Below are 165,093 nucleotides of genomic sequence, written 5' to 3' on the forward strand. Positions count from 1 at the left end.
GCGATCCTCCGGATCCGGTTGTTGACGTGGTCGGCGATGTAGAGGGTGTCCACGCAGTCCACGGCGAGCGCGGCCGGGTTGTTCAACTGGGCCTTCACGGGCGGGCCGTTGTCGCCCCCGAAGCCCGCGGTGCCGGTACCGGCGACGGTGCCGATCCGGCCGTCCGTGCCGATCCTACGGACCCGGTGGTTGTTGTAGTCGGCGACGTAGACGGCCCCGGTGCTGTCCACCGCCATCCCCATGGGGAGGTTCAGTTGGGCCTTGTCCGCCGGGCCGCCGTCCCCGCTGAAGCCGGCCACGCCGGTGCCCGCGACGGTGCTGATCCGGCCGTCCGCCGTGACCTTCCGGATCCGGTGGTTGCCGCCGTCGGCGAAGTAGAGGGTGCCCGTGGCGTCCACCGCGAGTCCGCGCGGGTAGTTCAGCTGGGCCTTGTCCGCCGGGCCGCCGTCGCCCCCGGAGCCGACCGCACCGGTGCCCGCGACGGTGCTGATCCGGCCGTCCGCGGCGATCTTCCGGATCCGGTTGTTGTTGTAGTCGGAGACGTAGACGGCCCCGGTGCTGTCCACCGCCACCGCCAACGGGTAGTTCAGCTGCGCCGACGCCGCCGCGGCGCCGTTGCCGCTGAAACCCGCGGCGCCCGTGCCGGCGAAGGTGGTGATCCGGCCGTCCTTGGTGATCCTGCGGATCCGGTGGTTGGCGGCGTCGGCGATGTAGAGGGTGCCCGCACTGTCCACCGCCAGCCCGCGCGCCTGGTTCACCTGGGCCAGCGCGGCAGGGCCGTTGTCACCGCTGTATCCCGCGGTGGCGGTGCCGGCGAGGGTGCCGATCCTGCCGTCCGTGGTGATCCTCCGGATCCGCTGGTTGTTGTAGTCGGCGATGTGGAGCATCCCGGCGCTGTCCGCCGCCAGCCCGAGCGGGCGGTTGAGCTGTGCCGCGACGGCCGGTCCGTTGTCCCCGGCGAACGCCGCCGGCCCGGTCCCCGCGACCGTGGTGATCGGAGGGGCGGTCTGCTGGCCCGGAGTCGTCGTCCTGTCGGGAGTGGTCATCGTCGTTCCTTCACTCGTGGTGCCCGGATGTCGAGGGTGGGTGGCTGCTGCTCGTACGTCACACGGGGAGCAGCTGCCACTGCCGGTTGCGGTGGTCGCCGTCCGCCCCTTGCTGCGTGACGGCCACGGGCGTGGTCGCGTCGACGCGCAGGAGCAGGCCGCTGTGCCGGTTGGCGATCTCGTACACCCGGGGGCTGTCGGTCGCCGGGCCCATGGGGATCAGCCGCCACTGCTGGTGGTGCGCGTCGGCACCCGCGTAGGCGCGCTGTGCGACCACCGTCCCGTGCACCTTGAGTGCTTCGGGGACCTCCAGCACCTTGCCGCTGCGCACGTTCTCGAACGTGTAGAGCACCTCGCCGCCGTCCTGTCCCGCCACCACCAGGCGCCAGCGCTGGTGCTCCCTGGGCGCGGCGAGGACCTGATGGATCTCGGCGCCGTCCTTGGTGGACTCGCGCAGGGCCCCCATCCGCAGCCTGCTGCGGACGTTGACCCAGGAGACCACCGTGCCCGACTCGGGCAGCCCGGCCACGGCCGGCGAGGCGATCCTGCGGATCCGCTGTCCGCTGTACTCGCTGATGTGGAGGGTGTCGACGCAGTCCACGGCGAGCCCCAGGGGGTTGTTCAGCTGGGCCTCGGCGGCCGGGCCGCCGTCGCCGCTGGATCCCGCGGTGCCGGTGCCGGCGACGGTGCCGATCGTCCCGTCCGCGGCGACCCTGCGGACCCGGTGGCTGCTGTACTCGGCGATGTGGAGGACGCCGGCGCCGTCCACCACGACCCCGGTCGGGACGTTCAGTTGGGCCTGGGCCGCCGGGCCGCCGTCGCCGGTGGATCCCGCGGTGCCGATCCCCGCGACGGTGCTGATCGTCCCGTCCGCCGCGACCCTCCGGACCCGGTGGTTGAGGCTGTCGGCGATGTAGAGGGTGCCCGCGCCGTCCAGTGCCAGCCCGTGCGGGCGGTTCAGTTGGGCCTTGCCGGCGGGGCCGTCGTCACCCCCGAAGCCCGCGGTGCCGGTGCCGGCGACGGTGCTGATCGTCCCGTCCGCCGCGACCCTGCGGACCCGGTGGTTGTTGTAGTCGGCGATGTGCAGGACGCCCGCGCCGTCCGCCACCACCCAGAACGGACCGTCCAGTTGGGCCTTCGCCGCCGGGCCGCCGTCACCGCTGAAGCCCGCGGTGCCGGTGCCGGCGACGGTGCTGATCGTCCCGTCCGCCGCGACCCTCCGGATCCGGTGGTTGTCGCCGTCGGCGATGTAGAGGGTGCCCGTGCCGTCCACGAACACCCCGCGCGGGTAGTTCAGTTGGGCCTTGACCGCCGGACCGCCGTCACCGGCGAAGCCGCCCGTGCCGGTGCCCGCGACCGTGCTGATCCTCCCGTCGGTCGTGACCTTCCGGACCCGGTGGTTGTCACGGTCGGCGAAGTAGAGGGTGCCGGTACGGTCCACCGCGATCCCGAACGGACGGTTCAACTCGGCTGCGACGGCAGGGCCGTTGTCCCCCTTGGGGCCCGCGACCCCGGTCCCCGCGATCGTGCTGATCGGAGGGGCGGGGTTCTCGCTGCCTGTCGTTGCTTGCGGGGCGGTGCTCATCGTGATCCCTTCGCCGTTCACTGGCCGCCTGTTGCTCATTTCAGGTGACTGTCGGTTGATTCCAGCAACTCGGAAGGGCAGGAACACGGCAAATTCTCGAACGAGTGCATTCCGCTGCAACAGCTTGACGTGACGGGTCGTTGCCGCCCTGCGCACGTCGCCGACCGGCCGACAACGCCCGGGCGGGGCCGCCGGAGATCCCGACGGCCCCGCCGGGGCACCCGACACCGGGGACGAACCGGGCGACAGCGGGCGCTGTCGCCCGGGCGTCACATGTTCCAGAGGGCGGCCGCTGGCCGGGGGACGGGCTGGAAGGCCGTGGGCGGGACCCATTCGCCGGTTTCGAAGAACGTCTCGATGGTGGGGACCCAGGGCTTGTAGTCGATCTTCTTCTCCTTGAGCCACGCGTCGTCGTAGTACTCATTGGTGTAGCGGGAGGCCGGGTCGCACATCACGGTGGCCACGCTGCCGCTCTCCCCGGCCTTGAGCATGCCGAGCAGCACCCGGATCGCACCGAAGACCCCCGTCCCGGTGGAGGGGCCCGCCTGGATGTTCCAGTCCCCCTTCGCGAGGACGCGCATCGTCGCCACCGACGCCGCGTCGTGCGCCCGGATCATCCGGTTGACCGTGGCCGGCACGAACGAGGCCTCGACCCGGGGGCGGCCGATGCCCTCGATGAGCGAGCCCTGGTCGGTCACCGTGGGGTCCCGCCAGTACCAGCCGTCGAAGAACGCCGAGTGGTCCGGGTCCGGCACGCACACCCTCACCGCGCTGCCGCTGTAGCGGGCGTGGCGGGCGACCGAGGTGGCCGTGCCGCCCGTCCCCGCGCCCATCACGAACCATTTCAAGTCCTTGAGCTCGTCCAGGAGTTCCTGGGCGAGGCCCTCGGTGCCGCGCCAGTCGTAGGCGCGTTCGGCGTAGGTGAACTGGTCCATGAAGTGTCCGTCGTACCGGGCGGCCACCCGGCGCGCGTGCTGGACGATGTCCCCCGTCGTGGGGATCACGGCACCGTCGAGGTCCCTGATCGCCTGCAGCTTCTCCTTGGCCGTGCCGGCCGGCACCACCGCGTAGAAGGGGATCTTGAGCTTCTGGCAGTACCAGGCCTCGGAGATGGCCGTCGATCCGCTGGACGCCTCCACCACCGGCTGGTTCCGGCTCAGCCAACCGCTGGAGACGGCATGGGTGAGCAGCGCCGCGGCGAGGCGGTGCTTGTGGCTGCCGGAGGGCTGCTCCGCCTCCCGTTTGACGTGCAGCGTCAGCCCGTTCCGCTCGAAGGCGTCCGGCAGCGGGATCCTGGTCAGCTTCGTCCGCTCGGGCCTCAGCTTGTCCCGGATGGCCGCGATGGTGCCGATCGCCCACGTCCGGTCGTCCCGGTAGACGTCCGACTCGTCCTCCGTCTCGGCCGGGGGTGGGCTTCCCGGGATGTCGTCCAGCGTGGTCATCAGTGCTCTCCGTCCTGCTCGATCGCGGTGCCGACGGCCTGTCGGCGCCCGTTCATGATGGACATCCGGGCACCCGCCGGCCCGGTTGCCGACCGGTGCCCGGCCGTGTTCACCGGAGCAGCGCAACCCGCCGCGCCCCGCGCCGGCCCTCACCGCACGGGAGGCCATGGGCGTCCCGGCCCCCGGCGCAGCCCGACCGTGTCGCCGCACGACGGGCCGTCGAGTCGACTCGCACCGGCACCGGCCGGTCACGCATGCGGGCGGTGGCCCCGGGGCGACCAGCCCGGCGCGTCGCGGTCATCCAGTTGTTCGCGCAGTCCCGCCAGCACGGCGCTGAGCAGCCGGGAGACGTGCATCTGGGACACGCCGATCCGGGCGGCGATCTCGGACTGGGTCAGGCCGTCCCAGAAGCGCAGCTTGAGCACCGTCTGCTCCCGCTCGGGAAGGTGGGCCAGCAGCGGACGCACCGCGGTGCGGAAGTCGGCGAGTTCGATACCCGGGTCGCAGGAACCGAGGCGGTCCACCAGCGCACTGCCGGCCTCGTCGGCGTCCTGCTCACGCAGCGCGTCCAGGGAGTTGGGGCGGTGGACCCGGCCCGCGACCAGGCCTTCGGTGGCCTCCGCCACGGTGAGGTCCAGGTCCTTCGCGATCTCCTCGGGGCTCGGGACGCGGCCGAGTTCCTGCTCCAGCCGGTCGGAACCGCGGGCAACCGTCAGGTACAGCTCCTGCATGCTGCGCGGCACCCGCACCGGCCAGGAGGTGTCACGGAAGAACCGCTTGATCTCGCCGGCGATGGTGGGGATGGCGTAGGTGACGAACTCGACGCCGCGGTGCGGGTCGTAGCCGTCGACGGCCTTGATCAGTCCGACCGTGCCGACCTGGAGGATGTCCTCCAGGTCCTCCGCGCGGTGGCGGTAGCGCGCCGCGACGAAGCGCACCAGCGGCATGTTCAGCTCGATGACCGTGCCGCGGACGTAGCTGTACTCCCTGCTCTCGCGGGCCAGTTCGGCCAGCCGCTCGAACAGCTCGTCGCTCAGCTCGCGCGCCTCGCACTTGCCCATGGCCCGCAGCTCGGCTTCGGTGAACCGGGGCGGACGGTCCGGTCGGGGCAGCGCGGACGGGGGACCGGCGGCCTCGGGTCCGGCAGGGTGAAGGGCTTCCGTAAGGGTGGACACTTGCTTCTCCTGGGCATCGGGGTGAACGCCCTGCTCCGCGAGCGGAATCCCGCTCGCGTGCGGTGGACTTCTTTCCCCCAGGACCTGTGCCCGGCTTCTTCAAGCGAAGGTCCCGGCGACACCCGACGGGTGTCGGCGCGGCCACCGGATCGGCTACGGCCGCTGCTACAGGTGTTCTACCCGGATACACGACACCGAATTCATGTTTCGGATGGCTTATTACTGTTTGCGAGGAATGCGCGATGGCCCCGGTCACCCGAACGCCGGGCGCGAACGGTTCCTCCGCGCTTCCGACGCAACGTTCACCCTGGTGACCCACGGGTAGACAAGCGAGCACGAAGAGTTACCGCGGGGGGTGGTGCGAGGAGCGGCGATGCCGGAGCACGAGCAGCTCGGTGCGGGCGCCGAGCCAGACCGCGGGCCCGGCCCGCAGGTGCCGGCACAGGGCGGCCCTGCCGGAGACCGGGCGGCCGCCACCGCACCCGCCCACCCGGGTGCCGCACCGGCACCCGCCGTCGGCGACGCGGCCGACGCGCAGGACGGCGGCAGCGAGGTCGACGGCGCGGTGGCGTGGCCGGACCGGATACTGCCGCTGCTGCGCCTCCCGACCGCCGCCCGCCCGCTCGACGACGGCGTGCGCGAGAACCACCCGAAGCCCGAGGAGCTGGCCGCCGCCGTCAGCCTCGCCCTGCGGGTGGGAGAGCTGATGCTGGCCTGCGGCGAGAGTGCCGAGGACGTCGAGGCGGCCGTGTTCGCCGTCACCTCGACCTACCGTGCCCCGTTCTGCGACCCGCAGGTCACGTTCACGCGGGTCGCGATCTCCTACCAGCCGGGCCCCGGCGAGCCGCCGGTGACAGCCGAACGCTCGGTGCGCCGCCCCGCCGGGGACTACGCACGGCTGGCGGCGCTCTTCCGACTGGTCACCGAGATCACCGCCGGCGGTCTGCCGGCGGAAGCCGCCCACCGCCGGCTGACGGCCGTGCACCGGGAACACCACCGCTACCCCTGCTGGCTCACCGTTCCGTCCACCGGCCTGCTGGCAGGTTCTGCGACGCTGCTGGTCAGCGGGCGCGCCGACGCCCGCGCCTGGCTGGTGTTCGTGTGCGCCGTCGTGGCGGCCCTCGCGGGAGACCGGCTGTCGACCCTGGTCGGACGGCGCGCCCTGCCGGAGTTCTACCGGATCTCCGCGGCCGCGGCACCGGCCGCGGCCGTCGGCATCCTGATGTCCTTCAACCAGCTGCACCTGCGCGGGTCCGTGGTGATCGCCGGAGGACTGTTCGCGTTCATGCCGGGCTGGCCCATGGTCGCCGCCGTCCAGGACGGCCTCACGGGTTTCTACCTCACCGCCGCCGCCCGGCTGCTGGAAGCGCTGTACCTGATGGCCGGCGTCGTCGTCGGGGTGACGACCGTCCTCTACGTCGGCGTCAACAACGGCGCGGACCTGATGGCCCAGTCCGTCCCCGCCCCGTCGAACCCCGCGCTCCAACTGGCGGCGGCAGTCCTGCTCACCCTGTTCTTCGCCGTGCTGCTCAACACCGAGCCCGCCGCGCTTCCGGCCGTCCTCGTCAACAGCGCGGCGGGCTGGTCGACGTACGGCGCACTGGTGCAGGCGGGCACCGAACCCATCATGGCCACCGGCTTCGCCGCCATGCTGGTCGGCCTGTCCGGACAGCTCACGGCCCGGTTCGGCGGCAGCCCCGCCCTGCCGTTCGTGACCGCGGCCCTCGGACCGCTGCTCCCCGGGTCGGAGCTCTACTTCGGACTGATCGCCTTCGTCCAGGGCGAACCCGAGGCCGGGCTCAGCGGCGTCGGGCGCGCAACGGCCACCGCGATGGCCCTCGCGATCGGCGTCAGCCTGGGCCACGAGGTGGCCCGCCTCTTCCTCCCCGCGCCCGGAGTGGTCCTCGCCGGCCGGCGACCCGGTGGACGCCACCGCCGTTGAGCGGCTCGACCGACTGCGCGGACGCCTCGTGAAGGTTTACCGGACACGCAGTGCGGTAGGCGCGACCCATGGGCACGGCCGGAGGTACGGCGGCTCCGCTGCCCAGGGCCGTTCGGGCGCGACAGACGCGGAGCGGGCCTTCCGACAACCGTCCTGTCATCGACCAAGGAGGAACCATGGTCATCCTCGGCGTCATCCTGCTCATCGTCGGATTCGTGATCGGGTTTCCGATCCTGTGGACCCTCGGCATGATCCTCGTCGTCATCGGGCTCGTACTCTGGGTCGCCGGAGCCGTCGGGCACACCGTCGGCGGGCGTCGTCACTACTTCTGACCCGACTGCTTCCGCCCTGCCCGAGCCACCGCGTCGACCCCCACGGGCCGGCGCGGGCGGCCGACGGGCCCGCCAGGCGTCAGCGGATGAGGACTGCGAGGAGTTCGGCGACGGTGGGGCCGGCGTCCGCGGGGTGGCGCAGCTGTTTGGCGGCGATGACGCTGTAGTGGTTGGTGCGGCCGCGGCGTTCGTGGGTGAGGTATCCGGCCTGTTCGAGGTCGCTGATCATGCGCTGGACGGCGCGTTCGGTGAGCAGGCAGCGGGTGGCGATGTCGCGGACGCGAATACCGGGGTCGCGGGCGATCTGGACCAGGACGCGGGCGTGGTTGGTCAGGAACGTCCACTGCCGTTCGGTGGTCGCGTCGTCGTCCATGTCTCCACGATAGGACACCCGTTTCACGCCTGGCGAAACGCGATAGACGTTTCAGGTATTGGTTGACAGGTCTCGGAGGAGGGCGAACAGTGGAAGTACCGCACACCGCACCGCCGTCGCAGCGGATTCCGTGCGGCGCTCCCCCGGTAGGAGATGGTGGTACGTGTGGACCCGATGAACAGGGAAGGCCTGGAACGGCCGGCCGCTGTGCCGGCGGAGCGGGTCGGCGCCCCCTGTGAGTGCGGCGAGGACGCGGGGCGTGTGGAGCCCGCACCCCGGCTGTGAGGAGGCGGCTGTGCTGCCCGGCCTGAAGTCGGAGACCGTACGGGTCGGCCCGGCACTGGTGTGCTCCTTCACCGGGGACCTGATCCTCGACAGCGAACCACAGGCCGAGCAGGCGCTGAACGCCGCCCTGGACCAGCACCCCGGTCTGCTCGTCGTCGACCTGGCCGGGGTGGAGCTGTTCACCTCCACCGGCCTCAACCTGCTCCTGACCACCCGCCGCCGCGCCGCCGCCGAGGGCGTCCCGCTGGTGCTGCTCGCGCCCCCGCAGCAGACACTGCGGGTCCTGGAGATCACCGACACCGCCAAGCTGTTCACGCTGTACGCCGACGTCGGGGATGCGCTTCGGCACCACCCGCCGACCACGCCGCGCGGCTGAGCCCATGACCTCGCCGGCGTCGGGATGCCGTACCGGCACGTGCCGACGCCGCGCACCGAGGCCGGACCGGTGCTGTCGGCGACCGTCCACCTCGCCTTGACGATCACGTCAGTAGCGACCGGTCAACGGTGAAGGCACTTCCAGCCACACCTGTTTCCCACCGTCCTCGGGCGTGCTCCCCCACGCCCCGGCCAGCGTGTGCACCACCCGCAGTCCGTGCCCACCCGGCCGCCCCGGCCCCACCGGACGAAGGGTCGGCATCTCGGGACTCCCGTCCGAGACCTCCACCCGCAAGCGGAGCCCGTCCCAGCGCAACCGCAGCTCACGCGGACCTCCCGGTGCGTGCAGACAGGCATTGGTCACCAGCTCCGACACCATCAGCAGAACGTCCTCGGCGACCGCCCGCTCCTCGTCGCCGGCAGCGGGCAACCAGCCCCACGACCGCAAGACGTCCTCGCTGAAGTCCCGGCCACGGCGCACCGCGCCACCGCACCCGACGAACAGCATCCGACGGACCCGCTCGCCACCTGGCCAGGACTCCTGCCGGGAACGCCGTTCCACAGCTGCTCACCCCTGATCCGATCGAGGAGCCGCGCGGTGCCGCTCCGGGGGCCGCAACGCCTTCAACGCCGCTTCGACGGCATCCTCGGCTGGCCCTGTCATGGTGCGCTCCCTGGCCGATGGGACGGCGGTGTGCCTTTCCCGTCATCATGCCGCGCATGGTGGGCACCCGCGTGAGCTGCGGTTGCGCCGGGACCTGCTCCTGTTCCTAGCTCGGCGCCTGCCCAGGCTTCGTTCGGCTACACGGGGCGGCGAGTCGGGACATGGCGCCGAATCCTGATCGGACGCGAACGGCCACGCGTGAACCCTGCCCCTCAGGGCAGACGCGAGCCGACGGAACCGCTGCCGACAAGGTGCGGAGCCACGCGGAATCAAGTCTTGCTGAGGCCCACCTTCAGGTCCGCGCCCAAGTCCTCGGCCTGCGCTGGTTCCACGACAGCGGAAACCAGGTCGGCCTTCGCGGTCTGGGGATCCACAGCCGTGGCAGCCGCCGTGCACATATCCGCGGAGTTCTCCAGTTGCCGAAGATAACCGCTCCAGTCCGCGGCGGCCTTGGCCCATGGTGGTGCCGGGAACGCGCGGGCTCGACCGACGGCGGCGACCAGGTTCCGGCAGGCCTCCTGCACGTGCGGGTCCCGGGTGCTCGCAAGCCAGTCGACCGGCTGCTTCTCGATCCACGGCCGCAGCCGTTGGAAGTAGTCGTGGAGAGCAGTGAAGGAATCCGACATCTGTGTCATCCCGCCGCCCGCTATCCAGAACCGGTAACTCTCCTCCTCGACCTCCTCCGTGTCAGCGGGCGGCGGCGGTACATAGTCCGGGGCGCCCACGCTCTCGATCCGCGTGTGCCGAGGTGCCGGCCAGAGGTGCAGTATCGGCCAGAGGGCCAACGCGACGAATGCCCCGGCGACTGCCACCAGTCCCAGCCGCGTCGCCGGTCGTGGCAGCACAGCCGCCGCAGGCTGCGGCTGCGGCTGCGGCCGACGGCGCAGCCTACGGCCGAGCAGGACGCCCGCGACGCTCAGCAGGGTGCCGAGGATGCCGATGTCCCGCAGGGCCTCGAAGGCGACGAAAACGTCACCGGTGCCGGTGCAGTCGCCTGACGTGAGGCCCAGTGTCGGCAGGCAGGAGTCGGCCCGATGGACACCCCAGAGGAGGAGACAGCACAGGAGGCCGGTCAGCGTCGTGGCGAACAGGGCCGGCATCAGTCGCATTCGCCGGATTCCGAGCAGGGCGGCGGCGCCTGTCTGGACGGCGAGGACGGCGGCGATCTCCCAGCAGAGGAACACTACGGCGTACCCGTCACCCGCCCGGATCGCCGCGGAATCCGTCAGATGCGCCGCTGCCCGCAGGCCGATGTCGATCACCAGCCACATCAACGCCCCGATGACCCCGATGCGGACCGCTGAACGCACGGCCTCTCGGCGAGCCGCCCCCAGGAGAAGGGGGACGAGCCACAGCAGCGGGACGGTGAAGGTGGTCACCGGCCCGAGGACCCACAACAGGACGAACAGAGCGAGCACGGCCTCCACCACCGCCAGGTCCAGCCCGGTCCCGTGCGCCTGCGACACGAAGTGCCGCCACACTGACGCGTCCGCGGACAGGGTCGGCCCGAGCGGCGCCAAGGCGTAGTTGTAGGTGTTCCACCAGCGCAGGCACGCCCAACCCGCGAACAGCATTGCGGCGACGACGAGCAGGCGGCGCCGTCGACTCGCGGTGGCGAGCAACTGCCAGCAGTGCCCCGCCCAATGGCACAGCACCAGGACGGCCACCAGCATGAGGGCAGCCATTCCCGCATCCCGTCCGAGACCGGCCGCGTCGAACACCGGCGACGCCATCGCAGGCGTGTGCCGGAACAGTTCGGCGCTGTGCAGGATGGCCAAGCCGTAGGCCGAGGCCAGGCCGAGCCCCAGTCCGAGTCCCGCACGGGTGTACACGCCGCGGCCACCCGCACCGGAGCGGATGAACGCCGCGCCGCGCCAACCCGCCACGACCACCACCACGGCCGTCAGTAGCGTGGCGGCGTCGTGGGTTCCCTGGTAGGCGAACGAGGCGTCCAAGGTCTGCGCCGCCTGGTACGCGTAGTCGCCGGTGACATAGACGGCGAACGCGGCCGTGAAGGTCTCCCAGAAGCCGGGCCTCAGTAGGCGCTCCGGTCGGTCCAGCAGCCGCACCCTGGTCAGCAGCCGTGGGTGGGTGTGCCACCAGCGGGTCTCGTCCCGTTCGGCCGACGCCACGAAGACCTCGCGCAGCACCGCCGGGTCGGTCCACTGGGCGGCCCGGGCGTCGGCGTAGCCCTCCCGTGCCCGGAGAACCGAGATGCGTGTGGCGTAGACCAGCGCAATCAGGACGACGAAGAACCAGCCAAGAGAGATCAGCTGGTTGAGCAGCTGTCCCATCCCGCCACCCAGCGGATTGCGCAGCGGCTGCGTCGTCTGCAGCAGTGGATCCACCAGGGTCGCCAGGACCGGCAGGACGGTCACCACGACGAACGCGCGCCAGACCGCGAGCGTCAGATACGTGATGGTCACATCCCCGTTGCGGATGTGGGCCAGCTCGTGTGCCAGCACGGCCCGGAACTTCTCGGGGTCGTGCCGCCGCTGTACCACCAGCCCGGCGCTCAGGGAGACCTGGCGCCGGCCGAGTCCACCGAACGCCTGCCCGGCGGGGCGCGCGTTGGCCGGATCGAGGAGGAACCCCGGCGGTCGAGCCAGACCCGCCAGGTCCACCAACTCCTGTAGTTCCTCCCGCAGCGCGGCGGTGTCGGGCGAGGGCAGTTCCTCGATCGGCACCAGCCGCGAGCGGCGCCGGCGCCACCAGGGATGCCCCGCGAACAGCAGCAGCGCCAACAGCCCCAGCACCGCCAGCGCAACGGCGACCCACAGCATCTGGGTGAGCGCCAGGTTCCCCACGCAGTGGTTGAACCGCTGTCGTTTGAGCTCGTCCTGCGGCGAGAGCCAGTCTCCCATCGGCTGGTAGTAGCCGCTGTCCACCGAGCACCGGGCCTCGGGGAGGCCGCTCGTCGGCCGCCAATCGGAGATGAGCGTCCCCCACCACGTCGCAGTGACGCCGACCACCAACAGGATGAGCGAGCCGAAACGCAGGGTCGTGCTGGCTGGGGCGCTGAACGGTCCTTCGGTCGGGCGTGTCACCTCAGGCCGTTCCGCTCCCCTTGCTCGCCGGTCCGCCCGGCGCCGGCAGATCCTCGGCCGCCGCGAGCAGCGCGTCCACCAGCGGCGTTGCCTTCTCTTCCGGAACGCCCAGTTCCCTTGCCGTGCTGATGAGTTGGTCCCGCAGTGCGACGGCCCCCGCCGAAACGTCCGGCACCTCGGCCGGACCGGCCGGACGGTCCGCGCGACGAAGCATGCGCCAGGCGCGCCGCAGTCCGTGTCCGCCGCGCTTGAGGACCTCGTCACTGACGTTGTCCAACAGCCGGTTGCAGAGCGAGTTCGCCAGCGCCAGCGCCACCGGGCTGATCAAGACCACCGCAGTGTCCCACCCCGACGCGATGATCCCATCCGCGTATCGCCGCTCGCGCGGCAACTCGCCGCGTTTGACGAACTGCGCGGCCAGCGGCTCGAAGAACACCGACTCCTCCGAGGCGACGGCACCCACGGCCCGCCGGGCCACCTCCGAGACGAACTCCCGTCGCCGAGCCTCTACCTCGTGCACAAAGCTCCCCTCCCCACAAGAAAGCGCCCCCCGGCACTGAGCTTCAACCACCAAGTTCCCTTAATCGAAAGAGACTTGGGATTATCAAGGCACAGACCGTACCACCGACGGCGGTCGACCGCAGACCGCTGTGGCCTGCCGATCCGGAGCAACAGCAGGTGCCCTGCAGCCGGAGTCCCGATGGCGTCCTTGAAGACCGCCCCCTAGTCGGCGGTGGGTTCGCCAATCGGCCAGGCGATCTCCAGGCGGTTGCCGGGGTCGTCCGGCGTCCCGGTCCACCGGCGGTAGATCATCCGGACCGGGCCCGCGAAGGCGAAGCCGTGCTCGGTGATCCAGGCGGCGACGGCGTCGTACGCGCCGAGGATGTGCGGGAACCCGGCGTCCGCTCCCTCGACCTGGGTGCAGGCCAGCGCCGTCTCGGGCAGCTCACACACGCTCATGCCCTCGGGCAGGTCCGCGGGCTGGGCGCCCTGGTCCCAGAACGGCAGGCAGGCCTCCACGAGGGCCTCGTTCTCGTCGTCGCACACCCCGTGGAAGCGGACGAAGGCCGGCCCGGTGAAGGTGAGCGGACCGCGGCCGGCCACCTCGTACACCTCGCGGTAGGCGCCGGCGAGGAAAGCGCCGAGGCCGGTGTTGTCCACGCTCGCGGCGCGGACGAGGATACGTTCGGCGCTGCCCTGGCGGACGGTGACGTGGTGGGTCATGCCTACTCCTTCGGTCAGTCGGCTCAACAGGCCGTGGACAGCGCAGCGCTGCGCGTGCAGGTGCCGCTCGGCCGCCCGCAGGTGCTCGCGCAGGGCGGCGGCCAGTTCCTCTCGGCCGCCGCCGAGCAGGCGGCGCACCTCCTCGACGGGGATGTCCAGCTGCCGCAGCGCCCTGATCACCTGCGCCGTGCGCACCTGGTCGCGCCGGAAGTAGCGGTAGCCGCTCACCGGGTCGACGTACGTCGGCACCAGCACGCCGCAGGCGTCGTAGTGCCGCAGGGCGGTGACCGAGAGGCCGCTGGCCTGGGAGAACTGCCCGATCGGCAGCAGGTTTCTGTCCACGGCCCCGACTGTGCCCCCTCAGGCCACCCGAGAGTCAAGACCTTTGCCCGATCGACGACTCCGTCGGCCGCGACGACGGCTCGGCGCACCGCCCCCACCGTTGCCGATGCCGCCGCCGATGGGCGGGCCGGTGCCCGGGAGCACGGTCCCGGTCCGGGGTGGGTGCGGGAGTGCGGTCCCCGTTCCGATGGGTGACGCCTGGTGACGGTGCGCTCCGTAGTGTCGTGGGTGTGACCTGGTGGTTCGTCCGCCGTCACCTTCGACGCCCGTTTCCCGTGCCGCCCCCGGTGGCGCCGCTGTCCAAGGAGCCTGCCCATGGCCGATCGTCATTTCCGCCACCGCCTCGATCTCTCCGCTTCCACCGGCGACGCCGGGCCGGGGTTCGGGCCCGCCCGGTGGAGCGGGCCGGAGGCCGCGCTGGCGGACCTCGCACCCGCGGGCCTGTCCCGGCGGCGGTTGCTGACGGCGGGCGCGATGGCCGGGGCGACGCTGCTGGGCACCGGCCTGATGGGGGGCAAGGCCTCGGCCGCCTCCAAGCCGGCGATCTTCTACTCGCCGCACCAGGACGACGAGGCGCTGGGCCTGGCCGGGTCGATCCTGGAGCACAAGGCGGCCGGACGGCCCGTGTATCTGGTGCTGGTGACTCGGGGTGAGAACAACCAGCTGGCGGAGATCATGAACGAGTGGAAGTGGAAGGACGATACCAAGACGACCAAGATCGATTGGTCGTGCAGGCTGCGCCCCTCGGGCCGGTGCGCGGCGCACGGCCGCCACGGGGTGGACTGGCCGACCGACGGTGACGCCATGGTCGTGCCCGGCCGGACCACCGAGTTCATGGCCTCGGCGAAGGCCCTCGGCGTCGACAAGGTGATCAACTGGAAGATCCCCGACACCGTGTACAACCCCGGCAACGCCTTCGACAAGTTCACCAAGACGGTCAAGTCGAAGATCGCGTCCCTCGCGGACCAGTACCCGGGAGCCTCACACAAGTTCACCGCGGGCTGGCTGGAGGTCACCCGGACCCACAAGGCGATCACCGACGCGGCCGTGGAGCTGGCGTGGGACGGCGTGCTCACCGACGTGCGCTTCAACTTCGTCTACGCCTACGACTTCGCGGAGAGCGACCGCCGCAGGGGCGCCGCCTACGTGCTGGACATCCCCGACGAGCACCTGCAGAAGAAGCAGAACGCCATCCACTGCTACAACAAGTGGAGCCCGTCCGAGAACTTCTACGCGCTCGGCTACCACAGCGTCCCGGAGAAGATGGAGGCCGCGGCGGCCGACCGGCACGAGTACGTCTTCGCCCTCCCCAAGAAGGGCAAGTACCAGACCGGCAACATCGACGCGGAGAGCGAGGACTACGACGGCAAGCCGCAGTGGGACTGGTCCTGACGGACCGCCGGGCGGGTCATTGAACGCTGCACCATGTTCTCGACGCAAAGCCCCCCGGCGCCCGTTCGCCCCCGGTACGCCGCCACCACCAGCGTGGCGCCGGCCGGGGGCACTCGGACCAACGCGGCATGGGGTGTTCGCATTCCTTGCAGAACGTCCCCCATGCCGCGAATGAAGTTGACGGTGGTTCCGCAGGTCAGGCCCCGGCTACGGGACGACGTCGATGAAGCCCATCATGCCGTGGTCCTCGTGGGCGGCGATGTGGCAGTGGAACATCCACTTGCCCGGGTAGTCGGCGAAGGCGACCCGGATGACGACGTTGCCGGGGCCGCCGTCGGTCGCGTGCGGCACCACGACGGTGTCCTGGCGGTGGGTGTAGGGCTGGGCGGTGCCGTTGACGGAGAGCACCTCGAAGGCATTGGTGTGGAGGTGGAAGGGGTGGTCCTCGCCGGAGTGGTTGACGATGGTCCACTCCTCGACGGTGCCGACCTTGGCCGGGGTGGTGAAGGCCGGGGTGCCCGCCGCGAATTGGCTGCCGTTGAGGTAGAAGGTGTTGCCGTCGGCGCTCTCGCCGAGGTCGACGGTGCGCCGGTGGGCGATCGGTTCGGCGGCGAGGTCCGCCGGGGCGGTCGGGATGGCGCCGGTGACGTCCGGGAGTCGGTGCACCGCGCTGCCGGCGATCTTGATCGCGGCCAGTTCGGTGTCCGGGTAGGCGTCGCCCTGGGGACCGTTGCTGTAGGCGGTGGTGCGCAGGACCGTCCGGGCGGGGTGGGCGCCGGCGGTGACCAGGACGTCGTAGCGCTTGCCCGGGGGCAGCAGCAGGCGGTCCGCGGTGGTGACCCGGGCTACCGGTTCGCCGTCCTCGCCGACGACGGTGAACCGGTAGCCGTCGAGCTGGAGTTGGTAGAAGATGTCGGCCCCGGCGTTGGCCAGGCGCCACAGCTGGGTCTCGTTCGGCCGCATCGACAGCACCGGCCGCAGCTGGCCGTTGACCAGGCGCACGGTCGGGTCGTCGGAGTTGATCGAGGTGGTGTCGGTGTTCTGCAGGATGTGCCCGGCGGGGTCGAGTTGGACGTCCTTGAGCACCAGGGTGTGGGCGGTGACGTGCCGTAGCGCCGCCGGGAGCAGGGTGCGGTCGTCGCCGACGACCAGGGCGCCGGAGAGGCCGGCGAAGATCTGGTTCTCCACGTCGCCGGTCATGGCGCCCATGTCGGGCATGGCCGCGGCGCCGGGGGCCGGGCAGCTGGTGCCCATGGCGTGGCTGTGGTACCAGAAGGTGCCCTGGGCGTGGTCGGCGGGGATGGCCAGCCGGTAGGTGGTCTCGGCTCCCGGCTCGACGCACAGGAAGGGGTCGTCGGACTGCCCCTCGGGCGACACGTGCAGGCCGTGGAAGTGCAGGTTGGTGGCCACCGGCAGGTGGTTGACGAGGTGGACGGTGACGGTCGCGCCCGGCTCCGCGTGCAGGGTGGGGGCGACGTACGAGCCGGTGTAGGAGGCTCCGTAGACCTCCCGCCCGGAGATCTGGTAGCGGCTGCGGCCGGCGTCCAGGGTGATGGTCAGGTTCGGGTCGCGGGTGCCGCCCGTCTCGGCGACCGGCGGATCCTGGAACGGCGTGCCTGCCCGCATGCCGTGTTCCTGATCGGCGGTCGAGAGGGGTTTCGGGGCGTCCGCGGGCGAGGCCGCCATCGCCTCGGCGCCGACGGCGGCCGAGAGGAGGACGGCGACGGCGGTCATCGCGTGGAGGATCCGCCGGACGCGGCGTATCCGCTGCCGGTCGGGGTCGGTCGAGGCTTCGATGTCGCGGGACATCAGGTCTCCGTTATTCAAGTTGTCAGTGAGGGTGGGTGGAACTGGACGCTCAGCCTGATCGTTTGTCCAGTCCTTGACAAGGCCTCACCAACCCCTCACCCGCGCCTCACCTTCCCCACAGGGCGCTGTACTGGAGTCCGGCGGAGGACCGCCCCCGGTCGCGTGATCGAACTCACCCCCGGACGGCCCAGGGTGGCCCAGGACAGTCCGGACAGCCCCGGGGCGCCGCGCCCCCGCCCACCCCCGTGGGACGGGAACGCGGCCGCCCGGAGCGCCGCTCCCCCACGGGCCGTCAGCAGCCGGTCGTCACGACCGCTCCCCCGCGCCGACGGCCCGTCGGACCACTTCGCACGCTCCGCGCGCTCCGCCGGCTCCAGCCCGTGTCACGGACCGTCCGGCGGCGCCACCGGGAGTCCCCTCCGACGTCCCCCGGTGAAACACCGTTGCTGTCCGTGCCGCGCATCCCCCGACCCCCCGATCGGCCTCGGCGAGCTCCCCCACTGCGGTGACGATCATAATCGCCAAACAGCGAAAACCGCACCTCCCGGGCGGGACTGACTGGCGAAAACAGTCGCGGACGGCCGGCCACCCGTCAGCGGGCGGTCTCCTCCTCGCCCACCTGCCGGTACGCGGCCGCGACGGCGAGCATCCAGGCGATCTCCTCGCGCGGGGTCCGGCCGCCGGTGGTGGTGACCAGGGCCGCGGGCAGCGCCGGGGCGGGGAGGTCCCGGGCCCGGTGCCGGACGGCCGCGCGCAGCCAGCGGGCCTCGACCCGGGCGAGGTCCTCGTCCCCGCCGCCCGGCGTCGGTGCGACACCGGCGCCCCCGTCCGCGCCTCCGTCCACGCCCCCGTCCGGGTCGGCGACCGGGGTGTCCTCGCGCAGCACCAGGACGGCGTCCCGGATGGCAAAGGCCCGGTGGGCGAGCTCGACCGAGCGGTCACGGCCGATCAGCAGGTCGCGCAGCCGACTGCTCGCGGTGCCCAGCACCACGTGCGGCACGACGGCCGTCACGTCCGCCCAGAGCGGGTGCAGCCGCCACAGCGCGTACTGGTCCCGCAGGTGGCCGACCAGCCTCCCGGCCGGCGGGATCACCACGCCGAGGACGAACAGCACCAGCATCACCGCGGGCAGCAGCTCACACAGCAGGTCCTGGATCGGTACCGGCCGGCCCTGGGCGTCGAACTCGGTGGCGTCGCCGTGGACCAGGATGAACTGGTACCGGTAGAGCGTGTAGACCAGGCCGGTCGCGCTGCCGGCCGTCAGACAGCTCACCCCGGTCCGCAGCGCCCCGCGCGGGACGGCGGCCCGCTTCGACCAGAACAGGACCATCGCCCGGGCGCTGGCCAGCGCGAAGACGGTGTTGAAGACGTACAGGTAGACCTTGACCCCGAGGTGGCCGTAGTGGGCGTCGATACCGAAGGCGCCGTCGGCGTCGTGCGGGAGGGCGTAGACGAACAGCAGGGTCAGGGCGACGCCCGCGGCCAGCATGACGACCAGCCGGGCCCGGGCCGCACCCGGCCGCTCGACGCGGTGGCGGACCGCCTGGACGTACTCCAGCAGGAAGTACGCCGCGGCCAACCCGGCGAGGTGCTTCAGCAGCTGGGTGACGTCCCGGATGCCGGTGAGCTCGCCCAGCGCGTGCTCGACGAAGGCGGGGCGGAAGCTCAGTCCGAGCGCCATCGCGGCGAAACCGGCCCAGAGCGCGCGGTTCGCCCGGGTGGTGAGGGCCGTGGGGACCCGCCAGAGCACGACGCCCCAGATCAGCGTGGGCATCAGCCAGGTGAACAGCGGGCGCATCAGGGGTTCCTCCACCGGGGCCGGCGTATCGGGTGCAACAGGCTCTCGGCCAGGTGGCCGGAGTCCGGGTCCGGGTCGGTGGGAGCGCCCGCCAGGTCGGCGAGCAGCAGGGCGATCATCTCGGCCTCCTGCTCCTCGGCGCTGTGGTAGCCGGTCCGGCCCGCGCCGAGCAGCTGGGCGATCAGTTCGGGGGTCAGATCGGGCAGCAGCGCGGTCAGCCGGGAGAGTTCGAGGGTGCCGGTGTGGCCGCACAGGACGTGACCGAGCTCGTGCAGCTTGATCAGGTCCTGGTGGGCGGGGCTGGTGCGCTCCTCGTAGTAGACGACGTCGATGCTGGGCAGCGCGATCCACAGCCCGCAGGGCAGGTCCGGACCGAGCGCGGGCAGCGGCTCCATGACGATGCGGCGGCCCCGCTCCTGTTCCAGCGCGGCGCGGAAGCCCTCGACGGTGAACGGGGTGGGCAGGCTCAGGCCGGAGAGCCGCTGTTCGCAGCGTCGGCGCAGGCCACGGGGGAAGGCCAAGGCGGGGGTGTTCCTTCGGGACGGGGGCGGGCTGGAGCAAATTCGGGGGGTGGTGCGGCGCTCCCGCTCATCGTCCGGCGGTCGGGCCCGGCCGCTGCCCGGCGGCACCCTGGCCGACGGGGCCCGGGCCGGCGGCGCCCGTCCCGGCGGCACCCGTCCCAGCGACGTCCGTCCCAGCGGCGTCCTGTTCGAGCTTGCGGAGGTTGTCGGCGAGGGAGAGCAGCACCCGCAGGCTGCCGTCCGAGAGCGCGGAGGCCCGTGTGACCAGGTTGACCACCCCGTCGTTGCCGAGCGCCTGCCGCAACTCGGCGGCCCGCTCCAGCTGGTCGAGCTGCTCGTCGACCACGGCGGCCTTGGCGTCGTCCAGGAAGTAGCTCGCGCCCGCGCCGATCCCGAAGCCCCGACCCAGCCAGTCGAGCGTGTCCACGGTCGGGTTGCAGGCCTTGCCCTGCTGGTTCAGGCCGAGGTGGAGGTTGCGGACGGTGTCACGGGAGATCACGTCCCGGCCCGCCAAGCGGTTGATCCGGTCCGCGAGTTCGCGGTACGCCGGGGGCCGTCCGCCGGAGCGGGCCGCCTCACGGGCCATCAACCGGTCCAGTCGACGGGCGATGGCCGAGGCGCGCTCCCCCTGCTCCCGCTGCTGCTCCGGCCCACCCGTTCCGTCGCCCGCTGCTGCCTTCACCATCGGTTTCCCCCCTTCGCGGCCTGCCACGATACCGTCGGTGTCCGACCGGACGGTAGCCGACGCGGGGCTGGCGGAGGTGCCGGCGGAGGGACCGGCAGAGGCGCCGGCGAAGGGCCCGGGCCCTCAGCGCCCGGCGTGGTGGACGAAACGGTAGGTGTCGCGGTCGAGTTCGGTGACCTGGACGCCGATCGCGGCCGGCCCGGCGAGGTGCGCGCGCAGCACCTCCAGCACCCGGGCGGTCAGTTCGGCGCGCATCGCGGTGGTCCGTCCGGCCAGGATCTTCAACTCCACCAGCACCAGGGCCTCTCCGCTCGCACCGTCCCCCACGGTGTGCCGCGCGGCCGGGCGGAAGAGCGTCTTGCACTCCGGCAGGGTGGTGTCGATCACCTCGGTCACCGCCTTGTGCAGTTCGGCGGCCAGCGCGGCGTGGTCGAGGGCGAGTTCGGCCGAGTGGTCGACCAGGATCTGCGGCACGGGGTTCCTCCCGGAGGGTGCGAACGGCGCCGCCGACCCTACTGCGTGACCGGCACCGCACCACCGCCACCCCCAGGCCCCGGCCCCCGATGAACGGGGTGTGAACAGTGACGCCGACGCCGCACGGAGGCGCGCGCGGGCGCAGTGGACCGCGAGCACCCGCGCCCCGGAGCCCGGCAATTCTTGACCAAAGTTGACAAGGGCATGCCCTACCAGGCCTTCTCTCCCCGGGTCTGGAATCGGTTTGAAACGAACAATGCGCCGGAGCCGGTCCGGGGCAATCGGCGGAGCCGCCCTCCGGGGGCCGTTCGCGTTAAATGAGAATCCGCTGAGTGGACCGATCGGCCTTGCGGTGTCCGTGAGTAGCGACATAAGGTCCAATGAGTTAGCAGACCGATCTGGGAATGATCGGAACTTTCGCTGCGCACGGGCGGACCGGCCGGTCACCGCCCGCCGGGGCGAGGCTACTGACAACCGCGACACCGCCGCGGCTGCACGGGGGAATGCACGGCTCGACGTTCCGGCGAACGGGAAGCATCCGACACCGGAACGGCTCGGCTCAGACCATGGTTGACCTGCAGTTCCATGGACGCCATGAAGCACCCCGCACGCTTGTCATGCCTAGGGCAAATCGTTTGCAAATATTCCCCAAATATTTGCCCAACGAAATCTCTTGTCAAATTCAATGGCTACCGCCATCGCTCTCGTTCTCTTGTGGATGTGAGGGATTATGCCAGAAGTGGAATCGGCATCAACAGTCAGTACACCAAGCAATCGGTCGGACGATCCGGAGGTTCTGGATCAGTGGAAACTTCCCCGGGTCCGGGGGCTGGCCCAGTACTTTGAGCGGACCTGCGACCGGGTGCCGGGAAATATTGCGGTCAGCTGCGGTCCCGACTCGCTCAGCTATGCCGAGCTGGACCGCCGGGCCAACCGGCTCGCGCGTCTGTTGCAACAGCGCGGTGCGGGCCCCGGGCAGAGCGTGGGGATCCTGCTGGAGAGATCCCAGGAGAGCTACGTCGCCCTGCTCGCGGTCCTGAAGTCCGGGGCCGCCTACGTGCCGCTGGACCCCTCCTACCCCGCCGACCGGGTCGAGTTCATCGCCGGCGACGCCGGGCTGTGCGTGCTGCTGACCACCTCGGCCATGCGGCACCGGACCCCCGATCTGCCCTGCCAGGTCCTGGAGTTGGACAAGTCGGCGGCCGAGGTGGCCGCGCAGTCCGGGGAACGCCCGGACACCGCGATCGACTCCGAGTCGGTCTGCTACGTCATCTACACCTCGGGCACCACCGGCCGCCCCAAGGGCGTCGCCGTCTCGCACGCCAGCATCGTCAACTTCCTGCAGTCCGTGGCCCCGATCTACCAGGTGCGCGAGGAGGACCGGGTCTACCAGGGGCTGTCGCTCGCCTTCGACTTCTCGGTCGAGGAGATCTGGCCGACCTGGGTGGTCGGCGCCACGCTGGTGGCGGGGCCGACCAACGAACAGCGCGTCGGCGAGGGGCTGGGCACCTTCCTGATCGAGCAGGCCATCACCGTGCTGTGCTGCGTGCCGACCCTGCTGACCACCATCGAGGCGGAGATCGACACCCTGCGCAGCCTGCTGGTCAGCGGCGAGGCCTGCCCGCCCGACCTGGTCAAACGGTGGTCCCGCCCGGGTCGCCGCTTCCTGAACGTGTACGGTCCGACCGAGTCCACGGTCAGCGCCACCTGGGGCGAGCTCTCACCCCGTAGACCGGTCACGATCGGCAAGGCGCTGCCCAGCTACCGGGTCTACATCCTCGACGAGGAACTGCGCCCGGTGCCGGAGGGCGAGAGCGGGGAGATCTGCATCGGCGGGCCCGGCGTCGCGATCGGCTACCTCAACCGGCCCGACCTGACGGCGGAGAAGTTCGTCGTCAACCCGGTCGCACGCGACCGGCAGGAGTTCCCCCGGATCTACCGCACCGGCGACCTGGGGCGGTTGACCCAGACCGGCGAGATCGAGTTCATGGGCCGGATCGACACCCAGGTGAAGATCCGCGGCTACCGGATCGAGCTGGCGGAGATCGAGGAGGTGATCCGCGAGGACCCGGCGGTGGAGAACGCCGTGGTCATCCCGCGCGAGCACGACGGCGTCGTCCAGGACCTGGTCGGCTACGTCACGCTGACGGACCGCGGGGCGACGGACGAGGAGGCGCTGCGCGAGCGCCTGCACACCACCCTGCGCGGCCGACTGCCCGCGTACATGATCCCCGCCTTCGTCGAGGTGCTGCCGCAGTTCCCGCTGCTGGCCGCGGACAAGGTCGACCGGAAGGCGCTGCCCGCCCCCACCTCTCCCCCGCTGGCCAAGCGCGCACAACCGCACGCCGCCCCCGTCACCGCGACCGAGCGTCAGCTCGCCACCGTGTGGCAGGAGGTCCTGGGCACCAAGCAGCTCTCCGTCGAGGACGACTTCTTCCTCGACCTGGGCGGCCACTCGATGGTGGCGGCCAGGCTGATGTCCACCCTGCGCCGTCGACCGGAGCTGACCCACCTGGCCATGGCGGACCTCTACGCGCACCCGACGGTGCGCGCCCTGGCCAAGTTCATCGACAGCTCCGCCGCCGAGGCCGCGGAAGCGAAGCCGGACCAGGTCCGGGGGCCGGCGCCGCGCAAGCACTCCACGCTTCGGGTCGCCGCCTGCGGGGTGGCCCAAGTCACCATCCTGTACAGCTGGTTGCTGGTCTTCGGGCTGCCGGCCCTGGTCCTGCTCTACCGGCTGCTGGTCACCTGGAACGAACCGACGCCCGGCGTGGGCACCGGCGGCCCGCTCGGCTACCTCGCGCACCTGTCGTACGGCGAGTTCGTACCGCTGGAGATCGGCTGGCTGCTGCTGGACGTGCTGCTGGTCCCGGTGGTCGGCTGCCGGCTGCTGCTGGCCCGGGTACGCCCCGGCCGGTACCCCCTGTGGGGCGTCACCTACCTGCGGTTCTGGCTCTACGGCAAGGTGATGGCCACCTCGCCCGTCGGGCTCCTGGCGGGCTCGCCGCTGCTGCCGCCCTTCCTGCGGCTGCTCGGCGCGAAGATCGGCCGCGGCTGCCACGTGTCGGCCCCCTTCGCCCTGCCGCGGTTCGTCGAGCTCGGCGACCACGTGAGCGTGGGCTACGGGGCGCGGGTGCAGTCCTACGCGGTCGAGAACGGCTGGCTCCGGCTGGGACCGGTCCGGCTCGGGACCGGCAGCTGCGTGGGGACCAACAGCGTCGTCCTGCCCGGTGCCGTGCTCGGCGAGAACGCCACGGTGGGCGAGCAGTCCCTGATCGCCGCCGACCAGGTCGTGCCGGCCGGCGAGCACTGGGCCGGTTCCCCCTCCCGCGCCCAGGAGGCCACCCCGCCCGTGCTCCAGACCATGGCGGAGCAGCCGGACGAACGGCCCTGGCCGCTGGGGGTGCTGCTCGGCTACGCCGTCGGCGCCCTCGCGCTCATCCTGGTGCCGCTGGTGATCGCCGCCACCGGCTCGGCCCTGATCGGCTGGGTCTGGTACGAGGAGGGCCCGCGCTGGGCACTGCTGTCGACCCTGGCGGCCGGGCCGCTGTTCGTGCTGACCACCTGCACCCTGGTGGTCCTGGTCAAGCGGGCGGTACTGCCCCGGGCCCGGGCCGGCATCTACGCCCAGCGCAGCGGCTTCGGGGTGCGCAAGTGGATCGCCGACGGTCTCCTGACCACCAGCCTGACCCTGACCCACTCGCTCTACTCCACGCTCTACCTGGTGCCGTTCCTGCGCCTGCTCGGTGCCCGCACCGGGCGCTGGTCCGAGGTCGCCACGGTCAGCTTCGTCGACCCGGACATGCTCATCATCGGCGAGCGCAGCTTCGTCGCCGACGTCAGCGTGGTCGCCCCGGCGGTCTTCCACCGCGGCCGGATCTCGCTGGCCCCGGCCGAGGTCGGCAAGCGCAGCTTCATCGGCAACGGCGGGATGCTGCCCGGCGGTTGCCGGATGGGCGACAACAGCCTCCTCGGCGTGCACTCCATCGCGCCCAGCAAGCCGATCGACCCCGAGACGACCTGGCTCGGCTCGCCGGCGATCTTCCTGCCCCGGCGTGAGGAGAGCCAGAACTTCCCGCCGAAGTACACCTACGACCCCAGCCCGGGCCTGATCGCCGCCCGACTGGCCATCGAGTACCTCCGGGTGACCCTCCCGTCGACCATCGCCGCGCTGTCCGTGGCCGGCGCCCTGTACGCGAGCGTCGAGCTGGGCCGCACCACCTCGCCCCTGCTGCTCCTGCTGCTGGGCCCCGCCCTGCTGCTGGGCGTCGGGATCGCCGCCACCCTGCTGGTCGTGCTCCTCAAGTGGCTGGTCATCGGCCGCTACCGCGCCCGGGTGGAGCCGCTGTGGGGCGTCTGGGTGCGGCGCACCGAGCTGATCACCGGGCTGTTCGAGAACCTCGTGGTGCCCGCGCTGCTCAACTACCTCACCGGCACCCCCCTGGCGTCCTGGGTCATGCGCCTGTTCGGGGCCCGGATCGGGCGGCGGGTCTGGCTCAACACGACCTACCTCACCGAGTTCGACCTGGTCGAGGTCGGCGACGACGCGGCCGTCGGGGAGTTCACCTCGCTGCAGACCCACCTCTTCGAGGACCGGGTCATGAAGATGTCCAAGGTCGTGGTCGGACCGGCCAGTTCGGTCGGCGTGCGGTGCGTCGTCCTCTACGACGCGGAGGTCGGCGCCGAGACCACCCTGGACGCGATGTCCCTGGTGATGAAGGGCGAGCACCTGCCGCCCCGGACCAAGTGGCGCGGGATCCCCGGCCGCCGCTGCTGACCCGCACGTCCGCGCGGTGTACCAGGGCCGAGCCCTCGCCGGCCCGGCCCTGGCCGCGGCGGCATCCCGCCACAGCCGCGCACGCGGCGAGAACACCACCTCGCCCTGCCCGTTCCCCGCACTCCACCCACCCACGGAGGCTCTCGTGACCACGTTCCAGCAACCCGACGCACTGACCGGCCCGCAGGTGACCGGCGATCTGCCGGGGCCCCGCTCCGCCGAGTTCCTCGCCCGACAGGAGGACTACGAGTCCAACGCCCGCAGCTACCCCCGGCGGCTGCCGATCGCCATCGAGCAGGCGTCCGGCAGCCTGGTCCGGGACGTGGACGGCAACGTCTTCATCGACTTCCTGGCGGGCGCGGGCGTCCTCTCGCTCGGCCACAACCACCCCGAGCTGGTGGCCGCCATCACCGCGCAGCTCGACGTGCTCACCCACGGGCTGGACTTCCCCACCCCGGTGCGGGAGGAGTTCGTCGAGGCGCAGCTCTCCATGCTGCCGGAGTCGATGCGGTCCCGGATGAAGATCCACTTCTGCGGGCCCACCGGCGCCAACGCCGTCGACGCGGCCCTCAAGCTGTGCAAGACCGCCACCGGGCGCGGCGACGTCATCTCCTTCCAGGGCGGCTTCCACGGCAGCACCCACGCCGCGATGGCGATCACCGGCCTGGTCTCCCAGAAGCGCCCGGTGCCCAACGGCGTCCCCGGCGTGCACTTCTTCCCGTACTCCTACTGCGCCCGGTGCCCCGTCGGTCTGACCCCCGACAGCTGCTCCACCAACTGCGTCAGCTACCTGGAGCGGGCGCTGAACGACACCAACGGCGGGGTGCCGCTGCCCGCCGCCGTGGTGATGGAGATGATCCAGGGCGAGGGCGGCATCGTCCCCGCGACCGCCGACTTCGCCCGCCGGGTGCGCGCGCTGACCCGGGAGCTGGGCATCCCGCTGGTGGTCGACGAGGTGCAGACCGGCTGCGGGCGCACCGGGACCTGGTTCGCCTTCGAGGAGTACGGCATCGAGCCCGACGTCATCATCGCCTCCAAGGCGCTCAGCGGCATCGGCGCCCCGGTCGCGCTCATCATCTACGACGCCGAGCTCGACACCTGGGCGCCCGGCGCCCACACCGGAACCTTCCGCGGCAACCAACTGGCCTTCGCCGCCGGGGTGGAGGCGGTGCGCATCGTCCAGCGCGACGACGTCCTCGGCAACGTGGTCCGGCGCGGCGAGCAGATCGCGGACCGCCTCAAGCCGCTGCTGGACGACCCGTGGGTCGCCGAGGTGCGCGGGCGCGGCCTGATCTGGGGCATCGAGTTCGCCGACCCCGCGGACCACCGCCCCGCGGGCCGCCTCGCCGCCGAGGTCCAGCGCGCCGCGCTGCGGGGTGGGCTGATCGTCGAGGTCGGCGGCCGCGACGACGACGTGGTCCGGCTGATGCCCCCGCTCAACGTCACCGAGGCGACCGTGGACACGGCCTGCTCGATCCTGCTGGACGCGATCCGCACCGCGCAAGCCACTCAACCGGAGGTCTGAGCAGATGAGCCTGATCGTGCAGAAGTACGGTGGATCCTCCGTGCACAGCACGGAGCGGATCAAGCAGATAGCCGAGCACATCGTGGCCACCCGCCGGGCCGGTCACGACGTGGTCGTGGTGGTCTCGGCGATGGGTGACACCACCGACGAACTCCTCGACCTGGCAGGTGAGTTGACGGAGAACGCGGCGCCGCGCGAGCTGGACATGCTGCTGACCGCGGGTGAGCGGATCTCCAACGCCCTGATGGCCATCGCCATCGAGTCCCTCGGCGCCGAGGCGCGCTCGTTCTCGGGTGCGCAGGCCGGCATCGTCACCACGCCGACGGCCGGGCGGGCGCGGATCATCGACGTGCAGCCCGACCGGGTCCGCCGGAGCCTCGACCGGGGCGCGATCGCCCTGGTCGCGGGCTTCCAGGGGGTCAGCGGCGAGACCGGGGACATCACCACCCTCGGCCGGGGCGGCTCCGACACGACCGCCGTCGCGCTGGCCGCCGCCCTCAAAGCGGACCTCTGCGAGATCTACACGGACGTCGACGGCGTCTACTCCGCGGACCCGCGCATCGTCCCCGACGCCCGGCTGCTCTCCAGCGTCAACTACGACATCATGCGGGAACTCGCCGTCAACGGGGCCAAGGTGCTGGCGCCGCGCAGCGTGGAGTACGCCAGCCGGCACGGGGTCCCGATCCGGGTCCGCTCCTCCTACACCGACAGCCCCGGCACCATGGTGACCGGCGCGGCGACCGCGCCGTCCGCCGAGTACTCCAACGTCGTCGGCGTGGCCCACGACGCCTCCAAGGCGAGGATCACGCTCAGCGACGTGCCCGACACCCCCGAACTCACCAACCGGGTCCTCCAGGTGGTGACCGACATCGAGGCCGAACTCCACTTCACCGTCCAGGAGACCACCCGGACCTCGGCGGGCACCACCGACATCTCGCTCCTGCTGCCCGGGCAGGACGGACCGGCCGTGCTGCGCTCGCTGCGGCCGCACTGCCGGGAACTCGGCATCGAGGACCCGCACTACACGGAACGGGTCGGCAAGCTCTCGCTCGTCGGCACCGGCCTGCTCTCCCAGTCGGGCATCCTGGCGACCTGCTCCGAGACCCTGGCCTCCGCCGGGGTGCAGCTGGACACCATCTCCACCTCGGACCTGCACGTCACCGCGTTCTGCCCGGCGGCTCAACTGCCGGAGGCCGTACGGGCGTGGCACGGCGCCTTCGAGCTCGGCGCCGCCGAACTCGCCGTCGTCCACGCGGGGACGGGGCGCTGACGGGTCCCGAGTACCCGGGCCCCGACCGGGTGAACCGGTCGGGGCCCGGAGCATTGGAGACGGTGTCAGCAGGCGTCAGCAGCCGAAGTCGATCAGGCGGAAGGTCGCGTAGTGGTCGCCGGTGTAGTAGTCCTCGTGGGAGCGCTGGCCGGTGACGATCCGGCGGGTGCCGCGGGTCGGCGCGCCGGGGGTGACCACGGTGTACTCGTGGTAGTAGCCGGACCGCTGGGAGGGCAGCACGCCCTCCTTGTTGGTGAACACCACGCCGTCCTGGCTGTACGGGAACGGGCCGCCCTTGGCGATCAGTCCGAGGGTGGTCCGGGCCTGGGACGGCAGGGCGGAGACGCACACCTTTCCGCTCACCGCGGCCTGCGCCTCGGAGGCGACCGCGAGGGGTGCGAGGGTGGCCAGGGAGAGCACGGCGACGGCGGCGGCACGGGTCTTCCACGCGCGTAGAGTTCTGGTCATGCCAACCAGGATGACGAGCCCCGGAGCTCCCCGGAAGGCCCGTACGGAGTCTTCATCTCCGGTCAACTCGCCGTACCCGTCGATGACTTGAACCGGCCGGTCAGCGGCGGACCGGAGACCGGACCGGCGAAGGGGCCGGCGAAGGGGCCGCCGCCCCGACCGAAGTGCCGGCTTCGGCGCCCGTCGGCCGGGTCGCCGGGCAGAATCACCCCCATGCGCATCCTCATCGTCACCACCGGCTCCCGCGGCGACGTCGCGCCCTTCACCGGCCTCGGCCGACGCCTGGTGGCCGCCGGGCACCAGGTCGCCGTGCTCGCCCATCCGACCTTCGCCCCGCTGATCGAGTCCTGCGGCCTGGAGTACCGGCCGCTGCCGGGGGATCCCAAGGAGCTCATCCTCCGCAGGGCCCGCGCGACCTCCCCGGAGGAGACCCGCGCCCTGATGCGCGCCTTCGTCGACGGGCTCGCCGACGGCGTGGCGGACGCCGTGACGGGCGGGGTCGACCTGCTGCTCACCGCGTTCGCCCCCGCGCCGCTCTGCGTGACGGCCGGGGAGGCGCTCGGCGTGCCGGTGCTCGGTACGTACCTCACGCCCGCGTTCGCCACCGCCGCGTTCCCGCTGCCCGGCCCGGCCGGCACCGGGGACCTGGGGCCGGCCGGCAACCTCGCCGCCGGTCAGGAGCGGCTGCGGAGCGCGGAGCGGCTGTTCTCCGGGGCCGTGTCCCGGCTCCGCGAGCGTCTCGGCCTTCCCGGCACCGGCTCGTCCGGCACCACGTCGCCCGGCGCCGCCTCGCCCGGGCCGGAGCCGCTCGGGCGCTCCCGGCCGGTCGTCCACGGCTACAGTCCCCTGCTGCTTCCGCGTCCGGCGGACTGGCCGGCCCCGGTCGAGGTCGCGGGCTTCTGGTGGCCCGCCCGCCCGCTGGACTGGCAGCCGCCGGCCGAACTGGTCGACTTCCTCCAGGCCGGTCCGGCCCCGGTGTTCGTCGGGTTCGGCAGCATGGCCCCGGACGAGGGCGAACGGCTCGGCGAGCTGGTGACGGCGGCGGTGCGGCGGGCCGGGGTGCGCGCGGTGGTCCAGGCGGGCTGGGCCGGACTGGCGGCGGCGGGCGACGGCGTCCTCGCCGTCGGCGACCTCCCGCACGACTGGCTGTTCCCCCGCACCGCCGCCGTCGTCCACCACGCCGGGGCCGGCACCACCGGCGCCGCGCTGCGCGCCGGGGTCCCCGCCGTACCGGTGCCCGTCATGGTCGACCAGCCGTTCTGGGCCGCCCGGCTGCACCGACTGGGCGTCGCCCCGGAGCCGGTGCCGTTCGCGGAGCTCACCGCCGAGCGGCTCGCCGCCGCGATCACGGCCGCGCTGGACGAGCCGGTCCGCCGGCGCGCGGCCGCCGTCGCCGGGCTGATGGCGGCGGAGGACGGCGCCGGGGCCGTCCTCGCCCACATCGACCGGATCGTCACGGCCCCCGCCCGCTGAACCCCCGCCCGCTGAACCCCGGGCCTCCGGGAGCCCGGGGCGTCAGCCCCGGGCGAGCACCAGCGACTGCACCGCGGGGAGCCGGCGCCAGTCGCTGGACACGATGCTGGCGTGCGCCCGGGCCAGCTGTCCGGTCCGGTCGCTCGCCTCCTCGACGGTCGGGTCGGTGGCGCTGATCTGCGGCGCGACCTTCTGGGCGTCCGTCATCACCAGCAGGTAGTGCGAGCGGTCGTACCAGCCGGTGTCGATCCCGTTGAGGTAGCCGGCCGCGTCGCCGTCGAAGACCACGAACCAGGGGCGGATGCCGACGTCCCCGCCGGTGTACCTGCCCCGCGGGTCGCCGCCCGCCGCGCCGTGCACGGCCGGGAACAGCTGGGCCCGGCCGATCCGGCCGGCCGCCGCCAGGTCGCGCAGGTGGCGGCCGTACTCGACGTCGGTGTGCAGGGTGTCGAAGGGGTTGTGCTCCTCGACCGTCCCCGGGATCGCGTACAGCAGCACCCGCCCGGCGAGCGCCGAGCGGCTCGGCCAGTTGCCCGCCCGCACCGCCTCGTCGACGGTGGCGTAGGAGCCGCCGTCGGGCCTGGCCAGCAGGTCGGCCGGGCGCAGCACGGCGTTGCCGAGGTGGGCGGCGATCAGTTCGTCCAGCTGGTCGGGGCCCATCCCGAGGTTCGCGGCGAAGCCGCCCTTGACCTCCAGCTTGACCACCAGCGGGCCGGCGCCGGGGTGGGCGCCGAGCCAGACCCGGACGTCGTCGAGGCAGTTCTCCAGGTTCTTGTCGGCGCCACCGCTGTAGAGCTGGGCCGGGGTGGAGGCGGCGGTGCAGTTGTTGGAGTTGCCGAGCGGGTTGGAGTGGCTGACCTTCCACTCGTGGGTGACCGTGTCGGTCCACAGGTCCAGCTCGATCATGCCCGTGCCGGTGTCCAGGCCCTGGGCGAGGTACCGGTAGGCGGCCGGGTCGTAGGTGTTGTGCAGGCCGACGGTGGTGGCCGAGCCGAACGGCAGGGCGCCGGTGCCGTCACCGTCGACCGCGATGGCCGCCGACAGCGGCGCCAGGGCCGCCGCGGTCGCGAGCAGGCCGGCGGCCAGCAGGCCTGCCAGGGTGCGGCGTACGGTCATCGGAATCGTCCCCCCGGGTCGGTCGCGGCGGCCGCCGGTGCGGGTCGCCGGAGGCAGCATCGCCGGACGGGGCGTGCACCTCGTGAAGAGATCATGACCATAGCGTGACGACTTCCGGCGCTCCGCCCCGGCCCCGGTCCGCCACGCCCCGGCACTGACGGAGCGTCAGCTTTGTCGGTGCCGGGCGCTAGCGTGGCCCGCGCACGGACAACCGCGGGCGGCGCGGAACCGTGACGGCACGGCGCAGCGACAGCACAGGTCAGCAAGTGGAGGCAGCACCATGTCCTTGGTCCGGGTCCACAACTTCTCGATCTCCCTCGACGGGTACGGCACCGGGGAGGGCCAGACCCTGGAGAACCCCTTCGGGCACGCCGAGCACCGGCTGCACGACTGGTTCTTCAGGACCCGCACCTTCCAGCGGATGCACGGCGCGGGTGACGGCGACACCGGGGTGGACGACGCGATGGCCCGCACCTGGGGCGACGGCATCGGCGCGGAGATCATGGGCCGCAACAAGTTCGGCCCGCAGCGCGGCCCCTGGGAGGACGAGGCCTGGCGGGGCTGGTGGGGGGAGAACCCGCCGTTCCACACCCCGGTCTTCGTGCTCACCCACCACCCGCGCCCCAGCCTGGAGATGGAAGGGGGCACGGTCTTCCACTTCATCGACGCCTCCCCCGAGGAGGCGCTGCGGCAGGCCCGGGAGGCGGCCGACGGCAAGGACGTCCGGATCGGCGGCGGTCCGCGGACCGTCCGGGCCTTCCTGGAGGCCGATCTCATCGACCACCTGCACGTGGTCGTGGTGCCGATCGTGCTCGGGCGGGGCGAGTCGCTCTGGGAGGGGCTCGAAGGGCTGGAGCGGCGCTTCGACACCGAGGCGGTGACCAGCCCGAGCGGCGTCACCCATCTCACCTTCACCCGGCCCCGGACCGGCTGACGGCTGACGGCTGACGGCTGACGGCTGACGAACGCTCGACGGCCGACGGGCGGCCTCCCCGCATTCACTGCGGGGAGGCCGCCCGTCGTACCGGCGCCGGATCAGACCCGGTCGGCCGCGATCAGCACGTACTGGAACGAGCCGTCCTTGTAGGACTCGATGAACGCCTCCTCGATGCCGGTGACCAGCGAGGTGGTGTTGCGCAGCTCCCAGTAGGGCAGGGTGTCCGGGGTGAGGTCGATCACGGCCTGGGGCACCAGGCGGTTGTCGGCCATCGCCCGCAGGTACTCGCGGCGGGAGTGGATGTTGCACTCGAAGTGCGCGTTGATCTGCGAGACCCACTTCGACGGCTGGCCGTACTTCGGGTTCCAGCAGCCGGTGATGGTCACGTACCGGCCGCCGACCGAGAGCACCCGGGCGTGCTCGGCGAACAGGTCGTGCAGGTCGACGTACATGCTGGACTCGTTGTTCCAGGAGCCGGCGACGGAGCCGTTCTCCAGCGGCATGTCCAGCATGTTGGCGACCCGGGAGCGGACGAAGTCGCCGATGCCCAGCTCGCCGGCGCGCTTGTTGCCGAACTCGGCCTGCTGGGTGGAGAGGGTCAGGCCCTCGACCTTGCAGCCGAAGCGCTGGTGGGCCATGACCATCGAGCCGCCGCGGCCGCAGCCGGCGTCCAGCAGGGTGTGCTCGGGCTTGATGTCGCCGAGGTGGTCGAGCAGTACGTCGGCCTGGGCGGACTCCAGGCGGTGCAGCTCGGTGATGACCTTCTTCTCGCGCTCGCTGTCGGCCGGGTCGCCGATCGCGGCCTGGTCGATCTCGCCGATGCCGTAGTGGTGGTGGTACAGGCCGTCGACGTCGCCCAGGCGCAGGTTCACCGGGCGGGCCTCGTTGTTCCAGTAGCGGGCGATGTCGCTCTGGTACGGGGTTGCCGGGCCGGGGATGGCGCCGCTGGGGGTGGTGAGGTCGTCGGTCAGGGACATGGGGGTCAACTCCAGTGTTCTCACGGATGGTTAGCGGAAAATCAGGCGACTGCCCGGCCGGCCGGCGGCCGGCGCCGGGAACCGGAGGCGGTCACCAGAAGTCGGGCAGGCTGTAGCGGTGGATGTTGGTCTGGTGCCAGTGGTGGTTGCCGTCGAGCCACACGGCCACGCCGCGCAGGAACCGCACCAGGCTCGGCACCGGGCAGGCGACGGCCAGCGCGGCCGACTCGGCCTCGAAGGCGTGCATCAGCTCGTTGTGCACCTCGACGGCCTTCAGGTAGCCCTCCTGGCGGGAGACGCCCTCGCGCTCGGAGATCACCACCGGCAGGTTCAGGTGGAGCCCCGGGCTGGCGAGCTCCTTGGTGTACGAGTAGAGGTCGTTGACGATCGTGGTGGCGTTGCCGGCCAGGGCGATCACCCGCTGCATGGCGGGCAGCGCGTGGAGTTCGACCGGCAGCTCGTAGCCGCCGACGGTGTCGGTGATCGTCGGGCAGGGGCGGAAGTTGTTGAACTGGCGCATCGCCAGGTACTCCCACACCTCCGGGACGTGCTCGGCCTCGGCCCAGGAGGCCTCGGCCAGGTACCCCAGGTGCAACCGCGCCATGTCGTGCCGGAAGCGGTCCGCCTGGGAGGGCGTGGAGGCGCGGACGAAGTAGTCCATCGCCGAGCGGTACGAGCGCCGGGGCGCGTCCTCGGCGAGCGAGGCCTCCCAGGCCGGGTGGTACTCCCCGGTGGTGTGCAGCGGGTCCAGCGCGGTGTGGGCGAGCAGCAGGCGGCTGCCCAGGCCGATCGGCGAGCCGCCGAGGTCCTCGCAGTAGCAGTCGTCCACCGCGTTCTCGGCGACCATCAGCCGGGCCGCCAGCATCAGGTGGTCGATGCTCGGTGCGTCGGGGTGGCAGGCCACCATGTAGCGCCCGGTGGAGAACCCGTCGAAGTCCTTCTCCCACTCCGGCGGGTAGAGCTCGATCTCGTCGATCGCCCAGGCCTTGATGCGCTGGCTGAGCGCCTCCACCCGGACCGGGTCGGGCTCGGCGATCGGGTGGTGGTAGAGGCCGGGGATGGGGTCGCCGGTCCTCGGCTTCCCACCGCGCGGCGCGGCGGCGGCCGAGGCCGGCAGCAGCTGGGCGAGCGAGGGGACGGAGGGCAGTCGGAACCCGTCCAGGAGGGCGTCCAGCGCCCCGGACCCGGTGCCGATCCCGGGCGCGGCCCCGGCGCCGACCCCGATCTTGGCCGCGATCGCCTCCACGGCCACGACCTCGACCAGCGCGGCCTCGGCCACGGCGGTCTCGGCGGCCGACGCGGTCGGGACCTCGGATGCGGGAGCCTCGACCGCCGGAGCGGCGGGTGCCACGGCCTCGGGGGCCGGGACGGCGGGGGCGGCCTCCGGTACGACGACCTCGGGCACGGTCACCGCCGGCGCGGCGACCTCGGGCACGGCGGCCTGGGGTGCCGGGGCCTGCGGTGCCGGGGCCTGGGGCCTCAACTGCAGCCCGGAGGTGCCCAGTCCGGTGGGACCGCCGAGGATCCGCTCGATCGCCGGGGAGCTCATGAGTGCACCGCCGGGGCGGTGGCGGGCCCGGGTGGTGTGCCCGTTCCGGTGCGCAGGGGCATGGAGCCTCCTCTGAAGGGGATCGCAGGATTGACGGGTCGTCATCTCGCCCGCCGCGATGGGGAACTCCACGCCGCGGGCCCCGTCTCGCTCGCTTCACAACCGTAGGCGGGATGACCCGTTCCGAAACGCATCGGACGATCATCTACACCCGATTAGGTGAACGTTCATGCGTACGGCGTTTGAAACGCGCCCTCGTAGTGCAGCACTCCGCCCCACCACCCGGGGCCCGGTCGTGCGCCCGTCGACGCGCCCCGCCCCGGCCCCGCGTCAACCTGTCGCCCGCCCCCGTGTCCCGCCCCGCCCGGCGGCGTCGCGCCCGCCGCGACGGGGACCGTTCGAGCGCGGACGGCCCGGCCCGGCGCCGCCCACCCACGGCCCGGCGTCCGGCCGGTCGCATAAAGGGGAGAAGAATGGCCGGGGCGCCGTGCGAGGAACGGGGCCGGGAAGGAAGAGCAGCGCATGGAGAGCCAGCCCCGCAATCGCACCGCCCTCGTCGAGGACCTCATGGAACGGTTCCCCGACGTGCCCCGGGAGGCGGTGATCAAGGAGGACCTGCTGCGCGGCGGGATGGCCTTCGACGAGTCCGCACTCAGCGGCAGCACCGGCACCGACGGGAGCGGCGAGGTCAAGCCGAAGTCGTACTTCATCTTCTCCTTCGACCACCGCACCCTGCCCGAGCTCGGCGCGGCCGCGCTGAACCGGCCGCCGGAGGAGGTGGTGCTGACCGGCGGGCCGTACGGGCTGCGCCGCACCGTGGTGTCGGTGCGGGTCAACCCGGACTCGCCGTACCGGGTGCGGGCCGGCGAGGACGGCACCCTGGGCCTCTACCTGGACGGCGCGCGGATCGCCGACGTCGGTCTGCCGCCGATGCCCGACTACTACCGGCACACCCTGGCCAACGGGAAGTCGGTGATGGAGGTCGCCCCGACCATCCAGTGGGGCTATCTGATCTACCTCACGGTGTTCCGGGTCTGCCAGTACTTCGGCGCCAAGGAGGAGTGCCAGTACTGCGACATCAACCACAACTGGCGCCAGCACAAGGCCGCCGGCCGCCCGTACACCGGGGTCAAGCCGGTCGAGGAGGTGCTGGAGGCGCTGGAGATCATCGACCGCCACGACACCGCCCGGGCCTCCCGGGCGTACACCCTCACCGGCGGCGCGATCACCTCGCAGGTCGGCGGCCGGGACGAGGCGGACTTCTACGGGCAGTACGCCAAGGCCATCGAGGAGCGCTTCCCCGACCGCTGGATCGGCAAGGTGGTCGCCCAGGCGCTGCCGCGCGACGACGTCCAGCGCTTCCACGACTACGGCGTGAAGATCTACCACCCCAACTTCGAGGTGTGGGACAAGCGGCTGTTCGAGCTCTACTGCCCCGGCAAGGAGCGCTACGTCGGCCGGGACGAGTGGCACCGCCGGATCCTGGACTCCACCGAGGTGTTCGGCGCGGAGAACGTGATCCCCAACTTCGTGGCGGGCGTGGAGATGGCCGAGCCCTTCGGGTTCACCACCGTCGACGAGGCGATCGCCTCCACCCGGGAGGGGCTGCGCTTCTTCATGTCCCACGGCGTGGTGCCGCGCTTCACCACCTGGTGCCCCGAGCCCACCACCCCGCTCGGCAAGGCCAACCCCCAGGGCGCCCCGCTGGAGTACCACATCCGGCTGCTGCAGACCTACCGGGCCACCCTGGAGGAGTTCGGCCTCTCCTCCCCGCCCGGCTACGGACCGGCCGGGCCGGGCAGGGCGGTGTTCTCGGTCAGCTCCTTCATGGACTCGCTGCCGGGCTGACCGGCTGGTGGTGGCCCGCCTCACCCGGGGCGGGCCACCACCGCGGGGCTCAACTCCCGGGCATCGGGCGGACGGTGAGGATCTGCTCGGCCCGGCCCACCGGCCCGTCGACGTCGTGCAGCACGGTGCTGGTGACGCCGTGGCCGGCGGGGCCGAAGCTGACCCGGGTGTCCAGCCCGGTCCAGCGGCCGCCGGGGCGGCGGTGGAAGTGGACGGTCAGGTCGGTGTTGGGGAACATCCACGCGTCGGGCTGCTCCCGGACGGCGATCCCGTTGGCGGTGTCGACCAGCGCGATGAAGGCGGCGTGCGGGCTGCTGGGCTCCCCCGCGACGAGTTGCAGCGGGGTGGACAGCCAGGCGGCAGCGCGGCCGGGCGCGGTGGAGCGGCGGCGGACCTCGACGGAGGCGATGTAGCCGCCGGGCCACTGCTCGCTCATCGGCCAGGGCTCGAACTCCTCGGGCGCGGGCAGCGGTTCGTCGTGGGTGCCGGCGACGGCACTGGTGTCCTGCTCGGCCAGGAACCAGGCCCTGGCCCGGACCACGGCGCGGCCGGCGATCGAGGCGACCGCCTCCACCAGTTCGATGGTGCGGCCCGGGCGGAGGGTCTCCACCGTGATCTCCAGCTCGTCCAGGGCGATCAGGCCCAGTATGTCGAAGCTGATCCGGGCCAGCGCAAGGCCCTCGGCCGGGCGGCCGGCCACCTGCTGCCCGGCCCGGTGGTGATCGATCGCGTGGACGATCAGGCCGCCCACCGGGCTGAAGTGCTGCTCGTCGGGGTGCCAGGCGCCCTGGGCATGGGCGGTGGGCTTGTAGCGGTGCTCGCCGGTGCGCTGGTAGTAGCTCTCGGGGGCGGCGGTGGGGCTGGTCAAGGTGCGCTTCTCCTCGGGCGGATCGCGGGTGGTGCCGGGCGGGCGCCGCACCGGGCCCAGGCGTCGGCGGCGTCCGCGATCACGATCGTAGGAGCCCGAACCGCTCCGGGAGCTGTGATGCGCCCCACAGGCCGTCCGGCACGGCCCGGGGGCGCCGGGCTCAGCGCGCGATCAGCGGGTAGTGGTCGGAGAGGTCGGTGTAGGTGTAGCTCTTGCCCCAGCTGCTCACCGTCCACGGCGCGCTGTGCACCCGCCGCACCTCGTTGGTGTACTGCTGCGGGCGGGCGTGGTCGGCGCGGTAGAGCACGTGGTCGAGGTCCTCCTTGGGCTCGCCCGGGTAGCGGTACGCGGCGATGGAGTTGTCGGCGGTGTCGAAGGAGTACGGCCAGCCGGTGCGGGCGGAGGCCGGGGCGAGGTTGCCGCCGGTCAGCAGGGCCTGGTACTCGGTGCCGTGGAAGTCGATGTTGAGGTCCCCGGCGACCACGATCGGTTCGGCGGCCGGGATCCGCTTGGCGTCCAGGAAGGCCCGCATGGCGCCGAGTTGCCGGGCCCGGATGTCGGCGGCCTGGCCGCTGGCGCAGCCGGAGTCGGTGGACTGGAGGTGGGTGCCGACCACGTGGGTGCGGCGGCCGCCGACGTCCAGGACGGCGTAGGCGAAGCCCTTGTTGGACCACCAGTCCGAGCCGCAGGCGTCCTTGTAGACGTACTGCTCCTTGTGCAGGATCGGCCACTTGCTGAGCAGGACGACCCCGCCGTCCTCCGGCGTGGTGGCGCTGTAGCTGCCGGAGGTGGCGTCCCAGCCGCTGGTGGAGCGGCCGACCACGGGCGTGTGGTACGGGTAGGCGGCCGAGGCCTTGGCGACCAGGGCGTCGGAGGCGGCGTTGTCGAAGGCCTCCTCCAGCACGACCACGTCGTGGCCCTGGAAGAAGTCGGCCGCGGCGATGGCCTGGGCGCGGTGCTGCTGGCCCCAGTTGGGGTAGAGCGAGGTGCTCATCAGGAAGGTGTTGTAGCTCAGGACGTCCAGCGGCGGCGCGGTGGCCGGGGCGCTCTCGGCGCCGGCCGGGGTGCCGCCGAGGGCGGCCAGCACGGTGGCGGCGGCGCCGACGGCGAGGGTGCGACGGAGGGACGGCAGGGGCATCTGGGCTCCGTGGGGGAGTTGGCGACCCGGCGGGTCGCGGGATGTTGTGCATCCAACTTCGGTGCGTGCACGGCCCGCAAGACTTCCGGCGAGCATTCGGTGAATTCGTTCGGAACAGAACGGCCCTTCGGCGGCCTGCCCTCTCCCCCGGTCCTGACCTGCGGTCAGCGGGCCGCCGACGCGGATATCCCTCTCGACCCCCGCCAAAGGACCGATAAGATGACCGACGGTGTGCCGGGAAGTCTGGTCGGCTCGGGGGACGACTGCGGCGATCGGGCTTCGGCGACCCCGGTGTTCGCGATGGGTCGTTTCTGCAGATGCACGCCGTGGGGATCGTTCTCGTCCTGGTCGTCCTGGCCACCAGCGTGGCCACCTTCGCCCGCCGATGGCGGGTGCCCGCGCCCTCCCTGCTGGTGCTGGTCGGGCTCGGCGTCGCCCTCGTCCCCGGCGTGCCCGCCCTGCACGTGCCCCCGCAGATCATCGGCGCGGTGGTGCTGCCGCCACTGCTCTACTCCTCCGCCGAGGAACTGTCGCTGCGCGACCTGCGGACGGTCTGGCGGCCGGTCACCATCCTCTCCTTCGGCCTGGTCTTCGCCTCCGCCGCGGCCGTCGGCTTCGCGGCCGTCGCCGTCGCCGGACTGCCGCCCGCGATGGCCTTCGTGCTCGGCGCCGTGCTCTCCAGCACCGACCCGGTCGCGGTCACCGCGCTCGGCCGACGGCTCGCCCTGCCCGGGCGGGTCCAGGTGCTGGTCCAGGCCGAGAGCCTGTTCAACGACGCCACCTCGCTGGTGCTGTTCAAGGTGGCCGTGGGCGTCGCGGTGGCGGCCGGCGGGACGGTCGACCTGCCCGCCGCGGGCGGCGAGCTGGTACTGCTCGGCGGGGGCGGCAGCCTGGTCGGCGCGGCCGTCGCCGGGCTGGTCTGGCTGCTCCGCCGCCGCACCACCGACCCGGTGCTGGAGACCGTGATAGCCCTGGTCACCCCGTACGCGGCCTATGTGCTGGCGGAGTCCGCGCACACCTCGGGCGTCACCTCGGTGGTGGTCGCCGGGGTGCTGCTCGGCCGCTCCGGCCACCGGCTGACCGACGCCCGGATCCGGCTGCAGCTGCACGCCGTCTACGCGGTGGTGGTGTTCCTGCTGGAGAGCGTCGTGTTCTCGATCGTCGGCCTGGAACTGCCCACCCTGGTCCGGGAACTGCCGGCCGGCACCGGCTGGTGGCCGCTCCAGTCGATGGCGATAGCCGCGCTGCTGATCGCCGTCCGGGTGCTCTGGACCCTGCCGCTGACCCGCGCGGTCAAACCCAGCCAGGGGCGGCTGTCCTGGCGGGTCGCCGGGGTGGTCACCTGGGCCGGCACCCGGGGCGTCATGCCGCTGGCCGCCGCGCTGTCCATCCCGCTGCTCACCGACAGCGGCTCGCACCTGGACGGGCGGCCGCTGGTGCTGGTGCTCACCGTCTCCAACGTGGTGCTCACCCTGGTCGTCCAGGGCCTGACCCTGGCCGCCGTGGTCAACCGCTCCGGGCTCGCCCTGGAACCCGAGCACACCGCGCGCGAGGAGGAGGACGCCCGGGACGAACTCAACCGCGCCGCCCTGGACCACGTCGAGGGCCTGGCCGAGCTGGAGGCCGTGCCGGAGACCGCCGTCGACCGGGTCCGCCGCGCCCTGACCGCCCGGCTCGACCGCACCCCCGAGGCCCCGGACGGCACCACCGCCGACGACGCCTACCGCCAACTGCGGCGCGAGGTCATCGGGGTGCAGAACGCCCGGCTGCACGGCCTCTACGAGGAGCACCGGATCAGCGACACCACGCTGAGACTGCTCCAGCGCGACCTCGACCTGGAACAGGCGGCGCTGGGAAGGCCCTGACCGCGCCCGCCGGATTCAGAACATCAGCCGGACCAGGCCGACCGCGCCGAGCGCGCAGAGCACCGACAGCGCGGCGAGGCCGGTCGGTCCCGGTGGCGGCGGGAGTCGGCGCGCGGGGTCGACCGCCAGGCCGCGCCCCGGGCGGGCGGGGTGGTAGAGCACCACCGCCTCGTCGCCCTCCTGGAACCGGCCGCCCTCCGGCCGCTGGTCGGAGCGGACCAGCTCGACGGTCCGCCCGTCCGGCAGGCCGTACTCGATGGTCACCCGTCGACGGTCGTAGCCCTCGGCGGTGGTGTGCCACCGGACCTTCCGCACCCGGCCGACCACGCACACGCCCTCCCGGCGCAGCGCGCGGTCCGTCCCGCTCGCCGAGGCGAACAGTGCGGCAAGGCCGGCCAGGACCACCGCCCCGACCAGAAGGAACAGATCCACCACCCACACGACGGTCAATGTACCTACCACGCAAAGGAGTTGGGAAGACGGCCTGGGCCGGCCGCAGGTCGGGCGGCACCCCGGCCTTCCAGCACCGCGGGGCTGCCGTCACACTGTCGCGAGCACGAACGGAACCACCGGAAGACGGGGGCAGCATGGCCAGGCGTCCGAACAAGAAGCAGAAGAGGCCGCTCGCGGCGGGAGCGGCCCGGCCGGCCAAGGCGGTCCGGCGGCGCCCCCGCAAGGACGTCCCGCTCGCCCCGCGCACGGTGCGCCGGACCGCCCTGCTGGTCGGGCTGCTCGCCCCGGTGCTGATCCTGGGCCTGCTCGCGCTCGCCACCAACCCTGACTACCAGGCCCCCTGCACGATCCTGGCGGTCCTGGTGCTGATGGCGGCGGTCGTCGGACTGATGCTGATCCGCAGCACCGGCTGGGTGGTCTGGCCCGCCGTACTGCTGGGCGTGCTGCTGCTGGTGATCCCCACCGCCGCCTTCCGGGCCCAGCTGCTGTCCCACCGCGGGGTGGACACCCGGGTGGTGATCACCTCGGCCCACAGCGGCAAGGACAAGACGGGCAAGGTCAGCTGGACCTGCGGCGTCCGGAACGAGGACGGCAGCCCGCTGCCGCACGGCACCATCGGGGGCATCGGCTGCTCCGGCACGGCCGTCGGCCGGACGATGACGGTGCTGGCCGACCCGGACGGCTGGGCACCGCCGGCCACCCACGACGAGGACCTCTCCTTCCGCGGCGCCGGGGCGTACGTCGCGGGCGCCATCGCCGTCCTCTGGGCCGCCCTCACCTTCGGCGCGGCGCGGCGCACCCTGGGCCGCCGGTGACACCTCCTCGGATTCGCCGCCCTCCCCCCACGCGGTGACCAGGCGATCCCCCGTACCGGCAAAACCGGTTGGCCCGGTGCCCCTACTGGGCCGCTGACGGCGGATCTGCCGACCTTCTACCTGCCGTGAGGGAGGGCGCGCCCGTTCGTCACTCCTGCCGCAGGCCGTCCAGCAGCGCGAGGGCCTCCTCGACCGAGCCCGCCGGGTCGGTGACGGGGTAGAGCACGCCGCGGACCGTCCGGCCGGCGTCGAGGACCAGGGTGAGCCGCTTGAGCCGTTCGACGCCGGCGGCGCGGAAGGTGGGCAGCCGCAGCGCGGCGGCGAGTTCCAGTCCGGCGTCGGAGAGCAGGGGGAACGGGAGCCGGGTGTGTTCGGCGAACGCCGCCTGCTGGTCCGGGCGCTGGGTGCTGACGCCGTGGACGGCGGTGTCCCGGGCGGCGAACTCGCCCATCCGGTCGCGGTAGGTGCAGGACTCCAGGGTGCAGCCGGGCGCGCCCGGGATGTCGCCCCAGCCGGGCGGGTGGTCGACCCCTCCCGGGGCGTACGCGCCCGGGTAGCAGTACAGCACCGTCCAGGCGCGGTCGGCGGCGATCGGGTCGACCGTCGCACCGGAGGCGGTGGCGAGTTCCAGCGCGGGCAGCCGGTGGCCGACGAGCGAGTGCACCCGGCGGGTCTCGGCGGAGTCGGGGGTGCTGGTGCCGGTGAGCGAGCCGTCGCCGAGGACGTACCGCCCGCCCCAGTCCTGGAGGGCGACCAGCACCGGCAGCAGGCCCCGGCCCCGGTCCGTCAGGTGGTACTCGTAGCGCGGCGGGTGCGGGTGGTAGAGCCGTTTCTCCAGCACGCCGTCGGCGACCAGTCCCTTCAGGCGCTCGGCGAGCACCTTGCGGCTGATGCCGAGCCCGTGCTGCAGGGCGTCGAACTGGTGGGTGCCGCCGGCGACGTCCCTGATCAGGAGCAGGGTCCAGGTGTCCCCGACGACGGTCAGGGCCTGGGAGATCGCGCAGTCGGGGTCCGCCGCTTCGGTGTGCCGCATGAACACCCATTATAGTGAGTTCCCAAACGGAACTCACTCGGTCGTGGACCGGTGACGGCGAAGGGGTGGACGTGGCGACGAAGACGGTGGACACGGCGAGAACGGCGGACCCGGTCGGGGCGGGCGGGAGCCGGAGCGGGGCGGGGGCGTTCTGGCGCTTCTGGACCGCCTCGACCGTCAGCCGGCTCGGCGACCAGGTGACCACGGTGGCGCTGCCGCTGATCGCCGTGGTCACCCTGCACGCCTCGGCCTTCCAGGTCGGCCTGATCACCGGCGCCGCCTACGTCGCCTGGCTGGTCATCGGGCTGCCGGCCGGCGTCCTGGTCCAGCGGCTGCCCCTGCGCGGCACCCAGGTCGCGATGGACCTGCTCCGCGCGGCAGCGGTCACCTCGGTGCCGCTGGCCGCCTTCCTCGGGGTACTGGGGCTGCCGCAGCTGGTGCTGGTCGCCCTGCTGGTCGGCTTCGCCGGCGTGCTCTTCGACGTCGGAAACTCCACCTTCCTGCCCGCCGTCGTCCCCAAGGAGCAGCTGACCAGCCGCAACAGCCTGCTCTCCGGCAGCGTCGCGGCCACCGACCTGGCCGGGCCCTCGCTCGGCGGCGTGCTGGTCCAACTCGTCGGCGGCGCCGCCTCGATGCTGCTGGACGCGGTCAGCTACCTGGCCTCGGCCGCTCTGCTCGGCAGCCTGCCGCGGATCGCCCGGTCCGCCGCCCCGCGCACCGGCGGCGCCGGGATGCGCGAGCAGATCCGCGAGGGCTGGCGCTTCGTCACCCGGCACCCGGTGATCCGGCCGTGCGTCGCGGACGCCACCGCCCTGAACTTCGTCTGCGGCGGCCTTATGACCCTCACCCCGGTGTTCCTGGTCCGCACCCTCGACGCCCCGGCCGCCGCCGTCGGCGCCCTGATGGCCACCGGCGGACTCGGCAGCCTGCTCGGCGCGGCCGCCACGCCCCGACTGGTCGCCCGGCTCGGCGGCGCCCGCGCGCTGCGCTGGGCGGCCGCGGTGTCCACCGTGTTCGCCCTGCTGCTCCCGGCGGCCGGCTCCGGCTGGGGCACCCTGGTCTTCGCCCTCGGCAACGCCGGGTTCTCGGCCGGGGTGGTGGTCGCCAGCATCGTCACCCGCACCCACCGGCAGACCCACACCCCGCCGGAGCTGCTGTCCCGGGTGATGGCCACCGTCCGCTTCGTCTCCTGGGGCGCGATCCCGGTCGGCGCCCTCGCGGCGGGCGGCGCGGCCGCGCTCTGGGGGCCGCGCACGGCGCTGCTGCTGGTCGCCGTGGTCAGCGTGGCGAGCCCGCTGATCCTGCTGGCCAGCCCGATCCGCCGGATGCGCGAGCTGGCCTGAGCCGGGGGCCGGGCCTGGCTCCCGGCGCGCCGCCGTCCTCAGAAGTCGCCGACGGCCAGCCCGAGGTGCTCCTGCCAGGCCTCCCGGCCCGCCGGGGTCACCGCCAGGGCGCGGCCGGTGCCGACCCGGGTGAGCCAGCCGGCCGCGAGGGCGTGGGCGCACAGGCCCGCCCCGGCCGCGCCGCCCAGGTGGGAGCGGCGCTCGGTCCAGTCCAGGCAGGCCCGCACCGCGGGGCGGCGCGGGCCGCCGGGCAGGGCGACGCCGAGTCCGGCCAGCCAGTCCCGCCCCTCGGCGGTCAGGGCCGGCTCGGGCCCGAGGTCCAGCAGGCCGCGCCCGACCATCGCCTCGGCGACCGCCAGGCCGAGGGCGCCCGCCAGGTGGTCGTAGCAGAGCCGCGCCCGGGCCAGGGCGTGCCGGCGGCCGGAGGCCGCGAGGGTGCGGGGCGGAGCGCTCCGGCGCGGGGCCAGTTCGGCCAGGCTCTCGATCAGCGCCACCACCCGGGGGTCGGTCAGCCGGAGGTAGCGGTGGCGGCCGTGCCGCTCCTCGGCCAGCAGTCCGCCACCGACCAGCAGGTTCAGGTGGGAGGTCGCGGTCGACGGCGCGACCCCGGCGTGCCGGGCGAGCTCGTTCGCGGTCCAGGCCCGGCCGTCCAGCAGCGCCAGGCAGAAGCCGGCCCGGGTGCCGTCGGCCAGCAGCCTGGCCACGGCGGCCAGGTCCACGCCCACGTCCCGGTCGGCGGATCGGTCGGCGGATCCACCGGCGGATCGGTCATCGGATCGGTCGTGCATGCCCTCCATTCTCGCCCGGCACGCTTCGACGCCCGTCGAAGCGTCCGCGCCGTAGCGTTCCCGGGTCCGCCGGGCCACCAGGGCCCGTGAACAGGAGGAACCGTGTCCACCACCCGTCCACCGGAAACCCCGGAACTGACCGTCACCGACTCCCCCGCCGCCACGGACCTCGCGCTGGTCTCCGACGGCCTGGACGGCTTCAACGTCGAGCGGTCCGGGATCGACGACCGCAGGCCGCTCGCCGTCCTGGTCCGCGAACCGGGGACGGGCCGGGTGCTCGGCGGGCTGACCGGGCGCACCTCGCTCGGGCTGTTCTTCGTCGACCTCTTCTTCCTCCCGCCCGAGCTGCGCGGCAGCGGGCTGGGCGGCGAGGTCCTGCGCCGGGCCGAGCAGGAGGCCCGGGACCGCGGCTGCCGCTCCGCCGTGCTCTACACGATCAGCTTCCAGGCCCCCGGCTTCTACCTCAAGCACGGGTGGACGGTGCTCGGCGAGGTCCGGTGCGATCCGCCGGGCACCAGCCGGGTGTTCCTCACCAAGAACCTTGAGGGGCCCAACCCACCTACCACGGAGGGGAGTTCCGAGGAGCGCCGGCACAGCCCGCTCGGCCGTTCGTCACCGCTCGGCACACTGAGGCCGGCGTTCTCGGCGGCCGTGCCGTAGACCTGACAGAGTCCACCGCCGCCCGGGCCCGACCGCGCCCCGCGAGCACCACGCCGGCCCCGGCCCCCCGCGCGGGGAGCCGGGGCCGGTGGCCGCGATCAGTGCTGGCCGGGGTAGCCCGGCTGGCCCGGGTAGGGCACGTTCGGGACCTGCGGCGGGTACGGCTGGGCCTGCGGCGGCACCTGGGCGCCGGGCTGCGCCGGGTACGGCTGGGCCGGCGGGTACGCCTGCGGGGCCGGGTAGGGCTGGGCGGCCTGCGACGCCGGGTACGGCTGCTGCTGCGGGTACGGCTGGGCGGCCTGCGGGGCCGGGTACGGCTGGGCCTGCGGCGCCGGGTACGGCTGGCCCTGCGGGGCGCCGAAGCCCTGCTGCTGCGGGATCATCTGCTGGGCGGGCGCGGGCTGACCGGCCATCGGGTGGCCCATCATCGGCTGGCCCGGGACGGGCTGACCCGGCATCGGGTAGCCCTGGTTCTGCGGGGTGTCGAAGGGCTGCGAGCTCGGGTCGATCGACCCGGGCGGGAAGGCCGCGCTCAGCTGGTCCATCTCGGCCCGCCAGATGCGGTGGATGTTCAGGCGCACCGGGTTGGTGTTGCCCGGCATCTGGACGTACATCGAGCTCCAGATGCTGGCCCGCTTCACCCGGCTGACCGGGAAGGCGTGCCGCGGGAAGGCCGCGACCACCTCGCCGGGGCGGTTGTTCCAGCGGTTCGCCGAGTTGATCACCACGTGGCTGTTGGTGAGCGTCAGGAAGTAGTACCTGCGGGTCAGCACGATGATCAGGCCGACGAGCGGAATCTCACCGAGCGCGGCGGCGAGCCACGGGCTGGGGCCGCTCTCCGCGTGCACGCAGGCGATGAAGGTCTCGCCGGGAGGCGCCACCTGCGAGAGCTTCTCGATGACCTGGGCCTTCTGCTTGGCCCGGAGGAATGCCATGGTCTTCTGTACCTCTTACCCCGTCGTGTCCGCCGACTCGGTGCGGCGGGAAATCGGCTGAGGTTAGCAGGTGGTGATGACACGTCGAACGCCAGCGCCCACGCGGTCGACGGCGCCCCGCCGGGCCTGGTCCCGGCGGGGTCGAGTCGGTATGCGGAGCATCCTTCCGCCGCCCGGGCGGCGGCCGTTCCGGCTCAGCGCACGGTGGTGACGGTGAACCCCTCCGGGGCGTCCAGCCGTACCGTCCCGGTGTGGTCGGTCGTCACCTCGATCGGCAGCCCGGCCACCCTCAGCCCGCGGATCCGCAGCGACTCGTACCCGGCCGGGACCCGCTCGCGCACCCACAGCCGGCGGCCCGGCACGTCCGCGTCCAGTCCGAGCAGCGCCTGCAGCACCAGCACGGCGGCCGCGGCGGCCCAGGCCTGCGGACGGCAGGAGGCCGGGTACGGGACGGGCGTGGCGTACCGGTCGCGCGAGTAGCCGGCGAACAGTTCGGGCAGCCGGTGGTCGAAGGCGGCGGCGGCGCGCACCAGTCCGTCGGCGAGCGGTGTGGCGGCCCCGTGCAGTCCGGCCCGGGCGAGGCCGTGCACGGCGATGGCGCCGTCGTGCGGCCAGACCGAACCGGTGTGGTAGCCCAGCGGGTTGAAGCCGGTGCTGGCGGCGTCCAGGGTGCGCAGCCCGAAGCCGCTGTCCAGGCCGGGGGCGGTGAGCCGGCCCGCCACCAGCGCGCTCTCCTCGGCGTCCAGCAGTCCGGTGCCGAGCAGGTGGCCCAGGTTGGAGGTGACCGAGTCCACCGGCCGCTTGGCGCCGTCGAGGGCGACCACCGGGTAGCGGCCCTGCTCGTCCGCGGTCCAGAAGCGGTCGCGGAAGCGCTCGCGCATCCGCTCGGCCCACTGCCGCCAGTGCGCGGCGCCGGGGCGGCCGAAGGCCTCCAGCAGGTCGGCGGTCCCGACGGCCGCCTCGTGGGCGTAGGCCTGGACCTCGCTGAGCGCGATCGGGGCGGCGGCGATCCTTCCGTCACGGAAGCGGATGCCGTCCGAGGAGTCCTTCCAGCCCTGGTTGGAGAGGCCGCGGCCGGTGCTGTCGACGTACTCCAGGAAGCCGTCGCCGTCCGCGTCGGCGTACCGCTCCAGCCAGCCGAGTGCGGCCTCGGCGTGCGGCAGCAGTTCCTCGACCTGGTCGGCGGGCAGGCCCCAGCGCCAGGCGTCGTGCAGCAGGGTGAGCCAGAGCGGGGTGGCGTCGGCGGTGCCGTAGTAGCTGGGCGGCAGGTGGGCGCCGGTGTCCAGGTGCTGTTCGGCGCGGCGGACCTCGTGCAGGATCTTGCCGGGCTGCTCCTCGGTGACCGGGTCGACGGTGCGGCCCTGACGGCGGGCCAGGGTGCGCAGGGTGCCGGCCGCGAGTTCGGTGCCGAGCGGGAGCATCATCCGGGCCGCCCAGAGGGAGTCGCGGCCGAACAGGGTGAGGAACCAGGGCGCTCCGGCGCCGAGGAAGGCGTCGGCGGGGCGCAGCGGGTCGGTGAGCAGCAGGCCGCGCAGGTCGTGGTGGGAGCGGGTGAGCCAGCGGGCGAGGTGGTGGTCGCGGCCGGTGACCTCGGGGGTGCTCCACGGGGTGCTGGTGGCGGCGGGGAAGAGGTCGCCGTCGCGGTGCTCGGCGGTGCACTCCAGGACGGCCTGCCAGCGTTGGCCGGGGGCGAGTTCGAGCTCGTAGCCGAGGGTGCCGGTGGCCGGGTCGAGGTGGTCCGGTGCGGGGGTGAGGGTGAGCGCGGCGGTGAGCGGGCCGGCGCTCCAGCGCAGGCCGTCGCCGTGGGCCTCGGGCCGGACGGGGGTGCCGGTGCGGCCGGCCTTGACGTGGTCCATGGTGGCGAAGTCGCTTGCGGCGCGCACCTCCAGCCGCAGTCGGGCGGGGCGGCCGCCGGCGTTGTGGAGGGTGTAGCGCTCGACCAGTCGGCCGGGGTGGAGTTCGCGGCGGCGTTCCAGGGTGGTGGCCGGGTCGGCGGTCTGTTCGGCGAGTCCGCGCAGCACGGTGACGAAGGCGGTGTGGCCGTCGGCGCCGTCGGCGGCTGCGACCGGGACGTTGGGGATGCCGGGGGCGCCGACCTCCAGGCGGGAGAGGATCCGGCGGTCGCCGTGGTAGAAGCCGTCCGCGCCTTCGGCGATCCGGCCGTCGGGGCGGGCGGCGCAGAAGCTCGGGGCGGCCACGGAGAGCCGGGCGTCGTGCAGGAACGGCTGCAGCTCGATCGCTGACATGGTCTCCTCGTTCTGGGTTCGGGTCTTGACAGTTGCTTCCACCCGGGCGCAACCTTTCTGCCATTGGAGCGTTCCAAGACATTAACTCGCCTGGTGGGCAGGAGGGAACCCCGTATTGGAACGCTCCAAACGTGGCGACAAACCCTTGTCGAGGGCGACAGAACCTAGGATCACCGTCATGCATGCACACTCATCCCCCAGGCCCAGGACAGGGTCCGCGGTGACCCTCGAAATGGTCGCCGCCCGGGCCGGCGTGGGCCGTCAGACGGTGTCCAACGCGATCAACTCACCCGACCTGCTGCGCCCCCAGACACTGGAGCGGGTCCGCCGCGCCATCGACGAACTCGGCTACCGGCCGCACCGGGCCGCCCAGGCCCTCAAGACCAGGGCCAGCCGGCTGATCGGCTACGGCATCCGCTCCAGCAGCACCGGCGTGCCGACCCCCGTCCTGGACCAGTTCCTGCACTCCCTCTCCGAGGCCGCCGACCGGGCCGGCTACCGGGTGGTGCTGTTCGCCGTCGCCCCCGAGGACGACGGACTCACCGGCTACCAGCAACTCCTGGACGAGCACGGCGCCGACGGCTTCGTGCTCAGCGGCACCGACCGCGGCGACCGCCGCCAGGGCTGGCTGCACGAACGCGGCGTCCCCTACGTCGCCTTCGGCCGCACCTGGACCGGTCGGGACGTCGGCGACTGGGTCGACGTCGACGGCGCCGCCGGCACCTCCGCCGCCGTCCGCCACCTGGCCGGGCTCGGCCACCGCCGGATCGGCTTCCTCGGCTGGCCCAAGGGCTCCGGCGTCGGCGACGACCGCGCCCGCGGCTGGCAGGGCGCGATGCGCGAACTCGGCCTGTCCACCCGGGGCCGCCGGATGGAGAGCGCGGACGACCCGGGACACGCCACCGAGGCCGCCGAACGACTGCTCGCCACCGGCGCCACCGCCGTGGTGGCCGCCAGCGACACCCTGGCCCTCGGCTGGTACCAGGCGCTGCGCCGGGCCGGCCGCACCCCCGGCCCGGAGGCCGCCGTCATCGGCTTCGACGACTCCCCGATCGCCCCGCTGCTGTTCCCCTCGCTGTCCAGCCTCGCCCAGCCGCTCGACGCGGTCGGCCGCGCCTGCATGCAGCTGCTCCTGGAACGCCTCGGCGACCACCGACGACCCATCGAACACGTCCTGCTGGAACCGGAGTTGGTCCTCCGCGAAAGCGCGTGACGCCCTTCCCCCGAAGGTTCTCCACCACCCCTCCCACCGCAAGGAGACCCCGCATGGTCACCTCCCGCACCCTCGCCGCGGCCGCCGTCTGCGCGGCCGTCGCCCTCGGCGCCGTCACCGGCTGCTCCTCCTCCGGCGGCTTCGGCGCCTCCCCCGCCCAGCAGTCCTCCGGCGCCCACCAGAGCCTCACCGTGCTGATCGCCACCTCCGGCGAGGCCGAGACGGCGGCGGTCAAGGCCGCCACCGCCGACTGGGCGCAGCGGACCGGCAACACCGTGACCGTGCAGATCGCCAGCAACATCAACCAGCAGCTCGGCCAGGCCTTCGCCGGCGGCAACCCGCCGGACCTCTTCTACGTCAACTCCGACCAGTTCGCCAACTACGCCAAGGGCGGCTCGCTGTACGCCTACGGCGACCGGATCCCGGACGCCGCCGACTTCTCCGAGCAGCTGCGCAAGGCCTTCAGCTACAACGGCAAGCTCACCTGCCTGCCCAAGGACAGCTCCACCCTGGCGCTGGCCGTCAACACCGACCTGTGGCAGCGGGCCGGCCTGACCGAGGCCGACTACCCCACCACCTGGCAGCAACTCGCCGACGACGCCGGCAAGCTGACCAAGGACGGCGTCACCGGCCTGGTCACCGCCCCCGACTACCAGCGGGTCGGCGCCCTGCTGAAGCAGGCCGGCGGCTGGATCACCAACCCCGAACAGACCGCGATGACCGCCGACAGCCCCGCCGACCAGCAGGCACTGGAGTACCTCCAGGGAATGATGAAGGCCGGCTCCGCCAAGTACGTGGCCGAGGTGGACGCCGGCTGGGGCGGCGAGGCACTCGGCAAGGGCCGGGCCGCGATGACCATCGAGGGCAACTGGCTCAAGGGCGCGATGGCCAAGGACTACCCGAACGTCCCGTACAAGGTGCTCCCGCTGCCCGCCGGACCGGGCGGCCCCGGCACCCTCGCCTTCAGCAACTGCTGGGGCATAGCCGCGAAGAGCAGCCACCAGGCGGCCGGCGTGGACCTGGTCAAGCACCTCACCGGCGCCGACCAGCAGCTGGAGTTCGCCAAGGCCTTCGGCGTGATGCCCTCGCGCACCAGCGCGCTGGCCGCGTACGCCCAGAAGTACCCCGAGTCCAAGGCCTGGGTCGACGGCGTCGCCCACTCCCAGCCGCCGGTCACCATACCCGGGTTCAACCAGGTGCTCACCCAGTTCAACACCGACCTCCAGTCGCTGCGCACCGGTGACCCGGCGACCATCCTCGGCGCCCTCCAGCGCAACGGCGAGCAGGCCCTCAAGAATGCGAAGTGACCGCACCCCCGGACGTCTCCGCGAGGGGGCCTGGGGCTGGCTGTTCACCGGCCCGATGGTCCTGGTGCTCGGCCTGTTCATGGTCCTGCCGATCGGGATGGCGCTCTGGGTCAGCCTGCTGCACTGGGACGGCCAGTCCAACCCGTTCGGCGGCGACGCGGACTTCGTCGGCCTGGACAACTACCGCCGGCTGTTCGCCGTGGACGGCCTGGACCGCACGCTGTTCGCCACCTCGCTGCGCAACACCCTCTACTACGTGCTGCTCACCGTGCCGCTGCAGACCCTGTTGGCGCTGTCCCTCGCGATCGCCGTCAACCAGCGGATGCTGCGCGGGCGGAGCGCGCTGCGCACGGTGTTCTTCTTCCCGTCCGTGACCAGCTCGATCGCCGTGTCGACGGTCTTCCTGTTCCTCTTCCAGGGCAGCGGCGCGGTCAACCGGATGCTGTCCTGGTTCGGGGTGAAGGGCCCCAACTGGTTCGCCGACCCGCGCGGCCTGGTCTGGCTGGTGCTCGGGTGGTTCGGCGTGGACCAGCCCGCGCCGACCGCCGGCGGGCCGCTCGGACTCTCCTGGTCGGAGTGGTTCGCCGGGCCCTCGGTCGCGATGTGCGTCCTGATCCTGATGGCGGTGTGGACCACCTCCGGCAGCTTCATGCTGATCTTCCTCGCCGCCCTCCAGGACATCCCGCGCGAACTGGAGGAGGCCGCCGCGCTGGACGGCGCCAACCGCCGTCAACTGCTGCGCAACGTCACGCTGCCAGCGCTGCGGCCGGTGCTCTTCCTGGTGCTGACGCTGGGCCTGATCTCCACCTGGCAGGTCTTCGACCAGGTCTACGTGACGGGCAAGGGAGCGCCCGGCAACACCACCCTCAGCCCCGCCTACCTGTCCTACTCGGCCGGCTTCGACAACGCCGACTACGGGCAGGGCGCCGCCATCGCCTTCGTCCTGCTCGGCCTGGTCCTGCTGTTCACCGCCGTACAGCGGTGGGTGCTGCGGGAGCGGGGCGGGAAGCCGGAAGCGAAGCCGGAGCCACGTCCGAAGGGAGTCCCCCGTGCCACCCGTTGACCGCAGGGCCGCCGCGGACCGGCCGGTGCTCGGCCGCTTCCCCCGGCCGGCCCGCCTGCTCGGCTACGCCGCGCTGCTCGGCTTCGCGCTGCTCTACCTGCTGCCGTTCCTGCTGCAGTTGGCGAACAGCTTCAAGACCGACCCGGACGCGGCCGCCCACCCGATGACGCTGCTGCCGGACGGCGGCACCCTCGCCTCCTACCGGCGGCTGTTCGGGCTGGCCGAGGGCGTGGAGAACGTCCCGTTCCTCGGCTGGCTGGGCAACAGCGTGCTGGTGACCGTCCTGATCACGGCCGGCCGGGTGCTGTTCGACTCGATGGCGGGCTACGCCCTGGCCCGGCTCAGGTTCCCCGGCCGCCGGGCGCTGTTCGCCTTCGTGCTGGCGGTGATGGCGGTGCCCGGCGTGGTGCTGCTGATCCCGAAGTTCCTGGTGCTGAAGAGCTTCGGGATGTTCGACAGCTACGCCGGGATGGTCCTGCCGCTGCTGGTCGACGCCGCCGGGGTCTTCATCATGAAGCAGTTCTTCGAGTCGGTGCCGCGCGAGGTCGAGGAGGCGGCGCGGATCGACGGCGCCGGGACGTTCCGGATCTTCTGGTCGGTGGTGCTGCCGATGGCCCGGCCCGCGCTGATCACCCTCACCGTGCTCTCCTTCCAGAGCTCCTGGAACGAGTTCACCCACTTCCTGGTCTCCACCCAGTCCAGCGAGCACGACACCCTGACGACCGGTCTCGCCCACTTCGTGGCAGGCGGGCTGGGCTCCGGGTCGCAGTACCCGCTCAAGCTGGCGGCGGCGCTGGTCTCCACCCTGCCGGTGGCGCTGCTGTTCTTCCTGTTCCAGCGGCACTTCGTCCGGGGCGCCAACTCCGGCTCCTCGAAGGGCTAGCCGAGTCCAGCCGAGCCGTCCCGTAACGGACGGGGCCGGTGGCCGGGTTCACCCGCCGGTCCGGGCGGGGGCGGAACCCGGCCACGGGGTCGTCATCCAGGCCGGATCCGTTAAAGCCGGGGTCAAATAATCGTGTGCGTCCTTGCTGATACTGTGCTGACATTGTATTGCGCTGCGGTGCACTTCACCGCAGGGGAGGGATCGGCCTGTTCCCGTTCGATCAGGCCCTGTCACACAGGAGTTCCACCATCAACACCGCCATCCGCAAGGCCGCGCGCGGCGCGCTGCCCGTCGCCGTCACCGCCTCCGTCCTCGCCGTCGGCCTCACCGCCTGCGGCACCGCCGAGCAGCTCTCGGCCGGTCAGAAGGTGTCGAAGGCCTTCGGCAAGGTCGGTGACGGCAAGTCGGCCGGCTTCACGCTCTCCGTGGACGCCACGCCGGAGCAGATCGTCGCCTTCTCCAAGGCCACCGGCGACGACCCCGTCGACGAGCAGAGCGCGAAGGGGCTGTCCGGCCTCTCCATATCCGTCGCGATCTCCGCCGACAAGCCGCTCAAGGACGTCGACGCCTTCAAGAACGCGACCGCCAAGGACGCCAAGGCGCAGCAGGACGTCTCGCTCGACAAGTCGGTGCGGGTCGCCTACGTGATCGCGGACAAGAAGGGCACCCCGCTCCTGGAGTACCGCCAGGTCGAGGCCAAGGGGTACCTGCACGTCGACATGAAGAGCGTGCTCAAGCTCACCGGCCAGGACCCGTCCGAGATCGACACGGTCGCCAAGGACCTGCCCGCCGACATGGCCCCCGCCAAGGACGTGCTGACCGGCAAGTGGGTCTCGCTCGACCTCCAGCAGCTGGCCGACGAGGCCAAGAAGTCCGAGGACGGCAAGGGCGGCAAGCCCGAGGCGGTCCCCTCGGTCGACCCGCAGGCCGGCCAGGAGCTCTTCAACTCGCTGAAGGACGTCTTCAACCGGACGGTCACCTTCGAGGACAAGGGCAAGCAGGACGGCGCCGAGCACATCTGGATGAGCGCCCCGGCCAAGCAGGCCGTGGACGAGCTGTACAAGGCCCTCAAGCCGCTCTCCGGCAAGTTCCCGCAGCAGTTCAAGAAGTTCCCGACCGAGGCCCCGAAGGACGTCCCGGACCGCAAGGTCGGCGCCGACCTCTACCTGAAGAACGGCGCGCTCTCCTCGGCCACCTTCGACCTCGCCCAGCTGGAGAAGAAGGTCGAGCCGGGCGTCAACTTCCCGGTCAAGCTGACCTTCAACCAGGAGGCGCCGAAGGTCGACGCCCCCGCCGACGCCACCAAGATGACCACCGAGGATCTGATGAAGACCTTCCTCGCGCTGGCCTCGGGCGGCGCGGACGCTGGTTCCGCGGAGGACGGCGGCGTTCCGCCGGTGCCCGCCGACGCCGCGCCGCTGACGGACGCCCAGCTCAAGCAGCTGACCGCGCTCGGTGTGCCGGAGGCCCAGGCCAAGGCGTTCAACAAGATGGGTCTGGGCTTCGAGGACATCAAGGCCCTCGCCACGGAGAAGTGACCGTCCCCGCCTGAGGAACGGCTGCGCTCCTGACGCAGCGACCGGCCGACCGCCTCCGCGGTCGGCCGGTCGCGTTGTCGGGGCCGCCTAGGTCCTGTCCGGGGCTCAACCCCGCTTGCGCAGGCTGACCTTGGCCCGCACCGGCATCGGCGCCTCCGGGTCGCTCGCCGTCCGTACGGCCTCCACCGCCACCAGCTCGTTGGGCACCCGGGTGCGCGCGCCCAGGCCGAGGAAGCCGCCCTCCTCGTTGGCGTCGGCGACCACGGTGGCGATCTCCAGCAGGAAGGCGCGGTACTCGGCGAGTTCGTCCGGCGCCTGCTCCGCGACGATCCGTGCCGCCGCGCGGACGGTCTCCAGCGCGGGCCCGCGGTACTCGGCGTAGCGGGTCTCCGGGCGCAGCCCGGTGTCGAAGGTGGAGGCGGCCGCGAGCTCGCGGACGAAGCGCCGGGGGTGGCCGGTGCTCGCCTCGCGCAGCAGCTTGACGATCGCGATGATCTCCTCCGGGTCCGCGACGCCCTCGGCGAGCGCGACCAGCACGCCGGAGGCCATCAGCGCCCGGCCGAGCGTCGCCCAGTCCTCGGGGGTGAAGTCCAACTCCCCCACCCCGTCGGCGACCCGGCCGATCCGCACCACCTGGAAGCCGACCTCGGCGAGCACGGCGGGGATCAGCCGCACCGACTCCACCGTCCGCGCCCGGGCCCGGTCGGACAGCTCCTCCCAGGGCAGGAAGGCCGCCCGGCCGTCCCGCTGACCGGGGACCGGTGCGTCCTGGCCGGGCGTCCCGGACTCGGCGCCGGTGCCGTAGCGGTGCTCGTGCTCGTGCTCCAGCCGGGCCAGCACCTCGGCCTCCTCCTCGGTGAAGTCCTCGAAGCCGCCGACGGCTTCGGGCGCGGTCTGCTCGGAGGCGGGCACCATCAGGCAGCCGACCGCCGCGAGGCGGTCGCCGAGCTGCCGGGCCTGGCGCCGGTTGGCCGTCCGCAGCTCCTCGGGCAGTTCCTCCCAGGGCAGCAGGGCCGGCCGGCTGCCCGCCTCCTCGCCGTCCTCGACCGCCGCCGCCACCCGGCTCCGGTGGATGGCCCGGGCCAGTTGCCGGGTGACCTGGGCGTTGGTGTAGTCGGCCAGGCTCTCGATGATCATCCCCTGTGCCTCCAGCCGGTCCTTCATCCGGCCGCACTCGTACAGCACGGCCTCGGCGTCCAGCAGGGTCTGCTCGGCGCGGCGGTCGCCGGCCTTGCCCAGCACGTCCTGGCCGACCATGATCACGATCATGAAGATCAGCTGGGCCAGGGTGGACAGGAAGCTCATGAAGGCGAACGGGTACGGGTCGAAGGTCTGCAGTCCCAGCCGGGACATCCCGATCCACACCACCTGCGTCACGGCCGCGAGGTAGAAGGCCCACATGCTGCCCAGCCGTCCGGTCAGCCAGGCGGCGATCCGTCCGTTGACCCCGGTGACCTGGTCCAGCGCCTGCGGCGGCTGCTGCACCCGGTGCCGGTGGATCCACGGGTGCCCGCTGGTCTCCAGCAGGCTGACGCCCCGGCCGAGCGCCCGGTCGTGCCGGTCCAGGTGCTCCTGGAGGTCGGCGACCTTGGCGAAGATCGCCTCGGCGTTCTCGTAGGTCTGCACCGCCCGGCGGTCGGCGGCCTGGCCGAGCACCCGTTGGCCGACCAGGATCGCCAGGCAGAGCACCAGTTGGACCACGTTGTCGAGGAACAGCAGGAACCCGAAGGGGTAGGGGTCGATCGCGTGCAGCGGCCCCCAGGTCGCCAGCGCCATCCACCCGCCGACCAGCACCAGGGTGACGTACAGGGCGGGCATCGACCCCACCGCCCGGGTCAGCGCGGCCGCGATCGCCCCGTTCAGCCCGACCTGTTCGTCCGCCATCGCCACCGGCTGCTGCCTCGGCTGGTCGATCCCCGTACCGGCGTCCGTCACGCCCGCTCCTCCCGCTCGACTCCGGCAACGGCGCGGGAGTCGTGGTCATGGCCGGTTCATGATGCCAGCAGTCGGCCGACCCGGCAGGCGGACGAACGACGTTCTTAACGCGCCGTCAACACCCGTGCCGGGCGCGGGGTGCAGCTCGACCCGGCCGTGCCGGAGGTGGTTGCGGTGGCCGTCGGCGAACTCCAGGCGGAGGCTGCGGTCGGCCAGGGCGGCCACCACGACGGCGCTCTCGACCGTTCCGTAGGAGCAGTCGCGGTAGACCCACACCTGGTCCCCGACGTGGAACTCCGGGGTCTCCGAGACGATCACCGTGCTCACTTCCTCTCCCAACGGTCTGTACGGGTGGGAGCGGCGCGGGACTCAGTCGGCGGCGCGGAACTCGGTGCACCGCGCGGAAGTCGGTGAACCGTGCGGGACTCAGCGGGCGGCGCGCAGCCCGGTCGGGGCGGTGGCGGTCGGCAGCCCCGTCGGCATCCCCAGCGCGTCCACCGGGGTGGAGCCGGGGTAGCTCGCGCACTCGGTCGCCGCCATCACCACAAGGGTGTGGCCGACCGGGTCGAAGCCGACGGAGGCGGTCTCGGCGAGGGCCCCCGGGCCGGTGGCCGGTGGCGTCAGCGCCAGCCGGGGACCATGACCGAAGTCGTCGACGGCACCGACCGTCCAGCCCTGCGCGGCCAGGGTCCGCCGGGCCCGGTCCAGCGCCTCCGTCCACTGGGCCCCGGTGACCCCGGCGAGGGTGAACCGGGCGCCCAGGACGGCGGTACGGGGCTGGTCGGCGCCGCCGTCGTTGAGGTTCTCCAGGGCGTGGGCGAGGCCGCGCGGCCGGCAGACGCCGTAGATCCGGGCCGTGATCCCGTCGTCGATGTCGGGCTCCGACGACAGGGTCAGCCCGGGCGGCAGGGCGAGGGCGTCGTAGACGGACTGGGTGCGGGCATCCAGGTGCGCGGCGACCGCGACCGGGTCGGCCACCGGGTACGGCTTCCCGTCCCAGACGCCCGCCCAGTCCTCGGCCACCGCCTCGCCGCCGACGACGCCGAGCACCCCTGCGGCCACGGCCGCCGTGAGCATCGCGCCCCGCAGGGCCGTCCGGCGGCCCCGCCCGTCCTTCCGCACACGCTTCGTCATGATCGGCATCGTCCACCACCACGGCACGGCGTCGCGTGAGTACGGATACTCAACCGGCGCCGTGCCGGTGCTCAGGCGTGCGCGGCGGCGCACTCCGGGTGGCCCCAGCTGCTGCCCACCTTGGTGATCTTGTCGCCCTTGGCGTAGGGGCGGCTGCACGGGCAGGTGCCGGGGAAACGGGCGTTCAGGGTGCGCGAGGTGCCACCGCTGCGCTTGGCGGCGGCCCCGGTGCCGCCGGCGCCACCGGAGGCGGTGCGCGCCTTCGGGGCCTTGGCCGCCGCGGCCGGGTCGGGCACCGGCAGGTCGGCGGCCGTCCCGGCGGCGGCCTGCTGGGTGCGGGCGGCGTCGCTGGCGGCCTTGTCGGCGATGGCGTTCAGCGGGTCGCCGTCCACCTGGTGGGCGGGGACGTACACGAAGGTGACGTCCCGGCCCTCCAGGAGTTCGTCGATCCGCTGGATCAGCTCGCGGTTGGCCACCGGCTTGCCCGCGGCCGTCTTCCAGCCGTTGCGCTTCCAGCCCTTGAGCCACTTGGTGACCGAGTCGCGGGTGTAGGTGCTGTCCAGCCGGACCTCCAGCGGAACGGCCGGGTCGGTGGCGGACAGCAGCTGCTGAAGGGCCGTCAGCTCGCCGATGTTGTTGGTGCTGTGCCCGAGCGGCCCGGCCTCCCAGCGCTGGGGCGCCCCGGCGCCGTCCGCCACCACGTAGGCCCAGGCCGCCGGGCCCGGGTTGCCCTTGGCCGCTCCGTCACACGCTGCAATGACTCGTTCCACCATGCCCCCGATCATGCCTGGTCAGGCGGCCCGGAGCCAAAGCGGGCCGGTGGCGGGGTCACTGCCGCAGCAGGGGCAGCAGCAGTGCGGCGGACCAGCTGAAGTTGGTGGAGTTGCGGCCGGCGCCGGTCAACGGGTCGTAGTTCTCCCGCACCGGACCGTCACCGCCCAGGCCCTCGGCGGCGGCGAGCAGGCGCTGCACGGCCGCCCGGGCGTCCTGGTGCCAGCCGTGGCGGCGCAGCCCCTCGATCGCGAAGTAGGTCTGGTCGAGCCAGGCCAGCCCGCGCCAGTAGCCGGCCGGGTCGAAGGCGGGCGAGCTGCGGGCGACGGTCGGGAAGGGCATCGGGGTGCCGAACTCGGCCGGGTCGAGCAGCAGGGCGCGCACGGTGCGGGCCTGGGCGGGGTCGGCGGTGCCGGACCAGAGCGGGATCGCCCCCTCGATGCCGCGGCCGCGGGCGGTGAGCCGGGCGCCGGTGGTCAGGTCGGTGTCGTGGAACCAGCCGTCGGCCGGGTCGTACATGGTGTCCCGGATCGCGGCGTCGATCCGCCCGGCCCGGGCGCGCAGCCGGTCCGCGGTGGGGCGGTCGCCCAGTTCGGCGGCGATCGCGGCCAGGTGGCGGTGGTCGGCGGCCAGGTAGGCGTTGAGGTCGACGGAGCGCTGGGTGAGCGACCAGCCGAGCAGGGTGCCCCGGGCGTCCCGGTTGGGGACGACACCGGCGGCGTCGAAGCGCGGGGCGTTGTCCATGCCGGACTCCCAGGCCGCCGCCTGCCGGCAGTCCTCGGGAGCCGCGTTGGCCGGGTCGACGGTGGCTCCGTACTCGCACAGCCCCTCGCCGAGGTGGTCCCGGGTGCGGTACCACCAGTCCTGGTAGGCGGTGAGCTTGGGCAGCAGTTCGCGCAGGAAGGCCCGGTCGCCGCCGTGCCGGTAGACCTCCCAGACCGCCCAGGCGGCCAGCGGGGGCTTGGAGTTGCGTTCGTTCCAGTTGCCGCCGCCGGTGCTCGGGTCGTTGTAGAAGACGCAGTCGGGGAGCATCCCGGCGTCCTGCGGGCGGTCCGTGGAGCCGGCCGGGATCTGGTGGTCGAAGACGGCGCGGATCTGGTCGGCGGCGAGGTCGGGGGCGAACAGGGCGGTGCCGACGGCCTGTTTCCAGGTGTCCCAGGCCCAGACCCCGCTGAACCACTTGTTGGAGAGCGAGGGGGTGACGGCGTCGTGCCGGATCCGCCCGGCCGGGCTGCGCCAGTTGGTGACCAGGGTCTGGACGCACTTGACGGCGGTGCGGCGGCGGTCGGCCGGGACGCCCTCGGTGGCCCGGGCGACGTATCCCGCCCAGCGGGCGGCTCCGGTGGCGGCGATCCGTTCGGGGGTGCGCAGCGCCGTCCCGGCCTCCCGGGCGGCGCGGTCGTACTCGGCGGCGGTGAAGGTGTAGCTCTCGGTCCAGTCCAGGGTGCGGGTGGTGCCGGGCGACAGCCGTACGGCTTCGGTGAGTTCGGTGCGGTGGGTGTCGCCGTCCACGGTGACCCGGACGGGCTGGGCGTGCCGGACGGCGAAGCGCTCGGTGCCGTCGGTGAGGTAGTCCCAGGTCTTCCGGACCCGGGCGAAGTCCACCTCGACACCGTGCTCGGCGGCCCGCAGCCGCGGTGCGTCGTGCTGGGGGCCGTCGGCGGGGCGCAGCAGGGTGCCGGTCCAGCTGACGCCCAGGGTGCGGGCGGTGCGGCCGGTGTTGGCCAGGCGGGCGCGCAGCAGGGCGGTGCGGTTGCCGGCGAAGCGCAGTTCGAGGGTGAGGGCGAGGCCGCCGCCGAGGGCGTAGGACTGGCGGAGCAGTCCGGGCAGGGCGGTGAGGACGGGGGTTCCGGCGGCGGCGAGCTCCAGCGGTCTTCCCTGCTCGGTGAGCCGGAGGCGGGTGAGGCCGTCGCTGAGCCACCAGGGGTACTCCTGGGCGAGGTGCAGCGGGCCGGTGAAGCCGCCGAGCGGGTCGGTGGGGCGGGGCAGGGCGTAGGCGTGCCAGGCGCCGAGGTCGGCGAAGACGGTGATCGGGTTGTTGTCGCCGGGGTAGGCCCGGGTGGGGGTGCCGTGCAGGTCGAGGACGTCGGCGTAGCGGTCGGCGTCGAGGTCTGCGGGCTCGGAGGGGTCTTCCGGTGCGGCGTGGGCGGCGGCCGGGGCCGCCAGCGGGCCGGCGGCGGCCGCGAGGGCCGAGGCGGTGAGGAAGTGGCGGCGGGTCAGCGGGTTCATGCGCGCTCCTCGGGGGCGGGCAGGCGGAGGACGGCGGCGCCGAGCGGGGCGAGGGTGAGGGTGTCGCCGGTGGCGGTGCCGGTGAGCAGGTCGGTGCCCGGTCGTGTCAGCGGTACGGTCCGGTCGGCGGGGCCGTGGTTGAGCAGGAAGAGGTACTCGGTGCCGTCGGCGGCCCGGCGGCGGGTGGCCTCGACGCCGTCGGGCAGGCCGGGCAGTTCGGGGCCGGTCCCGGCCTCGGCGAGCGGGAGGTCGAGGACCCGGCCGGTGTCCGGGCCGAGGTGGCAGCCGAGGTACCAGGCGCTGCCGGTGCCGTGGCGGTGCCGGGTGACGGCGGGCCGGCCGGTGAGTTCGCCGGAGCCGTAGCGGGCGAGGGTCTCGGCGCCCTCGGTCTCGATCCACTCGCTCCAGCGCTCGGCGCGCAGTTCCCGGCCGTCGAGGTGGACGGACGTGGTCTCCCCGTCCGGGATCGGCCAGTGCTCGTCCACGACCAGGCCGAGCAGTTCGCGCAGCGGGCCGGGGTGGCCGCCGGGGTGGATGTGGTCGTGGCGGTCGGTGATGCCGCTGAACGGGCCGCAGACCAGGTGGCCGCCGTCCCGGACGTAGTGGGTGAGGCGTTCGGCGGTGGCGGTGTCGAGCAGGTAGAGGTTGGGGGCGAGCAGCAGCCGGTAGCCGTCGTACGGTCCGGTCGGGGGGAGGAAGTCGACGCTGGTGCCGCGGTCGTACAGGGCGGCGTACCAGGGGCGGAGCAGGTCGAGCCAGCGCATCCGGGCGGAGGGGTGGTCGTCCAGTTCGAGCGCCCACCAGCTGTCCCAGTCGAGCAGCACGCCGACCCGGGCGCGGCTGCGGCTGCCGGCGATCTCGCCGAGGCGGCGCAGTTCGGCGCCGAGGGCGAGGGTCTGCTGCCAGCCCCGGCCGGCGGTGCCCCGGTGCGGGAGCATCGCGCTGTGGAACTTCTCGGCGCCGGCGACGGAGGCGCGCCACTGGAAGTGCAGCACGCCGTCGGCGCCGCGGGCCAGCGCCTGGAGCGACCAGAGGCGGTACAGGCCCGGGCGTTTGGGGACGTTCACCGGGCGCCAGCTGACCGCGGAGGGGGCCTGTTCCATCAGCAGCCAGGGCCGGCCCTGCTTGAGGGAGCGCATCAGGTCGTAGTTCAGGGCGGCGTTGACGTGGGCGCGCGGGTCGGCCGGGTCGGGGTAGGCGTCGTCGGAGACGACGTCCTCGTGCCGGCTCCACTCCCAGTAGTCGAGGGCCTTGAGCATCGACATGAAGTTGGTGGTGACCGGCAGTCCGGGCGAGAGTTCGTCGAGGACGGCCTTCTCGGCGCGGTGCAGGGCGAGCAGGGCGTCCGAGCAGAACCGCCGCCAGTCCAGCAGTTGGGTCGGGTTGACCGGGCCGGGCGCGGTGCGCGGCGGCTCGACCTGGTCGAAGGAGTTGTAGCGCTGGGACCAGAAGGCCGTCCCCCAGGAGCGGTTCAACTCCTCGACGGTGCCGTGCCGTTGGCGCAGCCAGCAGCGGAAGTCGGCGGCCGACTCGGCGCAGAAGCACTCCTGGACGTGGTCGCCGTACTCGTTGTGGATGTGCCACAGGGCGAGCGCGGGGTGGTCGTGGTAGCGCTCGGCGAGCATCCGGGTGAGCCGGACGGCGGCGGCCCGGTAGACCGGGGAGGAGGGGCAGTAGTGCTGGCGGGAGCCGAACTCCAGCCGGACGCCGTCGGCGGTGACGGGCAGCAGCTCGGGGTGGGCGCGGACCAGCCAGGCGGGCGGGGAGGCGGTGGCGGTGGCCAGGTCGACGGCGACGCCGTGCCGGTGGACGAGGTCGAGCAGCCGGTCCAGCCAGCCGAAGTCCCAGCTGTGGGCGTCGGGTTGGAGCCGCGCCCAGGAGAACACGCCGACGGTGACCAGGTTCACCCCGGCCTCGGCCATCAGCTTCACGTCCTCGGCCCACACCTCCTCGGGCCACTGTTCGGGGTTCCAGTCCCCGCCGTACAACAGGCCGGGCACGCGGGTCAGTCGGTCCATTGGTGCGTCATCCCTTCAGCGCCCCGCCGAGCAGGCCGGCCACGAACTGCCGCTGGAAGACCAGGAAGAGCACCATCAGCGGGAGGGTGGCCAGGAAGGAGCCCAGCATCAGGCCGGAGTAGTCGACGTGGGTCAGCCCGGTCAGCGTGTTGAGCGCGACCGGCACGGTGTACTTGTCCTGGGTGTTGAGCATCAGCAGCGGCCAGATGAAGCTGTTCCACTGGCCCATGAAGGTGAAGATGACGAGCGCCCCCAACTGCGGTCGCACGCACGGCAGGACGACCTGGTAGAAGGTGCGCAGCTCGCCGGAGCCGTCGATCCGGGCGGACTCCAGCAGTTCGTCGGGGAAGTCCAGGAAGCTCTGGCGCATCAGCAGGATGCCGAAGGAGTTGGCGAGGAAGGGCAGGATCACCGCCTGGTAGCTGTCGATCCAGCCGAGGCTGGCCATCATCTGGAACAGCGGGACCAGCAGCACCTGGAGCGGGATCATCATGGTGGCGAGCACCAGGCCGAGCAGCAGGCCCCGGCCGCGGAAGCGGTACTTGGCCAGCCCGTAGCCGCACATCGCGGACAGCAGCGAGCTGAGCAGGGTGTGCACGACGGCGATGCCGAGGCTGTTGAGCAGCACCCGGCCGAAGCCGATGGTCTGCTGGAGGTGGACCAGGTTGCGCAGCAGTTCGCCGCCGGGCAGGAACGGCGGTGGGGAGTGGAAGAGTTCGGAGCTGCTGTGGGTGGCGGCGATCAGCATCCAGGCGAAGGGCAGCAGGCTGAGGACGGCGCCGAGGGCGAGCAGGGCGAGGACGGCGGTGCGGGCCAGGAGCCTTCCCCGGGGCGGAGTTCGGCCCGTCGTCGCGGTGGGCGTGCGGCCGGTCGTTCCGGTGGGTTTCCGGCCGGTGGTCGCGACGGGTGTCCGGCCGGTCGTCTCGGTGCCCGTCATCGGCGGCGTTCCCTTCCGTAGAGTCGGAACTGGAGCAGTGAGACCGCCGCGATGATCAGCACCACCACCCAGGCGATGGCGGCCGCGTAGCCGAAGTCCAGCTGCTGGAAGCCGACCTTGTACAGGTAGACCACCGGGGTGAGGGTGGCGTCGCCGGGCCCGCCCCTGGTCAACACGTAGTTCTCGTCGAAGAGTTGGAGGGTGCCGATGGTGGAGGTGATGACGCAGAACAGCACCACCGGGCGCAGTTGCGGCAGCACCACCCCGGTGTAGGTGCGCACGGTGCCGGCGCCGTCCAGGGCGGCGGCCTCGTACTGGTCGCGGCCGATCGCCTGGAGGCCGGCCAGCAGGATCACGGCGTTGTAGCCGGTCCACCGCCAGGTGACCGAGCCGATCAGCGAGATGCGTGCCCAGGTGGGCGAGTTGAGCCAGTCCACCGGGCCGAGGCCGAGCGCCTGGAGGAACTGGTTGGCCAGGCCGCCGTCGGTGCGCAGCAGTACCTGGAAGACCACCGCGTAGGCGACCAGGGTGGTGATCGCGGGCAGGAAGAAGACCGCCCGCCAGCCGGCCCGGAAGCGCAGCCAGGACTGGTTGAGCAGGACGGCGAGCACCAGGGCGAGGCCGATCATCACCGGCACCTGGACGGCGAGGATCAGCCCGGTGTTGACCAGGGAGTGCAGGAAGGCCGGGTCGTCGAGCATCCGGCGGTACTGGTCCAGGCCGACGAAGACGTCCACGCCGTCCCGGCGGGCGGTGAGGCTCTGGTAGAGGCTGGCGCCGAGGGGGTAGGCGAAGAAGAGGGTGAACAGGGCGGCGACGGGGCCGGCGAACAGCCAGGCGGCGGTGTGCGGGGAGCGGCGTCTGCGGGCCCGGGCGGTTCGGGGGGCGGGCTTGCGCAGGGCGGCCGGGACGCTGCTGGTCATGGCGCCCGCTCCTAGGAGACCGGCTGGCGGCCGGTCGCGGTGGCGATCTGGCGGGCGGCGGAGCGCAGGACGGTGCCCGGGTCGGCACCGTTGTGCAGCACCTGGTTGACGGCGGTGGTGACGATGTCTCCCGCCTTGGAGTCGTCGGCGGTGTGCTCGACGGTGGGGATGCCGCGGGCGAGGTCGGCGAACAGCTTCATGGCGGGCTGGCCGCCGTAGTAGGGGGAGGGCTGCTGGAAGTACGGGTCGTCCAGGGCGGGCAGGTAGGCCGGGAAGAGGCCTTCGTGCTGCATCATCGAGACCTGGTTGGCCTTGTCGGCGAGCAGGAAGTCCAGGAACGCCCAGGCGGTTTCGGGGTTCCGGCTCTGGGCGGTGACGCACAGGACGGAGCCGCCGCTGTTGGAGGTGCGGGCGCCGCCGGGGCTGAAGGCGGGCAGCGGGACGACGCCGAACTTGCCGGAGAGGTCGGCCAGGTCGGAGCCGAGGGTGCCGTCCCACCAGGCGGCGGTGGGGGTGGTGGCGGCCTTGCCGTCGTGGGTGCCGGAGACCAGGCCGTCCCAGCCGTCCTCGAAGTCCACCAGGCCGCGGTCGACCAGTTGCTTCATCAGGGTGAGCGCGCGCTCGGCGGCGGGGGTGGCGACGGCCACCTTGCCGTCGGTGAACCAGCCCTGGCCCTGTTGTTGGAGCAGTTGGGCGAAGAGGGTGTCCTTCTTGGAGTCCATGATGAGCAGCTTCTTGCCGGTGGCGTTCCTGAGGGTGGTGCCGGCGGTGAGGTAGTCGTCCCAGGTGGTGAGGGTCGCGGGGTCGATGCCGGCCTGCTGGAAGTGGTCCCGGCGGTAGAACAGGGCGCACGGGCCGCTGTCCCAGGGCAGCGCGAGGACCCGGCCCTTGGCGTCCGTCACGGTGTGCCAAGTGGCTTCGGCGAACTGCGATTTGAGTCCCTGGGCGCGGCTGGTGAGGTCGACCAGGCCGGTCGGGAAGTTGCCGATGTAGCTGGGGATCCGGCCGCCCTCGACGGTGAGGACGTCGGGCAGTCCGCTGCCGGCGCCGAGTCCGACGGTGATCTTGTCGTAGGCGTTGTCGTAGCCGATGTCGACCACCTCGACGGTGGTTCCGGGGTGCGCCTGCTCGAAGGTCCTGCCGAGCCGCTGCATGGCCTTGGCGGCCACGTCCCAGGACCAGATGGTGACCTTCCCGGTGAGGGTGGCGCTGGGGCCGCTGCTGCCGAGTTGCCTGGCCGCCGGCCCGCCGGCCCCGCCGGTGGCGCAGCCGGTGACTCCGGTCAACAGCAGTGCGCCGCCCGCGAGTCCGGCGCCGAGGAGGCGTCGGCGGTCCAGCGGTGGGGCGGATCCGCGCCGCTCGCGGGCTGGCGGGGGGAGTTCTTCGGGCCGGGTTCGTGCGGACATCTTGCCTCCCGACGGGTGAATGCCGAATGCTGTATACAGAACTCAGCATGCACAGTGCCGTCAAGGCTTCCGACCGAAATCGCGGAAGGTGACAGGATGCCCGCACGCGTTCCCCGAACCCACCCGTACATCCCCAACTCCGCCCCCGACGCCCGCAGTTCGATGCTGGCGGCGATCGGCGCGCAGGACGTCGGGGAGTTCTACGCCGACATCCCCGCCGAACTCCGGCTCGACCGCCCGCTGCGACTGCCCGCGCCGTTCACCTCCGAGGCCCGGCTGACGGCCCACCTGGAGGAGCTGCTGTCCCGCAACACCGCGGTGCCGCCCGGGCGTTCGTTCCTCGGCGCGGGCTGCTACCGGCACCACGTACCCGCCGTGGTCGACGAGATCGTCAACCGCAGCGAGTTCCTCACCGCCTACGCCGGCGAGCCGTACGAGGACCACGGACGGTTCCAGGCGCTCTGGGAGTACCAGTCGCTGATGGCCGAACTGCTGGCCGTCGACGTGGTCAACGTGCCGACGTACGACGGCTTCCAGGCGGCGGCCACCGCCCTGCGGATGGCCGGCCGGGCGACCGGACGGCCACGGCTGCTGCTGGTCGGCGACATCGACCCGGACCGGCTCTCCCGGATCCACGACTACGTGCGGGGCGTGCACCGGGTCGAGCCGGTCGCCGCCGAACCGGCCGCCGTCCGGGCCGCGCTCGCCGGCGGGGACGTCGCCGCCGTGTACGCCCAGCTGACCGACTTCACCGGCCGGGTCGACCCCGCCCTGCCCGAGTACGTCGAACTCGCCCGTGCGGCAGGCGCGTTGTCCGTCGTCCAGGTCAACCCGCTGAGCCTCGGCGTGCTCGCCCCGCCCGCCTCCTTCGGCGCCGACCTCACCTGCGGCGAGCTCCAGCCGCTCGGCATCCACCCCAGCTTCGGCGGCGGCAACGCGGGCTTCATCGGCTCCGCGGACGAACCGCACCTGGTCGCCGAGTACCCGAGCCGACTGTTCGGCCTCGCCCCGACCGAGGTGCCCGGCGAGTACGGCTTCGGCGACGTGGCGTACGAGCGCACCTCCTTCGCGCTGCGCGAGGAGGGCAAGGAGTGGGTCGGCACCGCCGCCGCCCTGCACGGCATCGCCGCCGGGGTCTACCTCGCCCTGATGGGCCCGCACGGCATGCGCGAGATCGGCGAGACCGTCCTCGCCACCACCGCCTACGCCCGGCAGCGCCTCGCCCGGGTGCCCGGGATCGAACTCGCCGAGCCCGAGGCGGTGCACTTCGCCGACTTCACCCTGCGCTACCGCGACGGGCACACCGCCGCCGAGGTCTCCGCCGCCCTGCTCGCCCGCGGCCTGCACGGCGGCACCCCGGCCGGTCCGCACGAGGGCCGGTACTGCGTCACCGAGCTGCACACCCAGGCCGACCTCGACCACCTCGCCGACGCGCTTGAGGAGATCATGAAGTGACGGACCATCAGGCCACCACCACGGAAACCGATCCGCGGATCGCCCCCAAGCCCGCACTGCGCCGCTTCCAGCAGGCCCGCTGGGACGAGAAGCTCGTCTTCGAGCTGGGCTCCCCCGGCGAACGCGGCGTCCTGCCGCCGCTGCCCGAGCCCGGCGTCACCGCCGCCGTCGGCGCCCCGGCCGACCGGCTGCCCGCCGCGCTGCGCCGCGCCACCCCGCCCGCGCTGCCCGAACTCGGCCAGCAGCAGGTGCTCCGGCACTACCTGCGGCTGTCCCAGGAGAACCTGGGCGCCGACCTCAACGTGGACGTCGGCCAGGGCACCTGCACCATGAAGTACAGCCCCAAGGTCAACGACACCTTCGTCCGCGACCCCCGGATCGCCGCCCTGCACCCCGCCCAGGACCCCTCCACCGTCCAAGGGGTCCTCGAACTCGCCCACCGCCTGGAGCAGTTGCTCAAGGAGATCTCCGGCATGGACCGGGTCAGCCTGCAGCCGGGCGCCGGCAGTGCCGCGATCTGGACCAACGTCTCGGTGATCCGCGCCCACCACGCCGCCCGCGGCGAAGGGGAGCAGCGCGACGAGATCATCACCACCGCCTTCTCCCACCCCTCCAACGCGGCCTGCGCCAAGACCGCCGGCTTCAAGGTGATCACCCTCCACCCGGACGCCGAGGGCTACCCCGACATCGAGGCGCTGCGGGCCGCCGTCGGCCCGCGCACCGCCGCGCTGCTCATCACCAACCCCGAGGACACCGGCATCTACAACCCGCGGATCGCCGAGTTCGTCCGGATCGTGCACGAGGCCGGCGGCCTGTGCGCCTACGACCAGGCCAACGCCAACGGCATCCTGGGCATCACCCGGGCCCGCGAGGCCGGCTTCGACCTGTGCCACTTCAACCTGCACAAGACCTTCTCCACCCCGCACGCCTGCGGCGGCCCGGCGGCCGGCGCCTGCGCCGTCACCGCCGAACTGGCGCCCCATCTGCCCGTCCCCACCATCGAGTTCGACGGCGAGCGGTACCGGCTGGAGTACGACCGGCCGGAGTCGATCGGCAAGATCCGACCGTACCTGGGCGTCGTCCCCAACCTGGTGCGCGCCTACGCCTGGATCATGTCGCTGGGCGCCGAGGGCCTGCGCGAGGTCGCCGAGACCGCGGTGCTCAACAACAACTACCTGCTGCACCGGGTGCGGCAGATCCGCGGCGTCTCCGTCCCGTACGCCAAGGGCCGGCCGCGGGTCGAACAGGTCCGCTACAGCTGGCAGCAGCTCAACGAGGACACCGGCCTGCACAGCGAGGACCTCGGCTACCGAGCCGCCGACTTCGGCACCCACTACTGGACCAGCCACCACCCGTACGTCGTCCCCGAGCCGATGACCCTGGAGCCCACCGAGTCCTACTCCCGCGCCGACCTCGACGAGTACGCGGCGATCCTCGCCGAGGTCTCCCGCGAGGCGTACGAGGACCCGGAGACGGTGCGCACCGCCCCGCACCGCTCCACCGTGCACCGGATCCGGCCCGAGCCGCTGGACGACCCGGCGGTCTGGTCGGTCAGTTGGCGCGCCTACCGCCGCAAGGTGCTCGGCCTCGGCGACCGGCCGTGACCGGATCGCCGATCGGGCTGGTGATCAACCCGGTCGCCGGGCTCGGCGGCCGGGTCGGCCTCAAGGGCAGCGACGGCGACGACGTCCAGCGCCGGGCGCTGGCCCTCGGGGCCGTCCCCGAAGCCCTGCGCCGGGCGACTCTGACACTCCGTCAGCTCGACGGCGCCGAACTGCTCACCGTGGCGGGCCCGATGGGGGAGGACGCGGTACGGGCGGCCGGTCTGCCCGCACGCGTGGTCCACCGGCCACCCGCCGGTGCGGCCACCGGCGCGGCCGACACCCGGGCCGCGGTGCGCGCCCTGGTCGCGGCCGGCGCCGGACTGCTGCTGTTCTGCGGCGGGGACGGCACCGCCCGGGACGTCCTGGACGCGCTCGGACCGAGCCCCGGGGTACCGGTCCTCGGCATCCCCGCCGGGGTCAAGATGCACTCCGCCGTCTTCGCCCTCCACCCCCGCGCCGCCGCCGAGGTGGCCACCGCCTGGGCGCGCGGCGCCGTCCGGCTGGACAGCGCGGAGGTGGTGGACCGGGACGAGACCGCGCTGCGGGCCGGCCTGCTCTCGGCCCGGCTGTACGGCCGGCTCACCGTCCCGGTGCTGCCCGCCCGCGTCCAACAGCGCAAGACCGGCAGCGGCGGCCCCGGCCCGTCCACCGTCGCCGGGATCGCCGCCGGACTCGCCGCCCGGGTCGACGGTGACGGACTGCTGCTGCTCGGCCCCGGCAGCACCACCCACGCCGTCGCCACCGCGCTCGGCGCCACCGGGACCAGCCTGACCGGCGTCGACCTGCTCCGCCTGCGGCCCGGCCGGCCCCCGCTGGTCCAGCTCCGGGACGCCCGCGCCGACCAGCTGGGCGACCTGCCCAGCACCCCCTGGATCGTCCTCTCCCCCATCGGCGGCCAGGGCTTCCTGCTCGGCCGCGGCAACCAGCAGCTCACCCCCGCCCTGCTGCGTGCGGTCGGCCGGGACCGGCTGCTGGTGCTCGCCACCGAGGCCAAACTCGCCGCCCTGGCCGGCCGCCCGCTGCTGCTGGACACCGGCGACCCGGAGCTGGACGATGCCCTCTCGGGCCACGTCCGGGTGATCACCGGCCACCGCTCCAGCGCCGTCTACCGCCTGACGTCCTGACCGTCCGACGTCCTGACCGTCCGACGTCCTGACCGCCTGTCCGCCCGCCCCCTGAGCGTCCGTACCCTTCGCAGATTCGCAGATTCGCATTCGCAGAGGAGCTCCCCCATGATCGACCTCCACGGCAAGCGCGCGATCGTCACCGGCGCCGCCTCCGGCATCGGCCGGGCCACCGCCGCCCTGCTCGGCGAACTCGGCGCCACCGTCGTGCTCGCCGACGTCGACGCCGAACGCGGCGAGCAGGCGGCGAAGGAGATCGGCGGCACCTTCATCCGCTGCGACGTCTCCCGGCGCGCCGACTGCGAGCAGCTGGTCCGCACCACCGAAGGCCAACACGGCGGCGTGGACGTGCTGTTCAACAACGCGGGCATCATCCGCCGGTCCACCGTCTGCGACATCACCGACGAGGACTGGGACCTGGTGATGGCCGTCAACGTGCGCTCGATCATGCTGCTCAGCGGACTCGTCGTCCCGCTGATGGCCGCGAACGGCGGCGGCAGCATCATCAACACCGGCTCCGGCTGGGGCATCAAGGGCGGCGGCCGGGCCATCTCCTACTGCGCCTCCAAGGGCGCCGTGGTCAACATGACCCGGGCGATGGCCATCGACCACGGCCCGGACAACATCCGGGTCAACTGCGTCTGCCCCGGCGACACCGACACCGGCATGCTCGCCGAGGAGGCCCGCCAACTCGGCGAGAGCGCCGACGCGTTCTACGCCGACGCCGCCGACCGACCGCTCGGCCGGATCGGCCAACCCGCGGACATCGCCCGCACCGTCGCCTTCCTCGCCAGCGACGCCGCCTCCTTCGTCAGCGGCGCCGTCATCGCGGTGGACGGCGCCGGAACCGCCTGACCGGCCGAACCGTCCGGCCTCACGAGAGGCCGGACGGCGGCCGGTACCCTACGGGACGAACGAGGAAGGGAAAGCCCGATGGCGATCGAGCGGCGGCCGCTGCGCGAGCAGGTGAAGGACGAACTGCTGGAGCAGCTCGGCCGCGGCCGGTTCACCCCCGGCGAGTCCATCAACGAGGTCCACCTCGCCGAGGAACTCGGCGTCAGTCGCACCCCGCTGCGCGAGGCCCTGATCAGCCTGGAACGCGAGGGCATCATCACCAGCGAACGCGGCAAGGGCTTCCGCTTCGCGCCCACCGGCAAACAGGAGTTCCTCGACCTCACGGCCATCGTGATCGCCCTGGAGTCGCTCGCCCTGCGCACCTCCGACCCCGCCCACCTCTCCGCGATCGCCCCCCGCCTGCTCGCCGAGGCCCGCGCCTTCTCCGCCCCGCAGGCCCCGCACGGCACCATCGAGCGCCACGACGACGCCTGGCACGCCCTGCTGCTCTCCGGCTGCGCCAACACCCGGCTGCGCGAGATGATCGAGTCGTTGAAGCTCACCCTGCACCGCTACGAGCGCGTGGTGGTCGGCGACCACGAGATCCTCGAACGCGCCGCCGAGGAGCACGAACGGATCGCCCAGTGCCTGCTCGACGGCGACGTCGACCGGGCCGTCATCGCCCTGGAGGCCAACTGGACCAGCGGCATGGAACGCATCCTGGAACGCCTCCCCCCGGTCGGCGTCCGCTGAGCCCTTCCTCAGGCCAGGACTTCGGCCTCCCCCGGAGTGAGCCAGTGCAGCCGGTCGGCCAGGCCGGCGGCCTGGAAGCGGGCGGTGGTCTCCGCCCGGCCCTCGGTGAAGTGCTCCCAGGAGGTGTAGTGGACCGGGACCACCCGGCGGGCGTCGAGTGAGGCGGTCAGGGCCGCCGCCTGGGCCGCGTCCATGGTGATCAGCCCGCCGCCGCCGAAGGCCTCGATCCGGGCGGCGCCGAGGTGGAGCAGGGCCGTGCCGATGGTGAACCGCCGTCCGATCCCGTCGAGTTCGGGGATGTGCACGGTGTCACCGGAGACGTACAGGGCCTCCTGCTCACCGGGCACCTCGACCACGAAGCCGGTGACGTCGCCGACCGGGCCGTGCTCGCCCGGCGTACCGGTGATCCGCAGGCTGCGGCCGTCCACCGTCAGGGTGCGGGTCTGCCAGGGCGCCAGGCCGAGCGCGCCGCCGCCGAGCCGGGCCGCGCCGCTGACCGTGGTCAGCACCGGGCGGTCGGCGAGCAGGGTGCGGCCGGTCGCGTCGAGGTTGTCGGGGTGCTCGTCGTGGCTGAGCAACACCGCGTCCACGGGCGGGAGTTCGTCGGCCGCCAGGGCGGGGCCGGTGGTGCTGCGCAGCACCACCGGGTCGTGCCGGTACTCGGCGGGGGCCGGGTCGAAGACCGGGTCGGTGAGCAGCCGCAGGCCGCCGATCTCCAGCAGGACGGTCGCGGTGCCGATGTGGGTGGCCGTGATCTTCATGGCTCTCCTCGGTTCTCCGTGCTTCTTCTTGCAGGGGTTCAAGGGGTGGTGACGCGGAACCGGCGCCGGTACTCGCCCGGGGTGGCGCCGAGGTGCTCGCGGAACACCCGGTGCAGGGTCTCCACCGAGCCGAAGCCGCAGGCCCGGGCGACGCCGGGCAGCGGATGGTCGGTGCGTTCCAGCAGCCGGCGGGCCGCCTCCAGCCGCAGTTCCGCCACGAACGCGCCGGGCGTGGTGCCGGTCTCGGACCGGAACACCCGGGCGAAGTGCCGCTCGCTCATGGCGAGTCGGGACGCGAGCACGGGCACCGACAGGTCGGCGTCCAGGTGTTCGCCCATCCAGCGGCGCAGGCTGCGCAGGTCGGCCCGGCCGCCGGCCTGGTGGGCCAGGGGAACGCTGAACTGGCTCTGACCGCCCGGGCGTTGGAGGTACATGACCATGATCCGGGCGATCTCCAGGGCGAGGTCGTCGCCGTGGTCCTCGGCCACCAGGGCCAGGGTGAGGTCCAGTGCGGTGGACAGGCCCGCACTGGTCCACATCCGCCCGGAGCGGATGAACACCGGGTCGGGATCCACCTCGACGGCCGGGTGGTCGGCGGCCAGCCGGTCGGCGGTCGCCCAGTGGGTGGTCGCCCGGTGCCCGTCCAGCAGTCCGGCGGCCGCGGTCACGTGCGCACCCGCGCACACCGAGGCGACCCGGCCCGCCCGGGGCCCCACCTCCCGCAGCCAGGCCACCACCGCCGGATCCACCTGCGGCACCGGCCCGTGCGGGCCCAGCTCCACCCGGCCGGGCACCAGCACCGTGTCCGGCCGCACCCGCGCCTCGGCCAGCGTTTGCTCGACCAGCAGCGGCACCCCGGAGAAGGTCTCCACCGGCCCGCCTCGCTCGGCGCACAGCCGCACCTCGTACCCGGGCCGCTCCGGCCCCAGCAGCCGGTCCGCGAGCGCCAGGATCTCGGCGGGCCCGGCCACGTCCAGCGCGTTGACCCCGGGGAAGACCGGGATCACGACCAGATGCGGGAGGCGGGGTGCGTCGTCCATCGCTCCGCCGTCGTTCAGGGCTCCACCGTCGTTCATGGCTCCACCCTCGCCCGGGGGCGACCATGGCGGCAATGACCGGAATCTGCAGGATTCCGCCATCGACCCACCAGGCCATCGGGCCACCTGCCCCCCTCCGCCCTACGCCGATGGTCCGAGCGCCCCCACGACCTGCGCCCGATTGCCCCTCCCCCGGCCCGGCGCAGCAGGATGGGCCGCATGTGGGCCAAGTGGATCGACTGCCGAGTACGACCGGACGCACGCGCGGCGTTCGCCGCCGGACAGCGCCGCTGGGCGGCCGTGGCGGACCAGCCGGGGCTGATCGGCCAGCTGGGCGGCTGGTCACCCACCGGTGACCGGGCCCTGCTGCTCGCCCTCTGGACGGACGAGACCGCCTACCGCCGCTTCATGCGCGAGCGCCACGACGAGATCGCCACCGAGGCCGCCCAACAGGGCAGTTGGGAGTCGATCCGAATCGCGAGCGGCCCCGTCGCCCTCACCATGCCCGGCTCGGCCCTGTCCGTCCCCGAGGCCCTGTCCGTCCCCGAGGCCCCGCTCGTCCCCGAGGCCCTGCGCCGGGCCGCCCTGCTGCGCGTCGCCGACTGCGAGCTGCGCCCGGGCCGCACCGAGCACTTCCTCACCGTCCAGCACGAGCTCTGGGCCCCCGGCATGGCCGCGGCCGGCGGCCTGCTCACCGGCGCCGTCACCCGCCTCTCCCCCACCCGCCACCTGGTCACCACCCTCTGGACCACCCCCGAGGCCCACGCCGCCTACGTCACCGACGCCCTCCCCGCCCTGCTCGCCCGCGCGGACGTCCCGGCCGACGTCGCCGCGCTGACCGGGCACGCCGTACCGCTGGAGCCCGGCTGGCTGGTCCTGCCGTAGCGGCTCCGAACGGGAAACCCGCTGGATCCGCCCGGCGGGCGCCGGGTAGGGTCCGGGTCTCGATGACCGACACCTGGGACACCATCGCCGACTGGTACGCCGAACTCCTGCGCACCGGCTCCCCGTTGAACGACTTCAACCGCGACACCCTGCTCGCCCACCTGCCCGACCAGCTGTCCGGCCGCCAGGTCCTCGACCTCGGCTGCGGCGAGGGGATCATCACCCGCGCACTGGCCGCCCGCGGCGCGACCGCCCACGGCATCGACCCGTCCACCCGCCTGATCGAGCATGCCCGGACCGCCGGCACACCCGGGCCGGGCACCGTGTCCTACGCCGTCGACGACGGGTGCGTACTCGGCACGGTCGCCGACCGCTCGGTCGACTGGGTGACCGCCGGACTCTCCCTCAACCACGTGCCCGACCTCGATGCCGCGCTCACCGCCGTCCGACGGGTGCTGACGCCCCGGGGCGCGCTGGTCCTCAGCGTCCCGCACCCCTGCTTCGAGGCGCCCCACGCCTCCTGGACCCGTCTCGCCGACGGTACCCATCGCCGGGTGGTCGGCGACTACCTCGCCGAGGGGTTCTGGCGCTCCGCCGACCCCCGGGCCGTCCGCCGGGCCGGCAATCGGCACCGGACGCTGTCCGGCTACCTGACCGCGCTGCTGCGGCAGGGCTTCACCCCGGAGACCGTCGACGAGCCCGCACCGACCGCCCCGGTCATCGCCCACCAGCCCCGACGGGCCGGCCTGCCCCCGTTCCTGCTCATCCGCGCCCGCGCACCCCACGACCCCTCGGGCCCGGCGGGCTGAACCCCCGCGTCGGGCGTCCTCCTACCGCCGGACGGTGCCCAGCAGCGCGTCGACGGCCGCCCGGACCCGCTCGTCCGTCACGGCCGGGTCGGCCGTGACGGCGGCCGGGTCACCCGCAGGCCCGGCCGCGCCGAGTTTGCCGTCCAGCTGGAGGAAGGCCAGCCCGTGGACCAGCGCCCACACGGCCGTGCCCATCGCCTCGCAGTCGGATCCGGGGAAGACGTCGTGGACGATCGCGCCGACGTACTCCCGCATCGCCTCGGTCGCGGCGGCGCGTTCCGCGTTCGCGGGGTCGCAGGGTTCGGCGAACATCACCCGGAACAGGGCCGGCCGCTCGACCGCGAAGCGGACGTAGGCGGCGGCGACGGCGGCCAGGTCCTCGGGCGCGCGGGGTGCGGGGTGGGCGGCCACGAGGCGCTCGCCGAGTTCGCGGCAGCCCTGAGCGGCGACGGCGGAGAGCAGCGCGTCACGGTCGGCGAAGTGGCGGTAGGGGGCGGTCGCCGAGACGCCGGCCCGGCGGGCGACGGCGCGCAGCGACAGGGCCGCACTGCCGTCCTCCTCCAGCAGTTCGCGCGCGGCGCGCACACAGGCGGCGCGCAGGTCGCCGTGGTGGTACGTGCTGGCTTGCTGTGGCATCCGTCACCCTCCGCAATGTTTGCACTGCTCACATGCCCGACTTAATGTGAGCAGTGCAAACATTCTAGCCGAGGGTGAGGAGACCCCGATGGCGGACGACCTGTTCACGCCCCTGCGCCTGGCTTCCGGCGCGGTACTGCCCAACCGGATCGCCAAGGCGGCCATGGAGGAGAACCTCGCCGGGCCCGGCCAGCTCCCCGACGGGCGGCTGCTCGCCCTCTACCGCAGCTGGTCCGCCGGCGGCAGCGGTCTGCTGATCACCGGCAACGTGATGGTCCACGCCGAGGCCCTCACCGGCCCCGGCGGCGTCGTGCTGGACGACGCCGCGCCCCTGGCGCCCTTCGCCGCGTGGGCCGAGGCCGCCAAGTCCGGCGGCGCCGCGGTGTGGATGCAGATCAACCACCCCGGCCGCCAGGTGCCCTCCGGCCAGCCCGGCGTGGTCTGGGGCCCCACCGACCGCGGCGTCGACCTCGGCCGGCACAGCGGCCGCTTCGGCCGCCCCACCGCGATGACCCCCGACCAGATCGCCGCCACCGTCGAGCGCTTCGCCACCACCGCCCGCCGCGCCGCCGAGGCCGGCTTCGACGGCGTGGAGATCCACGCCGCCCACGGGTACCTGCTCTCGCAGTTCCTCTCCCCGCTGGTCAACACCCGCACCGACGCCTGGGGCGGCCCGCTGGAGCACCGCGCCCGGATGCTGCTCGACGTGGTCCGGGCCGTGCGCGCCGCCGTCCCGCCGCACTTCGCCGTCGCCGTCAAGCTCAACTCGGCCGACTTCCAGCGCGGCGGCTTCGACCTCGACGACGCCCGCCAGGTCATCGCCATGCTCGCGCCGCTCGGCGTCGACCTGGTCGAGCTCTCCGGCGGCAGCTACGAGAGCCCCGCGATGACCGGCCGCCCCGCCGACGAGCGCACCAGCGCCCGCGAGGCGTACTTCCTCGACCTGGCCACCGAACTGGTCCGCACCAGCCCGCTCCCGCTGATGCTCACCGGCGGCATCACCCGGCGCGGGACCGCCGAACAGGCCCTCGCCGACGGGGTCGCCGTGATCGGCATGGGCACCGCTCTCGCCGTCACCCCCGACCTGCCGCACCGCTGGGCCGCCCGCGCCGAGGCCGACCGCGCCCTGCGCCCGGTCACCTGGTCCGACAAGGCGCTGGCCTCCGCCGCGAGCATGGCCCTGGTCCGCCACCAGCTGCGCCGCCTCGCCGCCGGCCGCACCCCCACCCCGAACACCCGCCCGGCGGTGGCCCTGCTCACCGAACAGCTCCAGCAGCGCAAGGCCCTGCGCGACTACCGCGGCTGGCTGGCCGCCCGCCGGCCCTCGGCACGCTGACCGCCCCTGCGGCCCACCGGCCGGCCCACGCGGACGCCACTCTCCATGAGTTCGCTGTAGCAGCTACAAATTTATGATCGGTATATAATTTACGCATGACCAAGGAACCCGAGGGCCCCGATCTGCCGCTGCGCCAGCGGAAGAAGCAGGAGACGCGCCGCCGCATCTCCGACGTCGCGTCGGCGCTGTTCCTGGAACGCGGCTTCGACAACGTGACGGTCGTCGAGACCGCCAAGGCCGCCGACGTGTCGACGATGACGGTCTTCAACTACTTCCCGCGCAAGGAAGACCTCTTCCTGGACCGGATCCCCGAGGCCATCGAGCTGTTCACGGGCGCCGTACGGGACCGCCGGGACGACGAGACCCCGCTCACCGCCCTGCGCCGCGTCACCCTCGAACTCATCGACCAGGGACATCCGTTGACGATCGCCCAGGAGCGCTTCCTTCCCTTCTGGCGGGTGGTGGGCGATTCGCCCGCGCTGCGGGCCCGGGGACGCGAGGCGCTGGAGGAGTTGGAGACGGCACTCGCCGCCACGATCGCCGAGACCACGGACGGGGGCGCCCACGACCTGCGGCCCCGGCTGACGGCCGCGCTCGCCGTCGCGGCCTACCGCACCGTCGCCACGGCCTCCCTTGCCGGGCTCGTCGCCGGCGAACCGGAGCACACCGTCCTGGAGGACCACCGGGCCCTGGTGTACCGCACCTTCGACGCACTGGAGCGGGCGCTGCCCGACGCCACCTGACCAGCACGGCGGTTCCTCCGAACGAGCGCCCGCCGACGGCCGGCCCCGGACCGGGCGCCGGCTACAGCACCGCGACGCAGGAGCTCAGATCCGCGGCCAGGAAGACGAGGTGACTGTCCCCGGGTGTCATCTCCACCCGCCCCAGGGCGACCGGGGTGCTCCCCGCACGCCGCAGGGCCGGCAGCCCCTGCGCGAAGTCCTTGCAGGTGACGACCCCGTCCTCCGCCATCCACTGGGCCCGGAAACTCCAGATGTCGAGGAGTCGGCTGGCCGGCGCCGTCGTTCCCGGCCACACCTGGAACCCGGCCCCGGCCCGCAGGGCCAGCGCGGCCCCAGCGGCGCCGTCGGTCCGGTGCTCGTCGAGAGCGGCGATCAGGTCCTCACGATCCATACCGGGCAGTATGACGCCCGGGGGGTACCGCCCGGCTCACCGGCCCCGCGCACCCCGGCCGCCGGTCACGGCCTCGGGTCGATCGGGGTGAGGGTGCCCAGGCGGTCCTCGATGTGCTGGGCGGCGGCCAGGCAGAGGTCCTCGCGGAAGGGGCGCCCGACGAGCTGGACGCCGGCGGGGAGGCCGTCGGCGTCCGGTCCGGTGGGCACGGCGACGGCCGGGACGCCGACGAAGCTGGTGACCGAGCAGAGCCGCATGGCCGTGGCGACCCGGTCCCGGCCGGCCTGGTCCCGGGACTCCAGGCCGGGTTCGACCGGCGGTTCGGTGAAGACCGGGCCGAGCAGGAGCGGGTACTCGTCCAGGAACTCCGCCCAGGAGCGGCGGATGTTCATCCAGGTGCCCATGAGCGCGATCAGCCCGGCGGCGTCGAGGGGCGGGGCGCTGCGCATGGTCAGCTCGATGAAGCGGTCGCCGCCCTCGCCCAGCAACTGCCGTACGGCGGGCCAGTTGGGCGCGAACTCGGTGACGGTGAGCCGGTGGTAGGCGTGCAGGGCCTCGTCGAGCCGCGGGACGTCCGGGACCTCGCACACCTCGTACCCGGCGTCCCGCAGCGCCTCGGCGGCGGCCTCGACGGCGCGGCGGACGGTGGGGTGGACACCGTGGCCGCCCGGGTCGGCGACCACCACGACCCTCGGCGCGCCGTCCAGCGGATAGCCGTACAGCGGGGCGGGGACGGCCCGCGGGTCCCGCAGGTCGGGGCCGGCCAGGCTCTCGTAGGCGAGCCGGAGGTCGGCCACGGTGCGGGCCAACGGGCCGTCGGTGACGAGGAGTTGGGAGGCCGGGCCGGGGTCGTCCGGGCCCAGCATCCGCTGGTCGGCGGCGAACCGGCCGGTGGTCGGCTTGAGCGCCGCGACGCCGCAGAAGGCGGCCGGGATCCGGACCGAGCCGCCCGAGTCGTTGCCGAGCCCCAGCGCGGCCATGCCGGTGGCCACCGCGACGCCGTCCCCGCCGCTGGTGCCGCCGGGGGTGCGGCGGGCGTCCCACGGGTTGCGGGTGTCGCCGTACAGCTCGCTGCGGGTGTGCATCCCGGCCAGGATCAGGGTGGGCAGGTTGCTGTGGCCGATCGGGATGGCCCCGGCGGCGCGCAGCCGGGCGACCGGGACGGCGTCGGCGGGGGCGGTGAGCCCGCGGAAGCGCGGGGTGCCGAAGGTGGTCGGGACGCCCTCGATCCGGGTGCACTCCTTGACCGTGAACGGCACCCCGGCGAGCGGCCCGAGCGGCTCCCCGGCGGCGCGGCGGCGGTCGAGCGAGCGGGCGTCGGCGCGGGCGCGGTCGGCGAGCAGCTGGGTGACGGCGTTGGCCTGCGGGTTGACCTCGGCGATACGGGCGAGGTGGGCGTCCACCACGTCGAGGGCGGACGCCTCACCACTGCGGACGGCGGCGGCGATGGCGGTGGCACTGAGTTTCCACACGGGCTTCTCCTGGCTGGTCGGATGCGGTCGCACGGGATCCGGTGCGGCTACCCCGGCGGGGTCGCCACCGTTTCCGATGCGCTTGCATCGGAACCCTAGCCGGGGAACCGATACGATCGCATCGGATTAACGGGCCCGCGGCACGCGGGCAAGTCGGACCGGACCGGGAGGAGGGCGACGGATGCCCAAGCAGGTGGACCACGAGGAGCGGCGCCGGCGGATCGCCGACGCGGTGTGCGCACTGATCGACACCCAGGGCCTGGAGGGCGTCACCCTGCGGGACGTCGCCGTCCGGGCGGAGGTCTCGATGGGCGCCGTCCAGCGCTGCTTCCGCACCAAGGAGGAGATGCTGCGGTTCGCCCTCGGCCACATCGGCGAACGCGTCACCGAACGGGCGCACGCCCGGGTGCTGGCCGGCCCGGCGCAGTCGGCCGCGAGCACGGTGGGCCACGTGGCCGGCGAAGTGGCCCTACTGCGGGACGAGCACCGCACCGAGGCCCGGATCTGGCTGGCCTTCCTCGCCGCGGCCGCCGTCAACCCGCCGCTGGCGACCGCCCTGCGGACCAGCTACGCCGACCTGGAAACGCTCCTGGCCCGGCTGATCGAGCAGGCCGGCCTCGACCCCGCCCCGGCCCGCCGGGAGGCCCGGACCCTGCTCGCCCTCACCGACGGCCTCACCGCGCACGTCCTCATCGGCCACCGCACGACGACGGAGGCCGAGGAACTCCTGCACACCCACCTGGCCGCGCTCTGGCACCGCGCCGGCGCCTGAGCGACCGGACGCGCCCGACGGTTCCGTCACGCGCCCCCGGCACGCCCCGGGCTGCCGATGCGCAGCAGGTTGCCACTGCGGTCGACCAGGGCGAACTCCCGCATCCGGTAGGCGGTGTCGACCACCTCCGCCAGTCGGCTGCCGGTGACCGGCTCGGCCGGGACGCCGAGGCGTGCCCAATCCCCGTGCAGGGCGTCCGCGTCGCGGACCTGGAGGTAACAACTTCCCGCGGTGGACAGCGGATCCACCCCCGGGTCGGGCCGGAAGTGGAGCTCCACGGTGCCCCGGACCAGGATCAGGTAGCCGTCCGGCCCGTCCCAGCGGCCGCGCGACTCGAAGCCGAGGCGGCCGTAGAACTCCTGGGTCTCGTCGAGGTCCCGGCTCGGCAGGATCGGCACCGCGTACTCCTCCATGCCGAAACCCCCGTCTTCGCTCCCCGACCGTTACATGACGTACTGTCAGATCGTTGCACACTGCACGCGCGACGACGCCCGAGGAGAGCATTCACCATGCCCCGCCCAGCACACATCGCCATGGTCAACATACCGGCACACGGCCACGTCAACCCCAGCCTGGACGTCATCCGGGAGCTGGTCTCCCGCGGCCACCGGGTCAGTTACGTCAACGACCCGGCGTTCGCCGAGCCGATCGAGGCCACCGGCGCCGCGTTCGTGCCCCACCAGACGGGCCTGCCGATCCTCAAGGGCGCGGTCACGCCCGGAATGAACATGCACGCCCGGGTCTTCGAGGAGGCCCGGGCGATGCTGCCGCGGATGCGGGAGGCGTTCGAGGACGACCGGCCCGACCTCGTCCTGTACGACTTCATGGCGTACGCGGGACGGGCCCTGGCCGACAGTTGGGGCGTGCCGTCCATGATGATCTCGCCGGCCAGGGTCCCCCCGCAGGACGCCGAGCGGGAGCCGTTCCGGACGCTCATGGAGGCCCTGCGGTCGGAGAACATCCCGGAGCGCTTCACCCAGTGGCTGAGCGACAACGGGCTGCCGACCGACGACATCTTCACGTACATGGTGCGGCCCGACCGCGGACTCGCGCTCATCCCGCACGTGCTCCAGCCCGAACCGGAGCAGGTCGACCCCGAGTTGTTCTCCTTCGCCGGGCCCTGCCTCGACAACCGGGAGTACCAGGGGAGTTGGACCCGGCCGGCGGACGCCCGGAAGGTGCTGCTGATCTCGCTGGGCTCCGCCTTCACCCACCGACCCGCCTTCTACCGCGCCTGCCTGGAGGCCTTCGGCGGCCTCACCGACTGGCACGTGGTGCTCCAGGTCGGCCGGGCGACCGACCAGGCCGAGCTGGGCGAAATTCCGTCGAACGTCGAAGTCCACCCGTGGGTACCGCAGTTCGCCGTGCTCCAGCAGGCCGACGCGTTCATCACCCACGCCGGGATGGGCGGGTGCAGCGAGGGCCTGTACTGCGGGCTGCCGATGGTCGCGGTGCCGCAGGCCGCCGACCAGTTCCAGAACGCGGACCGACTGGTCGAACTCGGCGTCGCCCGCCGCCTGGACACCGACCTGGCCACCCCCGCCGCGCTCCGCTCCGCCCTACTGGAGCTGACCACCGACCCGGCGGTGGCGGCCCGGCTGGCCGAGCTCAAGGCCGAGGTCCGCGCGGGCGCGGGCGCGCGCCGGGCCGCCGACCTGATCGAGGCCGCACTGGCCTGACGGGCCCGACAACCGGTCCGCCCCCGCCCGTCGCCCGTCGCCCACGGTCCGCTACCGGGCGGCGGGCGACGGGCCGACCACCGGGACGCCCTCCGCCCGCCCCGCCAGCAGCGCCGCGATGTGGTCGGCGCAGCGCAGCGCCGCCTCGGCCATGGCGCTCCTGGTCATCCCGGCGATGTGCGGGGTGAGGAGGGCGTTGGGCAGGCCGAACAGTGGTGAGGCGAAGGCGGCGTGCTCGTGGGCGAAGGTGTCGACGGCGGCCGCCGCCGGCGGGCCCGCCGGATCGCGCAGGGCGTCCGCGAGGGCCTGCTCGTCGACGATCCCGCCGCGGGCGGTGTTGAGCAGGATCGATCCGGGCCGCATCCGGGCCAACTCCGCCCGGCCGATCAGCCCTTCGGTGTCCGGGGTGAGCGGGACGTGCAGCGAGACCACGTCGCTGGTGGCGAGCAGGGCGTCGAGGGAGTCGACCCGGCGTACGGCGGGGTGGGTGGAGCGCCGCGCGTACCCCTGGACGGTCATGCCCATTGCGGTGGCGCGCTCCGCCAGGGCCGATCCGATCCGGCCGAGGCCGACGAGGCCCAGGGTCAGCTCCGACAGCTCGACCGCCGGGGCGCTCGGTGCGACCCAACGGCCTTGCTGCGCGGCCTCGTTGGACGGCACCAGCGCCCTGGTCAGGGCGAGCAGCTGGGCCAGCGCGAACTCCGCGACGGCGTTGGCGTTGGAGCCGGGCGTGTGGGTGACGGCGACCCCGTGCCGGGCCGCGGCGGCCAGGTCGACGTGGTCGGTACCCGCCCCGGCCCGTGCGACCACCCGCAGCCGGTGGACCAGCCCACGGTCGGTCGCGGCCGCCAGGAAGCGGGCCCGCAGCGGCGAGCCCGCCCGGGACTTGACCGCGTGGTACCCCCGTCCGCCGCGCACCGCCTCGCCGATCAACGCCGTCTCGTCGAACAGGTCGACCTCGGTGAACTCCACCCGCCCCGCCCACCGCCCGGTCACCCCCGCCGGATCGCCCACCCGCCGCAGGTTCAGCGTGACGTCGAGCCCGTGCCCGACCAGCCGCGTCAGCTCCCGGTCCAGCAACTCGCCCGGAGCCGCGTCCAACAGCAGGACCCGCATCCGTCCCCCTTGAGGTTCGTCGAGATCGTCGGCGTGCGCCCCGGATACCGCGGTCGCCCCCGGCCGCCGACCGCCCGCCCCTCGGTGCTGCGCAGCGCCGAGTACCGCCACACGGTACCGCCGAGCGGAGGGGCTGCGAGAGCTCCGGCCACCCACCTGGTGACCCTGCGCACGCAGGGAATCACTTTCAGTCCTCTTCTCCCGGGCCGCCCGCACCGGCCGTCAACGCCTCGGGCGGCCGTCGCCCGTTCGGCCGACATACGCTGGCTCTGATCACCCCGCCCACACGCCGCCGGAGGGCCGATGATCCGACGCCGCCCCGCCGACCGCCCGAGCGCGGACGACCTGCTGACCGAGCTCGGTCGGCTGACCGCGTCCGCCCTGGAGCAGGCCGAGCTCCAGCAGGCCCGGGTGGAGCTGGCCGAGGCGCTGCAGCGCGAGCTGCTGCCGGCCGCGCTGCCGCAGCCGCCCGGGCTGCGGGTGGCGGCCCGGTACGCGCCCGCCCGGCACGGCCTGAGCATCGGCGGCGACTGGTACGACGGCTTCCCGCTGCCGGACGGCTCGGTGGCCTTCTCGCTCGGCGACGTCCAGGGCCACGACGTGGAGGCGGCGGCGATCATGGGCCAGGTACGGGTCGGCCTGCGCGCCGTGGCGGCCACCGCCGCCGACCCCGGCGAGGTCCTCGGCCGGGCCAACGACCTGCTGATCTCCATGGACAGCCGCCGCTTCGCCACCTGCAGCTTCCTGCGCTACGACCCGGCCACCGGGGACCTCTCGCACGCCCGGGCCGGGCACGTCCCGCCGGTCTGGGCGGACGGCGAGGGCCGCTGGGGGCACTACCCCGACGAGGGCGGTCCGCCGCTCGGCGTGGTGCCCGGCCAGCGGTACCCGGTGAGCCACCACCGGCTCTCCGGGGCCGGGGTCGTCGCCCTGGTCACGGACGGGGTGGTCGAGGGGCCGGCCTTCCCGATCGAGGCCGGGCTGGCCCGGGTGGCGGCCGTGCTGCGGGAGCGGGTCTCGGACGATCCGGACACCCTGGCCGCCGAACTGCTGGGGGTCGCCGACCTGACCGGGCACACCGACGACGCGGCCGTGCTGGTGCTGTGCCACGACGGCTGAGACCCCGGTCGACCGCCCGCCCACCACCCGCCTGCCACGGTCGACCGGACCGGGCCCGCGGCCCCCGGACGGCCGGTCCGGGTGACGGCCCCTGCGTGTCACGCCCGCACGGTGCCGCCCGGACGTAGTCAGATGACCACTGTGCCGCCGACCACCACACCCCCTTCCCGCACCCCCCGCCAGCTGGCCGTGACCGCCCTGCGGCTGCTGGCCGTCACCGCGGTCTACCTCGCGGCCGGGCGGATCGGCCTGCTGCAACAGGTGGTGATCGGCGGGGCCAAGGTCACCCCGCTCTGGCCGCCGACCGGGATCGCGCTCACCTGCCTGCTGCTGTTCGGGCTCCGGGTCTGGCCGGGCGTGGCGCTGGGCGCCTTCCTGGTGATCGTCGTCACCGGGCCGCCCCGCTGGGGCTCGCTCGGCATCGTCACCGGGAACACCCTCGCCCCCGTCGCCGCCTACCTGATGCTGCGCCGGACCGGGTTCCGGATCGAGCTCGACCGGCTCCGGGACGGCATGGCCCTGGTCTTCCTGGGGGCGTTCGCCGGGATGCTGATCAGCTCCGGCACCGGCAGCGCGGTCCTGGTCCTCAACGGCACCCTGCCGGCCGACGGGTTCTGGTCCACCTGGACCGCCTGGTGGACCGGCGACGCGATGGGCGTCCTGGTGGTCGCGCCGCTGCTGCTGGCGCTGCGCACCGCCCGGCTGCCCGCCGACCGCGGCCCGTTCACCTGGCTGGAACCGGTCCTGCTGCTGGCCAGCACCGCCGCCGTCACCGTGGTCGCCACCTCCACCACGCTGAGCGTGCTCTTCCTGGTCTTCCCGTTCCTGATCTGGGCCGCCCTCCGCTTCCAACTGCTCGGCGCGGCCCCCTGCGTCCTCCTGGTCTCGGTCATCACCATCACGGCCGCCATCGACCAAGTCGGCCCGTTCACCGGGCACGGGCTGGTCGCCGCGATGGTGATGCTGCAGGCGCTCAACGGCTGCGCGGCGCTCACCGGACTGCTGCTGTCCGCGATCGTCGCCGAGCAGCGCAACACCTACCGGCGGATCGAACAGGCCACCGTCGAGCTGGCCCGGGTCGTCCAGCGGCTGGCCCCCGGCAAGGTCGACACCGACCGGTGGCTGCCGCCGGAGGACGGCGACCGCTGACCACCCCGGTACCGCTTCCGGCCCGGGTTCCGCAACGGAACGTCCACCGCTCCCCCCACCGTCCTCCACAAACCGCCCGCCCCGGCAAAAGGATCACCCCCACGACCGTCCACCCCCGGCCTGACCTGGCAGGATCTCCCGCCATGACGCACAACGAGACGCCCGGGACGCCCGTGCCCACCGCCGGGCCGCAGGACCAGCCGGGCGGCCCGGGAGGTCAGGCAGGCCAGGGGGTCGGGACGAAGAACGGCGGGAAGAGCGGCAAGAAGAACGACGCGCCGTGGCCGCGTCACCCGTGGCTGACCGCGCTGTGGATCCCGGGGGCCGCCGTGCTGATGCCGCTCGGCGGGGCGCTCGGCGCGTTCGGGGCCTGGTTCATCCTCCCCTCGCTGGTCCTGGCCTTCGCCGGGGCGATCGGCCTGATCTACGCCCTGGTGTCGCTCTGCCAGTCCGGGCCGCTGCGCGGCGCGGCCCTGGTGCTGCTGATCGCCCCGCTGATCGCCGTACCGCTGATCAGCATGAACGCCGTGCAGTCCGCCGTGCTGTCCGCCCGTGGCACCGCCCACCAGGGCACCGTCACCGACATCACGGTCAGCCACGGCAAGGGCACCTCGTACACCTGCGCGGTGCACTACGACCACGACGCCCCGGAGCGCACCCACTCCGTCCGCTGCGGTTCCCTCGACACGGTGGGCGAACAGGTCAGCGTCACCGAGGACCCGGGCGGCCTGGTGGAGCCGGAGTTCACCGCGAGCGCCGAGAACCCCCGCTTCGACGTCACCATGGTCGGCCTCGCCGACGTCACCCTGCTCACCGTCTCCGCCGGCGCCGCCACCCTCGGCGCCCTGCTCCACCTGCTGCGGAAGCGTCGTAATCCCCTTGCGGAGGCGGCAGGGTAGCGGACATCCTCCGGTGATGGACCACGTACGACAGGCCGAGCAGGAAATCGTCCTCGGCGAGGTGACGCTCCGCCGTTTCCGCGGCGAGGCGGACCTCCCCGAGTTCTTCCAGGTCATCGAGGAGTCGCTGGAGCACCTGCGGCCCTGGATGCCGTGGGTCGCCGAGCACAGCCGGGCGAAGACCACCGAGTTCCTGGCCGAACGGGCCGAACTGTGGGAGAGCGGACGGGACTTCACCTACGCGATCCTGCTGGACGGCGCCATCGTCGGCGCCTGCGGGCTGTTCCGCCGCGAGGACACCGCCGAGAACGGCCGGGAGATCGGCTTCTGGCTGCACCCCGCCGCCACCGGTCGCGGCATCGCCACCCGGACAACCCGGGCGCTGACCGAACAGGCCTTCCGGCTCCCCGGCGTGGACTTCGTCGAGATCGTCCACGACCCGGCCAACCACGCCAGCCGCGCCGTCCCGATCCGCCTCGGCTTCACCGAGCACGCCCGCCGACCCGCCGAAGCGCTCGCCCCGGCCGAGACCGGCGAGGAGCAGATCTGGCGGCTCCGGCGCGCCTGACCGACCCCGCAGAACCCCACCCCGGGCAGGGCGGGGCCCGACGGTCCGCCGCCGTGGGGGAGGCGAACGGACCGCCGGGCGGCGCCCGCCGGACGGGACGATCCGGCCGGACGCCGTGGGAACGAACGCGGCCGGAGACCTCACCTCCGCGCGGAGCGCCCCATCTCGAACCCCGCGTTCCGGCCGCATACCCTCTGCCGCGACCTCCCGCGTCCGTTCCCACGCCCAGGAGACCGCCCGACGGCGGTGCCGATAACACTTTTTCGCCCCCACCCGCGCCGCCCTTCCACTCCCGCCCCACGGCACGTGATCGTCTACTGTCGGCGGAAGCCGCCCACCCCGGCGGCGACGCCGACAGGAGACCGCCACCGTGCCCGACGCCCCCGTGATCCGCAGCGACGTCCCCGGATCCTTCGCCCGGAGCGTCTTCCACGAGCGCCACCCCGAACTCGTCCGGCGCGTCCTCGACGCCCTGCCGTACGGCCCCGCCGAACGGGCGGCGATCGAGCGGCTGCTCACCGAGAGCACCGGCGGCGGCGTCCTGGAGCCCCTCCCCGCGGACGCCCCGGACGCCGCCCAGTGGCTGGCCTGGGGCGAGGGCCGGTGGGGCGAACCCTGGAGCGAGGCGCCGTTCCTGTGGGCGGAGAGCTACTTCTACCGCCGACTGCTCGACGCCACCGGCTACTTCCGGCCCGGCGCCTGGCAGGGCGTCGACCCGTTCGCGCCGTTCAAGGACGCCGAACTGCGCGGAACCGCCGTGGACGGGGAGTTGGCCGCCCTGAGCGGCCTCACCGATCTGCCGCCCGACCGACGGACGGACGCCCTGCTGGCCTCCGCCCTGTGGGGCAACCGCGCGGACCTCAGCTTCGCCATGGCCGCCGAGTCCGGCGAGCCCGACGAGTCCGACGAGTCCGACGAGTCCGACGACCGAGGGCCGTCCGTACCGGCCGCCTCCCCACCGGCCGCATCCCCACTGGCCGCCGACGACAGCGCGCTGCTGCACGCCGAGTTGACCCGGTCCGGACCCGGACGGGTCTGCCTGATCGCCGACAACGCGGGCCGCGAACTGCTGCCGGACCTCGTCCTGATCGACCACCTGCTGACCGCCGCCCTCGCCGCCGAGGTCGTCCTCCACGTCAAACCGCAGCCGTACTTCGTGTCGGACGCGACGACGGACGACGTCCTCGCCACCGTCCAACGCCTGCGCACCGCACCGGTACCCGCCGCCGAGGCCATCGGCCGCCGCCTCTGGCAGGCGCTGACCGCCGGCACCCTCACGATCCGCACCCACCCGTTCCACTGCGCCCCGCTGCCCTACCACGACCTGCCCGCCGACCTCCGCGCCGAACTCGCCGGCGCCACACTGACGATCCTCAAGGGCGACCTCAACTACCGCCGCCTGGTGGGCGACCGCCACTGGCCACCGACCACCCCCTTCGCCGCCGCGGCCGGCCACTTCCCCTCCCCCGTCGCGGCCCTGCGCACCCTCAAGTCGGACGTCGTCGTCGGCCTCGCCCCCACCACCGTCACCCGCCTCGACGCCACCGGCACCCCCTGGCGCACCAACGGCCGACACGCCGTCATCCAGGTCCGCCCGCACCCGTAGCCGCCGTCCGACCTGCCCGGCCGCACCCCCGCGTCCCGGGCCCCGGGCCCGGGTACGGTGTGATCGACCGTCACCCGGGACGCCGCACGGAGGAACCGCCCCATGCCCGAGCAGCACACCACGGCGCAGGCCCTCGTGGCGGCCGCGCTCGACCGGGCCGCCGCCGTCGAGCACCTCAACGCGTTCATCACGCTCGACGCGGAGGGAGCGCTCGCGGAGGCGGCCCGGCGGGACGCGGGCGACGCGCGGGGCGCGGGAGGCCCGGAGGGCGTGCGGGCGAAGGCCTGGGGCCTGGTCGTCAAGGACAACATCCACGTCGCCGGCCTGCCCAACACCGCGGGCACCCCCGCGCTGACCGGCTTCGTCCCGGACGCCGACGCACCCGTGGTCACGGCCCTGCGCTCGGCCGGGGCGATCGTGCTGGGCAAGACCAACATGCACGAGCTCTCGCTCGGGGCCACCTCCTGCAACCACACCTTCGGCGCCGTCGGCAACGCCGCCGACCCGGCCCTGTTCGCGGGCGGCAGCAGCGGCGGTACGGCGGCCGCGGTGGCGACGGGCGTCGCGGAGGCCGGGCTCGGTACCGACACCGGCGGTTCCGTCACCGTCCCGGCCGCGCTGAACGGGGTCTACGGCCTGCGCCCCAGCGCCGGGCGCTACCCCTCGGCGGGGATCACCCCGCTGTCCACCACCCGGGACACCCCCGGGCTGATCGCCCGCAACCTGGCCCGCCTGACCGCGCTCGACACCCTGGTCACCGGGGAGACCTCCGACCACCGGGACCCGGAGCGTCCGCTGCGGCTGGGCCTGCCGCGGCAGGTGTTCGCCGAGGACCTGGAGGGCCCGGTCCAGGCCGCCTGGGAGGTCGCGGTCGACCGGCTCGGTCCGGCCGGGGTCCAGTGGGTCCCGGTGGACACCGCGCACCTGGCGACCGCCGACGCCCGGATCGGTTTCCCGCTCGTCTTCGGCGAGTTCGCCGCCGCGCTGGCCCGCTACCTGGACGAGCACCGCACCGGCCTCTCCCCCGTCGAGGTCCTGGACGCGGTCGGCGATCCGGACATCGCCGAGCTGCTCAAGACCACCGCACTGCCCGACGCCCCCGGGTTCCTGGGGCCCGCCGGCCTGGACGCCGCGCTGGACCGGCGCCGCGCGCTGCAGTCGGACTACGCCGAACTGTTCACGGCGAACGGGCTGGACGCGATCCTCTGCCCCACCGTCCCGGTCTGCGCCCGACCGCTGCGCCGGTACGAGGACAGCCTCCCGCTCAACGGCCGCGAGGTGTCCACCTTCCACACCCTGATCCGCAACACCTCCCCGGCGGCCACCGCGGGCCTGCCCTCGGTGACGCTCCCCCTCCCGGTCGACGGATCGGCGCCGGTCGGCGTCCAGCTGATCGGCCCCCGGCTGACCGACCGGGCGCTGCTGTCGGCGGCCGCCCGGGTCGACGCCCTGCTGCACGCCTGACGCCGGGGGCCGTCCGCCCACCACGCCGGTCGAGGCGCAGCGGACGGACGGCCCGGTCGGTCAGGCGTCAGGCGTCGGGCGTCGGGCGTCAGGCGGTCAAGCCGTCGGGCCGTCGGGCCGTCAGCCCGCGTAGACGTCCTCGACGTAGCGGCCGGCCTCGACCAGGCCCTGCAGCCAGTCCTGCGCCTGCCGCTCGTCCGCCCCCGGCGTGCGCTCCCGGTAGAGCGCCCGGAAGGCCTCCCGCACGCCGGGCGCCATCCGGGCGCCGTCGCCGCACACATACACCTCGGCCCCGGCGGCGAGCAGCTCCCAGACCTCCGCCGCCTCGGCCGCGATCCGGTCCTGGACGAAGCGCCGCCCGTCCTGCGGCCGCTCGCTGAACGCGGGCCGCATCGAGACGGCGCCGGCCCGCTCGGCCGCCTCCAGCTCGGACCGGTGCAGGTAGTCGGCGTCCGGGGCGTCGCAGCCGAAGTACAGCAGCGCCGGGGCGAGCCCGGTTCCGGCGGAGAGCAGCGCCCGGCGGTCGGCGACGGCGCCGCGGAAGGGTGCCAGGCCGGTACCGGCCGCGATCATGATCACCGGGGTGCGGTGCCCGATCCGGAACGCCTCCCGGCACGGCTGCACCCGGGCGAGCACGATGTCCCCGACGGCCACCCGGTCGAGGTAGCCGGAGCCGGTGCCGCGGTAGGTGCCGCGGCCGGAGCGGGCCGGGGCGCTGAGCACCGACACCATCAGGTCGACCTCGCCGCCCGCTCCGGAGGCCCCCGCACCGGCGGCCGGTGAGGAGGAGATCGAGTAGTGCCGGGGCCGGATCGGCGGCAGCAGCTCCAGCAGCACCGGCCAGGTCAGCACCTCCCGCAGCGCCGGGTGGTCCTCGACCAGGTCCAGCAGGGTGCGCGGGTCGTCCGCGGGCAGCGCCCGCAGCGCGGCCTGCTCGGGCGGGCAGGGGTTGAGCGCGGCCAGTGCGGCGCGCTGCTCGGCGGTCGGGCGGTCCTGCAGTTCGACGTGGTGGGTGAGCAGTTCCCGGACGGTCAGCGGGCGGTCGACGGCCGGCCCGGTGCGCCGGTGGCCGACGATGCCGAGCAGCGTCTCCGGGTCGGCGCCGAACAGCCGGGCGGCCCGCTCGACCAGGGCGGGGTCGTTGGCCGGGAGCACGGTCAGGTGGTCGGCGGTCCGGTAGTCGGTGCCCGCCGGCAGGGCGAGCCGGACCAGCCGCTTCACCCGGTGGTAGCCGGGGTCGGTCAGGCTGTCGACGGCGGTGACGGTCAACTCGCTCATGCCGTGCCGGGCGGCCAGCGCGTGCAGCGGGCCGCCGACCAGCTCGGTCACGGTGAACCCGGCCTCCTCGCGCGGCGCGGCCACCGCCTCGGCGTCGCCGTGCCGGGTCAGCAGCAGGTCGGTCAGCGCCTCGGTGAACTCCCGTACCGTACCGGTGAGATCGCCGGAGGCGTCGGCCTCCGCTCGGTCGAGCAGCCGGGTGCCGCCGAGGGCGGTGAGCCGCTCGTCGATCAGGCCGGGGACGCGCTGGTAGGTGGCGGCGTAGGTGCGGTCGCCGATGCCGAGCACGGCGTACTCGACGCCGGCGGCGGCGCCCTCCGGGGCCTCGCCCAGGCGGCGGAAGAACTCGGCGGCGTCGTCGGTGGGTTGGCCGTTGTACGAGGCGGCGGTGATCACCACCAGCCGGTCGGTGGGCAGGCCGTCGGCGTACGCGTCCAGCGGGGCGATCGCGGTGTCGCAGCCCAGGTCGGCCGCGGTGTCGGCGAGTTGGCGGCTGAACTCGCGGCAGGCACCGTAGTTGGAGCCGTGCAGGAGCAGCAGTCCGGTGCCCTGGCGGACCCGGCCGGGGCGCTCGGCGGCCTGCGCGATCCCGGCCCGCCGCACCCCCTGCTCCGGCTGGTCCGACCGGAGCGGCTGGACCGGCGCGGGGGTGCGCGGGGCGAGGGCGAGGGTGAACCCGTCGGGCTTGATGGTGAGGGTCTGCTTGAGGTTCAGCCGGTAGCCGGCGTGGTCGATCAGCCGGTAGCGGTGCACCAGCATGCCCAGCAGCATGGCCGCCTCGTGCAGCGCGAACTGCCGTCCGATGCAGGCGCGTTCGCCGGTGCCGAAGGGCTTGAAGGCGTGCGGCGAGCGGGCCTCCTCGCGCTTCGGGTCGAACCGGGAGGGGTCGAACAGCTCCGGGTTGTCGCCCCAGGCCCGGTCGCGGTGCAGCATCGGGGTCAGCACGAAGATCGGCAGTCCCGGGCGGACCGGGATCCGCCCGCCGAGCAGGGTCTCCGCCCGCGCCTCCCGGCTGAACTGGGGCGCCGTCGGCCACAGTCGCAGCGCCTCGCTGAGCACCTGCCGGGTGTGGCGCAGCCGACCGACGTCCTCGTAGGAGGGCTCCGGGTCGGCCTGGTCGCCCCAGAGCGCGTCCACCTCCTGCTGCACCAGCCGGAGTTCGGAGGGGTGCTTGGCCAGGTAGTGCAGCGCGAAGGAGAGCGCGCCCGAGGTGGTCTCGTGGCCGGCGATCAGGAAGGTGATCACCTGGTTGCGGATGTTCTCGATGTCCAGCCGGGTGCCGTCGGAGGGGTGCACCGCGCCGAGCATCAGGCCGAGCAGGTCCTCGGCCGGGCCGGCCTCGGCGCCGCTCTCCACCCGGGCGGCGATCACCTCGTCCACCACGCCGGCCAGGTAGTCGGCGTCCCGTCGGAAGGCGGCGTCCCGCTCGGTGTGGTCGAGGTCGGGGTCGCGGGTGAGCTTGGTCATCGCCCACTCCAGGCAGCGCACCATGGCCTCCACGAACGGGTGGGGCTCGTCCCGCTCGAAGGAGCCGAAGTCGAAGCCGAACCCGGCCAGCCCGATGGTGTCCAGGGTCATCCGGGTCATGTCGCCGGGCACGTCCACCGTCAGCCCGGCGGCCGAGCGGCGGTCCCAGGACTCGATCACCCGACGGGCCACCCTGAGCATCACCGGGTGGTAGGTGCGCATCGAGCCGAGCGCGAACGCCGGCATCAGGATGTCGTGCGCCCGGGCCCAGTTCGGTTCGTCGTTGTAGGCGGTGAACAGGCCGTCCCCGGTGAACTCCCGGACGTTCTCCAGCGCCGGGCCGACCGCCTTGGTGAAGCGCTCCTCGTCGGCCAGCTCCTCCACCAGCTCCAGGCTGCTGACCATCAGCACCTCCCGGCCGTGCAGGCGCTGGAGGAACACCGAGCCGTGCTCTCTGGCCAGGTCCATGGTCCGCAGCACGGGTACGTTGACCGGCGGCAGGCCGGAGATGTCCACCAGCGGCACCCCCGGCACCCAGGTGTCGATCACGGCCCCGGTAGCGGCGCCGGTCGCGGTCGCGGTGCCGGTCGCGGCTCCGTCGGCGGTCGCGGAAACGGTGTCCCGGATGGCCTCGGCGGCGGCTTCGACGGCTTCGGACCTGGCCTCGGTCGTGGTATCGGTCATCGGTGGGTCCCTCCCACGGCAGGAAAGTTCTCGGTATCTCCACTCTCTGCCCCCGCCGAACGGTCCGGGCCGCCCTCACTACATGATTGTGTAGTGCCAGCGGCATCAGGGGACTTGCCTACGACCCGTCAGTTCTGACCTGGGCGGTTGCCGCGGGAGGAGGACGAGGCATGCGACCGACCGACAGCTGCGGTCCGGCACCGGGCACCCGCCCGGACGCCGCGGTGATCTGGCGCAACCGGGCGCTGCGCCTGCTGGACCACGTGCCGCTGCCCATCGCGGTGTGCGAGTGGGGCGGCCGGATCCTGATCGTCAACCGCGCGATGGCCGCCGAGTTCGGCGGCCTGCCGGGCCAGTTGCGCAACCGCCGGATCCTGGAGTACTTCACCCTGCGGGACGACGCCACGCTCCAGGCACTCGGCGAGGCGGTCCGGCTGCACCGCCGCTCGCAGTACTCGGCCCGGGTCTCCTGGACGCCCGCCGGCCGCGGCGAGCGCCGCGGCGAGATGACCGTCGACCTGGTCAGCGACACCCCCGAGCAGACCCCGAACCTGCTGCTGTCCCTGCACGCCCGCGACGAACCCGCCGCCCGCCCGACGCCCCCGGTCCCCGCCAACCGGCCCACGGCCAGCCCGATCGAGGCCCGGATCCTCGCCGCGGCCGCCCGGGGCGCCACCACCGCGCGGATCGCCAAGGAGATCGGCCTCACCCCGGACGGCGTCAACTACCACCTCACCCGGCTCTCCCGCCGCTGGCAGCTGCCCAACCGCACCGCCCTGGTCGCCCGCGCGTACGCCCTCGGTGTCCTCGCCCCCGACACCTGGCCCCCGGAACCGGCCCACCCGCACTGACGGGGGCGGACCCGAGGGCCTCGGCCGGCCGAACCCTAACCGCCCGCCCCGCCCGTACCGGGCCGGATCCGGTAGACCGGGGTGCGGTTGGCGTCGGCCTCCCCCAGGGCGCGGGCCCGCTACTGCCGCACCGGGCAGCCGATGCCACGTCACATCAGGGGACTCGGCGGTCCTCCGTTGCACCGGAGAACCGCCTGCACGGCCTGCGAATGGCCGCTCCCGACTCGCCGTCAGCCCCGGCGCGTGCTCTGGTAAGGCGCATGACCATCTCATCGCTGGCCCGCCTGGCCGTCCCGCTCGCCACCGCCGCCGTCCTCGCCCTCACCGGCGCCGCCCCCGCCCTGGCCCTCCCGGCCGACGTCACCCGCGAGCAGTGCGAGGCGGGCGGCGGCACCGTCCAGGGCGGCGGCTACTGCGTGGGCGCCGTCGGCGAGGACGAGTGGGGCGCGGACATCGACGGGCAGGGCATCGCCTGACCCGGCATCGCCGGCCCCTGTCTCGTCGGCCCCCGCATCACCACTCCGCGCCATCACCACTCCGCGCCATCACCACCCTGCGTCACCGCCGCCCGGGGTCGAGCCCGGCACCCCGCCCCTCGGACGCCGCCGACCCCCGGCCCGATGTCACCGTCCCGCAGCCGATGTCACCGCCGTGTGGGCGGAAGGTCGCGGACCGGTAAAAGCCTGACCCCCCGCCCCACCCCCGCACTGACCGGCCGCTACGCTCTGGGCCGCGCCGCGCCACGGGGGCCGGCGGATCCGCCACGGGGGGAACCACAGTGCGTTACCTGGTCCGCGACCGCATGTTCGCCTTCCACGAGGAGGCCTGGATCGAGACCGAGCACCGGGAGAGGCTCTACCGGGTGAACCGGAGGTTCTTCCGACTGCGCCGCACCTTCGCCCTGGTCGACACCCGCGGCGAACACGTCGCGAGCATCGTCCGCAAGGCCTTCACGATCCACCACACCCTGCTGATCAAGCAGGAGGGCCAGCCGACCGCCAAGATCAGCAAGAAGATGTTCGCGCTGTTCGGCGACCGCTTCAAGGTCCGTCTCGGCGACGGCCGCCGGCTGAAGGTCAGCGGCAACCTGTGGGACCGCGAGTTCGACATCCGGCACGAGGGCACCACCCTCGCCCACATATCCCGCCGCTGGTTCACCGTCCGCGACGCCTACGCCGTCGACGTGCTCAGCCAGCAGGACGCCCTGATCCTGGTCATCCTCGCGGTCTGCGTCGACCACGTGATCGAGGACGCCAAGGGCGACCAGCTGACCAACCTCTGACGGCTGTCACAGCAGCCGTCACGCCCCCAGGACCGCCGGGTCCTCCGCCAGTTCGGCGAGCAGCGCGTCCAGCTTGGCCCGGTCGACCGAGGGCATCACGAACACGTGCACGTAGCTGCGCCGGGTGGTCTCGTCGCCCGGGACCATCAGCACGTCCTGGGAGGACAGCGACCACTTGGCCACCAGCTCCGGGCTCGGCTTGCGGAACCGCACCGTGACGGCGCCCGGGGTGCGGGCCGGCCAGAGCTCGACGCCGAGCTCCCGCTCCAGCGCGACCAGCCGCCGCTCCAGGTAGGCCGCGAGCTCCTGGGCCCCGCGGATCCGCGCCACCTGGTCGCGGTAGGAGTACCGGGACAGGTGGTCCCAGAGGACCAGCGGGGAGAAGCCGTTGCGGGAGCCGGCGAAGGTGGTGTCCGGCGCGCCGATGTAGTCCGGCTGGGACGGCGGCGAGATCTGGTACTTCACCTTGGTCATGTAGATGCCGCACGGCCACGGCGCGCCCGCCCACTTGTGGCCGCTCATCGCGATCGAGGAGACCATGTCGACCTCGCCGTGCCCGGCCGTGGGCAGCCGCAGGCCGAAGTCGAACTCGGGCAGCTCCGCCTCCGGCGTCCAGCCGTACGCCTCCGGGTCCGCCGCGGCCAGCCGCAGGAACGGCGCGTACCCGGCGCCGAGCGCGCCGTCCACGTGGATCCAGAAGCCGCGGCGCAGGTCGACCAGCGGCCGGCCGGTCCGCGGGCAGCTGCCGTAGACCACCTCGCGCTCCACCAGCCCGTGCCGCTCGAAGATCGGCAGCAGTCGCTCGCAGACCGCCCGGACGTCGTCGTGGGCGCCCTTGAAGGTGCTGCCGAGGTTGAGGTTGACGAAGACCGGGTGCCCCTTGGCGGCGAAGAACTCGACCAGCACGGCGAGCGCGTCGACGTCTATCTCGCCCGTACCGTCCCAGGACAGCCCGGACGGGCCGGGGCGGGACGGCACCTCGGTGGGCCAGCTGCGCAGCCCGGTCACCGGGTCGACCAGCGGGCACTCGTCGGGGTACAGCTCCAGGCCGACGGCGTGGAAGGTCTCCACGCCCAGCACGGCGACGGCCTTGGCGAAGGAGTAGTGGGTGTCCTCGGAGTAGAACGCCACCGGGTGGTGGGCGTTCGGGTTGTGCCGGTCCGGGTCCGCCTTGACGTAGCGCAGGGTGTCGAGCGGGACGGTCGGCGGCTGGATCAGTGCCTTGCCGCTGAGGTAGTCCCGGGCGTTCCACAGGGCGTACATGTTGCCCTCGGTCGAGCCCATGGACAGCATGTAGCCCCAGTAGGACTCCGGGTCGGCGGGGTCGTGCGGCCGCTCGGCGTGCCAGAGCTTCGCGTAGTAGTCGAGCACCGCGCGCTCGACGACCTTGGTGTTGGGCTTGTAGCCGCCGCTCTGGAACGGGTCGCCGAGGTTGTTGATGTTGTTCGGCAGGAACCGGGCCAGGTCCAGCGCGGTGCCCTGCATGTCCTGGGTGGCCTGGTAGCCGACCAGGTGCTTGCGCTTGCGGGTCAGGTACTCGTCCACGGCGTCCAGCGCGCGCAGCCGCCGCTCCTCGCCCAGACCGCCCTCGGGGAGGGCGAAGTCACCGCCGTCCAGCTCCGGACCGGGGTCGACGGCGGTCGCGGCGAGGGGGAAGGCGGTCGGGCTCATGGGCGGTGCGCTCCGGGTTCTTCAGGCACGACGACGGACGGCCGTCACCGTCGGTCGCGATCGTCGATCACGTTCGTCGGTAAGGACCGTCGGTAAGGATGGAACTTTCGGACGCCCCTGGGAAGCCTCGCCGAAGAACATTCGATCAGCGCCCGACCAGGTTTGCGATTCTGCGGAAACGACTGGAATCCTGGCAGGCATGCCGAACAATCCGCAGGCCCGCCGGGCACCGATCGACCACGTCGACCGGGCGATCATCCGCGCCCTGGCCGACAACGCCCGCCTCCCCAACAACGCCCTCGCGGCCGCCGTCGGCATCGCCCCCTCCACCTGCCTGGCCCGGGTCCGGGCCCTCCAGGAGCGCGGCACCATCCGCGGTTTCCGGGCCGAACTGGACCCCGCCGCGATCGGTCTGCCGCTCCAGGCGATGATCTCGGTCCGCCTGCGCGCCCACACCCGCGAGCAGAACGAGAGCTTCCGCGGCACCGCCCCCGACCTGCCCGGCGTCCTCGCCGTCTTCCACATGGCCGGCTCCGACGACTACCTGCTGCACGTCGGCGTGGCCGGGCCCGAGGCCCTGCGCGACTTCGTCGTCGACCACCTCACCACCCACCCCGCGGTCGCCCAGACCCGCACCAATCTGATCTTCGAGCAGATACCGGGCCGCCGCTACCTCGCCCCCGGCCCCTGACGGCCGGGCCCGTCAGCCGCCCTCCGCCGCCTCCCCCGACCGGAGCGAGTATCCCCTTGACCGGAGTGAGCGCTCACTCCGATACTGTCGAGCATGACACCGGAACCCGCCCGTCGACGGGCGCCCGCAATGGATCCCGACAGCCGCCGGGAGATGATCGTCCGGACCGCCCTCCCCCTCGTGATCGAGCACGGCAGCGCGGTGACGACCCGCCAGATCGCCCAGGCCGCCGGCATCGGGGAGGGCACCATCTTCCGCGTCTTCGCGGACAAGGACGAACTCCTCGACGCCTGCACGGCCGAGGCGCTCAGCCCGGCCACCGCACTCGCCGAACTCGCCCTCGTCCCCCTGGACCAACCGCTCGCCGCCCGGCTGGCCGAGGCCGCCACGGCGCTGCAGGCCCATCTGGAGCGGATCGGCGCCCTGATCGGCGCCCTCCACGCGACCGGCGGGCGCGAACGGACCGGCCGGCCCGGCACCGCGGGCGCACCGCCGGACCGGGCGGCCGGCTCACTGCCGGTCCGGGCCGCCGTGGCCGAACTCTTCGCCCCGGACCGCGACACGCTTCGGCTGTCCCCGGATCAGGCGGCGGCGGTCTTCCTCGGCCTCCAGTTCGTCGGGGTCCACGAGCCGGCGGACTCACCGGCCCGGCTGACCACCGAGGAGCTCGTCGACCTCGTCCTGCACGGCGTCCTGTCCCGGCCGACCGAACCCTGAGAGGCGCGGCATGCCCATCACGCTGAACCACACCATCGTCCCGGCCCACGACAACGAGGCCGCGGCGCGCTTCTTCGCCTCCGTCATGGGCCTGGAGTACCGGGGCGCCGACCGGCACTTCGCGCCGGTACGGGTCAACGAGGCGCTCACGCTGGACTTCCTGTCCGTCGCGGCCCCGGAGGGGCACCACCTGGCCTTCGACGTGGACCCGGAGACCTTCGACGGGATCCTCGGCCGGCTGCGCGCCGCCGCGGTGCCGTACGGTGACGACCCGCGCGAGCCCGACAACGGGCGGATCGACCACCCGCTGTGCGCCCGCGGCCTGTACTTCGCCGACGCGGCGGGGAACCTCTACGAGGTGATGTCGCCCGCGTGACGGCGCCGACTCCACGCCTTCCGATCCAGCCGGGCATGCGGCGCCCGGCAGGACCGGAAGCCGGGCGGGACCGGAAGCCCGGCAGGACCGGAAGCCGGGCGGGACCGAACCGGGAGTCCCTACCCGGCGGTCTCCTCGATGCCGCCGAGCAGGGCCCGGACGGTCTCGCGGGCGAAGTCCTCCAGGGCGCCCGGTCTGAGCACGTCGGCCGGACCCTCCCCGGCGTAGAAGACCTCCAGGAAGGCCCGGTGGAAGCAGGCACCGATCAGCAGCATCGCGGTGGCGTCCGGGTCGACGTCGGCGATCCGGCCGAGTCGCCGCTCCGCCCGCAGGTAGTCGGCCAGACGTGAACTGACGTGGTGCGGACCGGCGTTGTCCAGCCTGCGGCGGTGGGCGGCGAGCAGTTCGGGGCTGGCGAGCAGTCCGCCGGCCATCGGGAAGGACTGCCGGTAGAACGGCACCGCGACCAGGACGACCGCCTCCAGGTGCTCACGCACCGTGCCCTGCCCGGCCCGGGCGGGCAGTTCGGCGATGGCCTCGGCCAGCCGCGGGGCGCGTTCGCGCAGGACCCGGACGAAGATCTCCTCCTTGTCCCGGAAGTGCTTGTAGAGGGCGGCCTCCGAGCAGCCCGCCTCCCGGGCGATCTGCTTCGTGGTCGCCTTGACCAGCCCGACCGTGCCGATCAGCCGGGCCGCGGCGTCCAGCACCCGCGCCCTGGTCAGCGCGCCTCCGGTGAGCGGCCCGGCCCCTTCGCGGTTCCCCTCGTCCGTCATGGGCGCCAGCCTACCTTGACGCGTGGGTGAGTGCTCACTCACCATGGAGGAAAGGAGGGGAGTGAACACTCACCCACCCCACACTCACCCTGCGCTCTCCTTGCACCCGCCCTGCACTCACCCACCCCCGGGAGGGGTCATGAAACTCGCCGTTCTGGGCGCCACCGGCGGCATCGGCCGCCACCTGGTCGCCCTCGCCCTCGCCGACGGGCACCAGGTCACGGCCGCCGTCCGCGACCCGGCCCGACTGCCCGTCCAGCACGACCGGCTGACCGTGGTCCGGGCCGACGCCCTGGACCCGGCCTCCCTCGAACCCGTGATCGCCGGCGCCGACGCCGTCCTCTCCGGCATCGGCGCGATCGGCCGGATCGATCCGCGCAAACCGGCCTCGACCTCCGCACGCGCGGCGGCCACCGCCATGGCCGCCACCGGGGTGCGCCGCATCCTGGTGGTCAGCGCCGGCCCGCTCAACCGCTCCGGGGCCGGGCAGTCCCTGCTCAGCGCGAAGGTCTTCGGCCCGCTGCTGTGGGCCGTGCTCCGGGACGTCTACACCGACCTGGAGGCCATGGAGCGCATCCTGCGCGCGAGCGACCTGGACTGGACGGCGGTGCGGCCGCCACGACTGACGGACCACCCCGGCCAGGGGCGCTACCGGCACGCCGTCGAGGCCGGACCGGCCGGGGCCGCCGTCCCGCGCGCCGACGTCGCCCGGGCCATGCTGGACCTGGTCGCCGACCCGACGAGCTTCCGGCACGCGGTCGGCGTCAGCTCCTGAGCCCCGATCCGGCTCCGCCCACGATTTCGCCACCTTCTCCACGGATGTGCGGGAAAAGTGGAGTCGACGCGTCCTGCCCCCTTGCCAGGCCCAAGGTTCCTCCCTACCTTCGTGGTTCGGGATCCCGGGCGGCTCGCACCCCGAGCGTCCGTGAGGGCTGCGACCCATGGCGTGTCATCGGAGCACGACAAGAGATCTGGAGGCGTCACATGCCCGGAACCATGATCGAGGAGATCCGCGACGCGGGTCCGCTGATGGTCGACGACGAGGCCGTCCTGTTCGAGGACGACGACCGCGCCGACCGGGAGGCCACGGCCTGTCTCGCCGACCCGTGGGTCACGGCCACCACCCGACTCGCCTGCGACTTCAACTCCTGACGGTGACCGGTTCCACCGCCGGCCGCCGCGATTGGTCCGACGACACCTGGTCGTACCTGACCGACCCGCGGATGCCGGCGGTGGAACACGGTTGGAAGCTGCACCTCTCGGCGCGGCCCGGCGGGCTGGCCGAGCTGACCGCCCTGGTGCTGCCGGTGCTGGCGCGGTACGTCTGCCACGCCAAGTGGGCGGCCGGCCCGGAGGTCCTGCGGGAGCTCAACTCCGGTGTGCGCGGCGACGGTTCGGTCGGCAAGGCGGTCACCGTCTACCCGGCCCCGGACACCGTGGTCGCACTCGCCGACGAACTCGTCGCGGCGCTGCGCGGCCGGGAGGGTCCACAGGTCGTCAGCGACCGGCGGGTCGACCCGGACGCACCCGTCTACTACCGGTACGGGCCGTTCACCGGCGACTACCGGACCGGCCGGAGCGGACGGCTGGAGTCGGTCATGGTCGGCCCGGACGGCCGGCTCTTCGACGGGCTGGCGGTCGGCTCCTACCGCTGCCCGCCCTGGGCCGCCGACCCCTTCGCGCAGCGGGCGGCCACTGCCCGCACCTCCCCCGACCGCGACCCCGACCCGGCCGGCACCCGCACCTCCCCCGGCCTCGGCGGCGGCCGCTACCGGGTCACCGCCGGCATCGCCCGCAAGCCGCAGGGCAACGTCTACCGGGCGGTCGACCTGACCGACGGACGGCCGGTGGTCGTCAAGCAGGCCCGCGCCTTCGTCGCCGAGGACGAGTCCGGCGCGGACGCCCGCACCCGGCTGCACAACGAACGGGCCGTCCTCACCGCACTCGACGGCCTCCCCGGCGTACCCCGGGCCCTCGACTGCTTCCGGCACCGCGCGGACGAGTACCTGGTGATGACCAGCTGCGGCGACCGCGACCTGCGCCGCGAGGTCCAGCAGCACGGCCCGTACGCCCCCGACCGGCTCACCGACCTGGCCGGGCGGCTGCTCCGCCTCCTGGACGGCATCCACCGGCGGGGCGTGGTGGTCCGCGACCTGAAGCCCGACAACGTCGCCCTGGACGCCGAAGGCCGGTGCCACCTGGTCGACTTCGGGATCAGTGCCCTGAACGGCACCGACCCGGACGGCGCGACGCCCGGCTACAGCGGCCCGGTCCGGCGCCCGACCGGAGAGGCGGCCCAACCGGCCGACGACTACCACGCGTTGGGCGCGACCCTCGCCTTCGCCGCCACCGGCCTGGACCCGGTGATCGTCGACCCGGACCCCGCCGTCAACCGGGGCCGCACCCTGACCGGCCTCGGCTGGGCCCTGCCCGGCGCCGAACACCGTCAACTGCGCGACCTGATCGCAGAGTTGACCAGCCCCGACCCGGAGGTCCGAACCACCGGCGCGCACCGGCTGCGCACCGGGACGCCCTCCGGGAGCCGCCCGCACCACCCCGGCCCGCCGCGCGGCCCCGGGCAATCGCTTGTCGACGACGACCTGCTCGCCGAGATCATCGCGCACACCAGCGCCTACTGCGTCGCCGAGGCCCACCGGATCGCCGACCCGGCGCTCGCCGCCCGAACGGCCGTCCCGACCCCGATCGACGTCTACGGCGGCAGCGCGGGCCTCGGTCTGGAGCTGCTCCGCCACCTCCACCGGCCCGGCGTGCCCGAGGCCGTCGACGCGCTGGCACGGTGGACGGCGGGCCAGTCCCGCAGCCTGTCGCCGGGCTTCTACTCCGGCCGCACCGGCGTCGACCTGTTCCTCACCGAGGCCGGGATCACCACCACCCACATCGCCGACAGCGCTGGGCCGCCCGCCCGGGGCCCGGACGGCGGACCACCCGAGGCGGACCTGATCGAGGGCGTCGCCGGCATCGGCATCGGCCGCCTGCTGCTCGCCCGGCACCCCGGTACCGACCACACCCGGCACCTCGCCGTGGCCGCCGACTGCGCCCGGATGCTGGCCTCCGGCCAGGCCCGGCCGTCACCCGCGGGCGCCGACACCCCCGGCCGCGCCGCCCTGCGCGAGGGACTGGCGCACGGCACCGCGGGCATCGCCTACTTCCTATTGGAGTACGGAAGTTCGAGCGGCGACCCGACGGCCCGCCGCCGGGCCGAACAGGCCTGCGCCCAGCTGGCCGCCGTCACCCCGGACCTGCTCGCCCGGGCGACCGCGCCGGGAGCGACCCGCCGGTACGGCTCCTGGTGCCGCGGCCTGGCCGGGGTCGGGGCGGTGCTGGTCCGGGCCGCCGACCGGCTCGACGAGCCCGGGTACCTCGCCCTCGCCCAGCGGACCGCCCGCACCTGCGCCGCGCTCGCGCCGCGGATGCCACTGGTCACCCAGTGCTGCGGCCTCGCCGGGGTCGGCGACCTGCTGGTGGACGTCGCCGTCGCGTCCCGTTCCTGCTCCGAGGAGTTCTGGGACGCCGCCACGACCGTCGCCGCCGTCCTCCTGAGCCGCAGCGGCGGCAGCCCGTCCCGCCCGGTCTTCCCGGACACCGGCCTCACCCGGCCCTCCGCCACCTGGGCCGGCGGCTCGGCCGGCGTGCTCGGCTTCCTCCGCCGCCTGCACGACCGGGGCGGCCCACGCCTCGGCCTGCTCGACTGACCACGAGCGCCCCGATTCCGGTGCACCGACAAGGGATTGGTATGAGCACGGCAAAAGGCTCCCCGCCCCGCGTCCACCAACTGGACGGACCGCCCGCCGAGTTGATGTGGTGTCCGGGCTCAACCCGTACGAACAAACCTCCCACACCCTCACACTCGGGAGCAGACGCATGCGCACACCGCTCAAGGCCGCCGCCCACACCCTCACCGCGCTGGCCCTGGCCGCCTTCTGCACCACCGCGCTGGCCACCGGCGCCGAGGCGCAACCCGCCCCGGCCGGCGCCCACTTCGGCGCCAAACCGCTCACCCCCGGCGCCGGGCACCGGTCACCCACGGCCGCCACCAACACCCTCTCGGTCGGCTCCGCCGCCAGCCAGGGGGTGGTGTCCCCCACCCCCAAGGTGTACCTGGTGTTCTGGGGCACCCAGTGGTCCTCCGACCCGGCGAAGGTCGCCCCCGACATGCAGAACATGTTCAAGGGCCTCTACGGCGCCAAGGACACCTGGGGCACCATCCTCTCCCAGTACTGCGAGGGCGTCGCCGTCGGCACCACCACCTGCGGCACCAAGGGCGTCCACGTCCAGCACCCGGCGACCACCCCGCTGGCCGGCGTCTGGTTCGACAAGTCCGGTGCCACGCCCACCAACGCGACCGCCGCCCAGATCGCCGCCGAGGCCGGCAAGGCCGCCGCCCACTTCGGCAACACCACCCAGGCACCCAACCTCAACGCCCAGTACGTGGTGCTCTCCCCCACCGGAACGCACCCCGACGGCTTCCCCAACTCCGGCTTCTGCGCCTGGCACGACTTCACCAACACCGCGTACGGCAAGCTGGCCTACACCAACCTGCCGTACATCCCGGACAACGGCGCCGGCGCCTGCACCACCTTCACCGACGGCCGGCTGCTCTCCGGCATCGAGTCCACCGAGACCCACGAGTACGCCGAGACCGTCACCGACTTCTGGCCCAGCATCGGCTGGAACGGCAGCGGCGGAGAGATCGGCGACGAGTGCATCAACCTCGACGCCTACGTCACCCTGAGCACCGGCACCTTCGACCTCCAGGGCCTGTGGTCCAACAGCGCCAACAAGTGCGTGACGCACGGCTGACGGCCACGCGCCGAGGCGTGGGGGGAAGCCCCCACGCCTCCCTGGCACCTCACCCCAGACCCAGCACCGCCTCCGCGAAGGCCCCCGGCGCCTCCTGCGGCACGTTGTGCCCCACCCCGGGCAGCGTCCGGACCTCGCACGGCCCGGTGAACCGCTCGGTGCCGGTCTGATCCACGGCGGGGATCACCCCGTTCTCCTCGCCCACCAGGACCACCGTGGGCGCCGCGATCGACGGCCGGGCCGCCAACACCTCCTCCAACTCCCGGTAGCGCGGGTCGCCTTCGACCAATCCGAAGCGATGCCGGTAGGAGTGGATCACGACGTCCACGAAGTCCGGGTTGTGCAGACTGGCCGCCGAGGCCGCGAACGCCTCCTCCACCCCCGCCCACGTCGGCGACCAGAGCCGCCAGAGCAGCCCGCACAGCTCCTCACGGTTCCGCTCCAGCCCCTGGCGGCCCCGCTCGGAATGAAAGTAGTACTGGTACCAGAGGTTGCGCTCCGCCTCCGGCGAGGCCGGCTCCATCGCCCGGGCGATGTCCTGAACGGTGTAGCCACCCGCCGCGACCAGGCCCTCGACCCGCTCCGGCCACAACGCCGCCGCCGCACAGGCCGCCCGCCCACCCCAGTCGTAACCGGCGACCACGGCCCGCTCGATCCCCAGCGCGTCCATGAACTCCACCAGATCCTGCGCCAGCGCGGCCTGCTGCCCGCTACGCACCGCCCCCTCCGCCAGGAACCGCGTCGGCCCGTACCCCCGCAGGTACGGCACCAGCACCTCCCGCCCGGCCCCGGCGAGCAGCCCCGCAACCTCGTCGTAGGCCCGCACGTCGTACGGAAAACCGTGCAGCAGGATCACCGGAACATCGGACGCCCGCCCGCGCTCACCGACCCGGTGATAGGCGATCTCCAGCACCGGCGTCGCCACCCGGTGCAGGTCGTAGGAAGTCGAAGTCATCCGGCCATGCTCGCACGGCCCGAAGCGGGCACGGTCGCGGGTCAACACAGGTACTGCTCCGACCACATGAGCGCCCTGCGCACACAAGTCGACCCCGACATCGGACCCGACCGCGGCACCATGACACGGCGTGGCCCCGGTACACCGAACCGGCCGCGCCGGTCCGCCTCCGGAGGTCCCCGGCGCCATAGGGTCCTCCTCGAAGAGACGGGGCCGACCGGTCGCCCGAACCGGGGCGTCGGAAGGCCTCGTGCCACGGGATCGACACGACGAAGGGCTGACACGCCACATGCGACAGCGCAGTCTGCGGGACCTCCAGGTGTCGGCCATCGGCCTCGGCTGCATGGGGATGTCCGCCTTCTACGGCACGGCCGACCAGGACGAGGGCGTCGCAACCATCCGGCGCGCCCTGGACCTCGGCATCACCTTCCTCGACACGGCGCAGGTCTACGGACCGCTCACCAACGAGTCCCTGGTCGGCGAGGCCATCCGGGGTCACCGCGACGAGTACGTGATCGCCACGAAGTTCAACTACCGCATGGACGGCGCGGTTCCGGGTGACATGTCGACCGTCGGCCGCCAGGACGGTTCCGCCGAGCACGTCCGCAGTTCCGTCCACGGTTCGCTCACGCGGCTCGGCACCGACCGCATCGACCTGTACTACCAGCACCGGGTCGACCCGAACGTGCCCATCGAGGAAACCGTCGGCGCCCTCGGCGAATTGGTCGCCGAGGGCAAGGTCCGGCACATCGGACTGAGCGAGGCCAGCGCGGAGACCATCCGCCGCGCCCACGCCGTCCACCCGGTCACCGCCGTCCAGAGCGAGTACTCGCTCTGGAGCCGGGATGTGGAGGCCGAGGTCCTCCCCGCCTGCCGGCAACTCGGCATCGGCTTCGTACCGTACTCCCCACTCGGCCGCGGCTTCCTCGCGGGCCGCTTCAGCTCCCCCGACGAGCTGGACCGGGACGACTTCCGCCGCACCAACCCGCGCTTCGCCGAGGCCAATCTGGCGGCCAACCTGCAGCTCGCGGAGAAGGTGAAGGAGATCGCCGCCGAGAAGGACGTCACCCCGGCCCAGCTGGCGATCGCCTGGGTCCTGACCCGCGGCGAGAACGTCGTGCCGATCCCCGGCACCAAGCGCCGCACCTATCTGGAGCAGAACGCGGGCGCAATCGACGTCGAACTGACCGATGAGGACCTGGCCCGCATCGACGCCGAGCTGCCCGAGGCGGCGGGCGAGCGCTACGACGAGGACGGGATGCGGGCAGTGAACCGCTGACCGACCGGTCCGACGACGGTGGTTCAGCGGTGTTCGGGGTTCTCGAAGTCGAAGCGGCAGCCGGCGTCCCACTCGGAACGCTGGTTGCCGTGGGCCGGGATGCCGCCGGCGTCCTTGAGCATGCGGGCGAGGTGGAGCTGGTTCCAGGTCATGAAGGTGGTGTTGCGGTTGCTGAAGTCGTTCTCCGGGCCGCCCGACCCGGGATCGAGATACGACGGCCCGGGGCCGGCCTCGCCGACCCAACCCGCGTCGGCCTGGGGCGGGATGGTGTAGCCCAGGTGTTGGAGGCTGTAGAGCACGTTCATCGCGCAGTGCTTGGCGCCGTCCTCGTTGCCGGTGATCAGGCAGCCGCCGACCCGCCCGTAATAGGCGTACTGGCCCTCGGCGTTGAGGATCGACGAGCAGGCGTACAACCGCTCGATGACCTTCTTCATCACGGAGGAGTTGTCCCCCAGCCACACCGGTCCCGCGAGTGTCAGGATGTCGGCGGCCATCACCTGGGAGTAGATCACCGGCCACTCGTCGGTCTCCCAGCCGTGCTCGGTCATGTCCGGCCAGACGCCCGTCGCGATGTCGATGTCGACCGCTCGGAGGACCTCGACCGCGACGCCCTGGCGTTCCAGGATTCCGGTGCTGACGTCGATCAGGCCCTGGGTGTGGCTGCGCTCCGGGGAGCGCTTGAGGGTGCAGTTGATCACCAGGGCACGCAGGTCGGTGTAGGACGTCGTCGGGTCCGGCATGGGTTCCTCACTCGGAGCGGTCGGGAGACCGGCGGGGTCGCGGACTCCCGGCACAGCTCACCAGCCGGGCCGTCCGGGCGCTCGCGGGGCTGGGCCGGTCGCCTGACGGCGCACCGCTCACCGGGCCGCCGTCGGCGGCGGCAGCCGCAGGCCGGCCAGGTCCGGGGGGACGCAGGAGTCGGGGCGGAAGAAGTAGGGGGCCGCCTCCCCGTCGGTCGCGGTGGCGGGCGCGTCGGTGAGCCGGAAACGGTCCCGGAGGCGCCCGTAGAAGTCGGTGGGCCGGAGGCGGACGAGCCGTACGCGTTGCGGGGCGCGGTACACGCCGATCCAGTCGCCCGGGTCGAGGACGCCCCGCAGCCGGCCGTCGATGCTGACGGCGGCGCGGCCGGAGTGCGGCAGGACGCGCAGTGCGATCGGTTCGTCGGGGGCGGCCACGACGGTGCGGTTGAAGGTCATGTGGGCGGCGATCGGGGTGAAGACGACGGCGTCCATGTGCGGGGAGAGCACGGGTCCGCCGGCGGCGAAGCTGTAGGCGGTGGAGCCGGTCGGGGTGGCGACGACGAGGGCGTCGGCGGAGTAGGCGGCCAGCAGCCGGCCGGAGATGTAGACACCGGCGCTCACCTGGTGGTCCCGGGCGAGCTTCTCCACCACCACGTCGTTGAGGGCGTTGACGTCGAGGGGCAGGCCCCAGCCGTCGCCCGCGGTGCTCTCCGGTCGCACCTGCGGTGGCGGCAGGGCCGGGCCGCGGCCGTAGGTGAGGAACGCCTCCAGTTCCGCGGGCACCTCCGGCGGCCGGGAGGCCCGCAGGGTCAGGGTCATCCGCTCCTCGACCGGGGCGTGGCCGCCGTGGACGGCGTCGAGCGCGGCGGCGATGTCGCAGGCCGGCACCTCGGTGAGGAAGCCGACCTTGCCGAGGTCGACGCCGAGCACGGTGGCACCGGTCTTGACGGCGATCCGGGCGCCGCGCAGGAAGGTCCCGTCCCCGCCCAGGGTGACGACCAGGTCGGGGTCCCCGGCGGCGCGGGCTTCCTCGCGGGCGGAGCGGCGGTGCTGCTCCGCGGACCACACGTCGATCTCGGTGCACCGGACGCCGTGCGCCTCGCACCAGCCGTGCACGACGCGCGCGGCGTCCCGGGCGGCGGCCCGGCCCTGGTGGACCACCAGTCCGACACGGTGCACGGGCATGACGGACCTCGCCTGGTTCCCTCGTTCCACGGCGCCGCCCGCCGGACTGCGGGGCCGCCTGTTCCCACCGGGCCCATCCTGGCCCCTCCCCGTGCGATCGGCCCGCCGAGTTACCGCACCCCCATTGCAGTATTAGTGCAACAGTGTTGCCCTAGCTGCACGAGCATCCACCCGCACACCTGGGCCCGCCGAGGGGGCGCCCGGTCAGACCTCGGCGAGGCGGGCGGCCAGCGCGTCCAGGCCGAAGGAGCCGTGGGCGAGCACCCGGGAGTGCCAGGCCCGGAGGTCGAAGTCCGCGCCCTGTCGGCGCCGGGCGGCCTCCCGGCCCTCCAGCCAGACGCGTTCGCCGAGCTTGTAGCCGATGGCCTGGCCGGGCCAGCCGAGGTAGCGGTTGATCTCGGAGGCACGGCGCGGGAACTCGCTGCCGTGGTGGGCGGCCATGAACCCGTCCGCGAGGGCGGGGGTCCAGCGCTCGCCGGCGTGGCCGCTCCACTCCTCGGTGGCCGCGCCGGCGGGGACGGCGAGTTCCAGGTGCATGCCGAGGTCGACGATCACCCGGATGATCCGCAGCATCTGCTTGTCCAGGTAGCCGAGCCGGCGGGCCGGGTCGGTCAGGAAGCCCAGTTCGTCCATCAGCCGCTCGGCGTACAGCGCCCAGCCCTCCTTGTCGGCGCTGACCGCCCCGAGGGTGATCTGGTACGTGCTGAGCCGGTCGGCGCAGGCCGTCCAGCGGGCGGTCTGCAGGTGGTGGCCCGGCACGCCCTCGTGGTACCAGGTGCTGACCAGCTGCCAGGTGGGGAAGGACGTCCGGCCGAGGGTGGGCAGGTAGGTGCGGCCGGGACGGCTGAAGTCCAGACTGGGGCCGTTGTAGTAGGGCGCGCCCGAGCTGCCCGGCGGCGCGATCCTGGTCTCCACCCGGCGCATCGCCCCGGTGATGTCGAAGTGGGTGCCGTCCAGGGCGTCGATCGCCTCGTCGATGACCTGCTGGAGCCAGGCGCGGACGTTCTCCTCGCCCTCGACGGCGTGGCCGTGCCGGTTGAGGTGCGCCATGGTGGCCCGGACGCCCGCGCCGGGGAGGATCCGCTCCGCCTCGACCCGCATCTCGGCGACCGTGCGGTGGAACTCCTCCCAGGCCCAGGCGTACGCCTCCGCCGGGTCGGTGTCGGCGCCGTTGGACCAGCGGGCGGCACGCAGGTAGCGCTCACGGCCGACGGCGTCCGGGGTGCCGTCGGCGGCGGGCAGATAGGTGTCGCGCAGCCAGTCGCGGAAGGCCGCCGTCGCGGCGGTCGCACGCTCGGCGGCGGTGTCGAGTTCGCTCCGCAGTGCGGCGGGGCCGCCCGCCGCGAACCCGGTGAACCAGCTCGCGCCGCCGTTCCCCCGCCCGGTCCAGGCGTCCAGTTGGGCGATCACCGCGCGGGCCTGCCGGGGTGCGCTCAGCAGCCCGCGGCCGATGCCCTCGGCGAGGGTGGCCCGGTAGCCGTCCAAGGCGCCCGACACCCCGCGCAGCCGCCCGGCGACGGCGGCCCACTGCTCCTCGGTGTCGGTCGGCATCATGGTGAGGATTCCCCGCACCTGGTGCAGTGGCGAGTTGACGTTGCGCAGCGCCCGGAAGTGGTCCCCGGCCTCGTGCACCGCGAGTTCGGCGGTGAGCCGCTCCCGCAGCAGCCCGGCGCAGTCCCGCTCGGCGGGATCGCCGCCGGGGTCGTCACCGCGGTCGTCGCCGAGATCGTTGCCGGGACCGTCACCGGGAGCAGCGGCCGCGTCGAGCACCGCGAGTGTCCTGCGGGCCAGTTCGGCCCGCGCCTCGAAGCCCTCCGGCGACAGGTCCGGCTGCCGGTCGTCGCCGGGGTGCAGACCCAGTCTGGTCGCGGTCGCCGGGTCGAGTTCGGCGACCCGTGCGACGTGCTCGTCGGCGATCGTGCGGGCGGACTTCGGCGTCTCGGGCATGCCCCCATGCTCGCTCAGCGGTCGACCGGCCGTCCAGGGTGCCGGACTTCGGACACCCCGGACGGCCGGTCGGCCCGCGGGATCAGCCCTGGCAGATCCCCCGGCTGTAGTCGAAGGTCGCCGCGGCCTGCGAGTACTGCCACTGCGGGGCGAGCAGCTGGGCGTCCAACTGCGCTGCGGCGGTGCGGTTCTCGACCACGTAGCCGAAGTCCTGCAGCCAGGCCGGGTACAGGTTCTTGGAGCCGATGAAGAAGGCCGACCCGTCGACCGAGACCAGCTTGTGGTGCAGCGCGTACGGGTGGCCGTCGGCCCAGGTCGGGGTGGACGCGGCCCGGAACGGGGCGAGTTGGAGGTTGCGGCACATCGTGGTCCGGGCCTTGGCCGGGTCGCCGAGGCGGGCGGTGAGCCGGGCGGCGAGGGTGTCGCTGATCTCGTTCAGCGACCTGATCTGCGAGTAGCCGCCGCTGCCGACCGTGCCCCGGTTGGCGGGGTCGCTGACCACGATGCGGACCTTCACGCCGTCGGCGAGCTTGCCCGCCAGTTGGTCGAAGAGCCGCACGTCGTAGCGGGGCATCGGCGGGCAGGTGCCGGTCATGTCCTGCTGGGAGATGTCGATCCGGCTGCCGGCACCGGCGATCAGCGCGCGCAGCGCGCTCTCCTCCGGGTTGACCGCCGCGTAGTCGCGGTCGTCGTTGGTGCGGTCGCGCAGGCCGATCGGGCCGCACTTGACGTCGTCGACGGCGGGCAGCGGGCCCGGACGGTAGTCGGAGGCGGGGTCGGTGTCGCGGATCCCGACGCCCAGGCCGCCGACGGCGATCACCGGCAGGGTGCCGGTGGCCGGCACCTGGGCGGCCGGCGGGTTGAGCCGCTGCTCCAGGTCCGGGGTGCACCCGGCGCCGTTGGTGGAGGCGAACCAGGCGGCCGAGAGGAGGCCGCTGTTGCGGCAGGTCCAGTCCCACAGGGTGTCCAGGTAGGCGCCGGCGGAGGCGGCGGCCGGGCCGGTCAGCGCGAGGTCGACGTCGCTCACCGGGTGGGCGGTGTCCAGGTAGTCGTTCTTCCAGTTGTTGATCCCGCCGGTGATGACGCTCTGCCCGTCGACGACCAGCAGCTTGGAGTGGTTCCAGGAGAACGCCGTCTTCGCGGTGGTCATCGAGGCCACCTCGACGGTCACGCCGCGCGCGGCGCCGCCGAGCCGGGCCACCAGGTCGTCCCGGTACTTCGAGGGCAGCGCGGTGATGTTGTACAGCGGCGCGGCCCCGGCCAGGATCCGCACGTGCGGGGTGTTGCCCGCGGCCACCGACGCCTTGAGGCCGTCCGCGATGGCGTCCTGGAACGCACCGTCCGGGAAGGGCGCGAGAGTTGATATGTCGACGGTCCGGGTGGCCCGGCCGATGTTCTCCCTCATCTTGTCCAACAGCCGCTTGGTGCCTGCCCGTTCGGTGCAGGAGGCGTCGCCCCAGCACCCCGGCGTCTGCAGCAGCCAGCCGCCCGGGTCGCCGGCCGGCGCGTCCAGCCGGTTGCCGGCCGTCCGCTGCCACACCGTCCCCTCCGTCCCGGGAGACACCTGGCGCAGGGCCTGCTCGACCGCGTCCAGGTAGGGAGTGGCATCCGCCTGGGCAGCGGGGGCGGGGGCCGGTTCGGCGAACGCGGGGGCGACGGGCAGCAGGGCGACGGCGGCGACGAGGGCCAGCGCGGAACCGGCCAGACGGCGGCCGGAACGGCGGGACTGGTGAGAGAGCACGTACGAGTCCTTCAAAGGAGGCCGGGGACGTTCACCCGGACGACTCCTTTAAATTACCTTAAGTTAACCTGATGTGGCGTCATGGTCCCATCAAACCCGCCGATTCGGCCTGACACGGGCTCAGGAGCACGGGACGGACGGAGGAAACCACGGGGTCGGCACACACCCGCGCAACGCAAAGAAGCCGGGGCCGACGCAACAAGTGCGTCGACCCCGGCTTCTGCTAGTAGCGGGGACAGGATTTGAACCTGCGACCTCTGGGTTATGAGCCCAGCGAGCTACCGAGCTGCTCCACCCCGCGTCGGTGAGACCACTGTAGGCGACAACCCGGCCGAAACGGAAATCGTCAACCGCCCCACCCTCCCCCACACCGGGCTCAGCAGATCCGCGGCAGCTGCTCCCCGATCGGCAGGTCGACCACCCGGGTGCCGCCGAAGCCGGTCCGGGCGACGACCATCCCGGGGTGGTCCTCGACGCACTCGCCGATCACCACCGCCTCCGCGCCCAGCGGGTGCGCCCGCATCGCGGCGAGCACGGCCTCCGCCTCGCCGCGCGGGACGAAGGCGACCAGCTTGCCCTCGTTCGCGACGTACATCGGATCCAGGCCGAGCAGGCCGCAGGCGTTGGCCACCGGCTCCGGGACCGGCACGGCCCGCTCGCTCACCACGACCCCCACCCCGGCCGCCGCCGCGATCTCGTTGAGCGCCGCCGCCAGTCCGCCCCGGGTGGGGTCGCGCAGCACGTGCAGATCGCGGGTCGCCGCCAGCATCGCCCCGACCAGGCCGCCCAGCGCCGCGCAGTCGCTGCGCACCTCGACCCCGAACTCCAGCCCCTCCCGGACGCTCATGATCGCCACCCCGTGCAGCCCGATCGGCCCGCTGACGATCACCACGTCGCCCGGCCGGGCCCGCTGCGGCCGGATGTCCACCCCGGCCGGGACGAGCCCGATGCCGGCGGTGTTCAGGTAGACGCCGTCCCCGTGCCCGGCCTCGACCACCTTGGTGTCCCCGGTGGCCACCTCCACCCCGGCGGTACGGGCGGCGGCGCCGAGCGCCCGGGCCACCCGGTCGACCACCGCCATCTCCACCCCCTCCTCCAGGATGAAGCCGCAGGACAGGTAGGCCGCCCGGGCCCCGCTCATGGCCAGGTCGTTGACCGTGCCGTTGACCGCGAGGTCCCCGATGCAGCCGCCGGGGAAGAACAGCGGCCGCACAACGTAGGAGTCGGTGGAGAAGGCCAGCCGGGCGCCGCCCAGCTCCAGCACGGCGGAGTCGCCGAGGCCCGCCAGCGCCGGACCGCCGAACGCGGGCGCGAAGAGGTTCTCCACCAGCTCGGCGGACATCGCCCCGCCGCCCCCGTGGCCCATCACCACCCGGGGGTGGTCGCGCAGCGGCAGCGGGCAGCTCCAGCCGGAGAAGTCGGGCGCGGGTTCCGTCAGGATCTCGGTGTCAGCCAACGGGGCTCGCCTCCTGGGCGGGGTTCGGCGCGCTCAGCCGCCGGTAGAGGTAGTACGCGGCGCAGGCCCCTTCGCTGGAGACCATGGTGGCGCCGAGCGGGGTGCGCGGGGTGCAGACCGTGCCGAAGGCCTCGCACTGGTGGGGCTTCAGCAGGCCTTGCAGCACCTCACCGGCCCGGCACTGGGCGGGCTCGCTGGTCCGGATGCCCGCGACGTCGAAGCGGTGCTCGGCGTCGTGGTCCCGGTAGGCCGGGGCGAGCCGCCAGCCACTGCGCGGGATCACGCCGATGCCCCGCCAGGGGCGGTCGGTCACCTCGAAGACGTCCTCCAGCATCGCCCGGGCGGCCGGGTTGCCCTCCGCCCGGACGGCCCGCGGGTAGGCGTTGTCGACGGTGTGCTCGCCGCGCTCCAACTGCCGTACGGTGCGCCGGATTCCTTCCAGGATGTCCAGCGGCTCGAAGCCGGTGACCACGATCGGCACCCGGTGGCGCTCGGCGAGCGCCGGGTACTCGGCGGTGCCCATCACGCTGCACACGTGCCCGGCGGCCAGGAAGGCCTGCACCCGGCAGTCCGGCGAGGCCATGATCGCGTCGATCGCCGGGGGCACCCGGACGTGCGAGACCAGCATGCTGAAGTTGCCCACGCCCTGCTTCCGGGCCTGGTGGACGGCCATCGCGTTGGGCGGGGCGGTGGTCTCGAAGCCGATGCCGAAGAAGACCACCTCCCGGTCCGGGTTCTCCCGGGCGATCCGCAGCGCGTCCAGCGGCGAGTACACCACCCGGACGTCACCGCCCTCGCCCCGGACCCGGAACAGGTCGCGGTCGGTGCCGGGCACCCGCAGCATGTCCCCGAAGGAGCAGAAGATCACCTCGGGCCGGGCGGCGATCGCCAGCGCCCGGTCGATCACCTCCAGCGGGGTGACGCACACCGGGCAGCCCGGACCGTGGATCAACTCGACCTCGTCCGGCAGGAGTTGGTCGATGGCGTGCCGGATGATGCTGTGCGTCTGGCCGCCGCACACCTCCATCAGCGCCCACGGCCGGGTGACCGTCGCCCTGATGTCGGCGAGCAGGCCCGCCGCCAGCTCGGGGTTGCGGAACTCCTCCAGGTACTTCACCGCTCGCCGCCCTCCTCGACCATGCCGGCCGCTCCCGCCGGCCCGACCGCCGGCCCGACCGCCGGCCCGTCCGACGGCCCGTCCGACGGCCCGTCCGCCGCCGCTTCCCACGGGTCGCCGAACTCCTCCTGCAGCAGCCCGAGTTCCTCGAACAGCGCCAGGGTCCGCCGGGCCGACTCCTCGTCCAGGCGCTGCAGCGCGAAGCCCACGTGGACGATCGCGTACTCCCCCACCCCCAGATCGGGCAGGTACTCCAGGCACACGTCCTTGACCACCCCGCCGAAGTCCATCACCGCCATCCGGGTCCCGTCCCGCTCCCCGATCTCCGTCACCCTGCCGGGCACCGCCAGGCACATCCGCTCTCACTCCTCCCGGGCGGCCGACGACCGGCCGGCCACCATCAGCTGGCCGAGCGCCAGCCCTCCGTCGTTGGGCGGCACCCGGCGGTGCCGCAGCACGGTGAAGCCGTCCTCCCCGAGGCCGCGCGCGCAGGCCGAGGAGAGCAGCGCGTTGGCGAAGACGCCGCCGCTGAGCGCGACCGTGCCGGTGCCGTGCCGGTCCCGGACGACCGCGCAGATCCGCCGGACCAGGTCGGCCACCGCGGTGTGGAAGCGCGCGGCGACCAGCCCGACCGGTGCGCCCGCCGTCACGTCCGCGACCACCCCGGCCAGCACCGGTCCGGGATCGGCGGTCCAGCCGTCCCGGCGGGCGTCCAGCCCGAAGTCGTAGCCCGCGGCCGGGCCGAACTCCGCGGCCGCCGCCTCCAGTTCGATCGCCGCCTGGGCCTCGTACCCGGCCCGGTGGCAGATCCCGGCCAGCGAGGACACCGCGTCGAACAGCCGGCCCATGCTGGAGGTCGGCACGCAGTTCAGCCCGCGCGCCAACTGACGTTCCAGCAGCCGCAGTTCCTCGTCCGGGCAGGCCCGGACCGGCGGCAGCCCGGCGGCCCAGGGCAGCCCGGCCGCGCGCAGGTGGGCGAGCGCCGTCCGGTACGGGCGCCGCACCGCGGCGTCCCCGCCCGGCAGCGGTACGTAGTCGAGGTGGGCGAGGCGGCGGAAGCCGTCGTAGTCGGCCAGCAGCACCTCGCCGCCCCAGATCGCGCCGTCCTCGCCGTAGCCGGTGCCGTCGAAGGCCACCCCGAGCACCGGGCGGCCGCCGTCCAGTCCGTGTTCGGCCAGCACTGCGGCGATGTGGGCGTGGTGGTGCTGCACCCGGCGCAGCGGCCGGCCGGCGGCGGTGCGCTCGGCGTGCCGGACCGAGCGGTAGCCGGGATGCCGGTCGGCGACCAGCAGGTCGGGCCGCACCCCGCTGACCGTGCCGAGCTGCTCGACGGCGCGGTCGAAGGCGCGCAGGGTGGCCAGGTCGTCCATGTCGCCGATGTGCCCGGACAGCCAGGCGTAGCCGTCCCGGGCCAGCGCGAAGGCGTTCTTGAGGTCGCCGCCGACCGCGAGCACCGGCCGGACCGGCACCGGCAGCGGGAGCGGCAGCGGGGCGTACCCGCGCGAGCGGCGCAGCGGCAGCAGTTCGCCGTCCACCACCCGCACCACCGAGTCCTCGCAGGGCACGTGGATCGGCCGGTCGTGGCTGAGCCAGCCGTCCACCAGCGGGGCGAGCGCGGTGAGCGCCTGCCGGTCGTCGGTGACGATCGGCTCCCCGGAGAGGTTGGCGCTGGTCATCACCAGCAGGTCGGGCCCGGGGGCGGCGAGCAGCAGGTGGTGCAGCGGGGTGTACGGGAGCAGCACCCCGAGGTCGGGGCTGCCGGGGGCGACCGCCGGGAGTTCCGCCGCGAAGCCGCCGGGGCGGCGCAGCAGGACGATCGGCCGGACCGGGCCGGTGAGCAGTTCCCGCTCGACCGGCCCGAGCGGCCGTAGTTCCTCGACGGTGGCGAGGTCGCGGGCCATCACCGCGAAGGGCTTGTCGCCACGCCGCTTGCGCCGGCGCAGCAGGGCGACGGCCGCGGTGTCGCGCGCGTCGCAGGCGAGGTGGTAGCCGCCGATGCCCTTGACGGCGAGGACCGCCCCGTCGGCCAGCAGCCGCCGGGCCTCGCCGAGGGCGTCCTCGCCGTCGAGGGCGGCCCGCCCGGACACGGTCAGGGTGAGCCGGGGGCCGCAGGCGTGGCAGGCGACGGGCTGGGCGTGGAAGCGGCGGTCGGCGGGGTCGGCGTACTCGCGGGCGCAGTCCGGGCACATCGGGAAGCCGGCCATGGTGGTGTTGCCGCGGTCGTACGGCAGGCCGGTCACGATGGTGTGCCGGGGGCCGCAGTTGGTGCAGCTGATGAACGGGTGCCGGTGGCGCCGGTCGGCCGGGTCGGTGAGTTCGGCCAGGCAGTCGGCGCAGGTCGCCACGTCGGGCGGGATCAGGGTGGCGCGCGGGCCGTCGGTGCGGGAGGGGGTGATGGTGAAGCCGGGGGTGCCGGTGGCGGCGAGCGGCGCGTGCTCGATCGAGGCGACCCGGGCGAGCGGGGGCGCGTCGGCGGCCAGCCGGTGGCAGAACGCGTCCAGGGCCGCCGGGCTGCCCTCGACCTCGGCGAGCACGCCCTCGCCGGTGTTGGTGACGCTGCCGTCGAGCCCCAGCTCCCCGGCCAGCGCGAAGACGAACGGCCGGAAGCCGACGCCCTGCACCAGGCCGCGGACGGCGACTCGGCGCCGCTCACGGTCGAGCGCGGTCACGGGGTCTCCGGCGCCGCGTGGTGGTGCCCCGCGGGTGTCCCGTGCCCATGCCCGTCGTGCGCGTGCCCCTCGTCCGTGTGCCCGTCGTGCGCGTGCCCGCCGTGGACGTGCCCGTCGTGCCCGGCCGCCGCCATCACCGGCCGGTGCGGCACCGCGCCGTCCAGCACGCCCGACGCCCGCTCCAGCAGCGTCCCGACCCCCTCCCCGCTGCGCGCCGAGGTGCGCACCACCTCCACCCCGGGGTTGACCCGCTGGACGTTCGCCAGGAACGTCGCCTCGTCGAACTCCACCGCCGCGGCGATGTCCGTCTTGGTCACCAGGACGAGGTTGGCCAGCCCGAACGCGGTCGGGTACTTCAGTGGCTTGTCCTCGCCCTCGGTGACCGAGGCCAGCACCACCCGCAGCGTCTCGCCGAGGTCGTAGGAGGCCGGGCAGACCAGGTTGCCGACGTTCTCCACGAACAGCAGCCGGCAGTCCTCGGGCAGCCAGCCGTCCAGGTGCCCGGCCAGCATCCGCGCCTCCAGGTGGCAGAGCCCGTCGGTCAGCACCTGCTTCACCGGCGCGCCCGAACGGGCCAGCCGTAGCGCGTCGTTCTCGGTGGCGAGGTCGGCGGTGAGCGCGGCGACCGGGATCCCGCGCCGCCGGGCGAGCCCCAACTCGGCCTCCAGCAGGGCGGTTTTGCCGCTGCCCGGGCTGGAGAGCAGATTGACCGCGGCGGTGCCGCGGGCGGCGAGCGCGGCCCGCAGGCCGCGGGCGCTGTCGTCGTTGCGGGCGAGGACCGCCCGCCGGAGGTCGACCGTGTGGCCCGTCTCGCACATCGGGATCAGCCTTTCTGCCCGGCCGGCGGGCGCCGGGCCCACTCGACGTCGAGGATCTGGAGCTCGCGCCCGGCGAGCAGGTGGACGTTGCCGCCGGTACGGCAGTTCGGGCAGCCGAGGTCCGGCGGCATGCCGACGGCCCATTCGACCGCGCAGGGCGCGCAGCGGGCCCGCGCCGTCACCGGCTCGGTGTCCAGCGCCGCGCCCTCCACCAGGGTTCCGGCGCAGGCCAGTTCGAAGCAGAAGTCGAGGGCCTCGGCGACCACCCCGGCCAACTCGCCCACCTGCAACCGCACTCGCGCCACCCCGGGGGCCCCGTGCCGCCGGGCGGCCTCGTCCACCTGCTCGACGACGGCGGCGGCGATCGACATCTCGTGCATCGGTCCCTTCCCACGGCGGGCGGCAACGCGCCCCATTACAGGGGTCGGTGGCGGCCACGGCCCGAAGCCGCGCCGCCACCGCACCCGGGGCTGCACCGTTCGCAGCAATCCGCGACTCACATCCGGGAGATCTTCAGGTACCGCTTGAGGTCCGGCAGGCTCTGCCAGACCAGCGCGCCGATCCCGGTCAGCAGGACCGCGCAGAACAGTTTCCTCAGCATGGTGTCGTCCTCCTCTCCGGCTGCGTGCTCTCCTCCGCCACGACCCGGAGCACCATCCGGACGGCCTGCTCGACGGCGGCGGCGACGGGTTCGCTCAGCCCGATGCCCTCCTCCAGCGACGCCGGTTCGCAGCCGACCACCAGCACCCGTTCCGGCGCCGAGCCCCCGGTGCCGGCCGCGAGCGTGGCGAGCAGCCCGAGGACGGCGTCCGGGCCCATCCGGTGGCCGTCCAGGACGGGCACCTCCAGCGGTTCGGCGGCCGCCTCGATCAGGTAGACGGTGCCAGGTGCGCCGCCGCGGCAGGTGGCGTCCACCAGGACGGCGGTGCGGTAGCCGTCGAGCAGCCGGTAGGCCAGGTCGACGCCGCGCACCCCGACGTCGACCAGCTCGACGCCCGCCGGCAGCGGGTGGGCGGCCAGCCGCCGGACGGTCTCGACGCCGAAGCCGTCGTCGCCGAGGAAGATGTTGCCGACCCCGGCGACCAGCACCTTCCCGTCCGTCATGACTCCTCCAGCGGGGTGACCTCGTCGGGCTGGAAGTACCGGAAGCGCCCCTGGGCCCGCCAGAGGTCCGCGCCCGGGTCGTCCTCCACCGTGACGGCCAGGTGCACCGAGCCGTCGACGTCGTGCAGGACCGCCTCGACGACGCCGGTCCGCCCGGCCAGGAAGAGGTCCTGGGCGTCGGTGCGTCGCCGTCCGGGTCGCAGCACCACCCGGCTGCCCGCGCCGACCGACCGGCCGTCGACCAGCACCCGGTCCCGCTCGGGATCCACCGTCGGGTCGCCGCCCGGGTCCCACCAGGGCTGCTCGGGGCCGGAGTCGCCGGTGATCTCGCGCAGCCCCCGGACCGCGCCGTGCAGCCGTTCCAGCACCTCGGGCGGCATCGACTCGGCCAGGTCGACCACCGCACCGGCCCGGTCGTCGGTGCCCCGGGCCTCGCGCTTCTCGTCCTCGGTCAGGGCCGCCGTGCGCAGCGCCAGGATCTCGTCGATCTCGGTGGCGTCGTAGAGGGTGCCGAGGCTCTCCGGGGCGATCCTCGGATGGTCCTCCAGGATGATCGGCGAGGACAGCAGCACCCGGTTGTCGCCGTCGGCGCCGGCCAGCACCGGCCAGGTGTGCTTGTTGCGGCAGCGCTGGACGGCCGGGCGGGCCCACTCGGGCGGGTCGGTGACCGAGAGGAAGCGGCCGTGCTCCAGTCCGAGCAGCAGGTGGACGGAGACCAGGGAGCGCGGCAGCGCCTCCTCGCGGCCGGCCTTGCGGCGCGGCGTCCAGGTGGAGGCGTTCTCCACCTCGACGGTGAGCCGCTGGGCGCGGTACGGGCCGGGCAGTTCCTCGACCCGCAACCGCACCAGCCCGTCGACCTGTTCGCGCCGCCGCACCAGCCGGCCGACCGCCGTGCCCTGCTCGTGCAGCAGCTCGGTGCTGCCGACGCCCGGCAGCCGGAAGCCGTGCTGCTGCCCTCCCGTGCCGGTCAACTCCTCGACCGGCAGCAGCAGTTCGATTCGCTCCTCGACGCCCTCGTCCCATTCGACCAGCACCCGGTCGGCCAGCTCCAGCCGCTCCACCGGCTCGAACTGCCCGTTGGCGGTGGCCTGTTCGACGGTGCGCCGCTGGACCCGCAGGAAGCGCAGCTCGACCGCCAGCCGGTCGTCGGCGCGCGCCTCCATCACGCATTCGGTGCGCTGGTGGGAGTGCTCGCCGCCCTGTGCGGTGTACTCGGGCGGCACCAGGACGCCGAACTGCCAGCGCAGCCGGTTCTTGGCGGCCGAGGCGCGGTAGGGGTAGAGCACATAGCCCTCCAGCAGCACCGCGTCGGCGATCTGCCGGGCGGCCGCGAAGCCGCGCTCGATGCCCTCGGGGAAGCCGTTCACCGGGCCCCCTCCGCCACCTCGGCGCCGGCCAGCAGTTCGCGCACCGTCGCCTCCCAGGAGGGCAGCGCCCGGCGGGAGCGGTAGGCCAGCAGTTCGTCGAGGACGTCCTCGGGCAGCCGCAGCCAGCCGCAGCCGGGGAAGTGCCGGTCGACGGCCTCCCGCCAGACCCGGACCGGCATCCGCACCCGGGCCTCCTTGTCCCAGGGCACGGGGGTGACCTGGAAGCCGCCGGGCCCGGCGAAGGCGGTGCCGGAGAACAGCAGCAGCAGCGGCACCTCGCCGCCGTCCAGTGCCCGGAAGTACCGGGCGCCGGCCACCTCCAGGTCGTAGCTGGCCGGGACGACGAGGTCGGCCTCGGTCTCCCCGGTGAAGCCGGGCACCAGCAGCGGCACGGTGGCGAACTGGATCGGGTTGAGCGTGGTCGCCCAGCGCTCCCGGCCGCCGAACAGGTCGGTCAGCCGCTCGCCCTCGGCGTCGCCGTACGGCCGGCGGGCGGGTTCGATCCGCAGCTGGCACTGCAGTGCGAGGGCGTGCACCTGGGTGTCGGCGGGCGCCGTGATCCGCAGCCGGAGCACCAGGGTGGGCCCGGCCGCGTACGGGTCGGAGCGCACCCCGGTGCAGGCGAAGCCGAGCGTCGTCACGCCGTCACCGCCGTCGGCAGCGGGCGGGCCCGGACGGTCAACTGCCCGAAGAACGCGTCCAGTTCGGCCTGCGCCTCGGCTCCGCCGTCGAAGCCGTGCCAGCACCGCCGGAGCCGGCCGACCAGTTCATAGCAGACGTCGATCGGCACCAGGAAGCAGGCCACCCGCCCCTCCGTGCGGCGCAGCAGCAGCGCCTCCACGTCCGGTTCCAGGGCGGCGGCCAGCCGGTTCGCGCCCAGGGCGCGCTGCCAGGCCTCCTGGTCCACCTCGCTCTCGGTGGCGCCGGCCGGCCCGGGGTAGAAGGCGAGCAGCCGGTCCAGCACGGCGTTGCGGAACAGGAAGACGGTGCCGACCGGGACGCCCAGCACCGACCAGGCCCGCTCGTCGACCGTGCCGTCCGGGTCGGTGAGGACCCGGTCCGGGACGGTGCGGTAGCGGCCGCCGGCCGCGCCCGGCTGCTCGAACAGCAGGCCGCAGGCGGTGCAGCTGCAGGCCAGCGCGCGGTCCTCGACGTCGACCAGGTGGCGGTGGCCGGGGGGCAGGTCGCGGCCGCACAGGCCGCACTGCTCGGGGCGCGGCGGGGCCGGCTCGCGCAGTCGGCGCAGCAGGGCGGTCCCGTCCCGGGAGACCCTGCGGGTGTTCACCGGGCCTCCGCGGGCTGCGGCGGGCGGCTGCCGATCTGGAGCAGTTGCGGGGCGCGCTCCAGGTCCAGGGCGGTCACCTCGGGCACGTGGCGGGCGAGGGCGGCCTCCACCTCCTGTTCCCCGCAGCCGCAGCCGGTGGCCGTGCGGCGCAGCCGCAGGGCGCCGGTCGCGGGGTCGAAGCCGAGCACCTCGATCCGCTCGGGCAGGTCGGCCAGCGCCCGGCCGATCCGGGCGGTCACGTCCTCGGGGTGCAGGTCGTGCAGGAGCAGCAGCCCGGCGACCGCCGGGTCGTCCAGCATCCGTTCCAGGGCGGGCGGCGGCAGCGCCGGAACGAGTCTGGCCAGCCCCTCGCCGTAGAACTCCATCAGGTCGCGGACGAGTTGCTCGCCCGCCTGCTCGGCGCCGCTGCCGGCCAGTGCGTCCAGGGCCTGCTGGATCCGCAGCCCGGTCTGTTCGGCCGTCATGCGGTGAGCCCGCTCAGGCCGGTGGGCACGTGCATGGTCTTCAGGGTACGGCCGTTGCCGACGTACATGTGCACGCCGCAGGGCAGACAGGGGTCGAAGCTGCGCACGGCGCGCATGATGTCGATGCCCTTGAAGTTCTCCGGGGAGTTCTCCTCGAAGATCGGGGTGTTCTGCACCGCGTCCTCGTACGGTCCGGGCGTGCCGTAGCTGTCCCGCACGCTGGCGTTCCACGGGGTGGGCGGGTACGGGTGGTAGTTGGCGATCTTGCCGTCGCGGATCACCATGTGGTGCGAGAGCACGCCGCGCACGGCCTCGGTGAAACCGCAGCCGATGGACTCGTCCGGGACCTCGAAGCGCTCCCAGGTCTGGCTGCGCCCGGCGCGGACCTCGTCGAGCGCCTTCTCGGCGAAGTGCAGGGCGGCGGCGGCCGCGTAGGCCTGGAAGTAGGTGCGGGCGCGGTTGCGCTCGATGGCGTTGCTCCACTGCGGGATCTTCCACTCGAAGCTGACCTCGGGCTTGGTCATCGAGCGGGGCAGGTTGATCACGACGCTGTGGCCGGTGGCCTTGACGTAGCCGATGTCGACCAGGCCGGAGAGCGCGGTGGACCACAGTCGGGCGATCGGGCCGCCGCCGGTGTCCAGGGCGAGGTGGTCCTTGCCGTCGAACCAGCGCGGGGACATCACCCAGCTGTACTTGTCGTCGAAGTTGCGCTTCTGCGGCTGGGGGATGGTGTGCTGGTTCCACGGGTGCCGGGGGTCGACCGGGTTGCCGAGCGGGTCGTGGGTGACGAACTGTTCCTTGCCCTGCCAGTCCTCGTAGTAGGAGCTGCCGAGCAGGATCCGGATGCCGAGGTTAATCTGCGTCAGGTCGTTGGTGACCAGCTTGCCGTCCACCACGACGCCGGGGGTGACGAACATCCGTCGGCCCCAGTCGGTCATGTTGCGGTAGGTGAAGTCGCAGTGGTCGGGGTCGTTGAGGCTGCCCCAGCAGCCGAGCAGGACCCGGCGCCGGCCGACCTCCTCGTAGCCGGGCAGCGCCTGGTAGAAGAAGTCGAAGAGGTCGTCGTGCAGCGGCACGACCTTCTTCATGAACTCGACGTAGCGCATCAGCCGGGTCAGGTAGTCGGTGAACAGCTGCACGGTGGCGACCGTGCCGACGCCGCCCGGGTAGAGCGTGGAGGGGTGCACGTGGCGGCCCTCCATCAGGCAGAACATCTCCCGGGTGTACCGGCTGACCTGGAGCGCCTCGCGGTAGAACTCGCCCTCGATCGGGTTGAGCGAGCGCATGATGTCGGCGATGGTCTTGTAGCCGTGGTCGCCGGCGTGCGGGGCCTCGGTGCGTTCGGCGAGTTCGAGGACGCCCGGGTTGGTCTCGCGGACCATCTTCTCGCAGTAGTCGACCCCGACCAGGTTCTCCTGGAAGATGTTGTGGTCGAACATGTACTCGGCGGCCTCGCCGAGGTTGATGATCCATTCGCCCAGGTGCGGGGGCTTCACCCCGTAGGCCATGTTCTGGGTGTAGACCGAGCAGGTGGCGTGGTTGTCGCCGCAGATCCCGCAGATCCGGCTGGTGATGAAGTGGGCGTCGCGCGGGTCCTTGCCGCGCATGAAGACGCTGTAGCCGCGGAAGACCGAGGAGGTGCTGTAGCACTCCGCGACCCGCTTCTGCTTGAAGTCGATCTTCGTGTGGATGCCCAGGCTGCCCACGATCCGGGTGATCGGATCCCACGACATCTCGGTCAGGCCGCTGCCGTCGCCGGCCGCCCTGGTCGTCGGTGTTGCCATCGTCTCTGCGTTTCCTTGTCTACGGGGTCTGCGGGTTCCACTGGCCGGGCGGCGGCCGACGGGGGCCGCACACCGGGGGCGGTGTGCGGCCCTCCGCTGTCACCAGGGCGGGCGGTAACCCGTGGTCAGCTGGCGGCCGGTGCGGCGCCACTTGGGTTCCTTGTCGACGGTCTGCTGGGTGATCGCGCGCAGTCGGCGGATCACCGCGCCGTACACGGTGCTGGCGCCGGTGGAGACGCGTGCGCCGGGCGGCGGGTCCATGAAGGGCATGAACTTGTCCGGGAAGCCGGGCATGGTGCAGGCGATGCAGATGCCGCCCACGTTCGGGCAGCCGCCGACGCCGTTGATCCAGCCGCGCTTGGTGACGTTGCACTTGACGACCGGGCCCCAGCAGCCGAGCCGCACCAGGCACTCGGGGGTGCCGTAGTCGGTGGCGAACTGGCCCTGTTCGTAGTAGCCGCCGCGGTCGCAGCCCTCGTGCACGGTGGCGCCGAACAGCCAGGCGGGCCGCAGCTTGTCGTCGAGCGGGATCATCGGCGCGGAGCCGGCCAGCTGGTAGAGCAGGTAGGTCAGGGTCTCGGCGAAGTTGTCGGGCTGGATCGGGCAGCCCGGGACGCAGACGATCGGCAGTCCGGCCTTGGACTTCCAGTCCCAGCCGAGGTAGTCCGGCACGCCCATCGCGCCGGTCGGGTTGCCGGCCATCGCGTGGATGCCGCCGTACGTGGCGCAGGTGCCGATCGCGACCACGGCGGTCGCCTTGGAGGCGAGCCGGTCGAGCCACTCACTGGTGGTGATGGGCTGGCCGGTGGCGGGGTCGTCGCCGAAGCCGCACCAGTAGCCCTCCTTCTTGATCTTCTCGTTGGGGATCGACCCCTCGACGACCAGCACGAACGGTTCGAGCTCGCCGCGGTCGGCCTTGAAGAACCATTCGACGAAGTTGTCCGCGCCCTGGACCGGGCCGCACTCGAAGTCGATCAGCGGCCAGTGCACGGCGACCTTCGGCAGGCCGGGCAGCGCGCCGGTGACGATCTCCTCGATGCTGGGCTGCATCGCGGCGGTCAGCGAGACGGAGTCGCCGTCGCAGCTGAGGCCCGCGTTGATCCAGAGAATGTGCACCACGTCGGTGTCGGTTGTTGCAGCACCCATGAGGATGCCTCCTCGGGGATGGGAGCCGGGGTGAGTGGCTCGGACCCAGTCATAGCAACGCTGGGGGACGGCCGCCGCTCCGCGCGGCGGGCGGGACCGCCCGGTGCGCGCAAGGCCGGTGGGGCCGTTCGGGTCACAGCCGGGCGCGGAGCCCGGCGGGCACCGGGCGCTTGCGCACGAATGCGGACCGCAGCGCGTGGTACGGCGATTCGGGTGCGAAGAACTGCCGGTGCATGACCGTGAGCTCCTCCTCCCGGTACGCGGCGAGCGGCTTCACCCGCTCGTCGGCCTCGCGCGCCGCCTTCTTCGCCGCGATCCGGCGCTGGGCGCCGGGTGAGGCGGCGAGCAGCCCGGCCAGTCGGGCCGCGGCGGGGCCGAAGCCCTCCGGCCCGGCGTCGAGCACCCGGTCGACCAGGCCGAGCCGTTCGGCGGTGGTCGTGGACACCGGGAGGGCCTGGCGGGTCAGCCGCTCGGCCTCCGCCGCGCCCACTCGGCGCGGCAGGGTGTACGTCCAGTACTCCGAGCCGTACAGCCCCATCAGCCGGTAGTGCGGGTTGAGCACGGCGCCGCGGCGGCACCACACCTCGTCGGCGGCCAGCGCCAGCATCACCCCGCCGGCCGCGGCGTTGCCGCCGAGGGCGGCGACCACCAGCCGGTCGGTGGTGGTGAGCACCTCGGCGACCAGGTCGTCCATCGCGGTGATGGTGGCCCAGGACTCGGCGGCCGGGTCCTCGGCGGCCTCGATGACGTTGAGGTGGATGCCGTTGGAGAAGAAGTCCCGGCCGCCGCCCAGCACCAGCACCGAGGTCGGGCGGCCGAGCGCGAAGCGGTAGGCCGCCCGCAGCCGGCGGCAGTGGTCGGCGGACATCGCGCCGCCGGGGAAGGAGAAGTGCAGGAAGCCCACCGGGCCGTCCTCGCGGTAGCGCAGGTCCGACCAGCCGGCGCGCTCGCCCGGCTCCGGCATCAGCGGCGCCGAACGCTCCGGGACGGGCGGCAGCAGGGCGCCGAGCGCCGTCACGGCCGGGAGCTTGAAGGTCGCGGGCCCGCCCGGGGTGCGGCGGCGGCGAAGTTCGGGGAGCCACACTGCTCCGTCCGGGGTAGCCCGGCAGACGGCGCCGGCCCGGGTGGCGAGCAGGTCGCCCGGGCGGCCGCGCAGCAGCGGCTCGGGGTGGCCGCCGTGCAGGTACCACTCAGCGCCGCACAGGTCGTCCAGCACCCCGGGCTGGGAGTCGGCGGCGCGCAGCCGGCGCAGCACCGCCTCGGTGGAGTCGGCGGTCCAGTCGATCCGGCGCTCGGCCTGGCGCAGGACCGGCCGGGTGCGGACGGTCCCCTGCCAGCCGGGGCCGTGCTGCGGCTGGGGCGCGTGGGTGCCGGAGGCGACCCGCTCCACGGCGAGCAGCGCGGCGGCCACGGCCGCGTCGGAGACCTCGTTGCGATAGAGGTCGCTCTTCCCGCGCCCGGGCAGACGGCAGGGCGCCCAGGCCCAGACCGGTCCGGCGTCCATCTCCTCCTCGGCCTGGAGCACGGTGACGCCCCACTCGGTGCGGCCGTCCTGGATCGCCCGGTCCAGCGAGGAGGGACCGCGGTCGCCGGGCGGGCCGGGGTGGACGATCAGGCAGGTGAGCCGGGACCAGACCTCCCGCGGGATCGCGCTGCGCAGCATCGGCGCGAGCAGCAGGTCCGGCCGCAGCCGGTCCACCGCAGCCGTCAACTCGTCTTGGTCACCGGCCAGTTGGACGTCCACCTGGTGGCGTCGGTCGCGCAGTTCGGCGTGCAGGCGCTGGCTGAGACTGTTGAACGCGCTGGCGAGGAGCAGGATCCGCATGTCCGCCTCCGACGGTGAGGGCCTCCGGGATCCCGCAGATCATCGCCTTCGGGCCGTCCGGCCCCCGGTCCGTCCGTCCCGCCGCGCCGCCCGTTCACCCGGGCGGCGGGGCGGGCAGTCGGGTGGTCCCGGGCCGCTCAGCCGACGGTGAGGGTGCCGTGCATGAACGGGTGGATGGTGCAGATGTACGGGTGGGCGCCGCTCTGCGGGGCGGTGAAGGTGGCGGAGGCGCCGGGCTGGATCGGGCCGGTGTCGAAGGACTTGTCGTCGGCGGTGAGGGTGTGGGCGGCGGAGTCCTGGTTGACCACGGTGACGCTCTGGCCGGGGCTCACCGTCAGGGCGGCGGGGGCGAAGGCGAAGTCCTTGATGGTGACCTGGACGGCGGCGTTGCCGCTGGGCGCGGCGGGGCTGGTCAGGGCCGCGTCGGCCACCGAGCCGGAGGCGCTGTTCGACGGGGTGCCGGAGCCGGCGCAGCCCGCGAGGGCGGCGGAGAGCAGCAGCGCGGCGGCTGCCCGGAGGGGGCGGGGGCGGGTCACGGACGGGCTCCGTTCGGGAGGGGTGCGGGGGCGTGGTTCCAGCCTCCGTCGGCCCGGTGCCGCCGTGGTCGGGCCGAGGGCTCCGGACAGCCCGCCGTTTCATTCCTGGGAGTGAAAGCGCTGGCCCAGAGTTGACGGCTGATGGTCCGCGCGGACGGGCGATGCGCGGGAATTGTGGAGATTCCTCCCCCCTCGGCTGCCACGCGGCGCACCGGGTAGGCGCCCCCAGGTAGGCCGGAGCGTGCCGGTCGGGCGCGCCGTGACCACAGGAGGCCGAATCGATGCAGTTGTCCACCGTCCGCCCGGTGCCCGTCACCTTCCCCGACAGCGCGGCGCCCGACGTCCCGATCGAGGCCCAGCTGCGCTTCGACGCGAGCCTGCCGTACGCCGCCTGCCTGGCGTTCCCGCTCACCCCGTGCCGGTGCACCGGGGACACCGCCCGGGTGTGCTGGTACTTCAGCCGGGAGCTGCTGAACGAGGGCCGGCTCACCCCGGTCGGCAGCGGCGACGTGCAGGTCCGGCCGGGTCCGGCGGGTGAGGTGCTGATCACCCTGCGGGGGCCGGTCGGGCGGGCCGTGGTCAGCGCCCCGGAGGAACTGGTCACGGCCTTCCTCTCGGACTCCTTCACGCTGGTGCCGGCCGGGTCGGAGTCCGAGCACCTCGACCTCGACCACGCGCTCGCCCGGCTGCTCGACGCAGGCTGAGCCGGGCGCCCGCCCTCCTCCGTAGAATCCTCGGGCCGCTCCCGCCCGCCCTCAGGAGGCCCCGTTGACGCCCGACCCCGGACCAGGTGTGCTCACCCGGCTGGATTCCCTGCTCCGGCAGACCCCCGCCGACCGCGGCGGGGCGCTGTGGCGGCTGCAGGAGGACGGCCGCCAGCTGGACGCCAACATCATCCGCCTCCCGGCGGACGCCGAGGTCCCCGCGCACGTCGAACCGGACCTCGACGTGCTGCTCCAAGTACTCGACGGGAGCGGCCGGTTGGAGACGGACGGCACCGGGCAGCCGCTCTCCCCCGGCTGCACCGCCTGGCTCCCGCGCGGCGCCCGCCGGGCCGTGGCGGCGGGCGGGGACGGCCTGGTCTACCTCACCGTCCACCGCCGCCGCCCCGGCCTCACCGTCCGCCCGGCGCCGGCCGGGTAGTCCCGTCCCCGGCTCGGGCCGTGGGCAGCGGGATCCGGGCGGCCGAGGTGCCGAGGCCGGTGGGCCGGGGCAGGTCGCGGCCGTGGTGGCGGCGCAGGTCGGCCTCCGGGTAGCGGCGGGAGACGCCGTGCCAGTGCAGGTTGGCGGTCATCAGGTTCCGGAGGTAGCGGACGTGGTCGTCGACGGCCTGCCGGGTGGCACCGTCGAGGCGCAGGTCCGCGCAGAGCACGGGCAGTTCACGGGCCGCCAGGTGCTCGAACTGGTCGAGCCGGGCGGTGACCAGGTCGCCGACGATGCGCGCCGCCTCCGGGTACCCGCAGTCGAGGAAGTGCTGCACGACCAGGGAGGCGTTGTGGAAGTCGCCCTCGAACTCGATCTCCCGCTGGTACGAGAACAGGTCGTTGACCAGGCCGGCGTGGTCGGCGGCCGAGTCCTCCAGCGCCCGCATCGTGCCGCTCGCCAGGAGGGCGGCCGGCAGGGCCGGGCGCAGCAGGCCGGGGAGGGCGAGGAAGAAGCCGCTGCCGATGGTCCGGCGGCGGGTCTCCAGGTAGTCGACCGGGTCGGGGACGCGGTGGTGGGCGAGGCCGGCGATCTCGGTGAGCCAGCCGTCCAGCAGCTCGGCGAGCAGGGTCCGGACGGTGTCGCGGTCGGCCGGTGACAGTCGGGCGGTGGCGCGCGGCCAGAACTCGGCGAGGCCGCGTTCCAGCGCGTTCGCGGGTGCCACCGGCCCGGCCGGGTCCGGCGCGGCGATGGCCAGCAGGCGTGCGACGGCCGCTTCGGCGCCGGCCTGGTCGCGTCGGTGTCCGTGGGCGGCGGAGAGGTAGTCGTCGCCGTAGCTGCCCCAGGTGACGAAGGTCGCGACCAGGTCGAGCTGTCCGGCGGTGGCGTCCGGGAGGGTGTAGGCCGTGAACCCGCCGAAGTCGTAGTCGTCGAGCCGTTCCCCGGTCCAGAGCGGGCGGCCGCCGAGGAGGGGTTCCGGAGCGAACATGCCCACCCGGCGCGCCCAGTCCACCGTCGTGCGCCGGACCTCGTCCGCGTGCCGGTTGAGGCGCGGGGCGCCCGGGAGGCGGAGTTCGGGGACGAGGGAGGGGCCGGTCCGCCGGTGCGGGACGAAGGTGAAGTTCCGGACCCGCTGCGCGCCGGTGGCGGCGACCAGCCGCCGGACGTCCAGCGCCGAGGTGCCGAGGGTGCCCAGCGGGAGGCCCGAACTGCCGTGGTGGCCACCGCCGTTCATGTAGCGACTGGAGTGCAGGTGCCACTCGTGGCCGCCCGCCTGCCAGTCCTGCAGCCCCTTGACGTACGCCAGCACCCGGGCGGTCTCCTCGGCGGTGAGGCCGTGTTCGGCGAACAGCGGGCCCAGTTCGGTGAGCACGGTGTCCTCGAACTGCTGCATCCGGGAGGTCACCAGGTCGTTGACCCGGTTCGCCGCCTCCTGGGTGGAGACGGCGAGGAAGGTCTCCAACACCAGGACACCGTTGCTCAGTTCGCCCTCCTCCTCGATCTCGCGCTGGTAGGAGAACAGGTCGTTGCGCAGGTGCACCGCATCGGAGAAGGTGTCCCGGAGCACCCGCAGCGGCCGGGTGTACGCGACCGCGGCCGGGATCTCGGCGCCCGCCGCGTGTTCCACCAGCCCGGCCGACCAGGGCGCGCCGCCCACCTTGCGGCGCATCTCGATGTACTCGACCGGGTTGGGGATCCGACCGATGTCGATGTTCGACAGTTCCCAGATCGACTCGTCGAGCAGGTGCCCGGTGCTCAGGGCGAAGCGTTTCCGCCAGTCCGCCGAGGTGCCCGGGACGGTGCGCCGCCAGAGGTCGGCGAGGCCCGCCTCCACCGGGTTCCGCGGTTCGGGCGTCCCGGCCGAGGGGTCCGGCGGCATGAAGGCGGGCAGCCGGTCGAGGTGGGACCGGGCGCCGACCCGGTCCCGGGTGCGCTTGAAGGTCTCCAGGAAGTGGTCGTCGAAGAAGAACACCCAGACGTGCCAGTCGGTGACCAGGGACAGCTCGGCCCCGTCGCAGTCCGGGTAGGTGTACGCGCACAGCAGCGGGTAGTCGTGGGCGTCGAGGTCCCGCTGCTCCCAGACGCCGGAGCCCTCCAGCATGCCCATCCCACGGGCCCAGCGGCGGGAGTGCTCGCGCGCCTGTTCCAGGTGGGGATTGCGGCGGGCGGGGTGCGGCAGGTAGAAGGCGGGAAGTTCGAAGGGCTGGGACACAGGGGGTCGCGCTCTCTGCTGGGGACGGCCGGTCCACTGGTCAACGACCGCTCCTCGGGGACGGTGTGCACCCGGAGAGTTACTTGACAAGCTCAACCTTTCAGGCCTAGCGTCGTCGCGATTGCTTCAGCAAATGAAACATTGAGCGCACAAGCCGTCGGGCGCGGGCCGCCCGCGCCGCCGCGCCACCCGGAGCACTGGAGACCACCCTCATGACCCCGCAGGACCGCGGCGCCGCCGTCGCCGCCGAGACCGCCCGCTTCGTCGCCGCCGTACGGGACGCCGACCTCACCCTCCCGGTGCCCGACTGCCCGGACTGGACGCTCGCCGACCTCGTCCGGCACGCCGGCAGCGTGCAGCGCTGGTTCACCGTGCTGATCCGCCAGCGGATCCAGGAGCGCCCGCTCAGCCGGGACGTGGACCTGCGGCTGCCCGAACGGCCCGAGGGCCTCCCGGACTGGCTGGCCGAGGCCGCCGCGCAGGCCGCCGCGGCCTTCGCCGAGGGCGACCTCGACGAGCCGATGTGGGCCTGGGGCGCCGACCAGCACGCCCGGTTCTGGGTCCGCCGGATGCTGTTCGAGACCCTGGTCCACCGCGTGGACGCCGAGCGCGCGCTCGGCCTGGCGGCGGAGATCGACCCGGAGCTCGCCGCCGACGGCGTGGACGAGTTCCTGACCAACCTGCCGTTCGCCGCCTTCTTCGCCCCCGGGACGGCCGAGCTGCGCGGCGAGGACCGCACCATCCGCTTCGCCCGCACCGACGGCGAGGGCGACTGGCTGGTCCGGCTGCGCTCCGACGGCTTCGGCCTCGACCAGGGCGACGGCACCGAGGACGACACGGCCGCCGACGCCACCGTCCGGGCCACCGCCGCCGAGCTGCTGCTGCTCCTCTACCGGCGGCTCGACCGCACCGCGGCCGGCGTGGAGCTGGCCGGGGACCAGGAGCTGCTGGCGCTCTGGTTCGAGCACTCGGCGTTCTGAGCGCCTGTCCGGCACTTGTCCGGACAAGGGACCGGCCGGACCTTCGCAGGTCCGGCCGGTTCCGTCAGTTCACCCAGGTGGTCCAGGGTGCCCGGTTGTCGCTACAAGTGGGCTCAGGCGGTCGCGGTCAGGGTGCCGTCGAAGGTGGCGGCCGCGAGGCCGAAGGAGAGGGTCATCCCGACACCCGAGGTGACCGAGATCGCCCGCACGCCCGGGGCCAGGTCGCGGACCAGCAGCGGGCCGCGCGGGCTGCTGGCGTAGACGCCCTGCCAGCGCTCCAGCACCCGCAGCTCCGGCACGCCCAGCACCCGGGCGACGGCGTCGATCAGCAGCTCGTACGTCCGCTCGTCGATGAACGGCGGGGTGGTGGCGTCGTAGTGGTGCGAGTCGCCGACCAGCACCGAGCCGTCCGGCAGCCGGGTGAACATCACATTGGCGCCGATCCCCAGCAGCTCCGCGCTGTGGCCGAGCACCTCGGTGCGCAGCGGGGCGGCCGACGGCTGGGCGGTGAAGGCGTCGTAGCGGAGCATCGACGTGGCGGTCAGCACCGCGGAGTTGGTGCGGAAGCCGGCCGGGGCCTCGACCCGCGCCATGCTCAGCCGGCAGCGCTCGATCCCGTGGTCCTCGGCGATGTCCGGGAACAGGTAGTCCACGTCGTGGCCGACGCAGACCAGGATCCGGTCACCGTGGACCGGGCCGCGGGTGGTGTGCACGGCGCCGGTCTCGACGCCGGTGACGGCGGTGCCCCACAGCACCCGGCCGCGCGAGTGCTCCGCGACCCAGCGGGCCAGCGCGGGCGCCGCCTCGCGCGGGTTGACCCGCAGGTCGGCGGGCAGCAGCGCGCCGCCCACCAGGTCGCCGGCCGCGTCGAGCGGGCGGCCGAGCGCCTCGGCGGTCTGCGCGGCGGTGCGCAACCGCACGGCGTCGCCGCCGCGTTCGGCGCTCAGCTCCTCCAGGACGGCCGCCTCGGTCGCCGACCGGGCCACCACCAGGGCGCCCGCCTGCTCGGCCCAGAAGCCGGCCGCCTCGGCGGCGCGCAGCCAGCCGGTCCGGGACCGCCGGGCGAGGGCGAGCAGGTCGCCGTCCTGGGCGGTGATGCAGCAGTGGCCGAAGTTGCGGACCGAGGCGCCGACCGGCTCGCGGTCGCGCTCGACCACGGTGACGGACAGTCCGTTGCTGAGGGCCTCGAAGGCGTGGGCCAGGCCGACGATGCCGGCGCCCACGATCACCACGTCACTGGAGACGGAGGACGCGGCGGGGGTGTGTGCGGATGCGGTGCTGCTCATGGGGCCAGCTAAGGGGCTTCCGGTGACTGGAGTCAAGAGATGTATGTACAAGTTACCGTCTGTTCACCCAGGCGACGGCCTTCGGGGACGAACAGATGAACAAGTGAAACCGCAGGTCGCGCGGCCTTGAGAAGTTCCGCCCCGGGGTGCCATAGTCAACTTGTGAAGACAAGTGAGGACCTCCCTCTCCACCAACGGCTCGGCGCCGAGTTCCTGCGCCGCATCGAGTCCGGCGAGTGGCCCGAGGGCCTGCCGGTGCCCAGCGAGTCACAGCTCTGCGCCGAGTTCGGCACCTCCCGCGGCCCGGTCCGCCAGGCCCTGGCCATGCTGCGCAGCGCGGGCAGCCTGGTCGGCGGCCGCGGGAAGCCGCCGGTGGCGCGCCGCACCACGCCCTCCCAGCCCTTCGGCACGTTCCTGTCCTTCACCCAGTGGGCCCGCACCATCGGCCGCGAACCCGGGCAGAGCACCGTCGAGGTGGCCCGTCGACGGGCGTCCGCGGAGACGGCGGCCCGGCTCGGCCTGGCCGAGGGCGAACCGGTGGTCGAACTCGTCCGGCTGCGGCTGCTGGACGGCGTCCCGGCCATGCTGGAGCGCTCCACCTTCGTCCACGAGGTCGGCCGGATCCTGTTCGACTTCGACCCGGACCACGGCTCGGTCTACCAGGAGCTGCTGCGCCGCGAGGTCGACCTGCACCACGCCCGGCACACCATCGACGCCGTCGCCGCCGGGCCGCAGGACGCCGACCTGCTCCGGGTCGCCGCCGGGGACCCGCTGCTGCGGGTGCGCCGGCTCACCACGTCCAGCCAGGGCGTGCCGCTGGAGGACGCCGACGACCGCTACCTGCCGGCCATGGCCACCTTCACCATCGAGAACACCATCGAAGGCCGAACCGTGATCGGCCGCTACCGCACCGAAGAGGACTGACCACCGTGATCGAGCTCGCCGTCCTGGACATGGCCGGTACCACCATCAACGAGTCCGGCGCCGTCTACCGGGCGCTGCGCACCGCCGTCGAGCGGAACGGGGTGACCGTCGCCGAGGCCGACCTGCAGACCTGGATGGGCACCGACAAGCGCGAGGCCATCGCCGCCCTGGTCCGGATCGGGGGCGGCACCCCGACCCCGGAGCTGGTCGAGGAGAGCTACGCGGCCTTCGCCGAGTTCCTGCGCGAGGCCTACCGGGCCACGCCGCCGCAGGCCATCGAGGGCGTCGAGGCCGCACTGGCCGAGCTGCGCGCCCGCGGCATCAAGGTCGCGCTGACCACCGGGTTCAGCGACGACGTCGCCTACCCGCTGCTGGAGTCGATCGGCTGGTCCACCGGCGAGGGCGGCAACCTGGACGCCGTGGTCACCTCGGACGAGGTGCCGCGCGGCCGTCCGGCGCCGTACATGATCCACCGGGCGATGGAGAAGACCGGCGTGATCGACACCCGCCGGGTGCTGACCGCCGGTGACACCGTGGTGGACGTCCAGGCCGGCCGCAACGCCGGGGCCGGGGTCGTCGTCGGGGTGCTGACCGGCGAGCTCGGCCGGGCCGACTTCGACGGGCACCCGCAGACCCACGTGCTGTCCGGCGTCACCGAGATCCCCGGCCTCCCCGAGGCCCAGCAGACCGTCTGACCGCTTCCCGCGGCCTCTCCCCGGCCGCGGGACCCGCCGACGCCATCGCCGCCCCCACGGCGATGGCGTCGGCGTTTTCGCGTCCCGGGCCGCCCTCCGGCCACCCCCTCCGGGAGGCCATGTCCGCGCCATCGCCCGGACCGGAGCCGTTCACTGCGCGGGAGTGGCTCGGGGCGGCCCGCGCTCCCCAGACTTGTCCAGCCAAGTCGGGAAGCACTTGTCCAGACAAGAGGAGCCCCTCGTGACCCCCGTGTCCCGCCGAACGTTCATGGGATTCGCCGCAGCCGCCGCCGGAGCGACCGCCGGCCTCTCCGCCCTCCCCGAGTCCCTGCAGCAGGCCGTGGCCGCCCCCGCCGCCAGCGGCACCATCAACGACGTCCAGCACGTCGTGATCTTCATGCAGGAGAACCGCGCCTTCGACCACTACTACGGCACGATGAACGGCGTCCGGGGCTTCGGCGACCGCAACGCGATCAACCTGCCCGGCGGCAACCCGGCCTTCTACCAGCCGTACTCGAACTCCGACGGCTACATCCTGCCGTTCCGGATGGACACCACCACGACCAGCGCCACCTGTGCCGACGCCCCGGCGATGAGCTACCCGGTGGACACCGCGATCTGGCACGGCGGCAAGTACGACGCCTGGAACACCGCCCGCACCCCCGGCCTCGGCATGGGCTACTTCGCCCGCCCCGACCTGCCCTTCTACTACGCGCTCGCGGACGCCTTCACCATCTGCGACCACTACTTCTGCTCCACCCTGACCCAGACCAACCCCAACCGGCTGCACCTGTTCACCGGCTCCAACGGCCTCTCGGTCGGCAAGTCGGCCGTCCTCGACAACACCGAGCCCGCGGCCGGCTTCGGCTGGACCACCTACGCGGAGCGGCTGGAGGCCGCCGGGATCAGCTGGAAGGTCTACCAGCAGAGCGACAACTTCGACGACAACGCGCTCGCCTGGTTCGCCAAGTTCAAGAACGCCAAGCCGGGTTCGCCGCTGCACGACAAGGGCATGGCCACCGTCCCCGACCTGGTCGCCGCCTTCCGGAAGGACGTCGACGCGGGCACCCTGCCGCAGGTGTCCTGGATCGTCGCGCCGGCCTCGCTCTCCGAGCACGCCAACTACCGGCCCGCCTACGGCGAGGACCTCAGCGCCCGGCTGCTCCAGGTGCTGGCCGCCAACCGGTCCGTCTGGTCGCAGACCGCCTTCATCCTCAACTACGACGAGAACGGCGGCTTCTTCGACCACGTCCCGCCGCCGGTCCCGCCGGCCACCTCCTCCCAGGGCAAGAGCTCGGTCTCCACCGTCGGCGAGGTCTCCGGCGGCCGGGCGATCGGGATGGGGCCGCGGGTGCCGCTCATCGTGGTCTCCCCCTGGACCCGCGGCGGCTACGTCAACTCCCAGGTGTTCGACCACACCTCGGTGATCCGCTTCCTGGAGCAGCGGTTCGGCGTCAAGGAGCCCAACATCAGCGCTTGGCGCCGCGCCGTCAGCGGCGACCTGACCTCCGTCTTCGGCTTCTCCGGCCAGGACAGCAGCTGGCCCGCGCTGCCGGACACCAGCGGCTACGTCTCCGGCGCGGACGACCAGTGCGGCAGCCTGCCGGCGCCGAAGGTCCCGGCCGTCCAGTCAATGCCCGTCCAGGAGCCCGGCACCCGCCCGGCCCGCGCGCTGCCCTGGCAGCCCAACGCAACCGGCCGTACCGACTGCGCGGGCGGGACGTTCTGGATCGACATGACCAACACGGGGACGGCGGGCGTCGTCTTCTACGTCTACCCGAACGCCTACCGCACCGACGGCCCGTGGCTGTACACCGTCGGCGCCTGCGCCACCGTCTCCGACTACTGGACGGCCGGCACCCCGACCGGCGCCTACGACCTGTCGCTCTACGGCCCCAACGGGTTCCACCGCCGCTTCGCCGGCAACCGCAGCACCGCCTGCGGCAGCGGCGCGGCCCTGGTCGAGGTCGCGTCCGGCTACGACACCGCGAACGCCGCCCTCACCCTCGCGTTCACCAACACCGGCGGCACGGCGGCCACCGTGACCGTCACCGACAACGCCTACGGCACCGGCGGCCCCTGGACGTACAGCGTCCCGGCCGGGACCACCGCCGGCGCCCCGGTGAGCGCCGCCTTCGCGACCAGGAGCGGCTGGTACGACCTGACCGTCACCGCGGACACCTCCGACGGCTTCCTGCGCCGCCTGGCCGGCCACCTGGAGACCGGCGCGGACAGCATCACCGACCCCGGCCCGGCGTCCTGACCGAGCTCCCGGGGCGGCCCGGGCCGGGCGCCGAGTCCGGCGCCTAGCACGGGTCGCCCCGGGAGACGGTAGGAACGCGTCAAGGTCGCCGCGGCGGGCACCCCGCCCGGCGCGTCGTCCGGGTCGACCCGCTAGCCTGGACCGCTCCCCTACCGAGGTTCCCCGAGGAGCACAGCGCCGTGTCCGACAGCTTTGCGCACCTGCACGTCCACACCGAGTACTCGATGCTCGACGGGGCGGCGAAGAACGGCAAGCTGTTCGCCGAGGCGGAGAGACAGGGCATGCCCGCCATCGCGATGAGCGACCACGGCAACATGTTCGGCGCCTACGAGTTCTTCCACGCGGCCGCCAAGACCGGGGTGAAGCCGATCATCGGCATCGAGGCGTACGTGGCGCCCGGGTCCCGCTTCCACAAGAAGCAGGTGTTCTGGTCGCCGGGCGGCCAGCGCCCGAGCAGCAGTGACGGCGAGGGCGGCAAGGACGTCTCCGGTGGCGGCCGCTACACCCACATGACCATGTGGGCGCAGAACGCGACCGGTCTGCGCAACCTCTTCAAGCTCTCCTCGCTCGCGTCGATGGAGGGCTACTACATGAAGCCCCGGATGGACCGCGAGCTGATCGCCGCGAACGCCACCGGGATCATCGCCACCACCGGCTGCCCCTCCGGCGAGGTGCAGACCCGGCTGCGGCTGGGCCAGTACGACGAGGCGGTCAAGGCGGCCGGCGCCTACCAGGACATCTTCGGCAAGGAGAACTACTTCCTGGAGCTGATGGACCACGGCCTCTCCATCGAGAAGGACGTCCGCGACGACCTGCTGCGCCTGGCCAAGGACCTGAACATCCCGCTGCTGGCCACCAACGACTCGCACTACGTGACCGCCGACCAGGCGGACGCCCACGACAGCCTGCTCTGCGTCGGCGTGGGCAAGAACAAGGACGACCCGAACCGGTTCAAGTTCCAGGGCACCGGCTACTACGTGAAGACCGCCGAGGAGATGCGCGAGCTCTTCCGCGAGCTGCCGGAGGCCTGCGACAACACCCTGGCGATCGCCGAGCGGATCGAGTCGTACGAGGAGGTCTTCACCTACGTCGACCGGATGCCCCAGTTCGACGTGCCCGAGGGCGAGACCCAGGCGTCCTTCCTGCGCAAGAAGATCGAGATCGGGCTCCAGCACCGGTACGGCGACAGCCCGAGCCAGGAGGTGCTGGACCGGATCGAGCTGGAGATGGGCGTCATCACCCCGATGGGGTTCGACGCCTACTTCCTCGTGGTCGCCGACATCTGCCAGTACGGCCGGGACAACGGCATCCCGGTCGGCCCCGGCCGTGGCTCGGCGGCGGGCTCGATGGTCGCCTACCTGACCGGGATCACCCAGCTGGACCCGCTGGAGCACGACCTGCTGTTCGAGCGCTTCCTCAACCCCGAGCGCATCAACCCCCCGGACGTCGACATCGACTTCGACGACCGCCAGCGCGACCAGATGGTCCGCTACGTGACCGAGAAGTACGGCGCCGCGTACACCGCCCAGGTGAACACCTTCGGCACCATCAAGGCCAAGGCCGCCGTGAAGGACGCCAACCGCATCCTCGGCTACCCGTTCTCGATGGGCGACCGGATCACCAAGGCGATGCCGCCGGACGTCATGGGCAAGGGCGTGCCGCTGGCCGACCTGTTCGACGAGAAGCACTCCCGGTACAACGAGGGCACCGAGATCCGGGCGCTGTACCAGAACGAGCCCGACGTCAAGAAGATCATCGACACCGGCCGGGGCATCGAGGGCCTGATCCGCGGCACCGGCGTGCACGCGGCCGCGGTCATCCTCTCCTCGACCCCGCTGCTCGACCTGATCCCGCTGCACATGCGGGACAAGGACGGCGTGATCATCACCGGCTTCGACTACCCGTCGTGCGAAGCCATGGGCCTGATCAAGATGGACTTCCTGGGTCTGCGGAACCTGGGCATCATCGACCACTGCATCAAGATCGTGAAGGCCAACCGGGGCGTCGACGTCGACATCGAGAAGATCCCGATCGACGACCCCACCACCTACCAGCTGCTGGCCCGGGGCGACACCCTGGGCGTGTTCCAGCTCGACGGCGGGCCCATGCGCGCCCTGCTCAAGCTGATGAAGCCCACCGAGTTCGCCGACATCTCCGCCGTCTCGGCGCTGTACCGGCCCGGCCCGATGGGCATGAACTCGCACACCAACTACGCCCTGCGCAAGAACGCCCAGCAGGAGATCATCCCGATCCACCCCGAGCTGGAGGAGCCGCTCAAGGACGTCCTCGGCCCGACCTACGGTCTGATCGTCTACCAGGAGCAGGTGCAGCGAGCCGCCCAGGTGCTGGCCGGCTACTCGCTCGGCCAGGCAGACCTGCTGCGCCGCGCGATGGGCAAGAAGAAGAAGGAGGTGCTGGAGAAGGAGTTCGTGCCCTTCCACGCGGGCTGCAAGGAGCGCGGCTACTCCGACGAGGCGATCCAGGCGGTGTGGGACGTCCTGGTCCCGTTCGCCGGCTACGCGTTCAACAAGTCGCACTCCGCCGCGTACGGCCTGGTCTCGTACCAGACCGCCTACCTGAAGGCCAACTACCCGGCCGAGTACATGGCCGCGCTGCTCACGTCCGTCGCCGACGACAAGGACAAGATGGCGGTCTACCTGGCCGAGTGCCGGCAGATGGGCATCAAGATCCTCTCCCCCGACGTCAACGAGTCGGTGGTCGACTTCACCGCCGTCGGCAGCGACGTCCGGTTCGGCCTCAAGGCGGTGCGCAACGTCGGTGTGCCGGTGATCGAGTCGCTGGTGCGCACCCGTGAGGAGAACGGCAAGTACACCTCCTTCGCCGACTTCCTGGACAAGGTCGAGCTGGTGGTCTGCAACAAGCGCACCGTCGACTCGCTGGTCAAGGCGGGCGCCTTCGACTCGCTCGGCCACTCCCGGCTGTCGCTCAGCAGCGTGCACGAGAGCGCCATCGACGCCGTCACCGGGGTGAAGAAGCAGCAGGCCATCGGCCAGGACGACCTGTTCGGCGCCCTCGACGGCGGCGACGGCTCGCCGACCATCGGGCTGGACTTCCAGCTCACCGACAACGAGTGGCCCCGGCGCCAACTCCTCGCCCTGGAACGCGAGATGCTCGGCCTCTACGTCTCCAGCCACCCGCTGGACGGCGCCGAGCACATCCTCTCCCAGAACCGCGACACCTCGATCGCCGAACTCCTCGGCTCCGGCCGCTCGGAAGGCGAGGTCCGGCTCTCCGGGCTGATCACCGGCGTGGACCGGCGGATCAACAAGGCGGGCAACGCCTGGGCGATCATCACCCTGTCCGACCGGGACGGCTCGGTCGAGGTGCTGTTCTTCCCGGCCACCTACAACCTGATGGCCGACCAGATGATCGAGGACAACGTGATCTCGGTCCGCGGCCGGCTCAACGAGCGCGACGGCTCGCTGAGCATCTTCGGCCAGGAGATCACCACCCTGGACGTCTCCTCCGCCGAACTGGGCACCAAGCCGCCGGTCCAGATCACCGTGCCGGTGCACCGGATCACCCCCCAGCTGGTCTCCGAGCTCAAGCTCGCCCTGGAGGCCCACCCCGGCGACGTCCCGATCCGGCTGCTCACCACCAACTGGGACAAGAACACCCTGTACGAGCTGGGCTACCGGGTGAACCCCGACAACGGGCTCGCCTCGGACGTCAAGACCCTGCTGGGCAACCGCGCCTGGGCGGGCGCGGCGGTCCGCTCGGCCGGCGGCGACCCGGGCGCCGGCCGCTAGGCCCGGCCTTCGAACTCCTGTCCGCGGAAGCGGGGCGGGGCGCGATGGCGCCCTGCCCCGCTTTCCGTGTGTGCGCCCCGTTTCCGTGTGGGCGTCAGCATTAGATGAAAACGGATATCATTACGGTGCGGGCAGTGGATCGCGCCGGTTCGTTGCCAATTCATATGGACATGACAGACATTGGCAATCGAACGGGGAGTGCGCATGCGCACGGACACTGCGGGAGTCGGAATGCCGGTCGACGAGACCCTGGCCGGAGCCTGGGTGGAACGCTGGGAGCGCCAGCAGGAGCAGTACGCGGTGGAACGCGAGGAGCGGTTCACCGTCATCGTCGACGTACTGGAACAGGTCGTCGGCCACCACGAACGGCCGCTGATCGCCGACCTCGGCAGCGGCCCCGGCTCGCTGTCCGCCCGCGTCGCGGACCGACTGCCGCACGCCGAGGTCCTCGCCGTCGACATCGACCCGCTGCTGCTCGCCCTCGGCCGGGCCGGCCACCCCCGGGTCACCCGCTGGGTGGAGACCATGATCGGCCGCCCGGGCTGGATCGCGGACCTCGGGCTGGACCGCCCGCTGGACGCCGTGATCTCCTCCACCGCGCTGCACTACCCGCCGCCGGAGGCGCTGCTCGGGATCTACCGCGACCTGGCGGGCGCGCTGCGCCCCGGCGCCGTCCTGGTCAACGGCGACCACCTGATCCCCGAGGAGCCCTCGCTCGCCGAACTCGCGCTCGCCATCGGCCGGCGCCGCTCCCAGCGCCGGGGCCTCGCCGACACCGAGGACTGGACGCAGTGGTGGGACGCCGCCCGGCTGATCCCCGAGTTCGCCGAACTGCTGGCCGCCCGGGAGCGCCAACTGCCGCCGACCGAGGGCGACAGCAACGGGCTGTCCGCCACCCAGCACGCCGAACTGCTGCGGATGGCGGGCTTCCGCCAGGCCGGGTCGGTGTGGCAGTACGGCGCCAGCTCCGTCCTGGTGGCGCTGCGCTGAGCCGGCCCGCCCCCGGACCTCCCTCGGAGATCCAACTCCCTTTTGTCACAAGTGGATTGATTGCTTTCGGATTGGCACAGTCTTTGCGATGGTGTGACAGAAAATCCTGTTGATCCAATGTGAAAACAGTTACCGTTTCCCTCGGTCGGCGACGCCCACCGAAGTGAGATCGGCGCGCCGCCCGGCCCCACGCCGACCTCCGACGGGAGCAGCTCACCGATGCGGCCCTCACCGCTCTATCTGGAACCACGGCTGGAACCCCGACTCCGATCCCTCCTGGAGACACCCGACTTCCTGCACCCCCTCGTCGACGCGCTCGGGTCACCGCTCAACCTGCTCCTGCCCGAACAGCTCGCCGACAACCTGGCCCGCTTCCGGTCCGTCTTCCGCAAGCACCACCTCACCGGCCGGATCTACTTCGCCCACAAGGCGAACCGTTCCAGCGCGCTGGTCCGCCGGCTCGCCGCCACCGACGCCGGACTGGACGCCGGCCTCGACGTCGGCTCGCTCGCCGAACTCCAGCACGCCCTCGGGGCCGGCTGGACGCCCGAGCGGATCATCGCCACCGGCCCCAAGAGCCGCGAGTTCCTCTGGCTGGCCGCCCGCACCGGCGCCACCGTCCACCTGGACTCCCGGGCCGAACTCGACGACCTGGCCGACCTGGTGCGCAAGCACGCCCTCCCCCGGGTGCCCGTCATGCCCCGGCTGTCCGGCTTCCGCGCACCCGGCGTCACCGTGCTCACCCGGCCGAGCCGGTTCGGCTCCCCGGTCGGCGAACTCGACCACCTGCTGGACGCCCTCGCCCGCCACCGGGACGCCGTCGAACTCACCGGCGTGGCCTACCACCTGGACACCACCGGGATCGCCGAGAAGGCCGTCGCCCTGGACACCTGCCTCCGGGCGATGGACGACTGCCACCGGCGCGGACTGCGCCCCCGCACCATCGACATCGGCGGCGGCTTCGGGGTCGACTACCTCGCCCACGCCGCCCAGTGGGAGCAGTACACCACCGAGCTGACCAACGCCGTCCTGGGCCGACGGCCCGCGCTCACCTGGCAGGACCACGGCTACGGGCTGCGCAACGAGTCCGGCACCCTGCGCGGCACGCTCGGCCTCTACCCCGCGCACCGCCCGGTGGCCGCCGAGGCCTACCTCGACGAACTGCTCTCCCAGCCCGCGCCCACCCTCGGCCGCCCGCTCGCCACCCTGCTGCTGGAGAACCTGTACGAGCTGGCCGTCGAACCCGGCCGGGCCCTGGTGGACCAGTGCGGAGCCACCCTCGCCCGGGTCCTGGAGGTCCGGCACACCCCGGACGGCGACCACCTGGTGCGGCTGGAGCTGAACGCCCGGGACGCCGCCCTGGAGGACCACGGGGTGCTGATGGACCCGGTGCTGGTCCCCCGCCCGGGCGCCCCGGCCGGCGCCGCCGAGCCCGTCGGCGTCTACCTGCTCGGCAACCTCTGCCTGGAGGCCGACCTGATCACCCGTCGACTGGTCTTCCTGCCCCGCCTGCCCGCCCCCGGCGACCTGCTCGCCTTCGCCAACACGGCGGGCTACCTGATGGACTTCAACGCCGGCGGGCCGATCCAGCAGCCCGTCGCCCGCAAGGTCGCCGCGTACCGGCAGGACGGCGCCTGGCACTGGCGCCTCGACGAGCAGTACTGGCCCCTGGACACCGCCGGGGCCACGAACCACCAGGGGGAGAGCCGCGGATGAGGTACGACAGCATCACCGACGCGATCGGCGAAACCCCGCTGCTGCGGATCGACCGGGCCGTGACCGGCCTGCGCACCATCGACCTGTACGCCAAGCTCGAACTGCTCAACCCCTTCGGCTCGGTCAAGGACCGCGCCGCCTGGAACATGACCCGGGAGGCCCTCCCGGCCGCCGTCGAGCGGGGCGACACCGTGGTGGAACTGTCCAGCGGCAACACCGCCAAGGCGCTGGCACTGATCGCGGGCATGCACGGGCTGCCGTTCCGCAGCGTCACCAACCGGATGAAGGTCCCCGAGATCAAGGACCTGCTGCTGCTGCTCGGCGCCGAGATCGAGGAACTGCCCGGCCGGGCCGAGTGCCTCGACCCGACCGACACCGACGACCCGCTCACCCGGATCCACCGGATGCTCTCCGAGGCCGAGTCCGGCTACCTGCACACCGACCAGTACTACAGCCCGCTCAACGTCCAGGCGCACCTGACCGGCACCGGGCCGGAGATCGTCCGCGACCTGGACGGCCGGGCCCCCGACTTCTTCGTCGCCTGCGTGGGCACCGCCGGTTCGTCCACCGGCGTGGCCACCGTGCTGCGCGCCCACAACCCCGCGGTCGAGGTGGTCGGGCTGGTCGCCCACAAGTCCGACTTCATCCCGGGCATCCGCACCATCGACGAGGTGCACGAGGTCGGGCTGTTCGACCCCGGCACCTACGACAGCATCGAGTCGGTGACCGCCGACCAGGCCATCGACGGGATGCTTACCCTGGTCCGCCGCTGCGGCCTGCTCGCCGGGCCCACCGGCGGCGGCGCCTACTACGGCGCGCTGCGCCACCTGCGCGCCCTGGACGACCAGCCGGGCGGGGCGACCGGACGCCGGACCGCCGTGTTCATCGTCTGCGACCGGGTGGAGAGCTACCTCGGCTACATCCGCGACCGGCGGCCGGAGCTGTTCAACCAGCCCGCGCGGCCCAACTCGGTGGGCACCCTGACCCCGGCCGAGCTCGCCGCCGCCCGGGTCGTCGACGTGGACGCCGCCCGCAAGTGGATCGCCGAGGACCACCCGCTGGTGGTGGACCTGCGCGGCCCGTTCGCCTACTCCGCGCTGCACATCGAGGGCTCGATCAACATCGTCGACGAGCTGTTCGACGAACTCCTGCACGGCGGCCTGCCGTTCGGCACCCGGCAGCCCGTGCTGCTGGCCTGTCCGATCGGCGAGAAGTCGGTCCAGTACGCCGCCCTGCTCACCCGGATGGGTCACCGGGACGTCCGCAGCCTCGCGGGCGGCATCATCGGCTGGCGCGACGCGGGCGCGCCGCTGGTCCGGGACTGAGCGGGGGCCACCATGGAGACCTTCGAGGAACTCGACTCCTGGCACCGCGAGTTGCGGGCCCAGTTCCCCATCGTCACGGCCGACCCGTCCCAGGTCTACCTGGACAGCGCGGCCACCGCGCAGAAGCCGCGGGCCGTGCTCGACACCGTCCAGCGGTACCTGACCACCGCCAACGCCAACGCCGGCCGCGGCACCTACACCTGGGCCAACGCCACCACCGCCCTGGTCGAACGCACCCGCACCCGGGTCGCCGCGTTCCTGGGCGACCCCGACCCCGGGCGGCCCTCCGCCGTCCACTTCACCAGCGGCACCACCGAGGGGCTGCGCACCGTCGCCCGGGACTGGCTGACCGAACTCCTCCGGGACGGCGACGAGATCATCGTGCCGTTCGCCGACCACCAGGCCAACGCCCTGCCCTGGCTGGAGGCCCAACGGCTGCTGGCGGAGCGGGGCGTGCGCGTCCGGGTCCGCGAACTGCCCTACGACCCGGCCTCGCACGACTACGACCACCGGGCCCTGCCGCAACTCGTCAACGAGCGCACGGCGTTCGTCGCCGCCACCCACGTCCACCACGTCTACGGCGGGGACATGAACGTCCACCGGATCCGGGCCGCCGTCGGCCCGTCCGTCCCGATCTGCCTGGACGCGGCCCAGAGCGTCGGCCACCTGCCGGTGGACGTCGGCACCCTCGACGTCGACTTCGTGGTCTTCTCCGGCCACAAGGCGATGGCCCTGCCCGGCACCGGCGCCGTCTGGGCCCGCAACACCCGGGGCCCCGCCTTCCGCCCCGGCGGCTGGAGCGGCACCCCCAACACCTGCGGGATCGCCAGCCTGGAGGCCGCCCTCGACTGGCTGGACGCGGCCGGCCCGGACCGCATCCAGCGCTGGACCGGCGCCCTGGCCGCCCGGCTCACCGACGGTCTGCGCGGCTGCGACGCCTACCAGGTCCTCGGGTGCCAGCAGAGCCTGGCCGCCGACTCACCGGTCCAGCGACGGGAGGGCATCGTCACCCTCCGGCACCGCGCGATCCCCTCCAACGACCTGGGCTTCGTCCTCGCCAGCCACGGCCTGATGGTCCGCGCCGACGGCCACTGCCAGGCCCGGGCCGGCGAGTCCGACAGCTCGGTCCGGGTGAGCCTGCACGTCTACAACTCCCCCGAGGAGATCGACCGCCTGCTCGCCGTCCTGCTCACGCTGTGAACCGGGCCGGCCCCGGCTCGGCGCTGCTGCCGAACCGGGGCCGTCGCCTAGGCCCTGTCCGGCCGATCTTGCCGGGCGCGCGACGCCGGGCATCCCGCCTGGACGCACGCCCGAATCGTCCAAGTACGTCCAGTACGAGGCCGACTCGGGCGCACGCCCAGCTCGATGGTGCGGACCATGGTGATCTGCGAGTAGTAGCGGCTGTCGACCTTTCCGTGCTGCGCCCAGGGGCTGATCACCTGGATCGGGGCACGGTGGCCGTCCACGTGGTCCAGGCCGGCCTGGGAGTCGTCCTCGACCACGAAGATCGCGGTGTCCTTCCAGTACTCGCTGTGCGAGATCTCCTGGACGATCCTCCCCACCGCCAGGTCGTTGTCCGCGACCTGGGCGGCCGGGCTGGCCGGGCCACCGGTGTGGTCGCTGGACAGCCACAGCATGTTGAGGTTGGCCGGGCCGTTCTGCTCGAAGTCCTGCTTCCAGATCTGGTACCGGTACTGGTCCGGCACGTCCAGGTCGAACTTCGGGAAGCCGGGCACCGAGACGTCGTTGAGCGAGGGGATCGGCGAGGAGGAGTTGAGCGGGTAGGCGGTGTCGTCCCCGGTCGCCTCCATGTTCTTGGCGTCGCAGTAGAGGTTCTGCCAGTTCGCGCCGTCGGGCTTGGTCAGGAACTGGTGGAACTCGCCGAAGTCGCGCACGTCCTGGCCGACCGCCTGGGCGCCGGTCCACAGGAAGCCCGAGCGCTGGTGGCCGAGGGCGTCGTCCTCGGTGTCGTAGCTGCGCTCGTACTCGCCCGCCGAGGACTCGGTGTACTCCGGGTTGTCCGCCTGCATCAGCCAGTTGTGGCCCTCGGCGGAGTTGGTGCCGATGTCGTAGGTGTTGTCGTAGAGCCCGAACTGCTTGGCCAGCGCCTGCTGGTTGGGCGTCACGTTGGCGCCGAACTGGGCCAGCTTCGGGTCGCCGTTGCCCTTGCCGATGTCGCCGAAGAGCTGGTCGTAGGTCCGGTTCTCCTTGACGATCAGGAAGACGTGCTTGATCGTCGACGGGTCGCCGATCCGGCTCGGCACCGGGACCGCCTTCGCCTTGTGGCGGTCGGCGGTCTGCACCGCGCCCTTGGTCCAGCCGTTCTGCTGGAAGACCTTGGCGGTCTGCGAGCGGATCTCCTTGTCACCGGGCAGGGTGAACCGGGTCACGCTGGAGGTGGTGTCGTGGGTGTTGTGGGCGCCGGTGGAGTTGGGCCGCCAGGCGTCGATGCCACGGGTGTTGGAGACGACCACCTGGCTGCCGACGGTGGTGACCTCCGCCGGGAAGTAGTCGGTGGGCAGCAGGCCGACGTAGCTCACCGGCTCCTGGGCGCCGCTGAAGCGGTAGACCGCGATCGCATTGGCCCGGCCGAGGGTGACCAGCAGCCGGCCGTCGTCGGTGAGGGTCACGGCGGTGGGCTCGTAGCCGACCGAGGCCTCCGGCCACGGCCGGGTGGAGATCCGCTGCACCACCGCGTCCCGGCCGGCGTCGATGCTCCCGACGGCCGCGGCCGGGTCGGAGAGGTCGATCACGCTGACGGTGCCCAAGGTGGCGGCACCGGTGTCCGGGTCGGCCGGCACCTGGGTGCCGTAGGAGTTCAAGGTGTCGTCGTCGGGGGTGGCGGCGCGGCTTGCGTGTCTTCCATGGCTCCTTCTCGCAGTCCACGAGGGAAGGTAGGGGCTTGACGGGGTGGCGTCAGGAGCGCGCGACTGAACACCGGTGGAACATCGGACGGTCTGATCTTCGACAGTGGTCCGGTAGTCGAGCGTCGATCTTCATAACCTGTCAATACGGTTATGGCGTGGTCGAGCTCACGTTGCCGATTGGCCGTCACTTTTGCCTTTTATTGGGGCAAATCCTCTGACATGAGGGGCGATTAGCCATGGGCCGCCTTGACGACCCCAGGGAACCCGCCAATACTCATCACCAGTTAGACAGGTGACGCCGACAGCGGCTCATCGAATGGATATACAGACGGACATTCATCAGGAGGCACAACCATGGCAGTCAGCTACACCGGAACGGTCATCGTGACGGGCGAGGGCCGCAACGGCGGGCACGTCGCCTCCAGCGACGGCAACCTGACCACCTCGCTCGCCATCCCCGCGGAGCTGGGCGGCGCCGGTGGGGCCACCAACCCGGAGCAGCTCCTCGCGGCCGGCTGGGGCGCCTGCTTCCTGGGCGCCGTCCGCCGCGCCGCCGCCGAGCGCGGGGTCCGGCTCGGCAGCACCTCGATCGCGGTCGAGACCACGCTGACCCACGGCGACGACGGGGAGTTCGGCCTCAGCGCCGCGCTCCACCTCGAACTCGGCGGGGTGGACCAGGAGACGGCCACCGAGCTGGGCGAGGCGGCGCACCGGATCTGCCCGTACTCCAAGGCGACCCGGGGCAACATCCCGGTGACGGTCAAGGCCACCGCACTGCTCGGCTGAGGCCGGTGGACCCCCGGGAACGTCGAACCCCCGCCCTGCCGTCGCGACGGCGACCAGGACGGGGGTTCGGGGAAGCCGCGCTCGGCCTCAGTCTTCGGCGTCAGCCCTCGGCGCCGCCGTGCTGGCGCGCACGGTAGCTGGCGGCCTTGACCCGGTTGCCGCAGGTCCGCATGGCGCACCACTCGCGCCGGTGGCCGCGCGAACGGTCGAGGTAGACCTGGGTGCACTCCGGTCGGGCGCACTCGCGGAGCAGGGCGGCGTCATCGCCGCCGAGGATCCCGACGGCCTCCCGGGCGAGTGCGGCGAGGCCCTGGGACACGGATCCGCTCCGGGTCGCACCGGTGGCCTGCAGCCGCAGCGTGACCGGCAACCCGGCCGCGTGCCGGTTCAGTTCGGCGATCGCCCGGGGCGGCATCGGCTGCCCGTCGAGCCGGGCGGCGACCAGCGAGTAGATCGCCTCGCGCAGGTCCACCGCGATGTCGACGTCGGTCCCGTCGGCGCCGGGCCCGCTGTCCAGCATCCCGGACTCCACGAACCAGGCGTCCAGCTGTTCGGGCGAGGCCAGCTTCTCCAGCGGCGCGGCGTTGCGCCGGGCGCGCAGCGTGCCGACGAAGTCGAGGGGCAGGGTCCCGCAGGGGAAGGCGTGCATCACGTCACCATACTGACCGGTCACCGCCTCGGGGCGCAATGCCCGATGCCTCGCTCCGTCCTGGTCCGTCTTCGCGCATCCCCGTCGAGCCACCGTCTCCATCACTGTCCAGACCAGTAACGTCCTGCCCGGCTCGGCCTCCCGAGCCGGTCCTCCCAGCTCCGGAAGGCAACTCATGATCGACAGGCGTGGCTTCCACAAGTCCCTCGGGCTCGGCGCCGGCGCGGCCGCCCTCTCGCTGACCGGCCTCTCCGGCGTCGCCGGCGCCGCGCCGGCCAGCTCCGGCCCCGCCCGCTCCGGCCCGTCCCACTCCGGCCCGGCTCCGGTGGTGCCCAGCGTCGCCCCCGGCACCCACAGCTCCTTCCCGGCGCTGAAGCAGGTCACCGCCGGGGTGCTCGACGTCGGCTACGCCGAACTCGGCCCCGCGGACGGGCCGGTGGTGCTCTGCCTGCACGGCTGGCCGTACGACATCCACAGCTTCGTGGACGTCGCCCCGCTGCTGGCCGGCCTCGGCTACCGGGTGATCGTCCCCTACCTGCGCGGTCACGGCTCCACCCGCTTCCGCTCGCCGCGGACCGCCCGCAACGGCCAGCAGGCGGCCATCGCGCGGGACGTCCTCGCACTGCTGGACGCGCTGCGGATCGACCGCGCGGTGGTCGCCGGGTTCGACTGGGGCGCGCGAACCGGCGACATCCTGGCGGCGCTGTGGCCCGAGCGGGTCAAGGCCCTGGTGTCGGTGGGCGGTTACCTGGTCACCAACCGGGACGCCCAGCGGATCCCGCTCACCCCGGCCGCCGAACGCACCTGGTGGTACCAGTTCTACTTCGCCACCGAGCGCGGCGAACGGGCGATGCACGACCAGCGGCTGCGGCACGACCTGACCCGGTTCGTCTGGCAGACCGTCTCCCCCACCTGGAACTTCGACGACGCCACCTTCGAGCGCACCGAGGCCGCCTTCGAGAACCCCGACTACGCCGCGATCGTGATCCACAACTACCGCTGGCGGCTGAGCATCGCCGACGGCGAGCGCCGCTACGACCACGACGAGCACCTGCTGGCCCGCAAGCCGACCATCGGCGTGCCGACGATCACCCTCGACCCGGCGCTGGACCCGTTCACCGCGGCCCCCGGTGACGGCTCCTCCTACCGCGCCATGTTCACCGGCCCGTACGAGCACCGGGCGCTGCCCGGTGTCGGCCACAACCTGCCGCAGGAGGCGCCGACTTCCTTCGCCCAGGCCGTCGTCGACGCGGACCGCCTGTGACGCCGGCCGCCGTCCGTTCATTAATGGGAGGCCCCGGAGAAAACGGACTGCTACGCTGACGATCGACCTACCCCTATCGAGGAGTGCAGCAGACATGGCGGGTGACGACGACATCTCCGGGTGAATCCCGGGCTTGAAGGCCGTTGCGGGTGCAGGGCACCCAGTGCAGCGGTCCGAGTCGTCCTACCCAGTCCCCCTGTCTCTTTCGGGCCGGACTCGTCTCCGCCCGCCCAACTCCCGGGTCGTTCCATGTCCTTCGCGTCCATCGTCTGTTCCCAGCTGTCCTTCTCCTGGCCCGACGACACCCCCGTCTTCCAGGACCTCTCCTTCACCGTCGGCACCGGCCGCACCGGCCTGGTCGCGCCCAACGGCTCGGGCAAGAGCACCCTGCTCAAGCTGATCACCAGTCAACTCCGCCCGTCCGCCGGGTCGGTGACGATCGGCGGCACGGCCGGCTACCTCCCCCAGGACCTCCCGCTGACGGCCGGGCTCACGGTCGCCGAGGTGCTCGGCGTGGCCGAGGTGATCCGGGCGATCGACGCCGTGGAGTCCGGCGACGTCGCCGAGGAGCACTTCACCACCATCGGCGAGGACTGGGACATCGAGGAGCGCTCTCTCGCCCAGCTCGAACGCCTCGGCCTCGGCGGGCTCGGGCTCGACCGGGGGCTGGGCACCCTCAGCGGCGGTCAGATCGTCCGACTGGGCCTCGCCGCCCAGCTGCTCAGGCGGCCGGACGTGCTGCTGCTCGACGAACCCACCAACAACCTCGACGTCGAGGCCCGCCGCCGGCTGCACGACGCCCTGGAGGACTTCACCGGCTGCCTGCTGGTGGTCAGCCACGACCGCGCCCTGCTCGACCGGATGCACCGCATCGCCGAGCTCGACAGCCATGAACTGCGCCTCTACGGGGGCGACTTCACGGCGTACGAGCAGGCCGTGCAGGCCGAGCGGGAGGTCGCGGAGAAGAACGTCCGCACCGCCGAACAGGAGTTGAAGCGGGAGAAGCGGGAGCTGCAGCAGGCCCGCGAGCGCGCCGAGCGCCGGGCCGGCAACGCCGCCCGCAACCTCAAGAGCGCCGGGCTGCCCCGGATCTTCGCCGGGAACATGAAGCGCGGCGCCCAGGAGTCCGCCGGACGCTCCGGCCAGGTGCACGCCGCCCGGGTCGACGAGGCCCGGGCCCGGCTCGACGAGGCCGGGCGCGCGGTGCGCGACGAGCAGCGCCTCACCCTGGACCTCACCGGGACCAAGGTGCCCAGCGGGCGGGACCTCTTCATCGGCGAACGGCTCCAGGTGCTGCGCGACGGCAACCCGCTGTTCGCCGACGGCGGGATCGACCTGACCGTCCGGGGCCCGGAGCGGATCGCCCTGTCCGGTGCCAACGGGGCCGGGAAGACCACCCTGCTGCGACTGCTCGTCGGGGACCTCGCCCCGGACGACGGACAGGTCAGGCGCGCCGACGGCCGGGTGGCCTACCTCTCCCAGCGGCTGGACCTGCTGGACGAGGACCGCACGGTCGCGGAGAACTTCGCCGCGGCGGCGCCGGAACGCCCCGAGGCCGAGCGGATGAACCTGCTCGCCCGCTTCCTCTTCCGCGGCGCCCGGGCCCACCTGCCGGTCCGGGCGCTGTCCGGCGGCGAGCGGCTGCGGGCCACGCTGGCCTGCGTGCTGTGCGCGGAGCCCGCACCCCAACTGCTGCTGCTGGACGAGCCGACCAACAACCTGGACCTGTTCAGCGTCGGGCAGTTGGAGGGCGCCCTCGACTCCTACCAGGGGGCGTTCCTGGTGGTCAGCCACGACGAGCGCTTCCTGGCCGGGATCGGCGTCGACCGGTGGCTGCGGCTGGCGGACGGCGAGTTGACGGAGACCGGGGCCCCGGAGCTGTGAGCCGCCGCCCGTCGCCCCTCCGGAGGGGCGACGGGCACCAGCGGCACGCGGAGGGCGCCTCAGCCGGTGACCTCGATCGTGACGTCGTAGACCCGCTGGTCCGGTGCGCAGCTGAGGGCCTCGCCGCAGACGCTGCGGGAGGCGGTGAGGTGCACCGTCCCGGCCTTGTGGGCGGTGAAGGTGGTGGTGACGGTGCCGCAGCCGCCGCCCGGGCGGCAGGACGGGGCCGGCGTGGTGGTCGGGGCGCCGGTCGCGGTGACCACGTCGGGGGCGGAGCTGGTGGCCGCGGACCAGTAGGTGCTGTGCAGTTCGACCGAGACGGTCGCGCCGACGGCCGCCTTCAGGGTGGTGCGGTCGGCGTGTTCGTCGGCGGTCACGGGGGTCGGCTTGCTCACCACCAGGGTGGTGGGGGACGCGGTCGTGGACGTACCACCGGTCGAGCCGCAGCCGGCCAGGGCCAGCAGGGCGGCGGCGCAGCTCAGGGCGCGAGCGGCGGGTCTGTTCAGGGTCACGGTGCTTCCTAGGGTGCCGAGGTGCCAGGGGTGCCGGTTGGACGCGGTGGAGGCCGGATCGGATCCCCCGGGCAGGCCCCCGGAACCGGAAAACACACCGGGGCGGGCCCGAAGGCCCACCCCGGTGCGTTCGGCGTGCTGACGTGCGACGTGCTTCCGACGTGCGCGCTACGTCAGGAGGCGTTGAGGGCGGTGTCGTCGATCACGAAGCTGGTCTGGTTCGACGCGTCCTCGGTGCCGGTGAACTTGATGGTCACGGTCTGGCCCGCGAAGCTCGACAGGTCGAAGGTCCGCTGGACGTAGCCGGTGCCCGCGTCCAGGTTGGAGTAGGTGTGCAGGGTGGTGGAGTTGGCCTGGACGGTCAGCTTGTCGTAGGCCGTGGTGGTGCTGGTCTCGGCGGTGTCCACGTGCAGCCAGAAGGAGAAGCTGGCCTTGCAGCCGGCCGGGACGGTGACGGTCTGGCTCAGAGTGTCGGTGTGGGTGGTGCCGTAGCCGTCGAGGTAGGCCTTCCAGCTGCCGCTGTGGGCGGGCTCGGAGGTGCCGTTGTCGATCACGCCGGCGGTGGCGGTCCAGGGCGCGGCGGTGCCGGTCTCGAAGCCGGGGTTGCCGAGCAGCTGGCCGGGCTTGGCGCAGGTGCCGCCACCGCCGGAGCCCGCGACGGCCCAGGTGAAGGTGGTGCTGCCGGTGGCGCCGGTGGAGTCGGTCACGGTGACCGTCACGCTGCTGCTGCCCGCGGCGGTCGGGGTGCCGGAGATCAGACCGGTCGAGGAGTTGATCGACAGGCCGGCCGGCAGGCCGGTGGCCGCGTAGCTCAGGGTCTGGCCGGAGGCCGAGTCACTCGCGCTGACCTGGAGGCTGGCCGCGGTGCCGACGGTGCCGGACTGGTTGCCCGGGCTGGTGACGGTGACCGTGTTGCCCGGGTTGCCGTGGGTCAGGATGGCGTGCGAGATCGCGCAGGAGTTGGTGTCGTTCGACCAGCTGGCCTGCTCGGCGTAGGTGCCGTAGGAGCCGAAGGAGATGTTCGCGGCGCCGCCGGTCGTGCCGGGCTGGAGCCAGGCGCACTCGTCCGAGTTCTCCTGGTTGAGGTAGGAGCTGCCGGCCACGTGGTTGGTCCAGCCGCCGGCCGGGTTCTGGTCCGACATCATCTCGTGCCACTCGTGGCCGAGGGTCATCGTGTAGCCGTCCAGCGTGCCGGGCGAGTTGACGAAGCCGACGCCGCAGGTGCTGCCCTGGTCGACGTTGTACGGCTGGTTGGAGAAGGCGACGTCGCCGTAGGGCGAGCTTGCCGCGCCACCGGTGAGGGTGGTGTCGCCGTTCCAGTCGTGCCAGGCGCAGTACCCGGTGGTGGGGTTCTGGTAGTCGTCCGGGTCGGTGCCGTGCGGCGACAGGATGATGTAGTACGCGTCGCGGTTGGCGGCGGCCGTGGTGTTGCCGAAGTGGCCGGCCGCGCTGACGGCCTCCTGGGCGAGCTGGTTGCCGCTGGCCTGGGCGGGCGAGGCGGCCGCGTTGTCGTACCAGACGCCGGAGAGCACACCGCCGGTCTGGTACGGGATGAAGTTGGCGTTGGACGGACAGCTGACCGCGCCGGTGGCGACGTTGGGGCCGTCGCACCACTGGGTCAGGTCGGCCGACCAGGTCTCGCCGTTGGTGCCGATGCCCTTGAACATCTGCTGGGTGGCCCCGGCCGCGCCGGCCGAGTCGCCGGAGAACTTGGCGTTGCCGTTGGCGTCGGTCGACTGGGTGCCCCACTGGTTGCCGTAGAACACCAGGTAGACCTTGGAGTGACCGCTCTGCACGCCGATGCCGTCGACGCCGCCGCCGTAGGACAGCGTCTGCTGGCCGGTGGCCGCCGCGACGGCGTGCTCCGCCGCCCACTTCTTGTAGTTCTCGTGCTGCTTGGTTCCCGGGACCGCACCGTGGCGGTACGGGTGGCCGTTCTGCGGGCTCCAGGGGTTGGTCTCCGGAGCGCTGCTGCCGGAGGAGCTGGAGATGGACTGTGCGGAGGCCGGTGCGGCCGCGCCGGCGAGGCCGGCGGCGGCGAGGCCGGCGGCGGCGAGGGCGAGGGACGCGATGCCGGTCAGCGCCGCGTACTTCGCACGCCGCATTCTGCGGGAGTGACCCATGGGGTGAGGGTGCCTCTCTCGTTACCGATCGCCCGGCGGCTGGGGGCCGACGGGCGATCCCTTTGTGAGGAAGGGAGACAGGTCCATTCCACCGGGCGTCGAATCCGGTCGTTTCTTCCGGGCAACCGGAATTGACGGTCTTTCGGTGGGGGGTGCCTGCTGGGCATGAAGGAAAGCAGGTTTGATGAACGCAGGTCAACGGCCGCGGGTAAGGAAACATTAAGAACGGCGTTCCGGCAGGTGGGGACCTCGCCGGAACGCCGTGGAAGCGCACTCCGCATTCACTGAATGCGGGTCAGAAGACTGTTTCGGAATTTCGGCATTCGATGAAGAGTCACGTCTTCGACATTCCGTCATGAGCGAGGACCGGCCCTACAGCCGGCCGCCACCGGTGTCGGCGGACAGCCGCTGGGCCAGGTACACCGGGACGACCGAGAGCAGCACCAGGACCGCCGCGACCACGTTGACCACCGGCGCCTGGTTGGGCCGCGCCAGGTTGTCGTAGATCCAGAGCGGCAGCGTCCGGATGCCGGGGCCGGCGGTGAAGGTGGTCACCACGATCTCGTCGAAGGAGAGCGCGAAGGCCAGCAGCGCGCCCGCCAGCAGGGCCGACCGGACCGCCGGGAAGGTGACGTACCGGAAGGTCTGGAAGGTGTGGGCACCGAGGTCCGCCGAGGCCTCCTCGGCCGAGGGGGACATCCGGCGCAGCCTGGCCACCACGTTGTTGAAGACCACCACGATGCAGAAGGTGGCGTGTCCGACGACCACGGTGAGCAGGCCGAAGCCGACGCCTGCCGGGCCCAGCACGGTGCGGAACGCGGCGTTGAGCGCGATGCCGGTGACGATGCCGGGCAGTGCGATCGGCAGGATCACCAGGAAGGAGACCGCCTGCCGGCCGAAGAACCGGTACCGCTGCACGGCGAAGGCCGTCATGGTGCCCAGCACCAGGGCCACCGCGGTGGCCCCCGCCCCCGCCTTCAGCGAGGCGGCCAGGGCGTCGCGGGCGCCCTCGGACTCCCAGGCCCGCGCCCACCACTCGGTGGTCAGCCCGGTCGGCGGCCAGGCGAAGGAGCGGTCCCGGTTCAGCGAGTTGAGCAGCACCAGCAGCAGCGGCAGGTACACCACGGCGAGGCCGGCGGCCGTGGCCGCGCGCAGCGCGAACCGGGCACGGCGGGAGAGGATCACGGTGTTCGACCTCCTAGAGGGAGTCCAGGGCGCCGGTGCGGCGCACGGCGAGCAGGTAGCCGACGATCAGCAGCACCGGCACGCAGGACAGCGCGGCCGCCAGCGGCAGGTTGAGCGTCACGTTGTCGGCGATCGCGGTGCCCAGCACCTGGGTCTTGCCGCCGACCAGCCGCACGGTGATGTAGTCGCCCAGGCTCAGCGAGAAGGTGAACACCGATCCGGCGAACACCGCGGGCAGCACCTGCGGGAGGACCACCGAGCGGAAGGTCCGCCCGGCGGAGGCACCGAGGTCGGCCGAGGCGTCGAGCAGGTTGGCCGGCAGGTTCTCCAGCCCGGCGTAGACCGGCAGGATCATGTACGGCAGCCACAGGTAGGCGAGCACCACGATCACCGCCGTCGTGCCGTACCCGGGGCTGGACAGCCCCACCGGCCGGCCCAGCCAGTCGAGCACGCCGCCCTGGCCGAGGATGACCCGCCAGGCGTACGCCTTGACCAGGTAGCTGGCCCAGAGCGGGGTCAGCACCGCGACCACCAGCAGCCGGCGGGTGCGCGGCCGGGCGATCCGGGCCATGTAGAAGGCCATCGGGAAGGCCACCACGGCGTCGATCACGGTGACCGCGGCGGCGATCCCGAGGGTGCGCAGGGCGATCGTCCGGTAGACCGGCTCGGTGAGGACGGTGTGGAAGTTGGCGGTGTTCCAGACCCGGACGACGTCGTAGGTGAAGTCGTCGACCGCCCAGAAGGCCGATATCAGCAGCACGGCCAGCGAGCCCAGGTAGGCGAGCACCAGCCAGGCCATCGGCGCGGACAGCAGCAGCGCCAGCCGCAGCCCGGCGTGCCGGTGCAGGACGGCGGCCGCACGCCGCACGCCGCCCCGCCGGCGCGGCGGGGCGGCCGCTTCGGTCGCCATCGGTCAGCCCTTGATCTCGGTCCAGGCGGCGGTCCAGGCGGCGTAGTCGGTGCAGGCCACCGTGCGGCCGTCCAGGCAGCTCTTGACCGGGGTGGTCCAGTAGTAGACGTCCTTCCAGTAGGCCTCGTCGGTGGCGTGGAAGGTGCTGCAGAAGTTCTTGTCCGTGGTCTGGTCGCAGGCCTTGGAGTTGGCCGGGGCCTCGCCGAACCACTGGGCGACCTGGGCGTTGGCCTTCGGCGAGACGATCCAGTTCATCCACTGGTAGGCGCAGTTGGGGTGGGCGGCCTTCGCCGACACCATCCAGGTGTCCGACCAGCCGGTCGCGCCCTCCTTCGGCAGCACCGCCTGGACCGGCGCCTTGTCGGCCTGCGCCATGTTGGCGATCACCTGCCAGCTGGTGCCGACCACGGTGTCACCGGTCTTGAAGGAGTTCTCCGCCTTCTGGAAGTCGCTCCAGTACTCGCCGACCGACTTGTGCTGGAGCTTCAACAGGTCGACGGCGGCCTTGAGTTGGGTCTCGTCCAGGGCGTAGGGGTTCTTGATGCCGAGCTCCGGCCTGGTCTTCATCAGGTACAGCGCCGCGTCGGCGACGGAGATCGGCGAGTCGTAGGCGGTGACGTGACCGGCGTAGGCGGACGCGCCCTCGAAGACCACCCGCCAGGAGTCCGGCGCCGGGGTGACCTTGTCGGTGCGGTACATCAGCAGGTTGGCGCCGCGGCCGTGCGGGATGCCGTACATCTGGCCGTTCACGGAGTTCCACGGCTGGTTCTTCAGCCCGTCGAAGACGTCCGCGTAGTTCGGGACCAGCGTGGTGTTGACCGGCGCGACGTCGCCCGCCGCGATCAGCCGCAGGGTGGCGTCGCCGGAGGCGGAGACGGCGTCGTACTGGCCGGTCTTCATCAGCGAGACCATCTCGTCCGAGGTGCCGGCGATCTTCGCGTTGACCTTGCAGCCGGTCTGCTGCTCGAACGGGTGGATCCAGTCCACGGACTTGTCGTCCGAGCCGTCCTCGGCGTAGCCGGCCCAGGCGACCAGGTTCACCTGGCCCTCGCCGGTGCCCAGGGACTGGAGCATCGGCAGCTTCGGCGGGTTCAGGCCGTGACCGCCGGCCGTGCCGGTCGAACCACCGCCGCTGCCGCACCCCGCGGCGAGCAGGACGGCGGCGCCGGCGGCGGCCGCGGTGCGGGCGATCTTGGGGAGGCGCATGGGAGCTGTTCCTTCGTGGAGTGGCGGGAGTAGGGGCGCGTCTGTGGAGGGGAGGTGCGTCCGTGCAGGGGGGGCTGGCGGTGCGTCAGGAGCCGACGCGGACGGTGTGCTTGCGCTGCCAGGCCAGCACGACGTCGGTGCCGCGGTGGCGCAGCACGTCGGCCGAGCCCTCGTCGAGGTTCTGCCGGACGGCGGTCAACCGGCCGCCGGCCTCCAGGTCCACCAGGAAGCGGGTGTGGCCGCCCGCGTAGACCACCTCGGCGACCCGGCCGGTGGCCGAGAGCTCGTCCGGCCCGGCCGGGTCGTCCGGGTGCGCTATCCGGATCTTCTCCGGGCGCACGCTGAACAGCCCGGCCGCGCCGACGACCTGCTCGGCGGCCGCGCCCTCCAGCAGGTTGGAGGTGCCGACGAAACCGGCCACGAAGGCGGTGGCCGGGCGCTCGTACACGTCGGCGGGCGAGCCGACCTGCTCGATCCGCCCCGCGTTGAACACCGCCACCCGGTCGCTCATGGTCAGGGCCTCGTCCTGGTCGTGGGTGACGAACACGAAGGTGATCCCGACCTCGCGCTGGATCCGCTTGAGCTCCACCTGCATCTCGTGCCGGAGCTTGAGGTCCAGCGCGCCGAGCGGCTCGTCCAGCAGCAGCACCTTCGGGCGGTTCACCAACGCCCTGGCCAGCGCGACCCGTTGGCGCTGGCCGCCGGAGAGCTGGGACGGGCGTCGGCGCTCGAAGCCGTCCAGCCGGACCATCGCGAGCGCCGCCCGCACCCGCTCGGCCCGCTCGGCCCTGGGCACCCTGCGGACCATCAGGCCGTAGCCGACGTTCTGTTCGACCGTCATGTGCGGGAACAGCGCGTAGTCCTGGAACACCGTGTTGACGTCCCGGTCGAACGGCGGACGCCCGGTGACGTCGGCGCCGCCGAGCAGGATCCGGCCGGAGCTCGGCTCCTCGAAGCCCGCGATCATGCGCAGCACCGTGGTCTTCCCGGAGCCGGACGGGCCGAGCATCGCGAAGAACTCGCCCTCGCCGACCTCCAGGTCCACGCCGTCGACCGCCCGGACCCGGCCGCCGTCGAAGGTCTTCGCCAGCCCTTCGAGCCGGACCGCGCCGGGCGCCGGATCCGGTCGGGGCGGACGGTCGTCGCTCTTCAACTCCGGCTTCAACTCCGCTGGCCCTTCGGGTCGGTGATCACGATCGGTTCGCTCGGAACAGTAGGGAGGAATCCCCCCGTCCGGCTATGGACGCCTGCACGGTCTTCCGTCCCCGCGTTGTGCGGCGCTACAGTCCGGCGCATGCCGGTGACGCTGCGCGATCTGCTTAGGGAAGAAGGCCTCGGCCTGCGACTGTGCACCGGCACGGCCGGGGTCGAACGCGTGGTGCGCTGGGTCGCGGTGACCGAACTCGCCGACCCCACCGGCTGGATGACGGGCGGCGAGCTGCTGCTCACCACCGGCCTGCGGCAGCGCACCGTCGAGGCCCAGACCGCCTTCGTCCGGCGGGTGGCGGCCGCCGGCGCCTCGGCGATCGGCTTCGGCACCGGGCTGAGCCACCCCACCGTGCCGCGGGCGACGGTGGCCGAGGCCGAGCGGCTCGGCCTGGCGGTGCTGGAGGTGCCGTACGAGACGCCGTTCATCGCGGTGAACCGGCTGGTCGCCGAGCGGGTCACGGCCGAGGACCACAGTGCGCAGCGGCGGCTGGTCGACCAGCACGACCTGCTGGTGCAGGCGCTGTCGAGCGGCGAGGGACTGCCCGCCCTGCTGCGGGTGCTGCGGCGCGCGTGCGGCTCCGAGGTCGCCGTGGTGGACCGGCACGGGGTGGTGCTGGCCGCCGTGCCGGAGCGGGCGGTGCCGGAGCCGGCTGTCCCGGAGCCGGCCGTGCCGGAGTGGCAGGGAGCCGGGCCGGCCGGGGACGGAGCCGGCGGTGCCGGGGCCCTGCGACTGCCGGTGCGGGTCGACGGGGTGGTCACGGCGTACCTGTGCCTGCGCTCCGCCGGCCCGGCGGCGGACGTGCTGCCGTACGCGGTCCGGCTGGTCGGGCTGGAACTGGCCCGCCGTCAGGCCTACCTGGCCGGACTGCGGGAGCTGGTCGGCCAGGTCGTCGAGGACATCGTGCGGGACGTGATCGCGCCGGCCGCCGCCGAGCGCCGGCTCGCCGCGTTCGGGCTGGACCCCAAGGGCGCCCACCGGATCGTCCTGGGCCGGCTGACACCGGAGGCCGGGCGCTCGGGGGACCGTCCCGGCGACGGGCGTGGGGACGGCCGCCCGGAGGCCGAGCCGCGCCTGACCCGGCTGGCCCGGCTGTCCTGGCAGTCCGCGGGCCGCCCGGACTCCCCCGAACCGGTGCTCACCGCCGTGGTCGACCGGTACCTGGTGGCGGTGCTCCCGCAGTCCGTCCCGGTGGACGAGCCGGCCCGGCGGTTCGGCGCCGCGCTCTCCGGCCTGGACGCCGGGGCCTCGGTCGGGATCGGCGGCTGCTACCGGGGCGTGGACGGCCTGCGCCGGAGCTGGTTCGAGGCGCAGGCCGCCCTCACCAAGGGCCCCGGGGTGCACGGCGGCGACCCGCTCAACCTGCCGCGGCTGCTGCTGTCCACCCCGGACCTCCCGCTCAAGGAGCTGGCCGACGACGTGCTGCGCCCGCTCACCCGTTTCGACCGGGCCAACCGCGCCGACCTGGTCACCACCCTGCACGCCTACCTGGCCGCGGACTGCTCGGTCCAGGCGGTCGCGGACCGGCTGTACGTCCACCGCAACACCGTCCGCTACCGGCTGGACCAGATCGAGCGGCTCACCGGACGGTCGCTGCAGTCGCTGCAGGACCGCTTCCAGCTCTGGCTGGCGCTGCTCGCCGCCTACCCGGAGCGCCAGCCGGCCACCGTCCCGCACACCGACTGACGGCGGCCCCGGCTGACGGCCGATCGGGTGAGCCGGGTCGTCCACCGTCACCCGTACGAGTGACAGCGTGCTGGTGCGGGCCGGAAGCCGGATGGGAAGGTGGGCGCGCCCGCTCGACGGCCCCAGCAAGCGATCGGAGCCGACCGTGAATCCAGCGCCCAGCCGTGGTCGCCGCGGCACGGGCCACGCACTCGTCCTGGGTGCGGGCATCGGCGGCCTCTGTGCCGCCCGGGCGCTCTCCGGGTTCTTCGAGCGCGTCACCGTGGTCGAACGGGACACCTTCCCGGAGACCTCCGATGTCCGGCGCGGAGTCCCTCAGGGGGCGCACGTCCATTCGCTCACGCCGGGCGGGGCGCAGGTCCTGGACGAGTTCTTCCCCGGCTTCACCGCCGAACTGGCGGCCGGGGGCGGCACGTTGGCCGGGGCGCTGGACGAGCTCGACATCGTGTTCTTCGGCTCGCGCCTGCGTCAGGTCCCGCTCGGCCGGGTGCTCCAGGTCAGCCGCCCCTTCCTGGAGGACCGGCTGCGCGCACGGGTCCTCGCACTGCCGGGCGTCAGCCTGCGGTCGGGGCTGGAGGCCACCGCGCCGATCGCCACCGGTCCGGCCGGGGTGAGCGGGGTCCGGCTGGCCCGTCCCGGCGAACCCGACTCCGTCGAGGCCGTCGACGCGGACCTCGTCGTGGACGCGATGGGCCGCGCGGGCCGGGGCGCGGCCTGGCTCACCTCGCTGGGCTACCGGGCGCCCTCCGCGGCCCGGCTGCGCGTCGACGTCGCCTACGCCAGCCGCCGCTACCGGGTCGCCCCGGGCACCCTGGGCCCGGCCAGGGGCGTGCTGATCGGGGCGACCCAGGCCCGCCCGCGCGGCGCCGTGCTCACCCAGCAGGAGAACGACACCTGGGTGCTCTCGCTCTACGGCTTCGGCAAGGACCACCACCCGCCGACCGCGCCGGAGCGCTTCCTCGAATTCGCGGCGGACCTGCTCCCCGCCGACACCCGGGCCGCGCTGCGGGCGGCCGAACCGATCACCGGGATCTCCTCCTTCGGCTACCCGGCCGCCGTCCGCCGGGACTTCCACCGGCTGCGCCGGCTCCCCGAGGGCCTGATCTCCATCGGGGACGCGGTGTGCAGCCTCAACCCGATCTACGGGGCGGGCATGACGGTCGCCGCCCTGGAGGCGAAGGCACTGCGGAGGTGCCTCCACGACGGTCCGGCGGGCCTGCCCCGCCGGTTCTACCGCGAGACCGCGCGGGCGGTGCGGCTCCCCTGGCTGTTCTCCACCTTGGCCGACCGGTCCATGCCGCAGGTCCCGGGCACCCACCCCACCCTGGCCCGGCTGCTGGCGACGTCCTTCCGGGCCACCATGCGCGCCGCGGCCGAGGACGCCCGGGTCGCCACCGCCGTCTGGAACGCCGTCAGCCTGACCGGCTCCCCGGCGGAGCTCGCCCGGCCCGGTGTGCTCGCCGCCGTGCTCCGGCACCGGTGATCACGACGCACCGCACGACCACGATGGACGGCCACGACGCACGGCAACACCACGACGCACGGCGCGGCCACGACGTACAGAGAGGAAGGACTCCCATGCCGGACCCCGACCTGAGCGAGCGGAAGGCGTTCGTCGAACGCTGGGTGACCATGTGGGACTCCCCCACCGCCCCCACCGACGCCATGGCGTACTACACCGAGGACGCCGTGATCGAGGACAAGGCCTTCGACCACACCTACCGGGGCCACCAAGAGCTGCACGAGTACTTCAGCCGGGCCGACCAGCTGTTCTCCGACATCCGCTCGGTCAGCCTGGGCGTGCTGGTCGGCCCGGACCACGCGGTGGCCCAGGTGCACTACAGCGCCACCATCCGGCAGCCGTTCCTCTGCCTCCCGGAATCCAGCCGGGGACAGCGGTTCTCGCTCTACCTGATGAGCCTGCTCGAATTCGCCGAGGACGGCCGGATCTCCCGGTCGGTGGACGCCTACGACCGCACCTCGGTCCTCCAGCAGCTCGGCGTCCTCCCCGGCGACGCCGACTGGACGGCCTCGTCCGGCACGCCCTTCTCCGACGGGCCGTCCGCCGGTATGTCCTCCCGGGGCCCGGCGCCGTCCGGCTGACCCCGGGTCACGGGGCCCGGCCCTCGCCGGCACGGCCGGTGGCGCGAAGGGCCGGGGCGCGCGCGGGTCGGATGCCGCGTGCGCCCCGGCCCTTCGCGCGACACCGCTCGTCGGCGGACCCGCGGAGCAGGACGGCTCTCCTAGCATCGGGGACACAACGGTTGCCAGGAACGGGGTTGCTCCGCCATGACCGAACAGCGCAGCGGGATCGACGAGTCCAAGCCCAGCATCGCCCGGGTGTACGACTACCTGCTCGGCGGCACCGACAACTTCGCGGTCGACCGCGAGATCGGCGACTTCTTCCTCCGGGACCTGCCCGGTTCGGCGGCCATAGCCTTCGCCAACCGCCAGGCGCTGGTGCGCGCCGTGGGCGCGATGGCCGACGCCGGTGTCCACCAGTTCATCGACATGGGCAGCGGGCTGCCGACCGCCGACAACGTGCACCAGGTCGCCCGGCGGCACGTCCCCGACGCGCGCGTCGCCTACATCGACCACGACCCGACCGTCCTCGCCCACGGCCGTGCCCTGCTGGCCGCCGACGAGCGCACCGCGCTGGTCGAGGCGGACCTCCGCGAGCCGGAGTCCGTCCGTCGGCATCCCGAGGTGCAGCGCCTGATCGACTTCGACCAGCCGGTGGGCGTGGTCTTCAGCGCGATCCTGCACCACCTCAACGACACCGAGCGGCCCGCCGCCCTGGCCCGCTGGTGGGTGGACCGGGTGCCCTCGGGCAGTCTGGTGTACATCTCGCACTTCCGCTCCGGCGCGGGCACCGGTGCGGAGCAGGAGACCCGGCGCGCCGAGCAGAAGCTCCAGCAGAGCCTGGGCCGCGGCCGCTGGCGCACCGACGAGGAGATCCTGACCCTGTTCGACGGCCTCGACCTGCTCGAACCGGGCCTGGTCCCCTGCTCGTTGTGGCGCCCCGACCCGGCTGCCACCCAAGTCCCCACGGGCGAGGGCGACTTGTCGCTGTGGGAGCGGCTGATCAGCTGCGGCCTGGGCCGCAAGCCCTGACCGGCCGACGGGCCCGCGTGCCATCTTGCGCACGGCGGGCCCGACGCACCGCGGCCCCGGGCCGTCGTCCGCACAGCCGGACGGCGGGCCCGGGGGCCGCGGGGTGGTGCGGCCCGGGGCCGGGGGCCGCGGCCCCCCGGGGGGGGGGGGTGGGGGGCTGCCCGGGGCGGCGGGGCGGGGTTGTGGGCATTGCACAACTCAGT

The 165,093-nt window shown here is 73.1% G+C and carries 139 protein-coding genes, 1 tRNA gene and 1 pseudogene (1 of these 141 only partly in view); 65 read left to right on the forward strand and 76 right to left on the reverse strand.

All coding sequences use genetic code 11. The features are described 5' to 3' along the window. The 4 genes from ABTZ03_RS01125 to ABTZ03_RS01140 form a co-directional block, all read right to left on the reverse strand. Positions 1-1,046, reverse strand: partial view of an NHL domain-containing protein gene (locus tag ABTZ03_RS01125; protein ID WP_350510731.1) — the 5' portion only. The gene continues 484 nt to the left of window position 1, outside the view; the window shows 1,046 of its 1,530 coding nt (coding positions 1-1,046); its start codon is at positions 1,044-1,046; its stop codon lies beyond the left edge, outside the window. Between the two features lie 58 nt (positions 1,047-1,104). Further along, positions 1,105-2,631, reverse strand: a complete 1,527-nt coding sequence (locus ABTZ03_RS01130; protein WP_350510732.1) for an NHL domain-containing protein — start codon at positions 2,629-2,631, stop codon at positions 1,105-1,107. 269 nt (positions 2,632-2,900) lie between these two features. Continuing rightward, positions 2,901-4,073 (reverse strand): PLP-dependent cysteine synthase family protein, encoded by a 1,173-nt coding sequence (locus tag ABTZ03_RS01135; protein WP_350510733.1) that lies wholly within the window; start codon positions 4,071-4,073, stop codon positions 2,901-2,903. Positions 4,074-4,321: 248 nt separating this feature from the next. Further along, positions 4,322-5,248, reverse strand: a complete 927-nt coding sequence (locus ABTZ03_RS01140) for a SigB/SigF/SigG family RNA polymerase sigma factor (protein WP_350510734.1) — start codon at positions 5,246-5,248, stop codon at positions 4,322-4,324. Positions 5,249-5,621: 373 nt separating this feature from the next. Between ABTZ03_RS01140 and ABTZ03_RS01145 the strand changes: the two genes are divergently transcribed. Together ABTZ03_RS01145 and ABTZ03_RS01150 are read left to right on the forward strand one after the other, a co-directional pair. Continuing rightward, entirely contained in the window at positions 5,622-7,190 is a 1,569-nt protein-coding gene (locus tag ABTZ03_RS01145; RefSeq protein ID WP_350510735.1) for a threonine/serine exporter family protein, read from the forward strand. A gap of 176 nt (positions 7,191-7,366) precedes the next feature. Beyond that, positions 7,367-7,522 carry a DUF6131 family protein gene (locus tag ABTZ03_RS01150; RefSeq protein WP_350510736.1) on the forward strand — a complete coding sequence of 52 codons (156 nt, stop codon included), beginning with the start codon at positions 7,367-7,369 and terminating at the stop codon, positions 7,520-7,522. Between the two features lie 79 nt (positions 7,523-7,601). Here ABTZ03_RS01150 and ABTZ03_RS01155 read toward each other — a convergent pair whose 3' ends face one another. Next, the gene (locus ABTZ03_RS01155) at positions 7,602-7,895 is read right to left on the reverse strand and encodes a helix-turn-helix transcriptional regulator (protein WP_350510737.1); all 294 of its coding nucleotides are present in this window, start codon (positions 7,893-7,895) and stop codon (positions 7,602-7,604) included. A gap of 295 nt (positions 7,896-8,190) precedes the next feature. Here ABTZ03_RS01155 and ABTZ03_RS01160 point away from each other — a divergent pair, with 295 nt between their 5' ends. Beyond that, entirely contained in the window at positions 8,191-8,556 is a 366-nt protein-coding gene (locus ABTZ03_RS01160) for an STAS domain-containing protein (RefSeq protein ID WP_350510738.1), read from the forward strand. Between the two features lie 108 nt (positions 8,557-8,664). Here ABTZ03_RS01160 and ABTZ03_RS01165 read toward each other — a convergent pair whose 3' ends face one another. The 4 genes from ABTZ03_RS01165 to ABTZ03_RS01180 all read right to left on the reverse strand — a co-directional run bounded on the left by ABTZ03_RS01165 (position 8,665) and on the right by ABTZ03_RS01180 (position 13,832). Next, positions 8,665-9,063, reverse strand: coding sequence for an ATP-binding protein (locus tag ABTZ03_RS01165; protein WP_350510739.1), 399 nt, complete (start codon positions 9,061-9,063; stop codon positions 8,665-8,667). A gap of 425 nt (positions 9,064-9,488) precedes the next feature. Then, positions 9,489-12,266: a M48 family metallopeptidase gene (locus ABTZ03_RS01170; protein ID WP_350510740.1), complete on the reverse strand. Its 2,778-nt coding sequence runs from the start codon at positions 12,264-12,266 to the stop codon at positions 9,489-9,491. 1 nt (position 12,267) lies between these two features. Next, positions 12,268-12,729, reverse strand: coding sequence for a hypothetical protein (locus ABTZ03_RS01175; RefSeq protein WP_350510741.1), 462 nt, complete (start codon positions 12,727-12,729; stop codon positions 12,268-12,270). A gap of 260 nt (positions 12,730-12,989) precedes the next feature. Continuing rightward, a complete protein-coding gene (locus tag ABTZ03_RS01180) occupies positions 12,990-13,832 on the reverse strand; it encodes a MerR family transcriptional regulator (RefSeq protein ID WP_350510742.1) in 843 nt (280 codons plus the stop codon). 315 nt (positions 13,833-14,147) lie between these two features. On the opposite strand from ABTZ03_RS01180, the gene ABTZ03_RS01185 reads away from it, so the two are divergent. Continuing rightward, the gene (locus ABTZ03_RS01185) at positions 14,148-15,224 is read left to right on the forward strand and encodes a PIG-L deacetylase family protein (protein WP_350510743.1); all 1,077 of its coding nucleotides are present in this window, start codon (positions 14,148-14,150) and stop codon (positions 15,222-15,224) included. 207 nt (positions 15,225-15,431) lie between these two features. On the opposite strand, the gene ABTZ03_RS01190 is transcribed toward ABTZ03_RS01185, so the two are convergent. The 5 genes from ABTZ03_RS01190 to ABTZ03_RS01210 all read right to left on the reverse strand — a co-directional run bounded on the left by ABTZ03_RS01190 (position 15,432) and on the right by ABTZ03_RS01210 (position 20,511). After that, positions 15,432-17,033 carry a multicopper oxidase family protein gene (locus tag ABTZ03_RS01190; RefSeq protein WP_350510744.1) on the reverse strand — a complete coding sequence of 534 codons (1,602 nt, stop codon included), beginning with the start codon at positions 17,031-17,033 and terminating at the stop codon, positions 15,432-15,434. A 592-nt stretch (positions 17,034-17,625) separates the two neighbouring features. After that, positions 17,626-18,846, reverse strand: coding sequence for an MAB_1171c family putative transporter (locus ABTZ03_RS01195; RefSeq protein WP_350510745.1), 1,221 nt, complete (start codon positions 18,844-18,846; stop codon positions 17,626-17,628). Next, on the reverse strand, positions 18,831-19,352 hold the full coding sequence (locus tag ABTZ03_RS01200) for a regulator component (protein WP_350510746.1): 522 nt from the start codon (positions 19,350-19,352) through the stop codon (positions 18,831-18,833). Before ABTZ03_RS01200 ends, ABTZ03_RS01195 begins: the two co-directional genes overlap by 16 nt. 67 nt (positions 19,353-19,419) lie before the next feature. Continuing rightward, on the reverse strand, positions 19,420-20,037 hold the full coding sequence (locus tag ABTZ03_RS01205) for a hypothetical protein (protein WP_350510747.1): 618 nt from the start codon (positions 20,035-20,037) through the stop codon (positions 19,420-19,422). A 123-nt stretch (positions 20,038-20,160) separates the two neighbouring features. Continuing rightward, positions 20,161-20,511 carry an isomerase gene (locus ABTZ03_RS01210; protein ID WP_350510748.1) on the reverse strand — a complete coding sequence of 117 codons (351 nt, stop codon included), beginning with the start codon at positions 20,509-20,511 and terminating at the stop codon, positions 20,161-20,163. 829 nt (positions 20,512-21,340) lie between these two features. Between ABTZ03_RS01210 and ABTZ03_RS01215 the strand changes: the two genes are divergently transcribed. The 3 genes from ABTZ03_RS01215 (at position 21,341) to ABTZ03_RS01225 (ending at position 28,083) form a co-directional block, all read left to right on the forward strand. Beyond that, on the forward strand, positions 21,341-25,288 hold the full coding sequence (locus ABTZ03_RS01215) for a Pls/PosA family non-ribosomal peptide synthetase (RefSeq protein ID WP_350510877.1): 3,948 nt from the start codon (positions 21,341-21,343) through the stop codon (positions 25,286-25,288). Between the two features lie 145 nt (positions 25,289-25,433). Then, positions 25,434-26,813 carry an aspartate aminotransferase family protein gene (locus ABTZ03_RS01220; RefSeq protein WP_350510749.1) on the forward strand — a complete coding sequence of 460 codons (1,380 nt, stop codon included), beginning with the start codon at positions 25,434-25,436 and terminating at the stop codon, positions 26,811-26,813. Positions 26,814-26,817: 4 nt separating this feature from the next. Then, on the forward strand, positions 26,818-28,083 hold the full coding sequence (locus ABTZ03_RS01225) for an aspartate kinase (RefSeq protein ID WP_350510750.1): 1,266 nt from the start codon (positions 26,818-26,820) through the stop codon (positions 28,081-28,083). Positions 28,084-28,158: 75 nt separating this feature from the next. On the opposite strand, the gene ABTZ03_RS01230 is transcribed toward ABTZ03_RS01225, so the two are convergent. Beyond that, positions 28,159-28,551, reverse strand: coding sequence for a ribonuclease domain-containing protein (locus tag ABTZ03_RS01230; RefSeq protein WP_350510751.1), 393 nt, complete (start codon positions 28,549-28,551; stop codon positions 28,159-28,161). 213 nt (positions 28,552-28,764) lie between these two features. Between ABTZ03_RS01230 and ABTZ03_RS01235 the strand changes: the two genes are divergently transcribed. Beyond that, positions 28,765-30,024, forward strand: a complete 1,260-nt coding sequence (locus ABTZ03_RS01235; RefSeq protein ID WP_350510752.1) for a glycosyltransferase — start codon at positions 28,765-28,767, stop codon at positions 30,022-30,024. 42 nt (positions 30,025-30,066) lie between these two features. Here the strand turns inward: ABTZ03_RS01235 and ABTZ03_RS01240 are convergent, their stop codons facing one another. Next, positions 30,067-31,140, reverse strand: coding sequence for a phosphatidylinositol-specific phospholipase C domain-containing protein (locus tag ABTZ03_RS01240; protein WP_350510753.1), 1,074 nt, complete (start codon positions 31,138-31,140; stop codon positions 30,067-30,069). A 280-nt stretch (positions 31,141-31,420) separates the two neighbouring features. Here ABTZ03_RS01240 and ABTZ03_RS01245 point away from each other — a divergent pair, with 280 nt between their 5' ends. Next, entirely contained in the window at positions 31,421-32,074 is a 654-nt protein-coding gene (locus ABTZ03_RS01245) for a dihydrofolate reductase family protein (RefSeq protein ID WP_350510754.1), read from the forward strand. Between the two features lie 101 nt (positions 32,075-32,175). On the opposite strand, the gene ABTZ03_RS01250 is transcribed toward ABTZ03_RS01245, so the two are convergent. Beyond that, entirely contained in the window at positions 32,176-33,054 is an 879-nt protein-coding gene (locus tag ABTZ03_RS01250; protein WP_350510755.1) for a geranyl diphosphate 2-C-methyltransferase, read from the reverse strand. Between the two features lie 91 nt (positions 33,055-33,145). Next, positions 33,146-34,603 (reverse strand): family 2 encapsulin nanocompartment cargo protein terpene cyclase, encoded by a 1,458-nt coding sequence (locus ABTZ03_RS01255; RefSeq protein ID WP_502894362.1) that lies wholly within the window; start codon positions 34,601-34,603, stop codon positions 33,146-33,148. A 522-nt stretch (positions 34,604-35,125) separates the two neighbouring features. On the opposite strand from ABTZ03_RS01255, the gene ABTZ03_RS01260 reads away from it, so the two are divergent. Beyond that, positions 35,126-36,451: a radical SAM protein gene (locus ABTZ03_RS01260; RefSeq protein ID WP_350510757.1), complete on the forward strand. Its 1,326-nt coding sequence runs from the start codon at positions 35,126-35,128 to the stop codon at positions 36,449-36,451. A gap of 49 nt (positions 36,452-36,500) precedes the next feature. On the opposite strand, the gene ABTZ03_RS01265 is transcribed toward ABTZ03_RS01260, so the two are convergent. Both ABTZ03_RS01265 and sph read right to left on the reverse strand, forming a co-directional pair. Then, positions 36,501-37,319: a thioesterase family protein gene (locus ABTZ03_RS01265; protein WP_350510758.1), complete on the reverse strand. Its 819-nt coding sequence runs from the start codon at positions 37,317-37,319 to the stop codon at positions 36,501-36,503. Between the two features lie 160 nt (positions 37,320-37,479). Further along, complete coding sequence (gene sph / locus ABTZ03_RS01270; RefSeq protein WP_350510759.1) at positions 37,480-38,457, reverse strand: sphingomyelin phosphodiesterase; 978 nt, start codon at positions 38,455-38,457, stop codon at positions 37,480-37,482. A gap of 317 nt (positions 38,458-38,774) precedes the next feature. On the opposite strand from sph, the gene ABTZ03_RS01275 reads away from it, so the two are divergent. Further along, positions 38,775-40,322: a Na+/H+ antiporter gene (locus tag ABTZ03_RS01275; RefSeq protein ID WP_350510760.1), complete on the forward strand. Its 1,548-nt coding sequence runs from the start codon at positions 38,775-38,777 to the stop codon at positions 40,320-40,322. Positions 40,323-40,337: 15 nt separating this feature from the next. Here ABTZ03_RS01275 and ABTZ03_RS01280 read toward each other — a convergent pair whose 3' ends face one another. Beyond that, positions 40,338-40,754 (reverse strand): DUF3592 domain-containing protein, encoded by a 417-nt coding sequence (locus tag ABTZ03_RS01280; protein ID WP_350510761.1) that lies wholly within the window; start codon positions 40,752-40,754, stop codon positions 40,338-40,340. 155 nt (positions 40,755-40,909) lie between these two features. Here ABTZ03_RS01280 and ABTZ03_RS01285 point away from each other — a divergent pair, with 155 nt between their 5' ends. Further along, on the forward strand, positions 40,910-41,590 hold the full coding sequence (locus tag ABTZ03_RS01285; protein ID WP_350510762.1) for a hypothetical protein: 681 nt from the start codon (positions 40,910-40,912) through the stop codon (positions 41,588-41,590). A 148-nt stretch (positions 41,591-41,738) separates the two neighbouring features. On the opposite strand, the gene ABTZ03_RS01290 is transcribed toward ABTZ03_RS01285, so the two are convergent. Further along, positions 41,739-42,623, reverse strand: coding sequence for a winged helix-turn-helix transcriptional regulator (locus tag ABTZ03_RS01290; RefSeq protein ID WP_350510763.1), 885 nt, complete (start codon positions 42,621-42,623; stop codon positions 41,739-41,741). A 71-nt stretch (positions 42,624-42,694) separates the two neighbouring features. Here ABTZ03_RS01290 and ABTZ03_RS01295 point away from each other — a divergent pair, with 71 nt between their 5' ends. Further along, positions 42,695-43,966 (forward strand): MFS transporter, encoded by a 1,272-nt coding sequence (locus ABTZ03_RS01295; RefSeq protein WP_350510764.1) that lies wholly within the window; start codon positions 42,695-42,697, stop codon positions 43,964-43,966. A 38-nt stretch (positions 43,967-44,004) separates the two neighbouring features. Here ABTZ03_RS01295 and ABTZ03_RS01300 read toward each other — a convergent pair whose 3' ends face one another. Beyond that, positions 44,005-44,754, reverse strand: coding sequence for an ArsR/SmtB family transcription factor (locus ABTZ03_RS01300; RefSeq protein WP_350510765.1), 750 nt, complete (start codon positions 44,752-44,754; stop codon positions 44,005-44,007). A gap of 102 nt (positions 44,755-44,856) precedes the next feature. Here ABTZ03_RS01300 and ABTZ03_RS01305 point away from each other — a divergent pair, with 102 nt between their 5' ends. Next, on the forward strand, positions 44,857-45,414 hold the full coding sequence (locus tag ABTZ03_RS01305; RefSeq protein WP_350510766.1) for a GNAT family N-acetyltransferase: 558 nt from the start codon (positions 44,857-44,859) through the stop codon (positions 45,412-45,414). Positions 45,415-45,512: 98 nt separating this feature from the next. On the opposite strand, the gene ABTZ03_RS01310 is transcribed toward ABTZ03_RS01305, so the two are convergent. Together ABTZ03_RS01310 and ABTZ03_RS01315 are read right to left on the reverse strand one after the other, a co-directional pair. Beyond that, positions 45,513-46,349, reverse strand: coding sequence for a hypothetical protein (locus ABTZ03_RS01310; RefSeq protein ID WP_350510767.1), 837 nt, complete (start codon positions 46,347-46,349; stop codon positions 45,513-45,515). Between the two features lie 194 nt (positions 46,350-46,543). Then, positions 46,544-48,595 carry an amylo-alpha-1,6-glucosidase gene (locus tag ABTZ03_RS01315; protein ID WP_350510768.1) on the reverse strand — a complete coding sequence of 684 codons (2,052 nt, stop codon included), beginning with the start codon at positions 48,593-48,595 and terminating at the stop codon, positions 46,544-46,546. Between the two features lie 220 nt (positions 48,596-48,815). Between ABTZ03_RS01315 and ABTZ03_RS01320 the strand changes: the two genes are divergently transcribed. The 5 genes from ABTZ03_RS01320 to ABTZ03_RS01340 all read left to right on the forward strand — a co-directional run bounded on the left by ABTZ03_RS01320 (position 48,816) and on the right by ABTZ03_RS01340 (position 54,599). Then, positions 48,816-49,808, forward strand: a complete 993-nt coding sequence (locus ABTZ03_RS01320) for a LacI family DNA-binding transcriptional regulator (protein ID WP_350510769.1) — start codon at positions 48,816-48,818, stop codon at positions 49,806-49,808. A gap of 53 nt (positions 49,809-49,861) precedes the next feature. Further along, complete coding sequence (locus ABTZ03_RS01325) at positions 49,862-51,115, forward strand: sugar ABC transporter substrate-binding protein (protein ID WP_350510770.1); 1,254 nt, start codon at positions 49,862-49,864, stop codon at positions 51,113-51,115. Further along, the gene (locus ABTZ03_RS01330; RefSeq protein WP_350510771.1) at positions 51,105-52,178 is read left to right on the forward strand and encodes a carbohydrate ABC transporter permease; all 1,074 of its coding nucleotides are present in this window, start codon (positions 51,105-51,107) and stop codon (positions 52,176-52,178) included. Before ABTZ03_RS01325 ends, ABTZ03_RS01330 begins: the two co-directional genes overlap by 11 nt. Next, positions 52,165-53,061, forward strand: coding sequence for a carbohydrate ABC transporter permease (locus tag ABTZ03_RS01335; protein ID WP_350510772.1), 897 nt, complete (start codon positions 52,165-52,167; stop codon positions 53,059-53,061). The genes ABTZ03_RS01330 and ABTZ03_RS01335 overlap by 14 nt, the downstream gene beginning before the upstream one ends. Before the next feature lie 167 nt (positions 53,062-53,228). Continuing rightward, the gene (locus ABTZ03_RS01340) at positions 53,229-54,599 is read left to right on the forward strand and encodes a hypothetical protein (protein ID WP_350510773.1); all 1,371 of its coding nucleotides are present in this window, start codon (positions 53,229-53,231) and stop codon (positions 54,597-54,599) included. A 105-nt stretch (positions 54,600-54,704) separates the two neighbouring features. Here the strand turns inward: ABTZ03_RS01340 and ABTZ03_RS01345 are convergent, their stop codons facing one another. From ABTZ03_RS01345 to ABTZ03_RS01385, 9 genes are all read right to left on the reverse strand, one after another. Further along, positions 54,705-56,534 carry a DUF1003 domain-containing protein gene (locus tag ABTZ03_RS01345; RefSeq protein WP_350510774.1) on the reverse strand — a complete coding sequence of 610 codons (1,830 nt, stop codon included), beginning with the start codon at positions 56,532-56,534 and terminating at the stop codon, positions 54,705-54,707. 45 nt (positions 56,535-56,579) lie between these two features. Then, positions 56,580-56,861 carry a hypothetical protein gene (locus tag ABTZ03_RS01350; RefSeq protein WP_350510775.1) on the reverse strand — a complete coding sequence of 94 codons (282 nt, stop codon included), beginning with the start codon at positions 56,859-56,861 and terminating at the stop codon, positions 56,580-56,582. Between the two features lie 99 nt (positions 56,862-56,960). Next, entirely contained in the window at positions 56,961-57,668 is a 708-nt protein-coding gene (locus ABTZ03_RS01355) for a hypothetical protein (RefSeq protein ID WP_350510776.1), read from the reverse strand. A gap of 71 nt (positions 57,669-57,739) precedes the next feature. Next, positions 57,740-58,441, reverse strand: coding sequence for a ribonuclease H family protein (locus tag ABTZ03_RS01360; RefSeq protein ID WP_350510777.1), 702 nt, complete (start codon positions 58,439-58,441; stop codon positions 57,740-57,742). Positions 58,442-58,496: 55 nt separating this feature from the next. Next, positions 58,497-60,668 carry an MGH1-like glycoside hydrolase domain-containing protein gene (locus ABTZ03_RS01365; RefSeq protein WP_350510778.1) on the reverse strand — a complete coding sequence of 724 codons (2,172 nt, stop codon included), beginning with the start codon at positions 60,666-60,668 and terminating at the stop codon, positions 58,497-58,499. Beyond that, positions 60,665-62,686 carry a beta-galactosidase gene (locus tag ABTZ03_RS01370; protein ID WP_350510779.1) on the reverse strand — a complete coding sequence of 674 codons (2,022 nt, stop codon included), beginning with the start codon at positions 62,684-62,686 and terminating at the stop codon, positions 60,665-60,667. The genes ABTZ03_RS01365 and ABTZ03_RS01370 overlap by 4 nt, the downstream gene beginning before the upstream one ends. 7 nt (positions 62,687-62,693) lie before the next feature. Continuing rightward, a complete protein-coding gene (locus ABTZ03_RS01375) occupies positions 62,694-63,623 on the reverse strand; it encodes a carbohydrate ABC transporter permease (RefSeq protein WP_350510780.1) in 930 nt (309 codons plus the stop codon). Then, complete coding sequence (locus tag ABTZ03_RS01380; RefSeq protein ID WP_350510781.1) at positions 63,620-64,546, reverse strand: carbohydrate ABC transporter permease; 927 nt, start codon at positions 64,544-64,546, stop codon at positions 63,620-63,622. Before ABTZ03_RS01380 ends, ABTZ03_RS01375 begins: the two co-directional genes overlap by 4 nt. Before the next feature lie 11 nt (positions 64,547-64,557). Next, positions 64,558-65,952, reverse strand: a complete 1,395-nt coding sequence (locus ABTZ03_RS01385) for an ABC transporter substrate-binding protein (protein ID WP_350510782.1) — start codon at positions 65,950-65,952, stop codon at positions 64,558-64,560. A 96-nt stretch (positions 65,953-66,048) separates the two neighbouring features. On the opposite strand from ABTZ03_RS01385, the gene gcvPA reads away from it, so the two are divergent. The 5 genes from gcvPA (at position 66,049) to ABTZ03_RS01410 (ending at position 71,722) form a co-directional block, all read left to right on the forward strand. Then, a complete protein-coding gene (gene gcvPA, locus ABTZ03_RS01390) occupies positions 66,049-67,407 on the forward strand; it encodes an aminomethyl-transferring glycine dehydrogenase subunit GcvPA (protein WP_350510783.1) in 1,359 nt (452 codons plus the stop codon). Next, positions 67,404-69,011 (forward strand): aminomethyl-transferring glycine dehydrogenase subunit GcvPB, encoded by a 1,608-nt coding sequence (gene gcvPB, locus ABTZ03_RS01395; protein WP_350510784.1) that lies wholly within the window; start codon positions 67,404-67,406, stop codon positions 69,009-69,011. The genes gcvPA and gcvPB overlap by 4 nt, the downstream gene beginning before the upstream one ends. After that, positions 69,008-70,135 carry an ATP-NAD kinase family protein gene (locus ABTZ03_RS01400; protein WP_350510785.1) on the forward strand — a complete coding sequence of 376 codons (1,128 nt, stop codon included), beginning with the start codon at positions 69,008-69,010 and terminating at the stop codon, positions 70,133-70,135. Before gcvPB ends, ABTZ03_RS01400 begins: the two co-directional genes overlap by 4 nt. 108 nt (positions 70,136-70,243) lie before the next feature. Continuing rightward, positions 70,244-70,990, forward strand: coding sequence for an SDR family NAD(P)-dependent oxidoreductase (locus tag ABTZ03_RS01405; protein WP_350510786.1), 747 nt, complete (start codon positions 70,244-70,246; stop codon positions 70,988-70,990). 78 nt (positions 70,991-71,068) lie between these two features. Then, complete coding sequence (locus ABTZ03_RS01410) at positions 71,069-71,722, forward strand: GntR family transcriptional regulator (RefSeq protein ID WP_350510787.1); 654 nt, start codon at positions 71,069-71,071, stop codon at positions 71,720-71,722. A gap of 8 nt (positions 71,723-71,730) precedes the next feature. Here ABTZ03_RS01410 and ABTZ03_RS01415 read toward each other — a convergent pair whose 3' ends face one another. Then, positions 71,731-72,483, reverse strand: coding sequence for an MBL fold metallo-hydrolase (locus ABTZ03_RS01415; RefSeq protein WP_350510788.1), 753 nt, complete (start codon positions 72,481-72,483; stop codon positions 71,731-71,733). Positions 72,484-72,521: 38 nt separating this feature from the next. Continuing rightward, entirely contained in the window at positions 72,522-73,559 is a 1,038-nt protein-coding gene (locus ABTZ03_RS01420; RefSeq protein ID WP_350510789.1) for a GlxA family transcriptional regulator, read from the reverse strand. A 180-nt stretch (positions 73,560-73,739) separates the two neighbouring features. Between ABTZ03_RS01420 and ABTZ03_RS01425 the strand changes: the two genes are divergently transcribed. Then, on the forward strand, positions 73,740-74,405 hold the full coding sequence (locus tag ABTZ03_RS01425; RefSeq protein WP_350510790.1) for a DUF4937 domain-containing protein: 666 nt from the start codon (positions 73,740-73,742) through the stop codon (positions 74,403-74,405). Between the two features lie 62 nt (positions 74,406-74,467). Then, positions 74,468-75,214 carry a class I SAM-dependent methyltransferase gene (locus ABTZ03_RS01430; RefSeq protein ID WP_350510791.1) on the forward strand — a complete coding sequence of 249 codons (747 nt, stop codon included), beginning with the start codon at positions 74,468-74,470 and terminating at the stop codon, positions 75,212-75,214. A gap of 21 nt (positions 75,215-75,235) precedes the next feature. Here the strand turns inward: ABTZ03_RS01430 and ABTZ03_RS01435 are convergent, their stop codons facing one another. Beyond that, entirely contained in the window at positions 75,236-75,850 is a 615-nt protein-coding gene (locus ABTZ03_RS01435; protein WP_350510792.1) for a TetR/AcrR family transcriptional regulator, read from the reverse strand. A gap of 88 nt (positions 75,851-75,938) precedes the next feature. On the opposite strand from ABTZ03_RS01435, the gene ABTZ03_RS01440 reads away from it, so the two are divergent. Next, entirely contained in the window at positions 75,939-77,186 is a 1,248-nt protein-coding gene (locus ABTZ03_RS01440) for an NADH:flavin oxidoreductase/NADH oxidase family protein (RefSeq protein WP_350510793.1), read from the forward strand. A gap of 95 nt (positions 77,187-77,281) precedes the next feature. Then, on the forward strand, positions 77,282-77,929 hold the full coding sequence (locus ABTZ03_RS01445) for a TetR/AcrR family transcriptional regulator (protein ID WP_350510794.1): 648 nt from the start codon (positions 77,282-77,284) through the stop codon (positions 77,927-77,929). Positions 77,930-77,990: 61 nt separating this feature from the next. On the opposite strand, the gene ABTZ03_RS01450 is transcribed toward ABTZ03_RS01445, so the two are convergent. Together ABTZ03_RS01450 and ABTZ03_RS01455 are read right to left on the reverse strand one after the other, a co-directional pair. Continuing rightward, on the reverse strand, positions 77,991-78,320 hold the full coding sequence (locus tag ABTZ03_RS01450; protein ID WP_350510795.1) for a hypothetical protein: 330 nt from the start codon (positions 78,318-78,320) through the stop codon (positions 77,991-77,993). Between the two features lie 65 nt (positions 78,321-78,385). Continuing rightward, positions 78,386-79,792, reverse strand: coding sequence for an amidase (locus ABTZ03_RS01455; RefSeq protein ID WP_350510796.1), 1,407 nt, complete (start codon positions 79,790-79,792; stop codon positions 78,386-78,388). Positions 79,793-79,973: 181 nt separating this feature from the next. Here ABTZ03_RS01455 and ABTZ03_RS01460 point away from each other — a divergent pair, with 181 nt between their 5' ends. Beyond that, on the forward strand, positions 79,974-80,564 hold the full coding sequence (locus ABTZ03_RS01460; RefSeq protein WP_350510797.1) for a TetR/AcrR family transcriptional regulator: 591 nt from the start codon (positions 79,974-79,976) through the stop codon (positions 80,562-80,564). Positions 80,565-80,590: 26 nt separating this feature from the next. On the opposite strand, the gene ABTZ03_RS01465 is transcribed toward ABTZ03_RS01460, so the two are convergent. Beyond that, entirely contained in the window at positions 80,591-80,977 is a 387-nt protein-coding gene (locus ABTZ03_RS01465) for a bleomycin resistance protein (protein ID WP_350510798.1), read from the reverse strand. 96 nt (positions 80,978-81,073) lie between these two features. Here ABTZ03_RS01465 and ABTZ03_RS01470 point away from each other — a divergent pair, with 96 nt between their 5' ends. Continuing rightward, positions 81,074-82,243 (forward strand): macrolide family glycosyltransferase, encoded by a 1,170-nt coding sequence (locus tag ABTZ03_RS01470; RefSeq protein WP_350510799.1) that lies wholly within the window; start codon positions 81,074-81,076, stop codon positions 82,241-82,243. A gap of 51 nt (positions 82,244-82,294) precedes the next feature. Here the strand turns inward: ABTZ03_RS01470 and ABTZ03_RS01475 are convergent, their stop codons facing one another. Beyond that, on the reverse strand, positions 82,295-83,359 hold the full coding sequence (locus tag ABTZ03_RS01475; protein ID WP_350510800.1) for an NAD(P)-dependent oxidoreductase: 1,065 nt from the start codon (positions 83,357-83,359) through the stop codon (positions 82,295-82,297). Between the two features lie 303 nt (positions 83,360-83,662). Between ABTZ03_RS01475 and ABTZ03_RS01480 the strand changes: the two genes are divergently transcribed. The 6 genes from ABTZ03_RS01480 (at position 83,663) to ABTZ03_RS01505 (ending at position 90,164) form a co-directional block, all read left to right on the forward strand. Further along, entirely contained in the window at positions 83,663-84,478 is an 816-nt protein-coding gene (locus ABTZ03_RS01480) for a PP2C family protein-serine/threonine phosphatase (RefSeq protein WP_350510801.1), read from the forward strand. A 132-nt stretch (positions 84,479-84,610) separates the two neighbouring features. Next, a complete protein-coding gene (locus ABTZ03_RS01485; protein WP_350510802.1) occupies positions 84,611-85,627 on the forward strand; it encodes an MASE1 domain-containing protein in 1,017 nt (338 codons plus the stop codon). Between the two features lie 143 nt (positions 85,628-85,770). Next, the gene (locus ABTZ03_RS01490) at positions 85,771-86,526 is read left to right on the forward strand and encodes a hypothetical protein (RefSeq protein WP_350510803.1); all 756 of its coding nucleotides are present in this window, start codon (positions 85,771-85,773) and stop codon (positions 86,524-86,526) included. 16 nt (positions 86,527-86,542) lie between these two features. After that, positions 86,543-87,094 carry a GNAT family N-acetyltransferase gene (locus ABTZ03_RS01495; RefSeq protein ID WP_350510804.1) on the forward strand — a complete coding sequence of 184 codons (552 nt, stop codon included), beginning with the start codon at positions 86,543-86,545 and terminating at the stop codon, positions 87,092-87,094. A 370-nt stretch (positions 87,095-87,464) separates the two neighbouring features. Next, on the forward strand, positions 87,465-88,700 hold the full coding sequence (locus ABTZ03_RS01500) for a damage-control phosphatase ARMT1 family protein (protein ID WP_350510805.1): 1,236 nt from the start codon (positions 87,465-87,467) through the stop codon (positions 88,698-88,700). Between the two features lie 102 nt (positions 88,701-88,802). Continuing rightward, entirely contained in the window at positions 88,803-90,164 is a 1,362-nt protein-coding gene (locus tag ABTZ03_RS01505) for an amidase family protein (protein ID WP_350510806.1), read from the forward strand. 120 nt (positions 90,165-90,284) lie between these two features. Here the strand turns inward: ABTZ03_RS01505 and ABTZ03_RS01510 are convergent, their stop codons facing one another. Continuing rightward, positions 90,285-93,593, reverse strand: a complete 3,309-nt coding sequence (locus ABTZ03_RS01510) for a cytochrome P450 (protein ID WP_350510807.1) — start codon at positions 93,591-93,593, stop codon at positions 90,285-90,287. A gap of 170 nt (positions 93,594-93,763) precedes the next feature. Here ABTZ03_RS01510 and ABTZ03_RS01515 point away from each other — a divergent pair, with 170 nt between their 5' ends. The 3 genes from ABTZ03_RS01515 to ABTZ03_RS01525 all read left to right on the forward strand — a co-directional run bounded on the left by ABTZ03_RS01515 (position 93,764) and on the right by ABTZ03_RS01525 (position 95,726). Beyond that, positions 93,764-94,444, forward strand: coding sequence for a helix-turn-helix transcriptional regulator (locus ABTZ03_RS01515; protein ID WP_350510808.1), 681 nt, complete (start codon positions 93,764-93,766; stop codon positions 94,442-94,444). Positions 94,445-94,704: 260 nt separating this feature from the next. Further along, complete coding sequence (locus ABTZ03_RS01520) at positions 94,705-94,920, forward strand: hypothetical protein (protein WP_350510809.1); 216 nt, start codon at positions 94,705-94,707, stop codon at positions 94,918-94,920. Positions 94,921-95,222: 302 nt separating this feature from the next. Then, complete coding sequence (locus ABTZ03_RS01525; protein WP_350510810.1) at positions 95,223-95,726, forward strand: LURP-one-related/scramblase family protein; 504 nt, start codon at positions 95,223-95,225, stop codon at positions 95,724-95,726. Positions 95,727-95,744: 18 nt separating this feature from the next. On the opposite strand, the gene ABTZ03_RS01530 is transcribed toward ABTZ03_RS01525, so the two are convergent. Beyond that, complete coding sequence (locus ABTZ03_RS01530) at positions 95,745-97,397, reverse strand: PLP-dependent aminotransferase family protein (protein ID WP_350510811.1); 1,653 nt, start codon at positions 97,395-97,397, stop codon at positions 95,745-95,747. A 199-nt stretch (positions 97,398-97,596) separates the two neighbouring features. On the opposite strand from ABTZ03_RS01530, the gene ABTZ03_RS01535 reads away from it, so the two are divergent. The 3 genes from ABTZ03_RS01535 to ABTZ03_RS01545 all read left to right on the forward strand — a co-directional run bounded on the left by ABTZ03_RS01535 (position 97,597) and on the right by ABTZ03_RS01545 (position 99,181). Next, complete coding sequence (locus tag ABTZ03_RS01535) at positions 97,597-98,088, forward strand: Lrp/AsnC family transcriptional regulator (RefSeq protein ID WP_350510812.1); 492 nt, start codon at positions 97,597-97,599, stop codon at positions 98,086-98,088. Between the two features lie 93 nt (positions 98,089-98,181). After that, the gene (locus tag ABTZ03_RS01540) at positions 98,182-98,805 is read left to right on the forward strand and encodes a TetR/AcrR family transcriptional regulator (protein ID WP_350510813.1); all 624 of its coding nucleotides are present in this window, start codon (positions 98,182-98,184) and stop codon (positions 98,803-98,805) included. A 10-nt stretch (positions 98,806-98,815) separates the two neighbouring features. Further along, positions 98,816-99,181 (forward strand): VOC family protein, encoded by a 366-nt coding sequence (locus ABTZ03_RS01545; RefSeq protein WP_350510814.1) that lies wholly within the window; start codon positions 98,816-98,818, stop codon positions 99,179-99,181. A 119-nt stretch (positions 99,182-99,300) separates the two neighbouring features. On the opposite strand, the gene ABTZ03_RS01550 is transcribed toward ABTZ03_RS01545, so the two are convergent. Beyond that, positions 99,301-99,954, reverse strand: a complete 654-nt coding sequence (locus ABTZ03_RS01550) for a TetR/AcrR family transcriptional regulator (protein ID WP_350510815.1) — start codon at positions 99,952-99,954, stop codon at positions 99,301-99,303. A gap of 139 nt (positions 99,955-100,093) precedes the next feature. Between ABTZ03_RS01550 and ABTZ03_RS01555 the strand changes: the two genes are divergently transcribed. The 4 genes from ABTZ03_RS01555 to ABTZ03_RS01570 all read left to right on the forward strand — a co-directional run bounded on the left by ABTZ03_RS01555 (position 100,094) and on the right by ABTZ03_RS01570 (position 104,775). Beyond that, a complete protein-coding gene (locus ABTZ03_RS01555) occupies positions 100,094-100,729 on the forward strand; it encodes an NAD(P)-dependent oxidoreductase (protein ID WP_350510816.1) in 636 nt (211 codons plus the stop codon). Positions 100,730-100,938: 209 nt separating this feature from the next. Further along, entirely contained in the window at positions 100,939-101,106 is a 168-nt protein-coding gene (locus ABTZ03_RS01560; RefSeq protein WP_350510817.1) for an SflA family class IV lanthipeptide, read from the forward strand. Positions 101,107-101,108: 2 nt separating this feature from the next. Then, entirely contained in the window at positions 101,109-103,667 is a 2,559-nt protein-coding gene (gene lanL, locus ABTZ03_RS01565) for a class IV lanthionine synthetase LanL (protein ID WP_350510818.1), read from the forward strand. Positions 103,668-103,836: 169 nt separating this feature from the next. Beyond that, on the forward strand, positions 103,837-104,775 hold the full coding sequence (locus tag ABTZ03_RS01570; protein WP_350510819.1) for a hypothetical protein: 939 nt from the start codon (positions 103,837-103,839) through the stop codon (positions 104,773-104,775). A 49-nt stretch (positions 104,776-104,824) separates the two neighbouring features. Here ABTZ03_RS01570 and ABTZ03_RS01575 read toward each other — a convergent pair whose 3' ends face one another. After that, positions 104,825-105,730 carry an alpha/beta fold hydrolase gene (locus ABTZ03_RS01575; RefSeq protein WP_350510820.1) on the reverse strand — a complete coding sequence of 302 codons (906 nt, stop codon included), beginning with the start codon at positions 105,728-105,730 and terminating at the stop codon, positions 104,825-104,827. Between the two features lie 289 nt (positions 105,731-106,019). Between ABTZ03_RS01575 and ABTZ03_RS01580 the strand changes: the two genes are divergently transcribed. After that, entirely contained in the window at positions 106,020-107,009 is a 990-nt protein-coding gene (locus tag ABTZ03_RS01580) for an aldo/keto reductase (RefSeq protein WP_350510821.1), read from the forward strand. 23 nt (positions 107,010-107,032) lie between these two features. On the opposite strand, the gene ABTZ03_RS01585 is transcribed toward ABTZ03_RS01580, so the two are convergent. The 21 genes from ABTZ03_RS01585 to ABTZ03_RS01680 all read right to left on the reverse strand — a co-directional run bounded on the left by ABTZ03_RS01585 (position 107,033) and on the right by ABTZ03_RS01680 (position 128,193). Further along, positions 107,033-107,749 carry a flavodoxin family protein gene (locus tag ABTZ03_RS01585; RefSeq protein ID WP_350510822.1) on the reverse strand — a complete coding sequence of 239 codons (717 nt, stop codon included), beginning with the start codon at positions 107,747-107,749 and terminating at the stop codon, positions 107,033-107,035. Positions 107,750-107,866: 117 nt separating this feature from the next. Continuing rightward, entirely contained in the window at positions 107,867-108,934 is a 1,068-nt protein-coding gene (locus ABTZ03_RS01590; protein ID WP_350510823.1) for an NAD(+)/NADH kinase, read from the reverse strand. Between the two features lie 204 nt (positions 108,935-109,138). Further along, complete coding sequence (locus tag ABTZ03_RS01595) at positions 109,139-110,881, reverse strand: DUF885 domain-containing protein (protein ID WP_350510824.1); 1,743 nt, start codon at positions 110,879-110,881, stop codon at positions 109,139-109,141. 82 nt (positions 110,882-110,963) lie between these two features. Further along, a complete protein-coding gene (locus tag ABTZ03_RS01600) occupies positions 110,964-112,622 on the reverse strand; it encodes a phospholipase D-like domain-containing protein (protein WP_350510825.1) in 1,659 nt (552 codons plus the stop codon). A 227-nt stretch (positions 112,623-112,849) separates the two neighbouring features. Beyond that, positions 112,850-112,923, reverse strand: a tRNA-Met gene (locus ABTZ03_RS01605). A 75-nt stretch (positions 112,924-112,998) separates the two neighbouring features. Further along, positions 112,999-114,078: a hydrogenase expression/formation protein HypE gene (hypE, locus tag ABTZ03_RS01610; protein ID WP_350510826.1), complete on the reverse strand. Its 1,080-nt coding sequence runs from the start codon at positions 114,076-114,078 to the stop codon at positions 112,999-113,001. After that, positions 114,071-115,195 carry a hydrogenase formation protein HypD gene (gene hypD, locus ABTZ03_RS01615; RefSeq protein ID WP_350510827.1) on the reverse strand — a complete coding sequence of 375 codons (1,125 nt, stop codon included), beginning with the start codon at positions 115,193-115,195 and terminating at the stop codon, positions 114,071-114,073. Before hypD ends, hypE begins: the two co-directional genes overlap by 8 nt. Further along, complete coding sequence (locus tag ABTZ03_RS01620) at positions 115,192-115,551, reverse strand: HypC/HybG/HupF family hydrogenase formation chaperone (protein WP_350510828.1); 360 nt, start codon at positions 115,549-115,551, stop codon at positions 115,192-115,194. The genes hypD and ABTZ03_RS01620 overlap by 4 nt, the downstream gene beginning before the upstream one ends. A gap of 6 nt (positions 115,552-115,557) precedes the next feature. Next, positions 115,558-117,864 (reverse strand): carbamoyltransferase HypF, encoded by a 2,307-nt coding sequence (gene hypF / locus ABTZ03_RS01625; RefSeq protein WP_350510829.1) that lies wholly within the window; start codon positions 117,862-117,864, stop codon positions 115,558-115,560. Then, positions 117,861-118,682, reverse strand: a complete 822-nt coding sequence (hypB, locus tag ABTZ03_RS01630; protein WP_350510830.1) for a hydrogenase nickel incorporation protein HypB — start codon at positions 118,680-118,682, stop codon at positions 117,861-117,863. The genes hypF and hypB overlap by 4 nt, the downstream gene beginning before the upstream one ends. Before the next feature lie 5 nt (positions 118,683-118,687). After that, positions 118,688-119,062 carry a hydrogenase maturation nickel metallochaperone HypA gene (gene hypA, locus ABTZ03_RS01635; RefSeq protein ID WP_350510831.1) on the reverse strand — a complete coding sequence of 125 codons (375 nt, stop codon included), beginning with the start codon at positions 119,060-119,062 and terminating at the stop codon, positions 118,688-118,690. A 116-nt stretch (positions 119,063-119,178) separates the two neighbouring features. Beyond that, positions 119,179-119,283, reverse strand: a complete 105-nt coding sequence (locus tag ABTZ03_RS44210) for a DUF6893 family small protein (protein WP_502894363.1) — start codon at positions 119,281-119,283, stop codon at positions 119,179-119,181. Next, the gene (locus ABTZ03_RS01640) at positions 119,277-119,786 is read right to left on the reverse strand and encodes a hydrogenase maturation protease (protein WP_350510832.1); all 510 of its coding nucleotides are present in this window, start codon (positions 119,784-119,786) and stop codon (positions 119,277-119,279) included. Before ABTZ03_RS01640 ends, ABTZ03_RS44210 begins: the two co-directional genes overlap by 7 nt. After that, positions 119,783-121,153 carry a hypothetical protein gene (locus ABTZ03_RS01645; RefSeq protein ID WP_350510833.1) on the reverse strand — a complete coding sequence of 457 codons (1,371 nt, stop codon included), beginning with the start codon at positions 121,151-121,153 and terminating at the stop codon, positions 119,783-119,785. The genes ABTZ03_RS01640 and ABTZ03_RS01645 overlap by 4 nt, the downstream gene beginning before the upstream one ends. Further along, positions 121,150-121,794: a DUF6084 family protein gene (locus tag ABTZ03_RS01650; RefSeq protein ID WP_350510834.1), complete on the reverse strand. Its 645-nt coding sequence runs from the start codon at positions 121,792-121,794 to the stop codon at positions 121,150-121,152. Before ABTZ03_RS01650 ends, ABTZ03_RS01645 begins: the two co-directional genes overlap by 4 nt. Then, a complete protein-coding gene (locus ABTZ03_RS01655) occupies positions 121,791-122,438 on the reverse strand; it encodes a DUF5947 family protein (RefSeq protein WP_402419836.1) in 648 nt (215 codons plus the stop codon). The genes ABTZ03_RS01650 and ABTZ03_RS01655 overlap by 4 nt, the downstream gene beginning before the upstream one ends. After that, positions 122,435-122,902 (reverse strand): NifU-related iron-sulfur-binding protein, encoded by a 468-nt coding sequence (locus ABTZ03_RS01660; protein WP_350510835.1) that lies wholly within the window; start codon positions 122,900-122,902, stop codon positions 122,435-122,437. Before ABTZ03_RS01660 ends, ABTZ03_RS01655 begins: the two co-directional genes overlap by 4 nt. After that, a complete protein-coding gene (locus ABTZ03_RS01665; protein ID WP_350510836.1) occupies positions 122,899-124,686 on the reverse strand; it encodes a nickel-dependent hydrogenase large subunit in 1,788 nt (595 codons plus the stop codon). Before ABTZ03_RS01665 ends, ABTZ03_RS01660 begins: the two co-directional genes overlap by 4 nt. Before the next feature lie 99 nt (positions 124,687-124,785). After that, positions 124,786-125,832 (reverse strand): NADH-quinone oxidoreductase subunit B family protein, encoded by a 1,047-nt coding sequence (locus tag ABTZ03_RS01670; protein WP_350510837.1) that lies wholly within the window; start codon positions 125,830-125,832, stop codon positions 124,786-124,788. A 133-nt stretch (positions 125,833-125,965) separates the two neighbouring features. After that, a complete protein-coding gene (locus ABTZ03_RS01675; protein WP_350510838.1) occupies positions 125,966-127,657 on the reverse strand; it encodes a hydrogenase maturation protein in 1,692 nt (563 codons plus the stop codon). 137 nt (positions 127,658-127,794) lie between these two features. After that, a complete protein-coding gene (locus tag ABTZ03_RS01680; RefSeq protein WP_350510839.1) occupies positions 127,795-128,193 on the reverse strand; it encodes a cupredoxin domain-containing protein in 399 nt (132 codons plus the stop codon). A gap of 281 nt (positions 128,194-128,474) precedes the next feature. Here ABTZ03_RS01680 and ABTZ03_RS01685 point away from each other — a divergent pair, with 281 nt between their 5' ends. Next, positions 128,475-128,897 (forward strand): SsgA family sporulation/cell division regulator, encoded by a 423-nt coding sequence (locus ABTZ03_RS01685; RefSeq protein WP_350510840.1) that lies wholly within the window; start codon positions 128,475-128,477, stop codon positions 128,895-128,897. Positions 128,898-128,961: 64 nt separating this feature from the next. Continuing rightward, on the forward strand, positions 128,962-129,336 hold the full coding sequence (locus ABTZ03_RS01690; RefSeq protein ID WP_350510841.1) for a cupin domain-containing protein: 375 nt from the start codon (positions 128,962-128,964) through the stop codon (positions 129,334-129,336). Here the strand turns inward: ABTZ03_RS01690 and ABTZ03_RS01695 are convergent. Beyond that, positions 129,308-131,548, reverse strand: a complete 2,241-nt coding sequence (locus ABTZ03_RS01695; protein ID WP_350510842.1) for a terpene synthase family protein — start codon at positions 131,546-131,548, stop codon at positions 129,308-129,310. The genes ABTZ03_RS01690 and ABTZ03_RS01695 overlap by 29 nt on opposite strands. A 212-nt stretch (positions 131,549-131,760) precedes the next feature. Here ABTZ03_RS01695 and ABTZ03_RS01700 point away from each other — a divergent pair, with 212 nt between their 5' ends. Further along, on the forward strand, positions 131,761-132,528 hold the full coding sequence (locus ABTZ03_RS01700; RefSeq protein ID WP_350510843.1) for a maleylpyruvate isomerase family mycothiol-dependent enzyme: 768 nt from the start codon (positions 131,761-131,763) through the stop codon (positions 132,526-132,528). A gap of 113 nt (positions 132,529-132,641) precedes the next feature. Here ABTZ03_RS01700 and ABTZ03_RS01705 read toward each other — a convergent pair whose 3' ends face one another. Beyond that, a complete protein-coding gene (locus ABTZ03_RS01705; RefSeq protein WP_350510844.1) occupies positions 132,642-133,814 on the reverse strand; it encodes a TIGR03364 family FAD-dependent oxidoreductase in 1,173 nt (390 codons plus the stop codon). Positions 133,815-133,976: 162 nt separating this feature from the next. Here ABTZ03_RS01705 and ABTZ03_RS01710 point away from each other — a divergent pair, with 162 nt between their 5' ends. The 8 genes from ABTZ03_RS01710 to ABTZ03_RS01745 all read left to right on the forward strand — a co-directional run bounded on the left by ABTZ03_RS01710 (position 133,977) and on the right by ABTZ03_RS01745 (position 146,697). Next, on the forward strand, positions 133,977-134,738 hold the full coding sequence (locus ABTZ03_RS01710) for a GntR family transcriptional regulator (protein WP_350510845.1): 762 nt from the start codon (positions 133,977-133,979) through the stop codon (positions 134,736-134,738). 5 nt (positions 134,739-134,743) lie between these two features. Next, positions 134,744-135,433, forward strand: coding sequence for a phosphonatase-like hydrolase (locus tag ABTZ03_RS01715; RefSeq protein ID WP_350510846.1), 690 nt, complete (start codon positions 134,744-134,746; stop codon positions 135,431-135,433). Positions 135,434-135,674: 241 nt separating this feature from the next. Then, positions 135,675-137,696, forward strand: a complete 2,022-nt coding sequence (locus ABTZ03_RS01720; RefSeq protein ID WP_350510847.1) for a phosphocholine-specific phospholipase C — start codon at positions 135,675-135,677, stop codon at positions 137,694-137,696. Between the two features lie 179 nt (positions 137,697-137,875). Next, positions 137,876-141,466: a DNA polymerase III subunit alpha gene (dnaE, locus tag ABTZ03_RS01725; protein WP_350510848.1), complete on the forward strand. Its 3,591-nt coding sequence runs from the start codon at positions 137,876-137,878 to the stop codon at positions 141,464-141,466. A gap of 204 nt (positions 141,467-141,670) precedes the next feature. Beyond that, entirely contained in the window at positions 141,671-142,456 is a 786-nt protein-coding gene (locus tag ABTZ03_RS01730; RefSeq protein WP_350510849.1) for a class I SAM-dependent methyltransferase, read from the forward strand. A gap of 219 nt (positions 142,457-142,675) precedes the next feature. Continuing rightward, the gene (locus ABTZ03_RS01735) at positions 142,676-144,172 is read left to right on the forward strand and encodes a Y4yA family PLP-dependent enzyme (protein ID WP_350510850.1); all 1,497 of its coding nucleotides are present in this window, start codon (positions 142,676-142,678) and stop codon (positions 144,170-144,172) included. After that, positions 144,169-145,497, forward strand: a complete 1,329-nt coding sequence (locus ABTZ03_RS01740) for a pyridoxal-phosphate dependent enzyme (RefSeq protein ID WP_350510851.1) — start codon at positions 144,169-144,171, stop codon at positions 145,495-145,497. Before ABTZ03_RS01735 ends, ABTZ03_RS01740 begins: the two co-directional genes overlap by 4 nt. Before the next feature lie 12 nt (positions 145,498-145,509). Next, positions 145,510-146,697 carry an aminotransferase class V-fold PLP-dependent enzyme gene (locus tag ABTZ03_RS01745; RefSeq protein ID WP_350510852.1) on the forward strand — a complete coding sequence of 396 codons (1,188 nt, stop codon included), beginning with the start codon at positions 145,510-145,512 and terminating at the stop codon, positions 146,695-146,697. A gap of 47 nt (positions 146,698-146,744) precedes the next feature. Here ABTZ03_RS01745 and ABTZ03_RS01750 read toward each other — a convergent pair. Beyond that, a pseudogene (locus ABTZ03_RS01750) lies at positions 146,745-148,346 on the reverse strand (alkaline phosphatase family protein); the annotation flags it as partial. A gap of 372 nt (positions 148,347-148,718) precedes the next feature. On the opposite strand from ABTZ03_RS01750, the gene ABTZ03_RS01755 reads away from it, so the two are divergent. Beyond that, entirely contained in the window at positions 148,719-149,150 is a 432-nt protein-coding gene (locus ABTZ03_RS01755; protein ID WP_350510853.1) for an Ohr family peroxiredoxin, read from the forward strand. 100 nt (positions 149,151-149,250) lie between these two features. Here the strand turns inward: ABTZ03_RS01755 and ABTZ03_RS01760 are convergent, their stop codons facing one another. Continuing rightward, positions 149,251-149,799 carry a CGNR zinc finger domain-containing protein gene (locus ABTZ03_RS01760; protein WP_502894364.1) on the reverse strand — a complete coding sequence of 183 codons (549 nt, stop codon included), beginning with the start codon at positions 149,797-149,799 and terminating at the stop codon, positions 149,251-149,253. A 175-nt stretch (positions 149,800-149,974) separates the two neighbouring features. On the opposite strand from ABTZ03_RS01760, the gene ABTZ03_RS01765 reads away from it, so the two are divergent. Continuing rightward, the gene (locus tag ABTZ03_RS01765) at positions 149,975-151,063 is read left to right on the forward strand and encodes an alpha/beta fold hydrolase (RefSeq protein WP_350510855.1); all 1,089 of its coding nucleotides are present in this window, start codon (positions 149,975-149,977) and stop codon (positions 151,061-151,063) included. A 249-nt stretch (positions 151,064-151,312) separates the two neighbouring features. Beyond that, the gene (locus tag ABTZ03_RS01770; RefSeq protein ID WP_350510856.1) at positions 151,313-152,947 is read left to right on the forward strand and encodes an ABC-F family ATP-binding cassette domain-containing protein; all 1,635 of its coding nucleotides are present in this window, start codon (positions 151,313-151,315) and stop codon (positions 152,945-152,947) included. Between the two features lie 59 nt (positions 152,948-153,006). Here the strand turns inward: ABTZ03_RS01770 and ABTZ03_RS01775 are convergent, their stop codons facing one another. From ABTZ03_RS01775 to ABTZ03_RS01800, 6 genes are all read right to left on the reverse strand, one after another. Next, entirely contained in the window at positions 153,007-153,459 is a 453-nt protein-coding gene (locus ABTZ03_RS01775; RefSeq protein ID WP_350510857.1) for a hypothetical protein, read from the reverse strand. A gap of 173 nt (positions 153,460-153,632) precedes the next feature. After that, the gene (locus tag ABTZ03_RS01780; RefSeq protein ID WP_350510858.1) at positions 153,633-155,564 is read right to left on the reverse strand and encodes a putative Ig domain-containing protein; all 1,932 of its coding nucleotides are present in this window, start codon (positions 155,562-155,564) and stop codon (positions 153,633-153,635) included. A 390-nt stretch (positions 155,565-155,954) separates the two neighbouring features. Beyond that, positions 155,955-156,767 (reverse strand): ABC transporter permease, encoded by an 813-nt coding sequence (locus ABTZ03_RS01785; RefSeq protein WP_350510859.1) that lies wholly within the window; start codon positions 156,765-156,767, stop codon positions 155,955-155,957. 13 nt (positions 156,768-156,780) lie between these two features. After that, positions 156,781-157,677 (reverse strand): ABC transporter permease, encoded by an 897-nt coding sequence (locus ABTZ03_RS01790; protein ID WP_350510860.1) that lies wholly within the window; start codon positions 157,675-157,677, stop codon positions 156,781-156,783. A 3-nt stretch (positions 157,678-157,680) separates the two neighbouring features. Next, positions 157,681-158,883, reverse strand: a complete 1,203-nt coding sequence (locus tag ABTZ03_RS01795; protein ID WP_350510861.1) for an ABC transporter substrate-binding protein — start codon at positions 158,881-158,883, stop codon at positions 157,681-157,683. An 85-nt stretch (positions 158,884-158,968) separates the two neighbouring features. Next, positions 158,969-160,048 (reverse strand): ABC transporter ATP-binding protein, encoded by a 1,080-nt coding sequence (locus ABTZ03_RS01800; protein ID WP_350510862.1) that lies wholly within the window; start codon positions 160,046-160,048, stop codon positions 158,969-158,971. Between the two features lie 129 nt (positions 160,049-160,177). Between ABTZ03_RS01800 and ABTZ03_RS01805 the strand changes: the two genes are divergently transcribed. From ABTZ03_RS01805 to ABTZ03_RS01820, 4 genes are all read left to right on the forward strand, one after another. After that, on the forward strand, positions 160,178-161,776 hold the full coding sequence (locus ABTZ03_RS01805) for a PucR family transcriptional regulator (RefSeq protein WP_350510863.1): 1,599 nt from the start codon (positions 160,178-160,180) through the stop codon (positions 161,774-161,776). A 145-nt stretch (positions 161,777-161,921) separates the two neighbouring features. Then, positions 161,922-163,259 carry an FAD-dependent oxidoreductase gene (locus ABTZ03_RS01810; RefSeq protein WP_350510864.1) on the forward strand — a complete coding sequence of 446 codons (1,338 nt, stop codon included), beginning with the start codon at positions 161,922-161,924 and terminating at the stop codon, positions 163,257-163,259. A gap of 95 nt (positions 163,260-163,354) precedes the next feature. Next, the gene (locus tag ABTZ03_RS01815; protein WP_350510865.1) at positions 163,355-163,879 is read left to right on the forward strand and encodes a nuclear transport factor 2 family protein; all 525 of its coding nucleotides are present in this window, start codon (positions 163,355-163,357) and stop codon (positions 163,877-163,879) included. Positions 163,880-164,065: 186 nt separating this feature from the next. Then, a complete protein-coding gene (locus tag ABTZ03_RS01820; protein ID WP_350510866.1) occupies positions 164,066-164,890 on the forward strand; it encodes an SAM-dependent methyltransferase in 825 nt (274 codons plus the stop codon). Positions 164,891-165,093: the final 203 nt, after the last annotated feature.

Source organism: Kitasatospora sp. NPDC096077, from assembly GCF_040303245.1.
In the GTDB taxonomy this organism is placed as follows: Bacteria; Actinomycetota; Actinomycetes; order Streptomycetales; family Streptomycetaceae; genus Kitasatospora.

Coding starts and splice junctions, on each gene's coding strand:
- ABTZ03_RS01130 (WP_350510732.1), bottom strand. CDS start 2,631: ATGAGCACCGCCCCGCAAGCAACGACAGGCAGCGAGAACCCCGCCCCT.
- ABTZ03_RS01135 (WP_350510733.1), bottom strand. CDS start 4,073: ATGACCACGCTGGACGACATCCCGGGAAGCCCACCCCCGGCCGAGACG.
- ABTZ03_RS01145 (WP_350510735.1), top strand. CDS start 5,622: ATGCCGGAGCACGAGCAGCTCGGTGCGGGCGCCGAGCCAGACCGCGGG.
- ABTZ03_RS01150 (WP_350510736.1), top strand. CDS start 7,367: ATGGTCATCCTCGGCGTCATCCTGCTCATCGTCGGATTCGTGATCGGG.
- ABTZ03_RS01155 (WP_350510737.1), bottom strand. CDS start 7,895: ATGGACGACGACGCGACCACCGAACGGCAGTGGACGTTCCTGACCAAC.
- ABTZ03_RS01165 (WP_350510739.1), bottom strand. CDS start 9,063: ATGCTGTTCGTCGGGTGCGGTGGCGCGGTGCGCCGTGGCCGGGACTTC.
- ABTZ03_RS01185 (WP_350510743.1), top strand. CDS start 14,148: ATGGCCGATCGTCATTTCCGCCACCGCCTCGATCTCTCCGCTTCCACC.
- ABTZ03_RS01190 (WP_350510744.1), bottom strand. CDS start 17,033: ATGTCCCGCGACATCGAAGCCTCGACCGACCCCGACCGGCAGCGGATA.
- ABTZ03_RS01205 (WP_350510747.1), bottom strand. CDS start 20,037: ATGGTGAAGGCAGCAGCGGGCGACGGAACGGGTGGGCCGGAGCAGCAG.
- ABTZ03_RS01225 (WP_350510750.1), top strand. CDS start 26,818: ATGAGCCTGATCGTGCAGAAGTACGGTGGATCCTCCGTGCACAGCACG.
- ABTZ03_RS01230 (WP_350510751.1), bottom strand. CDS start 28,551: ATGACCAGAACTCTACGCGCGTGGAAGACCCGTGCCGCCGCCGTCGCC.
- ABTZ03_RS01235 (WP_350510752.1), top strand. CDS start 28,765: ATGCGCATCCTCATCGTCACCACCGGCTCCCGCGGCGACGTCGCGCCC.
- ABTZ03_RS01240 (WP_350510753.1), bottom strand. CDS start 31,140: ATGACCGTACGCCGCACCCTGGCAGGCCTGCTGGCCGCCGGCCTGCTC.
- ABTZ03_RS01245 (WP_350510754.1), top strand. CDS start 31,421: ATGTCCTTGGTCCGGGTCCACAACTTCTCGATCTCCCTCGACGGGTAC.
- ABTZ03_RS01250 (WP_350510755.1), bottom strand. CDS start 33,054: ATGTCCCTGACCGACGACCTCACCACCCCCAGCGGCGCCATCCCCGGC.
- ABTZ03_RS01255 (WP_502894362.1), bottom strand. CDS start 34,603: ATGAGCTCCCCGGCGATCGAGCGGATCCTCGGCGGTCCCACCGGACTG.
- ABTZ03_RS01260 (WP_350510757.1), top strand. CDS start 35,126: ATGGAGAGCCAGCCCCGCAATCGCACCGCCCTCGTCGAGGACCTCATG.
- sph (WP_350510759.1), bottom strand. CDS start 38,457: ATGCCCCTGCCGTCCCTCCGTCGCACCCTCGCCGTCGGCGCCGCCGCC.
- ABTZ03_RS01275 (WP_350510760.1), top strand. CDS start 38,775: ATGCACGCCGTGGGGATCGTTCTCGTCCTGGTCGTCCTGGCCACCAGC.
- ABTZ03_RS01285 (WP_350510762.1), top strand. CDS start 40,910: ATGGCCAGGCGTCCGAACAAGAAGCAGAAGAGGCCGCTCGCGGCGGGA.
- ABTZ03_RS01290 (WP_350510763.1), bottom strand. CDS start 42,623: ATGCGGCACACCGAAGCGGCGGACCCCGACTGCGCGATCTCCCAGGCC.
- ABTZ03_RS01300 (WP_350510765.1), bottom strand. CDS start 44,754: ATGCACGACCGATCCGATGACCGATCCGCCGGTGGATCCGCCGACCGA.
- ABTZ03_RS01310 (WP_350510767.1), bottom strand. CDS start 46,349: ATGGCATTCCTCCGGGCCAAGCAGAAGGCCCAGGTCATCGAGAAGCTC.
- ABTZ03_RS01315 (WP_350510768.1), bottom strand. CDS start 48,595: ATGTCAGCGATCGAGCTGCAGCCGTTCCTGCACGACGCCCGGCTCTCC.
- ABTZ03_RS01325 (WP_350510770.1), top strand. CDS start 49,862: ATGGTCACCTCCCGCACCCTCGCCGCGGCCGCCGTCTGCGCGGCCGTC.
- ABTZ03_RS01330 (WP_350510771.1), top strand. CDS start 51,105: ATGCGAAGTGACCGCACCCCCGGACGTCTCCGCGAGGGGGCCTGGGGC.
- ABTZ03_RS01355 (WP_350510776.1), bottom strand. CDS start 57,668: ATGACGAAGCGTGTGCGGAAGGACGGGCGGGGCCGCCGGACGGCCCTG.
- ABTZ03_RS01360 (WP_350510777.1), bottom strand. CDS start 58,441: ATGGTGGAACGAGTCATTGCAGCGTGTGACGGAGCGGCCAAGGGCAAC.
- ABTZ03_RS01365 (WP_350510778.1), bottom strand. CDS start 60,668: ATGAACCCGCTGACCCGCCGCCACTTCCTCACCGCCTCGGCCCTCGCG.
- ABTZ03_RS01370 (WP_350510779.1), bottom strand. CDS start 62,686: ATGGACCGACTGACCCGCGTGCCCGGCCTGTTGTACGGCGGGGACTGG.
- ABTZ03_RS01375 (WP_350510780.1), bottom strand. CDS start 63,623: ATGACGGGCACCGAGACGACCGGCCGGACACCCGTCGCGACCACCGGC.
- ABTZ03_RS01380 (WP_350510781.1), bottom strand. CDS start 64,546: ATGACCAGCAGCGTCCCGGCCGCCCTGCGCAAGCCCGCCCCCCGAACC.
- ABTZ03_RS01385 (WP_350510782.1), bottom strand. CDS start 65,952: ATGTCCGCACGAACCCGGCCCGAAGAACTCCCCCCGCCAGCCCGCGAG.
- gcvPA (WP_350510783.1), top strand. CDS start 66,049: ATGCCCGCACGCGTTCCCCGAACCCACCCGTACATCCCCAACTCCGCC.
- ABTZ03_RS01405 (WP_350510786.1), top strand. CDS start 70,244: ATGATCGACCTCCACGGCAAGCGCGCGATCGTCACCGGCGCCGCCTCC.
- ABTZ03_RS01410 (WP_350510787.1), top strand. CDS start 71,069: ATGGCGATCGAGCGGCGGCCGCTGCGCGAGCAGGTGAAGGACGAACTG.
- ABTZ03_RS01415 (WP_350510788.1), bottom strand. CDS start 72,483: ATGAAGATCACGGCCACCCACATCGGCACCGCGACCGTCCTGCTGGAG.
- ABTZ03_RS01420 (WP_350510789.1), bottom strand. CDS start 73,559: ATGAACGACGGTGGAGCCCTGAACGACGGCGGAGCGATGGACGACGCA.
- ABTZ03_RS01425 (WP_350510790.1), top strand. CDS start 73,740: ATGTGGGCCAAGTGGATCGACTGCCGAGTACGACCGGACGCACGCGCG.
- ABTZ03_RS01430 (WP_350510791.1), top strand. CDS start 74,468: ATGACCGACACCTGGGACACCATCGCCGACTGGTACGCCGAACTCCTG.
- ABTZ03_RS01435 (WP_350510792.1), bottom strand. CDS start 75,850: ATGCCACAGCAAGCCAGCACGTACCACCACGGCGACCTGCGCGCCGCC.
- ABTZ03_RS01440 (WP_350510793.1), top strand. CDS start 75,939: ATGGCGGACGACCTGTTCACGCCCCTGCGCCTGGCTTCCGGCGCGGTA.
- ABTZ03_RS01445 (WP_350510794.1), top strand. CDS start 77,282: ATGACCAAGGAACCCGAGGGCCCCGATCTGCCGCTGCGCCAGCGGAAG.
- ABTZ03_RS01450 (WP_350510795.1), bottom strand. CDS start 78,320: ATGGATCGTGAGGACCTGATCGCCGCTCTCGACGAGCACCGGACCGAC.
- ABTZ03_RS01460 (WP_350510797.1), top strand. CDS start 79,974: ATGCCCAAGCAGGTGGACCACGAGGAGCGGCGCCGGCGGATCGCCGAC.
- ABTZ03_RS01465 (WP_350510798.1), bottom strand. CDS start 80,977: ATGGAGGAGTACGCGGTGCCGATCCTGCCGAGCCGGGACCTCGACGAG.
- ABTZ03_RS01470 (WP_350510799.1), top strand. CDS start 81,074: ATGCCCCGCCCAGCACACATCGCCATGGTCAACATACCGGCACACGGC.
- ABTZ03_RS01475 (WP_350510800.1), bottom strand. CDS start 83,359: ATGCGGGTCCTGCTGTTGGACGCGGCTCCGGGCGAGTTGCTGGACCGG.
- ABTZ03_RS01480 (WP_350510801.1), top strand. CDS start 83,663: ATGATCCGACGCCGCCCCGCCGACCGCCCGAGCGCGGACGACCTGCTG.
- ABTZ03_RS01485 (WP_350510802.1), top strand. CDS start 84,611: ATGACCACTGTGCCGCCGACCACCACACCCCCTTCCCGCACCCCCCGC.
- ABTZ03_RS01490 (WP_350510803.1), top strand. CDS start 85,771: ATGACGCACAACGAGACGCCCGGGACGCCCGTGCCCACCGCCGGGCCG.
- ABTZ03_RS01495 (WP_350510804.1), top strand. CDS start 86,543: ATGGACCACGTACGACAGGCCGAGCAGGAAATCGTCCTCGGCGAGGTG.
- ABTZ03_RS01505 (WP_350510806.1), top strand. CDS start 88,803: ATGCCCGAGCAGCACACCACGGCGCAGGCCCTCGTGGCGGCCGCGCTC.
- ABTZ03_RS01510 (WP_350510807.1), bottom strand. CDS start 93,593: ATGACCGATACCACGACCGAGGCCAGGTCCGAAGCCGTCGAAGCCGCC.
- ABTZ03_RS01515 (WP_350510808.1), top strand. CDS start 93,764: ATGCGACCGACCGACAGCTGCGGTCCGGCACCGGGCACCCGCCCGGAC.
- ABTZ03_RS01520 (WP_350510809.1), top strand. CDS start 94,705: ATGACCATCTCATCGCTGGCCCGCCTGGCCGTCCCGCTCGCCACCGCC.
- ABTZ03_RS01530 (WP_350510811.1), bottom strand. CDS start 97,397: ATGAGCCCGACCGCCTTCCCCCTCGCCGCGACCGCCGTCGACCCCGGT.
- ABTZ03_RS01535 (WP_350510812.1), top strand. CDS start 97,597: ATGCCGAACAATCCGCAGGCCCGCCGGGCACCGATCGACCACGTCGAC.
- ABTZ03_RS01540 (WP_350510813.1), top strand. CDS start 98,182: ATGACACCGGAACCCGCCCGTCGACGGGCGCCCGCAATGGATCCCGAC.
- ABTZ03_RS01545 (WP_350510814.1), top strand. CDS start 98,816: ATGCCCATCACGCTGAACCACACCATCGTCCCGGCCCACGACAACGAG.
- ABTZ03_RS01550 (WP_350510815.1), bottom strand. CDS start 99,954: ATGACGGACGAGGGGAACCGCGAAGGGGCCGGGCCGCTCACCGGAGGC.
- ABTZ03_RS01555 (WP_350510816.1), top strand. CDS start 100,094: ATGAAACTCGCCGTTCTGGGCGCCACCGGCGGCATCGGCCGCCACCTG.
- ABTZ03_RS01560 (WP_350510817.1), top strand. CDS start 100,939: ATGCCCGGAACCATGATCGAGGAGATCCGCGACGCGGGTCCGCTGATG.
- ABTZ03_RS01570 (WP_350510819.1), top strand. CDS start 103,837: ATGCGCACACCGCTCAAGGCCGCCGCCCACACCCTCACCGCGCTGGCC.
- ABTZ03_RS01575 (WP_350510820.1), bottom strand. CDS start 105,730: ATGACTTCGACTTCCTACGACCTGCACCGGGTGGCGACGCCGGTGCTG.
- ABTZ03_RS01580 (WP_350510821.1), top strand. CDS start 106,020: ATGCGACAGCGCAGTCTGCGGGACCTCCAGGTGTCGGCCATCGGCCTC.
- ABTZ03_RS01585 (WP_350510822.1), bottom strand. CDS start 107,749: ATGCCGGACCCGACGACGTCCTACACCGACCTGCGTGCCCTGGTGATC.
- ABTZ03_RS01590 (WP_350510823.1), bottom strand. CDS start 108,934: ATGCCCGTGCACCGTGTCGGACTGGTGGTCCACCAGGGCCGGGCCGCC.
- ABTZ03_RS01595 (WP_350510824.1), bottom strand. CDS start 110,881: ATGCCCGAGACGCCGAAGTCCGCCCGCACGATCGCCGACGAGCACGTC.
- ABTZ03_RS01620 (WP_350510828.1), bottom strand. CDS start 115,551: ATGTGCCTGGCGGTGCCCGGCAGGGTGACGGAGATCGGGGAGCGGGAC.
- hypB (WP_350510830.1), bottom strand. CDS start 118,682: ATGTGCGAGACGGGCCACACGGTCGACCTCCGGCGGGCGGTCCTCGCC.
- hypA (WP_350510831.1), bottom strand. CDS start 119,062: ATGCACGAGATGTCGATCGCCGCCGCCGTCGTCGAGCAGGTGGACGAG.
- ABTZ03_RS44210 (WP_502894363.1), bottom strand. CDS start 119,283: ATGCTGAGGAAACTGTTCTGCGCGGTCCTGCTGACCGGGATCGGCGCG.
- ABTZ03_RS01640 (WP_350510832.1), bottom strand. CDS start 119,786: ATGACGGACGGGAAGGTGCTGGTCGCCGGGGTCGGCAACATCTTCCTC.
- ABTZ03_RS01660 (WP_350510835.1), bottom strand. CDS start 122,902: ATGACGGCCGAACAGACCGGGCTGCGGATCCAGCAGGCCCTGGACGCA.
- ABTZ03_RS01665 (WP_350510836.1), bottom strand. CDS start 124,686: ATGGCAACACCGACGACCAGGGCGGCCGGCGACGGCAGCGGCCTGACC.
- ABTZ03_RS01670 (WP_350510837.1), bottom strand. CDS start 125,832: ATGGGTGCTGCAACAACCGACACCGACGTGGTGCACATTCTCTGGATC.
- ABTZ03_RS01675 (WP_350510838.1), bottom strand. CDS start 127,657: ATGCGGATCCTGCTCCTCGCCAGCGCGTTCAACAGTCTCAGCCAGCGC.
- ABTZ03_RS01685 (WP_350510840.1), top strand. CDS start 128,475: ATGCAGTTGTCCACCGTCCGCCCGGTGCCCGTCACCTTCCCCGACAGC.
- ABTZ03_RS01700 (WP_350510843.1), top strand. CDS start 131,761: ATGACCCCGCAGGACCGCGGCGCCGCCGTCGCCGCCGAGACCGCCCGC.
- ABTZ03_RS01705 (WP_350510844.1), bottom strand. CDS start 133,814: ATGAGCAGCACCGCATCCGCACACACCCCCGCCGCGTCCTCCGTCTCC.
- ABTZ03_RS01730 (WP_350510849.1), top strand. CDS start 141,671: ATGCGCACGGACACTGCGGGAGTCGGAATGCCGGTCGACGAGACCCTG.
- ABTZ03_RS01735 (WP_350510850.1), top strand. CDS start 142,676: ATGCGGCCCTCACCGCTCTATCTGGAACCACGGCTGGAACCCCGACTC.
- ABTZ03_RS01740 (WP_350510851.1), top strand. CDS start 144,169: ATGAGGTACGACAGCATCACCGACGCGATCGGCGAAACCCCGCTGCTG.
- ABTZ03_RS01745 (WP_350510852.1), top strand. CDS start 145,510: ATGGAGACCTTCGAGGAACTCGACTCCTGGCACCGCGAGTTGCGGGCC.
- ABTZ03_RS01755 (WP_350510853.1), top strand. CDS start 148,719: ATGGCAGTCAGCTACACCGGAACGGTCATCGTGACGGGCGAGGGCCGC.
- ABTZ03_RS01760 (WP_502894364.1), bottom strand. CDS start 149,799: ATGCACGCCTTCCCCTGCGGGACCCTGCCCCTCGACTTCGTCGGCACG.
- ABTZ03_RS01765 (WP_350510855.1), top strand. CDS start 149,975: ATGATCGACAGGCGTGGCTTCCACAAGTCCCTCGGGCTCGGCGCCGGC.
- ABTZ03_RS01770 (WP_350510856.1), top strand. CDS start 151,313: ATGTCCTTCGCGTCCATCGTCTGTTCCCAGCTGTCCTTCTCCTGGCCC.
- ABTZ03_RS01780 (WP_350510858.1), bottom strand. CDS start 155,564: ATGCGGCGTGCGAAGTACGCGGCGCTGACCGGCATCGCGTCCCTCGCC.
- ABTZ03_RS01790 (WP_350510860.1), bottom strand. CDS start 157,677: ATGGCGACCGAAGCGGCCGCCCCGCCGCGCCGGCGGGGCGGCGTGCGG.
- ABTZ03_RS01795 (WP_350510861.1), bottom strand. CDS start 158,883: ATGCGCCTCCCCAAGATCGCCCGCACCGCGGCCGCCGCCGGCGCCGCC.
- ABTZ03_RS01805 (WP_350510863.1), top strand. CDS start 160,178: ATGCCGGTGACGCTGCGCGATCTGCTTAGGGAAGAAGGCCTCGGCCTG.
- ABTZ03_RS01815 (WP_350510865.1), top strand. CDS start 163,355: ATGCCGGACCCCGACCTGAGCGAGCGGAAGGCGTTCGTCGAACGCTGG.
- ABTZ03_RS01820 (WP_350510866.1), top strand. CDS start 164,066: ATGACCGAACAGCGCAGCGGGATCGACGAGTCCAAGCCCAGCATCGCC.